This window comes from Planosporangium flavigriseum (assembly GCF_011947225.1).
Taxonomy (GTDB): Bacteria; Actinomycetota; Actinomycetes; order Mycobacteriales; family Micromonosporaceae; genus Planosporangium; species Planosporangium flavigriseum.
Genome location: NZ_JAATVW010000004.1, coordinates 171,543 through 399,744 on the forward strand (window position 1 = coordinate 171,543; position 228,202 = coordinate 399,744).

Here is a 228,202-nt window from a genome sequence, read left to right on the forward strand (position 1 = left end):
CGGACCGTCCGGGTTGTTGGACTGACGAACGGCGATGCCGCCGTCCACGAACGCCACCTCGACGCAGTTCTCCGAGCGCGGCCCGCCGTGATCGCTGCTGTGCCACTGCGCGCCGTCGAGGTTCACGCGCAGACCCTTGGCCTCTATCTCCACTGCGGCTCCTCTGTCGGGCAGCGAATCCTCGTATCGCTGTACCTGACTCTATTACCGTCCGGGGCACCGAAGGCGTCCGACGATCGCCCCGCATTCACCCAGTGCAACGGTCTATCTGCAACTTGCATTGGTCAAGGTTGTAGTGCAACCTGTGGGTGCGGTGCGGGTTACTCACCGTTCATCACGTCCGGGCGAAAGTGCTGCTGCGATTGGCAGTCACTCCCGGGTGATGCGGTGATCCCAAGCCGGCATAACGACCGGGAGCCACGCGCAGCGGACACCCACGGGTGACCGGTGGCTCCGGTACTGCAAGGACGTGTTCGGGGACGCGTCGGCTCGTCACCGTACGAGCGCCAGACGCCGCGTGGCGCCACGCGCCGCCGGCCGGACCAACCAGGCAGAGGACAGGAGTCGGCATGCTACCCAGGGCCGGAGACGTACTGCGCGTGACGAAGGCGGCGAGCGTGCAGTTCATCGAGCCAATGCTCTTCCGGGTGATCCGCGTCCACGACTGGCCGACCTACGACGGCTGGGCCTGGTTGGACGGCTACCAGTTGAACACTGCCGGCGACGCCGTGGAGCGTAGGTCAATCTTCGTGCAGCTCAACGGCCTCCAGCGCGCGAACGTGAGCCCGACCGCCAACATGCGCTCACGCGCCTCCGTCGGCTAGCCGTAGCAAAGCCCCATCCCGGTCGAGTCAGTCAGTCAGTCGGCTGCGGCGAGATCGGCGGCCTGGATCGCGGCGGTGACGAGCGTGCCGGTGTCGTCGGTGCCGGCGCCGACGCCGCGGCCACGACCAATGTCACCCGGGTGCCCGGCTCGACCAGCGCCCCGGCTCCGGGTTCAGTGGCCAGTACCGTCCCGGGATCCACACCGCTGACGGCGCGCCGAGACACGGCGGCGGACAGCCCCACTCCGGTCAACTGCCGCCTGGCCGTGGCCTCGCTCTGCCCAACCAGATCGGGTACGGGCACCTGTGCGGCGGCCGTCGTCGGAGTCGCGGTAGCCGGCGGGGTCTCGGACGGCGTGGGAGTCACGGACGGCGTGGGAGTCACGGACGGTGTCGCGCTGATGGACGGCGAGGGCGCCGGACCCCCGCCGGAACCACTGAAGATCAGCCACAGTCCGGTACCCAGAATCCCGAGCAGGATCAGCAAGACCACGGCGACCATCACCGGACGCAGCCAGGCGCGGTCCGCGTATTCCCCGTCGACCTCCTCCTGCCACTGCTGCGTCAGGGCCGGATCAGGCACCGGCACCGCCGCTCGGGCCGCCCACACCTGCGGCGTCACCTGTTGCGTCGCATCGTCATCGACCGGCATCGCTCGGGTGGCCTCGATGCCGTCGGGTATCCGCTCGGTGGCATCGTCTCGGCCCTCGCTGGCCCGGCCGCGCACATCGGACATAGACCCATCTCATCAGAGATCACCGTGCGGTGCACACTTGACTGCTCCCCGCAGCGGGGCTCGCCCGTACCAGTGGCCGGGGCGTACGCTGCGCGGCATGGCTGCGCGCGGATGGGTTTACTCGACGGTGACCGGGGCCGGCGTCGCGGCCGGCGCCGGTTCGGCGCAGTTCGGACTCGCGTACGGGTTGGGCGTCATCGACTGGCAGCCGGTACGCGACGCGACCGGCGAGAGCCTCTGGCTGTCCGCTCTCACCTGGGCTGTATGGATCGCCGCGACCTCGACCGTGCTCGGCGCGGCCTTCGCGGGCAGCCTGCTGTCCCGCGAATCGCGGAGCCGGGCGGTGGACGTGGTCTCACGGACGGCACTGGCGCTCGCCGCGGCGATCGGCGCCCTGATAACCGTTCCACTGGTGATGCTGCCGGCTCGCGCCGCGCAACGTGTGGACACGTTCCAGCCGGAGGTGACCGCCGGGGCGTACACCGTGGTCGGGGTGATCGTCGGGCTCGTGATCGCGGTTGTGGCGGTGAACTTCCGGGTCGTCGCGACCAACATCATGGCCTCGACCGCGTGGGTGTGGATCGTCGCGGTGGTCGCGGTCGTCGACGCGGTACGCGCCAACCGGATCGTCGGCACCGCGCAACTCGCGGCGTGGCAGTTCACCGACCGGGGCTGGTTCCGCGAGACGCTTCACCTTCCCGGCGCGTTCCTGATGCTCGGCGGCGCCCTGCTGGTCGGTGTGTTCGCCGCACTGATCGGGGACCGACGCGGCGACAACCGGTTGTGCATCGCCGTCTCGGGCACCTTCGGCCCGCTGCTGGTGGCCGCGGCCTATTTCCTCGCCGCCCCGAAGCCGGCCGTACGGGCCGAGCAGTTGTCGGCGTACCTGTTCGCCCCGTACGCGGTGGTCGCGGGGCTCGCGGGGTCAGTGTTCGTGGCGGTGCTCGGTCCGCTGCGTCCGCGACGCCCACGCGACGCGGGCGAACAGGTCCGGCCCGCGGTCGGCGACACCACGCCGGCCACCGGCGGCCCGACGGCCACCTCCGGTGAGGCCGACCTGACCGAGTGGACGCGTACGCTCGCCACCGACACATCGGCGCGGCCGGATCTCTCACCGACCGCCACCCAGCCGACCGCCACCCGGCCGACCGCCACCCGGCCGACCGCCACCCGGCCGACCGCCACCCGGCCGACCGCCGCCCAGCCGACCGCCACCCGGCCGGCGCCTCCGGTCGTGCCGAAGCAGCGAAAGCGGCGCGGACCCGGCGTGTCTTGACCCCTCAGCCGAGCGGCCAGGTGTGCACCGGCTCGTTGTCGGCGAGGTAGGTGCTGTAGCGCCGCAGCATCTCGCGCAGCGCCGACGGCCGGTCCAGATGTCGCTCCCGCTCCAGGGCCCGCACGGTCTCGGTCTGCCAGACCGATCCGTTGCGCCGGCTCACGCAGCGCCCCTCGATGATGCCGAGAAGGCGGTCTCGGGTGACCGGGTCGACCCCGAAGCGGTCGAGGCCGTCGTACGCCTTCGGCAGCAGCTTTTCGAGGACGAGGTCGGTGATGCGGGTCTCGCCGAGCCGCGGCCACCACACGGTCGATTCGATGCCGTCGCGGGCCGCGGTGTGGAAGTTCTGCTCGGCGGCCGAGAACGTCAGCTGAGTCCACACCGGACGATCGGCCTCGGCGAGTTCGCGTACGAGCCCGAAATAGAACGCGGCGTTGGCAAGCATGTCGACCACGGTCGGCCCCGAGGGCAGCACCCGGTTCTCCACCCGCAGATGCGGCCGGCCGTTCATGACGTCGTACACCGGGCGGTTCCAGCGGTAGACCGTGCCGTTGTGCAGCCGAAGCTCACCCAGGCGCGGAACGCCGCCACTGTTGAGCACCTCGACCGGGTCCTCCGTCTCGGTGATCGGCAGCAGCGGCGGGAAGTACCGGACGTTCTCCTCGAACAGGTCGAAGATCGAAGTGATCCACCGTTCGCCGAACCAGACCCGCGGCCGCACTCCTTGTGCCTTGAGCTCGTCCGGCCGGGTGTCGGTGGCCTGCTCGAACAGGGCGATCCGGGTCTCGGACCACAACTGATGCCCGAAGAAGTACGGCGAGTTGGCGCCGACGGCGACCTGGATTCCGGCGATCGCCTGGGAGGCGTTCCAGTAACAGGCGAAGTCCTCCGGGGCGACCTGCAGGTGGAACTGCACGCTGGTGCACGCCGCCTCCGGCACGATCGAGTCGTTGGACGCCTGCAGCCGCTCGGCCCCTTGGATGTCGAGGGCCATCGCCTCTCCCCGGGCGGTGACGATCTGCTCGTTGAGCAGCCGGTACCTGGGATTGGCCGAGATGTTGTCAAGGACGGTGTGCGCCTGGGTAAGCGTCGGCAGAATGCCGATGAGGACGAGCTGGGCGTCGTGCTTGTGTGCCCGCTCGTCGGCGTGGGCGAGGCTTGCCGACACGTCCCGCTCGTACTCGTCGAACCCGTGCCCCGCGATCAGCCGCGGCCGGACGTTGATCTCCAGGTTGAACTGCCCGAGTTCGGTCTGGAACGACGAATCGGCCAGGTCGGCGAGGACCTCCGCGTTGCGCATCGCCGGCATGGCCTCACCGTCGATGAGATTGAGCTCGATCTCCAGCCCGGTGGTCGGGCGATCGGCGTCGAAGCGGAAGTCGTTGAGCATCAGCGCGAAGACATCCAGGCATCTCCGGACCTTCCGCCGATAGCGCGCTCGGTCTTCGCGGCTGAAGGAAGCCAGCGAAACGTCTTTGCCCATCGACGAATCCACCCCTGCCCGTGTCCTCGAACTTCAACCGTATGAGCGCGTCCGCCGGTACCGCTAGGGGCAAACCGGACCCCGTTCAGCGCAGGGTGAGCGGCAGGGTGCGTACAGTTCGACGCTCTCAACAGGTACGCGAAGCCGCGGGCACCACGCTGGGTGCCCGCGGCTTCACTAAACGAAAACCACCGATCGGGTGGCAGGCGGATCAGGCCTGCCGGATCGCCTCGGCCTCGATCTCGATCTTCACCTTCTTGCCGACCAGCACGCCGCCGGCCTCAAGGGCCTGGTTCCAGGTCATGCCGAACTCCTCGCGGTCGATCTCGGTGCTCGCATTGAAGCCGATGACCTCCTGGCCCCACGGGCTGACCGCGACGCCTTCGAACTCGACGTCGAGGGTGACCTCGCGGGTGACGTCGCGGATGGTCAGCTCGCCGACGAGCTGGAACCGGTCGCCGGACGGCTGGAGCACGCGGGTGCTGCGGAACGTCAGCTCCGGGAACGTCTCCACATCCAGGAAGTCGCCGCTACGCAGGTGGGCGTCACGGTCGGCGACGCGGGTGTCGATGCTCGCGGCGGGGATGCGCACGGTGACCGACGAGGCCAGCGGGTCCTCCGCCACGGTGATTTCGCCGCTGACCTCCGTGAAGTTACCGCGTACCTTGCTCACCATGAGATGGCGGGCCACGAAGCCGACCCGGGTGTGCGTCGGGTCGAGCGCGAAGGTGCCGGCCGTCGGGATCGTGAGGCCAGCGAAGTTACGAGTGGTGGCGGATGCGGACATCAAGGGCCTCCCAGGTAGGGGTGGTGGCGTTATTTGACTCGACAACTATATCGCTAACAATATTCCTCATGTCAAGTACCTACTGGTAAGGTGTTTACGTGACCCAGCACCCGTTCGACGACGCTCGAATCACAGCCATGGGCCTCTTCACCGAGGCGTTCACCGGGCTGACCGCCCGCGCGTCGGAGCAACTGGCCCGCCACGGCATATCACTCGTCGAGTTCGAGGTGCTGATCCGGTTGGCCCGCTCCCCGCAGAGCCAACTGCGGATGACCGACCTCGCCGCACAGACCCAGCTGACCACGAGCGGCATCACCCGCGTCGTTGATCGACTGGAGCGCACCGGGCTGGTTTGCCGGCAGGCCTGCCCGACCGACCGGCGCAGCTCCTTCGCGGTACTCACCGACGCCGGGCGGGCCCGGATGGCAGAGGTGCTGCCGGGCCATCTCGAACTGATCGAGCACTGGTTCACCGGCCTGCTCGCGCCGGACCAGCTGGCGCAGATGCTCGACGCGCTACGCGTCGTACGTGACGCGGTACGCCCGGAGGCCACCTCGGGGGCGGCGCGGACCGCCAGTGAGTGCGCGGCCCGGTAGCCGTAGGCAATACCGGACGGGTAGCCGTAGGCAATACCGGCAGAAGTACCGGCAGGACTCGTGCTGAGAGTCGGACCAAGCACCCAAACGGGAGTAATCCCACGGGACCACTGAGTAATCTCCCCTGCCGGGAGGCAGTAACAGGGGCCCGGCACGGGCGAAGAGGTGGGGCCGTTGGGGGGCCTTCGTCCGTGCCGCCCCGCCCCCGCAGGGCACGTGCGGCTAACGACCCAGCAGAGCCAGGTCGCGCGGCAGCAGGACCAGGCCGCCGCCCCGGCACACCTCAGCGAGCTGAGCCAGTACCGATTGCCGCTCGGCCGGATCGTCTGTGCCGGCCGCCACCCCGACGAGGGCCTCCACCACGTCCCGGGCATCGCGGTGACCGAACAGAGCCACGGCCGCCGCCTCAAAGAGCTTCACCGCGTCCGTCCGTTCACCGCGCGCCAGCGCCAGATAGCCGCCGATCATCGCGCGTACGCCCTCGGCCTGCTCGACGTCGGCGAACGCCGCCAGGATCGCGTCCGCCTCGTACGCGGCTCCCGCCTCCGCCAACGCCAACCCCACCGTCCCCTGGGCACGCACCAGGTGGCCGGGATCGCCGACCCCCGCCAGCAGGACCACCGCGCGGCGGCCGGTCTCCACGGCGGCGTCGTACCGGCCGTCCAACCGGGCCACCTCCGCCAGGTCGGCCAGCGCCACGGCTTCCAGCCGGGTATCGGCGCCGGCCTGCCGGGCCACCCGCTCCAGGCGCCGACTGGCCGCGGCGAGCTCACCGACTCGGATCTCATGCCAGGTCAGGTTGTGCTCGGCGATCAGAACCTCGCGGGCACGGCCCGTACGCTGCGCCAGGTCGAGCATCGCGTCAGCGTGCCGGCGCGCGTCGTCGTACCCACCGATCGCCTGCCACAGCGCACTCAGACAGTCGTGCGCCGCTAACTCCCCGTCCGTGTCACCGAGCCCGGTGAACGTCTCGAGGGCACGCCGCGCCCCGGCCAACTCCGCAAGCCCTTCGCCGTGCGTGAGAGCGAGCGTCGCGGCACCGAGCTGAGCCCGGGCCCGTACCGCCGGGTCCGCTCCGGTGCTACGCGGGTCGGCGAGCAGTCGACGCAGCCAGGCCCGCCCCTCGGCATCACGGCCGCGGAAACGCCACCACCGGGTGAGGGCACCGGCCAGCGCCAGCGCGGTCGGCGGATCGGCGTCCGCCGCATGGTGCAGCGCCGCCTGCAGATCGCTGAGCAGGTGATCGAGCAGGGAGACGGCCGCCGCCATAGCCGGTCCGGCCAGATCACCGACGGTCCTTTCGGCGAGGTGGGCGAAGAGCCGGGCGTGCCGGGTACGCACCTCGGCCAGGTGACCGGCTTCGGCACAGCGCTCGATGACGAAGTCGTGCACGACGTCGAGCAGCCGGAAGCGCAGCGGACCGGTTGCCCGTACGCTCACCAGGCCGAGCTCGACGAGCCGGTCGAGGACCGCCTCGACATCATCGACCACGCCATCGAGCAGCTCTTCGGCTAGCTCCACCGACCACCGGCCGACGAACGCCGTCAGCCACTCCAGCGCCAACCGCTCGTTCGCGTCGAGCAGCCGGTAGCTCGCCGCGACTGCGTCGCGCAGACTCTGTCCGTCGGGGCCCTGCTCGCCGAGATCGAGCACCCGGTGGCCGTACCTGTCCAGGATCTCGCTCAGCGCGAGCACCCGGCCCCGCGCGGCGGCCAGCTCGATGGCGAGCGGGAGGCCGCCCAGTCGGCGTACCAGCTCGCCGAGCACGGGCACCTCGGCTGGCTCGACCGGGTGGCGGCGCACCTTCCGCAGCCGTTCCAGAAACAACGACACCGCCGGGTACGCGGAGAGCCCGGTGAGGTCGGACGCTGATCCGCGCGGCGGTGCCTCGAGTGGCGAGACCGGCCAGGTGACGGCCCCGGGCGCGGCCACCGGTTGCCGGCTCGTCACGAGTACCCGAAGTCGCGGCGCATGCGCGCGTAGCCAGGCGAGCGCGGTAGCGCACGCGGCGGGCGCCCGGTCCGCGCCATCGACCATCAGCAGCGTGGGCTGCCCCGCGCAGCGCTCGGCGAGATCCACGGCGCGCGCGACGCCGAACACCGAAGCGACCGTTGCGAGGATGTCCTCGGACTCCGACACGTCCGAGACGGAGATGCCGGCCACGCCGCCGGGGAAGCGGTCGGCGACGTGGTGCACGACGGCGAGGGCGAGGCACGTCTTACCCACCCCGGCGAGGCCGGTCAGCAGCACGACGTCGTAGGCGGCGAGCAGTCCGGCGACGTGGCTCAGGTCGTCGTCCCGCCCTACCAGCGGCGCCGGTGGCGGCAGGGCGATCGTACGGGGAGCCGGCCCGTCGCGCCGCGGAGCAGTCTCCGGGTCCCGCAGCCGGCCGCGAGCGGTCTCCTCGAAGCGGGTACGCGCGGCGCCGGCCAGTCCGAGCGCACGGGCCAGGAGGTCCACCGTGCCGCGCTGCGGCCGCACCGCCCGTCCCCGTTCCAGCTCACGGACGGTCCGAACGCCGATGCCCGCGCGGGTGGCGAGCTCCTCCTGCGTCAGCCCGGCGGCTCGGCGGTGAGCACGCAGCACAGTGGCGAAACCGCCCCCCGGTGTCGGTGCTGGATCCGGGCCCACGTTTCGGAAGGCTACGCAGATACTCCCTGTACGCGAACTACTTCGTCCGGGTTATGACGGCCAGGCAGAAAAACATCCGACAGTTTGCGAGCTTGTGCAATCGCACTACGGGGTCACCTAGGAGCTACAGCCCCAGCTCCCTCGCGATGATCATCCGCTGGACCTCGGACGTACCCTCGCCGATCTCCAGGATCTTCGAGTCACGCCAGAACCGGCCCACCGGGAACTCGTTCATGAACCCGTAGCCGCCGTGGATCTGGGTGGCGTCCCGGGCGTTGGCGACGGCCACCTCGCTGGCGTGCAGCTTCGTGATCGCCGCGATCCGCTTGATGTCCTCGCCGGCCGCCAGGCGCGAAGCGGCGTCGTAGTAGGACAGCCGGGCCGTGTGCGCCCTCGCCTCCATATCAGCGATCTTGAACTGGATCGCCTGGAAGTTGCCGATCGGCTGGCCGAAGGCGTGCCGCTGCTTCGCGTACTTCACCGACTCGTCGACGCAGCCCTGCGCGAGCCCGACCGACAGCGCGGCGATCGCGACACGGCCCTCGTCGAGGGTCTGCAGGAACTGCGCGAAGCCGCGGCCGCGCTGGCCGAGCAGGTTGGCGGCGGGCACCCGTACATCGTCGAAGTTCAACTCGTGGGTGTCGGAGGCGCACCAGCCCACCTTCGAGTAGCCCGGCGCGACGGTGAAGCCCGGTGTACCGGACGGCACGATGATCGCGGAGATCTCCTTGCGCCCGTCGGGTGTCTCCCCTGTCACCGCGGTGACCGTGACGAGGGCGGTGATGTCGGTGCCCGAGTTGGTGATGAACGCCTTGGATCCGTTGATGACCCACTCGTTCGTCGCCTCGTCCAGGCGCGCCCTCGTCGCCGTGCCACCCGCGTCGGAGCCGAAGCCCGGCTCGGTCAGGCCGAACGCCGCGAGGTTCTCCCCGCTGACCAACCGGGGCAGCCATTCGCGCTTCTGTTCTTCAGTGCCGAACCGGTAGATCGGTATCGCGCCGAGCGAGATCGCCGCCTCGAGCGTGATCGCCACACTGGAGTCGACCCGGGCCAACTCCTCCAGGGCGAGGCAGAGGGCGAAGTAGTCGCCGCCCATCCCGCCGTACTCCGCTCCGAACGGCAGGCCGAACAGGCCCATCTTGCCCATCTGGCGGACGATCTCGTACGGGAAAGCGTGCCGTTCGTAAAAGTCGCCGATGACCGGCGCAACCACGTCCCGGGCGAACTCGCGCACGCTCTGCCGCAGCGCCTCGTGCTCCTCGCTGAGCCTGAAGTCGGGCATCCGATGCTCCTGTAACGCCTAGACCGGGGTGACGCCGTGGCGGCGCCGGGAGAAGTGACGGTCCTTGCCGGCGGCCGCCGCGAACCGCCGGATCAATTCGCCGCGCAGGTCGCCTGGCTCGACGATGGCATCGACGACGAGTTCACTGGCGAGCCGGACGATGTCGATGTCGCGCTCGTACTCGGCGCGCTTGGCGGCCACGAACTCCGCCCGCTCGTCCTCGTCGGAAATCGCGGCGATCTTGTTGGCGTACACCGCGTTGACCGCGGCCTCCGCGCCCATCACCGCGATCTTCGCGGTCGGCAGCGCGATCGTTGCGTCGGGCTCGAAGCCGGGGCCGGCCATCGCGTACAGCCCGGCGCCGTAGGCCTTGCGCACCACGACGCAGATCTTCGGTACGGTCGCCTCGCTGATCGCCGTGATCATCTTTGCGCCGTGCCGGATGATCCCCTGCTTCTCCACCGCCGAGCCGACCATGAAGCCGGGCACGTCGGACAGGAACAGCAGGGGCACGTTGAACGCGTCGCACAGTTGCACGAAGCGGGTCGCCTTGTCGGCCGAGTCGACGAAGAGCACTCCACCCTTGAACATCGAGTTGTTGGCGACGACGCCGACCACCTCGCCGTTCAGGCGACCGAAGCCGATGGTGAGCTCCTTGGCCCACAACGGCTGGATCTCGAAGAAACTGTCGGAGTCGAGCAGGCCGTTGGCGTACCGGCGCATGTCGAACGCCTGCCGCTCGCTGGCCGGGACGAGGGCGGCGAGGTCGATCTTCTCCGGAGCGTTCTGCGCTTCCCGCTTCGGCGGGTGCTGGGTCCAGTTGGACGGGAGATAGGAGAGGTACCGCTTGACCGTGTCGATCGCGTCGGCCTCGGTCTTGCACAGGAAGTGCCCGACGCCCGACTCGGCACAATGCACCTTCGCCCCACCCATGGCTTCGAGGGTGGTCTTCTCCCCGGTGACCATCTCGACCATGCGGTCGGAGCCGAGGTACATGCTGGCGTTGCCCTCGACCATCGCCACCACGTCACAGAATGCCGGGATGTACGCCCCGCCGGCCGCGCTCGGTCCGAACAGCGCGCAGGCCTGCGGAATGCTGCCGGACGCCCGGACCTGGTTGTAGAAGATCTTGCCGGCGCCGCGCCGGCCGGGGAACAGTTCGACCTGGTCGGTGATCCGCGCGCCGGCTGAGTCGACCAGGTAGACCATGGGCACGCCCGTCGTGTACGCGCGCTCGATGATCCGGATGATCTTTTCGACCGTACGCGCGCCCCAGGAGCCCGCCTTGACCGTCGAGTCGTTGGCCATCAGGCAGATCGGCCGCCCGTCGACGGTCGCCGTCCCGGTCACCACCCCGTCCGCCGGCAGTCCGTCGGCGAGGACGTTGGCGTACATCCCGTCCTCGACGAAGGAGCCCTCGTCGACGAGGAGCGCGACCCGCTCGCGGGCGAAGAGCTTGCCCTTGGCCGCGTTGGCGGCGTGATAGCGCTCGGCGCCGCCGGCGCGTACGCGCTTGCGCAGCTGCTCAAGCGTCTCCTCGTCGAGCGTCACCGAACACCTCCCGACAGCACAACCTGAACGATCGTTAGGTTAGCGCATTCGGAAGGTAGCCGCGAGATCGGATCAGCGCCCGGACGGCAGCCGTGGGCCGGCCCGCAGCACCCCGGACGGAAGGTCCCGGCCCACGATCTCCTGCGCTAGTCGGGCGACGTCGATCAGCGTGTCCAGGTCCACCCCGGTCTCGATGCCCATGTCGTGCAGCATGTGCACGACCTCCTCGGTGGCGACGTTGCCGCTGGCACCGGGGGCGTACGGGCATCCGCCGAGCCCGCCGACGCTGGCGTCGAACTCGGTCACACCGAGTTGCAGCGCCGCGTAGACGTTGGCGAGCGCGGTGCCTCGCGTGTTGTGGAAGTGCAGCAGCAGGGGCAGGTCGGGGTGGTTCTCGCGTACCCGGGAGACGACAGCGACGACCCGCGGCGGCGTCGCCATTCCGGTCGTGTCGCCGAAGGCGACCCGGTCGGCGCCGTCGGCGACGACCCGGTCGACGATCGCCGCCACCCGGTCCGGCTCGACGTCGCCCTCGTACGGGCAGCCGAAGCTGGTCGCCACGATCACCTCGGCCCGCGCGCCGGCCGTGTGCAGCAGGTCGATCAGCGCGGCGATGTCGTCGAGGGACTCAACCGTGGACCGGTTGAGGTTGCGCCGATTGTGGGTGTCGGAGGCCGAGACCACGACCTCGATCTCGGAGAAGCCGGCGTCGAGGGCGCGCTGCGCGCCGCGGCTGTTGGGCACGAGCGCGGAGTAGCGGACCGCGGGGTCTTTCCGCGCCGCCTTCCAGACCTCGTCGGCGTCGGCCATCTGTGGGATCGCCTTCGGATGCACGAAGCTGACCGCTTCGATCCGTCCGACCCCGGTGCGGGAGAGCGCGTCGAGGAGCCGGACCTTCGCGCCGGTCGGTACCGGGTCCTCGTTCTGCAGGCCGTCGCGGGGCCCGACCTCACGGATCGAGACCTTGCTCGGCATGGCGGACATGTGGCTCCTCCTCATCTCCGACCCGCTGGGCCTAACCCATACCCCAGCAGGCGCGGCCGCCAGACACCTACGAACGCATCCGGCCCACGATCCCGGTGTCGTAGTCGCCGCTGAGGAACTCCGGGTTGTCCAGCAACTCCGTGAAGAAGGGCAGGTTGCACTTCGGCCCGGCGATCTCGAACCCGGCGACCGCACTCTTCGCCCGCTCGATCGCGCTCAGCCGGTCGGGCCCCCACACGATCAGCTTGGCCATGAGCGAGTCGTAGGACGGCGTGACGGTCGTCCCGGCCGCGTACCCGCTGTCGACGCGTACGCCCTCGCCGGTCGGCTCGTTCCACGTGGTGATCGTCCCTGGCCCGGGCAGGAACCGCTTCGGGTCCTCGGCGTTGATCCGCAGTTCGATCGCGTGGCCGTTCGGCGCCAGCTCCCCGAACGTCGGTGGCAGGCCGGACGCCACCCGCAACTGCTCCTCGACCAGGTCGACGCCGTACACGAGTTCGGTGATCGGGTGCTCGACCTGCAGCCGGGTGTTCATCTCGAGGAAGAAGAAGTCACCGGTCGCCGGGTCCAGCAGGCACTCGACGGTGCCGGCGTTGCGGTAGCCGACCGCCTCCCCGGCGCGGACCGCCGCCGCCAGCAGCCGTTCCCGCAGCTCCGGCGAGACCGCCGGCGACGGGGACTCCTCGGCGACCTTCTGGTTGCGCCGCTGCACCGAGCACTCCCGCTCGCCGAGCGCGACTACCCGGCCATCGGCGAGGCCGAGGATCTGCACCTCGACGTGGCGCACCCGCGGGAAGTACCGCTCCAGCAGCACCGAGCCGTCGCCGAACATGCGCTCGGCGAAGGCGCGCACCTTCTCGTACTCGGCGCGCAGGCCGGCCTCGTCGTTCGCGACGCCCATGCCCATCCCGCCACCGCCGGCCGCGGCCTTGACCATGATCGGGTACCCGATCTCCGCGGCGGCCGCGACGGCCTCCTCGACGCTGCCCGCCGGATCGGTGGTCCCCGGCGCGACCGGGACCCCGGCGGCCGCCATCAGGTTGCGAGCATTGATCTTGTCGCCCATCGCGCTGATCGCGTCGGCGCCGGGTCCGACCCACACCATGCCGCTGGACTCGACGGTACGGGCGAAGTCGGCGTTCTCCGACAGGAAGCCGTACCCGGGGTGGATCGCCTCCGCTCCGGTCGCCTTGGCCGCGGCGAGGATCGCCTCCACGTTGCGGTAGGACTGTGCCGGGTTGGCGGGGCCGAGCAGCACCGCCTCATCGGCCTCGGCGACGAATGGAAGGGCTGCGTCGGCCTCCGAGTAGACCGCGATCGTGCGGACACCGAGCCGCTTGGCGGTCCGGATCACGCGGCGCGCGATCTCTCCACGGTTGGCGACGAGAAGCGAACCGATCACTGCGGCCTCCTGTGTACTTACTGGTCGTCACGCTGCTCACCCACGGGTTCCTGTGGACAAACCTGTGGATCCAGGCTGTAAAGACCTGTGGAAAAGGCTGATAAGCCACTCAGCCGTAAGGCTGATTCAACCTTGTTGTCTTCATTCCCGCAGCCCGACGCGGCCGGGCTGCACGGCTCATCCCTGCAGCGCGGCCAGGGCGGCGGCGCGCAGCAGGTCCGACCGTCGGTCCCGGTCGACCTCCCCGCCGAGGAACGGCGTGGAGTTCATGAGGCCGAACGCGGCGTGCGCGAGGACGCGCGCCTCCCCCGCGGCAAGCTCCGGGCGCAGCGCGGTGAGGGTGTTCACCCACTCCTCGACGTAGAGCCGCTGCAACCGGCGGATCTGCCGGCGCGGCTCTTCCGGCAGCCGGTCGAGTTCGTGCAGATGCAGCGCGATGACCGCCGGATTGGCCAGCGCGAAGTCGACGTGGAACTCGATCAGCGCGGCGAGCGCGGCGAGCGGCCGACCCTCGTGCTCGGCGACACGCTCGCGGCCGCCGGCGAGCAGCTGCTCGCTCACCGGGATCAGGGCCGCCACCAGCATCGCTTCCTTGCCGGCGAAGTGGTGGTACAGCGCGGGCCCGGTGACCCCGGCCGCCGCGCCGATGTCGTCCATCGAGACACCGTGATAGCCGCGGGCAGCGAAGAGCCCGACGGCGATCTCCAGGATCTCATCGCGGCGGGAGCGGCGCCGGTGCGGCACCGCAGGAGCTACCTGCTGATCGGCGGTCATGCGTGAAGCCTAACCTGTTGTCAACCATCGCCTGAACGGTCGTTAAGCACCGGCCAAACCGGTCAGCGCTCAGCCCGTACCCCGGCAGTGTCGATCATCACCGCGCGAACGGCGACGGACGGGACTGTCGCCCCGCCCATCGTTCGTGGTCCGGTCAGCCCGCCAGCTTGCCCGGCTCGGCGCCCCGGGCGATCGGCGCCCGCACCAGGTTGCCCCACTCCGTCCACGAGCCGTCATAGTTGCGCACCTGCGGGTAGCCGAGCAGGTACTTCAGCACGAACCAGGTGTGCGAGGAGCGCTCACCGATCCGGCAGTACGCGACGATGTCGTCGTCCTTGCTCAGGCCCAGCTCGTCGGCGTAGATCCGCTGCAGCGCCTCGGCCGACTTGAACGAGCCGTCCTCGTTGGCCGCCTGCTTCCACGGCTTGCTCACCGCGCCCGGGATGTGCCCGCCGCGCAGCGCGCCCTCCTGCGGGTAGTCCGGCATGTGCAGCAGCTCGCCGGTGTACTCGCCGGGCGAGCGCACGTCGACCATCGGCCGGCCGGCCTGCATGTGGGCCAGGACGTCCTCGCGGTACGCCCGGATCGGCGCGTCGTTGCGGGCCACCACCGGGTAGTCGCCGGGCGCGCGCTGGGGCACGTCCTTGACCAGCTGGCGGCCCTCGGCGACCCACTTCTGCCGGCCGCCGTCGAGCATGCGCACGTTCTGGTGGCCGAACAGGGAGAACACCCACAGGGCGTACGTCGCCCACCAGTTGAAGTTGTCGCCGTAGAAAACGATCGTGTCGTCCCGGCTGATGCCCTTGGCCCGACACAGCCGCGCGAAGTCCTCGGCGTCCAGGTAATCGCGGGTGAGCTGGTCGTTGAGCTCGGTGTGCCAGTCGACCTTGATCGCACCGGGGATGTGCCCGGTGTCGTAGAGCAGGACGTCCTCGTCGCTCTCTACGACGACGAGACCCTCGTCGTCGAGGTGGTGCGCCAGCCAGGACGTCGTCACCAACCGCTCCGGGTGCGCGTAGTTCTGCAGCTCCGGTGCTGGGTCATTCGGAAGGGCCATGACCACTACGCTACCGCGCGACGATCTACGACAAGTGGCCGCTGGTCGGCGTTGTTTTCCAAGGTCACGAGGTCGGCGGCAGGATCGGCGACAGATCGGGCCGCTTGGCCGTGACGAGGTCACCGGACGAGCGCCCCTGCAGCCGCCGCTTGATCCACGGCGCGAGGTAGCGCGCCGCCCACCGGGCGTCGGCGAACCGGGCTGCCGGCCACAACGGGCGCCGCTGCGCTGGGGGTACGTCCATCCAGGTCGGGTCCGGTGCCAGACCCAACGCGTGCAGCACGTGACCGGCCACCCGGCGGTGCCCGATCGTCGACAGGTGCAGGCGGTCCTCGCTCCACATGGCGGTGTTCGCCGACAGTTCCTCATCGGACCACATGTCGACCAGGTACGCGCCGTGCCGCTCGGCGACCTCGAGGACCGCGTCATTGAGGTACGACGTGCGCGGCAGGATGATCCGCTTCCCCGGCAGGCGGCGGGACATGTCGGCGAACCGGAACACGATCACGTCCGCGCCGTTGCCGCGCAGTTGGGCGACGATCTCGTCGAAGCGGGCGATCAGGGCCGGTCCGTCGAAGTTGCGGCGCAGCGCGTCATTGCCGCCGGCAGCGAAGCTCACCAGGTCGGGCCGCATCGCCAGGGTCGGCGGTAGCTGCTCGGAGACCACGGCGTCGAACAGCCGGCCCCGGATGGCCAGATTGGCGTAGTGGAACTCCTCGCCGCGGGCTGCCGCGGCGGTCGCCAGGTGCGCGGCCACCAGGTCGGCCCACCCCCGGTACCCGTGACCGCTCGGGTCCCGGTCGTCCATTCCTTCGGTGAAGCTGTCGCCCACCGCCACGAAGCTGCGCCACACCATTGTGTACCCCTCTCGGGAAGGCATCTTGGCAAAGATCAATCTCCGGCGCGAACGGCCTGGCGGGTGTGCGACGTACGACACTGGCGGCCGCGTAACCTGCGCACATGCTGCTGCGCATGTCGAACCTCTTCGTCCGCACGCTCCGCGAGGATCCCGCCGAGGCGGAGGTGCCGAGCCACCGCCTGCTCGTCCGGGCCGGCTATGTGCGCCGGGTCGCCCCCGGCGGGTACGCCTGGCTGCCGTTGGGCAAGCTCGTGCTCGACCGCGTCGCCGCGGTCGTACGCGAGGAGATGGCCGCGATCGGCGCGCAGGAGGTGTCGCTGCCGTCGCTGTTGCCACAGGAGCGCTACGAGACGAGCGGGCGGCTGGCCGCCTTCGGCGACGACGTGTTCCGGCTGCGCGACCGGCGCGGGGCCGGGTACGTGCTCGGGCCGACCCACGAAGAGCTGTTCACCCTGCTCGTGAAGGACCTGTACGGCTCGTACCGCGACTACCCGGTGACGCTGTACCAGGTCGGCACGAAGTTCCGGGACGAGGCGCGTCCGCGGGGCGGCCTGCTGCGCGGACGCGAGTTCCTGATGAAGGACGCGTACTCGTTCGACCTCGACGATGAGGGCCTGCGCCGCTCGTACGACGCGCAGCGGGAGGCGTACATCCGGGTCTTCGACCGGCTCGGCCTGGACTACACCATCGTGGCCGCGGCGACGGGCGCGATGGGCGGTTCCGGGTCCGAGGAGTTCCTGGCGCCCGCTCCGGTCGGCGAGGACACCTACGTGGCGTGCACCGCCTGCGACTACGCCGCGAACACCGAGGCCGTCACCACGCCTGCGCCAGCCGCTGATCAGGCCACCCGTCCGGCGTCGACGGTCTTCGACACCCCGGGTACGCCGACCATCGAGTCGCTGGTGGCGTACGCCAACTCCGTCGGTGCGGGCGGCCGCACCGACTGGACCGCGGCGGACACGCTCAAGAACGTCGTGCTTCGCGCCGGCGACTCGCTGCTGGTCATCGGCGTGCCGGGCGACCGGGAGGTCGACCTCAAGCGGGTCGAAGCCGCTCTCTATCCCGTGACGGTCGAACTGTTTGACGACTTCGCCGCGCACCCCGACCTCATACGCGGCTACATCGGCCCGCAGGTGCTCGCCAAGCTCGGTATCCGCTACCTCGTCGACCCGCGGGTGGTGCCCGGCACCGCCTGGCTGACCGGCGCCAACGAGCCCGATCGGCACGCGGTCAACGTGGTCTGCGGCCGGGACTTCACCCCGGACGGCACGATCGAGGCGGCCGACGTGCGGGCAGGCGACCCGTGCCCGGCGTGCGGCCAGCCGCTGGCGCTGCGGCGCGGCATCGAGATCGGCCACATCTTCCAGCTCGGTCGCCGGTTCGCCGACGCGTTCGGCCTCGACGCACTCGGCCCGGACGGCCAGCCCGTACGGGTGACGATGGGCTCGTACGGGATCGGGGTGTCCAGAGTGGTGGCCGCAATCGCCGAGCAGCACCACGACGAGCGCGGCCTCAGTTGGCCCGCCTCGGTGGCGCCCTGCCGGGTGCACGTCGTCGCGGCGGGCAAGGGCGAGCAGGCCGAGGCGGCGCAGCGGCTGGCGTCGGAGCTGGCGTCCCGGGGCATCGACGTCCTGCTTGACGACCGGCCGGGGCTGTCCGCCGGCGTACGGTTCGCCGACGCCGAACTGCTGGGCATGCCGCTCGTCGTCGTGGTCGGCCGGCGCCTGGCGGAGGGTTACGTCGAGGTGCGTTCACGCATCGACAACTCCCGTACCGACGTGCCCGTGGACGAGGTTGTGGAGCTGGTTAGTACCCGGTGCGGTGGGTAAATCTCCGGCATCACCCAATCCTGTTCCGGAGGCACAGATGCCGATGCAGACTGTCCGGGATGTGATGACCTCCCATGTCGTCACGCTCCCCCGCGAGACCACCCTGGCCGAAGCTGCTCGCACCATGCGTGAACAGGACATCGGCGACATCGTCGTGTCCGACGGCGCCGGCCCGGACGGCCTGGTGACCGACCGGGACATCGTGGTCCGGGCCGTCGCGGAGCAGCGTGACCCGGCAACCACGACCATCGGCGAGATCCTGACACCGGACCTGGTGACGGTACGCCCGGACGACACGGTGCAGTCGGCGGCGCTGCTGATGCGCGACTACGCGGTCCGCCGGGTGCTCGTCTGCGAAGAGGACCAGACCCTGGTGGGCATCGTCTCCATCGGCGACCTGGCCGAGGCGATCGATCCCGAGTCGGTGCTGGGCGGCATCAGCCGCGCCGCGCCGAACAACTGAGTTGTCGACCTGCGCCGCTGGCACCTGCGCCGCTGGCACCTGCGCCGATCTAGGAGAAATGGTCGCTGACCCGCCCGGTCTGTCCCGCCACTTCTCCTAGGTCGGCGCTCGGCACTTCGGCTTCGGGCGCGTGGCGTCGCCGGAGATACGCTTGACCTAATGAACATGCCAACCCGACTCACCGAGATCATCGACGAATTCGCCTCCGCACCACGCGATGTGGTGCTGGAGATGCTCCTCGAGTACGTCGACGCCCTGCCTCCGCTGCCCGCCGACATGATCGGCCACGACGGCATGGAGCAGGTGCCCGAGTGCCAGACCCAGTTCTTCCTGCGCGCTAACGTGCAGCCCGACCGCCGGGTCGAGATGTGGTTCGACTGCCCGCCTGAGGCGCCGACGACCCGGGCCTTCGCCGGCATCCTGGCCGAGGGGCTGGCCGAGGCGAGCGTCGAGGAGGTGCTCGCCGTGCCCAGCGATCTCTACCAGCGCATGGGCCTGGCCGCAGCGATCAGCCCGCTGCGGGTACGCGGCGGCAGCGCCATCCTCGCCCGCCTCCAGCGACAGGTACGCGAACAGTCCTGAAGCACGGTTTCACGTGCAACGGTATAGCTAACCGCCGATCGGCTTGGCGAGGTCTTCGATCACCTCGGCGCGGGGCAGCCGCACGAGCGCCGGCCCGGGCAGCACGATCTTGCTGTGGCGTACCCCGCTGCCGACGATCACGTACGGAACCGTCGCGACCCGCGCGTCGATCAGGATCGGCCACGCCACGGGCAACCCGATCGGGGTGATGCCGCCGTACTCCATACCCGTCTCGGCGACAGCCACGTCCATCGGCGCGAAGCTCGCCTTCCGGACGTCGAGCCGTCGGCGCGCGACGCCGTTCACATCGGCGCGGGTCGTCGCGAGTACGAGGCACGCGGCGTACCGGACCTCGCCCTCCCGCTTGCCGGCCACGATCACGCAGTTCGCCGACACGTCCAGGCCCACGTCGTACGCCTCGCAGAACGCGGCGGTGTCGGCGAGCGTGGGATCGATCGGCGCGACCAGCACGTCGGGCTCGGTCCAGGTCTCCAACGCCGCCAGCACCGTGGGCGCCAGCAGGTCGGGGCGGTCACGGGCTGGTTCGGTCTTCAGCGTCCCCATCACCAGCCCATCCTGTCCGCCGGAACCGGCGCCGGTCAAAAGTGTGGCGCGATCTCCGAACGGGTACGAGGCCGGCATGGTTGAACCGATCAGCGATCCCGGCACCGACGAACCCACGGATGACCGGGTCGACAGCCGGGCGGCGGCGCTGCTCCCCGAGGAGCGCGCGGTCGGCAGCGATGACCCGCAGGCCCAGGCTGCCGAAATCCTGCGGGACTCGGACATGCGCGAAAACGACCTCGACGCGGCACCGGATTCTTTTGTGGAGCATCGCACGTCCGAACAGACCGTCACGCCGCCGCTGCCTTAGCTGGTTGCCCCCAATGGCCGCCCCATCTTCGGTACCGTGACGGGCCGAAGAATTCGTACTGGGGGGTGATGGCGGCCATGGCGATGCCATTCAACGCTGCCGGGGAAGACGCTGACGCCTGGGTCGATTCCTGGGCGGCGAGTGTTTCGGCGCGGGCGCAGGCAGCCCAGGAGCTTTCCGAGCGGGTGTCGATGCTGTCGGTTTCGGCGGCTAGCCGCGACGGTGCCGTCGAGGTGACGGTCGCCGGTTCGGGGGTCATGACAGACCTGAAGCTCGACGACCGGGTGCGGTCCTGGCCGGCAGACCAGATCGCGGCTCAGGTGCTGGCGGTCATGCGCCGCGCGCAGGGGTCGCTGGCCGCCCGGGTCGCCGAGATCGCCGACGAGACGGTGGGGGCGGACTCCGAGACCGGACGGGCGGTCGTCGACGGCTTCGCCCGGCGATTTCCGGCGCCTCCCGACGACGAAGACCGCCAGTGCTGACACCAGGTCAGCGCAGGACGACGACCTCGACCTTGTCCGGGTAGCGGCGGGCCAGGTCCTCCGCGGCCTGCACATTGGTCGGCGCCGCAGCGGCCGAATCAGCGACGAGGAAGGGTGTGCTCCGCTCCCGTACGACGAACCGGACCCGTACCGGGCTGTCGCGTACCTTCGCCTCCAGATCCGCCAGTGTTCGGGGCCGGCTGGGCGACAAGAAGGCGTACCACGACTCGCCCTGCCGGTAGTTGCGCTGCATCACGGCGGTGAACAGGGTGGCGAAGAAGTTCGCGTACGGCGTCTGGGTCAGCACCACGTCGACCCTGCCGGCTGCGTCGGGGTAGCGGCGTACCAGGTCGACGGCCTGCTTGCCGCCTGCCGGGGAGCCCTTCTCCAGCCCGAGGCCGTACCGCAGGCCCGGACTGGTCAGCGGCCTGCTGTGCCACGGCCCGCCGGCCGCGGCGGGGACCGCGGCGATGACGAGAGCAGCGACCACCGCGACGGCGTACCGCGCCCGTCCGTCCGCCGCGATCGATCCGGGTGCGCCCAGCCGGGGCAGCAGCCGCGCCGCCGAGCCGAGGCTGACCAGGGCCACGACCAGCAGCATGTGCAGGAACTTCTCGAAGTAGTACACCGAGTGCCCGATCATCGCGTACTGGTACACGAACAGCACCGCGACCATCCCGAGCGCGACGACGAGCGCGACGACGAGCGCGCGCCGCGCCGGCGAGCGCCACCCGCCCCGGACAACCAGCCCGGCCACGGCCGCGAGCAGCACCAGCGCCAGGATCGGCCGGTCCACCGGCAGCGCTGTTCCCAGCGTCAACAGCAGGTTTGCCGCGCCGGATGGCCGGTTCTCGAACGGTGTGATGAGCAGCAGCGGGAGGAGCAGCAGGCCGACGACCGCGAGGCGGCGCGGCAGCGCGCGGCGGCGGGGCCAGGCCCACACCGCGGTGGCCACCAGCGCGTACGGCAGGAAGAGGTGGTACGCGAAGGAGATCCCGACCAGTAGCGCCGCGACGGTGGCGACGTGCTCGCCCAGGCGGGGCAGCGGGCGGGCGATCAGGGCGGTCAGCACGGCGACCAGCGCCAGGCCGAGCACCTCGTTCGGGAAGCCGCGTACGAACGCCCCGAGCAGGTCACCGAAGTAGAGCACGCTCGCGATGACGGCCAGTACCGGAAGCAGGGTGGCCGGCCCGACGCCCGGACCGGCCACCCGGCGGGCGGCCCAGAGCAACGCCAGGGCGAGGAAGAGATACGTGCCCAGGTGGCACCACAGCAGCACGTCCATCGCGCTGGCCGCGTCGGCGTTGACGGCCGACGAGCGGACGAAGCGGTCCAGTACGGCGTAGAGCAGGTGGGTACCTTGCGGGTATCCGAAGCCGTAGTCGTCGGGCGCGAACGCGGCGGCGCCGGCACGGTGCAGGAAGGCGTACCCGCCTACCTTGCCGATCACGTCGTAGAGCATGAAATGGCGGGCGATGTCCTCGCCGGTGGCGACGATGCCGATCCGGCCGCCGAGGTCACGGATGGCGAAGGGCACGACTGCCAGTACGGTGACGGCGGCGACGGCCAGCCAGGTGACGACGTCGCGGGCCGGGGTTCGTGCCGGCAGCCGCGGGCGGCGACCGGTCGCTATGGCCAGCGCGACCAGCGCCGTGAACGCACAGCCGGCGATCGGCACTGGGTGCAGATGCCAGGGCCAGAACGAGATCACCAGGCCTGCGACGCACAGCGCGCCGAAGAGTTGCGCGACCGCGAGAACCAGTCGGTCCGCCGACGTACGCCCGGCGCGCTGCACGGACATCAGTCCAGCGAGCAGCAGCGGCGGGAGTAACCAGTCGACCCGGAGAAGGTGCGTGCCGAGCGGTAGCAGCCAGGCCACGATGAAAGCGGCCGTGCCAGGCAGGAGTCGGGTCACCTTGCCGCGGCCGACGGGAGATGCCGTCGTCGCAGAGCCGGGACGGCATCCGATGGACAAATGCACCTCACATGTACTAAGCGCGTGCTACGCCGCATTGTGCAGGGAGGCGCGACCGGCACGTGCGGTCGGCACTTCTGCCTGTCGCGGCGGACGGTCGAAGCTGTCCAGATCATCCACCGAGCCGAGCTGTCCCGATTGGATCCTATTAGAAGGCGTCCATCCGAGGCGATACCGGACGTCCCAGGCGATCCGCGACGCACGTCCGTGCGCGTACCGCGCGATGTCACCGCCCGGTCGGCTGATTCGCCGGGAGCTTCCGGGCCCCTGCCGGTCGTCATCGACCACCGTGGGAGGGCCCGGTCCGCGTCTACTGGGCGTCGCGCTTCCTGCCGTCGTTGCCCTAGGGTGGGTGCCGACGCAGGCGATAAACATCACGGAAAACTGCAACCACTGTCGGGGAATTAATGACGAAGCCCCCGCTCGGACGGCCACCAACCGGGGAGCCTAGTAGCGTCACCGTACCGGCTGCATATGCGATCACGAGGCGGCCATCCGCAGTGAATGATCACCCGATGTGACGACGGGGCACCCGCGAGTAGTCGCGCCGCTAACGAACGCCGCGTGACGACGCCGCTAGGCTGACCAACGAGCCCCGTCCACACGTCTCGATTCAGGAGTTCTCCGCCGATGCAAGACCCCCAGGACATGATTCCGCGCTCGGCGAGCGAACCGCGCCAGACCGGGACTTCCGTCCAAACACAGCCGGTCACGTCGCAGAATCTCCGCTCAGCCCCACAGTCGTCCGGGAAACCGGAGATCACAAGATCACGTCGGACGCTATGGCTGGCGATCGCCCTTGTGGTGGGCTTCCTGTTGAACGTGGCGTGGCGATTGTGGCTCGTCCGCGATATCCAGGTACCCGCGGCGCACGCTGACGAGGACGGCTACCTGATCGCGGCGCGGGTGCTCGCCGGCGGCCCCGGTGGATACTCCACCGAGAACACCGAATTCCGGCGTGTCGGCTACCCCGTCCTGCTGGCGCCCGTCTACTGGTTCACGTCCGATCCGTTCCAGGTCTACCGCGGCGCGCAACTGATCAACGCTCTCATCAACTCGCTGACCTTCCCTCTTGCGTACCTGTTCGCCCGCCGAGTGTTCGGCCAGCCGCGGAACTGGTCACTGGCGTTGGGCATGCTGGTCGCATCGATGCCGGCTGTCGCCTTCTACAGCCAGTACGCCATGACCGACGCGGTGCTGGTCACCTTCGCGCTCGCCTGGCTGCTGCTGCTGCACACCTGGCTAACCGCGACCACCGTACGCGGCAGGGTGCTCGCGGCCCTCGGCGCCAGCGCCGTTGCCGGCGCCGTCTACGTCCTTCATGTCCGGGGCACCATGGTGGTCGTCATGCACCTGGTTGCCCTGGTCGCCTTCGCTGTACTGCGGCGAACCTCCTGGTGGTTGACCATCGTGGCGGCCGCCATGACAGCCGTCGCCGCCTCAGGTAACACGGTGCTGCAGAACGTACTGGGCGACGCGATCATCACCGAGGGCAACAGCCCACGTAGCCAGATGATGGCCGCGTTCACCACCCTCGATGGGGCGGTCAGGACAGTCGCGCGCGCGTTCGGCCAACTCTGGTACCTCGCCGTGGGCACCTGGGGTCTGGGCGCCATCGGTCTGGTGGCGCTGGTCCTGGCGGTATGGCCGGTGCGGGATCTGCGCCGGCGACTGGGTGAGCGGATCGAGGGCGGGCGGCTGCTGATCCTGCTCACCACCCTGGTCGCCACGGCGTTGATCGCCGTCGCGAGTTCGGCTTCCCTACCGACCAACGACCACCGGATCAACTATCACGCGTACCCCCGCTACATCCACTTCCTGTTCCCGGTCTGGCTGATGGCCGGTGTGGTCGCGCTGCGCGTGGCCGACCGGCGCCGGCTGCGGGTGCTCGCGCTCGGCGCGGCCGGGATGACGCTGTTCTCCGCCGGCGTGGTGTACCTCCGACTGCAGTTCACCAAGGCGTGGCTCTTCCTGCCGTTCGACATGCCTGAGACGACGCTCCTGAGCTGGCAGTGGGATGCGATCCGGGTTGCCCAACCGACCATCGTCGGGCTGGTACTGCTGGGGCTGCTCGTCTTCACGCTGCCCCGGTCCCGTACCGTCGCGATTGCGATGGTCGGCATCGTGGCGTTGCACGCGGCGGTGATGGTCGCCAGCGTCGAGAAGATCACCAAGCCGATGACCGTCGACCAGTACCGCGCGGACACGCCGCAGATGGTCCGCGACGCGCACCTCCGGCCGGGCGACGTAGTGACCGTGTCCACCGAGACCTTGTGGTACTTCCGCTGGAACGTGATGCGCGAGGTGTACTGGGACCGGATCTACGTGTTCAACAGCGTGACAGAGGCGCCGCAGGACGAGGCGAACATCGTCATCGGCCCGTACGGGAACACCGGCCGCCATGCGCACAACTGGGTAGGCGGACCGGAGTACCGCCTGGTGGTGGTGGATCAATACCACCACTGGGCGGTTTGGCGGAAGAACTGACGTCGACGCCGACCGAGGCATGCGACCCTCCCCGTCTTCCACGGGGAGGGTCGTTCAGTTTCTAGGGCCCAAGCCCTATCCTCCTCGGGTGGCAGTATGCGAACCGACCTCGAGTCACGGCGGCCGGCTGGCCGCGCTGGTGCGGGGTCGCCGACTGTGGTTCATCGCGTTCCTCGGCTTCTTCATGATCAGCACGGCCTGGGCTCTCGCGATGCCCTTCGGCGGCGTTCCGGACGAGGGCAACTACATCACGCGTGCGGCCGGCGCCGGTCGCGGTGAGTTTCTCGGCGAGCTCGCGTCGAGCGCCGAGGGTGCCGGCGCCTTCCACCACGTCAAGCGTGGGCTGATGGTGGACAACATGTGCTGGCAGGGAAATGCCCAGAAATCGGCGGAGTGCGGTCTGCAGCCCACCGGCAAAGACGACATTGTCCGTTTGCATACGACGGCTGGCCGCTACCCACCCGCCTACTTCGCCGCGGTGGGCTGGCCGCTTACGATCTGGCCGACCTGGACCGGCATCTGGCTGGCCCGGCTGATCGGTGCGGCCATAGCGTCGGCATTCCTGGCCTCGGCGATGTTCGCCGCCGTTCGATGGACTCGCCACCCGCTCCTACCCGCCGCGGTGATCGTCGCGGTCACTCCGATCACGCTGCACATCTCCGGCGGCGTGAACCCCAACGGCGTGGAGATCGCCGCCGGCTTGGCGTTCATGGTCGGCCTGGCGGCAATCGCGCTGGATCGCCGTCCGACCGCGCCACCAGCCGTATACACACTGATCGGCGTCTCGGCGCTGACCCTGACCGCCGTGCGTCCATTTGGTCCACTGTGGACACTGGCGATCATCGGCATCTGTTTCGTGCCGACAACCCGCAAACGGCTCCGCCGGGTCCTGACCAATCGTCGCGTGCTGGCATGGCTGGCCGCGCTCGCCGTGGTGCTCATCGCGTCGGTCACGTGGTCGATCGCGGTTGAGACCGGAAAACCGGGCTGGGTCGCTGCGATGGACATCACCCCCGAGGAGGCGCTGCGCGTCGAACTGTTCGGCCGGCTTCAGCAGTACGCGAACGAGATGGTCGGCGTCATGTCCTGGCTCGACGCGCCGCTTCCCGGCCTGGCGTACGTCGCCTGGTTCATGGCGTTCGGGCTTCTCTTCTTGGGTGGATTCGCGCTCGGCGAATGGCACTACCGGTGGCGGATCGCGGCACTGACCCTGGCGGCCTTCGGCGTGATGGTGATTCCGGATGCGCTGAACGCCCGCACGTACGGCTTCTACGCACAGGGGCGCTACGTTCTACCGATCGCGGTGGGGCTACCCATTCTGGCGGCCTACGCGCTCGGTGAACGGCGTGCCCTCGTCGGCACACAGGCTCGGTCGATCATCCGGACCTTCGCGCTGCTCCTCATCCCGATCCACTTCCTGGCCCTGTACAACACCATGCTGCGCTGGCAGTACGGGATCCGCTGGCCGAAGATCAAGGTCAACCCTTTCCACGGGGAGTGGCTGCCGCGGCTCGGTCCGGAGTTACCGCTCGCGCTGGGCGCCGTCGGCGTACTCGTGCTCCTCGTGACCGCATGGGCGGTTTCGAGCGCGGTGCACCCGGCGGAGCCGCGGACGGATGACCAGAGCGACGCCGACGACCGGGTGGCACTGGCCTCCAGCCGTGCGGCGACCGCATAAGGGAAATTGAAAGGGCGGGCCGAGGAACCCTCGGCCCGCCCTTTCAATTCGCCGCTGTCAGCCGGCGGTGCGCAGTGACTCGTAGAACTCGACGCACTGGCGGTAGTCCGGCAGGAGGCCGCTGTCTCGGGTCTCGGCAAGGCTGGGCGCGGCCGCGTCGCGCGCTGACAGTTGCGGCGCCTCGGTCGGCCACTCGATGGCCAGCTCGGGATCGAGCGGATTGATCGCACGCTCGCGGGTCGGCGCGTACGTCTCCGAGCACAGATATGCCAGCGTCGCGTCATCGGTCAACGCGCAGAACCCGTGACCCAGCCCCTCGGCGAGGTAAACCGCGTGCCGGTCGACATCGTCGAGGCGTACGCCTTCCCAACGGCCGAAGGTAGGCGAGCCGACGCGCAGGTCCACGATGACGTCGAGGACCGCGCCACGCACGCACTGAACGTACTTCGCCTGGCTCGGCGGCACGTCAGCGAAGTGGATGCCGCGAACCACGCTGGCGGCCGACACCGACAGGTTGCCCTGGGCCAGCCGCAGCGGATGCCCGACGGCCTCGGCCAGCTTGTCGTACCGGTAAAACTCGGTGAACAGGCCGCGCGGGTCGCCGTGCAGGGCCGGTACGACCTGGTAGGCGCCCTCGATCGACAGGGGAAGTATTTTCACGCCGGTCCTTCCATGAAGTACGGCCGGTCGAGGAGATCGAGAAGGTAACTGCCGTACCCACTTTTGACCAGCGGCTCAGCGAGTTCCCGCAGCTGGGCGTCATCGATGAGCCCGGCCCGCCACGCCACTTCCTCGATGCAGCCGACCTTCAGGTTCTGCCGCTCCTCGATGACCCGGACGAACTCGGCAGCCTGCACCAGGGAGTTGAACGTCCCCGTGTCCAGCCACGCCGTGCCCCGGTCCAGAACCGTCACGTGAAGTTCACCGGTGCGCAGGTAGGCATCGTTGACAGCGGTAATCTCCAGTTCACCCCGGGCGCTGGGCTTGAGGCCCCGGGCGATGTCGACCACCCGGTTGTCGTAGAAGTAGAGGCCGGGCACCGCGTACGGCGACTTCGGCTTCTCCGGCTTCTCCTCAATGGAGATGACCTGTCCGGCGCCGTCGAACTCGACCACGCCGTACTCCTGCGGATTGGACACGGCGTACGCGAAGACGCGCCCACCGCTGACGTCGGAGTTCTCCCGAAGCTGGCTGCCAAGCCCAACACCGTGGAAGATGTTGTCACCGAGGATCAACGCGACCGGGCCGTCCCCGATGAAGTCTGCGCCGAGTAGGAACGCCTGCGCGAGGCCTTCCGGGCGCTCCTGGGCGACGTACGTCAGCTTGAGCCCAACGTGTGAACCGTCACCGAGCAGCCGCTGGAACTGAAGCTGATCTTCGGGCGTGGTGATCACTAAGATCTCGGAAATGCCCGCCATCATGAGAGTGGACAGCGGGTAATAGATCATCGGCTTGTCGAATACCGGCATAAGCTGCTTCGATACGGCCTTCGTGATCGGCCAAAGCCGCGAGCCGGTGCCACCGGCGAGAACGATTCCACGCACCGCGCCAATATAAACGGCGTGGCTGACAACGCCACACCGACGGGCTACACCACATCGGCGCGGCGGCGCGTGTCTACTGACAGAGCGCTATAGTCCGGTACTCATGAGAATCCTCGTCACAGGCGGCGCCGGCTTCATCGGGTCCCACTTCGTTCGGTCGGTCCTCCAGGGCGAGCGCGATGGGATCAGCGACGCCTCGGTGACCGTTCTCGACAAGCTCACGTACTCCGGCAACCGCGCGAACCTGGACCCGGTCGCCTCCCATCCCGGCCTGACTTTCGTCGAGGGCGATATCTGTGACGAAGCCCTCGTCGACGAGCTCGTGCCCGGTCACGACGCGATCGTGCACTTCGCAGCGGAGTCGCATGTCGATCGTTCGATCGCCGGCGCCAAGCCCTTCGTGGTCACCAACGTGTTGGGAACCCAGACGTTGTTGGACGCGGCAGTACGGCACCGCACCGGCCGGTTCCTCCACGTGTCGACCGACGAGGTGTACGGCTCGATCGAATCCGGTTCGTGGTCCGAAGACTGGCCCCTGGCTCCCAACTCCCCGTACTCGGCATCCAAGGCCTCCTCCGACCTGCTCGCGCTGGCCTACAGCCGCACCCACCACTTGGACGTCGTCGTCACCCGCTGCTCGAACAACTACGGGCCGTACCAGTTCCCCGAGAAGGTCATCCCGCTGTTCGTCACCAACCTGATCGACGGGCGCAACGTTCCGCTGTACGGTGACGGCGGCAACATCCGTGACTGGCTGCACGTCGACGACCACTGCCACGGCATCGCCCTCGCCCTCACCCGCGGCCGAGCGGGCGAGGTGTACAACATCGGCGGCGGTACGGAACTGACCAACAAGGAGCTGACCGGCCTGCTCCTGGATGCTTGCGGGGTCGGCTGGGAGCGGGTCGACTACGTCGAGGACCGCAAGGCCCACGACCGGCGGTACTCGGTGGACATCACCAAGATCTCGAAGGAACTGGGCTACCAGCCACGGGTGCCCTTCGAGACCGGCCTGGCCGACACCGTCCGCTGGTACGTCGAGAATCGGTCCTGGTGGGAACCGCTGCGGGAGAAGGCTGGATTGTGAGCACACGCTGGCTGGTCACCGGCGCCGGCGGCATGCTCGGTGTCGACCTGGTGTCGGTCCTACGCCAAGCGGGTGAAGACGTCACTGGGGCCAATCGGGCAGCGCTCGACATCACCGATGCCGAGGCGCTGAAGGACGCGGTGGCCGGGTACGACGTGGTGGTGAACTCCGCGGCGTACACCGACGTGGACGGTGCCGAGACGGATGAGGACCGTGCCACGCTCATCAACGGGGTTGCCGTCGGCCACCTGGCCGCCGCGTGCGCCACCCGCGGCGCCAGGCTCATCAGCGTGTCCACGGACTACGTGCTGCCCGGCGACGCGACCGAGCCGTACGCCGAGGATGCCCCGACGGGCCCGGTCAACGCGTACGGCCGCGGCAAGCTGGTCGGTGAGCGGGCAGTCCTGTCCACCCTGCCGGACACCGGCTACATCGTTCGCACGGCCTGGCTGTACGGCGAGCACGGGCGCAACTTCGTCGCCACGATGCTGCGGCTCGCGGCTGAGCGGGACACCGTGGACGTCGTCAACGATCAGCGCGGCCAACCAACCTGGACCCGCGCGCTGGCAACACAGCTGATGGCCCTTGGCCGGGCCGCGCTGAACGGGCGCGCCGCCCCAGGCATCTACCACGGCACCGCTGCCGGTGAGGCCACCTGGCACGAACTCGCACGGACGGTTTACGCTCTCAGCGGTCTCGACCCGGACCGGGTCCGGCCGATCACCAGCGACCGTTTCCCGCGGCCGGCAACCCGTCCGAGTTACAGCGTCCTGAGTCACACCGCTTGGACAAGGGCAGGTCTGGCTTCCATGGCACCCTGGCAGGAAACGCTCGCTGATGCGCTCAACCAACCTGGGTTCGTCGCGTTGCGGAAGGCCGCCGCATGAAGCTAACCGTCCTCACCGTCATCGTGGGCCTCCTGTTATTGGTGGTCATCTTCGAACTGTTGCGGCGACGCCAACTGCGTGAGAAGTACGCCGTGCTGTGGATCGCAGTCGGGCTCAGCGTGGTTCCCCTGGCTGTGTTCCCCCGCGGCCTCGACGCCGTCGCCGGGCTGATCGGAGTCGCCTCCGGTGCCAGCCTTGTACTTTTCCTCGCCGTGCTCCTCCTCCTGCTGATCTGCACCCACCTCAGCTGGGAGGTCAGCCGCCTCGAAGAAGAGACCCGCACGCTCGCCGAGGAAATCGCCCTCGTCCGTACCCGGCTCGCCGAGCTGGATTCCAGGGAGATCAGCAATGACCAGCGATAAGCGCGTCCTGGTCATCATTCCGGCGTACAACGAGGGCGAGACTATCGGCAAGGTCATCGCCGAGGTTCGGGCCGAATTGCCGGCCTACGACGTCCTGGTGGTCGACGACGGCTCCACCGACGACACCGCCGAGGTCGCTCGCGCGGCCGGCGCGACGGTCACCGTCCTCCCGTACAACCTGGGGGTCGGTGGCGCGCGGCGACTCGGTTACCTGTACGCCCTCAGACACCAGTACGACATCGCGGTCCAAGTCGACGCGGACGGTCAGCACGACCCACGCAACGTTTCCGCCCTCGTTGCCGCCCTGGACGAAGCCGACCTGGTGATCGGTGCCCGGTTCGCCGGTGAAGGCAGCTACAGCGCCCGGGGCCCGCGTTGGTGGGCGATGTCATTGCTGTCGTTCGTGCTCAGCAAGATGGCGGGTACGAAGCTGACCGACACCACGTCGGGATTCCGGGCCTGCGGGCGGCCGTTGATCGCCGGGTATGCCCGCTGGCTACCAGTGGAGTACCTCGGCGACACCATCGACACCGCGGTGTGGGCCATCCGGCACGGCTACACCGTGAGACAGGTACCGGTGGCGATGCGCGCCCGGATGGCCGGTACCCCGAGCGCATCGCCGGTCAAGGCGGCGGTCTATCTGTTCCGCTCCATGATCACGCTACTGCTCGCGCTAGTACGCAAGTGAAACGGCTACTACAGGCGGTTCCGGCCGGCACGCTCATCGTCGGCTGTGGACTCGCTGTCCTCGGTGCCGCGTCCTACGTCCATCTAGCGGTCGCCAGCCGCGCCCTGAACCCCGTCGACTACTCCGCGGTCGGGGTGCTGTGGGCGCTGGTCTTCTCGATCGGCATCGGCCTGTTCCTGCCGGTTGAGCAGGAGGTCTCTCGCCTGGTCGCGGCCCGTTCGGTCGCCGGCGTCGGGGTCGCGCCGGTACTGCGGACCGCCGGCCTACTGGCTGGCGGCCTGCTCGCGCTGCTCCTCGCGGCGCTCGGGCTCGCGGCGGGACCGCTGGCCGGTCGCCTCTTCGAAGGCGACCGGTCGATGGTGATTGCGCTGTGCGGCGCGTTCGCCGGGCTCGCCGCCGGTTATCTGACCCGCGGCGTGTTGTCCGGGCTCGGCCGGTTCGGCTGGTACGGCACGCAGTTGGCGATCGACGGCGGCCTGCGGATCACGCTCGCCGCTGGAATGGGCCTCGCCGGCGTACGCTCACCGCTCGCGTACGCGCTGATCCTGGCCATCGCGCCACTCGTTTCGGTGGTGCTGACACTGCCTGGAGTCCTGCGTGACCTGCAGCCCGGCCCGCCTGCCGCGCTGCGGATGCTGTGCCAGGGCCTCAGCCTGCTCGTCGCCTCCAACCTGTTGATGCAGGTGATCGTCAACATTGGTGTCATCAACGTGAAGCTGCTCTCGCCAGGAGACAAGGCCTTCGCGGGATCGCTTCTGAACGCCTTGGTGCTCGCCCGGGTGCCACTGTTCGTATTCGCGTCGCTGCAGGCGTCCCTGCTCCCCGCCCTCACCCGCGCGATCGCCTCCGGTGACATTCCCACGTTCCGCCGCCTTTTCGTACGGTCGATCGGGGTCGTGTCGCTCCTGGGACTTGCCGGTGGCATCCCCGCCGTCGCGCTCGGCCCATGGCTCGTCAAGCTGTTGTTCGGCCAGACAGACGTGTTGGGACGGGCCGGCTTCGCCTGGCTCGCCGCAGGAACCTTGGCCTACATGGTGGCGAGCGTGGTCGGGCCGGCCGTCGTGGCACGGGGCCGGCACGCGGCGCAGACGCTCGGCTGGTTGGTGGGCACCGCGGTACTCGTCGCGATCACTCTCGGCCCCGGTGACATCCGGCTCCGGGTGGAGTTGGCCTTCGCGATCGGGTCGTTCGCGGTGATTCCGGTACTGGTGCCGTTCGCCTGGTCCCGCAGCGCACCGGCGGTAGCAGCGGAGCGTGAACCCGCCGCCGCGGGCGCGCGAGACGCGGACTGATCGGCTGACCGGACGTCTTCGAACAGTGCCGGACACCTTCGGACACTCGACCATCTAGGCAGCGGCTTCCGTCGTATCGAGAAGAGCCTCCGTTGGCCGGACGGCACCTCGGTGTCGTTGATGACGCGGTGGGATGTCGGTGAGGAGCAGGACCAGCGCCGCATCATCCCGAGTCAGGTCGGCTAAGACAGCTGAAGTCCGCCGACGCCGACGCTGGGGCCTGCCGGTCGGCTGGTACCCGCTCGCGTTCATCGGCGCGGCCGCGTTGCGGTCTCTCCCAGCACGTAAGCATGCGAGGTTAGCCTCTGGTGTGGCTTCGATACAGGTTGGCGCCGTCAGGGAGACGGCTGACGCACCGGGTCGACCCGCTGAGAAACAAGATCAACGCCGAGTTGTGCCGGATCTGTGCCCGACGATATCGAAGAAGAGAGAATGCCTGGTCAGAGGCCAGTGATGGTGGAAGCGAGGGGACTCGAACCCCTAACCCCCGCCTTGCAAAGGCGGTGCTCTGCCAGTTGAGCTACGCCCCCGGGTACGCCCGCGGTACCGGGTCCATTATCAGGGTGCCGCCGAGCCGACGGCAGCCGGGGACGGCAAAGAATTACCGGAGGTCGGGCGCCGTCGTGGCCTCGTGCCAGAGCGCCCGCTCCTCGTTAGCGGACCGGACCTTCTTCGCGATGACTACGGCGACACCGAGAACACCAGCGAGGACGATCAGCTTCTTCACCATGTGGGGCTAGCTGGAATCGAACCAGCGACCTCAGAGTTATCAGCTCTGCGCTCTAACCGACTGAGCTATAGCCCCGCACTCCAACGCTGCGATCCCTCGCAGCGGCGACGAGCAAGGTTACCGCATCCGACTACCGGATCCCAAACCGGGTACGCCGCACCTGATTCGAGCCGGTGGCGCGGCGTACCCAAGGATCTCATTCCTTCTCGGCCAGCGTCAGCTCAATTCCGCCTACAAGGTCCGAGCAGACGTTGTAGATGAACGCGCTGAGCGTCGCGAGGGCCGTAAAGAGCACGACGTTGACCAGACCGAGCAGCCCGGTACCGACGATGACCCCCTTGGCCGTGATCTTGAAGGTGTTCTTCGCGTCACCACCGGTGGCGCCGACCATCTCGCTGAGCGCCTTGTTGACGCTACCGACCACGCCCATGGCATCAAGTGCCATGTACAGCACAGCGGTCGCGACGACACCGACGATGAACAGCACGAACGACACCGCGAACGAGAACTTCATGACCGACCACGGGTCGACGCGCTTGAGGTAAAGCCGGGCCCGACGGGGACCCCGGCTGGCCGCTGCGGTGACGGTTGTCCGGGCACTACGGATCGCGTTACTGAACCGGCCGCCGGGGCCACTGGGCCCCGAACCACCGGATCGACCACCGATCTTGATTGGCTGCGTCACGAGTCCGCGAGCGACCGCGGCAGCGCCGCGGACACTCGCCCGGGCCACGGCGGGGGAACCGGCCCCGACCAGGGTCGGGTCGGCCGGCTTCCCCTCCGCGGAGGCGTCGCTCTCCTCGTCTGAGGACGACTGGGACGGCGGGAGGGAATCGGGCGGTGGCGCCATGCCCGGCGCCCGCGTGAACTTGGGCACGGAATCGGCGCCGGTCGCGGCCGCCTTGGCCGATCCCCGCTGGTCAGACTTCTTCCCCTCGGGTTTCTTCGCCTCAGGCTTGTCACCGGGCACCGTCGCGCGACCCACCACAGCGCCCCCAGTCTCGTCGTCGCCCGTCCTGTCCTGGTCGTCTAGGGCTTCGGATTCAGCGTCTGCCGACTTCGCGGCCGGCCCAGCCGTTCCCGACTTCGCCTGGGTTTCCGTCATTAATTATTCCTGTTCGTCCGGCTCGTCAGCGTTGCGAGCAATCGCGACGAGGGCCACGCCATCCGGCAGGTCCATCAGCTTGACCCCCATTGTGTTCCGATCCCGCGTCCGGCGTACAGGCTCCACCGGAGTTCGGATCACCCCACCGTTAGAGGTGATGGCGAACAACTCGTCGTCCGGACTAATGACGACCGCACCCACCAAGCCCCCGCGGCGAGACGTGATTTTAGCTGTGAGGACGCCCTTCCCCCCGCGTCCTTGGACCGGATACTCCTCAATCGGTGTGCGCTTTGCATAGCCGCCGTCCGTCGCGACCAGCACGTCCATACCCTCCCGCACGACTTCCATAGCAAGCAACTCGTCGCCATCCGCAAAACGCATCCCGATCACGCCGGACGTGGCGCGTCCCATCGGGCGGAGCGCGTCGTCGTTGGCGTTGAACCGGATCGCCTGCGCCTGCTTGCTGACCAGGAGAAGATCCTCGGCCGGCGCGACCAGCGCCGCACTGACCAGTTCGTCATCTTCGCGCAGGTTGATCGCGATGATGCCACCGGAACGGTTGGAATCGAACTCCTCAAGACGGGTCTTTTTGACGAGCCCGTTCTTGGTCGCGAGCACCAGGTAGGGGGCCACCTGGTAGTTCTGGATCTGGATGACCTGGGTGATCTCCTCGTCCGGCTGGAAGGCGAGCAGGTTGGCGACGTGCTGGCCCCGAGCGGTGCGGGCAGCTTCGGGAAGCTCGTACGCCTTGGCCCGGTACACCCGGCCCTTGTTCGTGAAGAACAGGATCCAGTCATGCGTGGAGGTCACGAAGAAGTGGCTGACGATGTCGTCCTGGCGCAGGCCGGCGCCGTTGACCCCCTTGCCGCCTCGCTTCTGCGAGCGGTACAGGTCGGTCTTGGTCCGCTTGGCGTAACCCGTCCGGGTGATGGTGACGACCACGTCCTCGCGGGCGATGAGGTCCTCCATCGAGACCTCACCCTCGAACGGGACGATCTTGGTACGCCGGTCGTCGCCCCACTTCTCGACGATGGCCGCCAGTTCATCGGAGACGATCTGCCGCTGCCGCTCCGGCTTTGCGAGGATGTCCATCAGGTCGGCGATCTCGATCTCGATCTTCGCCAACTCGTCGATGATCTTCTGACGCTCCAGAGCCGCGAGCCGGCGCAGCTGCATGTCGAGGATCGCAGTCGCCTGGACCTCGTCGATCTGCAGCAGGTCGATGAGGCCGTTGCGGGCCTGTTCCACAGTGGGCGAACGCCGGATCAACGCGATGACCTCGTCGAGCGCGTCGAGCGCCTTGACCAGACCGCGCAGGATGTGCGCCCGCTCCTCGGCCTTGCGCAGCCGGTAACGGGTGCGCCGGACGATGACCTCGATCTGGTGCGCCACGTAGTAGCGGACGAACTGCGCGAGGTTGAGCGTGCGCGGCACGCCGTCGACCAGCGCGAGCATGTTCGCGCCGAACGTCTCCTGCAGCTGGGTGTGCTTGTACAGGTTGTTCAGCACGACCTTGGCCACCGCGTCGCGCTTGAGCACGATCACCAGGCGCATACCCGTGCGGCCGGATGACTCGTCCCGGATGTCGGCAATGCCGGTGAGCTTGCCCTCCTTGACCAGCTCGGCGATCCGCTCAGCCAGGTTGTCCGGGTTTACCTGGTACGGCAGCTCGGTGACGACCAGCTGGGTACGTCCCCGGCTGTCCTCGTCAACGTCGATCACCGCGCGCATGCGGATCGAGCCACGCCCGGTCCGGTACGCCTCTTCGATCGCCGACTGGCCGACGATCAGGCCGGAGGTCGGGAAGTCCGGGCCCTTGACGATCTTGATCAGCTCGTCGAGGGTCGTCGCCTCGTCCACTTCCGGGTTGTCCAGGCACCACTGCACCGCCTGCGCGACCTCGCGCAGATTGTGCGGCGGGATGCTGGTGGCCATGCCGACCGCGATACCGCTCGCCCCGTTGACGAGCAGGTTGGGGATACGCGAGGGCAGGATCGTCGGCTCCTGCGCCCGGCCGTCGTAGTTGGGTACGAAGTCGACGGTGTCCTCGTCGATGTCCCGCAGCATCTCCATGGCCAGCGGGTCGAGCTTCGACTCGGTGTACCGCATGGCGGCCGGCGGGTCGTTACCCGGCGAGCCGAAGTTGCCGTTGCCGTCGACCAGTGGGTAGCGCAGCGACCACGGCTGGGCCATCCGGACCAGCGCGTCGTAGATGGATGAGTCACCGTGCGGGTGGTACTGACCCATCACATCGCCGACGACCCGGGAGCACTTCACGTACCCGCGCTCGGGCCGGTAACCCGAGTCGTACATGGCGTACAGAATCTTGCGGTGGACGGGCTTGAGGCCGTCGCGGACATCAGGCAGTGCGCGACTGACGATAACGCTCATCGCGTAGTCGAGGTACGAGCGCTGCATCTCGACCTCGATGCCGATCGGTTCGATACGGCCGTGCAGCCCGACTGCCCCTTCGGGGCCGTCAACCCCGGGGTTCAGGTCCTCGCCGTTCGGACCCGTACTCTGCGTCACGCGTCATTCCTTACTTGTTGAACGCTCGGCTCATCCTGTGTGGATAAGCCGGACTGTCTGTGGATAAGCCTGTGGACGATGTGGACGCGCCCGGCTGTTCCGGCCGGAAGTGGCCATCGCCGGGCGCGTCCAGGCGTCAGATGTCCAGGAAGCGAACGTCTTTGGCGTTGCGCTGGATGAAGTTGCGCCGCGCCTCCACGTCCTCGCCCATGAGCACGCTGAACAGCTCGTCAGCGGTCGCCGCGTCGTCCAGCGTGACCTGGCGCAGGGTGCGGGTGGCCGGGTTCATCGTGGTCTCCCACAGCTCCGGGTAGTTCATCTCACCCAGACCCTTGAATCGCTGGATGTCGTCCGGCTTCGCGTTGGGCTTGGTCTGCTGGCGCAGCACGATGAGGCCGTCGCGCTCCCGGTCGGAGTACGCGTACTGGGCGTCGTCGCCCCGCTTGTTCCACTTGATCTTGTAGAGCGGCGGAGCGGCGAGGTAGACGTGGCCCAGCTCGACCAGTGGCCGCATATACCGGAACAGCAGGGTCAGCAGCAGCGTCTGGATGTGCTGGCCGTCGACGTCGGCGTCAGCCATCAGGATGATCTTGTGGTAGCGCAGCTTCTCGATGTCGAAATCTTCGTGAATGCCGGTACCGAGCGCCGTGATCAGGGCCTGCACCTCGTTGTTCTTGAGAACGCGATCGATGCGGGCCTTCTCGACATTGAGGATCTTGCCCCGGATCGGCAGGATCGCCTGGACCTTCGGGTCGCGGCCCTGCTTGGCCGAGCCACCGGCCGAGTCACCCTCGACGATGAACAGCTCGCACACTCGCGGATCGGTCGACTGGCAGTCGGCCAGCTTGCCCGGCATCGAGCCGGACTCCAGCAGCGACTTCCGTCGGGCCAGCTTGCGGGCCTGCTGAGCCGCGATACGGGCGCGGGCAGCCTGGGAAGCCTTGGTGATGATCATCTTAGCTTCGGCCGGGTTGCGGTCGAACCAGTCGACCAGCCACTCGTTGCAGACCTTCTGCACGAAGCTCTTGGCTTCGGTGTTGCCCAGTTTGGTCTTGGTCTGGCCCTCGAACTGCGGGTTGGCCAGCTTGACCGAGATGATCGCCGCCAGGCCCTCACGGATGTCCTCACCCGAGAGCTTGTCGTCGTTGCCCTTGAGCAGCTTCTTGTCGGCTCCGTACTTGTTGACGACGGTGGTCAGCGCCGCCCGGAAGCCCTCCTCATGGGTGCCGCCCTCGTGCGTGTTGATCGTGTTGGCGAACGTGTAGACGCTCTCGCCGTACGACTCGTTCCACTGCATGGCGATCTCTACGGAGATCCCCTCGCCGTCGGCGGCGAACTGCACCACGGACTTGTGGATGGGGGTCTTGGTCTGGTTGAGGTGCCGGACGAAGTCGGCGATGCCTTCCTTGTAGCAGAAGGTGACTTCCTTGGGCGCACCGTCGCCCTCGGTCGGGCGCTCGTCGCGCAGCACGATCGTCAGGCCGCGGTTGAGGAAGGCCATCTCCTGCAGGCGGCGGTAGATCGTCTCGAACTTGTACTCGGTCGTCTCAAAGATGGCCGGGTCCGCCCAGAACGTCACCGTCGTGCCGTTGCCCTCGGTCGGCTCCACCTGCTCCAGCGGACCGACCGGCTTGGAGTTACGGAAGTTCTGCCGCCACAGGTGGCCGGCCTTCTTCACCTCGACGTCGACGCCGGTCGACAACGCGTTGACCACCGAGATACCGACGCCGTGCAGACCGCCGGAGACCGCGTACGCCTTGCCGTCGAACTTGCCGCCGGCATGCAGCATGGTCAGCGCCATCTCGACGCCCGACTTCTTGGTCTTTGGGTGGATGTCGACCGGAATTCCACGGCCGTTGTCGACCACTCGAATGCCACCGTCGGGGAGCACGCTCACCTCGATGGTGTCGCAGTAGCCGGCCAGCGCCTCGTCAACGGAGTTGTCCACGACCTCCCACACGAGGTGGTGCAGACCGCGCTCACCGGTCGAGCCGATGTACATACCCGGCCGCTTACGGACGGCCTCCAGGCCCTCGAGTGCGGTCAGTGACGCCGCGGTGTAGTTGTCCTGTTGTTGGTTCGGCGCTGCCACCCTCGTTCGCTTTCTCGCCCGAGGGGCGACCAGTCAGTCGCCCCGCAGGCGGGGGTCATGCGCGCACGCCGCCTGATCAGCACGCGAAGATCCGTCGCCGCATGACTGAGCGGTCCTGGCGGATCTTGGCGTACCGACCACCGCGGCGTGCGCGCGGATTGCTCTGTCGGCTGAAGCCTCCGTTGTCGGCTGAAGCCTTCGTTCAAATCTTACCCGTCGAGAACGACACTTTTAGGCTCCGGCCGCGTTTCCTAGCGGCTGAAATCGCCGTAGCGGCCCGAACACGGTTTCCGCGACTCCCCCTATGCACTCCGGGGGGAACATGGCACCGTGCACTCCTACGAGCCACCCAAAATATCGGTTTCCGTCAACGGGAGCGATGCACACGGACGGCGTCTTCCGTCCACCTTTATAGGTAAACGTCGGAAGCCGTGACATTAATTCCCAGCCAGAGGGTCGCGCGAACCATCCACAGTGCCGTATGTTCCCGCGCGCGGGGATGCGTACCGCGCTCAGCGGAGGTGATCAGGGAATGGGGCTGGACAACGTCGCGGTGCAGTGGCCGCGTACCGGCCGCTTCTATGATCCGGTCGCGCCGGCCGAGTTCGTCGACTTCGGCGACCTGATCGACAGGGTCCCGGACATTCCCGGGCCGGCCGCGGCGCTCGCCGACCACATCGCCAAGACCGGCACGGTGCGCGCCACCGGGTACACCGAGCTTGTCGACCTCCTGCTCGGACTGAAGGATGTGCTCTACGCCACAGAGGCGGCCGCCGAGGACGAGGATCCGGTGATCGACCCCGACGGATGCGCGTGGATCGCTGGCGGCCTGGAACGGTTCGTCGACGGCCACCTCGACTTCGGGGAAGAAGTGACCTTCGACAGCGTGAGCTCCGTGCTCAGGGCGGCGCTGGAGGGCTCCCGCCTGGCCGAGCAGCAGCTCAGCTGGCTGGATAACCGCCTCAACGCGCTGCGCGACGAGTCCGGCGAGCCGCCGCAGTGGAGCTTCACCCGCACCGAGCTACAGATCCTTGCCGGCTTCTACCGCCGCTGCGCCGACCGCGGCTTCGCCGTCTACGCCGACTACTGATCCAGGACATCCCGCGACAGCGCGCGGCCGCTATCGGCCCGGCGCCGCGAACCCGAACCACCCGTCGATCGTCTCGAAACGCCATCCGGCCGGAACGAACGTCCGGCACACGTCCTGCGGCGCCGCGCACAGGATCGCGTCGACGGAGGTACTCGGTGGGGCCGGCTGGTGCGGCAGGACGCTCTGCAACGACACCAGGTCGGTGCCGGGCAGCATGACCCACCAGGGGTACTCCCACTGGTCAGCGATGAGCACGATGCCAACCCGGCGGGCACCGGCAGCGCGTACCTTCGCCGCGCCCCACTCGTAGCCGGCCAGGTGCCCGGGCATCCGCGCGAAACGCAGGTCCCACTCATCGCGTAGCAGCACCGAATGTTCACCGACGAGCGGCCGGGGCGCCCCGAGCGCGACGGCGTAGTAGCCATGGAGTGTCCCGCCGGCGACCACCACGGCGACGGTCCCCGCGATCACCGGACGCAGAAGCGCATGGCGACGGGCCAGAATCGCCGACAGCGCCCAGCCGACGAGCGGCGCACCGAGGATCAGGGCCCCACCGACGAGCCGGTTACCCCACGGCTGCCATTTCAGGACCGCGGCGTACGTGCTCAGGGCCCCGAGCACGGTCAGCGCGTACGCCCTGACTCGACCCGGCACCCGCCTCGCCAGGAGCGCTCCGAACGTCGCGATCAGGACCAGCGCCGACTGCACCGGATACGGTGACCGGTCCTCGTCGGGGAACGCTCGCAGGCTCGGGTACGCGTACATGGTGGTCGCCGGGTCCTGCGGGTCCACCCCGATGGCGCGCGCGAAGCCGATGATCCCGTCCGCGACCGCCTGGTTGATCTGCGGCACCGGTACGAGCAGCGTCGACGAGCCGATCCGCAGAGCGTTGACCAGTACCGACAGCGGATCGTGGCGTTGCAGCGTGTGATTGCCGCTCTGCTCCGGAGGCCCCAGCGGGCTGCCGAACCCCGCGTTGACCCGGGAAAGGTACGGACCGGCGAGGACCCCGATCACCGCGATGATCGCGATTGTGCCCACCGCCGCGCGTACCAGCGCCCGCTGGCGCACCTGCGCGAGCCCCCACAGCAGCAGGACCGGCCCGAGCGCGAGCCAGCCGGTCGGCTTCGTCACGACCACCAGCCCCGCCGCGGCCCCGATGCCCAGGACGGCCGTCGCCGGGCTACGCCGGCTCAGCTCATCGACCACGAGAGTCGCGGCGCACGCCAGCCACGCCGCCACGACCAGGTCGTTCTGCGTACTGGTCGCCTCCAGCACCACCATCGGCGCACCCACAACCGTGGCCGCGGCCAGCAGTTGACCGAGCCGCCCGGCGCCCAGCTGCGCGGCTATCCGGGACACCGCCAGCGCACAGCCGAGCGCCGCCGCCCACTGCAGCAGGTTGTAGAGCCCGTCTCCGCCGGTGAGCAGGCGAAGGTGCAGCAGCAGGTACTCCCCACCCGGCGGATTCGCCACCTGGTGCTTCGCGAACGTCGGGTACAGCGCCACGTTGCCCTGCGCCACCCAGTGCTCGACCCTCGGCAGGTGGTAGTGGTACGAGTCGTAGTTGTTGGGCGGGCTGACCAGCGCCACGACGAGCTCGGCGAGCACGAGGCCCGCCAGCGCGACACCGAGCAGCCGCTCGACCGGCGAAGCCCCCCGCCACAGCGCGACGATGCCGTCCCGGATGCCGCTCCCCCGGCCGCCAGCGACGTCCCGCCGGCGACGTAACAGCGCGAGTACCGCCGAAGCGGCTAACCCGGTCAGCCACAGTCCAACCACCGGGCCGGTCGTGACCGCGTCAACGGCCGACAGGACCTCGACGCCCACGGTCGCGAACGCTCCCACCGCCACAGCCGCCCGTACAGCGGCCAGCCGCCGGGGCCCAAACGTGGCGCCGGCCGGGCGTAGCGCGTAACCGGAGAGGAGCAGGGTCGCAGCGGGGAACAGAGCGCCCAACATCATCCGTACGTGTCCCGGGGGCCGCGCCCGCGTACCCGCCTGGGGCCGCTGCTCCACGAGGGCGCCGACGGACCGTGGATGTGCAGCTTGGTCACGACCCCGTTGCCCACCTCGCCGGCGATCCGGACCAGCAACTTCCCGGCGAGCAGCCGCAGCTGCGTGGCCCAGGCGGTGGACTGCGCTTCGACTGTCAGTTCGCCGTTCTCGAGCTTCACCGGACGGCAGTGGCTGGCAACGTCGGCGCCGACGACCTTCTCCCAGGAGCCGAACACTGCCGCCTCAGCGGTCGGTCGCTGCCAGCCCCGCGCTTTGACCAGCCGCCCCAGTACGGAGGCGAGGGGCTGTGGATCACGCGGATCGGGGCCGGGGCCGGAGTACCCGCGCAGTCGGCGCCCGCCGTCCTCCCCGGTGTTCCGGTCCGAGCTTCGGCGCCGGGCCGGACGGGCCGCCTCCCGTCGCACCCGTGCCGCCTCGAGCGCGGCTCTAGCCAGCTCCGGACCGGTGGGCTCAGCGCCGCCTGATCCGCCAGCGCCTGGCTGGCCGCCTGACCCGCCGGGCGGCGGTGGCTGATCAGGGTCATCCGACACGGCGCACCTCCGCGTTCCCGACCTCGTACCGTGTCCCGCGCAGCGCGGCCGGCACATCCGCCTCGACGGCACAGGTCACCAACGTCTGGCTGGCGTCAGCGACCAGCGTAGCCAGGCGCTCGCGGCGACCGACGTCGAGTTCGGCGAAGACGTCGTCGAGCGCGAGCACAGGCTCCATGCCCTCAGCGCGGAGAAGATCGTACGCCGCCAGCCGCAGCGCGAGCGCGTACGACCATGATTCGCCGTGGCTGGCGTACCCCTTGGCCGGAACCTCGCCGAGCATCAGGGTGATGTCGTCGCGGTGCGGTCCGACCAGCGTGACTCCGCGCTCCACCTCGGCCGTCCGGGAGGCGCGCAGCGCCTCGCGCAGCCGCTCCTCCAGAGCCTCGATCGTCAGCGGGAGGGCTGGGATGGCTTCGTCCCAGGACGGGGAGTAGATCATGTTCGCGGTCCCCTTGCCGGCGCTCACCGCGTCGTACGCCTTCGCGACCAGCGGCGCGAGGCCGGCGCACAGTTCCAGCCGGCCGACCAGCAGTTCGGCACCGTACCGGGCCAGATGGACGTCCCAGACGTCGAGCGTCGACAGGTCGCCGCGCGCGCCGCCGGCCCGCTTCGCCAGGTACGAGGTACGTAGGAGTGCGTTGCGCTGCTTCAGGACCCGGTCGTAGTCGCCGCGCACTCCGGCGTAGCGCGGCTGCCGCAGGGTGAGCAACTCGTCGAGGTACCGACGGCGCTCACTCGGGTCTCCGCGGACCAGCGACAGGTCCTCCGGGGCGAACAGCACCATGCGCAGCGCACCCAGCACGTCGCGCACGCGGGTCAGGGGTGAACGGCCGAGTCGGGCCTTGTTCGCCTTGCCCGGCTCGATCTGCAGCTCGATCAACAGCTCCCGGGCGTCGTGGACGACCGCGGTCCGGACCACCGCCCGCTGGGCGCCCACCCGTACCAGCGGCGCGTCGGTGGCGACCCGGTGGCTGCCGAGCGTCGCCACGTACCCGAGCGCTTCCACGAGGTTCGTCTTGCCCTGGCCGTTGCGGCCGACAAGCACACAGGCACCGGGCTCCAGGTCGACGTTGACGCGCGGGTAGTTCCGGAAGTCAACCAGCTCGAGGTGGCGTACGTACACCTAGTCCTTCTTGACCGCGTGGCCACCGAACTGGAACCGCAGCGCGGCGACCGCCTTCATCGCCGGCGAGTCCTCCTGACGGGACGCGAACCGGGCGAACAGCGAGTCCGCGATCACGTTCAGCGGCACCGCGAGGCGGATAGCCTCCTCGACCGTCCAGCGTCCCTCGCCGGTGTCCTCAGCGTACCCGCGGACGCCGGCCAGCTCGGGATCCTCTTCCAGCGCCCGGTCGAGCAGGTCGAGCAGCCACGACTTGACGACGGTGCCCTCACGCCAGGACTTAATCACGCCGGGCACGTCGTCGATGTACTCCGAGGCGCGCATCAGTTCGTAGCCCTCGGCGTACGCGTGCATCAGGCCGTACTCGATGCCGTTGTGCACCATCTTCGCGTAGTGCCCGGCACCGACGCCGCCGGCGTGCACGAAGCCGTACGGGCCCTCGGGCTTGAGCGCTTCGAAGATCGGCATGCAGCGCTGAACATGCTCGTCGGCGCCGCCGACCATGAGCCCGTACCCGTACTCGATGCCCCAGACGCCGCCGGAAACCCCGCAGTCGACGTACCCGATCCCGCGCTTGCCCAGGCGCTCAGCGCGCGGCTTGTCATTGCTGAACCGTGAGTTCCCGCCGTCGATGATGATGTCGCCTTGCGCCATGACACCGGCCAGCTCTTCGATCACCGAGTCGGTCACGTCGGCCGGCACCATCACCCAGACCACGCGCGGCGCCGCCAGCTTGCCGACCAGCTCCTGGATGCTCGCGACGTCGGAGACCTTGGGGTCGTGGGCGTAGCCGACGACCTCATGCCCGGCACGGCGAAGCCGTTCGCGCATGTTGCCGCCCATGCGGCCGAGACCGACGAGACCGAGTTGCATGACTTCTCCCAGGGTGGATCGTCGCCGCCCCGAACGCGGAGCGACCAGTTGCGAGTTCCGTCAGCCGCCGATACGCACGGGCATGATGAGGTACCAGTACCCCGATGAGATCTCGCCATCCTCGCTAGCCGGCACGATGATGGCCGGCTTCTTGGGGTCGGTGAACGAGAACACGGCGAACGGGCTGTTGAGGGCGTTGAGCCCATCCAGCAGGTACTGGTGGTTGAACGCGATCGTCAGCGGTTCACCGGTGAACGCGCAGTCCATCGCTTCACTCGCCCGTGCGTCTTCGGTGCCACCGGCCTCGATGACCAGCCCGTCCTCGCTGAAGCGCAGCCGTACGGGGGTGGCGCGCTCGGCGACGAGCGAGACGCGCTTGACGACCTCGGCGAGCGCCGCCACCGAAACTCGGGCCTGGGCGCTGTGGGTGTCCGGGCGCAGCGAGCGCACTTTGGGGAAGTCTCCGTCGAGCAGGCGGGAGGTCGTCCGCCGGGTGCCACCGGCGAAGCCGATCATGCCCTCGCCCACGCCGCCACGAGCCAGGGCGACGGTCACCTGACCGCCGAGCGGCCCCAGCGTCTTGGCGGTGTCATTCAGGGTCTTGGCCGGCACCAGGGCAGCCATGCTCATGTCGGGATCGTCGGCGTTCCACTCGATCTCACGGACGGCCAGCCGGTACCGGTCGGTCGCCAGCAGCGCGAGCGTGTTGCCCTCGATCTCCATCCGGACGCCGGTGAGGATCGGCAGCGTGTCATCGCGCCCGGCGGCGATCGCGACCTGGGAGACGGCTTCCGCGAACGCCTTGGCGTCGACGGTGCCGGCGCTCTCGGGCATCTGGGGCAGGCTCGGGTAGTCCTCGACCGGCATCGTCGGCAGTGTGAACCGGGCGCTGCCGCAGGTGATCTCGACGTGGGAACCGACCGCTGCGACCTCGACCGGCTTGCTCGGCAGCGCCTTAGTGATCTCAGCGAGAAGGCGTCCGGAGACCAGCGCAGCGCCGTCGGCGTCGGCCTGCACTTCCAGCGTCACCTGGCTGGAGACCTCGTAGTCGAATCCGGAGACCTGCAGGTTGCCGTTGCTTACGCGCATGAGTACGCCGGCGAGTACCGGCACCGAGGGCCGGCTGGGCAGGCTCTTGGCTGTCCAGGCAACGGCGTCAGCCAGCGCGTCGCGCTCGACTCGAAACTTCATCGCGCTGCCTCCTGCGTCGACAAGTCTGTGTTGTGCCTACGGAACCTTAGTGGCAGAGGTTGACCTTCGTGCGCCGACCCCGCTGATCCACTCGACTTGGTTTTGTCCCCACGCTGATGATTGGTTTTTCTTTTTTTAAGAGATAAAACTCGTCATCGTCATAGGGGCTGTGGGTTCTGTGGACTGCGGCCGTTTTGCCTGCGTGATCGACATATGGGTACGTTGACATCCTGTGGGTATCCGGTGGATCTTCGTCCACAGATCCCGTCGCCGGGATTGTTGTCCACGGTCGTCCACATCTCGTCCACCGGATATCCACTGGTAATCCCAAAGGTTTTCCGCAGGTCGAGGCACCTAATCTAGTTACGACGTGATCACTGATCGTAGTGCTTCCACATGCTTGGGGGGACATCCACAGGGTTGTCCCCAGGCGTTATCCACAGGGTGTGCGTTGTAGGTACGCCTAAATAGTGAACGGCGGGCCCTAGTCAGGGCCCGCCGTTCGGTGCGAGTGAGGGTGTCGACCGGTCCTACGACATCTGCTTGATGCGGTTGGTCAGCTCGGCGATCTGGTTGTACAGCGAGCGGCGCTCCGCCATCTGCTGGCGGATCTTGCGGTCGGCGTGCATGACCGTGGTGTGGTCGCGGCCGCCGAAGGCCTGCCCGATGCGGGGCAGGGAGAGATCGGTCAGTTCGCGGCACAGGTACATGGCGACCTGCCGGGCGTTGACCAGAACCCGCGAGCGGGAGTGCCCCTTGAGGTCCTCCATGCTCACGCCGAAGTACTCGGCGCTCGACACCATGATCTGGTCTGCGGTGATCTCAGGCCCAGAGCCGTCCGGAATGAAGTCCCGGAGCACCTCTTCGGCCAGCGACAGCTCCACGTGCGAGCGGGTCAGGTTGGCGAAGGCGGTGACCCGGATCAGAGCGCCTTCCAATTCGCGGATCGAGGACGAGACGCGGGAGGCGATGAACTCGAGGACGTCCGGCGGGGCGAACAGTCGCTCCTGGGCCGCCTTCTTCTGCAGGATCGCGATCCGGGTCTCCAGATCCGGGGGCTGGATGTCGGCGAGCAGGCCCCACTCGAACCGGGTCCGCAGCCGGTCCTCCAGCGTGGCCAGCTGCCGTGGCGACCGGTCGGAGGTGATCACGATCTGCTTGTTGGCGTTGTGGAGCGTGTTGAAGGTGTGGAAGAACTCCTCCTGCGTACGCTCGCGGTTCTCCAGGAACTGGATGTCGTCGATCAAGAGGATGTCGACGTCCCGGTAGCGGCGCTGGAATGCGCTGGTCTTGTCGTCGCGCAGCGAGTTGATGAAGTCGTTGGTGAACTCTTCGGTCGACACGTACCGCACGGACCGGGCGTTGCCGAGGGTCTGGGCGTAGTGCCCGATCGCGTGCAGGAGGTGGGTTTTACCCAACCCGGAGTGTCCGTAGATAAACAGTGGGTTGTACGCCTTGGCCGGGGACTCAGCCACGGCGACGGAGGCGGCGTGCGCGAACCGGTTGGACGAGCCGATGACGAACGTCTCGAACGTGTACTTGGGGTTGAGGCGGTTGCCCGGATTATCTGAACTGCTGCCCGGGGAGTTCCGATCGCCGCGTCCGGTGCCGCGTCCGGTACCGGGCCTGGCGGGCTGTGGCATCTCGTCGCGGATGTCGGCGGGCCGCCGACCCGACGCCGCGCCGTCGTTGGAACGGTGGTCGGCCATCCTCGCCGGGACCGCAGCACCCCAGTCCGACGCGGACGGTGCCGGGGAGTCGTCAAAGAGCCGGTCGGCATGGCCGGGGTGCGGTGCGTGGTCGCGGGTGGGCAGGACGGGCGTCACCGGTACGGACGGCAGCATGGGTGCCGAGGGGCCAACGGGCGGCGCGGGCGGGGGGCCGGGCATCGCCGGGAGCGGTGTGGGTACGCCGGGTGACCCCGCAGTGCCGTCGTCCGGCGGCCGGACCGTCACGGCCACCTGAATCGCGCGGCCGAGGCGCCGAGACAGCGCCTGGGTGATCGCGGGCCGCAGCCGCGACTCGATCACGTCCTGGGTGTGCGCGTCCGGCACCGAGAGCAGAGCGATGTCCTCGACGATCGCCCGCAGGCGGGTCAGTCGCAGATACGCCCGTTGCTGAGGCGAGACGATCTCGTCAGCGAGCTCCTCGGTCGCCGAAGCCCACACGGTGCTCAGGTCGCCCGTGTTCGACACCAGCGCCACCCCCATCGCTCGTTGCGGTTCACGCCGCGTCCCCCCGACACCGACGACCGCTCTCATTTTCCACAGGTTGTCCACAGCCTGTGTATCAACGAGTGACCCGCCGCCGACGGTGCGTCCTAAATCGAACGCAACGCTGCGATTTTTGGATCAGTGCTGCTCCGCGCGGCCCCAACGAATGAACGCGCCACCGGTTTCTCTGTTGTCGTCCCGGGGCGGTCATCGCCTTCGGCGCGCCGTGTGCACCGTAACGCGGCACGCTAACAGCGTTGTCCACAACCTCTCAACCGCTGTCCACATGGCTGTGGTCTCCGCTTCAAGGGTGGCGGCGGGTTATCTGAGCAGGGACACTGGCGCATGTGCACGCCGCGGGTACCCTGGAACGGCTAAGCGCCGGTCGCTGGTAAGCTGGCGCGACAGCGTGTCTGCCTTGACAGCGGCACCAACCCTTGAATCGCCGGGCGCAGGTCGCCCCCGAAGCATACGAAGACGGAGCCTGACGTGAGCAAGCGCACCTTCCAGCCGAACAACCGCCGGCGCGCGAAGACCCACGGTTTCCGCCTGCGCATGCGCACCCGTGCCGGTCGCGCGATCATCTCGGCGCGCCGCGGCAGGGGCCGCGCTCGCCTCGCGGCCTGAGTCCCGGGCCGCTAGCCCTAGGGCGTGTCGTGCTGTCAGCCGCGCAGCGACTGAGGCGGCGCGAGGATTTCGCTGCCACGATCCGCACGGGCCGCAGAGCGGGCCGGGGCGCCGTGGTCGTTCACTTCGACGTCCCGGATGACGCGCCCAGCGCGACGGGAGCTCGCAGCGACATAGCACCGGCGCCCACCGAGAGAGCCGATTTCTCGGTGCGCGCCGGTTTTGTCGTACCCAAGACCGTGGGCAAGGCGGTCGTCAGAAACAAGGTGCGCCGACGGCTGCGGCATTTGATCCGCGAGCGCCTGGCGGCCCTGCCACCAGGCGCTACTGTTGTGGTGCGGGCGCTACCCGGGGCGGCGGAACGAACATTTGTGGAGCTGGCTGCCGATCTCGACGCCGCGCTCCTGTCGGCGCGCAACCGTCGGCCGCGCCGCTCCCGCCGGGAGGGCACATGACCCCGGGCCGACTCGTTGCGCTGCCCATTATCGCGTACCGTCGTTGGATAAGCCCGGCGCTGCCGGCGCGGTGCCGGTTCTACCCGTCCTGCAGTGCCTACGGGCTGGAGGCGGTGACGACCCACGGCGCTCTGCGCGGCGTCTACCTGACCATCCGGCGGCTGTTGCGCTGCCACCCTTTCCACCCCGGTGGATATGACCCGGTGCCGCCGCCTTCCGGCAAGCGCTGCCCTCGAACCTCTCTCGACGAACCGACTGGAGCCGTGCAGTGAGCAAGCTCTTCAGCCCACTCATGGCAGTGATCTACGAGGCCATCTCGGCGATCCTGCTGTTCTGGCACGCCGCCTGGCACAAGGTGGTGGGCGACGCCAGCTGGCTGGCGACCAACTGGTCGTGGGTGCTCGGCATCATCTTCCTGGTAATCACCGTCCGGGCGATCCTCTTCCCGATCTTCGTGAAGCAGATCAAGTCCCAGCGGGCCATGCAGGCGCTGCAGCCGAAGGTCAAGGCGCTGCAGGAGAAGCACAAGGGCGACCGGGAGACCTTGCAGCAGGAGCTGATGAAGCTCTACCGCGAGGAGAAGGCCAACCCGCTCATGGGCTGCCTGCCCATGTTCCTCCAGGTCCCGGTCTTCCTCGGGCTGTTCCACGTACTGCGCCACCTCAAGCCGACCATGCCGGAGCACCTGCGGACGCTGTACGGCTGGACCGCGGGTCAGTTCGAGAGCGCCTCGCACGCCAAGCTGTTCGGCGCGCCGATCGCGGCAAGCTTCCGGTCGTCGTCGCACGAGCTCTCCCTGCTCGGCGCCAGCGGCACCACCGTCAAGATCGTCGCCGCGATCCTGATCGCGACCATGATCGTGACGACGTACTTCACCAGCCGGCAGATGATCCTCAAGACCGGCTGGGCCGAGGACCCGCAGCAGCGGATGGTGCAGAAGCTGATGCTCTACGGCGTCCCGTTCTCGCTGCTCATTTCGGGCTACATGTTCCCGATCGGTGTGGTCATCTACTGGGTCACGCAGAACATCTTCTCGCTCGGCCAGCAGATGTGGGTGCTGCGCAAGTTCCCGCCGCTGACCCCGAACGGCACCCCGGCGCCGCAGAAGGCCAAGGCCGACGCCAAGGGCGCCAAGAGCGGTGCCAAGGACGGTAGCGCCACCAAGGCGGTGGACAGCCGGGCGCTGGCCCCCAAGGTCGGAGCCAAGCCCGTCAACCCGAAGAAGGGTGGTGCGGCCAAGCGGTAGGTGGGTCGAGGCAGCCGGAGTTGACCACACGGCGCGGCACGACAGTGCTGCGTGAGTTGCGGTCAGCGGCGCGGCGCTCCCTACTCGCGGCATCCGCCCCCCGTACAGACGTCATGTAGCGGTGCCTCCGGGCACCCTGATCATCCGGAGATGACCTGTGACCGATACGAGTACCTCTTCCGTTCCCGAGTCGACCGCGTCTGCCGACGCGACCGTCACCTCGCCGAAAGCCACCGAGAGCGCGGCCGCTACCGGTGACGAGGTGCGCCCGACCCCCGACAACAAGGATCTGTTCCGGGAGAGCGAGATCGCCGCGGACTACGTGGAGGGCCTGCTCGACATCCTCGACTACGACGGCGACATCGACGAAGTGATCCAGACCGGTCGACCGGTCGTGGAGGTCGTCGGTGGCCGTCTCCAGTCGCTCGTTGGCCAGCGGGGCGCGACCCTCGAGGCGCTACAGGAACTGACCCGCCTTGCGGTATTCCGCCAGACCGGCAAGCCGAGCCGGCTGCTGCTCGATGTCGGCGGCTACCGCGCCAACCGCCGCAAGGAGTTGGCCGCCGTGGCGAAGAACGCCGCGGAGAAGGTCAAGGAGTACGGCGAGGCCATCAAGCTGGAGCCGATGAGCGCCTTCGAGCGAAAGTGCGTCCACGACGTGATCAACGTGCTCCCCGGGGTAGAGAGCGAGTCCGAAGGGGTCGAGCCGGCCCGGCGGATCGTGGTACGCCCCGCGAGTTGACGACAACAGGTACGACCGACGGCGCCGCGCACGGGGCAGTGCGCGGCGCCGTCGTTTTTGCCTCGACTGCCCGCGGTCTGGGTGATTGCGCAACCGGTGTACTCGTTGTCCCGGTGAGCTGTTGATCAGCCCTGGCCGCCCGACCGCCGTAGCGCCCGCTGCGGGCCGTTACGGGTCCTGGTGTACCCGGGGCAGTGTCCACCGTTTCTGATCGATCTGGAGGCCCTTGTGACCGGCTCGTCGTTCAGCCCACCGCCCCATCTGGCCCAGGCGGCGACGGCGATCTTCGGCGAGCGCCTGGCGCTCGCGACGGAGTACGCCCAACGTCTGGCGACCGACGGTGTCGTGCGCGGCCTGATCGGTCCCAGGGAGGCCGAACGGATCTGGGATCGCCATCTTCTGAACTGTGCGGCGCTTGGCGAATTGATAGAGTCCGATGCTTCCGTCGTGGACGTAGGGTCCGGAGCTGGTCTGCCCGGTCTTGTCCTGGCTGTGGCTCGTCCCGATCTGTCGGTCACTCTGGTCGAACCGCTCGCCCGGCGTACGGCCTTTCTGTCGGAAGTGGTCTCCGATCTGGGGCTCGACAACGTGACTGTGGCACGGGTAAGGGCCGAAGACGCCGTAGGAACGCTTCCCGCGGCCGACGTGGTCACGGCGCGGGCGGTGGCCCCCTTGGACCGGCTGGCCGCCTGGTGCCTGCCCCTTGCCCGCGTAGGTGGGCGGGTGCTGGCCCTCAAGGGCGCTACGGCGGCCGACGAGGTTGAGGCGCATCGCGAGGCGATCGCCCGGGTTGGTGGCGGCGAGCCGGTGATTCGCGTCTGCGGTGCGGACCTGCTGCCCGAGCCGACGACCGTCGTCGAGGTGGTACGGGAGCGGGAGGTTCTGCCGGCATCCACGAAGTCGGGGTCCAAGAAGGCAGGGTCGGCTCGATCGGCGCGGCCGCGTTCTGGATCGCGGGCGCCTCGACGCTAAGCCCTGAGGCGCCGCGGTCGTGCCGCCTGGCCGCCTGGCCGGAGCGGTAACGGACGGCTCCCGCCTGATGCTTGACAGCCGCGTCCACGAGTCGCTTTACACGGTCGCTCGGATCAGCCGGAGACTCGGTCCGATTCCGCCTGGCCGTCGTGGTCGATCGGCCGCCGCAAAGCGAAAGGACGCTTCACCCGCATCCATGCCCGGGTCGCCCGCCTGCGCGCCGACACCGCCCACCAGCTGGCGTACCGGGCCGCGACCACGCTGGCCCGGCTGACCGTCGAAGACCTCCACGTCGCCGGGATGATCCGGCTGCGCACGCTGGCCCGGTCGGTGTCCGACACCGGCCTGGCCGATCTCGGCCGGCTGCTGGTCTACAAGACCCGCTGGTACGGCTGCGCCCTGGTCGTCGCCGACCGGTGTATCCGTCCAGCAAGACCTGCTCGGGCTGCGGCCACGTCAAAACCAGCCCCGGCATGGCCGAACGCACCTACCGGTGCGGGCACTGTGGGCTGGTGGTCGACCGGGACGTCAACGCCGCGGTCAACCTGGCCCGCTGGCCCGCCCGGCACACCTCACCGCCGCTACCTGCGGCCGCCTGACGAGCGTAGAAACGTCTGCACCCGCAGGCAGCGAGAAAGAGCCGACCGCCACCCACACCCCCGACCCCGACCCCGACCCAGGGACTGGACCCGGGCCCCGGGTCGGAACCGGCGGAAGACCAGCCGCACGGTCGGCCGGACGGCGAACAGCGTCCAGCCCGCATCATGGGCAGGGGTCAAGGAGAGCCGGTGCAGCCGAGAAACCGGCTGCACGCCGTCAGTAGCCTCTGGCACTCACGGGTTCACTCCTACGCTCTCCGTGTTCGGGGCCTGCAGAAACCCGGTCATGCCTGCTTCAGGAGCCCGGGCGTGCCGGCTTCGAGCTGGCGCGTCGAAGCGGTCCCTGGCACTCCTCTTCTGCTGCTCCCTTCACCCGAGTCGACATGGGGAACGCGGACCTTTGGGGCCGGGCTGCCTACGGTTATTCGCCGATCGGTGGACCTGAAGCTGGCGAAACGCACCGATATGAGCAGATCCTCGCGCCGCCCTCTTGCGTTAGACCGGTTGCGGGCCGCGGCGAAACATCGCGCGGATGCCGGCGTTGTGCAGGGTTTCGAAACGGACGGGGATGACACGGTGCGCGAGAACAGTACGTATGACGAACTCGAATTTGAACAAGTCGGGGCGGGCCGTGTTTCACGTGAAACAGAGGGGCTGCATGCGCACATCGCGTCCCCACAACTGACAGGCGAGTGGGTGCCCTCCCCGGAGTACGACGGCTGGTCGTCTTCGCCGCTGATCTGGGAGCCTGGCGCTGGTATGTCGGACGGATCACCGTTCGCTTCTTCGGAATTCGACATCTCCACATCCGCAAACGATGTGAATACCGGTAACGTGTACGAGCGCGATGCGGTGGCGGTCGGTGAGGGGCTATTCCCCGGCGGGGACGAATCGTGGTCCTCAACCGGATCCACGCCGTCATCGCCGCCTTCTCACCCCGCCGTACCCGCTGACACCGAGGTCGCCATGGCCGATGCCCACGTTTCACGTGAAACAGAAGACCCGCCGCTGGCTATGGAAGCCCAGCGAGCCGTCCATATCCTCAACCCAAGCGGCGAGGTGACGATGCCGCGCCCGCCGCGGCGGCGCATCATCAGCGTCTCGAACCAGAAGGGCGGGGTGGGTAAGACCACCACGGCCGTGAACCTCGCCGTGGCGCTGGCGCTGCACGGCAACCGGGTTTTGGTGATCGACCTCGACCCCCAGGGGAACGCCTCCACCGGGCTGAACGTCCCACACCACGCCGGTGTGCCGGACATCTACGACTGCCTGATCGACAGCGCCCCGCTGGACGCTGTGACCCAGCCGGTGGAAGGTATTCCGAACCTGTGGGCTATTCCTGCCACGATCGACCTCGCGGGTGCCGAGATCGAGTTGGTCTCGGTCGTGGCTCGTGAGACCCGGCTGCACCGTGCGATCGAGGCCTCCACGATGCAGTACGACTACATCTTCATCGACTGCCCGCCCTCCCTCGGCCTGCTCACGGTCAACGCGCTCGTTGCCTGTGAGGAGGTGCTGATCCCGATCCAGTGCGAGTACTACGCACTGGAGGGCGTGCAGGCGCTCACAGCCAACATCGAGCTCGTACGGTCGCACTTGAACCCGAACCTGGACATCTCCACCGTCGTGCTGACCATGTACGACCGGCGGACCAGGCTGGCGGACCTGGTGGAGCAGGACGTACGGAGTCACTTCGGCGACAAGGTGCTCGACGTGGTGATCCCCCGTAACGTCCGAGTCTCCGAGGCCCCGAGTTACAGCCAGTCGGTCGTCACGTACGACCCCGGCTCGCGCGGAGCGGTCAGTTACTTCGAGGCCGCCAAGGAGATCGCGCTGCGCGGTGCGGAGCAGACGGGAGAGCAGGAATGAAGACCAACCGCCGGGGTGGTCTGGGGCGCGGCCTCGGGGCCCTGATCCCCACCGCGCCGGTGGAGGCCCCCAGCGCTCCGGTGACCGGCCTGGCGACGGCTCCGGCGTACTCTCCCGCTCCGCCCGGCCCGCCCATCAACGGGGGTGCGCCCGACGTGGAGGTCGACGCGACCGACATCCCCACGGGACCGCAGCACGACCTGGCGCCGGTACCGGGGGCTCGATTCGCTGAGCTGTCGGTTGACTCGATCGTGCCCAACCCGAAGCAGCCGCGACAGGTCTTCGATGAGGAAGCCCTCGACGAGCTTAAGACCTCGATCGAGCAGGTGGGCTTCCTGCAGCCGATTGTGGTCCGGGAGCTCGAGTCGGAGCGGTACGAGTTGGTCATGGGCGAGCGCCGGTGGCGCGCGGCGCAGGCGCTCGGCCGGGAGATGATCCCTGCGATCATTCGGGACACCCGTGACGATGACATGCTGCGGGACGCGCTGCTGGAGAACATCCACCGCGCCAACCTGAACCCGCTTGAAGAGGCCGCCGCATACCAACAACTCCTGGAGGAGTTCGGGGCGACCCACGATGAGCTCGCGAAGCGGATTGGCCGCAGCCGTCCGCAGATCTCCAACACGATCCGGCTCCTGAACCTCCCCGCCAACGTCCAGCGACGGGTGGCTGCTGGCGTGCTGTCCGCGGGACACGCGCGCGCCCTGCTCAGCCTGGACGACGAAGAGGAGCAGGAGGTCCTGGCGCACCGGATCGTTGCCGAGGGCCTCTCCGTGCGCGCCACCGAGGAAATCGTGGCGCTCAAGGGAGCCGAAGGTGGGGCGCGCAAGGCGCCACCGAAGCGTCGGTCCAAGCCACACGCGCCGGCGCTGTCGGATCTGGCGGACCGGCTCTCCAACCGATTCGACACGAGCGTGAAGGTCGACATCGGGCGCCGCAAGGGGAAGATCACGATTGAGTTCGCGACCGTGGACGACCTGGAACGGATCGTGGGCATCATCGGTATCGAGGGGCAAGCTCCCCAGTAGCGAATAGGTCTTGATAGCGAAGAGGCGGCCGCTGATGTGGCCGCCTCTTCGCTATCCACGGCCCGTACCGTTATCCACAGCGGTTGTCCACAGGTCGACCTCGTTTCACGTGAAACCACCGCTAGAACGGGCTGTGAGCCTGTGGACGACGCAGCGCTTCGAGGTCCTCAGCCGTACCTGCGGCCGTCCCCTGCTGCCGGGCGCAACTTCCTTTATTGCAACGTTCGTCTATGCGTCCGGTCGTGCCGTGGGTGTAGTGGGAGCCCTCCCGTCGACCAAGCCGGGACGCGCGCCGTGCGCGCCAGCCAGTAGGGGGAAGACAGCCGTATACCCGGTTGCTAGGGTCTGATCGTGTCCGACGAACCGCTCCCCCTCCCCGGTTTTGTCACCTGGCCTACGTTCCCCTTCGAAGGCGATCTGCGCGTCAAGCCGTTCGACGCGCCCGTGCCCCTGGAGCCGCCCAGGGACGGCGACGACCCGTCCGAATGTCACGCCTGTAGCGCCCCTGACGAGGCGTACATCTGGGTCAGCGAGCGGTGGCGGGTACGTAGTCTCGACCGGCCCACCGGCCTGCCAGCGGTCCTCATCCTCGAATCCCGATCGCACCTCGACCTCGGTGACCTCCCCAACCTGCTCGCCGCTGAGCTGGGGGTCATGACGGTACGCCTGGAGCGGGCCGTCCGGTCACTCGACGGTGTGGCACGCGTCCACGTCAACCGGTGGGGCGACGATGCTTCGCATCTGCACCTGTGGTTCTTGGCCCGGCCGTACGGGCAGCTCCAGCTACGTGGGTCGTTCCTGTCCATGTGGGATGAGATCCTGCCGCCGATCTCCGAGCACCAGTGGCGGGAGAATCTCGCCCTTGTCGCGGCTTGGCTGGGAGAGCTCGACGGGCGCCCGCTGGCGGAGCCGCCACAAATAGACTGGAAGGCGCCGGCGACGCTCGGCGCCGTGACATCCGCGCTCCTGCTGGAAGAGTCCGCAGAGCCGACAGAGCTGGAAGAGTCCGCAGAGCCGACAGAGCTGGAAGAGTCCGCAGAGCCGACAGCGCCGGCTGAAGATGCCGAGGCCGTGACGCCAGACGCGCCAGTACTCCCGGAAGAGTTCGCGGCGGCGCGGGACGTCCGTGTGCTGCCCGGACCGACAGGCTTCGCACCGATCGTCGAGGAGCCGGCCCAGAAGAGCCGCCAGGGCGCGAATACAGTGCGACCGGTCCCGGGCCAGCGGGAGGGCTCGACGCACGACAGGGACTCCGGGGCGACCGCCTGGGCCTGAGCTGCGCTGGACCGGGCGCGACTCCGACCACGACCACAGTTACGACGGGCCGACTCCGCGCAGTACAAGGAGCACCCACGCCGCGTTACCCTCCCCTGACCCGCAAATGCCGCGTACGATCCCTCACTGGGGGCAAGGAGGCGGTGCGTGGCTGGGTTGCGGATGACTCCTGTGGGGACGGGGCGATGTCACGACGCCTTGTCAATCTGACTCTCGACACCCTCGAGGACCTGCCGCGTACGTGCCGCAGGTGTGTCTACTGGGAGCTCGATCCGGTAGCTGCCGAGCGAGCGTGCGCCTCCGGCGATCCGGAGTTCGAGAAGGAAGCATGGGTCTCGCAGACCCTGCTCGAGTGGGGCTCCTGCGGAAAGCTCGTCTACGTTGACGGGATGCCGGCAGGCTTCGTCATGTTCGCGCCGCCGGCGTACATTTCACGGTCCATGGCGTTCCCAACCTCCCCGGTCTCTCCGGACGCCGTACTGCTGACAACGGCGCGGGTGGTCGGTGCGTTCGCCGGTGGCGGGCTCGGCCGGATGCTGGTGCAGGGCGTCGCCCGTGATCTGACCAAGCGCGGCGTCAAGGCGATCGAGGCGTTCGGTGACGCCAAGTTCGGCGACCACACCGGCGACGGCGAGTCCGCCGGCTGTCTTGCGCCGGCGGACTACTTTCTCTCGGTGGGGTTCAAGACCGTACGCCCGCATCCCCGCTATCCGAGGCTGCGACTCGAACTCCGGACGGCCTTGTCCTGGAAGTCGGATGTGGAGTACGCGCTGGAGAAGCTACTCGGCTCCATGAGCCCGGAAGCGCTGCTGCGGCCCGTACGGCCGGCTACCCACTCCAGCCTTTAGCGGCGGGCCGTTGGCCCGTCAGTGACCCGCTCAGGCCCGTCAGTGAGCCGCTGCGGCCTCTGCCGCGGCTGCCCGCAGCTTGCTGACGTCGATGGAGCCGGTCGGCACGTCGACCTCGATCGGGTAGTACATCCGCTGCACCGCGGCCATGATCGCCTCGACCATGCGGTCCCGGAACAGGGGATCGACCAAGCGGCTGCGGTCGGACGGTGAGGTGAGGTAGCCGGCGTCCACGCGAACAGCGGGCATCCGGGTCAGGCGCAGCAGGTCCCAGGTCTTCGAATGCGTCTGGCAGTTGCGCATACCGGTGCGCGCCACGATCTCCCGCTGGACCAGTCCGGCGAGCCGTTCGCCCACCGTCGAAGTCACGCCGCTCGTCGTGCCGTAGTGGTAGGTGGCGACGCCGTCGGCTTCGGGGTTGGCGTGCCCGTCGAGGTGGATGGAGATGAGCAGGTCCGCGCCAAGGTCGTTGGCGAGGTTGGCACGCTGCTGGTTCGTCATGGTTTCGGCCGGATTGGGGCCTCGGGTGAGGTGGACCCGCATTCCGGCAGCTGCCAGTCGTCCCTCAAGGCGCAGCGCGATGTCGAACGCCAGGTCCGCTTCGGTCCAGCGCAGCGGACCGTCCGGGACGACCACGCCGGTGTCGTGCGGGCCGCCGTGGCCGGGGTCGACGACGATCTGCTTGCCCACCAGTGCGGGGCCGGAGGCGTGGAACGCCGCGGTCTCGCGCAGCAGTTGCGGTCGCCCGCCGACGACCTTGCGGCCGAGCCGGCGCAGCGCGTTCACCGTCGCCGGCCCGCAGGAGCCGTCCGGGACCAGACCGACCTCGCGCTGGAACTGGGCCACCGCACGGGCGGTGTATCCGCTGTAGACCCCGTCCGCGCGGCCCAGGTCGTACCCCATCTCCAGCAGCCGTTCCTGCAACTGCCGGACATCGTCGCCGACGAGCGGGTCGGTGACCGCGTGGTACAGCGCGCGCTGCCCCAGTCGCCACCGGGCCGCGTCAAGCGCCCGCCACGTCTCGTCGCCCACCTTGCCGTCGACGGACAGGCCACGGCTCTGCTGGAAGGCCCGTACAGCCATCTCGGTGCCGGCGTCGTACTCAGCGCCGCCGTCGGGGTCACCCAGTAGCCCTAGAGTGCTGAGGATCGTTCTGATCTCCACCACTGCTGGACCCTGGTCACCGCGCCGGATCGGACGCATCGACGACCTCCCTCCGCCTCCCCGGATCGTCACGGGAAGGCATGTCGTGCCGGTACTTGTGCGGGCCGCCGCCGTTACGGGCGAATCCACCGGAGCGTACCGTCCCGGGCTCGCCAGCGCGCTCTAGGCAGAAAGCCCGGCGATACCGAGGTGTACGAGTGGACCGGGGCGTGGAACACGTCCCGAGGGAACTTATCGCGGATGCGGGGCCGGAACAAAACTGCTGTGACAGCCACAAAGGTTGACAAAAACAGCGTCCCGTGCCGGTCAGGGCACGGGACGCTGAAAAGGGTGCTTACCGGGACGCTGCCCCGGTAAGGGTCAGATGGCGGCTTCGATCATGCGCAGCAGTGCGCTCTTCGGGTGGGCCCCGACGATCGACTGCACCGGCTGACCACCCTTGAAGATCGTCAGCGTCGGAACCGACATCACCTGGTACTGGGTCGTGGTCGACGGGTTGGCGTCGATGTCGAGCTTGACCACCTCGAGCTTGTCGGCAAGCTCAGAAGCGATCTCTTCGAGTACGGGCGCCACCTTGCGGCATGGCCCGCACCACTCGGCCCAGAAGTCCACGAGTACCGGCTTGTCCGACTGCAGGACATCGCTGGCGAAGGTGGCGTCGGTGACCGACTTGGTGGCTCCCATTTCGGTTCTCCCCTACTTGTTTAGTGCTCAGGATTCCAGTGAAGCGATGTACCGCTCGGCATCGAGCGCCGCGGCGCAGCCGGTGCCGGAGGCCGTGATGGCCTGACGGTACGTGTGGTCGACGACGTCGCCAGCAGCGAACACGCCGGTCAGGTTGGTACGGGTGCTGGGGGCGGCGACCTTCACGTAGCCCTCGCCGTCCAGTTCGACCTGGCCGCGGAACAGTTCGCTGCGCGGGTCGTGGCCGATGGCGACGAAGACGCCGGTCACGTCGAGCTTGGTCTCCTCGCCCGTCTTGACGTTGCGGACCATCAGTCCGCCAACCTTGCCGCCGCCGTCGATCACCTCGGTCACCACGGTGTCCCACATCACCCGGATCTTCGGGTTCGACAGCGCGCGCTCCGCCATGATCCTGCTGGCGCGGAACTGGTCCCGGCGGTGGATGATCGTGACGGTCTCGGCGAACCGGGTGAGGAACGTCGCCTCCTCCATCGCCGAGTCGCCACCACCCACGACGACGATGTGCTGGCCCCGGAAGAAGAAGCCGTCACAGGTCGCGCACGACGAGACGCCGTGGCCGAGCAGCTCCTGCTCGCCCGGGACGCTGAGTGGACGCCAAGCGGAGCCGGTGGCCAGGATGATCGCCTTGGCCCGGTACTCGCTGTCGCCGATCCGGACGACCTTGACGTCCCCGGCCAGGTCCACCGAGGTGACGTCGTCGGTGATGAACTCGGCGCCGAACCGCTCGGCCTGCTTACGCATGTTGTCCATCAACTCGGGGCCGAGAACTCCGTCCGGGAAACCGGGGAAGTTCTCGACGTCGGTCGTGGTCATAAGGGCGCCACCCGAGGTCGCGCCCTCGATCACTAGCGGCTGCAGGTTGGCTCGCGCAGCGTAGAGCGAGGCCGTGTATCCGGCCGGCCCAGAGCCAACGATGATCAGGTTGCGGACGTCGTCCACGTGGACTCCCTAACGGATAAAGGCTGCACCAGCCTGCGCTGGCCAAAACGTCATCGTACGAACCGGAGATTCCCGCCGCCGTACGTGTCCCGCGTCACCCCACCGATCCGCTGTACAGCTGATCCGTGATCGCGCCGCCGGTGCCGCAGTTCGGGCCGACCGCTACGACCCATTTCTGGGCTGGGGCGCCCCCGGCACCGGCAAGCAGGACAACGAGAGCGGGGCTGCCTTCGTAGCGGGCGTAGTCCAACAGGATTGCCGTCCCGCCGTAGCGGGCCAGGACGGACTGAAGGCACGCGGCCCGGGCGTCCGGGTCGGTGAGCCTGCGCAGCGCCTCGGGCACCAGCGTGGGCCGACCTGCGGCCTCCGGCACACTGAGGGTGTTGGCACGAGATTCGGTCTTGGCGGAGCCGCTGCTTCGCGCCGAGACCGACGCACCGAGCGCCGTCAGCATGCCCGGGGTGTAGTCGAATCCTGACGTACGCACGTCAATCGCGGCGAGGCTGGCGGCGGAGCCGGCGCTGGACGGGGTTGCGGCCCGCCCCGCCGAATTACTCGCCATGGTTGTGGGGCCGCCGCCGCGCAGCCCCTGTGCCAGGGTCGCCGCGCCGAGGCCGAGTACGGCCGCAGCGGCCGCGACGCCGGCGACGGCGCGCCAACGACGTCGTACGGGCGAACTCGTGGCCCGGCCTCCCGGGAGGACCGACAGGTGGGCGCGGGGATCAGCCGGCGCTGGTGCGGTCAGTGGCGGCTCGGCGTCCAACGCAGCGGACAACCGAGCCACCACGTCGCTGGGGAGCGGTTCCGGCTGCGCGGCCAGTACGGCCAGGTCGGCGCGTACACCCGCGTCAGCGGCCACAAGATCGGCGTGCGCTCGGGTCCACAGCGGGTCGGTGGCGATGAGCCGGGCAAGGGCAGCCTGGTCAGGCGTGCCGTCCAGTGCTCCTCCGACGTAGTCGGCGAGCCGGTCGAGATCGACCTCACCGGTCACTTGCCACCCTCCTTCCCCACGCGTGTAGCGCCGGACGCGTTACCCGTCCGTGATGGGACGTCGCCCTGGCCCACGGGGTTCCGTTCGCCGGCCGGATCAGGGTCGCGAAGGTGGCCCAGCAGGACCGCTAACCGCGCCCGGCCGCGGGCGCACCGGCTCTTGACGGTGCCCTCCGCGACGCCGAGGACCCGGGCCGCGTCCGCGACCGGGTAGCCCTGCAGGTCGACCAGGACCAACGCGGCGCGCTGGTCCGGTGGTAGCTGCCCGAGCGCCGCGTGGACGACCAGGGCGGTGTCCCGGTCGACCGATGGCGCCACGGTCCGGTCGACCTCCGGTAGCGGCACGGTCGGCCGGGCGTGGCGTCGACGCATTCGGTCCAGGCACGCATTCACCACGATGCGGTGCAGCCAGGTGGTGACAGCAGCGTCGCCGCGAAACCGGTCAGCCGTCCGGTAGGCGGACAGGAGCGCGTCCTGTAACGCGTCTGCCGCTTCGTCCCGATCGCCGATGGTCCGCAGGGCGACGGCCCACAGTCGGTCGCGGTGGCGGCGGACCACCTCGGCGAAGGCGTCCGGGTCACCGGCGGTGTGCGCGTGCATCAACGCCGCGTCGTCACGCGGGTCACGCCTCTCGGTCCCGCCGTCCACCACGGCCTGAACCCTACCGGTCGGCAGCCATCCCAGCGGTCACTGTACGGAGACCGCGACGTCCTGAACGCCTACCTGGTACTTCCCTCCGCCGAGGGGCGGCAGCTTGGTGATCCAGATAGCCAGGTAGCGGACCGGCGAGTCCGGTGGGCCGGGCAGCACGACGGTCGTACCGGCATCCTGCTTGACCTCACCGACCAGCGTGAAGTCGGCACCATTGATCTTCAGGGCGTTACCCTCGGTGGTCACCGACGCGTACGTGCCGGTGTCGCTCGGGGGCGCCGAGCTGGCCCTTAGCTCCATCGTCGCGCCGGGCGTCGCCAGCTGCACCTTCACCGAGACTACGTGCTTCTCGCTGCCCAAATCGAACAGCAGCCCCATCCCTGACTTCAGGGTGCCGAAGTTCGGGTCGCCCTGGTACTGGTCGGTGCGCCAGACCGTGGTGGGATCGCCGTCGACGGTCTTCTTGACGTCGGTGTCCAGTTCGTTGTGGTTGCCCTTGACGTCGTCGAGGATGCGCACCTGGTCAGCGCTGAGCTTCAGATCGGTGATCGGGCCTGACCGTGCTCCCGCCGACGCCGAGGCCTTCCCGCCCCCGCCCTGCGGAACCGGGTCTCCACGGCCGGTCAGCACCTTGGTGGCGCCCAGCACACCGGCAAGGGCGATCACGATCAGTCCGGCGATCCCGACCACGATCTTCCGGTTGGTTGGACGGGGAGCGGCGGCGGCCACTGCGGCGGAGTCGAAGCCGTGGAAGCCCGAGTCCTCACCCATGAAGAGCGGGTGACCGCTCGTCTGCTCGAAGCGGCCAAGCTCGCCCACAAGGACGTCGGCCGAGGGAACGGGCAGCGCCGGGTTGAGCAGGTCCATGGTCAGCTCGTCGAGGGGGGACGGCACCCCGCCACGCACCTGCCGCGGTGCGGCAAGGTTGCCTCCGCTGTCCCGGATGGCATCCGGTACGGATGTCGGCCCGGCCTCGGCGTGGGGCCAGTAGCCGGTCAGCGCGCAGTAGAGGATGGCGCCGATCGCGCGCAGGTCCGCCTCTGTCGTGGTCGCCTCGTCGGCCCGCGCGTCGGCGAGCACGACCCGGCCGTCGGCGGCGATGAGGACGGTGCCGGGGTGGATGTTGCCGTGGGCCATCCCCGTGCCGTGGATCGCGGCGACGGCGTCGGCGACCGCGCAGGCGATCGTGGCGGCGCGGTCCGGGTCGAGAGGGCCGTCGGACACCAGGTCGCGCAGGGAGGAGCCATCGACCCACTCCCGGACCACGTAGGCCCGTTCGGACTCGTCAATGGCGTCGTACACGCCGACCAGGTGCGGGTGCACGATGCGACTTGAGGCAACCGCCGCGGAGAGCATCTCGCTGGCGGAGTCGCCGCCGGGGTAGCGCAGCACGACAGCGACCGGGCGACGAAGGACCACGTCGGCCCCGCGCCACAACTGCCGCCCCAGCGAGTCGTTGTTGACGTGTTCCTCGAGCCGGTACCGCTCGGCGAGCACTTCTCCCACGGCAGGGGCGCCGAAGGTCAGCACCTGGGGGGCTGCCCCGAGTGCCTCCTGACCTTCGCCGTTCTGGGTCACCCGTCCTCCCTCTGGTCGGACCCCCGGCACATGGCGCGCCGTCGGTTCGCACATAAGCCTAGGCGTTAACGGCGACCGTCGGGACCGACCTTACCCGGCCACGGCCAGCTACCGGATACTCCATCGTCACTTCCCTACAACGAAAGTAGGCGAATGATCTGCGGATTGTGCGTGTGGGACCACTCAGCGGAGCTGGTCGTAAGGCTAGGTCGTCAGGCTAGGCAGCCGCGAACAACCCCTTGAAGGGTACGAAACGCGACAGTTCGCGGTTCAACGTCCGAGCCGTGCGCGCAACATTCCGCCCAGTTCAGTGACCTCCCGCACGCGCAGGGTAGTGGCGGCGACCACATAGCCCACCAGCAGGACGATCCCGCCGACGATCACCTGAACCAGGCTGCCGACCTTGCCGTCCCCCAGCAGCGCGTTGAGACCGTACGCGGCAAGCGCGGCCGGGACCGCAGCGACGGTCGCGGCCAGGGCCAGTCGGGCCAGCGTGGCGGACACCCGCTGCAGCCCGAGCGGGCCGATGCGCCTGCGGAGTAGCCAGTACCCCAGGGCGGCCGCGACGACGAAGGACACCCCGTTGCCGAACATCAGGCCGGCGGCGGCCCAGGACGCCGAAAGCGTGAAGTACGCGACGACCTGTACGGCGATTCGAAGCACGACGACCGGCACGTTGAGCAGCGCCGGGGTCTTGGTGTCGGGCAGGGCGTAGAACACGCCCAGCTGGAGCTGACTGATCGCGAAGGGCACCAGGCCGAGCCCGGCGACGGCGATGACCCAGCCGGTGTCTACGGCCTGGGCGTGGGTGTACTCGCCCCACTCGAACAGGGTGACGCCCAGCGGCCGGCCCAGGACCAGGTACGCGGCGGTGGCCGGCACGAGGATGACGCTGGATAGGCGGGTGCCGAGCGAAAGCTGGTCCGCGACGTCGGCGTACCGGTGCTCGGCCGCGGCGGCCGCCATCCGCGGCATCAGCGCCGTCATGATCGAGACCGCGACGACGCCGTGGGCCATCGCGAAGATCAGGAACGAGTTGAGGTAGATGGCGGGGCCGGCCGCGTTGCCGTCGTTGGCCGCCAGCTTGGCGAGCTTGAGCACGACGATGACGCCGACCTGGCTGACCAGGACGTACCCGAGCATCCAGCCGCCGATGCGGGCCAGTTCGCTCAGGTGGAGTTGACGGAAGTCCCAGCGCCACTTCCAGCGGAAGCCGACCTTGCGGAGGGCGGGCATCAGTCCGACGGCCTGTACGACGATGCCGAGGGTCGTACCCACGCCGAGGACGAGGAGCTGCGCCGTGGTGATCGACTCGGCGGTGAGGGTGTCGGACCCAGCCGGCAGCAACATGAACACCGCCGCCGTGAGGATCACGACGATGTTGTTCAGGATCGGCGTCCACATCGGCGCCGCGAAGTGGCCCCGCGTGTTGAGGATCGCCGCGAGCAGCGCGGCCACCCCGTAGAAGAAGATCTCGGGCAGGAGCAGATACGCCAGCACCGTGATCAGGCGCTGGTCGGCGGCTGACGCGCGGCTGGCCATGACGGAAGTGAGCAACGGCGCGGCGGCGACGGCGGCGACGGTCGCCGCGGCCAGGAACAGCGTGGCGAGAGTGAGCAGGCGCTGGGCGTACGCCTCCCCGCGATCCGGGTCGGTGGTGCGGGCCCGCACCAGCAGCGGCACGATGACACTGGCCAGCACGCCGCCGAGCAGCAGCTCGTACACCATGTTGGGCAGGGTGTTGGCGAGGTTGTAGTCGTCGGACACGGCGGCCGCGCCGATCGCCGCCCCGATGGTGGCGGTACGCAGGAAGCCGGTCACCCGGCTGACGATGCTACCGACCGCCATCGTGGCGCTGTGGCGCGCGACCGACCCCGCGCCGTCGTCCACCGGAGGTACGTCACCGGGCGCCTTGCTGGGCACCTGAGCCGGCCCGCCGGGGCCGGGCGTGGTCACGGCCGGCAGAACCATGGTGGGTTGGCCGTCGGTGCCGGCCCGGGCTTCCTGATTGACGACCGGCAGTGCGGCGGTTGCGTCAGGGTCGAAAGGTCGCGGATTGCCATATTCGGCCCGGCCGGTCATGCCTGAGAAGACTAGTGCCCCACCACCAGAAACTCACTCTGGCTCATGATCGCGCGGGGGTCGGGGATATGGGAGATGGCCGGGTCCCGGTCCCCGATAGGCTGGCTATCCCATGTCGAACACCTCCTCTGCCGCCCGCGCGAGTGCCGAGAACCGCAACAGTCGGGAGCCAGCGAGCGCGCGCGAGCTCACCGAAGCCCAACGCCGAGCGGTCGCTGAGCTGATGCGCGTTTCGCCCGTCGCCGACGAGCTCGGGCGGCGTTTCGCCGCCGCCGGCCATGAGCTGCATCTGGTCGGCGGCTCGGTGCGCGACGCGCTGCTCGGCCGCCTCGGTGAAGACCTTGACTTCGCCACCAGCGCCCTGCCTGAGGAGACCCAGGCGCTGCTCCAGGGCTGGGCAGAGGCGATCTGGACGACCGGGATCGAGTTCGGCACCATCGGCGCCACCCGGCGGGGCCTGCGCTTGGAGATCACCACGTACCGGGCCGAGGCCTACGACCGGGTGACCCGCAACCCCGTCGTCCAGTACGGCACCAACCTGCTCGACGACCTGAGGCGCCGCGACTTCACCGCCAACGCGATGGCGGTGTCAGTGCCCGACCACCGGTTCACCGACCCGTACGGCGGCCTGACCGACCTGGCGGAGCAGACGTTGCGCACGCCCGGCACGCCGCAGGAGTCGTTCGCCGACGACCCGCTGCGGATGCTGCGGGCGGCGCGGTTCGCCTCGCAGCTGCAGTTCAGCGTCGCGCCCGACGTGGTGACCGCGATGACCGCGATGGCCCCCGACCTGCGGCGGATCACCGCCGAGCGGATCCGGGACGAGTTCACCAAGCTGATGACCGGGGCCGACCCGGTCGCCGGGTTGCGACTGCTCGTCGACACCGGCCTCGCCGAGCAGTTCCTGCCGGAGCTGTCGGGGCTGCGGTTGGAGATCGACGAGCACGCGCAGCACAAGGACGTGTACGAGCACACGCTGACCGTCGTCCGCAACGCCATCAACCTGGAGGAGGGCGGCCCGGACTTCATCCTGCGCATGGCGGCCCTCATGCATGACGTGGGCAAGCCGGCGACCAAGGCGGTCGGCCCGGACGGCCGGGTCAGCTTCCACCACCACGAGGTGGTCGGCGCGCGTCTGACCAGGCAGCGGATGAAGGCGCTGCGCTACTCCAAGGACGTCATCAACGCCGTCACCGACTTGGTCGCGCTGCACCTGCGCTTCTACGGGTACGGGCGGGGCGAGTGGACCGACTCGGCGGTGCGCCGCTACGTCACCGACGCCGGCGACCTGCTCCCCCGGCTGCACAAGCTGACCCGAAGCGACTGCACCACCCGCAACCGGCGCAAGGCGGCCGCGCTCGCGGCCGACTACGACGCGCTGGAGGAGCGCATCGAGCAGTTGCAGGCCGCGGAGGACCTGGCGAAGGTACGCCCGGACCTGGACGGAAACGCGATCATGGAGCTGCTCGGCATCCCGCCGGGCCCCCTGGTCGGCCAGGCGTGGCGGCATCTGAAGGAACTCAGGCTCGAGCGGGGCCCGCTGGAGCACGACGAAGCGATCGCGGAGTTGCACCGCTGGGCCGCCGAGCGGGGCGTCACCCCGCCCGCGTGATCGTTACTTCCTGCTTGGGGCGCCCGTCGCCAGGGCCGTTGGACTCGTCGCTACCGGCCGCCGCGATCTTGTCGAGGACGTCCAGGCCCTTCGTGATCTTGCCGAAGACGCTGTAGTTCGGGTCGATCTGGCTGTCCTTGTACACCAGGAAGAACTGACTGCCGTTGGTGCCCGGGCCGGCGTTGGCCATGGCCAGCGTGCCGCGCGGGTAGGCGGGCCTGCTCTTCGTGGGCAGGTTCTCGTCATCGAACTGGTAGCCGGGTCCGCCCTGACCGGTGCCGCTCGGGTCGCCGCACTGCAGCACGTACAGCCCGTCGGTGGTGAGCCGGTGGCACTGGGTTCCGGTGAAGTACCCCTTGCGGGCGAGGGTCAGGAATGAGTTGACCGTGCAGGGCGCGACGTCGCCGGTGAGGTCGGCCTCGATCACGCCGTAGTTGGTGGCCAGGGTGACGTGCGAGCGGACCTTCTTGGGGTGCGCGCCTGGCGTCTGGATGGAGCGCCCGGTGGAACCGTCGGACGTCGGCGTGTACGCGCACTTCGCCGCGTCGGCCGGGATGCCGGTGCTGCTGGGGCTGGCTTTGGCCGTGGAACTGGATTTCGCGCTGGCCGCGAGGCGGTCGTCCGCGCCGGGCGAGGTCGCCCGCGCGTCAGCCGTCGACGAGGGGGCAGGGGTGGCGACGTTCGAGTTGTCTGTCCGGTGCCGGGTGAGTGCGTAAGCCGTACCGGCTCCGCCGACCATCAGCACGGCCACGACGACGGAGGTCACTCCCCAGCGGGTCGAGCCACGGCGGGTCGAACGGCGGGGACGGGCACGGTTAGACATGAGACAAGGGTACTAAATCCGTATATGTCCGTCTTGTGAAACCCGCGAGTCTGATCGCGGTGCGGCGTCAGGACGAGGCGCGCTCAATGCCGGCTCGCCGCAGCGGCAGGCCCGCGATGTCGTCACCTACCCGGCGAGCCCAGCGACCACCGGCGGCGGCGTACCAGACCGTGACCAGTGCGTACCCGAGCCCGACCAGCACCAACGTGGCAGGTGAGTGGCCGTCGGCCGGCAGCGACAGCGCGGCGATGAACAGACCGACCACGAAGCACACGTTGAACGCGGTGTCGTTGATGCTGAAGACCCGGCCCCGGTAGGCGTCGGCGCACTCGTGCTGCAGAGCGGTGTCGACCACGATCTTGATGCTCTGGGTGGCGATGTTGACGAACAGCACCGCCACGACGAGCAGGGTCGGGTTGAACGGCAGGCCGAACACCACGACCACCACGGCGGTACCCGCGAGCATCCAGGTGATCCAGCGCCACCCGCCGATCCGGCGCGTGACCGGCGGCGTGAGAAAGGCTGCGATCAGCACACCCGCGCCGCCGGCGACGAAGACCATGCCGAGGCCACCGATGGATCCGCTGAGGTCCTTGTCGTGGTGGAAATACTGCCGGTACAGGAGGAGCACCGCGAGCGCGAGCACCCCGTACAGCGTCCGGAAGGCTGACTGGGCGAGCACCGCGTACGCGGCGCCACGGCGGTCCGAGAGGTGGCGCACGCCCGCCACCATGCCCCGAGCCACTTCGACCATTGCGGCGCCGATCGTCCCACTGCGGCGCTCCCGGACGTCTGGCCCCAACTCTGCCGGGCGGAAGGACCAGCGCGCCAATAACGCCGAGGCCACGTACCCGATGGGTGCCAACGCGGCGAGCAGCGCGTACCCGTGCAACGTCACCGACAGTGCGGTCTTCACCAGAATCACCGCGCTGCCCAGGCCGAGCGAGAAGCAGATGGAGCCGAGCGTGCCGCTGAGCGCGTTGGCTGTGACGAGCCGACGGTCGGCAACGACGTGCGGAATCGCCGCCGACAGGCCTGCCAGGAAGAACCGGTTCAAACCGATGATGAGGAACGCCAGCGCGACGAACAGGGCGTTCTCCAGACCGAACCAGATGAGCGCGATCGTCGGGAGCACGAGCAGCGCGCGGAGCAGGTTGGCCACGACGATGATGGAGCGCCGGCTCCAGCGGTCCAGAAAGACCCCGACGTACGGGCCGATCAGCGAGTACGGGAGCAGCAGCACCGCGAACCCGATCGCGATCTGCATCGGGCTGGTGCGCTTCTCGGGATTGAACAGCACGCTGCCGGCGAGGGCGGCCTGAAACCACCCGTCAGCCACCTGGCTGATCAGCCGCACCCCGATCAGCCGGCGAAACCCGCGCGCGGCAAGGACAGCGCGGAGGTCACGGGCGGTCGTCGTGGTGTCTAACGCGGGACTAGCGGCGGCTGGCACCATTCGAGCGTACGTGCCGCGGGGCACGTGTGGATCCGGTTAACCCGCCAGGTCATCCCCCGGTGGTTTCGAGGTCGACCTTCCGCGATCGGATCCGCCGCGCGAGACTCGGTACATGCACTGGACGGTCGTCGCCACGCCGGTCGGTGACCTGTCGATCGCCGCTGATGGCGCGGCCATCTGCCGGATCCATTTCGGACCTTGTCCCGGGTCGCCGGTCCGCCGCGACGACTCGCTCCTCACCGCCGCCGCGACGCAGTTGGCGGAGTACTTCGCGGGCCGGCGGACCGAGTTCGAATTGCCGCTGGCCTCCGTGGGCGGTTCGGAGTTCGACCGGGCGGTGTGGGCCCACCTGGCGACGATCCCGTACGGGGAGATGCGCACGTACGGGGAGGTGGCGGCCGCTGTGGGCGACCGGTCGGCGGCGAGGGCCGTCGGCGTGGCGTGCAACCGTAACCGGCTTCCGGTCCTGCTGCCCTGCCACCGGGTGGTGGGGGCCGGCGGGAAACTGGTCGGCTTCGGTGGCGGCCTGCCGCGTAAGCGGCTGCTGCTTGAGCTCGAGGCGCGGGTCCGGGTGGAGAGCGATTTCGGGCTGTAGAAACACGAAACGGCGGTGGGTTTCCCCACCGCCGTTTCACGGGAAACATCCCGATTAGCGCTCTACCTCACCGCGGATGAACTTCTCCACGGCCTCGTGCGCGTCGTGGTCGTTGTACTGCACCGGCGGCGACTTCATGAAGTAGCTCGACGCCGACAGGATCGGGCCACCGATGCCCCGGTCCTTGGCGATCTTCGCAGCGCGGAGCGCGTCGATGATGACGCCGGCGGAGTTGGGCGAGTCCCACACCTCGAGCTTGAGCTCCGCGTTCAGCGGGGTGTCACCGAAGGACCTGCCCTCCAGACGGATGTACGCCCACTTGCGGTCGTCAAGCCACGGCACGTGGTCGGAGGGCCCGATGTGCACGGACGCCTTCTCCATCTCGTGCGGGATCTGCGAGGTCACCGACTGGGTCTTGGAGATCTTCTTCGACACCAGGCGGGTGCGCTCGAGCATGTTCATGAAGTCCATGTTCCCGCCGAAGTTGAGCTGGTACGTGCGCAGCAGCTCAACGCCCCGGTCCTCGAACAGCTTCGCGAGCGCGCGGTGCACGATCGTCGCGCCGACCTGGCTCTTGATGTCGTCGCCGACGATGGGCAGACCGGCGTCGGAGAACTTCTTCGCCCACACCGGGTCGGAGGCGATGAAGACCGGCAGCGCGTTGACGAACGCGCACCCGGCGTCGATCGCCGCCTGGGCGTAGAACTTGTCCGCCTCCTCCGAGCCGACCGGCAGGTAGCTGACGACGACGTCGACGCGCGCTTCGCGGAGCGCCGCCGCGACGTCGACCGGGGTCTCGTCGGACTCCTCGATCATCTCCCGGTAGTACTGGCCCATGCCGTCGTAGGTCGGGCCACGCTGGACCGTGACGCCAGTGGGAGGTATGTCGCACAGCTTGATGGTGTTGTTCTCGCTGGCGACGATCGCCTCGGCGAGGTCACGCCCGACCTTCTTCGCGTCCACATCGAATGCGGCCACGAACTCGACGTCGGAGACGTGGTAGTCGCCGAACTTGACGTGCATAAGACCGGGGACGCGGTCTCCTGGGTCGGCGTTGCGGTAGTACTCCACGCCCTGAACGAGGGACGAGGCGCAGTTACCGACACCGACGATGGCAACGCGGACGGAGCCCATCGCGAGTGCCTCCTTATTTCTTCTGGCTGGTCGCTTCCGGAGGGTCCGGAGGCTAGTTTGAAGGGTCTGTTACCTGAGGGGGTCGACCAGAGCGTTCGTGCGCGATGAGCTCCTCCAGCCAGCGGACTTCGCGCTCACAGGCGTCCAGTCCGTGGCGTTGCAGCTCAAGGGTGTACGCGTCGAGTCGCTCGGCCGCGCGAGAGAGAACGTCTCGCAGACCTTCGCGACGCTCTTCCACCCGGCGCCGGCGTCCCTCGAGGATGCGTAGCCGGGTCGCTTGGTCAGTACGGGCGAAGAACGCAAAGTGCACGCCGAAGCCCGGATCGTCGAAGGTTTCGGGACCCGCGCTGCTGAGGAGCTCCTGGAAGCGTTCCTTGCCCTCTGCGGTGATTTTGTAGACCACCCGACTGCGCCGGTTGGTCAACAGTGGTGCGTCGGTGGCGGGTGCCCCCGACTCCTCGGTGATCCAGCCTGCGGATTGCAGCCGACGGAGTGTCGGATACAGCGAGCCGTAGCTGATCGCCGCCCGGAATGCTCCGAGCTTTGTTGTGAGTTGCTTTCGCAGCTCATATCCGTGCATGGGCGACTCGTGCAGGAGACCCAGAATTGCGAACTCGAGCACTGTCGCCTCCCTTCACGGCCTGTCCCCCGTCGGCCACCCGCCCGATGTATCGAGCCGATACATCGCACGTTAAGCGTCGGAGGTACCGATGGCAACTCGGGGGATCGAAACTTGGACGTCGTGTCGCTCACTGATCACGATGGGTGACCATTGTCGCCGACCGGCTCGGGACCGCGTACCCTCGGGCGCATGCGTACGCAGCGCCAGATCGTGGACTACTCGCTTCGGCGACGCTCCCTGCTGCGTGAGCTCGACTCCGGGCGGGTAGGCAGCCATGAGGTCTGCGACGCCTCGCCTTACCTCAAGAGTGCCGCGAAGTTCCACGGCGAGCCGACCGAGGACCGTTGTCCCGTCTGCCGCCGCGAGAACCTCACCCACGTCCACTACATCTACGGCGACGAGCTCAAGCAGTCCGCCGGGCAGGCCCGCCGCAAGGCTGAGCTGCCGGTCCTGGCGATGACGTTCAGTGAGTTCCAGGTGTACGTCGTCGAGGTGTGCCGCGGGTGCGGCTGGAACCACCTCGTCGAGCAGTACCTGCTCGGCCGCGACGGGATCGAGGCGCCGGCCGAAGCCGCCGACGCGGTGGGTGCCAGTGCGCCGACGCGTGCGGGTGGACGTGGACGCCACCGGCATTTATCCGGGGGCGGCGAGTGAAGCGAGCTCGCCACGCCGACCGCTGGCACCGTCTGCCGCGTCGGAGCGAAGCTCGGATCACAGGTCGGATAAATCAAACTCTATCTATTCTTGTCGCCGAAGAGGCTGACTCCTCCCCGGATGTGCGCCTGACGCCGTCCATACGGGAGCGTGTCGTTTCCTCAGTAGGTGGGGCAGCTCACGGCATTCTGATGACGGCAGCGATGTCAGCATCACGACCGGCAAGGTGGGACGCATGAACGACGGTGACCCGAACAGCCCCCGGCGGGGGCGGGCGCAGGTTCCGGGCTCGTCCGGCGGTGCTCGTACCGGGGGAGTTTCGAAGGGCGCAGCTGCGAAGGGTGGGGCCAAGGTTCCTCCTGCCGGCCGCGCGTCCGTCGGCGGTGCCGCAGCTGGCCGCGCCTCGGTGGGGCGCGCCGGTGTCGCGGGCTCCGACGCCAAGTCCGGGCGGGCCCGGGTAGCAGGCCAGGGCGGGGCGAGCGCTCGCGCCACCGTCGGCCGCGCGAGCGTGGGCGCCGGGGCGGCGAAGAGTGGCTCCACCCGGCCGCTCGACGTGGATGTGATCGAGAACCGCGGCCCCGCCCAGCGGTCCGCGAAGAGCGGGCAGTCGAAGGGGGCCGCGGCGGCCCGGGCCAAGAAGGCCCGCCGGCGCAACCTGATCCTCAGCGCGTTCGCCCTACTCATCATGATTACCGGTGGCACGGTCGTCGGTGGGGCGTTCTTCTACGACGCCGTCGCGCTCCCGCAGGACCTGCCGCAGCGTGACCAGGCGACAACGATCTTCTACGCCGACAACAAGACCCAGATGGCGAAGATCGGAACCCAGAACCGGACCATCATCCCGTCCGACCAGATCCCGAAGGACGTCAAGAACGCGGTCGTCGCCACCGAGAACAAGGAGTTCTACACCGACCAGGGCATCTCGTACACGGGCATCATGCGCGCGGCGTGGAACAACATGACCGGTGGCGAGCGCCAGGGGGCCTCGACCATCACCCAGCAGTACGCCCGTGAAATCGCCGACCTCAAGGGCATCACGTACTCCCGCAAGCTGCGGGAGGCAGTGCTGGCGATGAAGCTCAACAAGCAGTACACCAAGGACCAGATCCTCACGGCGTACCTGAACAGCGTGTACTTCGGGCGGGAGTCCTACGGCATCGAGGCGGCGGCCGAGGCGTACTTCGGCAAGCACGCCAAGGAGTTGAACGTCGCGGAGGGCATGGCTCTCGCCGCGATGATCAAGAACCCGGCCGGCGGCCCCAACGGCCTGAGCTACTACGACGCCACCGCCAACCAGGCGCCCGCGCTCGACCGGTTCGACAACTACATCAAGCCGAACATGGTCCAGATGAAGTTCATCACCCCGGACCAGGCGGCGACGCTGAAGTACCCGGAGATGAAGAAGTACGACCCGTCGGACCCCGCGTTCCAGGCGCAGTGGGGTCTGGACAAGCCGACGGGCAACGTGATTCACAACGTCATGGACGAGCTCTACCACCTGAAGGACCCGAAGGGGAACCCGATGTTCCCCGACCTCAAGACCGGTGGGTACCGCATCGTCACGACGATCGACCCGGCCATGCAGCAGGCGGCCGAGAAGTACGCCAGCGGCCAGACCAAGGACTCGCCGCTGTACAACCAGCCCAACGCGGTCGCCGCGATGGTGTCGGTCGAGCCGTACAGCGGTCGGGTCAAGGCCTATTACGGCGGTCCCAACGGAGGCGACAAGGACCTGGCCGGCGTGTGGCGCGACCCGGTCCTCACCAAGTGCGGGCAGGATGAGCCGAACTGCGACCTGGATCGACTTCAGGGCTTCGGCCGCCACTTCCCGGCGTCATCGTTCAAGATCTACACGCTGGGCGCGGCGCTGAAGGACGGTATCTCCCTGAACTCGTACTGGGACGGAACCTCGCCCAAGAAGTTCCCGGAGCGGAAGTCCCCCGTGGTGAACGCCGAGGGTAAGACGAGCTGTGCGGGCGGCGACAAGAGTTGCACCCTGCTGGAGGCGACCGCGGAGTCGCTCAACGTCCCCTTCTACTCGCTGACCAGCAAGATCGGTTCCGACAAGGTCCTCGACTTCGCCAAGCAGGCGGGGATCCGGTACATCTGGAACCTGGACGGCGCCGAAGCGGTCCGCTACGACCTGAGCAAGGACACCCCGAAGTTCAGCCCCGAACTCGGCATCGGCCAGTACGCCGTCACGGTGCTCGACCACGCCAACGGCGTAGCGACCATGGCCGCACGCGGGGCCCGTGCTCCTGTGCACTTCGTCGAGAAGGTGTTCAAGGGTGCGGACGCGGTCTACTCGGAGACGTTCAAGCCCACCCAGATCTCCGGCTTCAAGCAGGAGATGGCCGACGACGCGTCGTTCGCGCTGCAGAAGGTTCTCGAGCGGGGTACGGGCAAGGGGCTCCAGCTCACCGGGCGGCAGGCCGCGGCCAAGACCGGTACCTGGCAGGCCGCGACGTCGAGCACGGACACCAAGAACAACGGGAACTCCAACGCCTGGATGGTCGGCTACGTCGCCCCGGACCTCAGTAAGAAACCGCAGTTCTACGGGCTCGCAACGGCCGTGTGGGTGGGTGCGAAGGAGGGCGACAGCGCCGTCGTAAAGATCAACGGCGGGAACCTGTTCGGCTCCACCGGGCCGGGGCCGATCTGGAAGAAGTACATGGACGTCGCCACGGCGAACATGCCCAAGACGAAGTTCCCCAACCAGAAGAACACCGGCGACGACGGCCGCGGCGACTCCCAGCCGCCGGCTGCGGCTCCGTCCGCCGACCCGAACGGTGCTCAGCCCGGCGGCCTGCCATGCCTCATCCCGGCGCTGTGCCAGCCGGGTCAGCCGGGCGGTCAGCCAACCCAGCCGGGTGGACAGCCCGGCCAGGGCAACGGTCAAGGCAACGGTCAAGGCAACGGCCAGGGCGGCGGTACAGCTGTCCCGGGCGCGCCAGCCACCTTCCCAACCAGGCGGCGCTGAGCTCGCGCAGCGCGAGGGCCCCGAGCGGTACATCCGCCCGGGGCCCTCGCCGTTTTCGGCCCGCACGCCGACCCCACCCGGAGTGCGAACTGGTCCCGGCCCGCCACAAGACCGCCAGGATCGGGCAGGATTCAGACATGAGCACGAACGCGGTGGTGCAGCCCGACCCTCGCCCGTCGGACGAGTCCGAGATCGCGGAGAAGCATGGCCCCGTCGACGAACCGGCCCACTCCGACCCGGTCGTCGGCGGCCTGTCCGAGGCGATCGGGGGTCCCCTCGGTGAGCACGCCGTGCGGCCCCGCTCGCGGTCGGGTGGTGGAAACCGCTTCTGGACGCCCGCACGGATCGTCCTGGCCCTGACGTGCCTCATGCTGTCGCTGCACTGGGTGCAGAAGTCGCCGTGCCGGGACGGCGCGTGGGGCGAGGACCTGCCGCAGTACAAGCACTTCTGCTACACCGACGTGCTCGCGCTGTACTACGGCGAAGGGCTGGCCGAAGGGAAGGTGCCCTACGCCGACCACGCCGTCGAGTACCCCGTGCTCACCGGAGCGTTCATGGGCGTACTCGGGTTACCGGTACACGCGTACGCCGCGAACCACCCCGGACTCAACGAGGCACAACGCTTCTACGACCTCAACGCGCTCGTGCTCGGCGCCCTCGGAGTCGCTACCGTCGCGATGATCCTGGCGCTGCGGCGCCGACGGCCCTGGGACGCGGCCATGTTCGCCCTGTCGCCAGCGCTGTTCGTCTCCGCGACGGTCAACTGGGACCTGCTTGCCGTGGCTCTCAGTTGCTTCTTCCTGTACTTCTGGGCACGGCGTAGACCGGTGCTCGCCGGGTTGATGCTCGGCCTCGCCACGGCCGCCAAGTTCTACCCGCTCCTGCTGGTGGGTGCGCTGTTCGCGCTGGCGCTGCGTACCGCCCGCTGGCGGGAGCTCGTCACCACCGTGAGTACGGCGCTGCTCACGTGGGTCGCTGTCAACGCACCCGTGGCGTTGCTGTACCCCGCGTCATGGCGCGAGTTCTTCCGCCTCAACAGCACGCGCGGCATCGACTGGGGCACCCTCTGGTATATCGGGGAGCATTTCCCGCTCGGCGGAGACCGGTACGGGCTCGCCCCGTTCCAGGCGCTCGACCGCCAACCAGATCACGGCACCCTCAACACGCTTTACCTCATGCTGTTCGTGATCGCCTGCATCGGCATCCTGGTACTCGCCATCGGCGCTCCGCGGCGTCCGCGCCTCGCCCAGTTGGCGTTTCTGATCGTGGCGGCGTTCCTGGTCACCGGCAAGGTGTGGTCGCAGCAGTACGTGCTCTGGCTGCTGCCGCTGGCGATCCTCGCCCGGCCCCGGTGGGGCGCGTTCCTCGCGTGGCAGTTCGCTGAGGTCGCGTACTTCGTGGCGTTCTATGGCGAGTTGATGAACGCCACCGGGCGGGCCGTCTTTCCCGAGTGGGTCTTCGTGCTGGCGTCGATCCTGCGCCTGGTGACGGTCTGCGTGATGATCGGATTCGTGGTGCGCGACATCCTGCGGCCGGAGCGCGATCCGGTGCGCCAGACGTACGCGGACGACCCCGATGGCGGCGAGTTCGACGGTGCCCCGGACGTCTTCGGACGGCGCCGGACAGCGTCGGACAGTCCACCGGCGCCGGCGACCGCCTGAGAGATCCGTACCGCTACGGGTTGAGCGTGTAGATCACCAGGTTGCCGCGCTCTTCCCGAGTGATGCCGAGGGTGTCGATGTCGGCGGCGTCATGCATCGGGTCGGCGGCCCGGTCGCGGAGGACCACCACCGTGCGTACGCCTGCGGCCCGCAGTTGGTCGATGCTCTCCGGGGCGGGGAACTTGTCCCCCGCGGCGCGAAGTTCGGCCTGGCGCGGCGGCTCGTACCCGCTCAGCCCGTTGACCATCGTCGGGAAGCCGGCGGTGCTCCACAGCATGTACAGCTCGTCGGCGTTCGCGGTGGGGCTCGGGTGACTGGCTAGCGCCAGCACCGAGCTGGGCACCTTGTACGGCAGCACCAGCAGCGGCCCCCGTAGCTGGGCGAAGCCGGCGGGCGGGGCCGGCACCACCGGGTGCGGCATCTTGTTGACGCCCTCGGCCACGACGAGCGCCAGCGGCACGAGGGCGGCGATGCGCAGCAGCGCCTCGGGCCGACCGGGAACCCGGGTGCCGCGTGCCTCGACCCCGCGCCGGGCGAATCCGGTGAGGCAGCCGGCCGCGAGGATGCCGAGTAGCAGGGTGGTCCAGAGGATCAGCCGGCCTGGCGTACGCACGGCGTTGAAGCCCGGCAGATGGTAGAGCGCCACGTAACCGGCCTGGCCGCGGAGTGGTCCGTTGGTGCCGAGCGCGCAGATCAGCGTGACCGCCACTCCCGCCGCGAGCAGGATGCGGGCACGCACCGACCAGGCCGAGACGACCAGGCCGGCCAGTGCCAGTCCGATCAGTGTGAAGCCGGGTAGTAGCGCCATTTCCGGCGCGAAGGGCAGGCTCTCGCGGACGCCCGCGTGCGGCGATCCCCAGAGCAGCGACTCCGGCGGGGCGATGAGGAAGCCGCGCAGGGGCGGGGAGAAGGCCTTGACGTCCGCGATGGTGCGCTGCACCTGTGGGTAGGTGCGCAGGAGCTGAAGGTAGGGGTACGTCATGAGGCCCGTGACGGCCAGGAACACGGCGCCGCCGATCAGGTTGAAGATCACGGCGCGGCGCGGCAGCCGCCAGCGGCGCAGCAGCCAGGCGAGCGCGCCGACGAGGACGCAGCCGGCCAGCACGTATCCGAAGGCGATGCCGATCCCGAAGCCGAGCGTGATCTGCCAGGCGGCCACCAACCAGCCGGCGATGATCCAGCGTGGACGGACCCGGTCGCGCCGGTAGCCGTCCCGCAGGGAGAGGCCGTGGCCCCGCGCCAGCATCGCCAGGGCGAGCACGATGCCGCCGCTGGACATGATGTGCAGATGGCCGGCCTGGCCGTAGCGCCACGGTGCGTACGCGAAGGCCACCCCGGCCACCGTCGCGCCGACCCGGTTGGCGCCGAACTGGCGGACCAACGCGTACGCACCGACCGACGCGAGCGCGAACGCGAAGACGAACAGCACGTTGTACCGGATGATCGCGGCTACCCAGCCGGTGCCGATCAGGCTGGCTGGCAGGTACCCGAGCAGGGAGTCGCTGAACGCCAGGCTGTACCGGTTGGGAAAGAACGCGTTGGTGTGCCACAACTGGGTCGGGTCGTGGCTGACGGCATGGCCCGACCAGGACAGGATCCAGGCCACCAGCGAAGGATCGCCGAGATCCTCGGGCAGCGTGTCCCCCGCCCGCAGTGCCGCGGGCCAGGTCATGGCCACCGACAGCAGGACGCTCAGGAAGCTGACGACGCTCCATTCGTGGCGCAGCACCGCGCCCGCCTGACCGGCCCAGCGCCGGGCCCGGCCAGGCGGCCGAAGCGGTTGCGGCGCGAAGGTCTCCCACGGGTCGGTGGAGATGCCGCTGTCCACAGTGGCCGACGCTGCGGTCCTGTCGGAAGCGGCCGGTGCCGCGTCCTGCTCCGGCGCCACCGCGGCGTCCCCGTCCCCCACGCTCGCCTCCGGCCGCTCGGCCTGCGCCGAACCCCCTTGGTCACGATCGCCGTTCATAGCCGCCTCAAGTCCGAGCCGTCCGCGAGTCAGAGCCGTTCGCGCAGCAATGCGATGTCTGCGGCCTGTCCCTCCACGCCGCCGGGGGTCTCCACGACGGCCGGGCAACCGGCCGCACGGATCACCGCGACGAGCAGATCAGGGTCGATCGTGCCCTGTCCGAGGTTCGTGTGTCTGTCCCGTCCCGAGTTGAACGTGTCCCGAGAGTCGTTGGCGTGGATGAGGTCGATCCGTCCGGTGATCGCCTTGACCCGCTCGACGATGCCCAACAGTTCCTCGCCGCCGGCGTAGGCGTGGCAGGTGTCCAGGCAGAATCCGACCTCGTACGCCCCGATCGCATCCCACAGGCGAGCGAGAGCGTCGAAGCGGCGGGCACACGCGTTGTCGCCGCCGGCGGTGTTCTCGATGAGGATTCGCGTGGCGAATCCGCCGGACTCCGCCGCGTACGCGAAGGTCTTGCGCCAGTTGTCGAAGCCTTTCGCGATGTCGTCGCCCTTGTTGACGTGACCGCCGTGCACGATGAGCCCCCGTGCTCCGAGGTCGGCAGCGACGCTGGCGTGGGCCATCAGGAGCTTGCGGCTGGGGATCCGGATGCGGTTGTTGAGCGTCGCCACGTTGATGACGTATGGCGCGTGGATGAACACGTCGACGTCGCTGTCGCGCAGGTCGGCCGCGTCCGGGCGAGTCTCGGGTGAGGCCCAACCCTGCGGGTCTGAAAGGAAGAACTGGACGACGTCAGCTGACCTCGCGGCGGCGCCGGCGAGCGGGTCGGCTGAGTCGAGGTGTGCCCCGATACGCATGCGGCGAGCCTACGACGCCCCAGTGACATCGCCGCGTGCGTCACCGCCGCAGCGGACTCGTCGTTAGAACGGGCGAGCAGACCGAGATCCGCGCGGCATCGGCTTCCGGTGCGCCCGAAGATGTGGATGGCGAAGTTGTCTGGACACCGAAGGACCGCGGGCGTGGCGACCGTGCTCGCTGCGGCGGCGCTTGTTGCCGGTCCGCTCCTTCACTCGCCAGCCGCGTACGCCGAGAACGGCGGCAAGGAGCGCCGCAACGGCAGCCAGGTGGACGGGCAGACGGTCAGCTTCACCGGCGGAAGCGTACTCAGCATGCTCCTGTGCCGGTCGGAGCCGAGTGAGCGCCGGTTGACGGTTCCCGCGCAGTCACGGGTCATGTTCGTCAACAGGCTGGGTCAGAAGGCGACGCTGCGCGTCAACGGCAAGGCGCTGGTCGAGGTGGGACCGAACCAGGCAGCGCCGCTGCTGTTCCACTACGGGCCGGTCTCGGTCTCGATGACCTTCGCCTGCGGGACCAATGTTGTCGAGCAGTTCTCCGCGACGTCGATCTCGGTCACGCCAGCGCGACAGCCGGAGACGCCCCGCATCGCCGCCCCCCAGCCGGCGGTGAGCCCGACGCCCTCGGCCACGCCCAGCGCGCAGGTGAAGGCCGGTACCAGCCGCTCGGGTCGAGGCGTGCTGTCGCCGGCCCAGCCCAGCACCGGTGCCCTCGCAACCGTCACCGCTGATTCGCCCACGGCCACCCGTTCGCGCGCCGGTGCTGTGCCGTCCACCGCAGCCTCCTCGTCCGGTGTCCCGTTGGCGGCGGGGCTGTCGGCCGCCGGCGGTGGCGACGACTCCGGCAAGGGCGGTGGCAACGCGGTCGTCGTCGAGCCGTTGGTGCTGATGTCCGGTACGCCGAGGGACACGTTGTCGGGGGTACTGGCCCTGGTTGCCGCCGTTTGCGTCATATGCGTGACGATCGCAGTGATGAGGGCTATCATCACAAAAAGAACAAACCAAACGTATTACGCGTAAGGCTCATATAGCTCCGCGGGGCGCCTGTCCCTCTTGCTGGTGTGGTCGTTCCTCCCCAGGTCCCACCCTAGGAATCCGGACGAGGGGCCCCGCGGTTTTCTCCCGGAGATCGGTCGGCCTGTGCCGGCCGATCTCCGTTTGGTAGCGGCCCTGTTCCATGCCTCGTGGACCGAGCCGCTATCCTTGACCGGTTCACCGGCCCTCAGCGCCGGTGAACAGACGCACGACCTCCTGCCACGGAAGGACCGTGGCCGCCAGACCAGAGGAGGTGAGCAGTCTTGCGTCATTACGAAGTCATGGTGATCCTCGACGGCAGTCTCGAGGAGCGCACCGTCGCCCCGTCGCTCGACACGTATCTCAACGTGATCCGGACTTCGGGTGGCTCGGTGGAGAAGCTCGACGTGTGGGGCCGCCGGCGCCTCGCGTACGAGATCAACAAGAAGACCGAGGGCATCTACGCCGTCATCGACCTGCAGGCGAACCCGCAGGCGGTGGCCGAGCTGGACCGTCAGCTGCGACTCAACGAGTCCGTGCTGCGCACCAAGGTGATTCGGCCGGAAGTCCGCTAGGACCTTTTCCGGCAAGCCCGATCCCGCTCCGGGTCAAACTGTCACACCTTGGTGACAGGGTGAGCCCGAACAGCCGAATGCGCGCGAGGAGCGACCCATGGCAGGAGAAACGATCATTACGGTCGTCGGCAATCTGACCGATGACCCCGAGCTCCGCTTCACCCCGTCGGGTGCGGCGGTGGCCAAGTTCCGTGTCGCGTCGACCCCGCGCACTCTTGACCGGGCGACCGGCGAGTGGAAGGACGGCGAGCCGCTCTTCCTGGCGTGCAACATCTGGCGTCAGGCGGCGGAGAACGTGGCCGAGTCGCTGCAGCGCGGCGCCCGGGTGATCGTCACCGGCCGACTGCGCCAGCGGTCGTACGAGACGCGCGAGGGCGAGAAGCGCACAGTCATGGAGCTGGAGGTCGACGAGATCGGCCCCTCGCTGCGGTACGCCACGGCGAAGGTGCAGAAGATGTCGCGCAGCTCCGGCGGTGGCGGCTTCGGCGCCTCCAGCGGTGGTAGTGGTGGTGGCAACCGGGGAGGCGGCGGTGGTTACGCCGACGACCCGTGGGCCAGTGCCACGCCGGCCGGTGGTGACGGCGGCGGATCGGGCTCCTCCTTCGACGAAGAGCCCCCGTTCTAATGGCATTTGGAGCACGAAAGATGGCGAAGGCTGCGGCACTGCGCAAGCCCAAGAAGAAGGTGAATCCTCTCGACAAGGAGAGCATCACCTACATCGACTACAAGGACACTGCGCTGCTGCGCAAGTTCATCTCCGACCGCGGCAAGATCCGCGCTCGGCGGGTGACCGGCGTAAGCGCTCAGCAGCAGCGGCAGATCGCCCGCGCGGTCAAGAACGCCCGCGAAATGGCGCTCCTGCCGTACACCACCACGACCCGCTGAGAGGAGGGCCGACGTGAAGATCATCCTTACCCAGGAGGTGTCGGGCCTCGGCACTCCCGGCGACATCGTGGAGGTCAAGGGCGGCTACGGCCGCAACTACCTGATCCCCCAGGGCTACGCGATCCCGTGGACCCGTGGCGCGGAGAAGCAGATCGACGTGATCAAGCGGGCCCGGGCGGCCCGCGAGGTCCGCGACCTCGACCACGCCAACGAGATCAGGTCCAGCCTGGAGAACCTGTCCGTCCAGCTGCCGGTACGCGCCGGCCAGGGCGGCCGGCTCTACGGCTCGGTCACGCCGGCCGAGGTCACGGCGGCTGTCAAGCGCGCCGGCGGCCCCGACCTGGACAAGCGCCGGCTCGAGCTGCCCGGCCAGATCAAGTCCACCGGTGACTACAAGGTGCAGATCCGTCTGCACCCCGAGGTTGCGGCGGCATTCACGCTGCGCGTGGTGGCCGAGAAGTAGGCCCTGCGACAACGCGGAAACGGGCGGTGCGTACCTACGCACCGCCCGTTTTCCATGCCTGATCATGTGCTGTTGAGGACCGTGAACAGGACGGTCGCCACCCCGCCGCCCACGACCGCCGCGGCGAAGCCGACCGTCGCCGGTCGCCAGAACGGCGTCGCCAACCGGATCAGCAGCGCAACGAGGACGCTGAGGACGATCGCGACGCCGACCTGAGGCAGGTGCGCGGCGAACGTGGCGAACGCCGCGTCACGCGGAGTGGGGCAGGGCCCGCCGTTCGCGTCCACGCAGTCGGCCCGCGCGGCGCCGCCCAGGAACATCGCCCACAACAGGAAGGCACCGATCGGCAGGCCGAACCACGCGACCGTGGCGGCGCCGGCGCCGGCGTAGCCGTACGCGACCTCCTCGACGTCGTCGTCATCGTCCGGGGCGGTCATGCGGCGGCCGACCCGCACCAACTCACCGCGCCCGGCGGAGGCCCGGGGCGTGATCACATTGTCGACGGCGGTCCGCGGACCGGCATAGGCCGGCGCCCGTCGGACGACGGCCCGCGTCGGCCGCTGCTCGTCATCGTCGTACCCGTCCGGAGCAGGCCGGCCGGCCCGTGACCCACTCGTGCTGCGCCGTCCGGCCCGGTAGCGTGGCGCGTCGTCGTCATAGCGCGGATACCGGGAACGCTGGCGCGGTTCCTCGTCGGAGCGGTCGCGGGCCGGATCAGCGAAGCGGTCGGCGTCGACCGCGCGGCGGCTCCCGGCCCGCCACTCGCCGCTGTCGTCACCGCGACGGTCGGAGGTGACGCTGTGCCGGCCGGAGTCGTACAGCGCCTCGTGATCGAGAATCCGGTCGCGAGCCGCCTCGAGTAGGTCCTTCGGGATCTCACCGGTGTCTTCGTAACGGCGCACGGTGAAGTTGGGTTGCTCGCCCGTGTCGTCGGTGCTCGGTATCCATCGGCCCCGACTGCGGCTCCAGGAGCCGGCCTCTGGCGTGATGCCGGTGCGCCACCCGCCGGTGTCGCCACCCTGGGCGCCGACGTCCTTAAGCTCCTGCGGTACCCGCCAGGAGCCGGTGGTTGCCGTGTCCCCGGTGCGCCAGGTGCCGGTCTCGGTGGGCCACGCCTCCAGACCGGCCGGCTCCGCCGGGCGGGCATAGGCCGCCGTACTGGACTCGTTGGACCCGATGGCGCGCGGGCCGACCGTACGGATGTCACTCGGGTCGACCTCGATGGTTTCCCGGCTGCGCCACGTCTGCGTGCTCTCGCTGCGCCAGGTCTCGAACTCGGTCGTCTGCCGCGCCCGCCAGGAGCCCGTATGGGATTCGTCGCGGTAGTGCCGCGAACGTGGCTCCGACGCCCTCCAGTCACGCGGTGAACTCGCCTCGGAGTTGCTCGCCCGGCCAAGGGAGTCGTCCTCGTAGCCGGCGGGGAGTCCGCGCGGCCCGGCGTCATCATCGAGGATGCCGAGCAGCCCGGGCTGTTCGTCCTGGACCCGCCGAGCCAACTCCTCCACCGCGCGCCGAGCCGACTCCTCCAGAGCGCGTCGCGAGCGGCGGGGATTCTCCTCGACGCCACGTCCGGAGCGGCGCGGCTCATCGGCGGGTCGCGACCGACTGTCATAGCCGCCACGGGATGTGATGCCGTAGGACCGCGAGGGCTCGCTGTCGTAAGAGGTGCTGGAGGTGCTCCACGGCCGGGAGTCCGCTTCCGCCCCGAACTCGTCGTCGGAGTAGCGCCGGCTGGCTGGGTAACCGTCGTCGCGCTGGTCCTCGACCGGCGCGATCGTCGCCCAACCCGCCGCGTCCGACCGGGTGCGCGCCGCGGGACCGTCGGCCTGCCGACCGCCTCGATCCCGCCGCCCCGTCAACGGGGTCGGCCGATCGATCGTGGCGTCACCGAACTCGGCCGCGCTTGACCAGTTGGCCAGCGGCGGTCGGCGGTCTCGCCGTTCGCGTGACCTGTCGCCCTTGTCCCGGTAGCCCACAGCCCGAGAGTCACCCTTCCGTGACGTTTTGCTAGTCCCCGTCCAACGGATCCACCTTTACCAATCAGCTCGTCAGCGACGATACCTGCTGCGCTCCGGCGTGTCGTGGCCGAGTTTCTTTCATCCACAGGGTGTTGATTCGATTACCGCAGGCCAGCCGCTATGTGGGGGTGTCGTCCCCAGCGTTTTCCCCACCCTCTGCACAGCCGTACCCACTGATGAAAGCCACTCGTCCACAGGTTGTCCCGACGCTTGTCCACTGTCCGAATTGTCGTAGAGCCCCTTTCCTCTCTACGGTGGGCGCTCAGCATCCCGGAAACTGTCGTACCCCCGCGGTTTCCTGGACTCCCGGAATCTCCGGGACAGGAGCGGGGCACGGAGGCACAGCGTGTCGATCACGGATGACGTGCGGAAGGCCGGTCCGCGACCACAGGATGGGCGCGGTGGCGAGGGCCCGAGCGGTGAGCGCTCGGGCGAGGACGGAGCGTTTGAGCGGACGCCGCCGCAGGATGTAGCGGCCGAGCAGTCTGTCCTCGGCGGGATGCTGCTGTCCAAGGACGCCATCGCCGACGTCGTCGAGATCCTGCGGGCAAACGACTTCTACAAGCCCGCCCACACGACGATCTTCGAAGCGATCATCGACATCTACGGGCGGGGCGAGCCGGCCGACGCGATCACGGTCGCGGCGGCGCTGCACGACGCGGGTGATCTCGCCCGGGTCGGGGGCGCGGCCTATCTGCACACCTTGATCGCAAGCGTGCCGACCGCGGCCAACGCCTCCTACTACGCGAAGATCGTTGCTGAACGTGCAACGCTGCGCCGGCTCATCGAGGCGGGCACCCGCATCGTCCAGCTCGGCTACGGCAGCGCCAACGGCCAGGGGCGCGACATCGACGACCTGGTCGACATGGCCCAGCAGAGCGTTTACGACATCACTGAGCGACGGACCAGCGAGGACTTCGCATCCATCGCCGAGGTCCTGCAGCCCACGCTCGACGAGATCGAGGCGGTCGGGGCGCAGGGCGGGGTGATGACCGGTGTGCCGACCGGCTTCAGCGACCTGGACCGCTTGCTCAACGGACTACACCCCGGCCAGCTCATCATCGTGGCCGGCCGTCCCGGTCTGGGTAAGTCGACCGCCTCGATGGACTTCGCGCGTAACGCGGCTATCAGGGCGCGGTCGGCGAGCGCCATCTTCTCCCTGGAAATGAGCAAGGTCGAGATCGTCATGCGGGTGCTGTCGGCCGAGGCGCGGGTGCCACTGCACGTGCTCCGGTCGGGGCAGCTCTCCGACGACGACTGGACCAAGCTCGCCCGCTGCATGGGTGAGATCAGCGACGCGCCGTTCTTCGTCGACGACACTCCCAACATGAACCTGATGGAGATCCGGGCGAAGGCCCGGCGGTTGAAGCAGAAGCACGACCTCAAGCTGATCGTCGTCGACTATCTCCAGCTGATGAGCTCACCGAAGCGCACCGAGAGCCGCCAGCAGGAGGTCGCCGAGCTGTCGCGTGGCCTGAAGCTGCTGGCGAAGGAGGTCGAGGCCCCGGTCATCGCGGTGAGCCAGCTCAACCGTGGTCCCGAGCAGCGTACCGACAAGCGACCGCAGCTTTCCGACCTGCGTGAGTCCGGCTCGATCGAGCAGGACGCGGACGTCGTCATCCTGTTGCACCGTGACGACTACTACGACAAGGAGTCGCCGCGCGCCGGCGAGGCCGACTTTATCGTCGCTAAGCACCGTAACGGCCCCACCGACACCATCACGGTGGCCGCACAGCTGCACCTGTCCCGCTTCGTCGACATGGCCATCTAGACCCTGCGCGATCTAGACCCAGGTCAGCAACGCCTCCACCTCCGCGTCGCTGACCTGGTCGAAATCCTCGTACCAGCAGCTCACCGCGTCGAAGTCCGGCGGCTGCACCGGGCAGACGACCTCGTCGGCGACCTCGAGCAACTGGTCGACGGCGAACGGAGAGCCGACCGGCGCCGCGACGACGACCCACCGCGCCCCCAGCCGACGCGTCACCGCCACGCCGGCCCGAGCGCTCGCGCCGGTGGCCAGGCCGTCATCGACCAACACCACGACCTGTCCGCGCAGGTGGAGCCGTGGCCGGCCGCCGCGGTACCGCTGCTCGCGGCGGCGCAGTTCCAGGGCCTCCCGCCGCAGCACGCCCGCCACGGTCTCGGGGGGCACCTGGGCCGCGATGTCCTGGTTGAGAACGCACACACCTTCGGAGCCCAGCGCGCCGAAGGCGACTTCCGGTTCCCACGGAACGCCCAGCTTCCGTACGACGAGCGCGTCGAGGGGTGCCTCGAGGCGCCGGGCGACGGTCGCGGCAACCGGCACACCGCCGCGGACCAGCCCCAGTACGGCCAGGTCCGGACGTCGGGCGTACCGGGCCAGCGCCTCGGCGAGGAGCGCCCCGCCGGCTTCGCGGTCGCGGAAGCTCATCCCCCCTGTGTACGCCGGGCGACCCGGGACCGCGAACCTGATGGCCGCAGCGCCGGCCGCCAGGCCAGGTACGCGACGGGGTACAGCAGGTACCCGAAGCGGGTGGCGGGCATCAGCGCGATCGCGGCGGTCAGCCCGTACGCGCAGATCAGCGCGGCGCTGCCGGCGTCGCGCGGTGGCCGGCGCAGCAGCCGCCATCCGATGAGCAGGCCCGCCACCACTAGCAGCGCCGCCGCCACGACCCGGCCGGCGGGCAGCGCCGTCGCGATCAGGTGTCCGGGAAACGGCGACGCCGCCGGGCTGCCGACGAGGCCGTGCCCGAGGGGGAAGCGGACGAGGTTCTCCACGGCCGAGCCGGGGTTTACGATCACGGCCGGCAGCACAGCCGCGACCGGCAGGCCGAGCGCCGGCGCGGCGTACGCGACGAGCGCCCGCCGGCCGCGCGTAGCGGCGTACGCCAGCAGCACCAGCGCGACCGGCCAGGCGAACAGCTTGAGCGCGGCGGCCAGGCCCACCGCGACGCCGGCCGCGAGCGACCGGCCGACTGCCGCAAAGGCGAGCGCGAGCAGGCAGAGCGCGAGTACCGGAAGATCGTCGCCGCCGACCGCGAGGGTGAGGGCGCAGACCGGCAGTACGGTCGCGGCCTGCGCCGCGCGTACGAGCGCCGCGCCGTGCACCCGGGGCGCGAGTACGGCCAGCGCCGCGACCAGCACGGCTGCGGTGGCCACCGCGAACCACACGCGCGCGTCGGCCCACCACACGTCGCCGGCCAACGCGCGAGGTAATCCGAACAGGGCCATGCCGGGCTGGTAGGGCACGTACCCGAGCAGCCGTTCATCGGCAGGTAGCGCGGCGATCGCGGTGCGGTCCAGGTAGGGCGTGCCGGTCTCCAGCAGGCGCTGACCGGCGTGTTCGACGACGATGACCTCTTCCTGCGCCTGGCCGCGCACGGCGAGCAGGCCCAGCGGCACGAGCGTGGTCGCGACCCAGGCGAGCGCGGTCAGGACGGCACGGCCGGCGATTCCGCCGCGACGGGCGAGCATCTGGACGCATACGCACAGCGCCGCAGCCGCGTACCCGAAGACCGCGATCGCGCCCCAGGCGCGGTGCGGTGCGAGGGTCGAACTGGCCGCAGTGACGAGGGCGAAGACCGCAGACAAGGCGTACAGGGCGAGGTCGACGGCGAGCGGACGGGCCTCGGTACCCTGCGGTTCGCGGGTTGTCGCGGTCGGATCTCCCTGCAGCTGACCGACCATGCGCGTCAGTCTCGCAGATCAGCTGCTCCGGTCGAGGCGCTGGTTGCCGTTGCGCGGGCGTTTCGGGATGCGCACGACCTCCCCCGCCTCATGCAGCGGCCCGGCCAGCCGGCCGGGCCGTCCCCCGAACCCCCGCGCCAACGCGGCGAGCAGCGCGTTCAGCGGCATCGCCCGGGCGAACAGGTACCCCTGGCCGGCGGGGCAGCCGAGCTCCCAGAGCCGCCGCCGCTGGTCTTCGCTCTCCACGCCCTCGGCGACGACCATCACCTGCAGGCTGCGCCCGAGCTCTACCGTTGACCGTACGACCGCAGCCTCGGCCTGCGAATCCATGCCCGAGACGAAGTCCCGGTCGATCTTCAATTCCTGTACGGGCACCCGGGCCAGCGTCGACAGCGACGAGTACCCGGTGCCGAAGTCGTCGAGGGCGAGAACGATGCCGGCCGCGCGCAGCGCTCCGAGCACCTCGTCGACGACCTCGAGCTGGCTGAGCATGAGCGACTCGGTCACCTCGAGAACCAGCGCCTCGGGTGGTAGCCCGTGCCTGCGCAGGCCCGCTTCTATCGAGTCCGGGAAGCGCGGGTCGAGCAGACTACGCGGTGACACGTTGACCGCCACCGGGATGATGTAGCCGGCCGCGCGCCAGGTGACGGCGGCGGAGAGGGCCTGGTTCAGGACGGACTCGGCGAACGCGGCGAGCTGGGTCGATCGTTCGATCGCGTCGAGGAACTTCGCGGGCGGCAGTTCGCCGTGATCGGGGTGGCTCCACCGGGCGAGCGCCTCGGCCGCGATGACTTCGCCGGTGCCGAGATCGACGATCGGCTGGAACTCGACGATGAACTCGTCCTCGGCCAGCGCCCTGGCGAGGTCGCCGCCGAGCACGAGCGAGCCGACGTCGGCGGTGTCCCGGGTGGCGGCGTACCGGGTGACCTGCTGTCCGCTCTTCTTGGCCTGGTACATCGCGATATCCGCGCGGCGGAGCAGTTCGGCGATGTCGGCGGTGCCGTCGGCGACCGAGACGCCTGCGCTCGCCTCGACGCTGATCCGCATGCCGTCGAGGTCCATGGGGGCGGCGATGGTTGCCAGCAACGCCTGTGCCCGCGGCACCGCGACCGGCGGCGCGGGTAGGTCGGTGAGCAGGATGGCGAACTCGTCGCCGCCGAATCGCGTCACGAGGTCGCCGGGCATGGCGGCGGCTTCGAGCCGGCGCCCGATCTCGATGAGCACCTTGTCGCCGGCGGAGTGGCCGAGCGTGTCGTTGACTTCCTTGAACCGGTTGAGGTCGAGCAGCATGAGAGCGGTGACCCCGCGGGCCGGGCCCGCGAGGAGTTCGGTCGTGTACTGCTCCAGGCGGCGCCGGTTGGCGAGCCCGGTGAGCGGATCCTGGGCCGCGGCGAGGGCGTGGCTCTCGGCCAGCCGTCGCGTTTCGGCGTGTGCGGAGGCGTTGCGGATCGCAGTGCACAGCGCGGCGGCGAAGGTCCGGAAGGTGTACTGCTCGCGCTCGGTCAGCGTCACCTTGCCGTGGAAACGCAGGCGCAGCTCGCCTATTGCGGTGTCGCCGTCGTGGCTTTCCAGGGGAACGGCGATCACACTGCCCCGGATCGGCGGCGCCGACTCCGGCCGGCCGTCGTAGATGACCTCCTCGTCGGTGCCACGTACCAGCCGTGCCGGCATCCGCGTCTCGTGAACCTCGACGTCGACCTCGTCGGCGGAGAACAATTCGGCTGCTCGCCTGGCCGCGCTGTGCAGGACCCCGTCGAGTTCGACCGCGTTGAGTTCGTCCGTCGTGCGCGCCAGCCGCTGCCAGGCGGCCCTCTCCTCGCGGTTGCGCACCCGGCTGGCGGAGGAGAGGTGCAGCGTGTACAGCAGCGGAGAAAGCCCCAGGACCAGCCACCGGTCCACCGTCATGATCGCGGTGGCGCCGAGCGCCATGGCGAGGCCGGCTGCTCCTGAGATCACTCGAATGTCCCAGTGCTCGACGAAGCGCTGCCGGATCGATGTCCCGGTCGCCAGCGCGATCACCGGGAAGGCGAGGCTCTCGTCGACGATGGCGTGTACCACTGCGGCAAGTGGCATGACGATCAGGTGGCCGGGAAGGTCCCCGGTCAGCTGACCGGGATCGACCGGCGGTGCGCCGAAAGCGATCATGGTGGCGCAGGCAGCGGTCGCCGTGAGGCTCCCCTTCGCGACGTTGAACCCCAGCTTCATGAGGGGCAAGCGGGCCCTGAGGTTGGCGATGAGCACGCCGAGCGCGAGGCCGATGACGACCCAGCCGAACGACGCCACGGTGGACGCCATCAGCACGGCTGCGGTCTCAGTGGAAAGGTTGACGTTGCTGGAGCGGATGCGGACCCGCACGCCGCTGCTCTTCGCCAGAATGATCAGGCAGGTCAGGGCGACCCGAAACGGCTCGAACGGCCGCCAGTTCTGGACGAGGTCCGCGAGCGCTGCCGTCAATGCGACCAGCCCGCACACGACAACGAGACCAACCAGGAGCCTTAGGCGCCTGTTGGTCGCGTTGTCATCTGTCGTCGTCACATCGTCGTCCTTCGCCCCCTGAATGGTGCCTGGGGAGCGGGGGTCGATGTCAACCCGATCAGGGAATCGGCCGTTACTTCGCGGTACCAGCCGATCATCGGCGCTATCGGCCGGTGTTAGTACCAGTCAACACTACGCATTGTAATCTCCTCGTGATTGCCGCCGGATGTTTCTCCGGCGAACCCCCGCGATCTATCAGTTCTCTCGAGCGCTCTGATCAGAGATTATGAGGAGACCGTTGCAGTTGCCTAATTGTTTTGTCAGCTTGTTCGGCATCTGCGAACTTGGTAATACTTCAGGATAGAAGTCCGAATACACAGTTACGGAGCGTTATTGGCCAAGTGTCGCTGAGTGTCTGCGGCCTTCGGGTGATCCATGCTCGGCTTCGCGTACGCCGACCCCCGCAAACAGTCCTCAATGGGTTCGTCAGTTTCCGCTTACCGCGCGTGCGACCGTCAGCAGACAACTGGCTATCAGGATGACCAGCACCGCCCGCCTAAATCGAACTCTGTCAATTCGCTCGAACAGGTGGTTCCCTATCCACCACCCGAGCAGCACCGCGGGCACGGCGACGGCGCCTACCAGCGCCGCCCGGTCGGTGAGCGCCCCGGTCAACACGAATCCGCCAACTCCCAGAACGCCACCGAGCGAGAACACGGCGGCGAGCGTTCCGCGCAACTCGCGCGGCCCGTACTCCATGGTCTGCATCGCCGCGATCAGCGGCGGGCCGCTCGGGCCCGCGACGGTGGCCAAGACACCGGCCGCCAGTCCCGCGGCCGCGATCGGAGCGAAGCCGCGCGGGAGTCGAGGGGTGCGCCAGGCGAGCGCCGCACAGGACGTCACCGCAAGCGCCACGACCACGCTCAACGCGCGTTCGCTGAGGACGCGTAGCAGCAGAAGTCCGATGGGCATCCCGACTACGAGGGTCGTGAGCAGGACGCCGACGGTCCGCCACCGCACGTGTGTCCGGTCGCGGGCCACCGTGATCGATGCCAGCAGCAGTGCCGGCAGCGCGGTCGCGACGACGGCGAGCCGTGGACCGAACGCCAGGGTCAGCAAGGGCACGGCCACGAGCGAGAAGCCGAAACCGGTGGCGGCCTGGACCGCGGAGGCGACGAGTACGACGACGCAAGCGATCAACAGCATCAGGGCGATTGTCGTACCGCTCGGCCGCCGACCGCCCATGCCGGTACGCATTCCGCACCCGTACGCTCAGGTGGTGACTGAGCGGTTGACACACGTGGACGAGACCGGTGCGGCGCGCATGGTCGACGTGTCGGGCAAAGAGGTGACCGTGCGCCGGGCGGTCGCCACCGGCACCGTCACCACAACCGCCGAGGTGATCGCGCTGCTACGCCGCGACGCCCTGCCCAAAGGGGACGCGCTCGGCGTCGCGCGGATTGCGGGGATCATGGGTGCCAAACGAACCCCGGACCTCATCCCGCTGTGCCATCCGATCGCACTCCACGGCGTCGGCGTCGAGTTGACGCCCCGCGAGAGCAGCGTCGACATCGAGGCCACGGTCAAGACCGCCGACCGTACCGGGGTGGAGATGGAGGCCCTCACCGCGGTGGCCGCCGCCGGGCTTGCCCTGATCGACATGATCAAGGCCGTGGACCCGGCGGCCACCCTGGATCGCGTACGGGTACTGCGCAAGGAGGGCGGCAAGACCGGGCTGTGGGAGCGTCCGTCGTGAAGGCGCGGGTCATCGTCGCCTCGAACCGGGCTTCGGCCGGGGTGTACGCCGACACCAGCGGTCCCCTGCTCGTCGCGGGCCTGCGCGATCTGGGCTGCGACGTGGACGAGCCGGCCGTCGTGCCCGACGGGGAACCCGTGCTGGCCGCGCTGCGGGCCGCCGTCGACGACGGGGTGGACGTGGTCGTCACCAGCGGCGGCACCGGGATCAGCCCGACAGATGCGACACCCGAGATGACCCGTCAGATCCTCGACTACGAGGTCCCCGGTATCGCCGAGGCCATCCGGGCGCACAGCCTGGCCAAGGTCCCGACCGCGGCGCTGTCGCGCGGGTTGGCGGGCGTCGCCGGCCGTACCCTCATCGTCAATCTGCCCGGGTCGAAGGGCGGCGCCCGCGACGGCCTGGCCGTGCTCGGCCCCATCCTCGCGCACGCCGTGGACCAGCTCCGCGGCGGTGACCATTAGGCTCGTACCCGTGACGCCGGTTCCTTGGGATGAAGCACGCGCGGCGGCCTACCGGGCCGGCGCCGCTGCCGCTCGCCCGGCCGCCGAGGTGCCGCTGGCCGAGGCCGACGGTCTGACCCTGGCGGCGCCCCTGGTGACCCTGACTGACCTGCCTGCCTTCCCCACGTCGAGTATCGACGGCTGGGCGGTACGCGGTCCGGCGCCCTGGCGCGTCGTCGGCCGGGTGCTCGCCGGTGACACGGCCCCGCCACTGCCCGACGACGGCACGTGCGTCGAGATCGCCACGGGTGCGATGGTGCCCGCCGGCACCGAGCACATCGTCCGGGTGGAAGAGTCCACCCTCGACAACGGCCTCGTCACCGGGCAGCCGCGGCCGAACCCCGAGTGGCGGGTGCCCGGCGAGGAGGCCGCCCGGGGCGAGGAGTTGCTACCCAGCGGCGCGCCGGTCACGCCGGGGGCGATCGGCCTGGCGGCCTCGTGCGGCTACGACACCGTGTCGGTGCGGCCCGCACCGCGAGCGGCCGTCCTGGTGTTCGGCGACGAGTTGCTGACCTCCGGTCCGCCGGACGCTGGGCGGATTCGCGACGCTCTCGGTCCCCAGATTCCGTCCTGGCTGCGCCGGCTGGGCGCCGCTGTGGACATGTCGGTCGGGCCGGTCAAGGACACGCTCGACGCGCACGTCGACGCGATCCGGGCCGCGCTCGACAGTGGCGCGGACGTGGTGTGCACGACCGGCGGCACGATGCACGGCCCGGTCGATCACCTCCATCCGGCGCTCGCGGAGCTCGGCGCGACCTATGTGGTCAACACGGTCGCGGTCCGGCCAGGGTTCCCGATGCTGCTCGCGGCGCTGCCGGGCGGCAAGTTCCTCGCCGGGTTGCCGGGCAATCCACAGTCGGCGATCGTCGCGTTGACGTCCCTCGTCGCGCCGCTCCTGGCCGGGCTGCAGGGCCGCCCATTGCCTGCGCTGCCGACGGTCACGCTGGGGGCGCCGATCCGCGGTCGCGGCTCGTACACCCACCTGGCTCTGGTACGGATGGACGGTGGTTTGGCGTACCCGGTTTCCCACGTAGGATCGTCGATGCTGCGGGGGCTCGCCCAGTCGGTCGGCTTCGCGGTGGTCGCGCCGGATACCGATGGTGAGAAGGGCGCGACGGTTCCGCTCGTACCGCTGCCGATGCTCGACGGAGAACGGTCATGACCAGTGTGGATGGAGCGACCACGACGGTGGTGGTGACCACCGAGCCGCTCGACGTCGCCGCGCACGAGCGCCTGGTGGCACGGGCGGCGGCCGGAGCGGTGGTGTCGTTCGCCGGTGTCGTGCGCGACCACGACCACGGGCGCGGGGTGCTGGAGCTCGAGTACGAAGGGCATCCGACCGCGGAGCGGGTCCTGGCCGAAGTCGCTGCCGAGATCGCCGCGGACCCTGCCGTGTACGCGGTCGCGGTGTCCCACCGGATCGGGCGGCTGGAGATCGGCGACGTGGCCCTCGCAGCGGCGGTGTCGACGGCGCACCGGGCCGCGGCGTTCGCGGCGTGTGCTCGGCTGGTGGATGAGGTGAAGGCGCGGCTGCCGGTCTGGAAGCGTCAGGTCTTCACCGACGGCACCGAAGAGTGGGTCAACTGCCCCTGATCGGCGTGCGGGCGAGGCTGCGACCCGCGGTCGCCGGCTGGGCCTCGAACACCGGCTCGGCACCCTGCCGCCAGGGCAGCAGGACAACCAGCACGATCAGGGCCAGCGCCAGTGAGTTCTCCATCAACGCGCCGCTCAGGCCGTCGGCATAGTGCGACACGTTCGGCAGCCGGTGCTCGTAGCGCCACATTGGAGAGATGACGAACAGCAGGTACACGCCGAGCGCCGCTGCGGCGTGACGCAGGCCGGCCAGCGCGGGGAAGCGCCCGATGTTGAAGCCCCGCACCGCCCGCCGGCGGCGCAGCGCCACGTCGATCAGGATCACCAGCGCCGGAACGAGAAATACCAGATGGTGCGTCCAGGAGATCGGACAGACGGCGTTGGCCGTCAAGCCCACGATGGTGAACGCGGCGAGTTCGTCGCCTTCGGCGTGCGCCGTCTTCGCCCGCGAGAGCCCGACCGCGAGCAGCAGCGCGGCGAACGCCAGCCACATCAACCTTGGCGTGGTCGGCGAGTCGTAGGCCCTGGCCAGAAGGCCGGCCAACGACTGGTTCGGGGTCGCGTCGACGAAACCGACCCGGTTGGTGTCCCAGACGACGCTACTGAAATAGGCGAGCGACTCCTTGCCGGCGCAGAGGTACGCGAGCAGCGTCGCGCCGATCGTGGTGCCTATCGCGGTGAAGGTGACCCGCCACTGGCGTGTGACCAGGAAGTACACGATGAACAGGCCCGGAGTCAGCTTGACCGCGGTGGCCAGGCCCACGCCGACACCCGCGAACGCGCCGGTCATCCACGCATGTCGCAGCCAGCTCAGCGGGGTCTGTTCGGGGCGCGGACGGATCATCGTGTCACGGTCGAGGGCGGCGCGGCCTCGCCAGCGCAGCGCCGCCAGGTCGGCGATGACGAGGCCGGCGAGGATCAGGTTGATCTGGCCGAAGCCGATCGTCTCGCGTACCGGTTCGGTCGCCCCGGCCAGCGGCACTGCGATCCCGATGGCGAACCAGCGCGGCAGGCCGTACCGGTCGGCGATCGGGCCCACGATCGTGAACAGGATCAACGCCAGGGCGGCGAGATTGAGTAAGGCGTTGACCCACCCGGCAAGCTGTGTGCCGAGCAGCACCATCGGCACCATGGCCAGCGCGGCGAACGGAGGGTACGTGAAGCCGAGCATCGTCCGAGGCGCGACGAACTGGTAGAGATCGCCTCCTTCGGTCCACCACACCACCGCGCCGTGATAGATCCGGAGGTCGAAGAAGTCGTACTGCCGACCGAACGCGCGCACGGCCCATACCGCAATGAGAGCGGTGGTGGCGACGATGCCAATCCGTACGAACGCGGTCGACCAGACCTGCCGGGCGACACGGTGGAATGTGGCGAGAAGAGACGGCCGTCCATCGACGGTCGCCGGCATACGGTTGCCACCCCCGCACTGCTGTCGGTTATCTCGCTCTCGTCCGACAAGCAGCGTAGAACGGTCCGCCACGCACCACCTCCAGCGTTATCCGACCGTGTCCCATCGCACACGAGTCGGTGACCTGTACGCGCGTGCTAACTCACTGCTGTTTTGCGGTGTTATCACCGCCGGAGAGGCGAATAGTCGGCGCGGGACCTTGTTGTTATTGTTTCGCGCTAATTGGCGGATGACGATGTTTAGCCAGGTAGGAGCCCTCCGGCCGTCGACTTCACCGCCTGCTTGGCATCCCTGGCCGCGGTATGGGCGGTGCGCTGCGCATCCTGTGCGGCTCGCCTGGCCTCCTTCGCGGTCAGCTGCGCTGCTCGCTTCGTCTCCTTGGTGGTGGTGTGGGCGGCGCGCTTGACCGAGTCCTGGGCGTGCTCGGCGAGGTGGCTCGTACGCCATGCCAGCCCGGGCTTGCCTTCGGTGTCCACGGCCGCGAGGAGCAGGCCACCCATCAGGCCGAGGTTCTTGAGAACTTCGGGGCGGTCGATCGGCTGGCCTCCCGGCTCCGCCTCCGACCACAGGTCCTGCCCCGCCACAGTAGACGGAACCAGCGAAGCGGCGAGCGCGAGGGCGACCGGCCGGGTGAAGGTGTTGGTGGCCAGCATGACGCCGCCGACCATCTGCACGATTCCGGTGGTGCGTGCCAGGGCGCGTGGATCGGTGGGCAGGCCGACGGCCTCCAGGGTGGACCCGAGCCGCTCTGTCACCTTCGCGGCGGTGTCGGCGAACCGGTCGGGATTGTTGTACGCATCCAGCCCGCCGCGGACGAAGACCGCTGCGAGGAGGGCACGAGCTACGGTACGAACTGGGTTCATGCGCGGGCCTTTACCCGTCACCGGCCGGCTTTATCCGTCTCGACGGACATGAATTCGCTCAGTTATCCACCGAGGGCTGGGAGCGTAGGTACCGGCCGAAGTGAGGCACCGTGAACGCGACCGTGCCCCGTTCGCCGGAGTAGATGAGCCCCTTCTTGATGAGGGTGTCCCGGGCCGGGGAGAGGCTGGCCGGCTTGCGCCCCAGTACCTTTGCGATCTCGGCCGTGGAGACGGCCGTGTCCATGTCGTCGGCGTCGGCAAGCGCGGCCATCGTGCGCATGTACTCGCGTTCGGCCGGCGTTGCCCGCTCGTACCGGGAGCCGAAGAAGCCGACCGCCAGTTCGGCCTCGGCCTCCGGCGCCGCGACCCGTACGTCGGCGCCCGTGATCGGGGTACGCGGAGCGTGGTCCCAGGTCGCCTTGCCGTACGCCTGCACGAAGTACGGGTAGCCACCGGACATTTCGTAGAGGATGTCCAGCGCCTTCGTCTCGTACTCGACGCCCTCACGTGCGGCGGGAGCGCTGAACGCCTGGTCGGCGGAGAGCCGGTCGAGGCGGTCGATCCGCTGGTACTTAAACAGCCGCTCGGAGTACGACTTGGACGCCGACAGCACGGCCGGTAGGTGGGGTAGTCCGGCGCCGACCACGATCAGTGGCGCGCCGGTCTGGGACAGTTCGTGGCAGGCGGCGCACAGGGCCGACACGTCGTGCGCGGGCACGTCCTGCATCTCGTCGATGAACAGCGCGATCCCGGTGCCCACGTCGGTGGCGACGCTCGCCGCGTCGGTGAACAGCTCGACCAGGTCGATCTCGATGTCACCAGAATCGGCGCGGCCGCGCGCGGCCGGCACGTCGATGCCGGGGTTCCAGCGGTCGCGCAGCTTCGCGTTGTCAGGGACGGCGCGGGCGCCGAACGCCTTCAGTACGCCCAAGAAGTCGTCGATGCGGTCCGGTGCGCGATGGTGCGGGGCGAGTTCGCGTACGGCCATGTGCAGCGCGGCCGCGATCGGCCGGCGCAGGGACTGGTCGGGCCGGGCCTCCACCTTCCCGGTGCCCCACAGTCGGCCGATCGCCGCCGAGCGCAGCGAATTGAGCAGGACGGTCTTGCCGACGCCGCGCAGGCCGGTGAGGACGAGTGAGCGCTCGGGGCGGCCCCGAGCGATTCGTTCGAGGACTACCTCGAACATCTCCAACTCGCGGTCACGCCCGGCCAGCTCGGGTGGCCGCTGCCCGGCTCCCGGCGCGTAGGGATTGCGAACCGGATCCACAATGGAGCACCGTATCGGGATGTCTAGGGCAACCGCTAGATGTCCATAGAGCAATCTCGACGGCACGGGTCGTCGAGATTGCTCTTGGGTTATCTAGAAGAAATGCTAGATAGAGCTAGAAGTCGCTACTTCTGCTGCTTCAGACAGAGCACGAAGTCCTCGGTGTTTTCGGAGCTGTCGAAGAAGTAGTTGTGCGTGTACCCCGGAGTGCCGTCGCACTTCTTCTTGTCGGTCGTCTCCGGGAACTTCTTGATCACCTCGTACGTGTCCTTGGTGCAGGCGACCTTGCGCATCCGCGGAGCCTCGTTGGAGCCGTCGTTGACCAGGCAGTCACCGACTTTGGCGATGAGCGCGTCGTTGCCGATCCCCGCGGCGTCGCTGCTCCCGGCGCTCGGCGTCGGCTCAGCCTGTGGTTCCACGCTCGCCGGCGCCGGCGCCGGGACCGGCTGTGCCGCCGGCTTCCCCACCGCGGTGTTGTTGTCGGTGCCCTTGTTGGAGGACAGGTACACGCCGGTCGCGACCGCCCCGGCCGCGATCAGGGCCAGCGCCGCGACAGCCGCGATGACCAGACGTGAGCCACTCCGCTTCGGTCGCTCCGGTGCCGGCTTCGAAACCGGCCACGTCTGCTCGTCCCGGACGCCGGGTTGCGGCACGGCGGGTGCTTGCACGTACTGCGTCGGCTGCTCGGAGGCCGCCGGTTGTCCGTACTCCGACTGTTCCAGGTACGTGGTCTGTTCGGGGTACGCGGCGGTCTGCTCGGTGTATGCGGGCGGCTGATCATAGGGTGCGGGCTGCGCGGGGATCGGCTGCCGCAGGTACCCGGGATGCTGGGCATAGCCGGGCTGCCCAGCGTGCTGCGGCGGCGCCGGGTACTGGGGTGGTGCCGGGTACTGGGGTGGTGCCGGGTACGCAGGTGGTGCCGGGTACGCAGGTGGTGCCGGGTACTGGGGTGGTGCCGGGTACTGGGGTGGTGCCAGGTACGCAGGTGGTGCCGGATGCGATGGCGGCACCGAGTGCTGGGGTGGCGGCGCTTCGTTGGGGCGCCCACCGGGGGAGCCCGGGGCCGCCACACTGCCCCACGCCGCGGCGATCCCGTACGGATCGTCCGGCTTTGAGTATGGGTTTTTCTGCTGGCCGCCGCGCCACGGATCCTGCGGCTCACCTGCGGGACGCGGCCCACCAGGTGGTCCGGACGTCGACATGTGGCTCCTCCCGGTCGTCCGTCGCGCCCACGACACTCGCGGGCGGCAAGTCGTTCCCCGTCACCGTAGCGTGATGCTCTGACGACCTCATCTCACGAGCGAAAGCTGGCCGCAGGTGGGCGCGGCGCCCGCTCCGACGGTGCCCGGGTCCCATCCACCGGACGCCGGCATGCGGCTCCCCCATCCACCTGATAGTCCACAGGTTCGCTTGGGCATTTTCCGAGTTCAGCAGCCATGGAAATGTGGTTGTCCACAGCCTGTGGCGGTATTGTCCACAAGGCTGTGCACAGCGCGTACCCGGCGCGGTAGGTTGCGCCGATGCTCCGGGTGCTCATCGCCATGGTGGCCGGCGTAGCTACCGGTCCCCTGCTCACCAAGACCATTTCCGGATACGCGCGACCGCCCGCTACCGGCGCGGCGGCGGTGACGGCGGCCGGGGCGTTCGCCGTGCTCGCCTGCCGCGTCACCGCACCGCTGGCGCTCGCGGCGCTCTGCTGGGTGGCCGGTCTCGGGATCGCGCTCGGATTCGTGGACGCCGCCCGGCACCGACTCCCCGACCGGCTCACCATGCCGGCGTTCGCCGGGGCGCTCGCGCTGCTGACCGCCGACGCGCTTGTGGGCGGCAGGTTCGCGGCCCTCGCCTCGGCTGTGCTGTCCGGACTCGCCATGGCCGGCTTCTACGCCGTACTGGTGCTGGTCAACCCGGCGGGGATGGGCGCTGGAGACGCGAAACTCGGCTTGAGCGTGGGCACCGGTCTCGGCTGGCTCGGCGGTGACGTGGCGTTCCTCGGCGCGCTGGCCGGCCTGGCGCTCGCGTCCGCGTACGCGATGGTTCTGTTGAGCCGCGGCCGGATCTCGCGGACGGCCCGGTTGGCGCACGGTCCGTTCATGCTGCTCGGGGCGGTGCTGGCGGTCGCGGTCACCGGCTGACGCCCGGTAAACCGCCCCTGTTCAGCAAGAGGGGATCAGAGCAGCCGGAGCTGCCGGTCCCGCGGCTTACGGGGCGCGTCGCCGCCCCGCCGCTCCAACAGCCCGGGGTCGATCGACGACAGGAACGGTGACGGTGCCATCTCCCGCTCCGAGCCGTGACGGAAGCGCTTGCGGGTGTGGCTGAGGTACAGCCGGTCCTGCGCGCGGGTCAGGCCGACGAAGAACAGCCGCCGCTCCTCGGCGATGTCGTCGTCGCTGAGCTCGGCGCCGGGATGCCGCAGCGGCAGCAGGCCGTCCTCACAGCCGACCAGGAACACCACCGGGAACTCCAGGCCCTTGGCGGCGTGCAGGGTCAGCAGCGCGACCCGGTCGGCCCGTGGGTCCAGGGCGTCGACCTCCGCGCCGGTCGCCAGTTCGCGCAGGAACCGCTCCAGGTCGTCGCCGCAGCGCAGCGCGAGCGGGGTGAGCAGGTCGACGGCCATGTGGACATCTTCGGGTCGCAGGCCGTGGTCCGTGTCGTCGAGCGCCGGCTGGTCGCAGCGCGCCGCGAGGACCTGCCCGACCAGCCGTACGCGAGCCGCAAGCGAGCCGGACAGCCCGGTGGCGAAGCGCACCTCCCGGGCGAGCGCCGCGACGCCGGGCCGGTCGAGCAGCCGGTCGTGCGAGCGCTTCTGGACCGGGATCCCGGCCCGCGACAGCGCGTCGACGATTGCTGCTGCCTGCGCGTCGGTGCGGTACAGCACCGCGATGTCGGAGAACGACAGCCCGCCGTCCGGGGTGGACCGCGAGTCGACCCGGCCGGAGTCCAGCGAACGGTGCGACACGCCGCCGACCAGTTCGTCGATCGTACGGACGACGAAGTCGGCCTCGTCGGCCACGGACGGCGCGGAGTACAGCACGACCTGCGGCGCCTCTGGATCCACGCGGGCCGGGTCGAGGCGGCGCCCCGGTACGAGCGTCGTCGGGGCGATGGCCTGGCACGCGGTGGCGAGGATCGGCGCCGAGGAGCGGTAGTTGCGGGTGAGCCGGACCATCCGGGCATCGGTGAAGTCGGACGCGAACCGCAGGAAGAACGACACCTCGGCGCCGCGGAACGAGTAGATCGCCTGGTCGGGGTCGCCGATCGCGTACAGGTTGCCGTCCGGTGGGCACAGCAGGCGCAGCAGCGCGTACTGAACCGGGTCGACGTCCTGGTACTCGTCGACGAAGATCCACCGCCAGCGCGCCCGGTACTCGTCGGCCAGCGAGGGCGAGGTGGTCAGCAGGGACACCGGCAACGAGACCAGTTCGTCGAGGTCGACGAGGTCTCTGGCGCGGAGCGCCTTCCCGTAGGCGTCGCTTCCGGCCACGTCGGCGAGCGCCCGGCGCACGTCCCGCTCCGACGCCGCCTCCCCCAGCCCGGACACCTCCGCGGCGACCGCCAGCCGCTCGGCCTCCTCGGCGATGCGGAACTCAGGCGACAGCCCGACCGCCGCCGCGTTATCCCGCAGGATCGCGAGGCCCAGGGCGTGGAACGTGCTGACCGTGATGTCCTCGGCGACCGGCCCGAGCAGCCCGTCCAGGCGCTGGCGCAGCTCCTCGGCGGCCCGGCGGGTGAACGTGATCGCCAGGCACTGCTCGGGGAAGACGCCTAACTCGGCGCAGAGGTACGCGATCCGGTGGGTGAGCGTACGGGTCTTACCCGTGCCGGGGCCGGCGACGATCAGCATCGGGCCGCCCGGTGCGGACGCGGCCACCCGCTGCATGGCGTCCAGCCGGTCCAGCAGCCCGGTGCCGACCTCCTCCATGCCGGCGAGCATCGGCTCGAACGGCTCGTGGGGTGACTGCTGCGGGGCGAGCGGCGGTGGTGGCGTCTCGCTCTTGCGCTGCTTGGGGGTGGCCTTCTTGGCTTTCGGCGCAGCGCCGGCCGCCGGGGTCGGCTTCGGCTTCGGCTTCGACCGCTGTTTTGGCACGGGTACGTCGAAGAGCGTGTCGGCGCCCGCGTCGACGTGTAACTCGTCGGGCTCGAAGAGCCGGATCACGCCGTACTCGCCGTCGTAACCGGCGGTGCGGTGCACCCGGCCCGCGCGCAGCCGGCCGATCGCCTCGCCCAGCAGTTCGCCGCCGACGCGGGTCACCTCGTCGAGCGGGGCGTGGCGCAGGATCGAAAGCTCCGGCCCGAGGGCGGCGACGAGCGTGTTGAGCTGGCCGGTGACGGTCTTGGACTTCGGGCCGACCCGGTTGATCTCGCCGAGGATCTCGGCGAGCTGGATCAGGTGCTCGACGGTCGGGGCAGGCTCTGGCCGGTAGCCGGAAGGCCGGTCGGCCAGCTCCTCGACCCGGTGCAGGACCCCGATGGTGAGCGGCTTGCCGCACACGGGGCAGCGGCCGCCGGCCTCGCGGCTGCGCGCCGGCTCCCAGTTGACCTTGCACGCCCGGTGGCCGTCCGCGTGGTACTTGCCCTCTTCGGGGAAGAACTCGATCGTGCCGTGCAGTCCGTCACCGGTGCGCAGCGCGTTTTTCACCGCGTAGTAGTCAAGATCGGCGGTGAGGACGGTCGCCTCGCGGGCGAGCGCAGGGGCGGAGTGGGCGTCGGAGTTGGAGACCAGGCGGTACCGGTCGAGGCTGGATACCCGCCAGTTCATCTCGGGGTCCGAGGAGAGCCCGGTCTCGACCGCGAAGATGTTGTCGGCCAGGTCGGCGTAGCAGTCGGCGATCGCGTCGAAGCCCGACTTCGAGCCGAGCGCCGAGAACCAGGGCGTCCAGATGTGCGCCGGCACCAGGTACCCGTCGGGGCTGGCCTCCAGGGTGATCTCGAGCAGGTCGCGGGAGTCGAGGCCGAGGATCGGCCGGCCGTCGGCCCCGAGGTTGCCGATGCGCCCCAGCGCGGTGTTGAACCGGGCCACCGCGTCGAGGTCGGGCAAGTAGATCAGGTGGTGGACCTTGCGGGTACGGTCGCCGCGCTTGTAGATCGTCGAGATCTCCACCGAGAGCATGAACCGGACGGGCACGTCCTCGGCGGCGAGGCGCGGTGGCAGCGTACGCAGCACCTCCGCCTCGCGATCCGGGTGCAGTCGGTAGAGGCCCGGCTCGGCCGGGACCAGCGACTCGCGGAGGTGATCGTGCCAGGCCGGGTGGGTGAAGTCGCCAGTGCCCAGGAGGGTGATGCCCTTGCGCCGCGCCCACCAGCTCAGGTTGTCGAGATTGAGGTCACGACTGCAGGCGCGCGAGTACTTGGAGTGGATGTGCAAGTCCGCCACGTACGAGGGCACGAGCCATCCTAGTCACAGTGCGTGTCGCAGTTGCGTACCGGCACGCTTTTACTCAGCGCGCAGCTCGATCAGGGTGACGTCCGGCGGGGCGCCGACGCGGACCGGCGGGCCCCAGAAGCCGGCGCCGCGGGTGACATAGAGCTGTGTGTCCCCGAAGCGGGCGTACCCGGAGATCACCGGCTGCTGCAGGCGTACCAGGTAGCTGAACGGGAAGATCTGCCCACCGTGGGTGTGGCCGGACAGTTGCAGGTCGACGCCGTGCTTTTGTGCATCGGTGACCTGGATCGGCTGGTGGGCCATGAGGACCACCGGCTTCGCCGGGTCACGGCCGCTCAGGGCCCGCTCGTAGTCCGGCCCGTCGCCGTAGTTGCCGCCGGTCACGTCGTTGACGCCGGCCAGGTCGAGGCCGTCGATCTCGACCCGCTGGTTGCGCAGCACGGTCAGGCCGAACGACTCGACCTCGGGGATCCACTCCTGGAAACCGGAGAAGTACTCGTGGTTGCCGGTGACGAAGAACGACCCGCGCCGGCTTCGGAGCCCCGCCAGGGGCTGCGCCGCGCTGCCCAGTTCGGCCACGGTGCCGTCGACGAGGTCACCGACGACGGTGACGAGGTCGGCGTCGAGCCGGTTGATGATGTCGACGATGCGCTGGGTGTGGCCGCGGCCGAGGAGCGGGCCGAGGTGGATGTCGGAGACCACGGCGATCCGGAACCCGTCCATGCTCCGGGGCAGCTTGCGCAGGCTGATCTGCTGCCGGGCCACCCGGGGCGCGCTGAGCGCGGTGTGGGTGCCGACGGCGGTCGTCCCGACGGCGGTCAAGCCGGCGACGATCGCCGCGGAGCGAGCCAGCAGGAGCCGCCGGGACGGGTCGGGCAGGTCGGGTGTGGCGGGTTCCACGGTTCCGGGCTGCGGGGTGGCGGTGCTCTGATCCGCGCCGACCAGGGCCGGTGCCGGCTCGGCGACGTCCCTCCGGGCGCCCCGGACCCAGGGGCGCAGCGCGAGGCGCGGTAGCTCCAGCACCAGGAGGATGCTGAACGCCAGGAACATCACCGACAGCCACAGGTAGCCGGGCCAGGCGAGCACGCGCTGCTGCGCCATCGGCAACGTGCGTCCGGCGATGACCGTGGTGGGTGCCAGCAGGGCCAGCACGACGATCAGGACCGTGCCGGCGCGGCGCCAGGGCCCCGGCCGGGTGGTGTCGCGTACCAGCCGACGCCACAGGTACCAGTGGATCACGCCCACCATCAGCGCGACGATGAGCAGGAACGCTGCGACGATCACGGGTCAGCCGCCCGCGAACGGCGGGAGCACGTCGACGGTGGCGTCCGCGGGCAGCGCGGCCTGCCAGTCGCGGCAGACCTGCTCGTCGACGAGGAACGACGCGACCGCGAAGACCTTTTCCAGGCCCGGGCCGTGCTTGGCGGACAGCGCCTCGACGAGTTGGTCGAGCGTCGCCGCTTCGACCTGCTCCTCCATCGTGCCGGCCGCGGCACGCGCGCCGGCGAAGTATCGCACCGTGACCATCGCCCCGGCTCAGCCCCCGATCGCAGACATAGGACGGGCTGGCTGCAGGAACGACGGATCGTTGATGCCGTGCCCGGGCAGCTTGCCCCACATCGCCTCGCGCCACAGCCCTGCCAGGTCGTCGTCGGAGCCGCCCGCCCGCAGCACGTCCCGCAGGCTGGTCTCCTCCCGGCTGAACAGGCAGTTGCGCACGGCCCCGTCGGCGGTCAGCCGGGTGCGGTCGCAGGCGCGGCAGAACGGCTGGCTCACGCTCGCGATCACGCCGACCCGGGCCGGCGCGCCGTCCGGCGTCACGTGGCCGGCGACCAGCCAGGTCTCCGCGGGCGCGCCGCCGCGCTCGGCCGGGTCGGGCAGCAGTTCGTACGCCTGCCGGAGCCGGGCCAGGATCTCGTCGGCCGTGACCATGTTCTCGCGCCGCCAGGTGTGGCCGGCGTCGAGCGGCATCTGCTCGATGAACCGCAGCTCGTACCCCCGCTGCAGGGCGAACGCCAGCAGCGGCACGGCCTCGTCCTCGTTGATGCCGCGCATCAGGACAGTGTTGATCTTTATGGGTTTCAACCCGGCGGCCTCGGCCGCGGCGATCCCGGCGAGCGTGTCGTGGAGCCGCCGGCGGTGGGCGAGCTGGCTGAACCGGTCGGCGTCGAGCGTGTCGAGCGAGACGTTGACCCGATCCAGCCCGGCCGCCGCAAGTGGTCCGGCCAGCCGCTCCAGACCGATCGCGTTGGTCGTCAGCGACAGGCGGGGACGCGGCTGGAGCGCCGCCGCGGCCTCGACGATGCCCACCAGCCCCTGGCGGAGCAGCGGCTCGCCGCCGGTGAACCGGACTTCGCGGACGCCCAGGCGCTCCACCGCGACGCGCACCAGCCGCCCGATCTCGTCTGTGGTCAGCAGATCGGGCCCGGGCAGCCAGGGCAGGCCTTCCGGGGGCATGCAGTACGTGCAGCGCAGGTTGCACCGATCGGTGAGGGAGACGCGCAGGTCAGTCGCGACGCGCCCGTACCGATCAATCAACCCCGCCTCGGTGGTCATGATGGCACCGTACCCGCTGCGTACGACATCAGTACCCACCAACCGCGTCGGCTGCGGCCAGCACCGAGGACCGGTACGCCCCGTCGAACAGCGCCGTGTGCACGAGCAGCAGGTACAGCTGGTGCAGGGGAACCCGCTCGCGCCACCCGGCAGCCAGCGGCCAGGCCTCGTCGTAGGCGGCCACGATCCGTTCCAAGTGGGGCGCCCCGCCGAACAGCGCCAGCAGCGCGAGGTCGGTCTCGCGGTGGCCGCCGTGGGCCGCCGGGTCTACCAGCCATACCCGGTCGGCCGACCACAGCAGGTTGCCCGGCCACAGGTCGCCGTGGGTACGCGCGGGCGGCTCCGCGCCCGCTTCGCCCGCGTACGCGTCGATGTTCTCGATGATCCGGTCGACCCGGGCGGCGTCGGCGCACGACAGTGCGCCGTTGTCGAGGGACATCCGCAGGTAGGGCACCAGCCGGTTGGCGGCGAACCACGCGGGCCACGGCCCGGCGGACGGCTCGTTGGGCATCGGTAGCGAGCCGATGTAGCCGGGCCAGTCGGCACCGAACGCCGGCGCCCCGGCGCGGTGCAGCGCCGCCAACTCGCGCCCCAGCCGCTCGGCGGCTGCCGGCCCCGGCCGCGCCGGCTCGACCCACTCCAGCGCCAGCATTCCGGGTAGCTCGGCGATGACCTCGGGTACGGGCACCGCGTCGGCCGCGCGCAGCCAGCGCAGCCCGTCGGCCTCGGCGGCGAAGAAGCCGGACGGCGCGCTCTCGAGCGACTTGGTGAACACCGACTCTCCGGTGTCGAACGTGAGCCGGCTGGCGGTGCAGATCGAGCCACCCGCGACCGGAGTCTCCCGGATCCGCTGGTGCGTCAGGAACGTCGGGAGGTGGTGCGGGTGCTCTCGCAGGTACGCCAGGTCCACGGTGGTTACCGGCCCGCCGCTCGCAGGGCGGCCCGGGCGTCCGCGTACGCGTGCAGCACTTCCCGTACGGGCGCGACCACCAGGTCCCGGGCCACTTCCTTGACCGCGTCGTGCAGGCGCGTGCGCACCCGCGTCCCGGCCCGTTGCGCGCCGAAGCGGATCAGCGGCCGGACCACGATGGACACCAGCAGGCCGGCCAGCAGGCCGCCGAACAGCAGCGCGGTCGCCAGCGGCAGCCGGCCGACGTGCGGGCCGGTCAGGTCGGGCAGCGCGAGGGCGAAGAACACGTACCGGACCGCCAGCCACAGCAGGCCGGCCAGCGCGGCGAGGGCGGCCAGCCACTGCACCGCGCCGACGACCCGCCACCACAGTGGTTGGCGGCCCATGCCGAGCTCGGCGCCTGCCACCGCCCGGTCCAACGCGTCGGGCAGGTCGTCGGCGCGGGAGCGCGCCGCGACGAGGAGCGCCGCCGGCCAGGGCTCGGGCAGCCCCGCGCCGGTCCGCTCGCCGAGAGCTCGCAGCGCGAGCCCGACCGCCGCGCGCTCGGCCGGTGCCGCCGGGGGCAGTGAGGTGGGCGCGACGACCTCTGCCTGCTCGGCTTCGCCGAGGTGCAAGCGCCGCAGCGGGTCCGGCCGTAGCCGGCGCAGCCAGCGCGACACCGGCCAGCCCATCGCGCCGACGGCGCGGTGCGTGTACGCCCGCTCGGCGGCGTCCGCGACGACCGGTACCCCGGCCGCGGCGGCCAGCGTGCCGGTGAGCGTGCGGATCGCCTCGCGGTCGACGCTGTGCTCGGCCGCCTCCGGACCGACCAGCGGCGCCAGGTCGGACACGACGCCGTCCACGTCGCCGCCGAGCCGCAGCAGCGCCGCCTGCCGCTTGGCGACCGTGCTCTCCAGCATCTCGCGCAGCGGTAGCGTCCCCGGCCGCTCCGCCGCCGACGTGGCGAACACCGGTACGCCGCCGAGCCCGTCGGCGACCAGCAGCCGCTTCAGGTCGTCGAGGCAGCGCTCGGCGTCGGCCGGGCTCAATCGGTCGGCCTGGTTGAGCACGACGGCGGTGACGTCACGGTGCCGGGCGAAGCGCGACAGGTACTGCTCGTGCACCACCCGGTCGGCGTACTTCTGTGGGTCGAGAACCCACACGACGAGGTCGACCAGGGACAACAGCCGGTCCACCTCGATCCGGTGCGCCTTCTCGACGGAGTCGAAGTCGGGCAGGTCGAGCAGGATGAGGCCGCGCAGTGTCCGCTCGTCGTCGCCGTCCAGGGCGCTCTCCCGCCGGAACCGCCTGGACGGGGGTACGCCCAGCCAGTCGAGCAGTTCGCCGCCGTGCTCGGGCCCCCACACGCAGGCGTGTGCCACGCCGGTGGTCGGACGGCGCACGCCGACCGGTGACAGCTGCAGCCGGGCCAGCGCGTTGAACAGGCTCGACTTGCCGCTGCCGGTCGCGCCGGCCAGGGCCACCACGCTGTGCTCACCCGACAGCCGCAGCCGCTCCCCGGCGTGGTCGACGACCGTACGGGCGCCCACCAGTCGCTGCTCGGGCAGGTGGCCGTCGACGGCGCGCAGAAACCGGCGCAGCGCCTCGACCCGTCCGGGAACCTCCGACGCACCGGGAGCGGTGTCGCTGCCTCGCAACATCTCCAGCATCAGTGCTGCACCCCGTCCAGCGTGAGCTGCGGCAGCCCGGTGCCCCCAGCTAGCGGCGTAGCGGCGCGCGCGGCCGTCACGTCCGCGGCGACCCGGCGCAGCCGGTCGGCGGCCGTCGGGTCGCCGCCGGCACTGTCGAGTACGGACAGGAAGCGGCCGGCCTCGCCGGCGAGCAGCTCGTGGATGCGCGTCGACAGGTCCTGCCGCGCCTTCTCGGCGAGGTCCCGGATCGCCTGGTCACCGAAGATCGCTTCCAGGACCTTCTGCGCGGCCACCGTCGTGCCGCCGGCCACCGCCACCTCGAGACCGGTCGGGATCAGCGAGGTGGCGACGAAGACGCCTGTCATCACCAGCAGGCCGGTGGCGTTGACCGCCAGCGCGCTGACTCGCGCGAACGCGCGTTTGTCGCCGGCCTGCGCGCGTACGAGCTCGAGCACGCCCCGCTGCCAGTCGCGTACCAGCCGCTCGGTGCGCTCGCGCAGGTCTGCCGAGGGTGCGCCCAGGTCGGCGCCCGCCGTCTCCAGGAGGCCGGCGCCGGCCGGGTGTACCCGCCAGGCCGCGACCGACCGCTCCGCGGCATCCGCGGCGGCGTTGGTCACCAGCGTGACGACTCCGGAACCCAGCGCCGCCTGCAGTCGCTCGCCCGGGTCGGGGCGGCCGGTCACCGCGGCCGTCAGCCGGTCGCGCAGCCAACCCACCCGCGCCTGCAGCCCGCGCATCAGCTCGCCGGTGCCCACGAGTTCCTGCCAACGGGCGAGGACTTCGCCCCGCAGCAGCGTGCCGTCGCGTACGCCCTGGTTGGCAGCTGCCTCGGCGTCTCCGTATGCGGCCGCCACTCCGGCGGCCAGCGTGGCCCCGACATTGACCTGCTCCTCGGCGGCCTCGGCGAGGTGATCGACGGCAGGGCCCAGCGCGGCGAGGGCTCCGTCGACGGTCTGGCGGACGACCGCGGACCGGGCGTCGGCGGACTTCGCCAGCTCCGCGAACCAGTTCCGCAGCGGCGACACGATCCGGTCCGGTAGCAGGCCCTGCGCCTCCAGCTGGGTTTCCGGGAGTACGAACAGGGGCGCCGCGCCCAGCTCGTTGGCGCGGAGCATGCCGGTCAGATGCGGCCCGATGGCGTCGGCGGCACCCGGCGGCACCCGGTCGAGGACGAGCGCGACGGCGGTGCCCCGGGTGCTCGCGTTGCGCAGAAGCTCCCACGGCACGGCGTCCGCGTACCGAGCGGCCGTGGTCACGAAGAGCCAAAGATCCGCGGCGGCGAGCAGTTGTACGGCCAGCGCACGGTTGGCGTCGACCACCGAGTCGATGTCGGGCGCGTCCAGGAACGCCAGGCCCGGCGTCAGCCCCTGGGCCGAGATGACCTGGAGGCTGTCATGCCCGGCCGGACGGTTGGTGGTTCGGACGAGCCCGGGAAGCAGGCGCGCCTCGGTGAACCACGGCGCGTCCTGGGGGTGGCAGACGAGAACGGGCGCCCGGGTGGTCGGGCGTAGGACACCGGCGGCGCTGACCGGCGCCTGTACGAGGCTGTTGACCAGCGTCGACTTGCCCGCTCCGGTCGAGCCGCCGACGACCACCAGCAGCGGTGCGTCCAGGCGTCCGAGCCGGGGGAGCAGGTAGTCGTCGAGCTGATCACGAATGGCGTCGGCGGCGCGGGTGGCCTCGCCGGCTTCGGGTAGCGCCAGTGGGTACCGGACACCGGCGATCGTCTCGCGCAGCGCGGTCAGACTGGTGATCAGTGCGCCGACGCCGGCCGGCTCGACAGCGCGGGGTTCAACGGAGGCTGGCTCGACAGCGGCGGAGTCGGCCGGCGCGGGCACCGTCGGCTCGCTCCGAGCGGCGGGAACGGCACCGGCCGGGGCGACGCTCGGTTCGCCCGCCGGCTGGGGCCGGCTGGCGCGCACGGTTGCCGGTTCGCCCTGCGTGGTCACGGGTCAAGGGTGCACGATCGCAGCCTCTGCCGACAATGCGGGGGTGCGTATATGTCGATCCTTTTGCCCGATTGTCCGCCGTCCAGCTGTTGCTGGCCGTCGAGTATTTGCCGCGGGTGTCGTTCAGATCACCGGATGGTGACTAGGCTTGCGCGAGGTTGGCTCAACCATGGCAGTATTGAGCCCGGTCCACTCAAGTTAACGACGGGGATGCCCCCTGGCCACTGGAGGAACGAAGAACATGGCACGTGCGGTCGGTATCGACCTCGGCACCACCAACTCGGTGGTCAGCGTCCTCGAAGGCGGCGAGCCCACTGTGATCGCGAACGCCGAGGGGGCCCGGACGACGCCGTCGATCGTCGCGTTCGCCCGTAACGGCGAGGTGCTCGTGGGTGAGGTCGCCAAGCGTCAGGCGGTGACCAACCCCGACCGGACCATCCGCTCGGTCAAGCGCGAGATGGGCACCAACTGGTCGATCGACATAGACGGTAAGAAGTACACCCCGCAGGAGATCTCCGCGCGGGTGCTCATGAAGCTCAAGCGGGACGCCGAGTCCTACCTCGGTGAGCAGATCACCGACGCCGTGATCACCGTCCCGGCCTACTTCAACGACGCGCAGCGGCAGGCGACCAAGGAGGCCGGCGAGATCGCGGGCTTCAACGTCCTGCGCATCGTCAACGAGCCCACCGGCGCGGCGCTGGCCTACGGGCTGGACAAGGGCTCCAAGGAGCAGACCGTCCTGGTCTTCGACCTCGGTGGTGGCACGTTCGACGTGTCGCTGCTGGAGCTCGGCGAGGGCGTCATCGAGGTGAAGGCCACCGCCGGTAACAACCACCTCGGCGGCGACGACTGGGACGAGCGGATCATGGACCACCTGGTCAAGACGTTCCGCGGACAGCACGGCATCGACCTGTCGCAGGACAAGATGGCGATGCAGCGCCTGCGGGAAGCGGCCGAGAAGGCCAAGATCGAGCTGTCCGCCGCGACCACGACCAGCATTAACCTGCCCTACATCACCGCTGGTGAGGCTGGTCCCCTGCACCTCGACACGCAGCTGTCGCGCGCCGAGTTCCAGCGGATGACCCAGGACCTGCTGGACGCCTGCAAGGGCCCGTTCGAGCAGGCGATCAAGGACGCGGGTATCCGCGTCGGCGACGTCGAACACGTCATCCTGGTCGGTGGCTCGACCCGTATGCCGGCCGTGTCCGATCTGGTCAAGCAGCTCACCGGCAAGGAGCCCAACAAGGGCGTCAACCCGGACGAGGTCGTGGCCGTCGGCGCCGCGCTGCAGGCCGGTGTGCTCAAGGGCGAGGTCAAGGACGTCCTCCTGCTCGACGTCACCCCGCTGTCGCTGGGCATCGAGACCAAGGGCGGCATCTTCACCAAGCTCATCGAGCGCAACACGACAATCCCGACCAAGCGCTCGGAGATCTTCACGACGGCCGACGACAACCAGCCGTCCGTGCTGATCCAGGTCTTCCAGGGTGAGCGCGAGATCGCGGCGTACAACAAGAAGCTCGGCACGTTCGAGCTGACCGGCCTGCCGCCGGCGCCGCGCGGCGTGCCGCAGATCGAGGTCACCTTCGACATCGACGCCAACGGCATCGTGCACGTGTCCGCCAAGGACCTCGGCACCGGCACGGTGCAGTCGATGACGATCACCGGCGGCTCGGCGCTGCCGAAGGACGACATCGAGCGGATGATGCGCGACGCCGAGTCGCACGCCGAGGAGGACAAGCGGCGCAAGGAGGAGGCGGAGACCCGCAACCTCGCCGAGGCGCTGCAGTGGCAGACCGAGAAGTTCCTGGCCGAGAGTGGCGACAAGCTGCCCTCGGAGGCCCGGGACGAGATCAACGAGGCGCTCGGTGAGCTGCGTGGCGCGCTCGGTGGATCCGACATCGAGAAGATCAAGCAGGCCCAGGAGAAGCTCGCCACGGTCTCGCAGAAGGCCGGCGCCGCGCTGTACGAGCAGCCGTCGGCGAGCGCGGGCGGCCCCGGAGCGGACGCGGGCGCCGGTGCGGCCGGCGGCGCGACCGGTGCGGGCGCGCAGGGGGCCAAGGACGATGTCGTGGACGCCGAGATCGTCGACGAGGACGACAAGCGGTGACCGAGAACCCCCGCCACACCGACGGTTCCCGGCCGGACGCGACCGAGTCGCGCCGGCCGGGCCCCGGCGACTCCGGCCGGCACGCCCAGAGCGGGGGTGTGCCGGCGGAGGCGGGACAGGAACGGGTCGTCATCCGGGACAAGCGGAAGATCAAAGTGTCTGACGGAAAGCACGCGAAGAGCACGACCACGGAAGCCGCCGGTGGCGAGGAGCAGGGCCAGAACGGGGTTGCCGAAGCGGCGCAGACCCAGGAGGGCACGCCGACTGCCGACGGCACGGGCAACCACGCATCCGGGGCGGCGGCGACCGAACCAGCGGACGAGCAGGCGGGGTCGGCGCAGCCGCTCGGTGCCGAGTTGTCGGCGCTGCGGGCCGAGCTTGACGAGCGTACGAGCGACCTGCAGCGGCTCAGCGCCGAGTTCGCCAACTACCGCAAGCGCGTCGAGCGGGACCGGGCGCTGGTGCAGGAGCAGGCGACCGGCAACCTGCTGACCGCTCTCCTGCCCGTACTCGACGATCTGGACCGGGCCCGTGACCACGGTGACCTGGTCGGTCCGTTCGGGACGGTGGCCGACCAGTTGGTCGCCGCGCTGTCCAAGTTCGGGCTCACCCCGTTCGGATCAAAGGGTGACCCGTTCGACCCGAACCGGCATGAGGCGGTCGCCCACCTCACGTCGGCCGAGGTCACCGAGCCGACCTGCGTCGACGTGATGCGGCGCGGCTACCTGCTGGGCGAGCGGTTGCTGCGTCCGGCGCTGGTCGCGGTCGCCGACCCCGAGTGATCAATTGTTGCGCCGGTCGCGGTGCCGCCACCCCTGGTACCGCGACCGGTGATCAGCTCAAGCAGGAGGCACCCCGGTGAGTTCCAAGGACTGGCTGGAGAAGGACTTCTACGCCGTCCTCGGCGTCGCCAAGTCGGCCTCCGCGGACGAGATCAAGAAGGCTTACCGCAAGCTCGCCCGTGAGCTGCACCCCGACCACAACCCTGGCGACAAGAAGTCCGAGGCGCGCTTCAAGGACGTCTCCGAGGCGTACGGCGTCCTCTCCGATGAGCGCAAACGCAAGGAGTACGACGAGATGCGCGCGCTCTTCGGGGCGGGCGCGTTCCGGCGTAGCGCCCGGGCGGGCGCCGGCGGTCCGGGCGGTGCGGGTGTCCCCTTCGACCTGTCCGACCTGTTCGGCGCTGACGCCGGGGCGTCCACGGGCGCCGGTGGCGACCGGCGGTTCGGCGGTGCCGGCTTCTCCGACCTGTTCAGCTCGATCTTCTCCGGCGGTGGGGCGGGCCGGCGGGGCGCGGGCCGCGGCCGGGACGTCGAAGCCGAGCTCACCCTGTCGTTCGCCGAGGCGGTCCAGGGCGCTACCATGCCGCTCACCCTGCGGACGCCCGGCGTCTGCGAGACCTGTCAGGGCAGCGGCGCGGCAAAGGGCAGCCAGCCGCGTACGTGCGCGGCCTGCCACGGTACCGGCCTGGTCACCAGCAACCAGGGTGCCTTCAGCTTCTCCGAGCCCTGCCGGGAGTGCCAGGGCGTCGGCAGCATCGTCGAGGACAAGTGCCCCGAGTGCCGCGGCACCGGCGGGGTCACCAAGACCCGTACCCTCAACGTCCGCATCCCGCAGGGCGTGAGCGACGGCCAGCGCATCCGGCTGTCCGGCCGGGGTGAGCCGGGTGAGCGCGGTGGCCCACCCGGTGACCTGTACGTGTTGATTCGGGTCAAGCGAGATGACATCTTCGAGCGCAAGGGTGACGATCTCGCGCTGACCGTGCCGGTCACCTTCGCCGAGGCGGTCTTCGGCACCGACCTTCGGGTCCCGACCCTCGACGGCACGGTGACGGTGCGGGTGCCGCCGGGCACCCCGAGCGGCCGCACGCTGCGTGTGCGCGGCAAGGGTGTCGTCACCCGTTCCGGGCGGGCCGGAGACCTGCTCGTCACCGTGGACGTGCAGGTGCCCAAGGACCTGTCCGAGCAGGCCAGGAAGGCGCTGCAGGAGTTCGCCGACGCGACTCCGCCGGCGCCGCGCGAGCGCCTCGACGCGGCGATCCGTCGGGCGACCGGTGAGAGCGGAAGGAGCCGGCCATGAGCGAGCATGTCGAAGAGATCATGATCGGTATCGAGTCCGACGACAAGGTGCTGCTCATCTCGGTGGCGGCCCGCATGGCCGGCATGCACCCGCAGACGCTGCGCCAGTACGACCGTCTCGGGCTGGTGCAGCCCGGCCGGTCGGCCGGCGGCGGCCGCCGATACAGCCCGCGCGACGTCGCGCTGCTGCGTGAGATCCAGCGGTTGAGCCAGGACGACGGGGTCAACCTGGCCGGAGTCAAGCGGATTATCGGCCTGGAACAGTTGGTCGCCGAACTGCAGGAGAGGCTGGCCGAGGCGCAGGAAGAGCTGGCCGAGGCGCGGCGGCGTATTGCCGAGCTGGAGGCGACGGCGTTCCCGCGCCGGGACCTGGTGCCGATGACCACCAGCCAGACGGCGCTGGTCGTGTGGCGGCCACGCCGCTGACGCGGCCGGCTGCCCGCAGGCCGGGTGCCGTGTCAGCCTATGCGGCGAGGGTTGCGCACGAGCCCGCCCTCGCACCACTCGTGGTAGTCGAACAGCTCGGGCCGGGCCAGCAGCATCCTGACGTTGTGCGCCCAGAAGCCGAGCGTCTCGTCGCCGTTCTGCTCGGCGTTCTCGACGAACTTGCGTAGCCGGCGACGCGGGTGTGCCCGGAAGTTGGTGCGCACACCGTCGGCCGCATAGATATACAGACAGTGCAGGGCGAAGCGGCGGGCCGGGCAGCTGCGGTCGGAGGCGATGTCGAAGAGCGTGCCGATGAGCCGGTCGCCGGAGACCAGCAGATCCCAGTCCGGTGGCAGGGTGTGGAGCAGCGTGACATCCGGGTGGTAGGCCCAGGCGCGCAGCTCTGCGGGAGTCGGATCGACGGGATTCGCGAAGCCGCGAAATGCCGCTGGTTGAAGGCTCACCGCTATCTCCTGTGGCCAGTCGGCTGCGTTGTGTGCTGGCAGGATCGGCGTCACCGTAGCTGGTCAGCGCCGGTCTATGGAAGGGCTGAAGGTGCGAGAGTGGCAGCACCGTCATGATCGGACATTCGAGCCATGGCCCGGTAGATTCCCGTGGCGTGACCAGCGAACCGATTCCACGCAACCGCGAGCTACGGCTGTCTGACGCCGACCGCGAGGGGGTGGTCGGGTGGCTCAACACCGCCCTTGCTGAAGGCCGACTCACCCTTGTGGAGTGTGCGGAGCGGGTCGACGCCGTCCTGCGGGCCAGGGCGTACAGCGAGGTGGAGCCGCACCTGGCCGATCTGCAGGTGCTGGCCGGCAATGCGCTGCTGATCCTTTCCGACGGGGCTACTGCCGACATCGACGACGTGCTGAAGGCGGCAACCTGACGGTGCGGCACCGGTACCGCTGCTGGCGTTGGAGCTGCTAGGTCGGCTCATTCCGCGATGGCCGGGTGTGGCCGTGTTCTCATGGCGGATCCAAAGTTGAGTTAGATAGACTCAACTCCGTACGCGGCATGCTCACCACGCCCGATGAAGTCCGAGGAGCCGATGAACGCCGAACGTCTGACCACCAAGAGTCGCGAGGTCATCAAGGCGGCTGTCGACAGCGCCGCCACCCACGGCCACGCCACGGTCGAGCCGTGGCACCTGCTGCTCGCCCTGCTGGACACCGGTGGGTCCACCGCCTCGGCGCTGCTACGGGCGGTCGGGGCCAACCCGGCTGACGTGCGTCGGGAGGCGGTCCGCGCGGTCGAGAAGCTGCCGTCGGCGCGCGGTTCGTCCGTGGCCGAGCCGAGTGTCGCGCGCGAGTTCGCCAACGCGATCGCCTCGGCCGAGCAGATCGCCCGCCCGCTGGGCGACGAGTACGTGTCGACCGAGCACCTGCTGGCCGGGCTGGCTCGCGTCGGTGGGGCCGTCGGCAGCGCACTGCGCCGCGTCGGCGCTACCGAGGAGAGCCTCGTCGCCGCGTTCCCGCAGGTCCGGGGCGGCGACCGGCGGGTGACCACGGCCGATCCCGAGGAGACCTACCAGGCACTGACGAAGTACGGCGTCGACCTGACCGACCGTGCCCGCGAAGGCAAGATCGACCCGGTGATCGGGCGCGACTCCGAGATCCGCCGGGTCATCCAGGTACTGTCGCGGCGTACCAAGAACAACCCGGTCCTGATCGGCGAGCCCGGCGTGGGCAAGACGGCGATCGTGGAGGGCCTGGCCCAGCGCATCGTGGCCGGCGACGTGCCGGAGTCGCTGCGCGACAAGCGCCTCGTCTCGCTGGACCTCGGAGCCATGGTCGCGGGCGCCCAGTTCCGGGGACAGTTCGAGGAGCGGCTCAAGAGCGTCCTGGAGGAGATCAAGAACTCCAACGGCAAGGTCATCACGTTCCTCGACGAACTGCACACCGTGGTCGGCGCGGGTAAGGCCGAGGGTTCGATGGACGCCGGCAACATGCTCAAGCCCATGCTGGCCCGTGGCGAGCTGCGCATGGTCGGCGCGACCACGCTCGACGAGTACCGCGAGCACATCGAGAAGGACCCGGCGCTGGAGCGGCGGTTCCAGCCGGTACTGGTCGGCGAGCCCAGCGTGGAGGACACCATCGGTATCCTGCGCGGCCTGAAGGAGCGCTACGAGGTGCACCACGGCGTACGGATCACCGACGGCGCGCTGGTCGCCGCCGCCGCGCTGTCCGACCGGTACATCACCGACCGGTTCCTGCCGGACAAGGCCATCGACCTGATCGACGAGGCTGCCTCCCGGCTGCGGATGGAGATCGACTCACGGCCCACCGAGATCGACGAGATCCAGCGGGCGGTCGACCGGCTCGCCATCGAGGAGATGGCGCTGGCCAAGGAGCCTGACGAGGCCAGCGCGCAGCGGCTGGAGAAGCTCCGCGCCGAACTGGCCGACCGGCGCGAGCAGTTGACCGCGTTGACCGAGCGGTGGCAGTTCGAAAAGCAGCACATCGCCGCGATCTCCTCCACCAAGGAGGAGTTGGAGCGGCTGCGCGGTGAGGCCGAGCGGGCCGAGCGCGACGCCGAGCTGGAGCGGGCGGCCGAGCTGCGCTACGGGCGCATCCCGGAGCTGGAGCGGCGGTTGACCAACGCCGAGCAGGAGCTGGCGGCGCTGCAGAGCGGCGGGGCGATGCTCAAGGAAGAGGTCGGCGCGGACGACATCGCCACCGTGGTGGGGGCCTGGACCGGTATCCCCGCAGGCCGGCTGCTGGAAGGCGAGACCGCGAAGCTGCTGCGGATGGAGGAGTCCCTGCGCGCGCGGGTCGTCGGGCAGGACGAGGCTGTCGCGGCCGTTTCCGACGCCGTGCGGCGGGCCCGGGCCGGTATCGCCGACCCCGACCGCCCCACCGGCTCGTTCCTGTTCCTCGGCCCGACCGGTGTCGGCAAGACCGAGCTGGCCAAGGCGCTCGCGGAGTTCCTGTTCGACGACGAGCGCGCGATGGTACGCATCGACATGAGCGAGTACGCCGAGAAGCACTCGGTGGCCCGCCTGCTCGGTGCCCCGCCCGGCTACGTGGGGTACGAGGAGGGCGGCCAGCTCACCGAGGCGGTGCGCCGCCGGCCGTACTCGGTGATCCTGCTCGACGAGGTCGAGAAGGCCCACCCCGACGTGTTCGACGTCCTGCTGCAGGTGCTCGACGACGGCCGCCTCACCGACGGGCAGGGGCGTACGGTCGACTTCCGCAACGCGATCCTGGTGCTCACCTCGAACCTCGGTTCGCAGGTCATCGCCGACCCGACGCTGACCGAGGAGCAGCGCCGGGACGCGGTCATGGCGGTGGTACGCGGACACTTCAAGCCCGAGTTCCTCAACCGGCTCGACGACATCGTGGTGTTCGCCGCCCTGGCCGGTGACCACCTCAAGTCGATCGTCGACATCCAGCTGGAGCGGCTGGCCCGGCGGCTGGCCGACCGCCGGCTCGAGCTCGACGTGTCCGACGGGGCGCGGGATTGGCTGGCGAGTAATGGGTATGACCCGATCTACGGTGCCCGGCCGCTGCGCCGACTCATCCAGACCGCGATCGGCGACCAGTTGGCGAAGGCGCTGCTGGGTGGCGAGGTCCGCGACGGCGACCGGGTGATGGTGGACCTGGCCGACGACAAGAGATCGCTAACGGTCCGAACCGCCTGACCGCGACGATCTTGGACACCGGCCGGACTGGTCGGTGTCCAAGACCTACCAGGAGGTGGGTTCATGGAGGAGCTGGAACGGGCTCTGCAGGAGCTGGAGCGAGCAGACGTGGTCGCGTTCGGGGGCGTCGGCTTCGCCGGTGAGGTGCTGTCGGTGACCAGGGCGTTCGACGCCATCGTCGAGCAGTTGTCCCCCGAGCTGCATCCCCGGTTGGACCGCCTCTTCGACCGGGCCTCCCCGGCCGGTCGGGTGTACGCGGCCGTTCTGCTGGGCCGGATCGATCCGGACGCCGGCCGGCACGCGTGGCAGCGGCTGGAAGGCGACCGTGCCCCGGTCGAGACGTTCAGCGGCTGCGTCAAGAACCGCACCACCCTCGCCGAGTACGCGGCCGCACAGAACGAGGGCAAGCCGGACTGATCCGGGGCCGGCCGGGAAGCGTCATCGCAGTGAACCCCTCATCCGGGCCGGCGGACTGGCATCAGTGGCCGCCACATCCGGTCGGCGCTCCCGGGCCCGGGCGGCCGCCCCGGCCGTGGACCGTGTCGGTCGCGTCCGCCCTGCTCGTCGCTGCTGCGGTGGTTGCCCTGCTGCCGCTCGTCTCGCTGGTGTACGACCTCGTCCACTTCGACGACGTGCTGCGCCGCGCCGCCGAGCGGACGGCGGCCAGCCCGCAGGAGATCAGCCAGGAGCGCAGCGCCAACCGGATCGTCAGCGCTGTGGCGATCGCCGTCGTGCTGCTCACCTCGGCCGCTCTCTTCATACCCGCCCTGTGGCTGCGCCGCGGCAGCCCGGTCGCCCGGGCGTTTAGCTGTGTCGCCGGCTCGGGCGCGGCGCTCTGCTGCTGCGGCGGGTACGGGCTGAGTCTGGCCGCGCAGAGCTCGCCGAGCACCAGTGAGCTGCAGGCGGAGGTGACCCGGCTGTCGGCGCGGGAGACGCCGGCGTGGGTGCCGCTCATGTCCCTACCCGCGGTACTGGTCGTACCGCTGGCGATCACCGCTGTGGTGCTGCTGCTCCTGCCGCCGTCCAACCGCTTCTTCCGGCAGCCGCCGCCGGCGCCGCCACCACAGCCGTACGGCGGCTACTACGCATATCCGGCGAACCATCCCGAAGAACCGACCAACCCGCCGGACTCGCCGGATCACCCGCCCGGAAATCCGCCGCGCGAGTAGAGGGTCGCGCTTCCGATCTAGAGCCGATACCGTGTCCGCCGGGGCACTTCGGACCCGAGGAGACGTTGATGGCCTATGCTGCCGCGCCAGCGGAGCCGAAGAGGCGACCGGCGGTCGTGACGGTCGCATGCTGGCTGCTCTACCTGGCCGCCGCCGGTCAGGTGCTCTCGGCGGTCGTCACCTTCAGTCAACTGGGGACGACCAAGCGGGTGTACGACGAGGTGTTCGCCAAGACGTCCGTCACGGGTGCCGCGGAGATGTCGGTGGCGATCATGGCCGCCTCCGCGATGATCGCCGTGGTCTTCGGGATCGGGTACGTGGTGCTGGCGATCCTGAACGGACGGGGCAAGAATCCGGCGCGAATCGTCACTTGGGTCCTGGCTGGAATAGCCATCTGCTTCTCAGGCTGTGGCCTCGCGGCGACCGCCATCGGGGCGAGTGATTTCGGCGGAAGTAGCGCGAACAGCGACGTCCCGAGCGCGCAGGAGATCCAGCGGGCGCTCGGCAACGCGTGGCCCGGGTGGTACGAGCCGCTCGTCACGACCCTCGGGATCATCTCGCTCGCCGCGCTCGTCACCGCGGTGGTCCTGCTCGCGCTGCCGGCGGCGCATGACTTCTTCCGCAAGCAGCCCGAGGCCGGGTGGGAGCCACCGGCGCCGTCGGTCCCGCCGGTTCCGCCGCCGACCGCCTGAGAAGCACGACGAACCCGTCAGCATCGCCGAGCTTGAGGAGAAAACCGTTGACCAAGACCGCCCTGGTCACGGGCGCCACCGCAGGCATCGGCGGGGCGTTCGCGCGTCGGCTCGCCGTCGAGGGGTACGACCTGGTGCTCGTTGCCCGGGACGAGGCGCGCCTGGCGGCGTTCAGTGCGGAACTCGCTGAGCGTCACGGCGTGACAGTGGTGCCGCTGGCCGCTGACCTGTCCACGGTCGAGGGCTGCGAGCGGGTTGAAGCCCGGTTGGCAGTCGCAGACAGTCCGGTCGACATGTTGGTCAACAATGCCGGAATCAGCCTCAATACGCCCTTTCTGCGCTCGACGGTGGAGGGTGAGGAGCAGTTGCTACGCCTCAACATTCACGCGGTCATGCGGCTCACCCTCGCGGCACTTCCGGGAATGGTGGAGCGGCGTCGGGGAGACATCATCAACGTGTCGTCGGTCGCCGGTTTCGGCACACCGATGCCAGGCTCGACCTACTCCGCGAGTAAGGCATGGGTGACGAACTTCAGCCAGTCCATCGCGGAGTCAGTCCGGCCAACACGCGTCCGGGTAATGGCGCTCTGCCCCGGCTATACCCGTACTGAATTTCACGATCGTGCCGGTATAAACATGTCGAAGATGCCGGAGTGGCTCTGGCTGAGCGCTGAAGAGGTCGTTCGGGATGGCCTGCGGGATCTGCGGCGTGGAAAGATCGTCAGTGTGCCGGACTGGAAGTACAAGGTCGCGGTCTTCGGCCTGCGCCACCTGCCCCAAGGGCTGGTGCGAACCGTGTCAAAAGACGCGCGCGGCCGTATCTGACCAGTAAATATTTTGCGAAGCATGCATTGAAATAACGTATTTCGGGTATATCGGACTCCCGTAGCAGCTGATCGTGGTATCTGACTTCAGAACCACCAGAAAGCGATGCACCTCACAACGATATGCGTAACTATCCGGCGTGTCGTTCGTGTTGTGGTGGCCCCGACTGCCACCAACTGGAAGAATGTGATTGCCGGAATAGCGGGGCGTTCGTGTCCATCGAACGCGTGACCAGTACGCTTTTCAACATGACCGAACGCGACGACCTCGGTAAACTCATCACTGAACTGGCTGTGGTAAACGGCCGCGTGACCTTGTCTTCGGGTGGCGAAGCGGATTTCTATGTTGACCTACGCCGGATCACCCTTCACCACGCGGCTGCACCGCTGGTTGGAAGAGTGATGCTCGATCTCGTCGCGGACTGGGAGTTCGACGTCGTGGGCGGGTTGACGTTAGGGGCGGATCCCGTCGCCACGGCTATGTTGCACGCGGCCGCTGTGCGTGGCCGGGCGGTGGACGCGTGCGTCGTGCGCAAGGCTGAGAAGGTCCATGGCCTGCAAAGGCGGATCGAGGGCCCGGATGTGGCGGGACGCCGGGTGCTCGTCGTTGAAGACACCTCTACTACCGGAAAAAGCGCTATGGCGGCGGTGGAGGCGTTGCGGCAGGCGGGAGCCGAGGTGGTGGGCGTGGCGGTGATCGTGGATCGCGGAGCGGGGGATGTGGTGCGGTCCGCAGGACTGAACTACCGCTCAGCATTCTCGCTGGCTGACCTCGACCTTGCGGTCTGAAAATTTGTCGATTCGTTTCTGCGATATGCAGGCGGGTCGATGCTGTTGGTGGAAGGATGGATTTCGTGGGAACTGCTCTGGCCGAGATGACAATGCCTCAAATTTCGCCGCTTGCCGGCGAACCGATCGACCGTGCTGACGCCGAGCGCCTCGCTGGGGTGCTCAAGGCGCTCGCCGACCCGGCCCGACTCAGGCTGCTGAGCCTGATTCAGTCGGCGCCGGAGGGCGAGGCCTGCGTCTGTGACCTGACCGCGCCGCTGGGCCTGTCCCAGCCGACGGTCAGCCATCACCTCCGCATCCTGACCGAGGCTGGACTGCTCGAGCGGGAGAAGCGGGGCGTGTGGGCGTTCTACCGGATCGTTCCGGCTGCGATCGGGACGATTGCCGATCTGCTGACGCCGCCGCGTAAGCGCGCTACCAAGAAGTCCGCGCGCTGAATGAATACGGTCCCGGCCCCGTGAGGGGACGGGTGTGAACTACAGCGATGGAGATCCGCGCGACCAGCTCACTCATGTGGGGAGCGAGGTGGTTCGCGCGGGTCTCGTCGTCGGCTCCGGCGGTAACCTGTCGGCCCGGGGGCCGGGCACAGAGGACTTCTGGGTCACCGCCGCTGGCGCCTGGCTGGATCGTCTGGAGCGCTCCGCGTTCGTACGCGTCCGCACAGCGGACGCCAAGATAGCTGCGGACGCCTCTCATCCGCCGACCTCCGAGCTGCCGCTGCACCTCGCCATCTATCGCCGCCGCCCCGACGTGGCGGCGATTGTGCATCTGCACCCGCAGGCGGTGCTGCTGCTGGACGCGCTCCGCGAACCGATCCGGCTGGTCACCACCGACCACGCCTTCTACCTGCGCCGGATCGTGACGACTCCGTTCCGGCTGCCGGGCACGGCCGAGCTGGCCGACGAGGCCGCAGCCGCCACCGCCGACGGTACGAACTGCGTGATCCTCTCCCACCACGGTTGCTCCGTGCTGGCGGACAGCGTCGAGTTGGCGCACAAGCGGGCGCTGTACCTGGAAGAGGCCGCCCGGCTGACGTACCAGGCACTCGTGCTGGGGCGGGCCGACGCGTTGCCCGCCTGTCCGCCCGAGTTCCTTCGGGCGGTTGAAACAGGTACGCAGACCACCGCCTGACCACGTTACGTATGGTGACGACAAGCGGCGCGTGAAGTCAGTGCCCTACCTGGCAACGGTTGTGTCGACCGCACCTTGCGCTCTCCTTGAATATCCATAAGCTTGCGCCTGGGGCAACCTTCTGAGCTGGGGGAACCGTGCATCGACGGCGCAGCTTGCACGTGCTTGAACCAGGTGGTCGGTCGATGCGTGGGCCGCTCACGCTCGGTGCGGTGGTCGTGCTCGTCGCCGTAACATTCGTCGCTTTCCGTGTGGTCTCTGCCCAGGCGAATGGATGTAGTGGAAGCGTTCGACTGAGCATCGCCGCCAACCCTGATATCTATCCCGCCGTCCGGGAGGCGGCGGCGCGGTGGGTCGACACGAACCCCAAGGTCGATAACGACTGCATACACATGCAGGTGAACCCGGTACCCGCAGCCGACGTCGCGAACGCCCTCGCGGTCCGGGCCGGCGGCGGGGCGCTGATCGACGTGGCGGCCAGGCCGGCCCCGACGCCGGCTGATGACGAGGTGCCGGCGGTGTGGATCCCGGACTCGGTGTCCTGGGTCGGCCGGGTCCAAGCGATCAGGCGCGACGTGTTCGAGTACGACGTGACGTCCGTCGCGATGAGCCCGGTTGTCCTCGCGATGCCGGAGACGCTGGCCCGGACGCTCTCCGGAGGAAGCTCCCACAAGCTGACGGCCGAGGAGTTCGCCGGCCTGCTGCAGCGATCACTGCGCGACAAGGAACCGAACGTCCAGGTCGGCATCGCGGAGCCGCGCCGGGACGCGGCCAGCCTGGCCGGCGCCGTCCTGATGTACGACGCGGTGCCTACCGGCCCGGCCCAGTTGCCGGCGCTGATCGGGGCCTACCGGGGGATCAGCGTCGTCCCCGACCGGGCCGCCCTGCTCCGGGTCTTCGACCGGAGTCAGGCGATCGCCCCAGTGGCTGAGCAGGCCATCCTCGCCCCCGACGCCGCGTCGCAGCGGCCGCCGTTCACCGCGGTCCCGCTAGCGGCCGCTATCGCCCTGGACTATCCGTACGCGGTGGTGGCGGGCAGGCCGCGGGCGGTCGCGCAGGCCGCAGCACAGTTCCGGGCAGCGCTGATGTCGCGCGGTTACCGCGACATCCTGACCAAGGCCGGCTTCCATGATCCGGGTAGGAGCGCCAACCAGGGCCTCTCGATCGGTGATGGCGGCCCGGCCAATCCGGTGACCGGCAATTCGTTGGCCGACGGCAAGAAGATCACGGACGTGCTCGCGATCTGGAAAAGCGCGCGGACCCCTTCGCGGATCATCGCTTTCACCGACGTGACCGCCGTGATGGGCCAGCCCGCGGCTCCGGGAGCGCTGACCCGGCTGGAAATCATGCAGCAGGCCCAGCTGGACGGGCTAAAGCTGATCACCGACGACAGCGAGGTCGGGGTCTGGACATTCGCGTCGGGGCTGCCCGGTGGAAAGGACTACCAGGAGATGGTCCCGGTGGGGCCGCTCGACGCCGTTCAGCGCGACCGGATCAATCTCGCTGTGGCGACCAACCGGCCGGTCGCCACGGACAGCCGTGGGCTGTACGAGTCGGTGCTTGCGGCGTACCAGGTCGCCACGGACGGCTGGGACGAGAGCCGGTCGAACATGGTGCTGGTGTGCACCGGCGGCGGCAACACCAAGCCCGGCGGGCTCAGCCTCGACGGCGTCCGACTCGAACTGGAGAAGCTGGCGGATCCGGCGAAGCCGATCCGGCTGGTCGTGGTGGGTCTAGGCCCCGACGTGAACCTTGACGAGCTGGCCACGTTCGCGAAGACCGCAGGCGGGAAGGCATTCAAAGCCGAGCGCCCGGAGGAGATCGGTGAGATCTTCCTCCGGGCGCTGCTTCGCGGCTGACTCCGCAGGCGGTGACGGCCGGGCGGTCAGATGTCGTCGCGCCGCGCCGCGGCGGTCGCCTCGTCACGCGGGGGCGTCGCGATGGTCCGGGCGTTGCGGCGACGCTCGGCGTATCCACGACCCACCTCGATCATGATCGGGAGCGCCGAGAGGAACACGATCAGGAGCGTGACCGGGATGATGTAGCTGTCGATCTTCTCGGGCGGGATCACGTTGGTGATCTGCTTGGCCAGCGCCCACCCGGCGAGGATGATCCCGTCGGTCCACAGGACGCCGCCGATCACGTTCCAGACGAAGAACTCCCGCGCGGGCATCCGCAGGACGCCGGCGACCGGGTTGAGGAACGTTCGCACGATCGGGATGAAGCGCGCCAGCACGACCGCCTTCGCCGGCCCGTACTTGTTGAAGTAGTGCTCCGCCTTGTCGACGTACTCCTGCTTGAACAGCCGCGAGTTGGGCCGGTTGAACAGGGGCCGGCCGTAGCGCGCGCCGAGCCAGTGCCCGAGCTGGGCGCCGGTGATCGCGCAGATCGGAGTGACCAGGAGCATCCAGCCCAGCGAAAGCCGGATACCGACGATCTCGTTGGCGACCGGGGAGGCGGCGATCCCGGCCAGGAACAGCAGCGAGTCACCGGGCAGGAAGAAACCGACCATCAGGCCGGTCTCGGCGAACATGATCACCCAGATGCCGATCAAGCCGAACGTCTTGAGGAGGCCCTTGGCGTCGAGGGGATTGAGTGAAAGGGTGTCGCTCAGGGCGCGCGTCTTCTCAGCGGTATCCACGAACGAACAGGCTACCGGGGTAGCGCCAGTGGTGCCCCTGGCCCACGCAGGATCTTCACACGCTCGTGGGATCGGTCGCGCCGACCCGCCGCCCGCCATAACCGCTGCCGTACGGTCTGCTTTTCGTGGCAGGTCCGGGTGAGCCGGGCATAGCGTGGAACGCGTGGCGGCTGACACGCTCAGCCTGAGCGACCCGTACACGGTGCCGACGAAGTACTGGCATCGACTGGCCGACGGCAGAATTCAGTGCGATGTCTGCCCCCGCGCCTGCAAACTGCGCGAGGGCCAGCGCGGGTTGTGCTTCGTCCGCGGGCGTGTCGAGGATCAGGTCGTCCTCGCCAGCCACGGGCGTTCGTCGGGGTTCTGTATCGACCCGATCGAGAAGAAGCCGCTCAATCACTTCCTGCCCGGCTCGTCGGTGCTGTCGTTCGGCACCGCGGGCTGCAACCTCGCCTGCCGCTTCTGCCAGAACTGGGACATCTCCAAGTCGCGCGAGATCGACACCCTGACCTCCGCCGCCTCGCCGGAGATGCTGGCCTCCACCGCCGAACGCCTCGGCTGCCGCAGCATCGCGTTCACCTACAACGATCCGGTGATCTTCATGGAGTACGCGATGGACGTCGCGGACGCCTGCCGGGAGCGCGGGATCAAGGCGGTGGCGGTCAGCGCCGGGTACATGAACCCGGACGCGCGCACGGAGTTCTACCAGCACATGGACGCGGCCAACATCGACCTCAAGGCGTTCACCGACTCCTTCTATCAGAAGATCACGTTCTCGAAGCTGCCCGTGGTGCTGGAGACGCTGGAGTTCCTGCGCGACACCGACGTCTGGTTCGAGATCACGACCCTGCTCATCCCCGGCCACAACGACTCCGACGCGGAGATCGCGGAAGAGTGCGCGTGGCTGGCCGACCACCTGGGGTTGGACGTGCCACTGCACTTCACGGCGTTCCACCCCGATTTCAAGATGCGCGACGTACCGCACACACCGCCCGCGACGCTGAGCCGGGCCGCAGCGCTAGCGCGCGAGCACGGACTGCGCTACGTCTACACCGGCAACGTGCATGACCCGGCGGGACAGACCACGATCTGCCCCGGCTGTGAGCGGCCGGTCGTCATGCGCGACTGGTACGTGATCAACGGCTACGGCCTGACCGACGACGGCCGGTGCGCGCACTGCGCGACCTCGGTGCCGGGGCGGTTCGACGGACCGGTCGGCTCCTGGGGCTCCCGACGGGTACCGGTGCGGTTGGGCCTGTGATGCCGTCCGGTCGCCGAGCCGTGCGGACCGCGGTGCGCCAGCCGGCGGTAGCCGGGTTGTTCTACCCGGCCGACCCGCGCGCGCTCGCCGCCCTGGTCGACGAACTGCTGGACAGCGTCGAGGTGCCGGCTGGCGACGTGCTGGCCCCCGCGTACGTGGTACCGCACGCCGGCTACCGGTACTCCGGCTTGACGGCGGCGCAGGTGTACGCGCGGCTGCGGCGCCACGCTCCCGAGGTGACCCGCGTGGTGGTGGTCGGGCCTGCGCACCACACACCCCTGAGCGGTTGTGCGGTCTCCGGAGCTCAGCAGTGGCGTACCCCCTTGGGCGAGTTGCCCGTCGACCCGTACGCCGACGCCCTGGCTGCCGCCGGGTACGTGGTTGTCGACGACCATCCGCACGCCCCCGAGCACTCCATCGAGGTGCAGGTGCCGTTCCTGCAGCGGGCGCTCGGCGAGGTGGCGCTGCTGCCGATCCTGGTCGGCGAGACGGGCGTGGACGAGGCAGCGGCCACGATCGCCGCGGCGATCGAACCGGACCCGGCCGGCACGGTCGTCCTGTGCAGCACAGACCTGTCCCACTACCTTCCGGACGAACGGGCGCGGGAGCAGGACTGGCGCACCGTACGGGCCGTGCTCGACCTGGCGCCGGAGCGCATCGGGGCACGCGACGCGTGCGGCGTTTTCGCCCTGCGGGGGCTGGTCGGATGGGCCAGGCGAACCGGTCTCGGCGCCCGGCTGCTCGACTATTCGACCAGCGCCGACGCCACCGGGGACCCGACGAGGGTGGTCGGTTACGCGGCGCTCGCCTTCGCCTAGTAACTCCTTCGCCTAGTAACTCCTTCGTCGAGGGCCTCTTGCGTGGATCCAGGAGAAGTGGTCGCTCGAAGAGTGCCGGAGAGCCGACGCTTCTCCATTTCTCCTAGATCGGCGAAGATGGCGGGATGGCCCGACGACTTGTGGTGATCGGCGGTAATGCCGCCGGCATGTCCGCCGCGTCCCAGGCCCGCCGCCGCCGCGGCCGGGATGACCTCGAGATCGTGGTCTTCGAGCGGGGCAACTTCACGTCGTACTCCTCCTGTGGCATCCCCTACTGGGTGGGTGGCCTGGTGGAGGGGCCGGACAAGTTGATTGCGCGGGCGCCGGCGACCTTCCGCGACGAGTACGCGATAGACGTCCGGCTGCGCCACGAGGTCGTCGCGATCGATCTGGAGAGCCGGCACGTCGTCGCGCGGAACCTGGAGAACGGTGGCGAACCGGTCCACGTGCGGTTCGACGATCTGATGTACGCGCCGGGCGCCGAACCGGTGCGTCCGGACTGGGCAGACGGCGGGCTGGCCGGCGTCTTCGGCATGCAGACCCTCGACGACGGAGCGGCCCTGATGGACTGGCTCGGCGCCGAGCCGGCGCCGGAGCACGCGGTCGTCGTCGGTGCCGGGTACATCGGCGTCGAGATGGCTGAGGCGCTGGTACGCCACGGACTCCGGGTGACGCTCGTGGAGCGCGGCGCCGAGCCGATGTCGTCGGTGGACCCTGACATGGGCGCGCTGGTGCGCGAGGCGATCTGCGGCATGAACATCGAGGTACGGACCGGCGTCACGGTGACCGGGCTCAAGGAATCGGATGGCCGGATCTCCGCGGTGGTCACCGACTCCGGCGAGCTACCGGCCGATGTCGTGCTGCTCGGGCTGGGCGTACGCCCGAACAGCCAACTGGCGCGCGACGCCGGCCTGCCGGTCGGCCGTACCGGAGGGGTCGTCACCGACCTGCGCATGCGCGTCGCTGACGGGATCTGGGCGGCCGGTGACTGCGTCGAGACGGTGCATCGGCTCAGCGGGCACCCGGTGCACGTGCCCCTGGGTACCCACGCCAACAAGCAGGGTCGGGTCGCCGGCATCAACCTGGGCGGCGGGTATGCGACGTTCCCCGGTGTGGTCGGGACGGCGGTGACGAAGGTGTGCGACCTCGAGGTGGGCCGCACCGGCCTGTTGGAGCGCGAGGCGAGCGCCGCGGGCTACGAGTTCGTGACCGCGGTGGTGAAGTCGACCAACCGGGCGGGGTACTTCCCGGGCGCTGCCCAGATGACGGTCAAGCTGATCGCGGAGCGGCGCACCGGCCGGCTGCTGGGCGCCCAGATCGTCGGCCGGTCCGAGGCGGCCAAGCGGATCGACGTCGTGGCGGCCGCGCTGTGGCACGAGACAACGGTCGAGGAGCTGACCGCGTTCGATCTCGGGTACGCGCCGCCCTACGCCCCGGTCTGGGACCCGGTGCTGGTGGCGGCCCGGAAGGCCGCCGTGGCGGTGGAGCGGGCCGGTCAGTAGTCGTCGTCCGGTATCTCGACGGTCCGTGCCTGCTCAAGAGCGTCGGCCTCGCTGACGTCCGGCCGGATGCGCGGGCGGTCGTCATGGTGGCTGGGGACGGCGAGCAGCGCCTGCTCGATCGCGTCAGCTTCGCTGACGTCCGGCCGGACGTTCGGGCGTTCCGGCAGGTCTTCCGGGTGTACGGGCAGCGTTTGCTCGAACGCGTCCGCCGGCGGCGCCTCGATGTCCTCGGTCGCCGGCCTGAGCTCCTCCCGAGCGGCTGTGTTTTCCTGGAAGTCCTCGTCAGGCTGCGTCATCGCTCCCCCTACCGCGTCGTGGTCCCTCTAGCCTTTACCCATTCCAGGCGGTACGCACCAGATTCGCCGGCGCGCGTGCCCGGATACCCCCAGCCCAGGTTGCGGGGTCGGCGCGCGGTGATCTCGACTTCTGCGCGATACTCCTCGGCAGGACAGCGGGAACGCCCGTCGACGGACCTCACAGCCAAGGAGCGCAGCAATGCCCATCGCTTCGCCAGATGCTTACGCGGAGATGCTCGACCGCGCCAAGGCCGGCGCGTTCGCGTACCCGGCGATCAACGTCTCTTCGTCGCAGACGCTCAACGCGGCCCTGCGCGGCTTCGCCGAGGCGGAGAGCGACGGCATCATCCAGGTCTCGACCGGTGGTGCCGAGTACCTGTCCGGCCCGACGGTGAAGGACATGGTCACCGGCTCCGTCGCGTTCGCCGCGTTCGCCCGTGAGGTGGCCAAGAAGTACCCGGTGAACATCGCGCTGCACACCGACCACTGCCCCAAGGACAAGCTCGACAAGTTCGTCCGGCCGCTGCTGGCCATCTCCAAGGAGCGGGTGGCGCGCGGCGAGGACCCGCTGTTCCAGTCGCACATGTGGGACGGCTCGGCCGTGCCGCTGACGGAGAACCTGGAGATCGCTCAGGAGCTGCTGGCCGACGCCGCCGCCGCGAAGGTGGTCCTGGAGGTCGAGGTCGGGGTCGTCGGCGGTGAGGAGGACGGCATCGTCGGCGCGATCGACGACAAGCTGTACACCACCGTTGAGGACGGGCTCGCCCTCGTCGAGGCGCTCGGCCTGGGCGAGAAGGGCCGCTACATGGCCGCGTTGACGTTCGGCAACGTGCACGGCGTCTACAAGCCGGGCAACGTGAAGCTGCGCCCGGAGATCCTCAAGGAGATCCAGGACGCGATCGGCAAGCAGTACGGCCGGGAGAAGCCGCTCTCCCTGGTGTTCCACGGGGGGTCGGGCTCGCTGCTGGAAGAGATCCGCGCAGCGCTCGACTACGGCGTGGTGAAGATGAATATCGACACCGACACGCAGTACGCGTTCACCCGGCCCGTCGCCGAGCACATGTTCCGCAAGTACGACGGCGTGCTGAAGGTCGACGGCGAGGTCGGCGACAAGAAGGCGTACGACCCGCGCTCGTGGGGCAAGTCGGCCGAGGAGGGCATGGCCAAGCGGGTCGTGGAGGCCTGCGAGCACCTGCGCTCGACCGGCACGACGATGGGCAAGTAGCGCTCGGTTTTTGGGGCGGAGGGCGCCCCGCTCACGGTCTATTCCGTGAGCGGGGCGCCCTCCGCACGAACAGGGGACGGTAGCCGCAGCCGTCACACCGCCCCGGTCAACAGCGTGACCGCTTCGGCGACGTCGTCCGTGACGTGGATCAGTCCGCTGAGGTCACCGGCGGGTGAGCCGGCTAGCAGCGGTTCGAGCAGCGTGCGGATAGGAAGCCGCTGCGTCCAGTACGCGGTGTCGAGAAAGACGTAGGGCCCGCTCACCCCGTCGGTGGCGTAGAACGTCTTGGTCGCCGCTTGGAACACCTCTTGTACCGTGCCGGCCCACCCCGGCGCGAACACGATGCCGCCGCGTGACAGTCGCAGGATGGTGTCCTCCCGGATGGCGTTGGAGAAGTACTTCGCGATCCGGGCCGCGAAGAGGTTGGCCGGCTCGTGCCCGTACAACCAGGTGGGGATGGACAGTCCGCCGCAGCGCGCCCAGGCCAGGCCGTCGGTCTCGGCCGGCGCCGGGAACTCGTCGCGCAGCTTCAGCGCGGCGGCGGTGTACGGGTCATGGTCGCGGAAGTCAGGGGCGGCGGCGAGCACGTCGATTGCGGCGGTGAGGTCGGCGGCGGAGCGCGTGGCCAGGAAGGCGCCCAGGTTGGCCGCCTCCATGACGCCGGGGCCACCTCCGGTGACAACCAGCCGGCCGGCGCGCGCCAGTTCCCAGCCGAGCGTCGCGGCGAGCCGGTAGGTCGTCGAGCCGCGCTGCACCGCGTGGCCGCCCATCACGCCGATCGCGGCCGACCTACCGGCCGTGGCCATCCAGGCGTTCGTGGCGACAGCGAGGGCGTTGTCGATCCCGCTGTCGTGCAGTCGCTGCACCAGCGCCTCCCGCGGTGCCGGCTGGGCGCCGCCGGACGCGCGGAAGTGGTGGTACACGATGGTGTCGTACATCCCTGTGAAGCCGTCGGTTGCGAAGCCGGCAGCGAGATCGTCCGGGGTGTACAGCCGGCCGGGGTGGGTGGGGTACGGCACGCCGTCGAACGAGGGCACCACCAGCGCGCCGCGGCGTACCAGGTCGGCGGCGATGTGTGGGGAGGCGAACCGGCAGCCGACGAAGAGCGCGTCCTGAACATCCACGATGGACAGAGCGGCCGTCGAGTCCTCGTCGTCCAGGTGAAGGTCCTGAATGATCAAACCGCTGAGCGTACCGGCGGACACATGTGCGTTCAGTTCGGCGCGGGACTCGATCTCGTTCGGGGTGTCGTCATGAAGCGCGATGACGTCGGTGGGCGGAGGTGTCGGCACCCGGACATCCTGCCGTAGTTGTACCTGAATGCGGCGATGGCCCGAGTACGAGTCTCGGGCCATCGTGTTGCCGGGTCCTGGGGAGGCTCCGGACCTTCAGTTGTAGTCCTGGCTTGCACAAATGTGCACCCCCGTATGCGTGACGAATACCTCAGCCGTTCGGTTATCACGGCTGCTGGCATAGGGGTTGAATTGGGACATGCAGAACCTGCTCCCACAGCCGTCGCCCACGCTGCTGCCCGTTGATCCCGAAGCGGACGCGGCCCTCGCCGGAGTCTCCGGGGTGAGCGATGACGACACCGCACCGGTCGGTCCGGTTGGCGCCTGGGCCGATCTGAAGGCCGTCGCGGGGAAGTTCCCGACCTACAGCGCCGCCTGGGCTCGCCTCGGCGAGCAGGCGTTCGCTGCCGGCGACCCGGTCACCGCGTACGCGTACGCCCGGACCGGGTACCACCGGGGGCTTGACCAGTTGCGCCGCAGCGGGTGGCGCGGGCACGGCCCGGTGCCGTGGTCGCACGCCCCCAACCGTGGGTTCCTGCGCAGCGTGAACGTGCTGGCCCTGGCGGCGGACGCGATCGGCGAGGCGGAAGAGGCGGCGCGCTGCGCACAGCTGCTCCGCGACTGCGACCCGGCCGCCGCCGACGCCCTGACCGGCTGAGTTTCTTTTACGGCCTTGGACAGTTGCGCGAGCCATCGGTCGCACAACTGTCCAAGGCCGTTTAGAGGCCTTCGGCGACCGCCGCAGCGATCTTCAGCCAGGCCATCCTGGTCTGCGAGGACAGCGCGTTGTAGCGAAGCGGCTCGCCGGAGTCGATCAACCGCTCGTACGGGGCCAGCAGCACGGTCCGGGTACGCGCCTGGAAGTGCTGCTCGATGGCCGGGATGTCGAGTTCGCGGCGGCTCGGCGGCATGGACACGACGGTGACCGCCTGCCTCACCAGCCGGTGCAGCCCCTGCTGCTCCAGATAGTCCAGCATCCGGGCGGCCGTCTCGGCCGAGTCGTTACGGGCCGACATGGTCACCACGAGCTGGTCGGTGGCGTCGATCGCCGCCTGCCAGTTCTCCGCCCGGACGTTGTTGCCGGTGTCCACGAAGATCAGCTTGTAGAAGCGGCTCACGATCTCGCGGATGTCGGCGAACGCCATCGCCGTGAGCATCTCCCCGGCGGTCGCGGACTCGTCCGAGGCGAGTACGTCGAACATGCCCTCCCCCTGCGCGCGGACGTACTGCGACAGGTCGCCGACCCGCCCGTGCGCGCCCCGGAAATGGTCGAGGTCGCGTAGCAGATCCCGGACCGTACGGGAGTGGAAGTCCTGCTGGGCGCGCATGCCCAGGGTGCCCTGGGTCTCGTTGTTGTCCCAGGCCAGTACGTACCCGCCGCGCCGCTGTCCGAAGGTCATCGCGAGCAGTAGCACCGCCATGGTCTTGCCGGCGCCGCCCTTCGGGTTGACGATCGTGACCTGGCGTAGCCCGCCGAAGTTGCGCCGCACCATCTCGATGTCGTGGCGGACCTCCTGCTCGTGCCGCCCGGGACCGATGTTGAGCAGCCCGAACGAGGACTTGCGGAGCATGCCACGGATACCCATGGTGGCGACCGGCTCGGCCGGCCGGGCCGCCCGGCGCCGCGCGAAGTCCTCCGCCGTCACGGAGCCCTCGGGCGCCCAGTCCTGGGCCGCCTGCGGGGTCAACGCGCCAGCGGGCGGCGCGTACGCCGGCGCCTGGTAGACCCCGGGCGCCGGCGAATGCGGCGGAGGCGGCGGTGCCGGGTGAGGCGGTGCCGGCGAGGCCGGTCCCGGCGACGTAACCGGGCCCGTGGCGGGAGCGTCGCCGCCCGTAACAGGACCGGCGGCGCCGTTGGCACCCGTGGTGGGGTTGATGGCTGGCTCGCCGGGCCGGTAGATGCCGGCCTCGAACCCCACCCTCGGCCTGGCCGCTGGCGGCTGGCTCCAGGGCGAGCCGAACTCCTCGCGCGGTCGGGCCGCAGGCGCGAAGGCCGGTGCCGACGGATCGATGGTGACCGGCTGGCCGTGCACGACGGGAGGCGCCGGGAGTGCTACCGGCGGCGGGACCAGGGACGGTGCCGGGGGTGCTGGCGGTACCGCGGCCGCCGGGGGCGGCTGATCACGCGGTGGGCCGCCACGTTCATCCCTGGACGACGCGACGTTCTCATCCGGCGGCCAGAACGGCTCCTCCACGGCGTACCCCCCCTGTGGCGGTTCAACTGCGCCAGTTTCGCACGTGTTTCAATGCATCACTGTACGAACCGGGTCCGACCGTTACGCAGCGAAGACCGCCCAGGCGCCCCGCTCCATCCACCAGGTGCGCTTGCGCCCCAGCGTGCCGGCCACCCCATCGTCGACGAACGGCACGTCCGCGCTCGGCTGGATCGCGACGGCGCGGCCACGGGCGCGGCGTACCTCCACGCGTACCTGGCGCCGGCCGTACCAGTTGCGGGTGGTGACCGGGAGCGCCACCGCCACGTCGAGCACGCCGTCGGCGGCGTCGGCCGTGGCCACCAGCGGCAGGTCGTCGACTGTCGCGTACCCGTCGGCGTTGGCGACGGCCGTGGCGAGCAGCGGCTCGGTGCCGTCGCTGAGCACCGTGTCGTCGACGTTGACCTGGGCGGCGTACGGGATCGCCCGCCCGGTGTCGTCGGCGCCGCCCAGCAGGGTGCCGTGCAGCGTCACCGACCCGCCGTCGTTGCGCAGGAGGTCCAGCCGTCGGGCCTGGCCGCCCAGGACGGCCGCGGCGACGTCCGCCGGCTTGTCCGGCAGGCCGAGGCACTTGACCAGTTCGACGTCACCCATCGGGAGGACACCGATCGGAGGCAGGTCGGGCAGGGTGCGGTCCTCCGGTAGGGATTCCGGGCGCTTGCTCGGCGCCGGCGCGTACCGCCGGACCATCCGGCGTACGACCGCGCGGACCTCACCGTCGGTGGCGGCGGCGATGATCAACCGGGTGTCGGAGCGGTCCAGTACCGCATCGATCTCCTGGTCGGAGTGCGCGGTGACGGTCTCGACCCGGGCGCCGCCAGCGACCAGCGCGTCCCGGCAGGCGAGAACGGGCACGCGCGGCGTGCTGGAACAGCCGTCCGAGCAGCCGCCGGAGCAGCCGCCGCCCTGCCCGTCGTCGAGCGTCAGCAGCACCACGTCGTACACCGTTTCGCCTCCTTGTTAGCCTTGCACCCCGGGGCCTGGCCGCGACCGAGCGCCATCGACCCCTGGAAGGCGGACTTCAAGATGCCAGCGATCGTGCTGATCGGCGCGCAGTGGGGCGACGAGGGCAAGGGCAAGGTTACCGACCTGCTCGGAGAGCGTGTCGACTACGTCGTGCGGTACCAGGGCGGCAACAACGCCGGCCACACCGTAATCACCCCAGATGGGCAGAAATATGCCCTGCACCTGCTCCCGTCGGGCGTACTGACGCCGGGCTGCGTGCCGGTGATCGGAAACGGGGTCGTGATCGACCCGAAGGTGCTGCTCACCGAGTTGGACGGGCTAGCCGCGCGCGGCGTGGACGCGTCGAAGCTGCTCATCTCGACCGACGCGCACCTGATCATGCCGCACCACCGGGCGCTCGACCGGGTGGTCGAGCGCTACCTCGGCTCGTCCCGCATCGGTACGACCGGGCGCGGCATCGGGCCGGCGTACGGCGACAAGATCGCCCGCATGGGCATCCGGGTGCAGGACCTGCTTGACCCGGGGATCTTCCGCAAGAAGCTGGAGCTGGTGCTGCGGGAGAAGAACCAGATCCTGTTCAAGGTCTACAACCGTAAGCCGATCGACGTCGACGCGGTCGTCGAGGAGTACCTGGGGTACGCCGAGCGGCTGCGCCCGTACATCGCCGACACCCGGTTGATCCTTGGGAAGGCACTGGAAGCGGACAAGACCGTCCTGCTGGAAGGCGCCCAGGCGACCCTGCTGGACGTCGACCACGGCACGTACCCGTTCGTGACCTCGTCCAACCCGACCGCGGGCGGCGCCTGCGTCGGCTCGGGCATCCCGCCGACCCGGATCTCCCAGGTCATCGGCGTCATCAAGGCGTACACGACGCGAGTCGGTTCGGGCCCGTTCCCGACGGAGCTGTTCGACTCCAACGGCCAGCACCTGCTCAAGATCGGCGGGGAGTACGGGACGACGACGGGCCGGGAGCGCCGGTGCGGCTGGTTCGACGCGGTCGTCGGGCGGTACTCGGCGCGGGTCAACGGCATCACCGACCTGGTCGTCACCAAGCTCGACGTGCTGAGCGGCCTGGAGAAGCTGCCGGTCTGCGTGGCGTACGAGATCGACGGCGAGCGGGTCGACGAGATGCCCATGACCCAGACGGCGTTCCACCACGCCAAGCCGATCTACGAAGAGCTGCCCGGCTGGGACGAGGACATCTCCAAGTGCCGCACCGAGGCTGAGCTGCCTGAGAACGCCCGCCGCTACATCGAGCGCATCGAGGAGCTGTGCGGGGTCCGGGTCAGCGCGGTCGGCGTCGGGCCGGGCCGGGACGAGAACGTGGTCCGCCACCCGCTGATCTGACGCTCGCCCGTACGATCGCCTAGTGCGTGTCCTTCTCGTGGGCTCGGGCGGGCGCGAGCATGCCCTCGCCACCGCCCTTGCCGCTGACCCATCCGTCACCTCGCTGGTGTGCGCCCCCGGTAATCCCGGTATGGCCGCGATGGCGCAGGTCGTACCCGTGGACGTCACCGACGCCGACGCGGTCGCCGACCTGGCCGTCGGGGTCGGGGCGGACTTCGTCGTGATCGGCCCGGAGCAGCCGCTGGTCGCGGGTGCGGCCGACGCGGTCCGGGCCAGGGGGATCCCCTGCTTCGGGCCGTCCCGGGCGGCGGCGGAGTTGGAGGGCTCGAAGGCGTTCGCGAAGGCGATCATGGACGCCGCTGGCGTGCCGACCGCCCGGTCCCGGGTCTGCACGGACGCGGCCCAAACCGCCGCGGCGCTCGACGAGTTCGGCGCGCCGTACGTCGTCAAGGACGACGGGCTGGCCGCCGGCAAGGGGGTCGTGGTCACATCCGACCGGCAGGCAGCTCTCGACCACGCCGCTGAGTGCGACCGGGTCGTCGTCGAGGAGTACCTGAGCGGTCCCGAGGCGTCGCTGTTCGTCGTCACCGACGGCACGGCCGCGCTCCCGCTACTGCCGGCCCAGGACTTCAAGCGGGTCGGCGAGGGCGACACCGGGCCCAACACCGGCGGCATGGGGGCGTACGCGCCGCTGTCGTGGGCCCCCGCCGACCTGGTCGACGAGGTCATGGCGTCCGTGGTGCACCCGACGCTGGCCGCCATGCGCGACCGGGGGACGCCGTTCGCCGGCCTGCTGTACGTCGGCCTCGCGATCACGCCCGACGGGCCGAAGGTCATCGAGTTCAACTGCCGGTTCGGCGACCCCGAGACCCAGGTCGTCCTCGCGCTGCTGGAGACGCCCCTCGCGGGGCTGCTGGGCGCGGCGGCGACCGGCACGCTCGCCGAGCACCCGCCGCTCGAGTGGCACGGTGGATCGGCCGTGACCGTGGTGGTGGCGGCCGAGAACTACCCCGGTACGCCACGCAAGGGCGACGTCATCACCGGCGTCGACGGCCTGCCCGGGATCATCCACGCCGGCACCGCCCGCCGCGAGGACGGTGCCCTGGTCTCCGCCGGCGGCCGGGTGCTGTGCTGCACCGCGACCGGCGCCGACCTGGCCGCGGCGCGGGAAGCCGCCTACGCCCTGGTCGACCGGGTGGAGCTGGCCGGCTCACACTACCGCCGCGACATCGCGCTGACGGCCGTACGAGGTGAGATCGCCGTCAGTCTCTGATCCGAGGCAGGTACATCGTCGCGTCGTTGGAGTCGGCCACCGAGCCGCGCCGGCTCTGGTTCGGCAGGGGGCCGGCCGGCGGCTGGACCGGTGGTGGCGGGCTCGTCGGCGGGTTGGTCGGCGCGTTCAGCAGGCGACGCATGATCTTGCCGGTCGCGTTGCGGGGCAGTTCGGCCACGAAGTACACGTCCCGTGGCACGCTGAACCTGGCCATCGCGCGGCGCACGTACTCGCGTACGCCCTCGGTGTCCAACTGCTCGCCCGGGTAGAGCACGATCCAGGCGGCCAGGCGCTGCCCGTACTCGTGGTCAGGGACGCCGACGACGGCCACCTCGCGTACCTGGGGCAGTTCGGCGATCGCGTTCTCGACCGCGGACGGGTACACGTTCTCCCCGCCGCAGATGACCATGTCGTCCTCGCGGCCGTCGACGTACACCAGCCCGTCCGGTGCGATGTGGCCGATGTCGCCGGTCGCGATGAGATCGCCCCGGCGCTCCTTGCCGCCGCCGTCGGTGTAACCCTCGAAGATCATGTCGTTGCCGACGAAGATCCGCCCGATGTGGTTCGGCGGCATCGGGTTGCCGTTCGTGTCCAGGATCAGCACGCGGGTGCCCACCGGCGGACGCCCGGCGCAGGTCGAGTCGGCGCGCAGTTCGCTCGGGGTCGCGATGCTCGCCCAGGACGCCTCGGTCGACCCGTACAGGTTGTAGAGCACGTCGCCGTACACGTCCATGAACCGGCCGACCATCGGCGCGGGCAGCGCCGATCCGCTGCTCGCGACGACCCGGAGCGGGCTGGCGACACGCGCGGCTGGCGCGGCGTCCAGCATGCGCTGCAGCATGACCGGCACCGCCAGCAGCGTGGAGCATTCGTGCTCGGTCACCGCGGCGAGCGTCCCGGCCGGGTCGAAACGGCGGCGCAGCACCACGGTCGCGCGCAGCGCCAGGGCGATCTGCAGCCCCGCGTAGCCCCAGGTGTGGAACAGCGGCGCGGCGATGAACATGCGCTCGCCGGCGGACATCGGGATGCGGGAGATCACGGCGGCGAGGGGATTGAAGCCACCGGGGACCGGCCGGCGCGCGCCCTTGGGTGTGCCGGTCGTGCCCGAGGTGAGCACGATCGTGCGGCCGGGCTGCTGCGGCGGCGCTATGTCGGCGTTCGGGGCGGCTTCGATCAGACCGGCCACCGTCGGGGTGGACCGGTGCAGGTGGCCGTCGGCGCTGATCCGCGCGACCGTCGCCGGCACGGCCGAGGCCATCTCGAAGAACTCGTCGTCGTGGATGAGGAGCCGTACGTTCTGGTTGTGCAGGACGGTCTCGAGCTGGTCGGGGCCGAGCCCGGTGTTGACCAGCACGACATCGGCGCCGATCGTGCCGGCGGCGAGCATCGACTCGAACATCGTGGCCGAGTTGCGGCACAGCAGACCCAGCCGGTCACCCGGCCCCAGGCCGTACCCGGAACGCAGCGCGTTCGCCAGCCGCTGCGATCGGATCGCCAACTCCCGGTAGGTCAGCGAGCGCGTCTCGTCGATGACCGCCAGCCGGTCGGGATCGCGGGCGGCGGCTGAGCGCATCTCGCCGGTGAGGCTGAAGCCCCACCGGCGCAACGCGTTGAGCTGCCGGACTACCTTGTCCGGCCGGCCGGGTGCGAGGAGCCCGCGGCGGGCGAGAGTGCGTACCAGGAAGGCTGCTTCCACGTTGTCCTACCTACCCCTTGAGGTGCCCCCGCGTTACCCCTGCGCCAGCTACTTCATCGATTCACGTTCAGCGGATGTACATCCCGGAGATGGCTCGCGAGATGACCAGCCGCTGGATCTCACTGGTCCCTTCGAAGATCGTATAAATCTTCGCGTCTCGATACCACCGTTCGACCGGGTGGTCACGCACGAAACCGGCGCCGCCAAGGATCTGGACCGCCTTTTCCGCGTTGGCGACCGCCACCTCGCCGGCCTTGAGCTTGCTCATCGAGCCCTCACCGGCTTCGAACACGCGGTTGTTGCGCCCCATCCACGCCGCCCGCCACACCAGCAGCCGGGCCGCGTCGAGCTCCATCTTCATGTCCGCGAGCGTGAACGCGATGGCCTGGTTCTCGATGATCCGTCGGCCGAACTGCTCACGGTCCTTGGCGTACTCCAGGGCGTACTCGTACGCCGCGCGGGCGATGCCGAGCGCCTGGGCGCCCACGGCCGGCCGGGACAGCTCGAACGTACGCATGGCGGCCTGGCCGCTGGCCTTCCGGCCCTCGCGGGCCCGGGCCAGTCGCTCGTCGAGCGCCTCCTTGCCGCCGAGCAGGCAGCTTCCGGGCACGCGGACGTCGTCGAGGAAAACGTCGGCGGTGTGCGAGGCGCGCAGGCCGAGCTTCTTCAGCTTCTTGGTGGCCTGCAGGCCGGGGGTGCCGGGCGGGACCACGAAGCCGGCCTGTCCGCGCGAGCCCAGCTCAGGGTCGACGCTCGCGGTCACCACGTGGACGTTGGCGATGCCGCCGTTGGTGGCGAACGCCTTCTGTCCGCTGATGACCCACTCGTCTTTCGCCTCGTCGTAGCGGGCCCGGGTGCGCATCGAGCTGACGTCGGAGCCGGCCTGCGGCTCGGTGGTGCAGAACGCCGCCACCTTGGGATCGTCGGCGTCGCCGAAGCACTGCGGCACCCATTCGACCATCTGGTCGGGCGTGCCCGAGCCGTAGATGGACGCGACCGCCAGGTGCGTGCCGAAGATCGCCATCGCGATGCCGGCGTCACCCCAGAACAGCTCCTCATTGGCGAGGCACATGGAGAGCCCGGTCGAGTCACCCCAGGCGTTGACGAGGAATTCGAAGCCGTACAGCCCGATCTTCGCCGCCTCCTGGATGATCGGCCAGGGGGTCTCCTCGCGCTCGTCCCACTCCGCGCCGGCCGGACGCACGACCTCGCTCGCGAAGCCGTGCACCCAGTCGCGGAGATCCCGCTGTTCCTCGTTCAGGTCAAGCGAGAATTCGGGCATGGCTCAGCCCTTGGGGATGTCGAAGAGGTTTGCGATGTTCGCGGCGAGGCCGAGGTCGCCCTTGGCCTTCAGCTTGCCGGTCATGAACATCATCATCGGGTTGCCGTTGCCCGAGACGACCTTGATGAAGTCGACCGGGCCCACGGTGATCGCGAGCTTCGGGTCGTTCTCCGGCGTCGGCGACAGGGTGCAGGTGCCGTTCGCGATGACCAGCTCGTAGGTGCTCACGCCGCCGTCGGGGGCGCCGCCGACGTTCCAGTGGATGACCGCGTTCGTCGAACCGGCGCGGTCCGGGCGGAACAGGCTCGGGAACTTGGCGAAGATCGCGTCGAGGATCTGCTTGCGGTGCTCACCCTGCAGCAGCTCGGAGATCTCCGAGTCCTTCGTCTGCTTGACGATCTGGGCGAACTGCTTGGGCTCGACGGTGGCGAAGTCGAGACCGGTGATGTCCGTCATGGGTCCCCCTGTAGTGGCGTATGACCTTACTCATGGGTAACCTTACGGGCGAGTAGGTAAGCTGGCAAGGTGCCACCCGTCACCTCGAAGCGTGTTCCTCGCGCGATCCGCGAACAGCAGATGCTCGACGCCGCCGTGTCCGTCTTCGGCCAGCGTGGCTTCCATGCCGCGTCCATGGACGAGATCGCCGAGGCCGCGGGCATTTCCAAACCCATGGTGTACGCGTACCTCGGCAGCAAAGAGGACCTGTTCACCGCGTGCCTGCACCGGGAGGCGACCCGACTGGTCGAGAGGGTTGTCGAGGCCGTGGGGGTCAGCGCGCGACCGGACGAGCAACTGTGGAACGGCCTGCGCGGCTTCTTCGCCTTCGTCGGATCACACCGCGAAGGCTGGAACATGCTCTACCGGCAGTCCCGCGGCCGGGAGCCGTTCGCCAGCGAATGGGCGGCGATGCGCGGGCGGATGGTCGAGGTGGTGTCCGGGCTGCTGACCCGGGCGGTGGAGTCGGCCGGCGGCTCGGGTACGCCGGCCGACCTGGAGTCGGTGACGTACGGACTGGTGGGCGCCGCTGAGTCGATGGCCGACTGGCTCGCCGACAACCCCGGCGAGGACCCGGGGCGGACGGCCGCCCGGCTGATGAACTTCATCTGGCTGGGCGCCGAGGACCTGCTTCGTGGCGCGGTGTGGCGCCCCGCTTCGTGAGCCGCCCTCCTCAGGGAGAGGGCGCAGTTGCCGGGCAGTTCGGCGAGTAATCGACAGCTCAGCCGTGCAGGGTCGGCCCGAGCAGGGTCAGGAACGCGAGCAGGACGAGGACGCCACCGAGTACGGCGGACTGCACCTGCGTACGGGCATTGCGCGGCGCGTACGCCAGGCCGGCGGCCACGATCGCACCGACGACGAGCCCGCCGAGGTGACCGGCCTTGGAGATGCCCGGGAAGAAGAACGTGATGTACAGGTTGATCAGCAGGATCGGCAGGATTCCGGCCAGGCTTCCGCCGAGTCGACGGACGACTATCGCGTACGCGGCGAACAGGCCAAAGATCGCGGTAGACGCGCCGGCCGCGAACGAGCTCGGGCTGAACAGGTAGGCCGCCACGTTGCCGCCGAGCCCGGCGAGCAGGTACAGAGTCAGGAACCGGGCTCGGCCGAGCGCGGCTTCGAGTGGGCGGCCGAGGATCCACAGCCCCCACATGTTCATCAGCAGGTGCAGCAGCCCGTAGTGGATGAACATGGCGGTGATCAGGCGGTACCAACCGCCGTCGTCGAGACCTGGGGCGTAGGTGCCGCCGGGTGCGTGGCCGAGGAGGATCTCGCCGTTCGGCATGAGCGTCACGCCGGTGGCGTGCACGGCGCCGATCGCCTGGATCGCGCTGACGCCGGTGAAGAGCCCCCGGCCGAGCAGGGCGCCGGTGCCGCTGATGAGGACGCCCACCAGGGCCACGGCCACGTTGATCGCAATCAGGATCTTGGTGACCGTGCCCTGCTGGCCGGCCACGGTTCCGCCGAAGGCGGTCCGGGCCGAGCGCTGGGTGCGCCGCCCTGCGGCGACGCACTCCGGGCACTGGTGACCGACTGACGCCTCGTTCATGCATTCGGGGCAGATCGGTCGGTCACAGCGCGCGCAGCGGACGTAGGTCTCCCGTGACGGGTGTCGGTAGCAGGCCGGCACGCCGACGGACGGGGGTTGAGTCATGCCAGTAAGACTACTGAGCCCGTTCAATCTCGACGCGCTCGATGACGACGTCCTGCAGCGGACGGTCGCGCGGGTCGGTCTGGGTGCTCGCGATGGCGTCCACGGTCTTGCGCGAGTCGTCATCGGCGACCTCGCCGAAGATGGTGTGCTTGCCGTTGAGCCACGCGGTCGGCGCGACCGAGATGAAGAACTGCGAGCCGTTGGTGCCCTGGCCGCCGCGCGTGCCGGCGTTCGCCATGGCCAGCAGGTACGGCCGGTTGAACTGCAGATCGGGGTGGATCTCGTCGTTGAACGTGTACCCGGGGCCGCCGGTGCCCGTACCCGTGGGGTCGCCGCCCTGGACCATGAAGCCGCTGATGACCCGGTGGAAGACCGTTCCGTCGTAGTACGGCCCGGTGCCGGGCTGACCCGTACGCGGGTCGGCGTAGCTACGCGTACCCTCGGCCAGCTCGACGAAGTTCCGCACGGTCTTCGGCGCGTGGTTGGGGAAGAGCTCCATACGAATCGGTCCGACGTTCGTGTGCAACGTCGCGAAGATACGTTCGGCCACAATGCTCCCTTTCGTGGAGAAGATCGCTAACGCTTACCGTACCTCCGGCCGGACGGCCCCGCCGCTCGGCCCGAGGCCGAGCGGCCGAAGGGCGCTCGGATGCTCACCGGTTACATACATCGAGGACGGCGACACGTTCTTCTCGCCCGCCGCTGGGTATGACAACTAGGTAGGGAGTGTGTTCGCCGCCACGGGAGGTGGGACTGTGTTGGGACGGCGTCAGGTCAGGACGCACAACGCCATGATGCGCGAGGAGTTCACCGAGGGTGTAGATCACCTTCGGATGGCCGCGGCCCACGCCGCCGGCTCGGCCGCCGGGATGATCGCTCCGCGCCTCGGCGCGGTGCGGGAGCGGATGATCGAGCCGACGGTCGACAAGTCGATGGACATGGCGCGCGACGGCGCGCGCAAGGCCGGCAAGATGGCGCGCCGGGCCACGGGCAAGCAGCCGGCGATCACGGAGACCAGGCGGTGGCCCCGGATGGTCGGGGGCCTGATGATCGCGGGCGCGGCCCTGGGCGCCATCAGCGCGCTGCTGTCCCGCCGCCGCCAGCGCGGCTGGAACGAGTACGGCGCAGGCGGAAGCTCCATGACGCAGGAAGTGCGGTCCATTGCGGACACCGCCCGGTCGGCTGCGTCGTCGATGGCGGACACGGCCAAGGACACGGCATCTGACGTGCTGGGACAGATGAAGAGCCAGTCCGACACCTCGTCGCCGTCGCCGTCGCCGTCGCCGTCGCCGTCGCACGGTACGGGCGAGTCGTACTCCAGCGGCGGCCCGACCGGTTCCAGCTCGCGCAACGGCCGTCCATAGCGCGTACGGCACTCTTTTCCGAGGGGGGCGCCCGGAGCGCTCCCCTCGGAGCGCGGTCCTACAGCCAGCCAGAGCGGCGGAGGGCCCGGTACGCCACGAACGAGCCGGTGATCAGCAGAGTCAGCAGCACCGGATAGCTGTACTTCCAGTGCAGTTCCGGCATGAATTCGAAGTTCATGCCGTAGATGCCGGTTGCCATGGTCCAGAACGCCGCGATACCGGCGTAAGCCGCGATCTTGCGCATGTCGTTGTTCTGGTCGACCGACACCTGAGCCAGTCGGGCCGACAGGACCGAGTTGAGCACGTCGTCGAAGTAAATGACCTGCTCGACCGTGCGGGCCAGGTGGTCGTTGACGTCGCGGAAGTACCGGCGGACCTCGCCCGGCACGTCGCCGACCTGCCCGCTGGCCAGGCCGGCGAGCGGGCGCTGCAGCGGCATGACGACCCGCTTGAACTCCATCAGCTCCCGCTTGAGCTGGTAGATGCGCTGGATCCGGCCGTGGCCCTGGCGGGCGAAGACGCTGTCCTCGACGATCGCGATGTCCTCCTCGATCGCCGCAGCGACCTCTACCAGCACGTCGACGACCATGTCGCACACCGCGTAGGCCACCGCCCACGGGCCGTGTTTGATCAGCTCATCCTTGTCGTTGAGGCCTGCCCGTACCGGTGCCAGCCGGGCCGCGTCCCCGTGCCGGACGGTGATGATGAAGTGCTCACCGATGAACATCATGACGTCGCCGCTCTCGACGACCTCGCTGTTCTCGGTCAGTTCGGCGTGCTCGATGTAGCGGGCGGTCCGCAGCGTCACGAACGTCATGGCGCCGTAGCGCTCCACCTTCGGCCGCTGGTGGGACTTGACGGCGTCCTCGACTGGCAGCTCGTGGAGGTCGAACGTGTCGGCGATGTCGGCCAGCTCGTTCGCGTCGGGTTCCTTGAGCCCCAACCACACGAAAGCGTTGTGGGTGTTGCCGGCGGCGATCAGCGCGTCCCGGTAGTTCCAGTCACCCGGCTGGCGCACGCCGTCGACATAGAGCGCGCAGTCGATGACCCCGCTGTGGTGGTCGGCACCGACGCCCGTCGACAGCGGCGCCGGGGTGGTGCTGCGCATCCGGTGCATCGCGCGACGGACCGGCGCGGGTAACACGCGGGACAGGCTGCGACCGGTTCCGTCCTGGGTCATGCGCTACTCCAGACGTGGTGTGCGGCGCAGCCGCCCCGAGTTACGTCAAAAAGTAGGCACCGGGCGGGCCGTCCGCAGGTGGGGTGGGGGGCGGGGCGGCCCGCCCGGTGCCGTTGGGGGCGGGGATGGTGCCTGTGGACGCAGTGTCGTGGAGACGATTGCGTCGCGCAGGATTGTGATCCATCCGGCCCGGGCGGGGGAACCCCTTCACATCACGGTTTGGTGTCAGCCTTGCTCGCGTACCTGCGCCACGGCGGCTGCCAGCCTGCGTACACCCTCGTCGACCTGGTCGGCCGTGACCGCCGAGTAGGCCAGCCGCAGCGAGTGCCGGCCGCCCTCCAGCAGGAAGTCACTGCCCTTGACGACCGCCACGCCGTGGGCGGTCGCCGCCGGTACGAGCTTGTCGACGTCCACGTCCTCCGGAAGCTCGACCCAGAGGAAGTAGCCGCCGTCGGGCTCGGTGAAGCGCGCGTCCGGGATGTGCTTGCGCAGCGCCTCGGCCAGCAGCTGGGCGCGCTCGCCCAGCGCCGTGCATACGGTGGCGATCGACCGGTCGATGTCGCCGGCGGCGCAGAACTGGTACACGATCGCCTCGGAGACCATGCCGGGCGAGATGTACAGGTTCGTGGCGCGCTGGGCGATCGTGGCGATGACGTCCTTCGGGCCGACCAGGTAGCCGACGCGGACGCCCGGGCAGACGGTCTTGGTGAACGAGCTGGCGTGCACGACGGTGCCGTCGGTGTCCAGGTTCAGCATCGACGGCAGCTTCTCGCCACGGAAGCGGATGTCGGCGTACGGGTCGTCTTCGAAGATCGTGAAGCCGTACTCCTTGGCGAGGGCGATCAGGGCCCGCCGCCGGTCGGCGCTCAGCGTCACGCCCGCCGGGTTCTGGAAGTTCGGAATGATGTGGGCGAGCTTCGGGCGTACCCCCGATTCGAGCAGCCTGCGCAGCTCGTCAACGTCGAGTCCGTCCTTGTCGAGGGTGACCTGGTGCACCTTCGCGCCGAGGTTGCGCAGGTTGAGCAGGGTCCGGTCGTAGGTCGGCTTCTCCACGATCACGTCGTCGCCGGGGCGGACGAGGTGCTCGAACAGCAGGGCGTCGGCCTGCAGCGAGCCGTTCGTGACGATCACCTGGTCGACGTCCACGCCGTGCTTGTCCGCGATCCACTTGCGCAATGGCGGGTAGCCCACGGACGTGCCGTACGCGGTGATGCCGGCCGGGTCCGCCTCGAAGGCGCGAACCGCTGCCGCCTTGAGGCCGTCGATGTCGACGATGTCCAGGGAAGGAGCACCACGGGCAAACGAAATCAACTGCGCAGGGGTCATGGAACTTAAGGGTACGGGGTTCGTCCGATCGATTTTGTCAAGCCCTAGGTGTGAATCTGTGACGATCAGGGCAATGGACGTTTTCTAGGCGGGGACGGTCGAGCGGTGCTGGGCCCAGACCCGCACGATGTCGCGCACCGAGATGACACCGAGAACCTCGTCGTCGGACATGACGACCAGGTGACGGAAGCTGCCCTCGATCATCGCGGCCGCCGCGTCCTCCAGGGTCCAGGACGGCCCGGCGTACACCACGTCCCAGGTGATGTGCGCGGCGGCGCGCTCGACATCGGGGTCCTGTCCATCGGCGAGGGCATTGAGAACGTCGCGTTCGGTGATGATGCCGACCCCCGCGCCGTCGGGGTCGATCACTATGGCCGCGCCGACCCGGCGCGACGACATCAACTGGGCGGTCTGTCGGAGCGTGTGCTCGGGGCCAACGGTCAGCACCGCCTTACTCATCGCATCGCGTACCTGCACGGTGTAATCCCCCTCACAATGCGCGGTACGGAGATGGTCCCGCCGGTGCGGCGAACACTCAAGACTTCTCATCCATGAATTTCACTTCTACGCCCGGCCGGGTGAAAGAAGGGGCGCCGCGGTCCCCTTCGGCTCAGGGGGCAGCCGAGGTCGTCCGGCCGTAGGGCCAATACTTGACGCATGCGTTTCCTGTCCGAACGGTTCGGGGTGTCCGAGCCGGCGCCGTATGACCTGACCTATGACGACGTCTTCATGGTGCCCTCGCGGTCGAGCGTCGAGTCGCGTCTGGACGTCGACCTGGCGACCAGCGACGGCACCGGCACGACGATCCCGCTCCTGGTCGCCAACATGACCGCCGTCGCCGGCCGGCGCATGGCGGAGACGGTCGCGCGCCGGGGCGGCCTCGCGATCATTCCCCAGGACATCCCGGTCGACGTCGTCGCGGACGTCGTGAGCTGGGTCAAGCGCCGGCACCTGGTGCACGACACCCCGATTACGCTCGCGCCCGGCGACACTGTCTCGCAGGCCCTCGCGCTGCTGCCCAAGCGCGCTCACGGCGCGGTCGTCGTCGTGGAGGACGGCCGTCCGGTCGGCATCGTCACCGAGGTCGACTGCGCCGACGTCGACCGGTTCACCCAGCTCGGGACCGTGATGTCCCGGGATCTGCTCACGCTGCCCGCGGACATCGCCCCCGAGGACGCGTTCGAGCGCCTCCAGGCCGGCCACCACCGGGTGGCGCCGGTCGTGGACTCCTCCGGCTCGCTCGTCGGCATCCTGACCCGCAAGGCCGCCCTGCGGGCGACGCTCTACCGTCCGGCCACCGACGACGAGGGCGGGCTGCGGGTCGGTGCCGCGATCGGCATCAACGGGGACGTGGCCGGCCGCGCCGACAAGCTGCTGGCCGCCGGCATTGACGTGCTGGTCGTGGACACCGCGCACGGGCACCAGGAGCGGATGATCTCCGCGCTGCGGGCGGTCCGGGCGCTCCAGCCGACCGTTCCGGTCGCGGCCGGCAACGTCGTGACGGCGTCCGGGGTACGCGACCTCATCGCGGCCGGCGCCGACATCGTGAAGGTGGGCGTCGGGCCCGGCGCGATGTGCACCACCCGGATGATGACCGGCGTGGGGCGCCCGCAGTTCTCCGCCGTGCTCGAGTGCGCGCAGCAGGCCCGTGAGCTGGGCGGGCACGTCTGGGCCGACGGCGGGGTTCGGCACCCGCGCGACGTCGCCCTCGCGCTCGCGGCCGGCGCCTCGAACGTCATGATCGGTTCCTGGCTGGCCGGCACGCACGAGTCGCCCGGCGACCCGCAGCGCGATGCCGACGGCCGCCTGTACAAGGAGAACTTCGGCATGGCCTCGGCGCGGGCGGTCAGCCGCCGCACCACCGAGGAGACGCCGTACGACCGGGCCCGCAAGGCGCTGTTCGAGGAGGGCATCTCGACCTCGCGGATGTACCTGGATCCCCGCCGGCCGGGGGTGGAGGACATCCTCGACGAGATCGTGGCCGGCGTACGCAGCTCGTGCACGTACGCGGGCGCCCGTAACCTCGCCGAGCTCCACGAACGGGCGGTCATCGGGATCCAGAGCGCGGCCGGGTACGCCGAGGGAAAGCCGCTGCCGACCAGTTGGTGAGCGAGAGTACGGTCTAGCCGGGTCGCGATATCCTGCCTCGCGTCCGACGGGTAGGGCGCACGCCCGTCTTGACGCGAAGGGAAGTCCCACGTGGTGATCAACGTGGTGATCCTGGCCGCTGGCCTGGGCACCCGACTAGGCCGTCCCCATCCCAAGCCGCTGACCCCGTTGGCTGACGGGCGGAGCATCCTGCGCCAGCAGTTGGACCACCTGCACTCCAGCTTCGACCGGCAGGCGCACATCACGATCGTGGTCGGGTACAAGATGGACCTGATCATGGAGGCGGCGGCGGCGGACGCGTCGTTCGTCTACAACGAGCTGTACGACCAGACCGGTACGGCCAAAAGCCTGCTCAAGGCGTTACGGCTGGCCCCGCCCGGCGGCGTCCTGTGGCTCAACGGCGACGTCGTCTTCGTCCCCGGGCTGCTCGCCGCGCTCGTGCCGCACATCGAGGCCGGCCGTAGCTTCGTCGCCGTGAACACCGCGAGCGTCGCCGACGAGGAGGTCAAGTACACCCTCGACGACGACGGGTACATTTTCGAGCTGTCCAAGAAGGTGGTCGGCGGCCTCGGGGAGGCGGTCGGCATCAACTACATCGCCGCCGCTGACCGCGCCGTGCTCACCGAGCACCTGGAGAACTGTCCGGACAACGAGTACTTCGAGTACGGCCTGGAGACCGCGATCCGGGACGAGGGCCTGCGGGTGACGGCGGTGGACATCTCCGCGTACGGCTGCGTCGAGGTCGACTTCGAGCCCGACCTCGACCGGGCCAACGCCCTGGACGGCGGCCGGTGACCACGGCGACCCGGCCGGGGCGGCACACCGCGGCCGATTTCCTGGCCCGGAACCGGGGCGGGGGACTCTTCACCGAGACGATCAACCAGCGGATCGGGGCGCACCTGTCGGTGGCGGCCGAACGGCTGGGCGCGCCGCCGAGCGTGCTGACGCTGGCGAACTTCGTCCTCGGGCTCGCCGCCGCGGCACTGGTCATGCTGAGCGCCCCGGCGATGGCTGACGGACGCGTGTCGGCTCTGCTGGTCGGGCTCGCCGCGTTCGTACTCTGGCAGTTGGCGTACTCGCTCGACTGCGCCGACGGCCAGTTGGCCAGGGTCACCGGCCAGGCGAGCCCGGCCGGGGCCCGCCTGGACATCCTGTGCGACGTCGCGCTGCAGATCGCGCTGGTCACGACGGTGGCCCGGGTCGCGTACGCCTACCACCCGGGCACGCCGATCTGGCTGGCGGCCGTGTTCGCCGGCACCTGGATGGTCAACCTGGTCACGTCCGCGCTGCAGCAGGGCGCCTCGGCGGGCAGCCTCGTCGCCAGCCGTTCAGTCGTCGTCCGGGTGATCAAGCTGGTGCGCGACTACGGTGCCGTCGTGACCGTCATCGGACTGACCCTCGCCCTGATACCCGCGTGGACCGTGTGGCTCATGGCCGCGTTCGTGCTCATCAACGGTGGGTTTCTGCTGGTCAGCATCGTTGCGGCCGCCCGCGCGAGCCTGAGTCGGAGCTGACCGGGGTGCGGGGCGTACGCAACGCGCGCTGGGTGACGGCGGGACTGGCCGACCAGTTCGTCATGGCGTGTGCCAACGCGGGCAACACCTTGCTGGCGCTGATCCTGCTCTCGCCGCACCGGGCCGGCCTCATGATCCTGTCGGTGAACCTGGCGTACCTGGTCATGTACCTCACCCGGGCGTTCGTGGGCGACGTGCTCCTGGCGCTCGCGTCCCGCTACGACGGGGCGCGCCGCGACGATCTCGTGCGCAACGGCCTGGCCGCGGCCGTCGGCATCGGCGCGGTCGCCGCGGTGGTGCTGCTCATTGTGTGGGCGGTATGGCCAGGCAAAGGCAACGTCGCCCTGCCCGATCTGGTGTGGATAGCGCCGTTCATCCCCTTGATTCTGCTGCATGACACCGGCCGATTCAGCTACCTCGCCAACCGGGAGCCGGAGAAGGCGCTCAAGATCGACCTGGTCTGGGTCGGCACGCAGGCCATAGCGGTCGTCGCGATGGTTCTCTTCGGTCTGACCAGCGCCGGTGGCCTGATGGTCTGCTGGGGCGTCGGCGCGGCGGCGGGAGCGGTCGTCTTTCTGCTGAGTACGGGGCATCGGCCGTGGCAGGGCAGACCACTGCGGTGGACGGCCGAGACCCGGCACCTGTCGGGTTGGTTCACCGTGACCGCGCTTGTGGGCCAGTTCCAGGTACAGGCGATCGGGTTCATCGTCACCGCTCAACTCACCCCCGCCGCGTTCGCCGCGATCCGTGGCGCGCAGACCGTGCTGCTCCAGCCCGTACAGAACTTCCTCATGGCCGTACAGGGTCTTGTCGTGCCGCGGGCGTCGCGGTTGGCTGGCGACGCCGCACCCCGGCCGGGTGGCGAGGGGTCGGATGCGGCCAGCGCCCTGCGCCGTCTGATCCGACTGCTGGCGCTCGCGTTCGCGGGCCTGGCGATCGTGATGATCGTGGCGATGTGGCCGCTCGCGGAGTTCGGCCTGGTGCACATTCGCAAGTTCGCCGGCATCGCGTCGCTGGCGCTGCCGACGAGCTTGCAGGCAGGCCTGTACATGGTTCAGTTGCCGTTCGCAGCGGCGTTGCGGGCGATGCACCGGGCCCGGATGCTGTTCGCTCAGTACGTGGTCTTCACGACCGTGAGCCTGACCGGTCTGGTCGTCGGCGCCCACCTCCATGGGCTGGAAGGCGCGGCGTGGGGCCTGACGGTCGGCGCAGCGGCCGGGCTGGTGACGATGGTCGGCCTGTACTTGTACTCGCTTCGCTTCCTCGGCTCCGCGGAGCCGGACCGCGTCGGGGACGCGGAACCGGCCGGCGTGATCACGCAGTAGTCGTCGCGTGCTCGGCCGGGCGCTCGGCGACGGCCTGGCTCGGGCGCAGCACCAGCCACGCCTCGCCGGCCACCAGCAGAATCCACAGGGTGCCGCCGGTGGTGCCGAGGAGCCAGTCCGCCGTGGCGATCGTCGGTACCGACCCGAAGGCGGTGACCGTCAGCCAGGCCGGCGGTGCGCGCCGGACCCCGGCCGCGCCGTCCGGGCCGGGTACGCGGGGGCCGCGCCACGCGTACCACAGCAGCAGTCCGAGGCCGAGCAGGAAGGCGAGCTCACCGAGCACGCCGCCGCGGCGCAGCGCGCCGACCGCCGCATTGTCGGTGGTCAGTTTCATGTTGTTGCGTACGACGACCGCGCGCGTCGTCTTCGTGTCGCCGAAGGCCTTCTGTACGAGGTTGCCGTCGGCCCACTCCCGGCCGACCTGCTTCCAGCTCTCGGTCCGGCCACTGGTCGGGTCGCCCGCGTCATAACGGGCCTTGAACAGGAACCCCTGGCCGCCCACCTCGGAGACGACGAGGACCAGGGCGGCGACCGCCAGCGGCGTGACCATCGCGACCCAGACCCGGCGGTACGAGGGCAGGTCGGCGCCCCGGCGGCGCCAGATCACGTAGGCGTGCACGGCTGCTGCGGCGGCGAGGTACACGAAGCCGGTACGGGAGTTGGTCATGTACACCACCCAGCCGGCGAGCAGCGTCACCGCCAACCGCTGCCACAGCGCGAACGCCCGGTCCACCCCGATCCGCACGGCCATGACGACAGCGATCAGGGCCAGCGAGTTGGGGTGGTACATCAGCCACTTGCCGCCCCAGAACCGGTGCACCATGACCTCGGTGCCCCAGCCGTTCTGCGGGATGACGTGGCGGTGCTGGAACAGGTTGCCCGACCCCGAGACGAGCAGTGCGGCGATGGCGAGTCCGAACGCGCCGACGATGCCGACGGACAGGTCCCGGCCGCGGTCGCGGCGCACGCCGGCGACGACGGCGAGGACCGCGAGGCCGAAGATCCCGGCGTACCCGATCCGCTGCGCGCCGACGGTGAAGGCCCCGACGAGCAGCGCCCCGACGATGCCGAGCAGCCAGTACGCCAGCCCTAACCAGGCGCTGCCCAGGCGGGGTAGCGCCGGCAGGTCACGCAGCCACGACCAGCTCCACCAGGCGAAGACGACCCCTTCGACCGCCAGCACCGCCCAGACGACCTTGCCGTCGGCCATGTACGTCCAGCTCACCATCCCGGCGAGGACGAAGAAGCCGCCGATGACCAGGCCACGGACGGTCACGCCGGGCAGCGTGGTGACGAACCAGACGATCGCGGCGGCGAGGGCCCCGGCGATCAGAGCACCCAGGGCGTACAGGACGGAGCGGCTGTGCAGAAGCTCCGCCACTCCGGTCGCGAGCGCCAGGACGGCGCCGGCCCCGATCGCGACCCGGTTCGTCATGTGGCCACCTCTTCGTAGATGTCGATCAGCCGCTGTACGAGCACGTCGGGAGCGAAGCTCTCCTCGTACCGCTGCCTGGCTGTTGTCGCGAGACGCGCCGCACCCGCGTGCGCGGCCTTGAGCCCCGCGGAGACCGCGACCGGCTCGGGCTCCACGACCCAGCCGGCGTCGCCGACCAGATACGGGATCCCGCCCATTGTCGTGCCGAGTACCGGGCGACCGCACGCCAAGGCCTCGAGGACGATCGTTGGCAGTACGTCGTGCCAGACGGACGGGGCCACCACGCACGCCGCGGCGGCGATCTGGGCCAGCGTCGCGGCCCGGTCGAGGGGGCCGAGGTAGGTCACGTCGGCCCGGGACGCGGCGACGGACTCGGCGAGGGGGCGCAGCGGCCCGTCGCCGGCGATGCGCAGGGTCCCCAGCTCGCCCTCGGCGTACCCGCGCCAGGCGTCGAGCAACAGGCCCAGCCCCTTCTCGGGGGACAGGCGCGCAGCGAACAGGAAGCCTCGGCCGGCTGGACCGGCTGGACCGGCTGAGCCGGGGGTGGCGAGTGTGGGCCAGGGGTCGGGGATCGCGTTCGGCTTGACGCTGATCCGGTCGGCGGGGATGCCGTAGTCGCGCAGGTGGTCGGCGATCGCCGAGGTCAAGGCGATGTACCGGTCGACCGAGCGCCAGGTGCCCCGGTGGACCGCGAGGGTGGCCGCCATGATGGCGCTCTGCGCGCGCGAGCCCCGGTAGCAGGCGTGCTGGACGGCGGGCAGCCCGAACACCTTGCCCCGGCAGTCGTGGCAGACGTGCCCGTCCCGGAAGTAGAGGCCGGGGGCGCAGACCTGCCGGTAGTTGTGCACGGTCTGGATCACCGGCACGCCGTGCTTGTGCGCGGTGCGGACCACCCACGGCGACAGCAACGGGTACGGGTTGTGCAGGTGGAGCACGTCCGGCTGCTCGGCGCGGAGCAGGTCGGCCAGCGCCTGCTGGGAGGCCCGGTTGTAGATCGGAGAGAGCGGCAGCAGCGCCTGCTGGGCCGCCGGCAGGTCGCCGATCTCGTCGGAGCTGCGCAGGAACGGCACGACGGTGACGCCGGCCGCGCGCAGTTGCGCGATCTCGGCGTCGACGATGATGTTTTCGCCGGACGGCGACGCCGCGGCGTAGCGGTTGTGCGCGACGACGATCTTCAGGCCGGGCTTCATAGCGCAGATGAGCCTACGTCAGCGGCATGATCTCGGGCAGACTGAACGGGTGCCCGAACTCCCCGAGGTCACCGCGCTCGCCGCCTACCTGCGCGAGCGGGCGGTCGGACGCCACGTCGAACGCGTCGAGGTGTCCGCGATCAGCGTGCTCAAGACATACGACCCGCCGGTCACCGCGCTGGCGCGGGCCGAGGTCACCGACGCGACCCGGCACGGCAAATTTCTCGACGTCATTTTCGACAGCGGTCTCCATCTCGTTGTCCACCTCGCGCGGGCGGGCTGGCTCCAGTACCGGGAGGGGTTCGCCGGCAGCACGCCGCTCAAGCCGGGCAAGGGGCCGATCGCGCTGCGGGTACGCCTGGACGACGGGTCGGGCTTCGACCTGACCGAGGCGGGTACGCAGAAGAAGCTGGCGGCCTATCTCGTTGCCGACCCGGCGCTCGTGCCCGGGGTCGCGAAGTTGGGGCCGGACGCGCTGGGCGCCCCGCTGGAGGTGTTCGCGGAACGGTTGCGATCCCGCCGGGGTCAGGTCAAGGGAGTGCTCACCGACCAGGCGGTGCTCGCCGGCATCGGAAACGCGTACTCCGACGAGATCCTGCACCGGGCGAAGCTGTCGCCGTTCGCGATCACCGATCGGATCTCAGCCGAGGCGATGGCCCAGCTTTACGAGGCGACCCGCACGGTGTTGACGGACGCCGTCGAGCGGTCGGTGGGGCAGCAGGCGGCGACGCTGAAGTCCGAGAAGCGCTCCGGCCTCGCCGTGCACGCGCGTACCGGCCTGCCCTGCCCGGTGTGCGGCGACACGATCCGGGAGGTGTCGTTCGCCGATTCCAGCCTGCAGTACTGCCCGACCTGTCAGACCGGCGGCAAACCGCTCGCTGATCGCCGTCTGTCCCGGCTGGTTCGGTAGCCGGCAACACAGCCCGTACGCTCGTCTCGTGCGTCCACGCTGGGTATTTACGCTCGCCTTCGCCGCATTCTTTCTGATTTCGGCGGCGTGGGCGCTCGCTCTGCCGGTCAACGGAACCTACGACGAGAAGCACCACATCGTGCGCGCGTACGCGGTGGCGGCCGGTCACTGGCTCCCCGACGGCCCGGCGTCCGACGGCACCACGTTCGGCAGCGAGGGTTTCGACGTACCCGCGAGCCTGCTCCCCGGCAATGTGGACTGCGCGGTGGGCGCCAAGCGGCGGGGGCCGGCCTCCTGCCAGACGCCGGTCGCCGGCGGCCAGCTGGTCAGGACGCCCAGCGCCGCCGCCCGGTACTCCCCCGTCTACTACCTACCGGTGGGGCTGCCGCTGCTGGCGATGCCAGACGGGACCGGCATCCTGATCGCCCGGCTGGTTTCCGCGCTGATGTCGGCGCTGCTGCTCGCCGCGGCAGCCACGACCGCGGTGCGCCTGGGCAACCGGGTTCTGGTCGCCGCGGTCGCGCTCGTCGCCACCCCGATGGCGATGAATCTGGGCGGTTCGGTCAACCCCAACGGACTGGAGATCTCGGCGGGTGTGCTGCTGTTCGTCGCGCTCTCCGCGCTGCTGAACGGGCCGGTCACCCGGCGGTTGCTCGTACTCGCCGGCGTCGCCGCGGCGATCCTGTTGACGGTGCGTCAACTTGGTCCGGTGCTCCTCGCCGTCGATGTCGCCGCCTGCGCTGTGGTCGCCGGCCGGGCCCGGCTGACCGCGCTGGCGCGGTCCCGGAGCGCCCGGTCGATATTGGGCGGCTGCACCGCGCTCGGAGTCGTCCTCGCCGGTGCGTGGCTGGCGGTGTCCGGGGGGGCGGACGCCGCCTTCGTGCCGCAGCGCGTGGTGCACGGCGACCTCGCCCCCCACATCGTCACCGACCGGGTGCCGTTCTACGTCCGGCAGGTCGTGGGCCAGTTCGGGTACGGGGAGACCACGCTGTCGCCGTACGCGATCTGCCTCTGGTACCTGCTCTGCCTGGCTGTGGTGGTCCCGGCGCTGGTGCGGGGTGGAAGGCGGCTGCGGCTCACGATCGCCGGTCTCGGCGTGTTCTGCCTGGCGATGCTGGTAGCCCTGGACTGGCATTTCGCGCCGCTGTCCGGCTGGTTCTCCCACGGCCGGTACGCGATGCCGACCGGCGTCGGCATCGTCCTGCTCGCGGCGCTGGCGCGGCCGGTCCGACGGCCGCACTGGTTGCCGGCCGCCCTCGTCGTGGCGACGCTACCGGTCCACCTGTATGCACTCGCCCGGGTGATGACGCGCTTCTCCAGTGGCATGGACGCATCGCTCAACCCCTTCGCGGGCGGTTGGCACCCGGCGGGTGGCGCGGTGACGCCGTTGCTCGTCGCGGTACTCGGCTTCGTCGCACTGGCCGCCGTGGGATGGATCACGCAACGTAGCGCGTACGCATCGCCTGGTACCGTTCTCGGCGAGCCGGATAACGGATGCGTCACGCCAATCGGACAGAGCGCGAGCAGGGACACGAAAGCCTCGACAACCGATGCTGCGAGCCTCTAGTGTCGTGCGGTCGTCACTTAACGTCCCCTGCGGCATCGCGCCCTGAGGGGCGGATGAACGAGTGGGTCGCCACAGTGGCGGGGTCGACGCTCAGTGATGGAGTTGGATGAACGCGCGGGCGGGCAGGAGCATCGGACGGGCAGTTGCCGTCGGCCGATGGATGCCGAGGACCCGGAGGGCGCCGCGGTGACCACAAGCGCGCAACGTCCGGCGAGCAGAGTGAGCCGGAGAACCAGCGTGCAGGAGCTTGACAGCTTCGAGATCATCCCAGAAGCGCCACAGGCCCCCAACGGAGTTCCGCGGTCGGCATGGTTTCGCGCCCGCCGCCGCTCCGCCTGGTACCGGATCTACAGTGCGCTGCTGGTTGTCCTCGACGGAGCGGCCGTCGCGCTGGCCAGCTTCACCGCCATCACGTCGCTCGACCAGTCCCGAGCGGGCTTCGAGCGGGAGCTCGGCCTTTTCAACCTGATCGCATACCTCCTGCTGCCGTTGGGCTGGGTGGTCGTGCTGTGGGCACACGGCTGCTACGACCGGCGCTACCTGGGCAGCGGTACCGACGAGTTCAAGCGGGTGGTCCGGGCATCCTGGACCATGATGGCGGTAGTTTCCTTCCTCGCCCTCGTGTTCAAGGCGAACCTCTCCCGGTTGGCGGTCGCTGTCGCCCTCGTCGGTGGCCTCGTCTACGTCCTCGTCGTCCGCTACGGCGCGCGGAAGCTGCTCTACTTCGCGCGCGGCCACGGCCTGGCAACCCACCGGATGCTGCTGCTCGGCACCCTGCCCGAGGCGATGGAGGTCCTCACCGCCATCAACCGCAGCCCGGAGGCCGGTCTCGTCCCGGTCGGCATCCACGCCACCGAGGGGTACACGGCGCGGCGCAAGGAGCCGCCGGTTCCGGTGTTCGCCGGTCGGGACGTGGTGTCGCTGGTCCGCGAGTTGGGTGCCGACACGATCGCCTTCTGCGGCTCCGCCAGCGCGGAGCCGGGTGAGCTCCGGCGGCTCGCCTGGCAGTTGGAGGGCACCGGCGTCGACCTGGTCGTGGCGCCGCAGTTGACCGACATCGCCGGCCCCCGGGTGCACATCCGCCCGGTCGAGGGGCTGCCGCTGCTCTACGTCGAAGAGCCGACGCTCTCGGGCCTCTCCTGGCTGGTCAAGAACCTGATCGACCGACTGGTCGCGCTCGTCGGCCTGGTCCTCCTGCTGCCGCTGTTCATCGTGATCGCGATCGCGATCCGCGTGTCGGATCCAGGGCCGGTCTTCTTCCGGCAGGCTCGGGTGGGGCGGGAGGGCCGCACCTTCCGGGTCTGGAAGTTCCGGACCATGTACACCGACGCCGAGGACCGCATCGCGGAGCTACAGGACCTGAACGAGACCGACGGGCTGCTGTTCAAGATCCGCAACGATCCGCGCGTCTTCCCCGTCGGCAAGTTCCTCCGCGCCACCTCCCTTGATGAGCTACCGCAGTTCATCAACGTGCTGCTCGGGGAGATGTCGCTGGTCGGGCCGCGCCCGCTGCCGGCCGAGGACGGTGACTTCCTGGGCGACGTACGCCGGCGGCTGCTCGTACGCCCCGGAATCACCGGGCTCTGGCAGGTGTCCGGCCGCAGCGACCTGTCGTGGGACGACGCCGTCCGGCTCGACCTGTACTACGTGGACAACTGGTCCCTGATGCTCGACCTGCACACCATGTGGCGAACGATCGGTGTCGTACTGCGCGGCAAGGGTGCGTACTAGACCCATTGCGGAGATCTTGACGCGCGGGTGACGATCGACGGCGTGTGGGCCAACCTGTCGGCGGCGCTGGCCGTCCTCGCACTCCTCGCCGCGCTCGTCGCCGCGGTGTGGGCGGTGCTGCGGTTACGCGCGCGACCGGGCATCGCCACGGCCGCCCAGCGCGCCACGTACGAGGTGCTGCACATCGCGGCGCTCGCCGCCGAGCCGCTCCAGGCCGGGCTCACCGCGGCGGCGGCCGGCAAGGCAGCAAGCCACCTGCGTGCTCTCACCGGCGCCAGCGGCTTCGCGATCGCGTCGACCGACGGGATCCTCGCGCTAGACGGGGAGGGCGAGCATCACCGGGCGCAGCTCGCGGCGGCGGCCGCGAAGGTCGTCGGAAGCGGCCGTTCGGTGGTCCTGGGCGCCGACGAACTCTCCTGTGACCTTGTTGACTGTTCGGTCCGTGGTGGCGTCGTCGTACCCGTCGAGCGAGGCGGTGGTGCCATCCAGGGCGCCCTGGTCGCTGTCAGCGACCGGCCGGTCGCCCCCGGACTCGTACAGGCGACCGTCGAGACCGCGCGCTGGGTCGCCGCCCAGGTCGCCCTCGCCGAACTGGACTTGTCCCGGGCCCGGCTCGCTCGCGCCGAGATACGCGCGCTACGGGCACAGATCAGCCCGCACTTCATCTACAACGCGCTGACGGCGATCGCATCGTTCGTCCGTACCGATCCCGAACGGGCCCGGGAGCTGATCCTCGAGTTCGCCGAGTTCACCCGGTACTCGTTCCGCGCGCACGGCGAGTTCACCACGCTCGCCGACGAGCTGCGCTCGATCGACCGGTACCTGACGATCGAGCGGGCCCGCTTCGGCGAGCGGTTGCAGGTACGGCTGCAGATCGCCCCCGAGGTGCTACCGGTCGGCGTGCCGTTCCTATGCCTGCAGCCGCTGGTGGAGAATGCCGTCCGGCACGGGCTTTCCCGTAAGCCGGGGGTCGGAACAGTCAGCATCATCGCCCGGGACGCGGGCGCCGAGTGCCACATCACCGTCGAGGACGACGGGGTGGGTATGGACCCGTCGGTGCTCGGCGGGCCGGCGTCGGCCGAGGACGAGACGAACGAGTCGGGCCAGCACGTGGGGCTGAGCAATGTGGACGAGCGGCTGCGGTCGGTCTTCGGTGACGAGTTCGGGCTCGTGGTCGAGACCGCGCCGGGCGCGGGAACGAAGGTGAGTATGCGGATACCCAAGTTCCATCCGGTCGTACGCGCTCGGAGCGCCGCATGACCGCGGACTACCCCCGGGTCGCGCCGGCCCAACTCCGGGTGCTCGCCGCCGATGACGAGCCGCCGGCCCTCGACGAACTGGCCTTCCTGCTCCGGGCGGATCCCCGCGTCGCCAAGGTGAGCACCGCCGGCGACGCGACCGAGGCGCTTCGAGTACTGCGCGACACCGACGTCGACGTGGTGTTTCTCGACATCCGCATGCCGGGCCTGGACGGCATGGAACTGGCCCGGGTGCTCGGCCGGTTCGCCAAGCCGCCCGCGGTCGTGTTCGTCACCGCGTACGACGACCGCGCCGCGGAAGCGTTCGACCTCGGTGTCACCGACTATGTCCGCAAACCGGTACAGGCCGATCGTATCGCCGAGTCGCTGCGGCGGGTCCTCGCCGGGCGGCTCGTCGCGGCTCATCCCGCGGTCGCCGGGCAGCGGGAACGGGCCGACGACCCGACCATCCCGGTCGAACTGGCCGGCACGACCAGGATGCTGCCCCGCTCCGCGGTGTGCTGGGTCGAGGCGCAGGGCGACTACGCGCGCCTGCACACCGCCGACGGGTCACACCTGGTACGGGTGCCGCTGGCGACCCTGGCCGAGCGCTGGGCGGACGCCGGGTTCGTCCGCGTGCACCGCTCCTACCTGGTGCAGCTCAAGCTGATCACCGAACTGCGCCTGACCGGAGGCGGGTACGTCGTGGTGGTGAGCGGCCGGGAGCTGCCCGTGTCCCGCCGGCACACCCGGGAGCTCAAAGATCGGCTGGTACGCGCGGCGAAGCACAACTGGGGCGGCTAGACAGCGACCGGATCAGCGCTGCTCGACGGTGACGTTTCCGCTGTCCGTACGGAGCTTGATGCGGTTCTTCGCGGCCGGGTCGGTCGGTACGCGTACGTGGGAATCGCCCGAATCCGTCGTCGCGGCGACCTGATAGCTCTGCCCGCCCGGCACGGTGATCCGGACGTCGCCGCTGCCCGTTTCGGCGTTCACGTCCTGCGCCGACGTCAGTGCGAGCGTCGCGTTACCCGACCCGGTGTGCGCCGTGGTTCGCGGACCGCGCAGGTCGCGGGCGTCGATGTCGCCGGATCCGGTGTCGAGGGTGGTCGCTCCGGCCGCTCCGGCCACCCGCACGTTCCCCGAGCCGGTCCGGCCCGCGACGCTGCCGGCCACGTCGGACAGGTCGAGGTCGCCCGAACCGGCGCTGACGGCCACGTCGCCGGCGACCCGGCGGATGCGGACCTCGCCGGAGCCGATGTCGAGCGACACCGACGCGACGTCGCTCAGCGCCACGTCGCCGGAGCCGTTGTGCCCGGTGACCCGGATTCCACGCGGGGCGGTCACCTCGTAGTCGACCCAGCACACCCGCCCGCAGTCCGTGTTGAGGGTCAGGGTGTCGCCCTTGACGGAATCCGTCGCGCCGGGCCGGTTATCCCGGTAGAAAATGTGCCGTTTCACGCGGATTGAACCATCGGACGAGCCGGAAACCGTCACCGACCCGGCCCCGCCGGCGATGGCCACGGTGCCGATCGCGCCCTCCACCGTCCGCTCGTCACGGAACTCGTTCCTGGCGGCCCCCACGTTGCAGCCGCCCAGCGTCGCCACGGCCAGAACGCCGATCCCACCCACCAACATCCTGCGCATGCCTGGAACGTACGGGCGGGGGGACCCGAAGGGCATCCGGGACACACCCCGAGTTAGCCCTGATCATTCAGCCGGTGACCGACCACCTGGCGCAGCGTCGCCTGTACCTCGCCGGGTGAGCCGTTGGCGTCGACCACGGTGAACGACTCGAACTCCGGCAGCGACCGGTACCCCGTGGCGGCATCGGACAGGTAGGACAGCGATTCGGAGTCGGTGCCCCGCCGTTCCACCCGTCGGTGGGCCTCGACCGGAGCGACGTCGAGGAAACACACCAGATCTGGTCGGGGGAACACCGAGTACAGAATGCGGGCGAAGCGATCACCTTGGTCGGCGCGGGTCCGCATCGTGACGTACTGGCAGTACGAGTACCGGTCCATCACGGCGGTCCGCCGCGACAGGCGTGACCACACCACTGCCCGACAGATGTTCAGCCAGCGCAGGAGCGTTTCGACGAGCGTGAAGCCGCGGCGCCCCAGGAGGTCGATCGCATCGGCGCGGCCCAGCCGGTGCGCGAGGCGGCCCAGGAACAGTCGGCCACCCGGGTTTGCGAAGTAGGTGGCGGTGGCCCCGCACGTCGTCAGCCATTCGGCCAGCATCTTGGCTTGCGTGGTCTTGCCCGAGCCGTCGATGCCGACGAGCGCGACGATTACTGGATGTGCCACTCCACCGAGAGTAACCGAGCCGCGCCAGCGTAGGCGGTGCCGCTGGCCCCGGCCGCCTCCACCGAATCTTCACACCGGCCGCCGGCCGCCTCCACTTCAGATCAATAGAGTGCGACGTCATGAGCCAACGCCGTGTGCTGGTCGTAGAGGACGAGCGGACGATCGCCGAGTCGGTCGCCGCCCGGCTTCGCGCCGAGGGCTTCACCGTCGACCTCGCCCACGACGGCCCGACCGCCGTCGCCCGGGCCCAGGCGCTCCACCCTGACCTGGTCGTACTCGACGTGATGCTGCCCGGCTTCGACGGGCTGGAGGTCTGCCGGCGGATCCAGGCCGACCGGCCGGTGCCCGTCCTGATGCTCACCGCCCGCGACGACGAGACGGACCTGCTGGTCGGGCTGGCGGTCGGGGCCGACGACTACCTCACCAAGCCGTTCTCGATGCGGGAGTTGGTGGCGCGCGTGCACGCGCTGCTACGCCGGATGGAGAAGCTGGCGGGCGCGGCTGTCCCGGCGATCATTATCGGGGACCTGGAGATCAACCGTGCCGAGCGCCGGGTACGGCGGAGCGGCGTCGAGGCACACCTCACGCCGATCGAGTTCGACCTGCTGGTCCACCTGGCGAGCCGCCCCCGGACCGTACTACCGCGCGAACGCCTGCTCGCCGAGGTGTGGGGCTGGGCCGACGCGTCCGGTACCCGTACCGTCGACAGTCACATCAAGGCGCTGCGGCGCAAGCTCGGCGCCGACCTGATCCGGACCGTGCATGGCGTCGGGTACGCCCTGGAGGTGCCGGCATGATGGACCTGCTCCCGCGCCCGCTCGACCCGTTGCGCTCGATCAAGGTCAAGCTCGGGGTCACGCTCGTGGGTGCCGGCGCGGCGGGAATCGGCGTGTTCTGGTACGGAATCGGATGGCTCCCGCCGGCGACCGCCGTCACCGCCATCACCGTCGCCCTCGTGACCTCGCAGGTGCTGGCCCACGGGATGACCGCGCCGCTGCGGGAGATGACCGCCGCGGCGCGCGCCATGGCGCGCGGGGATTACACCCGACGGGTACGGGCGACCTCGCGCGACGAGGTCGGGCAGCTGGCGGTCGCGTTCAACCAGATGGCAGCGGATCTCGCCTCGGCCGACCAGCAGCGGCGCGAGCTGATCGCGAACGTGTCCCACGAACTGCGTACCCCCATCTCGGCGCTGCGGGCCGTGCTGGAGAACGTCGTCGACGGCGTGGCCACCCCCGATCCGGCGACGCTGCGGACGGCGTTGGCTCAGACCGAGCGGCTGGGCCGGCTGGTTACCGAGCTGCTCGACCTGTCCCGCATCGACGCGGGCGTCCTCGCGCTCGATCTGGAGGAGTTCCCGGTCGCCGATCTGTTCGCCGACGTCGTGGCGGAGGCCGAGGTCGCGGCGGCGGCCGGGGACCGGACGGTGGTCTTCCGTACCGAGGTCGAGCCGGCGGACACATGCGTCCACGCCGATCGGGAGCGGCTGCACCAGGTGGTGGTCAACCTGCTGGACAACGCGGTCCGGCATGGCCCGGCGGACGGCACGGTCACGGTGCGCGGATTCCGCGACAGCGGCCAGCTGATCATCGAGGTGCGCGACGAGGGGCCGGGGATCCCGCACGAGGCGCGGCACCGGGTTTTCGAGCGCTTCACCCGCGGTGAGCGGTCGACCGGAGGCGGTACCGGGCTGGGCCTCGCGATCGCCCGCTGGGTGGTCGAACTGCACCACGGCACGATCTCCGTCGTCGACTCCGGCGGATCACCCGGCTGCCACATCAGAGTCAGCCTGCCCTCCACTTAGAAGCCTCATCCAATTCTCGCGCTTCGCCGTCGGCGACAAGCGCCACTTCATGCTGCCCAAGAACTGGAGTGATGCCGGATGGAAGACAGCTCGAAACCCCCGCTGCCCGGGCGCACGGTGCTCGGTGCCGTCCTCGTCGCCGCCGTGCTCGGGGCCGGAACCGTGACCCTCGACCGACCCGGCCTGGGTTGGCTCCTGACCGGCGTGGCCCTCCTCGCCGTCGCGGGCGTGCAGTTTCACGTCTGGCCCGGCATGACCCGCTGCCTGTGGGCCGCCGCTGGGATCGCGCTGCTCGGCGTCGGTACGGTCCGCGCGGCCGGCTGGCTGTACGCGTTCTGCGTACCGCTGGCGGGTGTTTGCGCGCTGCAGGCCCTGGTCGGTGGGGCGTCGGTGCGGGCCATGCTCGCCGGCGCGCTGACCTGGCCGGAAGCGGTGGTCCAGGCGCTGCCCTGGACCGGTCGCGCCGTGCGGGCCCTGGCGCCCCGCAGCCGGCCACAGGCAGTGGCCCGCCTGCTCGTATCCGCCCTCGTGAGCGTGCTGCTGCTGGTCGTGTTCGGGGCCCTGTTCGCCAGCGCCGACCAGGCGTTCGCGCGGCTGCTCGCCCGGGCTGTACCCGACGTCGAGGCCAGCGGCGCGCCCCGGTGGCTGTTCCTGTTCGTCACCGTGGGCCTCGCCGCGCTCGGCATCGCGTACCTGGTGGCGGCGCCGCCGTCCGTCATCGAGCCGGGCGAACCGGGCAGGCCGCTGCGCCTGGCCGAGTGGGCACTGCCGGTCGCCCTGCTCGACGCGCAGTTCGGGGCGTTCGTGCTGGTACAGCTGACCGTGCTGTTCGGCGGCCGCGACCACGTCCTGCGCCCCGGCGGGCCGGACTTCGCGCAGTACGCCCGCGGCGGGTTCTGGCAGTTGCTCGCTGTCACCTCGCTGACCCTTGCCGTCATCGGCGTGGTGGCGCGCTTCGCGCCCCGCGCCGGCCAGGCGAACCGGGCGGCCATCCGCGTACTGGTCGGCGTGCTCTCGGCGCTCACGCTGGTCATCGTCGCGTCGGCGCTGAAGCGGATGGCACTGTACGAGGAGGCGTACGGGTACACCCGGCTACGGCTGGCCGTCAGCGCGGCCGAACTGTGGCTCGGTCTGCTGTTCGTGCTGGTGCTGATCGCGGGGGTGCGGCGGCGGACGGCGTGGCTGCCCCGGGCCGTCCTGGCGAGCGCGGTGGTCGGGCTGCTCGGGTTCGCCGCACTCGACCCCGACCGGTTCATCGCCGGTCAGAACGTCGACCGGTTCGAGCGCACCGGTCGGGTGGACGTGCAGTACCTGTCGGAACTGTCGGCGGACGCGGCACCCGAGCTGGCCCGGCTGCCGGTAGCTGAGCGGGCCGCCCTCGTGGTCCGGTGGAGCCTGCGCGACGAGCGCGACCCCTGGTACAGCTACAACTACGCCCGCAGCCGCGCAAAGCTCTCCCCGTAGCCACCTCCCCTGATCCTGAAGAGTTTGTGGCGCTCTGACCACCGAACTCTTCAGGATCACGGGAGGGTGGGGCAGACTCCCCGGAATGGCGACCACACCGACGGATCCCTCCCCCCGGGTCCGCGTCGTGCTGGCCGAGGTGGCCCGGTCGAAGACGGCCGGGCACACGCGGGTGGAGTTGGAGGAGCAGAGCCAGATCGGGGAGGCGCTGGTCCGCGGGCTGGTCCGTACCCAGCTCGCCCTGGCGCTGCGCCTCGCCGCCGTCGTGGCGGTCGGGCTCGGCGCGTTACCGCTGCTGTTCGCGGTCGCGCCGGCGGTGGCCCGGGCCCGCCCGTTCGGCATCGCGCTGCCGTGGCTGCTGCTCGGGGTCGTCGCGTACCCGTTCCTGGTCGTCGTCGGCTGGGCGTACGTGCACCTCGCCGAGCGCACCGAACGCGACTTCACCGAGCTGGTCGAACGGCCCGAGAAGTGAACCCGTACGCCCTGCCCGCGGTCGTCGCCGTCACCCTCGCGACGGTCGGCATCGGCGCGTACGGGCTGCGCCTGGCTCGGACAACGTCGGACTTTCTCGTCGCTTCCCGGATGGTGAGTCCGACCTGGAACGCCGCGGCGATCGGCGGGGAGTACCTGTCCGCCGCGAGCTTCCTCGGCGTCGCCGGGCTCGTGCTCAAGCACGGCGTCGACGTGTTGTGGTACCCGGTCGGCTTCGCCGCCGGCTACCTCGCCCTGCTGTTGTTCGTGGCGGCGCCGCTGCGCCGGTCCGGCGCGTTCACCCTGCCCGACTTCTGCGAGGTGCGCCTGCACTCCCGGCCGCTGCGCAAGCTGGCGACCGTGTTCGTGCTGTTCATCGGCTGGTTCTACCTCGTACCCCAGTTGCAGGGGGCCGGTCTGACGCTGCAGACCGTCACCGGCGCGCCGTACGCCTTCGGCGCGATCCTGGTCGGCGGCGTGGTCACCGCCAACGTCGCGCTCGGTGGGATGCGCGCGATCACCTTCGTGCAGGCGTTCCAGTACTGGCTGAAGTTGACCGCGCTGGCCGTACCCGTGTTCTTCCTGATTCTGGCGTGGCAGCACGACGGCCGTCCGGCCCTCGCGCCCGACGCCACCACCTTCATCCGCCCGACCACCGTCGAGCTCGAGCACGCCGCGGTGCTCACCCTCACCGGCGAGACAACCCTTCAGGTACGCGGTGAGATCGATGGGGCGCGTGTCGACGGGACGGTTGACGTCCTCGCTGGTGAGCACACCGTCGGCGCCGGGAGCGCGCTGCGCTTCCCGCAAGGCGCGGCGGTGCCGAAGGTCAGCGGCGTGTCCAGCTCGTCGGGGCGGGCCTGGCTGCTACCGGGTGGCGAGGGCGGTCACGGCCTGTTCGCGACGTACTCGCTGATCCTGGCAACGTTCCTCGGCACGATGGGGCTCCCGCACGTACTCGTGCGCTTCTACACCAACCGCGACGGCGCCGCCGCCCGCCGCACGACGCTGGTGGTGCTCGCGCTGGTCGGTCTGTTCTATCTGTTGCCGACCCTCTACGGCGTGCTCGGCCGGGTCTACGTGCCGCAATTGCTGATGACCGGGGAGAGCGACGCGGTCGTCCTGCTCCTGCCGTCGGCCGCGCTCGGATCGGGTGTCCTCGGGCAACTGCTGGGCGCACTGGTGGCGGCCGGGGCGTTCGCCGCTTTCCTGTCCACGTCCTCGGGGCTGCTTACCTCGGTCGCCGGAGTGCTGTCGACCGATGTGCTCGGCCACGGCTCGGTACGGGACTTCCGGAAGGCGGCGATCGTCGCCGGACTGGTGCCCCTGGTGCTGGCGCTCCGGGTGTCGGGTCTGGACGTGTCGCAGGTGGTGGGTTTGGCGTTCGCCGTGGCGGCGTCGAGCTTCTGCCCGTTGCTCGTGCTCGGCATCTGGTGGCGGGGACTCACTGCGGCCGGGGCGGCAGTCGGCATCGTGGTCGGCGGCGGCGCGGCGGTCGGCTCGGTGCTGTTCACGGTGCTGTCCCGGCCCGCCGACGATGGATGGGTTGCCGCGCTGCTCGCGCAGCCGGCGGCGTGGACGGTGCCGCTCGCGTTCGCGGTGATGGTGGTGGTGTCGCTGGCGACTCGTCACCGGGTGCCCCGGAACGTTGGCGCGACGATGCTGCGGTTACACGCCCCGGATGCGCTACGGCTGTAGTGCCGCCACGGCTCGTTCGCAAGAACGGTGCGCATCGCTGTATCCCGCCGGCGAGTTGGCGCTGCAACAGCGGCCCGCCTACCTGCTCTCGACGAGGACCACCGGCTCGTGGCGTACCGGGAAGTTGACCGAGTTGGCGATGAAGCAGACCTTGTTGGCGTCCGCGTGGAGCGCCGTCGCCCGTTCGGCCATGTCCGGTGACGCCACGGTGACCTGCGGCCGCAGCACCACCTCGGTGAAGTGACCGCCACCGTCGTCGGTCTGGGCCATGATGCCGCGCGGGTTGTCGACATACTCAGTGACCACGATTCCGGCCACGGCGCACAGATGCAGGTACGCCAGCATGTGGCACTGCGACAGGGCTGCGACGAGCAACTGTTCGGGGTTCCATCGGTCCGCGTCGCCACGGAAGAACGGATCGGATGAGCCTGGCAGCGGTGGCCTTCCGGCTGCGTCGACCTCGTGGGCCCGGCTGTAGGAGCGGTAGCTCGATGTGCCGGTGCCCTGGTTGCCGGTCCAGGTCAGCGTCAGGTCGTACGTGTGTGTCTTCGGCACCGACAACTCCCTCGCTCAGCACAATCAGGAAGGTGGTTATTGGCTTGATAGCACCTTATGCGCTGGTGGTTGACCTGGTCGGAGCTTAGGTCGTTGACCTGCCCGCTGGAGTTGATTTTGAGTTCAATTGCCGAGCGGCAGTCAGGTGGTCGACATTCATGGGGCTGTACTTTTCACCGTCGCTCCTCCTAGCCTCTGTGGGTCGACCGACCGCTGGCGGTGAGCGTGGTACAGCAAAGAATCTGGATAGCCGTACTGCGTATCAGTTCGCGCACCTTGCACAAGATTTCTCAGAAGCATGGGCTGAGCGCCGATGAGGTCAGAGCTGCGGTTGTGTGCGTACCCGGCTTAAGGTTCGTATGGGATGAGCATCCTGAAAGGGGATATCGCGCGATCGTAGAGGCGCGGATTCGAGGCCGTCGGGCGCTGGTGGTGCTCTACCCCGCCGATGATCAAATCGGAGACGTCTGGAACCTGGGGAGCGCGTACTTTGTTGAGGGCTAGCGGACCGAAACACGGAAGGGCATGATGACCCCATGGGCCGCATGGACGACTTCTATGAGCCAGACGAGCCGGTCGAAGAGATCTTGAGGGCATTCGAGCAGGGCGAGAAGGGCGTCACTTCCCCTGTTACCTGGGCAAAGACGGAGTATCTGAAGCTTCCTGGCCTAGCCAGCCTTGGCAGGATCCTGAGCTGCAGCTCCAACAAAACCACCCCTCAGCTTTCAGGGAACTGATGGCTTCTCCGGTCGAGGCTCAGTTGATCTTGTGTGATGCCGCACAGGCGGAGTCAGGCAAGGTCCACATGCTGGGCGCAGGGTGGTCCTTCACAACATCTCCGACAGCTCCCCACGCTGTAGCCGTGCTTATGAAGGTGCCATGGGATCGCGCGAACCAGCCCCTACCTCTGAAGTTGCAGTTGCTCGACTCAGACGGTAAGCCGGTGAGCATTTCCGCGCCTGACGGCCAGGCTGCGACCATCGCTACGGAAGCGCAGATTGAGGTTGGCAGACCGCCGGGTCTCGCCCATGGCAGCATGCTCGATGCCTCGTTCGCTCTGAACATCCCTCCGCTGCCGCTCCAACCCGGTCGATACGAGTGGCGCCTATCCTTTGCGGAACAGGAGTACACGGCTCCGTTCACGGTCATGCCGACCGGCGGCCGGCCTGCCTTCTGATCCGTATTACGAAGGACCTTGGTAAGGCTCGGCCTGGTGTCGTACTCCTGGACGCTTAGGAAACCCCGGGGCCTTGTCATATGTACAGACAGTTGGCACACGTCGTTGACCAGGGCGTGCTTCAGAAGAAGAGCTTCGCCGGTCGTTAAAGGAAGTCGGCCGGGTCGACCGACAGCGGAAACGGCTCCTCGGACTGCCACACCCGCCCCGGCTCCACGGCCGCCCGATCGACATACGCGTCACCGTCGAGCGTGAGCACCGTCAGTCGACGAGCCTTGGGGTCGACGATCCAGTACTGCGGAATTCCACCAGCTGCGTAGTAGTGCCGCTTGAGCACCAGGTCGTTGCCGGGGTTGGACGGCGACAACACCTCGACGGCGAGCAGCACGTCGTCCTGGTCAAGGCTGTCGCCTTCCTTGTCCAGAACAGCCGTGCGGATCACGCAGAGGTCGGGGATGAAGAAGGTGCGGCGGCCGTGGATGGTCACCCCGGCGTTCTCCACGATCTTGATGCCCGCGGGCGCCCGGCGGAGGAGAAGGTCGCGCAGCAGGGTGACGGCGCGGAGGTGGGGGAGGGCGGGCGGTGGGCTCACCAGGAGACTCCCGTCGAACAGCTCGTAACGCACGCCCGTGTCGGGGAGCTGGCGTAGGTCGTCGACCGTCCAGCCGGCACGCGGGGGAACGAGGGACTCGGTCATCGTCACGACCCCCATCCTGGTGCGGCGGCTGACACTTTCAGCGGTTGTCCACAGGCCACTTTACTTCTCCACAGTCGCCATTCGGCTATTGACAACGCGCTGAGCACGACCGGGATACCGTCATCCCGTGATGGATAGTGCGCTCGTCCTGCGGGGGCTGGTCAAGCAGTTCGACGGCCTCACCGCTGTCGGCGGCGTCGACCTCGACGTACCGGTCGGATCTTTCTACGGCCTGCTGGGCCCCAACGGCGCTGGCAAGACCACCACCCTGTCCATGGCGGTCGGGCTGCTGCGCCCGGACGCCGGAGCGGTGGCGGTGCTCGGCCACGACGTGTGGTCCGATCCGGTGGCCGCCAAGCGGCTACTCGGCGCCCTGCCCGACTCGGTACGCATGTTCGATCGCCTGTCCGGCAGCGAACTCCTGGCGTACGTGGGCCTGCTGCGCGGCATGGACCCGAGCGTGGTCGACGCGCGCGCGGCCGAACTGCTCGACGTCCTCGGCCTGTCCGATGCCGGTCGCACCCTCGTCGTCGACTACTCGGCCGGCATGAAGAAGAAGATCGGGCTGGCCTGCGCGCTGCTGCACGCACCGCGGCTGCTCGTACTCGACGAGCCGTTCGAGGCGGTGGACCCGGTCTCCGCGGCGCTCATCCGGGACATCCTGCACCGGTACGTGGCCGGCGGCGGCACAGTGATCTTGTCCAGTCACGTGATGGAGGTCGTGGAGCGGTTGTGCACTCACGTCGCGATCCTCGCCGGCGGCCAGATCAGAGCCGTGGGCAGCCTCGATGAGGTGCGCCAGGGCCGCCGCCTTGAGGACGTCTTCGTCAGCGTCGTGGGCGGCCGGGTCGCGACCGGAGCGGAACTGTCGTGGCTGTAGAGCAACAGGCAAAAGCAATCCACTTTGTACGGCTGAAGCTGCGGCTGACGCGGAACGGCCTGCGCGGTCAGGCCTGGCGGATCGTGCTGTTCATCTTCGGTATCTTCGCCGGGCTGTGGGCCGCGCTCGGCGGCTTCGCGCTGTTCACCGGTGCGGGGGTGGCCGGCGGCGACGCGGGTCTGGTCATCGTCACGTTCGCGGGCGCTGGGTTGACGCTCGCCTGGCTGCTCCTTCCGCTGCTGTTCTTCGGCGTCGACGAGACGATCGACCCGGCCCGGTTCGCGCTGCTGCCGGTGCCGCGCCGGACTCTCCTGCGCGGCATGCTCGCGGCGGCGTTCGTCAGCGTCCCGGCGCTCGCGACCGTGGTGGCGCTGCTCGGGTTGGTGCTCGGTGCGGCGGTACGCGACGGCGCCGCCGCGGCCGTGGTGGCCGGCGTCGGCGCGGTCCTCGGAATTTTGACCTGCGTGGTGGGCAGTCGCGCCCTGACCAGCGCGTTCGCGTCGATGCTGCGGTCGCGGCGGGTACGCGATCTGGCCGCCATCCTGATCGCGGTGCTCGCGTCGTCGGTCGCCCCGCTCCAGTTGGCGGTGTCGTCGTTGATCGCCCACAGCGACCTGGACCGGGCGGGCCAGATCGCCCGGGTGCTCGCGTGGACACCGCTCGCCGCGCCGTACGCCGCCTACGTCGACGTGGCCGAAGGCCGCCTCCTCAGCGCGCTCGTGCGCCTGGCCATCGCCGCCGCGGCGGTGGCCGCGCTGGTCGCGTGGTGGTGGAGCACGCTCGAATCGGCCACGATCGGCACGGCCTCCGGCGCACGTTCGTCGAGCTCAGCCAGTGACAAAAAGGCTGTGGCGGCCCTGTTCCCGGCGGCGCTGCGGGTGCTGCGCCCGGGCCGGTTCAGCGGATTGGTGGCGCGGGAGTGGCGGTACTGGTGGCGCGACCCGCGCCGGCGCGCCAGCCTCGTCTCCCTGATGATCGCCGGCGTGGTGCTGCCGATGGTCATGCGCGCGAGTGTGCGGGTCGACCAGAGCAGGATGCCGCTGCCCGTCGCCGTGGCGTTCAGCGCGCTGCTGGCCGCGCTGGTCCTGAGTAACCAGTTCGGCACGGACGGTTCGGCGTACGCGCTGCACCTGCTGGTCGGCGTGCCTGGCCGGGTCGAGCTACGCGCCCGCGCATGTGCGCTGGCGCTGCTGATGGCGCCGATTCTCGTACTGGTCACCGTCGCCGTTGCCGTGCTGACCCAGGCGCAGTCGCAGGTGCTCGCCGCCCTGGGCGTCGTCGCGGCCGGGCTGGGCATCGCGGCTGGCACGTCGGCCCTGTTGTCGGTACTGGTCCCATACGCCTTCCCCGAGTCGACCAACCCGTTCGCGGTGAGCGGCGGCACGGGCGGGCTGCGCGGCCTGCTCGCCGTGGTCGGGTCGTTCGCCGCGCTGGTGCTGCTGGCTCCGCTGCTGGTGTTCGCGTTGATCACGCACGGCCTGGTCGCCGGTCTGGTGGTGCTCGCCGCCGGGGTCGGGTGGGGCGGGGTGGGGCTGTTGCTCGGCACGTACCTCGCCGGTGGCATCCTCGATCGGCGGGGCCCGGAGATCCTGGCCGCCGTCACTCCGCGTCGATAGGCCGATCATGACCATCTCGCCGTCCGACCCGTTCGCGACCCCTGATCACCTGCGCTCGCCCGTACGCCGGCTGCGCGGGCGGCTGCCGACGGCGGTCACGCTCTGGACGGCACCGGGGCCGGCAGGCCTCACCGTCTCCTCCACGATGGTGGTCGACGGCGACCCGGGCCAGCTGCTCGGCGTACTGGACGAGGAGTCCGACCTCTGGGCGGCGATCGAGAATGCCGGCCGATTCGCGGTCACCGCGCTGACCTCGGAGGATCGCCAGCTCGCCGACCGGTTCGCCGGCCTGATGCCGGCGCCGGGCGGCCTGTTCGCCGGCGGAGCCGGCGGCGGTTGGCACGAGACCGAGTACGGGCCGGTGCCGGCCGACCGGTCGAGTTGGGCCGGGTGCCGGCTCGTCGGCGCGCGGCCGGTGGGCTGGGGGCTTCTGGTCGAGGCGACCATCGAGACCATCGAACTGGGCGATCCGGAACCGCCGCTGGTTCATTACCGAGGTCGCTACCGAGAATTGGGCTGACGACGAGCGGGGTGGCCCCGGTCACTCGGCGCACCGGGGGTGCCGTTCGGCGCAGGGGCGCGCCGTCTACGGGCCGGTCTCTTCACCGCGCCTGGCCCACTTCCTACCGTCCGGGCAGAGGTCGACGTCGGCCAGGCGCCGGCCACCTCCCAGCCCTATGACAGGTGGTGACCCCGTTTATGAGCACCGAGACTCCGGTACCTCCGGGCACCTCGCCGGCATCGCCGGCTGAGGACCCGTCGGGGCGGGCGGCTCCGGACTCCGGCGCGTACCTCGCGGTCGAGCAGAGTCCCGAGTTCGCCAGCCTCCGCAAGGCTCTGCGGAGCTTCGTCTTCCCGATGACCGTGGCGTTCTTCGTCTGGTACGCGCTGTACGTGATCCTGTCGGCCTACGCCCGCGGGTTCATGAGTGTGAAAATCGTCGGTCACATCAACGTGGCGCTCGTGTTCGGACTGCTGCAGTTCGTCTCCACGTTCCTGATCGCCTGGCTGTACTCCCGGTACGCCGACCGGCGACTGGACCCGCTCGCGGAGCAGCTTCGGGAACGAGTGGAGGGCGACCACGCATGAACCACCTTCTCCTCGCGGCTGACGCGCACAGCACCACGCGTACGTTCACGATCTCGCTCTTCGTGGTCTTCGTCCTGATCACCCTGGCTATCACGGTGTGGGCCAGCCGTCAGACCCGCAGCGCCGCCGACTTCTACGCCGGCGGCCGCTCGTTCAGCGGTTTCCAGAACGGGATGGCGATCGGCGGGGACTACATGTCCGCGGCGAGCTTCCTCGGTATCGCCGGCATCATCGCGCTGAGCGGTTACGACGGCTTCCTGTACTCCATCGGCTTCCTGGTGGCGTGGCTGGTTGCGCTGCTGCTGGTGGCGGAGTTGATGCGGAACTCCGGCAAGTACACGATGGCCGACGTGCTGGCGTTCCGCCTGCGCCAGCGGCCGGTCCGCACCGCCGCCGCGGTCTCCACGATCACCGTGTCGATCTTCTACCTGTTGGCTCAGATGGTCGGTGCCGGCGCGCTGGTCGCGCTGCTGCTGGGGATCAAGCCCGGCCAGACGTTTCTCGGCATGAGCCCCGACACGGCCAAGATCGCAACGATCATCTTCGTCGGCGTGCTGATGATCGTGTACGTGGTGGTCGGCGGCATGAAGGGCACCACGTACGTGCAGATCGTCAAGGCGTTCCTGCTCATGTGCGGCGCGCTGCTGATGACTCTGCTGGTGCTCGCCGCGTTCAAGTTCAACCTGTCCAGCCTGCTCGGCGAGGCGGCCACGAAGTCCGGCAAGGGTGCCGCGTTCCTCGAGCCCGGTCTCCGGTACGGCAAGGACGTCGCCGGTGACGCCACCCAGACCTTCTACAACAAGATGGACCTGCTGTCGCTCGGCATCGCGCTGGTGCTGGGCACGGCGGGCCTGCCGCACATCCTGATCCGCTTCTACACCGTGCCCAGCGCGAAGGCCGCCCGCAAGAGCGTGCTGTGGGCGATCGGCCTCATCGGCGCTTTCTACCTGATGACCCTCGCGCTCGGGTTCGGCGCGGCGGCGCTGGTCGGCGGCGAGGCGATCACCGCCCAGGACAAGGCGGGCAACACCGCGGCGCCGCAGCTTGCCCAGGCCCTGGGCGAGAGGTACCTCGGCGGCTCCACCGGTGGCTCGATCCTGCTCGCGGTCATCGCCGCCGTCGCGTTCGCCACGATCCTCGCGGTCGTCGCCGGCCTGACCCTGGCGTCGTCGTCGTCGCTCGCGCACGACTTCTACGCCAACGTCCTGAAGCGTGGGCAGACGTCGGAGCGCCAGGAGGTGCAGGTCGCCCGGGTGTCGGCGTTCGTCATCGGGGCGATCTCGATCGTGCTGGCGATCTTCGCCCAGAGCCTCAACGTGGCCTTCCTGGTGGCGCTGGCGTTCGCGGTCGCCGCGTCGGGCAACCTGCCGGCGATCCTGTACTCGCTGTTCTGGAAGCGGTTCACGACGGCGGGCGCGACGGCGGCGATCTACGGCGGCCTGATCTCCGCCGTGGTGCTGGTGTTCTTCTCGCCGGTGGTCTCCGGTTCGCCGACGGCGATGTTCCCGCACAGCGACTGGCAGTGGTTCCCGCTGTCCAACCCCGGTCTGATCTCGATTCCGATCGGGTTCCTCTGCGGTTGGCTGGGGACCCTCCTGTCCCGCGAGCCGGCCGACGCGGCGAAGTACGCGGAGATGGAGGTCCGGTCACTGACCGGCGCCGGAGCGCACTGACAGTGACGGCAATAACAGCGGGACGGGCCGGCGCGGCCCGTCCCGCTCTGCGTCTCGCGAGCCCTTCGGGCGTAGGCTCTGGCGCATGTTGGATGCGCGACAGTACGGCGAAGGTCATCGGATCTTGGTTACCGGTGGTGCTGGATTCGTCCCGTCGCACTTAGTAGACGCGCTGCTGGCGCGCGGGGCGACCGTCGTCGCGGTCGACAACTTCATCACTGGAAGTAAAGAGAACGTCGCCCACCTGGCCGAGCACCCCCGATTCACGTTGATCGAGGCGGACATCTCCGAGCCGCTGCCCTCACATACCGAGGCGCTGGCCAAGCGGTTCGACGCGATCATGCATTTCGCCTCCCCCGCGAGCCCGACCGACTTCGCCCAGCTTCCGCTCGAGATCCTGCGCGTCGGATCGGTCGCAACGCTGCAACTGCTCGACCGGGCGCACGCCGACCGGGCCCGCTTCATCATGGCGTCCACCTCCGAGGCGTACGGCGACCCGCTGGTGCACCCCCAGCCCGAGACCTACTGGGGCAACGTCAATCCGGTCGGCGTCCGCAGCGTGTACGACGAGGCCAAGCGCTTCTCCGAGGCGGCGACCATGGCCTACCACCGCTTCCACGGCCTCGACGTCGGCATCGTTCGGATCTTCAACACGTACGGGCCGCGCATGCGCCCCGACGACGGTCGGGCGATTCCCACGTTCGTGTCACAGGCGCTGCGGGGTGAGCCGATCACCGTGCACGGCACCGGCGAGCAGACCCGGTCCATCTGCTACGTCGACGACCTCGTCCGGGGCATCGTCGCGCTGCTGGACTCGGGTGAGACCGGGCCGATCAACTGCGGCACCGAGCACGAGATGACGATGCGGGAACTGGCCGAGACGATCGTGCGGCTCTCCGGTAGCTCGTCGCAGGTGACGTTCGTGCCGCGCGGTGCCGACGACCCGGAGAAGCGCCGCCCGGACCTCACCCTGGCGCGCACACTGCTGGGGTACGAGCCGACCGTGGACCCAGAGGACGGGCTGCGGCGCACGATCGAGTACTTCGCCACCCGAGCCTGAGCGGATTCTTTTTCGGGGCACTCGATGGACCGCGGCTGTGGGCGTGCGTCCGCTACGTAGTCTGGTGCCATGTCCTCCCCGAATTACCGCCGCGACAATTCGAGCGGGCGGGCCTCGGTGCCCGGCAGTCCCTCCGCGTACCGCAGCTCCGGACGAGGCCAGGTCCCTCCTCGCGGGGTGGCCTACGGTGCCGGCCGGCCACAGGGCTCCGAGCGGGGTCCCGTCCTACCCCAGGGACCGGGCCGCCCGCCGCAGGGGCCCGGTGGCGGTCCGTACGAGCGCCGGGTCCGGCCGCGCTGGGGGAGGATCGCGTTCGTACTCATGCTGGCGCTGCTGCTGGTCGCGGGGCTGGGAGCGGGCGGGGCGTACCTGTACTACCGCAACCTGGACTCGGGTCTGCAGCGCACCGACGCGTTCTCCAAGGTGGCCGGGAAGCGCCCGGACGCCGCTGTCCCGGGCGCGCAGAACATCCTGCTGCTGGGCAGCGACTCGCGGGACCCGGACAACAAGGCCAAGCCGGGGCAGTGGCGTACCGACACGATGATCCTGATGCACGTCGACGCCAACCACCAGAAGGCGTACCTGATCTCGATCCCGCGTGACCTGTACGTCTACATCCCGACGAGCCCGACCAACCCTGAGTTCGGCGACACCAACGAGAAGATCAACGCGGCGTTCGCCTGGGGCGGCGTGCCGCTGACCGTGCAGACCATCGAGGGCTTCAGCGGGGTGCACATCGACCACGTCGTCCTGGTCGACTTCGGTGGCTTCCAGCAGGTCACGGACGCGCTCGGCGGGGTCGACATGAACATCGAGCAGGACATCACGTCGATTCACGCGCCGCACCGGCAGTTCAAGAAGGGCTTGCAGCACCTCAACGGCGCCGAGGCGCTGGACTACGTGCGCCAGCGCTACCAGTTCGTCGAGGGTGACTTCGCCCGCATGCGCCACCAGCAGCAGTTCATCAAGGCGCTGCTGGACAAGGCGACCAGTTCGGGGACGCTGAGCAACCCGCTCAAGCTGCACTCGTTCCTGTCGGCCGTGACCAACGCGATGACGGTCGACAATGGCTTCTCGCTCGCCAGTACCGGTTGGGCGTTCCGCAACATGAGCAGCACGGACCTGACGTTCCTCACCAGCCCCAACCTGGGCTCCGAGACGAGGCGCGGGGAGAGCGTCATCATCTCCGACAAGGCGAAGGCGCTGTCGCTGTACGACGCGGTGGCCCAGGACAAGGTCGCTGACTGGATTGCGCAGAACGGTCCATCTGTCGTCAAACCCGGCGGGTGACCGGTCGAACTGAGTGCGTGGCAGTCCCACGATAACGGCTGACCTGGGGATATGCCGGTTAGTTGTTGATCGGCACATTGCGATCATGACTTAAACTGCTAGCCACCCCTCTGCATCGGCTCCGGGAGCTGCCACGTCCACCACGCCACCTCAAGAGCGCCAACCGGAGGCTGAGAGAGCCTCCGGGGAGCCGGCACGCCCGGAAACCGATCCGGAGGCGGCCGATTCCGCGGGCCGGCCGGCCAAGCATGACCCAGCACTCGGCCGCGACCCGCTCTGGGCCCGGCTGCTCGTCATCTTCGGCGCGCTCCTGGTGGTCCTCGCGAGCACCACCATCACCACCACCAAGGTGCTGGCCAACCGGTACGACGCGGCGGTGAAGAAGGGCAACCTCATCGCCCCCAAAGCCCGGTCCGGCGGCGATGATCAGCCGGGATCGAAGCTCAGCGGCCCCTTGAACTACCTGCTCATCGGCTCAGACGCGCGCGCCGACGACCCGACGGCCGGCCAGCGCTCCGACACGATCATCATCGTGCACGTTCCCGTGTCCATGGACCGGGCCTATCTGATCTCGGTCCCCCGAGACCTGTTGGTGCAGATCCCGCCCTTCCCGGCGACGGGGTTCCCGGGGAGCCGGGAAAAGATCAATGGGGCCTTCGACTACGGCCGCGGCGGCGAAGGCGGGGTGCAGCTACTCTCCACGACCTTGTTCGACCTCACCGGAATCGCGTTCGACGGTGCCGCCGTGGTCGACTTCGGCGGCTTCACAAAGGTCATCGAGCAGCTCGGCGGCGTCGACATGTGCATCGACGAGCGCACCGAGTCCCAGCACATCGGCCGCGACGAGGACGGCAAGTTCCTCCCGCCGTACAACGGCGACTACCGCAACCCGGCGAGCACCCCGGAGGTCTACGAGCCGGGGTGCCGGCGGTTGGCGCCCTGGCAGGCGCTGGACTACTCGCGCCAGCGCAAGAGCCTCCCGGACGGCGACTACGGCCGCCAGCGCCATCAGCAACAACTGTTGAAGGCGATGTTCGACGAGGCCCGCAGGCAGGGCCTGGCGACCAGTCCGCGAAAGCTCGACTCGTTGATCCGCTCGGTCGGCCAGTCGTTGACCGTCGACACGGGCGGCGTTCCGCTCGCCGACCTCGTGTACGCCCTGCGCGGCGTCAGCCCCACCAACCTGGTCGGGATCAGATTGCCGTCTGACACGCAGGACATCGGCGGCATCTCGTACGTGGTCGCGCACGAGGACCAGGCCGCCAAGCTCTACGAGGCGATCCGCGACGACGATCTCGACATCTGGGCCGGGCAGAACACGGCCTGGGTCAACGGACTGTGAGCCGGCCTGGCACGGGATCTACCCGGCTGGCTGTCGGCGGTCGGTACAGGCTTTAAGCTTGCGGGCGTGTTTGGGCGTAACCAGGTCCCCGTAGTCGGCGCCAGCGAGGTGCCGGCCTCGGCTTACCTGTTGGACGTACGGGAAGACGACGAGTGGGTCGCGGGCCATGCGCCCGATGCTCACCACATGCCGATGCACACGGTGCCGGCCAGGCTGGACGAGATTCCGGCCGACGGTGACGTGGTGGTGGTCTGCCGGGCGGGCGGGCGATCGGCCCAGGTCGTCGCGTACCTGCAGGCCACAGGGCGCGACAACGTCCGCAACCTGGCCGGCGGCATGATGGCGTGGGCGCAGGCCGGCCGACCGATGGTCAGCGAGGACGGCGGCGCGCCGCAGGTTGCCTGAGTGATCGCCGACTTGCCCCCCAGCCGGCGGCCGGGCCGCCCACTCGTGTTCGCTCACCGCGGCTCGTCTGCCGCCGAACCCGAGCACACCCTCACGGCCTACCTGCGCGCGATCGAGGAAGGCGCCGACGGGGTGGAGTGCGACGTCCGCCTCACCCGCGACGGCCAGTTGGTGTGCGTACACGACCGGCGGCTCGAGCGCACGAGCAACGGCCACGGTCTGGTCAGTACCCGTACCCTCGCCGAACTGGGTGAGCTGGACTTCGGTTCGTGGCACCCGGGGCCGGGCGAGGAAGACGGCGCCCCGATGTACGACGTCAGTGTCGACGGACGCGCCCGCATCCTCACCCTCGACCGGTTGCTCGGGGCCGTCCACGACGCCAACCGGCCGATGCGGCTGCTCATCGAGACCAAGCACCCCACCCGGTACGGGGCGGCGGTGGAGGAGATGCTCGTCGAGTCGCTGCGGCGGCACGGGCTGCACGAGCCCCGGGCCGGGCACCCGGTCGAGGTGACCGTGATGTCGTTCTCGGCGCTCGCGGTACGGCGTACCCGACGCCTCGCGCCCCTGCTGCCGACGGTGATGCTGCTGGATCTGCTGCCAGCGGGTCTGCGGGGAGGGCGGTTGCCGTTCGGCTCCCGGATCGGCGGCCCGGGCGTCCGCCTGCTGCGGGCGCACCCCGAGGTCGCGCAGCGGCTGCACGCGCGGGGTCACCAGGTGTACGTGTGGACCGTCAACGAGGCCGCCGATGTCGACCTGATGGTTGAGCTGGGCGTCGAGGGCCTCATCACGGACCGGCCGGCGTTCGTGCGGCGGCGGCTGGACGAGCTCGGCCTACCGCGTTCCTGAGCGAACGTGCACACTCTGCAACATGGCCGCTTCTGCCGCTGCTCCGCTTGAACAGGTCGAGCTGCTCGACCGGCTGACCGGTCTGATCGAGTTCGTCAACTCCAGTGACTGTGGCCTGCCCGGGCTCCAGCGCATCGTCGAACTGGCGGCCGAGGCGACCGGCGCGATCGGCGCCGCCTTCGTCGAGTACACCCCGTCCGGTGGCCATCTTGTCGCCACGACCAGTTCGATGGCCTGGGCGCTCGGGTGGCCGGTCGAGGTCACCGAACCGGAGGCCGCGAAGATGCTGGCCGCGCTGCGCGGCCAGCAGACGCGGGTGGATCAGCTGCCACCGCACGAGGCCAACCACGCGCGCGGCCGTGGCATCCATCGGATCCTCAGCGCCGTCGGTTCGCTGGGGGGCTCGCTGGTCGGGTCGCTGCACGCGTGCTTCCCGGACGAGGACGGCCAGGCCGACGCGTACCAGCTCGCCGTGATGCGGCTGCTGGCCACGGCTGCCGCGCGGCTGTACCGCGACAGCGCCGAGCTCCCGGTGTATCCGGACCGGCCGACCTCGCGAAAACGGGGTACGCACGAGCGCGAGCAGGGCCGGGATCTCTTCATCGCGATGACCAGCCATGAGCTGCGCACCCCGGTCACGGTCATCAAGGGGTACGCGGACACGCTGGTGGAGCGGTGGGATTCGCTCGACGATCCGGCGCGCCGGGAGGCCGTACGGGTCGTCTGGCAGCGCGCGCGGGACCTGGCCCGGCTGATCGACCGCCTCCTGGAGGCAGCGAGCGACGTCACCCGAGTCAGCGACGGCTCGCACGGAGTGCCCTTCGACCCCGCCCGGGTGCTGCGGGACGCGGTCGGAGATCTAAACCCCGACCTGCGGCGCAGCCTGCGGGTCAACCTCCCCGAATCGCTGCCCAACGTGCGCGGGGACCGGGCCAGCTTCTCCACCGTCCTCACGGAACTGGTGACAAACGCGTGCAAGTACTCCCCGGATTGGGTAGACGTGGAGCTGACTGCCGGATCGGATGCGTATACGGTCTGGATCCGGGTCTCCGACCGCGGGTTGGGGATCCGTCCGGAGCACACCGAGCGCGCGTTCGAGCGGTTCTGGCAACTGGAGAGGGGCGATCAGCGACAGTACGGCGGAGTCGGACTCGGCCTGTACCTGGTCAGAAAGATCGTCGAGCGACAGAAGGGCTGGGTCAGCTTGCGCCCGCGCGAGGGCGGCGGTGCCCTCGCCGAGGTGCGGCTTCCCCGAGCCGACTCGGGTTCCGGGCTGCAGTGAACGAGCGGACGATGTGGCGAAGCGAGGCGCCGGTATGAACACGCAGGCCGCGACAGCGGAGCGCATATGGTGCGTAGTCGTCCCGCACCACCCCGAGGGAGCCCGCCGGGCGCGTCACCGCCTTGCCGCGAGCCTCACCGGCCTGATCCCGGCGATGACGCTCGCCGACGCGGTCACGATCACGGCCGAGCTGGTCGGCAACTCCGTACGCCACGCCTCGCCGTTGCCCGGTGGAGTCGTCCGCGTCGCGTGGCGACTGGTCGCGGGCGGCATCGAGATCCGGGTGACCGACGGCGGCGCGGCCACCTCACCGACCGTGCGTCAGGTCGGATCCGAGTCCCCCGACGGGCGCGGGCTGGCGATCGTCGCCGCGCTCACGCAAGCGTGGGGAGTCGACCGGGACGGGCTGGGGCAGTGCGTCTGGGCGAGAATGCCCGCGTGAAAGGCGAGAATGCCCGCGTGAACGAGGCGTAGGCGCACGCGGAGCGGGCGGTAGGGCCTAGGCTGGATCGCCGTGAGCAAGCGCGCCAAGAACTCGCGTACCGGCACCGACGCCCCGAAGCGTCAGAAGGTGCGCGACATCTTCGTCCCCCGTCCGTTCGCCGGCATGACCGATGAGGCCGAGTGGATCGCCCTTCGGGAGCTGGTCCCAGCCGCCACCGCTCCGCTCCGGCTCGCGCCCGACCTGGTGGCGCAGTACGGCGACCGGCAGATCACCCTGGCCACCGTGCTGCCGATGGCCTGGCCGGCCATGACGAAGCCGGACGGCCGGATCTTCCTCGGTCTGCAGCGCAACACCCAGTCCGGTGACGTCTCGCGCGACCTCGCGGTCGCGGTGCTGCGGGCGCTGGAGACCGAGCCCGGCAACGCCGTCAGCGTTCCGGCGCTCCCCGGCGAGGGCCCCCGCCTGCAGGACGTCCTCGTCGACGGCCCGCTTGAGATCACCCTCCACGACACGTACGAGTTCTGGCTGGACCCCGAGGCGACCGAGGATCCGAACGTCAGGGCGTCCCTGGAGCGGGCCAACGCCGCTATCTACCCCACGGCCAGGCTGGCGGCCGCGCCCGCGGCGTACTGGTGCCAGGTGCCGGACCGGGCGCACGTGCGCTGGGTGCTGCCCGAGGACGAGGACGCGGCGCTGGACGCTCTCGCCCGGCTGTCCGCAGCCGGTGGTCTGCTGCTCGCCGACGGCACCAAGTTCGCCGGCATGTTCCGCGCGCACGGCCTGCTCGTACCCGTGTGGGACGTGCCCCGCGAGCCGGCGGCCGGTGAGTGGGAGGGGCCGGTGGCGGAGTTCGCCAAACGGTACGCCGAGGCGTTGACGGTGTCCGAGCCGTTGACCGCCGCGGAGCGCCGGTCGCGGCAGGGCCTGCTGGGCCGCCAGCTCACGATCCGCTAGAGCATCGGCACGGATCTTGAGCGTGCCGTGCGCGGATCTTGAGTGCCGCGGGTGCGAATCGGGGACAGGTCAGTGGCCGAGCGGCGCGCGGTTCACCGGGGCGGACATGCAGCGCGGTCCGCCCCGGCCCGACCCGAGCTCCGAACCGCTGATCCGGATGACCTCGATGCCGGCCCGTTCCAGCTGGGCGTTGGTCTCGACGTTGCGCTCGTAGGCGACGCACAGCCGGGGCGCGATGGCGAGGGTGTTGTTGCCGTCGTCCCACTGCTCGCGCTCAGCGGTGATCGGGTCCAGGCCGGTGTCGATGACGCGCATCGTGTCGATGCCGAGCGCCTTGGCGGCCGCCGTCAGGAACGGCTCCGGCGGGAAGATCCGCAGCTCGTCGTCCTCACCGGCGGTGACGGTCCAGGCCTCCAGGCTGTCGGCCACGTTCGGGTACATGACGACCGCGTCGACGTCGACCATCGTGCAGACGGTGTCCAGGTGCATCGTGGCGCGCTCCTGGGCGATCGGTACGACGAGGACGGTGTGCGCCAGCCCGCGGGCAAAGCAGCGGCGGGCCAGCCGCTCGGCGCCGGCGGGTCGGGTGCGCTCCCCGACCCCGACGGCGAGCACGCCGGGCCCCAGCAGCAGGACGTCGCCGCCCTCGAGGTGCTCCAGCCCCGGCTCGTACACCAGCGGGGTGCCGGCGAACCGGGGATGGTGGCGGTAGATGGCGTGGGTGAGCGTCGTCTCGCGGCTGCGGGCCGGCATGGCGAGGCTGGTGACGGCGACCTCCCCGCCCACCCAGACCGATGAGTCACGGGTGAACAGCAGGTTGGGTAGCGGATCGATGATGAAGTCGTGCCGGTCCAGGAGTGAGTACACGAGGCCGCTGCCGGTGCGCAGCTCCTCGTGGGCCAGCCCGGCCATGAGGACGGTGGCCAGGCCCGCCGGGTCGAGATCGGCGAGGTGCACGGCGACCTCGGCGCGCAGCGTGTCACCCAGGCGTACGTCGGAGAGCACGGCCTCGGTCAGTTCGGCCCGCGCGAACGCTGTCCCGAGCACGTCTGTGAGCAGGTCCGCCAGGTAGAGCACCTCGACGCCACGGTCACGCAGGGCCGCGGCGAACTTGTCGTGCTCCTCCTGCGCCCGGCCGACCCACGGAATGCCGTCGAAAAGGAGCGAGTCGTTGTTGCGTGGGGTCAGCCGCGCCAGCTCGCGGCCGGGCCGGTGCAGCAGCACGGTGCCCAGCCGGCCGACCTCGCTGTCGACGTAATGGCTCACGAGCTATCACCCTATCGAGCAGTCCCCTATGGGCCTTTTGGGCACCATGTGAATTTAGAATCTTGGAATGAATGCGGCATTCATCCGGACTCACTCCCACTCACTCATCGATGTTCTTGTAAGTTGATACCTAACGTAGTTGTACAGATACAGCCCGCCCACGAGCACGGAGGTGCCTGATGTCGAGTTTCCTCCACGCCGGAGACGGCCCCGATCTTCGGTCCGCTGCCGAAGGGTACGCATCGGCCACGCCGCTCGTGGAGATCCGACCATCGCCGCTGGAGTGGATCCGGAGTCGACGCGCGGAGCGGGAGAGCCGGCGGGCCGAGCTGGCTCGCCAGCGTACGGCGCAGGGGCTCGAGACGCTCGGGGGCGGCTGGCGAGTGCTCGATCTCCAGCCCACCGCCGGCTCGGACGCGATGAGCTTCCTCGCGGTCGGGCCGGGCGGCATTTTCGCGGTCGTGGTCAAGAATCACGGACGTAGCAGGGTCAGTTTCGCCGGCGACGTGGTGCAGATTGACGGCCGGCGGCCGAAGTGCGTCCAGGAGGTCCGCAGGATCGCGAGGCTCACGGCGACGGCGCTGTCGCGGATCGCGGGCGTCTCCGTTCCGGTGATGCCGGTGCTCGCGTTCGCCGGCAGCGGGATGATCAGCGTGTACGGCATGCCCAAAGGCGTAATCATCTCGTCGTACGAGGAACTGGGTCGGGTGCTCAACGCGCGTGGTCACCGGCTCGCCCCGGGCACCGTCGACAAGCTGTATGCCCTGGCTGCCGACCCGGCGACCTGGATAAACGCGCCGTACGTCCCCCTCGCGGAGCGGTACCGCTGGTATCCGGAGGGTGATAATTCTGTGGACAAGCGACCCTGACAAGAGATCTGTGGCCGGGTAACCTCAGTTCGCATGGCGCGAGGCAGTGTCAGTCCCCCGATCGTCCAACGGCGTCCCGGCGCTGCTCGAGCGGGCGCGAACGCCGCCTCGATTTTCCGCACCGGTGGCACGGTGCCGGATCGAGCGCCGATGATGACAAGGCTGACTGAACCGCTGCGCATCCTGGCCGCCTGAGGAGGTGCCGTGCCTCACGTCGAACTGTCGCTGTCCGAGCCGGTGGCGCTCCGGCGCCCCTCGGCCCGGTCGTCACTGGGCCGTTGGGCCAAGGCGGTCGCCGACGCCGCCGAGTCCAGCCTCGTCATCGATGCCGAATCCATCGTCGTGGCGCTGTCACCGGCCTGTCAGGAGATGTTCGGGCTCGACCGGCCCCCGATCGACCGGCCCCTGCTCGAGGTTCTCCACCTGCTCGACTTCTCGAATTCGATGCGTGCGCTCGGCCAGGGTGAGCTGAGGAAGATACCGCCGCTGCTGGCTCTGGACTCCGGGCAGTTGGCCCGCGGCCTCATGCGGGTCGAGTGCCGCGACGGGCCCCGTACTGTGGACGCGATCGCCACCCCGGTATGCGACAGCGCCGGACAGGTCGGTTCACTTACCTTCTTCTGCCCGGTCTGAACCTTTGGTTGCTGCTCCAGCCCCGACTGTCGCATTGTGACGGTTGATGTGTTTTCGGCACATATTGGAGATCACCACTGTTGCGTTAGTCCCATGCAACGGGTTTCCGCTGGGTTCAGCCGCCGGTTGACCCGTACTCTCCTTGCATGTTGGACCTGGAGCTGCTGAGCGACGACTACGCTGTCTGCCGCCTGCCGGCCGGCTCCCCGCTGCCGCAGAATCTGCTGGCGCGAGCCGGCGAAGGTGCGGTGGTCTCGGTGACCTGGACACCCGAAGAGGTCTCCATCATGTGCCCGGCGGCGCAGCTGCCCGAGGACGCCACCTGTGAGACGCCCTGGCGCTGCCTCCGCGTCTCCGGGCCGGTGGATCTGGCGCTCACCGGCATCCTGGCCTCCATCATCAGCCCGCTGGCCAACGCCCGGGTCAATATCTTTGCGTTCTCCACGTACGACACGGACTATCTTCTGGTTCCGTCGGTACGACTGGACGAGGCGATTGCCGCCCTCACGGCAGCGGGGCACCGCGTCTCGGTCTAGCACCGCCCAGAAGCCGGGAGACATCGTGCGTGAGCCGAGGACGTGGGTACGCGCAGCACTGCTGATCACGGTGGTCGTCGGGACCGCGGCCGGCTGCGGGCGGGTCGTGCCCCTTCCGTCGCCGGATGCGCAGGTCGGTCCGGGGATCTCGGCGTCGCCCAGCGAAGAGCCCGCGGCCGAGGCGACCGCAGGGCCCGGCGAGGGGGCGAGCGCGACGCCCGGGCCGGTGGACCCCCTGCCGGCTGTCACCGCGCTATCCGAGGCCAGCGCATCCCCCTGCGCGGGCGGTCCCGGTGCCGATCGGGTGATCGCCGCGCTGCGCCGGGACCGGAATCTGTTGCCGGCGGAGGTGGCACCGAAGATCGTGAGCGGCCCGCTGTGTGCCGGCTCCTGGCAGTACACGGTGATGAACGTGCCCGGTCGGGAGGCGCTGCAGGTGGTGACCCGGGGCAGTGGCGGGGCGTTGACGGTCGTCACCGCCGGCACGTACGTGTGCATCCCGGAAGTGGTGGGCGCGGCGCCCGCGGGCATCGTGGCTGCCGCACGCTGCCGGTGAACCGGGATAATCTCCTCGATGTCGCACTAAGAGAGGGGCATCGCCATGCCCGGCGTACCGCCGACCCGCTTCGTCTTCCTCGGCCCCGAAGGGACCTTCGCCGAGCAGGCGCTGCGTACGATCCCCGCTGCCGAGCACGGCAGCCGCACGCCCGCGCGCAGCGTGCCGGAGGCGCTCGACGCGGTCCGCGCCGGTGACGCCGACGCGGCGCTCGTACCGCTGGAGAACTCGATCGGTGGCTCCGTCGGCGTGACGCTCGACGAGCTGGCCGACGGGGAACCACTGGTCATCACGCGCGAGGTCGTGATTCCGGTGCAGTTCGTCCTCGGCGCGCGGACCGGCACGCCGCTGGCCGGGATCCGGTCGGTCGCCGCCCACCCGCAGGCCAGCGCGCAGTGCCGGCGGTGGCTCCGGGAGAACGTGCCCGGCGCCGCGGTCATCGACGTGCTCTCCAACGGTGCCGCCGCGCAGGCCGCGGCGGCCGGCGAGCACGACGCGGCGATCTGCGCGCCGATCGGCGCCGAGCGGACACGGCTGACGGTGCTGGCCAAGGACATCGCCGACCACGCCGACGCGGTGACCCGGTTCGCCCTGGTGTCGCGGCCCGGACCGCCGCTCGCGCCGACCGGAGACGACCTGACCACGCTCGCCGTGTACATCGCCCATGACCGGGTGGGCGCGCTGCTCGCGGTCCTCACCGAGCTCGCGGTACGCGGCGTCAACCTCACCCGGATCGAGTCCCGCCCGACCGGCGAGCGACTGGGCCGGTACGTGTTCTTCCTGGACTGCTCCGGGCACGTGGCGGAGGCGCGGATGGGCGAGGCGCTGCAGGGCCTGCGCCGGGTCTGCGCGGACGTACGCTTCCTCGGCTCGTACCCGCGGGCCGGCGCCGACCGGCCGACGCCCGCGCCGACGGGCACCGCCGACGCCGACTTCGCCGACGCGGCGTCGTGGCTGGCGAGGATCCGGGCCGGCGAAGGCCTCTAAGCGGAGAGAACGTCAGTCGAAGAGGCCGCCGAGCAGGCCGCCCTGGCTCTGCTGCCCGCCGCCGTTTCCGGACAGCCCGCCCAGGACCTCCTCCGAGGGCTGCACGACGACAAAGCCCTGGCCGGCGAAGCTCATCGTGAACGCCTCGCCCGTGGTGCGGCCGATCAGCGTGCCGATCCCGAGCTGGTCGGCGCGGTGGTACCCGGTCTGCAGGTTCGCCGACCAGCAGATCGCGGCCTGCGGGTCCGCGTACGTCGGGGCGTCCACGTTCAGGACGACGGGGGTGCCGTCGGTCGTGATGGCGATGCGGCCGTGGCCCGTGAAGACGCAGTTGAACATGCCGGCGGACGACAGCATGCCCAGGCCCTGGACCATCTGGATCTCGTACTTCAGCGTCGGCTCGAACGCGAGCACGTTCGCGCCGTTGATCGTGATCGCGTCGCCCGGCTCCAGGTCGATCAGGTGCACGTCATGGGCGCGGTTGGCCAGGAAGAGATCGCCGTGCCCGGAGACCTTCATCAGCGGTACGCCCTCGCCGGTGAGCTTCTGCTTGAGCCACTTGCCCATGCCGCCCGCGCCGAGCGCCTGGAACTGCATCTGCCCCTGGTAGGCCACCATCGCGCCGGTGCGCGCCATGACCTCGCCGTTGAGCTCCACCTTCAGCATCTTGGAGTTCTGCAGCCGTAGGCCGGGCTGGGCGGACTCCTTCTCCAGGTTCTCGGCGGCGAACAGTGCGCTACGCATTGGCTCTACTTCCTTCCGTTCTGTGCGACGATCGTGACAATAGGTGGCCTGGTCAAGTCCTCAGCCCCAGCCGAGCTCGTGCAGCCGCGCGTCGTCGATGCCGAAGTGATGGGCGATCTCGTGCACGACGGTCACCGCCACCTCCTCGACCACCTCGTCGTCGGTGGAGCACATGGCCAGGATGGGGTTGCGATAGATGATGATCCGGTCGGGCAGTACGCCGGAGTAGTCCCAGCCCCGCTCGGTGAGGGCGTACCCCTCGTAGACGCCCAGCAGCGACGGATCGTCGGCGGGCGGATCGTCCTCGACCAGGATCACGACGTTGTCCATGAGCCCGAGCAGTTCGGCGGGGACCTCGTCGAGCGCTTCACCCACCAGCTCTTCGAACCGGGTACGGGCCATCTCTATCGGCACATACGTATTGTGCCGGCACGTCGCCAGGGTAAGGGGCTGGATGCAGACCGGCGCTCCACGCGTCGACCGCGTGGAGCGCCGGTTATCGGTGGTACGGAAGGCTCAGACCAGCGTGGCGTCGAGCGTGATCTCGACGGTGGCGAGCGCCTTGGAGACCGGGCAGTTCACCTTCGCCTGCTCGGCGATCTTCTGGAACTCGGCCTCGTCGATGCCGGGCACGCTTCCCTGCGTGACCAGGTCGATCCGGGTGATGCCGAAGCCGGCATCGGTCTTGTTCAAGTGAACGCTGGCCCGGGTGTCGACCGAGTTCGGTACGTGGCCGGCCTGGGACAGCGCGTTGGCGAACGCCATCGAGAAGCAGCCGGCGTGGGCGGCGGCGATGAGCTCCTCCGGGTTGGTCCCCTGGCCGTCCTCGAAGCGGGAAGGGAACGAGTACGGCCCCTCGAAGGCCCCGGAGCCGAGCGCCATGGTGCCGGCGCCTTCTTTGAGCGAACCCTGCCAGCGGGCAGATGATGTACGAGTTGGCATAAGTGTGACGCTAGCCCATTCGGTTGGACGGGTGCGACGATCCACTGATGCCGCGCCCACTTTCCACCGCGACCGGTGCTCTGCTGGGCGGGGCCGGTCTGTGCGCCGGGATCGCGTCGCTGGCCGTTCCGTGGGGCCGGTACCGGGCACGTGGCACCGTGCTCGGCGGGCAGCCCGCCCCCGACCCGGTGTCGGCCGCGGTGTTCCAGGTGCCCGGCGGTACGTGGTACCTGCTCGCGCTGGGCCTGCTCGCGGGCCTGCTCGCGATCGCCGCGCTGGACACCGGGCGAGCGGTCAAGCTGGCCCTCAGCGTGGCGCCGAGCCTTGGCATCGTCACCGCGGTGCTCGTCATCGCCCTGGCGAACGGTGTCGCCACCACCGCGGGCCGGATCGACGCGATAGGGCTCGCCGGTCTGGAGATAACCGGGGAGACGGCGTACGGGGTGTGGCTCGGCCTGGCCGCCGGCCCGCTGCTCGGATTCGGCGCGGGCGCGGTGGCGCTGGGGCGTCGACGGCACCACGCTCCCGTTGCTGGGGCGGGCGCCCCGCTCACGGAATGAGCAGGGCGCCCGCCCCACGAAGAGGGGAAGGTCCAGGTCCGCTCCGCACCCGGGTCAGGTGTCTGGTGTATCAGTGCGCGCACAAACATGGCCAGCTGCGTTTTCGCCGCGCGCGTGGGGGTAGGCAAGGCGAGCCCCACTAGGGGCGCAGATCCGTGACGAGAGGCGGGTGCGGCCGTTCCTTCGCTGGCACGTGGGTGGGAAGTGTCGCGAGGCAGTGCCTGAGGCCAAGGAACGCAATGACAAACGCAAACGGCCCGACCGTCGGGGTCCTCGGCTCCTACGGTGGAATGAACCTTGGCGACGAGGCGATTCTGACGAGCCTGCTAGGAGATCTGCGCCAGCGTCGGCCCGACGCTCACGTCGTTGTGTTCTCCCGCAACCCGGAGTACACCCAAGTGGCTTTCCCGGACATCGAGGCCACCGGATGGGAGGGTGTGAACCGCGAGCGCATGGCGGAGGCGCTGTGCCGGCTCGACCTGCTGATTCTCGGCGGCGGCGGGATCCTGTACAACACCGAGGCCCGCCGTTATCTGAGGTTGGTGGCGGAGGCGCAGGAGTGCGGGGTGCCGGTGTTCACCTACGCGGTGGGCGCCGGGCCGCTCACCGACGGCGTCGACTGCGGATTGACCAGGGAGACCCTGCAGAAGGCGCTTGAGGTCACCGTGCGCGACGAGGGGTCGAAGCTGGCTCTGGAGGAGGCCGGGGTGCGCTGTCCGGTGACGGTGACCGCCGATCCCGCGATGCTCCTGCAACCCGAGGAGTTCTGCCGGGACGCGCTGCGGACGGAGGGGGTACCCGACGGGTGGCGAATGATCGGGATGAGCGTGCGCGAGCCGGGTCGGGCGGCCCAGAGCCTCGACGTCGACGCGTACCACCAACTGCTGGCCCACGTCGCCGACTTCCTGGTCCACCGGCTGGACGCGCAGTTGGTGTTCGTACCGATGGAGCGGCAGGACATCGCCCACTCGCACGCCGTGCTGTCGTACATGTCCGCGGCGGATCGAGGCCGCGTGCTGAACAACAACTACCGGCCGTGCCAGGTGCTGGGGCTGATGCGCCACCTCGACCTGGCCGTGGGCATGCGCCTGCACTTTCTGATCTTCGCCGCTATCGCCGGGGTTCCGGTGCTCCCGCTGCCCTACGCCGGCAAGGTGTTCGACTTCGCCAAGGAGATCGGCGCTCCCTCGTTGGGCGGCGTCGTACGCGAGGCGGCCGGTCCGCTCCTCGCCGAGGTGGATCGGCTGTGGGACGAACGTTGGCTGCGTATCCGCGATACCACCAGCCGGCTGGCGGGGCTGCGTGAGCGCGCCGCCCTGACCGGCGAGCGCCTGAGCCAACACCTGGAACGGATCATGCCGGTCCCGGCGTGACGGCCGAGCCCGATCCGGCGGTTGAGAAGATCATGACTGCCGGGCACGATCACAGGATGTCGAACGCGTACGACGTGATCGTGGTCGGCGGCGGCCACAACGGCCTGGTGGCCGCGGCGTACCTCGCCAAGGCGGGCCGCCGGGTGCTCGTCTGCGAACGCCGCCACACGGTCGGCGGGGCGGCGGTCTCGGAGCATCCGTTCGGCCCGGACTTCACTGTGACCTCGCTGTCGTACGTGGTGAGCCTGCTGCCGCAGCAGATGGTGCGCGACCTCAAGCTGAGAGAGCACGGCTACCGCGTGTACCCGCAGGGGCCGTACTTCGCGCCCCGCCGCGACGGCGGGTACCTGTCGCTGCCCGACGATCCGGTGGCGCGGGCGAAGGAGATCGCGAAGTTCTCCAGCCGGGACGCCGAGGCCTACGAACGATGGAACGCCTGGCTGGAGAGGCTGGGCGGCCTCGTCGGCCCGCTGCTGGAGTCAATCCCGCCGAAGCTCGGCTCGAAGAAGCCACGGGACCTGCTGGGACAGGTCGCCCTGGCAGCGAAGCTGCGCAAGGTCGACGTACGCGAAGCGTTCGATTTGACCCGGCTGTTCACGGCGAGCATCGCGGACCTGGTGGAGGAGCGCTTCGCCAGCGACGCGCTGCGCGGCCTGCTCAGCGTCTCCGGCGTGATCGGCACCTGGGCCGGCCCGCGCAGCGCCGGGACGGCGTACGTGATGCTGCACCACCATGTCGGTGACACGGCCTGGGGGTTTCCGCGTGGCGGCATGGGCGGTGTGACGCAGGCGCTCGCCGGTGCCGCCAGAGCGTTCGGCGCGGAGATCCGCACCGGGGCGCCGGTGGGCCGCATCGACGTCGACGCCGGCCGGGTGCGCGGGGTGACCCTGGAGTCGGGTGAGGAGATCGCGGCGAGCACCGTCATCACCACCGCCCACCCGAAGATCTCCTTCCTGCGTTTGGTGGAGCGGTCGCAGCTACCCGAGGACTTCGTCGCCGACATCGAGTCCTGGCAGACCCGCTCGGGCACGGTCAAAATCAACTTCGCGGTCGACACGTTGCCCACGTTCACCGCGCACCCCGACTACGACCCGTCGATCTACGGCGGCACGATCGTCCTGGCCGAGTCGCTCGACGACGTGGAGAACGCCTACCAGGAGGCGGTCGCGGGGCGGGCGGCGACAAGTGCGTTCGCCGACATCTGCATCCCGTCGGTCTTCGACGACTCACTCGCCCCGCGGGGCAAGCACGTCGTCAGCGCGTTCACCCAGTGGGTGCCGCACACCTGGGCCCGGAACCCGGACCCCGACGAGCTCACGGCGTACGCCGACCGGCTCACCGCCCGGATCGAGGCGGTCGCGCCGGGGTTCATCGACTCGATCATTGGACGGCAGGTCATCGGCCCGGACACCATGGAGCGCGAGTACGGGCTCGTCGGCGGCAACATCTTCCACGGCGAGCTGACGCCGGGGCAGATGTTCCACTGCCGGCCCGCCGCCGGGTACGCCGACCTGCGCACCCCGGTACGCGGGCTCTACCAGGCCGGATCCGCCACGCACGGCGGCGGCGGGGTGACCGGTATCCCCGGGCGCAACGTGGTCCGCCAGGTCTTACGCGACAGCCGACGGAAGGCAGCCGATGGGGAGTGAGCAGCCGAGCATCATCGAAAACGGCGGTGGGGAGCGAGTCCCCGTGACGGTCGTACGCGGAGCCGGTCTCGGCTGCGCGCTGGCCGGGTTCGGCCTGCTCGTCGCCGCGCAACTGCTGCCGTGGCTGTCCGCGACGACCAGTCCGCTGCAACAGGATTTCCCGACGAGTACCGGCGGCCGGCTGGAGCGGAGCCTCGTCGAACTGCCCCTGCCGACCGAGATCTTCAACCTCGGCTGGCTGATGGTGCTCGGCGCCGTGGCGACCGCGCTCGCCGTACGCGGCGCTGCCCGGCGGGTCGTGGTGGCGGCCGGCCTCGGCCTGGTCGGTGGCGAGTTGGCGCTGCTCATCGGCATGACCCGCACGATCAAACGCAGCGGGCTCTTCCGCGGCACCTTCCCCCAGACGGCTCTGGCCAGTCACCTGGAGACCGGCGTGTACTGCGCGTACGCCGCGCTGGTGATGTTCGCCCTCGCGCTGCTGCTGGCCGGCGGCGTTCCGCTGTGGCTGCGCCGGCGCGCCACGCCAGCCACCGAGGCCGAGCCGGTCGGGCCCGCGGACCTGACGGTCACCGCGGCCCCGACCACGGACCCGGCGTTGTGGGCACGCGATCCGCACACCGATATCGAAGTGGGCGGACGACAGTCAGAACGGTAAGCTCACGCATCGTGATTGACCTGCGCTTGGTACGAGAAAATCCCGATCTGGTGCGAGCCAGCCAGCGTGCCCGCGGTGCCTCGGAGGACGCCGTCGACGCGCTGCTCGCCGCCGACGAGGCCCGCCGGTCGGCCGTCGCCCGCTTCGAAGCGCTGCGCGCCGAGCAGAAGCAGCTCGGCAAGCAGATGCCGAAGGCGCAGGGCGCGGAGCGGGAAGCGCTGCTGTCGCGTACCAAGGAGCTTTCCCAGCAGGTCAAGGAGGCGGAGTCCGCCGCCGACGCCGCCGACGCCGCCCTGCGCCGCGCGCAGATGGCCGTGCCGAACGTCGTCGAGGAGGGCGCCCCGCCCGGCGGCGAGGACGACTTCGTCGTACTGCGGGAAGTGGGCGACAAGCCGCGCATCGACAACCCGCGCGACCACCTGGAGATCGGTGAGGCGCTCGGTGCGATCGACGTCGAGCGCGGTGCGAAGGTGTCCGGCAGCCGGTTCTACTACCTGACCGGGGTGGGCGCCCTGCTCGAACTCGGTCTGCTCCAGCTGGCGATCCAGCAGGCCGTCGAGCACGGGCTGACGCCGGTGATCCCGCCGGTGCTGGTCAAGCCGGAGGCGATGGAGGGCACCGGGTTCCTCGGCGAGCACGCCAGCGAGGTGTACCGGCTCGAAGCCGACGACCTGTACCTCGTCGGCACGTCGGAGGTCCCGCTCGCGGCGTACCACAGCGGCGAGATCCTCGACCTGAACCAGGGGCGCCGCTACGCCGGCTGGTCGACGTGCTTCCGTCGGGAGGCCGGCTCGTACGGCAAGGACGTGCGCGGGATCCTGCGGGTGCACCAGTTCGACAAGGTGGAGATGTTCTCGTACGTGCGGCCGGAGGAGGCACACGACGAGCACCAGCGGCTGCTCGCGTGGCAGGAGGAGATGCTGGCCAAGGTCGAGGTGCCCTACCGGGTGATCGACGTGGCGGCCGGCGACCTCGGCTCGAGCGCAGCGCGCAAGTTCGACATCGAGGCGTGGGTGCCGTCACAGGGCCGGTACCGTGAGGTCACGTCCACGTCGAACTGCACGACGTACCAGGCCCGGCGCCTCAACATCCGGTACCGCGACGAAGAGGGCAAGACGCAGTTCGCGGCGACGCTCAACGGCACCCTGGCCACGACCCGCTGGCTGATCCCGATCCTGGAGAACCACCAGCAGCCGGACGGTTCGGTACGGGTACCGAAGGCTCTCCAGCCCTTCCTCGGCGGTCGCGACGTCCTGGAGCCGACCAACCGGTAGTCCGCTGTTCGGGCCGATTTCGCCCTGATGTGGGCGGGCTCACCTGTTGGCGAGGTACGGTTGCTGCCCGCTTACGCCAGGAGGCGAGCATGATCAGGCACCAGACCAGGCCTGGCCTGCCCAAGCTGATCGCGACCGATCTCGACGGCACGTTGGTGCGCAGCGATGACACGGTCAGCGCGTACACGCTCGAGGTGCTGGCCCGGGTCAAAGCCGCCGGCATCCCGATCGTCGGCGCCACCGGCCGTGGCCCCCGCCTGATCGAACTGGTACGCACCGACATCCCGACCGCGGACTTCCTGGTCATGGGCGGCGGCAGCCGGGTCATCGACCTGACCGACCCCGACGTGCCGCTGGTGCTACGCGACGAGCGCCTCGACGGCGACGTGCTGGCTGAGTTGCTGGCGACCCTGGAGCGCGAGATCGGCCCGCTGTCCGTGCTGGTGGAGGCCAGTGACGAGCCCCGGTCGCCGCTGTGGGGAGACGTCCACCCGGCGTGGCGATACCCCGAGGTCGTGGAGGCGAGGGTACGGGCGGAAGCCCTCGTCGGCCGCGTGATCAAGGGGTTCGCCTACCACGACAGCTACGACGCCGACCAGTTGGTCGAGGTCGCCCGCCGGCTGATCGATCCGTCGATCGCGACGGTGACCCAGGCCGGGCTCGGGTACATCGAGATCTGCCCACCGGGCGTGGACAAGGCCACCGGCCTGTCGGTGGTGGCGCAGGTCCTGGGCATGGACCCGGCCGACGTGCTGGTCTTCGGCGACATGCCCAACGATCTGCCGATGTTCGACTGGGCGGGTTTCGGTCGGGTCGCCGTCGCCAACGCGCACCCTCAGGTGCTGGCGGTGGCGGACGAGGTCACCGGGTCGAATGACGCCGACGGAGTCGCCGTCTATCTGGATGCCATGCTGTCGGCGTGAGAATGCGGCTGGTGGCCACGGACCTGGACGGGACGCTGGTACGAAACGACTTCACGATCGGTGTCCGCAGCGTCGCCGCCCTCGAGCGGGTCCATGGGCTCGGCGGGGCTGTCGTCCTGGTCACCGGGCGTCCGATCCGCTGGCTGTACCCCGTGTACGAGCACCTGCCGATCCAGCCGCTCGCCGTGGTGGCCAACGGCGCGGCCGTCTACGACCCGGTCGACGACAAGGTCCTGCACTCGAGGCCGCTCGAGCCGGCGGCCATCGCGGAGGCGTGCGCCCGGCTGCGGTCGGCGGTGCCCGGCGTGCGGTTCGCGGTCGAGACCGATGGCGGGCGGGTGATGCTGCACGAGCCGGCGTACGAGGTCGGCGGCTGGGAGATCCGGGGTGACGGGGTCCACGAGGTCCACATTCAAGAACTCGCCGCCCAGCCAGCCGCGAAGCTGCTGGTCAATGCGGGTGCGCAGCCGCCGGATGCGTTCACCGCGCTGGTGGCCGACCTGCTGGAGGGGGTCGCCGAGGCCACCCACTCGTCGTCGAGCGGCATCGTCGAAGTGTCGGCCGCGGGCGTGACCAAAGCGGCCGGCCTGGCGTGGGTGGCCGAACGGCTCGGCGTGGCGCCGCACGAGGTCGTCGCGTTCGGCGACATGCCCAACGACCTGCCGATGTTCGCGTGGTCGGGGCGTGGCGTGGCGGTAGCCAACGCACACCCGGCGGTGCTCGCGGCCGCCGACGACGTGACCGCGGCCAACGACGCCGACGGGGTCGCGGCGTACCTGGAGCGCCTGCTCGACGCCTAGATGTACTGGCCGGTGCCACCGTCCGGCTGCTGGTTCGGTGGCATCATGCCGGGCATCATCCGGGCGGCCGCGCCGGCGGGCAGCGCGTGCCGGTTTCCGCCGCGGATCTGCTCCAACTGCATGCGGGCGGCCATCTGCTGGGCCATCAGCGCTGCCTGGATGCCGTGGAACAGCCCTTCAAGCCAGCCAACCAGCTGGGCCTGAGCGATCCGCAGCTCAGCCTCGCTGGGGGTGCTGTTCTCCTCGAACGGCAGCGCCAGCCGGCTCAGCTCGTCGCGTAGCTCCGGGGCGAGCCCCTCCTCCAGCTCGATGATCGATCGGCTGTGGATGTCGCGCAGGCGCTGCCGGCTCGCCTCGTCCAGCGGAGCGGCGCGGACCTCCTCCAGCAACTGTTTGATCATGCTGCCGATGCGCATCACCTTCGCCGGCTGCTCGATCAGCTTGCTCGGGTCCTCGCCCTCGTCGCCCTGCTCCTGCTCGAGGTCGACGGTGCCGACGGGACGACCGTCCGGCCCCACCACGAGTACGGTGCGGTTCTGCTCGACGTCCGGGCGGTTCGGCTGCTCCTCGTTGTCGGCCATGGCTCCAATCCTTACGTATGGCTGCGGTCGATCCGCAAGGCGCTCCCCGTGATCGTGACAAGTTTGCCCCAGGAGCCGGGTCGACCAAACCGATCGTGGCAGGCTGAGGCGATGACGGCCGACCCTCGCGAGATCCTCGCCCGGTGGGCGCCAGGCCCCGACTTCACGGTCCGCTACGGCGACCATCCGGAGCACGTCGTGGATGTACGGCTGCCGGCCGGCGACCCGACCGGTCCCCTGGTCATCTTCATCCACGGCGGGTTCTGGATGGCCGAGTTCGACCGGGCGCACACCGCGCCGCTCGCCGTCGACCTCGCCGCCCGCGGATACCCGGTCGCCACGATCGAGTTCCGGCGGATCGGGCAGGACGGCGGCGGCTGGCCGGGCACCTTCACGGACGTGTCGGCCGCGGTCGCGCGTACCCCCGGGCTCATCGCCGAGGCCCTGGCCGCGCAGGGCTGCCGCGTCCCCGACCTGGACCGGCCGGTCCTCGCCGGCCACTCGGCCGGCGGTCAGCTGGCGCTGTGGTACGCAAGTCGGCCCGCGACACCCGTACGCGGGGTGCTCGCGCTCGCGCCGGTCGCCGACCTCGCCCTCGGCCACCGGCTCGGGCTCGGTGACGGGGCGGTGGCGGCGTTGCTCGGTGGCGGCCCCGACGAGGTACCCGACCGGTACGAGGCGTGCGACCCGATGCGCCTGCTGCCGGCGGGGGTGCCGGCGGTTCTCGTGTTCGGCACCGAGGACGACCGGGTGCCGGTGGAGGTGGGGCGCTCCTATGTAAACGGTGCGCGCATGGCCGGTGATCACCCGGCCCTCATCGAGTTGCCGGATACCGAACACTTCGCAGTGATCGACCCCCGCTCGGCGGTATGGTCCACCGTACTTGGCGCGCTACACCGGCTCTCGGTCGAGCGGGACGTTGATGACGATTGACGCCTACCGCGAAAGCAGGTAGAACCCGCAACGGGGTTGCCGATTGGCTGGGCCCTGTCGATCTTTTACGGAGGATCACTTGTCCGAGTTCACCCGTCGGCGCGCGCTGAAGGCACTCGCTGCGCTCGGGGCCGGCGGCGCGGTGGCACCCATCCTGTCCGCGTGCAACGGCGGGAGCCAGCAGCCGGTCGTGGCGGATCTTCCGGCCGTGAAGATTGGCCTGGTCGTGCCGCGGTCGGGCGTCTTCAAGACGGTCGGCGACGAGCTTTTCAACGGCTTCCAGCTCTACCTGGACCTCAACGACAGGCGCCTGGCCGGGCACCCGGTCAACCTGGTCATCGTCGACGAGGGGGAGACCGCCGAGTCCGGCAAGGCGGCCGTCGAGCGACTCATCAAGCAGGAAAACGTCCTCGCGCTGTCCGGTGTGGCGAGCTCGGCGTCGATGGTCGCGGTTCGGGAGCTTGTCGAGAACTCGCAGATCCCGCTCATTGGCTCCAACGCCTCACCGACCACCCTTCGAGGCGTCCGGTACATATGGCGTACTTCCTACGTCAACGACGAACCGGCCACGGCGTTGGGACGGTTCGTCGCGAGCAAGGTCGGCAACGGCCCCGTCGCCCTGATCGCGCCGGACTACCAGGCCGGGCACGATGAGCTCAACGGCTTCCTCTCCGCGTACGGCAAGGAGGTGGCGGGCGAACCGATCTACACGCCGTTCAGCCCCACGCCGACCACGAACTTCCAGCCGTACCTCAACACCATCAAGGCTTCCCGGGCCAAGGCCGTGCTGTGCTTCTACGCGGGGTCGCTCGCGGTCGAGTTCGTCAAGCAGTACCGGCAGCTGGGGCTGACCCAGGACCTGTACGCGCCGGGCTTCCTCACGGAGGGGGTCCTGCTACGCCAGCAGGGTGACGCCGCGCGCGGCATCTACACCTCGATGAACTACTCGTCAGATCTGGACAATGACGCCAATCGGCGGTTCGCCTCCGCGTACCAGAAGGCGTACAACAACGTCCCCACCGCGTACGCGATGGCGTCGTACGACGCGGCCTTCGTCCTGGACAAGGCGATCAGTGTCGTCGGGTCCGGCGACCTGAACCCGCAGGCCGTCAACCTCGCGCTCGGCAAGATCGGGTCGATCGACAGCCCGCGCGGATCCTGGCAGTTCAACCAGAACCGCACCCCGCTGCAGATGTGGTACCTGCGGCAGGTCCGCCAGGACGGGGGCACGCTGGCGAACACGGTCCTGTCGCCGTTGACCACTCTCGGGTAGCACACAGCGGGGCGGCTCGACAGGTACGCCCGCCATCCTCCAAGATTGCGCGGTGCGTCCCGGGTGCCCGCAGTCGTTACCGCCGCGTCCCCGGCGCGGCTGGTGCTCGACGATCCTGGCTGCGCTGCTGGCCCTCGCCGCCGTCCTCACGGTCTCGGGTGGGGCGACCGCGATCGCGACGATCCGGGGTAGCGGTGGGGCGACCGGCGCGGCGTTCGTCGGTGACCTGCGCCCGGAGGTCCGCCGGGTCGCGCTGACGGCGCTGCTCGAGCGGCGAGCGAAGGCTGTCCGGGACCGCGACAGGCAGGCGTTCCTCGCCGACGTGGACGGCGCCGACCAGGCGTTCAAGCGCCAGCAGGAGCAGCAGTTCGACAACCTGACCAAGCTCCCGCTGGCCGAGTTCCGCTACTCCCTCGAACAGCCCGTCCGCTACGACGCGCTCATCCCCACCGCCGTCCGCGACCGCTACCAGGGACGGGTGCAGACGGCGGCCGTGACGGTGCTCTACCGCATCGACGGGGTGGACACCGAGCCCGTGGCGGCGCCGTGGGTGCCCATCGTGGGCGTCGTGGCCGGCCGGTGGCGGCTGGCCGGCGTGGCGTCGGACGGCAGGCTGCCGACGGGTACGAACGGACAGGCCTGGGAGACCGGTGAGATCACCGTGGCGCGCAGCGCACGGGTCGTCCTGGTGCTGTCGGCGGGCGACGCGAACCGGGCGCCGGACCTGCTGCGGATGGCCGAGACCGGACTCGACCAGGTCGCGGCCGTACGCCGGGGCGGCTGGGTCGGCAAGGTCCTCATCACGGCGGTACAGGACCCGCGGCTGTTCACCACATACTTCACCCAGAACCCCGATCACGTCGTCAACGTCGCGGCGATCGCGGTGCCGTACTACGCGGAGATCCCGGACTGGCGCGCCAAGCCGAAGTACGCGGCCACCCGCGTCGTGTTCAACCCGCACGAGTTCGAGGCCGACCCGACCGAACTGGCCCACGACCTGACCCACGAGTTCGCCCACGCCGCGATGGGGTCGGTGACCACCGACGAGACGCCACTGTGGCTGGTGGAGGGGTTCGCCGAGTACGTCGCGTACGAGCCGGAGCAGGTGCCCAGTTCGTTCGTACGGCGGTCGCTGGAAGGCTTCCCGGCCGGGAGCACTCCGCCGTCGGCGAACTTCTACGGCGACCCGCGTAACTACGTGCTGGGCTGGCTGGCCTGCCGCATGATCGTCGAGAAGTACGGTGAGGCCAGGCTGCTCGCCCTGTACGAGGCGTCGGGCAGCGGCGACGCGGTCAAGCAGGTGCTCGGCATCGACACGGCCACCCTCGACCGGCAGTACGTCAATTACGTGGAGAAGGTGCGCGCCGGCTGACTAGCCTGGAGCGTGATGGACCTGGTTGGGCTCTCGAAGCGGCTGTCGTACGTGCTGCGCCACCGCCCCGACAGCGTCGGGCTGACCCTCGACCGGAACGGTTGGGTGGCGGTCGACGATCTGCTCGCCGCCCTGGCGGCGCACGGGGTGCGGGTAGGCCGAGCCGAGCTCGACACCGTCCTGGCCGGCAACGACAAGCGGCGCTTCGCGGTCGAGGCCGGGCCGGACGGGCGGGACCGGATCCGGGCCAGCCAGGGCCACTCCATCCCGATCGACCTCGGGCTCACGCCGGTCACCCCACCGCCGGTGCTCTACCACGGCACCTCGGCCGCTGCCGTGCCGTCGATCCGGGCCGAGGGGCTGCGCAAGGCGCGTCGCCACCACGTACACCTGTCAGGTGATCTCTCGACCGCTCAGCGGGTCGGTGCGCGTAGGCGAGGTCCCGTGGAAATTTTGACCGTCGACGCGGCCGCGATGGCCGCGGACGGCCACCAGTTCTACCGCAGCGCCAACGGCGTGTGGCTCACCGATCACGTCCCGCCGCGGTACCTGCGCTGATCTGGCCGAGCCCGCTGGTCAAGGCGTCGTAGGCGTGGTGGCGCACCTCGCGCAGCCGCTGTGGACTCGCCTCGTCGTTGTCCAACTCGCACAGCGCCGCCCGTCCCGACAGCGTGGCGGCACCGGCGAGTAGCTGCGGGTAAAGGGCGCTCACGCTCTCGCCGGTGCGGGCGGCCACGAACTCGGCGATCGCCTCGTGCATCTCATGAAAGATCATCTGGTACGCGGGGAGCAGTTCCGGCAGTTGCTGCACGATCCGCATGCGGGCGCTGATCTGGCGGTGCTGGTCGTAGTCGGCGATGTCGACGGTGTCCATCGCGGCGCGGACGGCCTCGACCGGGGGCTCGCCCGCCGGCCGCTCGGCGAGGGCGGCCCGAAGTCGACTGACGATTGTGTGCGCTACATCTCCGAACAAAACGTGCTGTTTGGACGAGAAGTACCTGAAAAAGGTGCGCACCGCGACCTCGGCGGCGTCGGCGATGTCCTCGACGGTCGTGCGCTCGTACCCGCGTTCGGCGAAGAGCCGCAGCGCCGCCGCTTCCAACGCGGCGCGCGTCTCCTGCTTCTTCCGCTCGCGCCGTCCGCAGATCGGACGGGGAGTTCCGGGAACGGTCACCACCCTCTCATGGTGGCACGCGCCTCGCGTCCCCCACGTTGACCATGATCATGAAGACTCTGAGGGGTCATAGCGCCTCGGATCCTTCAGGATCATGGGGGCAGTCCGTCTCTAGAGATCGAACTCGCCCTCGCGAGCGCCGTCGAGGAACGCCGCCCACTCGTCCCGGGTGAACGTCAGGATTGGCCCGGTACCGTTGGCCTTGCTGTCGCGGACCTGGATCTGCCCGTCGTGCCGACGAATCTCGACGCACTGCCCACCGGTTCCGCCGGATCGAGTGGACCACCGGCGGTTTCCTGTTCGCGGCGTGGCACCTGCGAAACCTGTCCCCATGATCACCCAGACTTTGTGGCGTCATCGCGCCCAAAACTCCCGGTGATCATGGCCGGAGGCGGTGATCACCGGGACGGGACGGAAAGGGTGGCCGAACGGATGACGATCCCTGCCTGGATGGCGCGGTTCGTCGCTCCCAGATGCCGCAAATGGTAGATACCGTCGAAGTATGGGAGTCCCGCACGCCGGGCTGTGCCGAAACGCCCTGTACAGCCTGGGGATTCTGGCTGTCATCGCGGCGATCACTATGGGGCTCCCCGCGCTGGACCGGGCGTTGCCACGGGACCGGGCGGTGCCGCTCGGAGTGGCATACCCGGTGACCGACACGGTCACCGTCATCCCGCCCCCCGGTGCCCTCCTCGACGTCAGCCAGACCCGGCCCGGTCGCGACTCCGGACGCGCGGTGTTCCTGGTCGGGCGGGTACGGTTCGCGATCCTGGTCAGCGCCGACCGGCTCACCCTGGACGCCGCCGCGGACCGGCTGCGCACCCGGCTGCGTGACGGGCTGGGCGCCAGTGCGATCGCGACCGACGAGCCCGCCCCCGCCGGGGCCCGCGCCGGCCGGTTCCGCGCGGGGCCCGACCACGGCTGGTACGCGGTACGCGTCTTCGACGCCACCACGGTCGTGGACGCCACGGCGAGCGGACCGCCGGGCGAGCTGACCACCGTGTTGCCAGCTCTCCGGGCGGCCGCCGCGAGCATCGCGAGGACGGCGTGACGGCGCCGGTACGCCCGAGACTGCTCGCCGGTGACCTTCGCAGGGCCGTACGCCTGCCGGTGTTCTGGCTGCTCGTCGGGGCGCTTTCGATCGGGGCGGTCCGGCTTGCCGCCATGGTCGCTCCGGCGCTCGCCCGCTACCCCGTCGCGACGGTGACCGCGATCGTCCTGTTCGCGCTGTACACCGTGCCGTTCGTCGTCTTCATCGTCAACCTCGACCACCTCGAACGCGAGCCACCGGTCCTGCTGGCGACCGCGTTCGCCTGGGGTGCGGTGGTCGTCACGGCCACCGCCGTACCCGGCAACCTCGCCGCCGACAGTCTGGTCGCGAAGCTTGTGTCGCCACGGTTCGCGGCGGCGTGGGGCCCGGCGCTCGTCGGGCCGATCGTCGAGGAGATCCTGAAGTTCCTGGGGCTGGCCGTCATCGTGCTGCTGGCCACGGCGCAGATCAACAGTGTCGTGGACGGGATGGTGTACGGCGCGATGATCGGCCTGGGCTACCAGGTGGTGGAGAACGTCTCCTACGCGGCGAACGCGGTGCAGACCGCGGGCGCCGGTGACCGGGTCGACCTCGTGTTCAGCACGTTCATCGTCCGGGGCGTCCTCGCCGGGCCGTGGAGCCACACCGTGTTCACGGCCCTCGCCGGCGCCGGCGTCGGGTACGCGGTCGTGCGGGTCGACCGCTCGCGGGCCGTACGCGCCGGCGTCGTGGCGCTGTGTCTCGGCGGGGCCTGGCTGTGCCACTTCGCGTGGAACTCGCCCCTGCTCGCCGACGGATTCGGCTTCGGTACGCCCGGCCAGATCGTCGCGCTCCTGGTCAAGGGCGGTCCGGTCCTCGCGCTGGCGCTGGTGCTGGCGCACCTGGCCCGGCGGCGGGAGGCCGGCTACTACGCCTCCCTGCTGGAGGCGCTCGGCGATTCCCGGGTCGTGACGCCCACCGAGTTGCGCGCGATCTGCTCGCTCGGTGGGCAGGCGGCGCTGCGCCGGGCCGCGTACGCCCGGGCCGGGGCGGCCGGCGAGCGGGCGGCGCGGCACCTGTACGAGTGCCAGGCGCGGCTGGCGGTCGAGTTGAGTCGCGGCGTGGCCGGCGCCAGCGGCCCCAGCGGATTCGCCGACGGCGACCGGTTGACTCCGGCCGCCACCGTCCGCGTACGGGAGGTCCTGTCCGCCCGCCACGCCCTGGCCGCCCTCGACGTCGCGACACCGGGCAGCCGCCGGCCCTTCGCCGGCAGTACGGTCATGTGGCTGATCGGCGGCTGGGTCGCCGTTGTCGGCGCGCTCGGTCTGGGGCTGATGCTGCGTGCGCTGACCTAACGGGGAGGCAGGCCGCCGTCGCCGTCGATCACCTCGTCCGGCATGCCGTCCTGGGTGCGGTCCACGATCGTGATGTCGACCTCGCCGTCGCCGTCGGTGTCGAACTGGAACAGGTCCGCCTGCCCGTCGCCGTCGGTGTCGACGACCCACAGGTCCGGCTTTCCGTCGTTGTTGGCGTCGCGCACCGCCAACTCGATACGGTCGTCGCCCCTGGTCTCCACGCTCTCGCTCATCCCAGCTCCTCCATCGACGTCGGTAATCCGCTCTACCGGAACGTACCCATCCGGCGCAGGGCGGAATCAGCGCCGTGAGTGAACGGTTCGTGGCGATCGGGGACCGCCTCCTACGGCTGGAACGCCTGCCCCGCGTCCTTGAGCGCCTTGATGAGCAGGGCGGACTCGTCGAACCCGATGACCACGACGGCGTCCGGCCCGAACTGCTTGACCGTCGTGGCGAGCGGCTTGAACACGCTGTTCTGGTCGCCCGGGGTGTAGGCCTGCTTGACCGGGTACGACATCACCCGGATGTTTCCCGCTTTCAGCCCGGCCCCGGTCAGGTCGGTCAGGATGCCGGTGCTCAGGCCCCTGCCGTAGTCGTCGTCGCGGGCGATGACGGCCACCCGCGCGCCGCCGTCGCGCATCACGATGTCGGCGAGGGCCTTGGCCTGCAGGACGTCCGGCGGCGAGGTGCGGAAAAACAGGCCCTTGTCATCGAGCCGGGACAGCGCGTCCGAGGTTGCTGACGGTGAGAACAGGATGCGCCCGGCGGCGACCACCTTCGGCAGCACCGCGGCCGAGACTCCGGAGGCGGCGGCGCCGATGATGACCTGTACGCCGGACGCGAGGAAACGGTCCGCCGTGGCCGAGGCGACCTGCGGGTTGGTGCCGTCGTCGCCGTCGACCCACTCGACCGGCTGGCCAAGTACCCCGCCGTTCTCGTTGATCTCCTCGATGGCGAGCTTGGCCGCCGCGAACATCGGCGGCCCCTGGCTGGCCAGCGCGCCGGTCCGGGGGAGCAGGCCACCGAACTTCAGCGGAGCGACCCTCGACGCACGGTTGCCGGTCGACGCGGACGGGGACGCGGAGGGAGCGTAGGGCTGGTTACGACTCGCACTCGACTCGTCCCCCGCGACGACGAACTCGGTTTTGCCGTCGTCGATGCGGTTGTCCCGCCCGAAGTTGAGCGTGCCGTACGTGGCCGTGGATGGTTCGCCGGCGTCGGTGAAGCCGCTGCGCTTGAGCGAGGACACCCCGCGGTACTGGATGTTCTCGTTCTGCCGCACGAGGGGGGCGCAGTCCTTGAAACTGGTGCAGGTGCTGCCGCCAACCGTGGTGCCGACGATGTACTTGGCGACAGCCGGGGCGTCCGTGGTGCGTGCGGTCTCGGCCGCCAGCGCCGCCACGATGATGGCGTCGTACGTCTCGCCGGCGTAGTTGTAGTCGAGCAGGCCGGGGTCGATGGCATTGATCCGCTTCTTGAACTCCGCGGGGAGTGGCGTGAGCGGCGTGGTGCCCTTCATACCGGCCAGCGCCCCCGGACGGTCCTTGAATGCGTCACCGAGGAAGCTGCTCATGTTGCCGTCGGAGCCGTAGAGGCGGGCCGGGCCCTGGTTGGCCCCCGATCCGGGGCCCGGGTCGGAGGGCTTCGCGGCGTCGCAACCGGCCGCCAGCAGCGCGACCGTCAATGCCGCGAGTACCGATATCGGGCGGGTGACCTGCCGCATGAGCTACTCCCTCCGAAATCCGCCGAGGGCACCTTAGCGCGCCTTTCGATGATCATCACGGTCAGTTTGTGATCGATATCGCTGACCTGCCCGCCCGGTTCGGCAGGTAGCGTGCGGCCATGGAAACGCTTTCGCTGGACGGTTTGGACCCTGCGCTCGACGGACCAGGTTCGTTGGCCACGCGGATGGGGATCGCGCTCGTCGAGGCGGCGCCCGAACGCGTGGTTGGAACCATGCCGGTCGAAGGCAACCTCCAGCCGTACGGGTTGTTGCATGGTGGCGCCTCCTGCGTCCTGGCGGAAACCCTCGGCTCGATCGGTGCCGCCCTGCACGCGGCCCAGGCGCACGGCGGAATCGCAGTGGGCATCGACATCAACGCCACCCACCACAAGTCGGCCCGATCCGGCCTCGTCACCGGTGTGGCGACCCCGCTGCACCTCGGCGGCTCGATCGCCTCGTACGAGATCGTGATCACCAATGAGGACGGCGACCGGGTCTGCACCGCCCGCCTCACCTGCGCCATTCGCCGGCCGTAACCGCGCATGCGGGCCCGGTGGGCGTCCTTGACCGTGACGGATACGCTGCGCAACGTGGAGGCCCAACCGGACGACGTGTTCGATACCGCGCTGTTCGACGACGTCGCGCTCGTGCTGCAGTCCGCGCTGTCCGGTGACGGCGATGGCGTGGTCAAAGCGTTCGACAAGGCCACGACCCGCAGCGGCGTGGTAGGGGCGTACGAGATCGCGTGGGGCCTCGCCGGCGCTACCGTCGGTGAGGACCTCGCGCTGGGGCCGTGGCGGCTGGACTTCCCGGGTATCGACGAGGCGACCTATGACAAGCGGTGGGTGGCGCGGTTCCTCAGCGCGTACGCGAACGCCGACGAGCCGACCGCCGAAGCGCTCTTCGGCGCGGCCATCGCCGACGGCAAGCTGCCCCAGTGTCTGATGACGCTCGCCGGCTCGGCGATTGCGACCCTCCGGCGCCGCTTGTAGCCCATGATCACCGAGAGTTTGCGGCGTCACCGCGCCCGAAATTCTCGGTGATCATGGGACGGATCGTCACCAGCGGCGGCCGGTGAGCCGCTCGTACGCCTCGACGTAGCGGGCGCGCGTCGCCTCGACGATCTCCGGCGGGATCTCCGGGCCGGGCGACGTCTTGTCCCAGCCCAGCTTCGGGTCAGCCGCCCAGTCGCGGACGAACTGCTTGTCGAACGAGTCCTGCGCCCGCCCCGGCTGCCAGGAGTCGGCCGGCCAGAAGCGGGACGAGTCGGGGGTCAGCACCTCGTCGGCCAGTACCAGCGTGCCGTCCGGCGCGTGCCCGAACTCCAGCTTGGTGTCGGCGATGATGATCCCCCGCTCGGCGGCCAGCTCGGCGCCCCGCCGGTACACCTTCAGCGTGAGGTCGCGCAGCGTCTCGGCGGTGTCCTTGCCCACCTGGTCGACGACCTCGTCGAACCCGATGAACTCGTCGTGCTCGCCGACGGGCGCCTTCGTGGTGGGGGTGAAGACCGGCTCGGGTAGCTTGTCGGCCTCGATCAGCCCGGCCGGCAGGGCCACGCCGGAGATCGCAGCGGTCGCCTGGTACTCCTTCAGCCCCAGGCCGGCGAGGTAGCCGCGGGCGATGCACTCGACCTGCACCATCTTCAGCCGCTGGACCCGGATCGCCCGGCCGGCCCACTCCGCCGGTACGTCCGTAGCGGACACGATGTGGTTGGGCACGATGTCCGCGAGCTGCTCGAACCACCACAGCGAGAGCTGGGTCAGCAGGGCGCCCTTGTCCGGGATCGGGGTCGGCAGGACGACGTCGTAGACGCTGACCCGATCGGAGGCGACCAGGATCAGGTCGTCGCCGTCGGCGTAAACGTCCCGGACCTTGCCCGAATGCAGTAGCTCCACCCGTACTCCCCGATCTTGTCTTTGGGTCCTGGCACCGATTCTCGTTGCTCGGCGTGGGGGCCGGCCAGGCGGGGTAAGCGCGAGGGATGCCAGATCCGGAGCACCGCCGCCCGGACGGCGTGGACGACGGCACCGTAACCGCGCTCGGGAAGCTGAGCGAGGCGCTGGAGACGACCGAGCGTGCCCGGGGCCACCTGTACGCGATGCACCAGCTCACGGGCAGTGCGGACCTGATGCTCGACGACGCGGTCCGGCTGTTCCGGGAGGCCGGTCACGACGACCTGGCCGAGCGGATCGAGCGTGAGCTGATCGGCCGCAACGTGATCACGGGACGGTGGACCTTCCAGCTCGTGGAGGACTACGACGACGGCTACTACACCCTGTTCAAGGAGCTTGAGCGGGCCGCACGGGAGGCGCTCGTGGGCGGCCGACGGCACCTGTACGAGGCCGAGATGAGGCAGCGACGACGGACCGCCGGGCAGCCCGGACACGAGTGGGAGCCCTGAGCGTGGGTAGGTCGGGTGGTTGACCGGAGGACAGCACCGTAAACCCCGGAGGGTCAGATGAAGGCTGTCGTCTACGACGGGCCGCGTAACGTCAACGTCAAGGACGTGCCGGACGCCCGGATCGAACGCCCGACCGATGCTCTCGTGAAGATCACCACGACGAACATCTGCGGTTCGGATCTGCACATGTACGAGGGTCGTACCGACTTCGAACCCGGCCGGATCTTCGGCCACGAGAACCTCGGCGAGGTGGTCGCCGTCGGCGACGCCGTCGACAAGGTGCGCGTCGGCGACATGGTCGTCCTGCCGTTCAACATCTCGTGCGGGTTCTGCGAGAACTGCGAGCGAGGCCTCACCGCCTTCTGCCTCACCACCAACCCGGATCCCCGGATGGCCGGTGCGGCGTACGGGTTCGCTGACATGGGCCCGTACAACGGCGGCCAGGCCGAACTGCTGCGGGTGCCCTACGCCGACTTCAACTGCCTCGTCCTGCCCGAGGACGCCCGGGACAAGGAGCGGCAGCGCGACTACGTCATGCTCGCGGACATCTTCCCGACCGGCTGGCACGCCACCCGGTTGGCCTGCCTGAACCCCGGTGAGACCGTCGTTATCTACGGCTCGGGACCGGTCGGGCTGATGGCCTGCCACTCGGCGATGATCCAGGGCGCCAGCAAGGTCTGGCAGGTCGACTGCCACCCCGACCGGCTCGCGCTCGCGGAGCGGGCCGGTGCGATCCCGATCAACTTCGAGCAGACCAACCCGATTGACAAGATCATGGAGGACACCGGCGGCAAGGGCGCCGACCGGGGCTGCGAGTGCGTGGGCTACCAGGCCACCGACGCCCAGGGCTCCGAGCACCCGAACATCACGTTGAACAATCTCGTGAACTCGGTGAAGTTCGCCGGCACGATCGGCGTCGTCGGCGTGTACGTGAGGCAGGACCCGAAGCACCCCGACCCGCTGTACAAACACCATGACGGCGAGGTCGCCTTCGACTTCGGCGAGTTCTGGATCCGGGGCCAGACCATGGGGACCGGCCAGTGCAACGTCAAGAACTACAACCGGCAGTTGCTCGCCCTGATCGTGGCGGGCAAGGCGCGTCCGTCGTTCGTCGTCTCGCACGAGCTTTCGCTGGAGCAGGCGCCCACCGGCTACGAGCACTTCGACAAGCGCGAGCAAGGCTGGACGAAGGTCGTCATGCATCCGGACGGTGGTCGCTGACCGGTATGGACGACACGGGCCGGGGTAGCCCGGCCCGTGGCAGTACCTGCGATTGCTGGAGGCACGACATGGCACGGGAACTGCAAGGTCGCAAGGTCGCGATCCTGGCCACGGACGGCGTGGAGCGGGTGGAGCTCGTGATGCCGCGCGGAGCGCTCTACGGCGCCGGCGCGCAGAGCGATCTGATCTCGCTGCACCCCGGCGAGATCCAGGCGCGCCAGTTCGACCTGATCTCGGCCGGCACGCTCGCCGTCGACCGGGTGGTCACCGACGCGAAGGTCGACGACTACGATGCGCTGCTCATCCCGGGCGGCACGGTGAACCCGGACAACATGCGCATCAACCAGGCCGCCGTCAAATTCGTCAAGGACTTCGTGGCCACCGGCAAGCCGGTCGCCGCGATCTGCCACGGACCGTGGATGCTCGTCGAGGCCGACGTCGTCCGTGGACGCCGGGTGACCTCGTGGCCGAGCGTGCGGACGGACCTTCGCAACGCCGGGGCGCAGGTCGTCGACGAGGAGGTGTGCATCGACGGGCAGTTCACGACCAGCCGGTCCCCCGCCGACCTGCCCGCCTTCTGCGCGGCGATCGTCGAGCAGTTCGCGAAGGTCGGCCAGCGGGTGCCCGGTTAGGCGGGAAGCTTCTCAGTCCCCGGCGGGCGCTCGCGCTACGCCGGTCCAGCGGCGCGCGGTCGGCAGATCGAGGCCGAACTGATCGAGGGTGCGGACCACGATTTGCTCGACCATGTCGTCGATGGTCGTGGGGTGGGTGTAGAACGCGGGTACGGGAGGCATGATCGTCGCCCCGATTCGGGCGAGCGCCAGCATGTTCTCGAGGTGGATCGGGGACAGCGGGGTCTCCCGGACCACCAGGACCAGCCGGCGGCGTTCCTTGAGCGTCACGTCGGCCGCTCGCACGATCAGGCCCTCGCCGTACCCGGCGCGGATGCCTGCGACGGCCTTCGCGCTGCACGGCACGATCACCATGCCGTCGGTCTGGAAGGAACCGCTGGAGATCGCCGCGCCTTGGTCCTCGGGCGGATAACTCACGCTCGCGAGGGCCGCCACCTGGTTCGCTGTGAACGACGTCTCCTGCCTGATGATGGTGCGAGCCCACCGGCTGATCACCAGGTGGGTCTCCACCTTCATCTCGTGCAGCGCGTCCAGCAGCCGGATACCGATGATCGCGCCGGTGGCTCCGGTCATGGCAACGACGAGTCGCATCTCGCCCCTTAGGTGCCCGTACGTCACCCTCCATTGACTCTCCAGCGACGGTGAGTTGCCACTCCAGGAGGTCGCGGGGCGTGCCGGGCGGTTACGCGTCGGGCGACAGCACCTGGTCCAGGCCGAGGATCTTCAGCACGCGGAGGACTTCGCCTCGCGGGTTCACGACCGCGAACGTGGTGCCGTTCTGCTGAGCCAGCCGCAGGCCGCCGATGAGCGCCGACACGCCCATGGAGTCGATGTAGTCGAGGTCGGCGAGGTCCAGGGTCAGGCACCGGGTCGTCGGTTCGTTGATGCTGCTCTCGATCACGGTGCGCAGGCGGTCGACGTTGCAGATGTCGATCTCGCCCCAGGCCGCCAGGCAGACGGTGCCGTCGCTGGCAACGGACCGGGTCAACGCGAGGGGGTCGCCGACACGATTTACCGCGGGTTGCACTTAAGAAATCCTCACTATCGAAATATCTTTTCTATCCCGCCACCGCGCTGACGAGCGCCGGAGTTCGCCGTCTCAGGCCTTCACGCCTGGCGCATCGGCGGATTTCCGCGCTGGCGGCTGCGTCCGGATGAAGCTGCCGTCGGGCCGGCTTCAGGGGGGTGGTCCGGACATCTGACCAGCGCAGATTGCGCGGACGGTTTCGGTTGTTCTCGCTATGTGAAACGGGTACCGCCTGCGGTGGTTACGTGGCGCGACCGGACGTGACCGGAAGGCCAGCACTGCGCGGCCATTCGTACGAGATACGTGATCAACCGTATGGTTGGCGATTGGTCGGGAGCGAATTGGGTGCATTTAGTTCCCTTTTGCACTAATTGATGGTTGCTTTGGAATTCATGCGCTTTATTGGACAGCGGACTATCACGCGCATCCGCGCCTGGATTCCCAGTTCCGTCGTCGCCCGTTAGGGGCGTCGCCCCGCTGAGACCTTTGGAAGGTGTGCGATGTCTGGACCCCACGGGGCGCCGGATCTCTCGGATCGGAGCGGCGACTCGGTTGCCGGTGCGAGTTACCAGCCGGCCGACGGCGACTATCGCCTGCTCGTCGAGGCGGCCCCGCACCTGATGTGGATCGCTGGTCCCGACGGGGCCATCCAGTACGGCAATCCGGGGTGGTACGAGTACACCGGGCTGCCGGCGGACGCGAACCTCGGCCAGCGGTGGATCTCGCTCGTGCATCCGGACGATGCCGACCGGGTTTCGACCGGCTGGCAAGAGGCGAGCCGCGCGGGAACGGTTCACGAGCTGACCTATCGGCTCCGCCGCGCCGACGGCCAGTTCCGCTGGCATCACTGCCGAAGCTTGGCGGTGCGTGATGCTGACGGCCGGATCACGAAGTGGATGGGCACCGCCACCGACGTCGACGACCAGAAGGGATTGGAGGGGAGCCTGCAGCGTGCCGAGCGGAAGGATGCCGAGACGCTCACCCTGCTGGAGGCGCTCCAGTCTGCCGCACCGGTGGGGCTCGGATTCGTGGACCGGGAGTTCCGGCTGATCCACGCCAACGCCACGTTACTTGGTGCCAACGACATGGTCTCCACGATCAGCGGTGCCTCACTGAAGCAGCAGCTCGGGCGTCCGGTGGCCGAGCTGGTCCCAGCGATCTGGCCGCAGTTGGAGACCGCCTACCGCCGCGTGCTGGACACTGGGGAAGCCGTTCTCAACATGGAGGTGACCGGATCGCTCCCCGCCGAGCCGGAGCGTGTCCACTCCTGGCTGACGAGCTTCTACCCCGCTCGGGTCGGTACAGAGATCATTGGCATCGGCGTCGTCGTGGTCGACGTAACGGAGCGCATGGAGTCGGCCGTGTTCCGCTCGGTTGTCATGGAGAACATGGCCGAAGGACTCTGCACGGTCGATGATGCGGGGCGCCTGACCTCCATGAACCGCGCGGCCTCCCGGATGCTCGGGTGGCAGGAGGACGAGCTGCGGGGCAGGGAGATGCACGGGATTCTGCATGTCCAGGCGGCCGACGGCGCTCCGCTGCGGGCGAGCGAGTGCCTGCTGCGTGAGGCACAGCTCGAGGGTCGGCCCCTGACAGTGTCCGACCAGGTATTCGTCCGCAAGGACGGGTCGACCTTCCCGGTTTCCTACTCGTCGGCGCCGCTGCGGGTGGGGGCCAGGGTGGCGGGTTCGGTCATCGTGTTCCGCGACATCACCGAATTGCGAGAGCGGCAGCGGCGTGAGATCGAGTTGCGGCACGGCCAGAAGCTGCAGGAGTTGGGTCGGCTGTCTGCCGGGCTCGCCCACGAGATCAATACGCCGATCCAGTTCGTCGGGGACAACACCCGGTTCCTGGCCGAGGTGTACCAGGAGATGCTGGAGCTTCTGCTCGTCTATCGGGAGTTCATGGACCCTTCGTCGGGCAGCATCCCCTGGGACGAGCGCGTGAAGCGGGTGGCCGAGGCCGAGCGCAAGGCCGACATCGACTACCTGGCCTCCGAGGTGCCGAGCGCGGTGGAACAGAGCCTGGAGGGTGTCGGGCGGGTGGCGTCGCTGGTGCGGGCCATGAAGTCGTTCAGCTACAAGGACGCCAACGATCGCTCGTACGCGGATGTGAATGACGCGCTCACGACGACGCTGACGGTCGCCAGTAACGCGTTGAAGGACATCGCCGACGTCACGCTCGACCTCGGCGAGATCCCCCGGGTGTTGTGCAGCCTCGGCGATCTCAACCAGGTGTTTCTGAACCTGTTGGTCAACGCCGCGGACGCGCTGCAGGACAAGGGCGAGCGGGGTGAGATCCGCGTCAGTACCCGGGCCGAGGGCGGAGTGGTGATGATCACCATCGCCGACAACGGCTCTGGGATTCCCGAGGATCTCCACGAATTGATCTTCGAGCCGTTCTTCACCACCAAGGAGGTCGGCAAGGGCACCGGCCAGGGGCTGGCGCTGGCCCGGGCGGTGGTGGTCGACGGGCACGGCGGCACGATCGACGTGCACTCGGTCCCGGGGGAAGGCACGGAATTCATCCTGCGCCTGCCCGTCGACGGACGTCGCCTGACCTCCCCATGACAGGTGGGGAGCGCCCTGCGGGCGGGCCGCCATGGGCAAACAAAAGCGGTGACCCGCGTTACCGCTGGTCACCGCTTCGTCAAACCCGGCGAGGTTTGGTGGGCAGGGGCGGGGTCGAACCGCCGACCTTCCGCTTTTCAGGCGGACGCTCGTACCGACTGAGCTACCTGCCCATGTGGTGCTCGGCACATCGTACCTGCCGAACAAGCGAGACGCCGCGCGTGGTCTCACGCACGGCGACGGCGCTTGCGGTCCTGACGGGACTTGAACCCGCGACCTCCGCCTTGACAGGGCGGCGAGCACTCCAACTGCTCCACAGGACCTCGTATATAGCCGCTATGTTTCCACAACGACCTTGTCGTACCCCCAACGGGATTCGAACCCGTGCTACCGCCTTGAAAGGGCGGCGTCCTGGGCCGCTAGACGATGGGGGCGGCCCCGCAATCATCGCACATGTACGGCGCGACGCGGTGTAGCTCCCATCCGGGCCCCGCCGGAGGCTTGGAAAGCATACGTGACCGCATTACCGTCTGCAAAATGGGTGTCCCCGGCAGGTACTGGCGGGGGCTATCTGGGCGGGGAATCCGCGCCCTGCGCGCTCTGCTGGAAACGCTCGCCGCTCGGCAGGGCCACCAGGCGCAGGTGTCTTTCCTGGAGTAGGTAGGGCAGGAGCGTCTCGTACGCCGTGACCGTACTGGTGCGATCACCGCCGCCGTCGTGGGACAGGATGATCGAGCCCGACTGCGCCCCTTGCCGAACGGTGTCGACGATGTGGCTGACCATGCTCCCGCCGGTCCCGTAGGTTCCGGTGTCCCAGTCGAGGGGGTCGACGTCCCAGTCGATCGAGGTCATCCCCATTTCCTGGGCGACCGCTACCGCGGACGGGGTCCACGCGCCGCCCGGGTGGCGGAAGTACTTGATCTCCACGCCGGGGACGGCCTTGCGGATCTCGTCGTTGGTCCGCTCCAGATCGGAGCGGATCTCCTCGGCCGACCGCTGGCCCAGGCCCAGATCGTGCATCCAGGTGTGGTTGCACAGGGTGTGGCCGTCGCGGACGATCGCCTGCACCAGTTCGGGGTGTTCCCGGACGTTCGCTCCGATCAGACAAAACGTCGCCTTGACGCCATAGGCGCGCAGCAGGTTGAGAATCGGCATGGTCTGGTTGCCGGGGCCATCGTCGAAGGTGAGCGCCACCCCGTCGGTGCCGGTTGTCTTCGCCACCACGCCGGGCACGAACGTCGCTGCCGACTCCGGCACCGTGTTGGCCGCGCCCAGCGCCGGTTTCACCGCCGGCGGAGGCGCCGCCGCGGCCAGCGCGTGGCTGTACGGCTGTTTAGGGGTCTTAGAAGGAGTTGATTTGGTCCGTTCGCCGTTACGGGCGCCGGCCCAACTGCCGATCACGACCAGCAGGACGAGGACGACGAGCGCTGATACCTGCACACGCTGAAGCGGCATACGTCACTCCCGGAAGGAGTAGGAACGGGGCGGCCGCACCCGGTGCCGAGTGGCTGAATGGGCGGGAGGGCCACGAGCGCTATGGCCCAGAAGCCGCCCGCAAAACATTCACCTAGGCGGGTCACAGCCTGCTTCGATGGCGTTGCCGCCGGCCTTCAGCGCATCTGGTGAATGCGTGCTTACGCGACGGCCGCAGTGAAGAGTTCGACTGCGTCGACGAGCGTCGCCGGAGTGACCACGCCGGCGGGCAGGCCGGCTGGATCCCAGCCGGGGCCGCCTGCGGCGACAACGGCGGGCCGGCCGCGTTCGGTCAGCAGGCCCGTCAACTGCGCCGGATCGGCGGTGGCCCGGGTGTGGGCCCACAGCAGTACGGCGACCGGCCCGGTGCGGCGTACGGCGGCGTGCAGCGCCCTCGGCGGCACCCGCGCCCCGAGTACCCGCGCTGGGATGCCGCGTACGGCCAGCGCGGCGGCGAGCGCCTCGATCGGCAGGCTGTGCTGCTCCTCGTCCGCGCACGCCAGCAGCGCGCGTACCGGACAGTCGCGCGGTGGCCGGGGCAGCGACCCGAACACCGCCGAGATGCAGCCCGACAGGAGGTGCTCGACCTCCACCAGTTCATGCGAGCGCCCGGCGCGTTCGCCGACCGCGACGAGTACCGGGCGCAGGACCTGATCCCAGGCGTCGAGGACGCCGCGCTCCGCGACAGCGGTCGCCACCAGATGGCGTACTCCCAGCGCGTCCAGCCGCAGCGCCGCTCGCCCGAGCCCGCGCGCGGCGGGGTCGGCGTCGCCGAGGGCGAGGGACCGGCCGCCGCCGTCGCGCGTACCGGTGTCCGGCGGGCTCGGTGGCGACGAGACCAACACGGGCGCCGTGGGCGTGGGCGAGCGCTGTGCCCACCGCGCCGCCTCCGCCGGTGCGACGCCCGAGGTGACCAGTTGCTGCATCAGCGCCAGCCGGGCCATGTCGTCGCGGGTGTAGCGACGGTGGTGACCGTGCCGATGTCCGCTGGGGCCCAGCCCGTACCGCTGGTGCCAACTGCGCAGCGTCGTGACCGCCACGCCCAGCTGGCGGGCCGCGGCCCCGGCGCTCAACAGCTCATCGGTCACCCGGCTCCACCGCCGCCGCTTCCCAGGCCGCCAGCACGCCGGCCAGCCACGGCGCGTACGACCACGGCTCGGCCTCGATGGCCCGGCGCACGTCGTCCGGGTCGGCCCAGCGCAGCGCGGCCACCTCCGCCGGGTCGGGGCGCGGCGCCTCGCGAGCGACCGTGCCGACCAGGACGTGGTCGTACTCGTGCTCGACCCGCTCGGTGACCGGGTCGAGCGCGCGGTAGACGTACACGCCGACCGGCGTGAGCGCGATCGAGCCCAGTCCCAGCTCTTCATCCAGACGCTGCGCGGCCTCCGTCACCACGTCCTTCGTCGGCGCGGGGTGGCCGCAGCAGGCGTTGGCCCATCGCAGCGGGAACCGGGTCTTGGCCTCGGCGCGCTGCTGGAGCAGCAGCCGTCCATCGGCATCGAAGAGCAGGACCGAGAACGCCCGGTGCAGCAGCCCCGGGGCGGTGTGCGCGTGGGTGACCGTCGTCGATCCCAGGGGCAGGCCATCGGCGTCGACCAACTCGACCGGCAGTTGCTCGCGGCTCATACACGCGCTCCCGTGATGCGCTGGGCGGCCAGTCGCCCAGAAATGATCACCATAGGCACGCCGACCCCCGGTTGGGTACCCGAGCCGACGAACACAACGTTGTCCAGGCCCGGGTGCAGGTTGCCGGGGCGGAACGGGCCGGTCTGGCGGAACGAGTGCGCCGCCGCGAACGGGGTGCCGGCGGCCATGCCCGCATCGGCCCAGTCCGCCGGGGTCACCAGGTGGGAAACGTCGATGCCGTCGCCGAATCCGGTGTACCCGCGTTGTTCCAGCGTGTCGATGAGGTTCACCCGATAGGTGTCGGCGACGCCGCCCCGCCAGTCGATCGAGGACGTGGCGAGGTTGGGCGCCGGGGCGAGCACGTAGTAGGAGTGCCGCCCGGCGGGCGCGATCGACGGATCCGACCGGCTCGGGTTGGTGACGAGCAGCGAGGGGTCGCTCATCAGCCGGCCGTCGCGGATGACCTCGTCGAACGTGCGCTTCCAGGCGGTACCGAAGTGGATGTTGTGGTGCGCGATCTGTTCGTACGCCTGCGTCGACCCGACATGGAGCACGACGCACGAGGGTGAGTACCGCAGGCGTGGCGCTGTGCCTTCCGGCAACAGGTCGCGGTACGCGATGGGCAGGTCGGGGTTGAGTACGACCACGTCGGCGGGGATGAACTCGCCGCTGTGGACGGTGACGCCCCGTGCCCGGCCGCCACGGGTGACCACCCCGGCGACGGGGGTGCCGTAGCGGATCGTGACGCCGTGCTTCTCGGCCACCCCGGCGAGCGCCCGTGGAACCGCGTGCACGCCGCCGAGCGGGAAGTAGACCCCGGCGACCGCGTCCAGGTAGGAGATCACCGCGTACAGGGCACGCGCGTCGTGCGGTGCGAGGCCCGCGTACATGGCCTGGAAGGAGAAGATCCGCCGGGTGCGCTCGTCGTGGAAGAACTGGTTGACCTTGGTCTGGAGTCGTCGGAAGCCGCCCATCGCCGCCAGCCGCAGTAGGTTGCCGGTGAGTAGGTCCCGGGGGGTGTCGAGGTTGCGGCCGATGAAGTCGTCGCGCTCGATGTACCAGAGTTTGCGGGTGTAGTCGACGAAGCGCAGGTAACCGTCGGCCTCCCGCGGCCCGCAGGCCCGGGACACCTCGTCGGCCATCCGGACGGTGTCGGTGATCACGTCGAGGGTCGAACCGTCGGGGAAGTGCGCCCGGTACGCGGGGTCGAGCTTGGTCAGGGTCAGCCAGTCGGCAAGCTCCTCGCCGACCGAGCCGACGAGGTCGACCAGCAGATCGGGCATGGTGAGCACGGTCGGGCCGGTGTCGAACTCGTAACCGCCCAGGCTCAGCCTGCCCGCCCGCCCGCCGGGGTGGTCTTCGCGCTCCAGGACGGTCACGTCCCGGCCGGCCGCGGCGAGGCGGATCGCGCAGGCCAGGCCGCCCAGCCCGGCGCCGACGATCACCACCCGCCCGGTCGGGCCAGAAACGGTGCGCACGGTGCTCCTCTCGCGGGCGGGCGACTGTTCGCTACGCCTCGTTGCTCGGATCGAATCGTAGCGTAGGCTATGAGTTGCGTTGATTCGTGCGTCGTTTTGATTTCTGGGACCATTGAGCCTCGGAGACCGCCGGGGTTTTCGGGGCTTGAGGGACTTTCGGGATGAGGGCCGGGGATGGAACCGCTCGCCGCGTCGTACGAGCGCTGCCGCCAGTTGCACCGTCGGCATGGGCGCACGTACTACCTGGCCACCCGCTTGCTGCCGGAGTGGAAGCGCCGGCACGTCCACGCCCTCTACGGCTTCACCCGGTACGCGGACGAGATCGTCGACCGCGCCGGCGCACTTCCGATCGCCGAGCGGGAACGCCAGCTCGCCGCGTGGTCCGAGGCGTTCCTCGCCGGGCTGGCCGGCGCCGAGATCGACGATCCGCTGCTGCCCGCGGTGCTGCACACGATCAGCGTCTTCGGTCTCGATCGTGACGACTTCCGCACGTTCCTGGCCAGCATGGCCATGGACCTGACCGTCACCGGCTACGCCACCTACGATGACCTGCTCGAATACATGGAGGGCTCGGCGGCCGTGATCGGCACGATGATGCTGCCGATCCTCCAGGCGCCGGATCCGGCCGCCGCCCGCGAGCCGGCCCGCCAGCTAGGGCTGGCGTTCCAGCTCACCAACTTCATCCGGGACGTGGCCGAGGACCTCGACCTGGGCCGGGTCTACCTGCCAGCGGCCGACCTGACCCGCTTCGGCGTCACGCCGGCTGACCTCGCGGCCGCGCGGGCGGCTGGACGCCTCGACACCCTCGGCGCGACCGGGGAGGCGATCCGCGAACTGATCGCGTACGAGGTGACGCGGGCGCGGGAGCACTACGTGCGGGCGGCGCCCGGCGTGACCATGCTCGTGCCGAGCTCGCAGGGGTGTGTCCGGGCTGCTTACCACCTCTACGGCGGCATCCTCTGCGAGGTGGAGAAACTCGGCTATGACGTGTTCGCCCGGCGCGCACGGGTACCCCGGCGCCGGCGTCTCTTCGGGGCGCTCGCGTCGATCCTGACCCCGGCCGGCGTGCCGGTGACGGAGGGGACCATCGGCGTCGAGCCGGTCAACTGGCTGGCCTAACCCCTGTGGCGTGGAGCCGGCACCGCCGCTCGCATCGCCCCGAGGGCGAGGCCGAGCTGGAACCGGTTGTCGACACCGAGTCGGCTCATCAGCCCACCCAGGGCGTACCCGACGGTCCGCCGGGACAGGTCGAGCTCACGGGCGGCGGTCTCGTCGGTGTGCCCCTGCGCGAGCAGTTCGACGATGGCCCGTTCGCGCGGCGTGAGGGCGATCGCCGGGCCGTCGTCGTGGGGCAGCGTCTCGAGCGCCGGCGGCGTGGCCTGGTGTGGCAACCAGCGCCGGCCGTCGCGGTCGGGCCCGGCCGGGCGTGCGCCGGCCGGACCGAGATGGATCTGCGTGGCCGGGGGTGTCGGTTCGGGCGGCGGCACCGGCGTCGTTGCTGTGTCCATCGAGCGAACCGTCCTAGGCGGTGGCGTGCTCTGCCCCGGTGCCAGCGCTCGGATTGCCGGTGTGCCCGGCGGGCGAGTGCGGTGTCCGTGCAGCTGACGGACGACCTGGTTGGGTTGGCGGGCCGCCCAGACGGCCCGGCTGTTCGTTTTGGGAGCGCGACGCGACGTCGACGACACCCGTCGGATCGCGCCGGCGTGGGCGAGTTCGCGCATCGCCTCACGGACCCGTTCGTGGGCCATGCCCAATTCGTGGGCGAGTTGGCTCTCCCGCGCCGTATCGAGGGACACCAGTGTGCGGTACACCAGGTCAGCGTCGGGCGACAATCCCCAGCGGACCAGGGATGGCAAGGCGCTGCCCATGCGTGCGGCAATGCGGTGAGTATCCATCAGCTCCCCGTGAATGCACTCGACCAGACCGAACGTCACTCAACTATTCACGATGCGTAAGGGCAACGCGCCGTATCGTGATTGCCAGATGATGCAAGATCCTGCGAGAAAGTTGCGTACTTACCAGTCCGGATGCCTGCACCCCGGTGGATGCATCTCTCTTCTGAGTACGAATTTGTTGAATCAACAGTGGTCTCGGGCCATGCGATTAAATGGACGCGAGTGAGTGTAGACACTGTGGACAGTGGCAGACTGCGAGGGGCGTCGATTTGTGGTCAGCGCGACTCGCGCCGCCCACGCCCCGCGCGACTGGTTCGCCCCTGCCCGGGTAGGAGTGGTGGGTATGGAACACTTCACGATCGCGACCGTCGCAGAAGAGAGCCCGGACTTCCGACGCGTCCTCTGGACGGGGCAGCACCTCCAACTGGTCATCATGACCATTCCGCCGGGCAGCGAGATCGGCGAGGAGGTCCACCCGGACCACGACCAGATCCTCACCTTCGTCAGCGGCGTCGGCGAGGCGACTGTCGCGGGTGAGAAGAAAAAGATCGAGCAGGGGGACCTTGTCGTGGTGCCCGCCGGTACGCGGCACAACTTCGTCAACGTCGGACCCAACCCGCTCGTCCTCTACACCGTGTACGGGCCACCGGAGCACCCGCCCGGTACGCGGCACCGGACCAAGGCCGAGGCCGACAGCGCAGAGCACGCCGATCGGTAGCGTACGAAGCATGGGTGGCGAAACGATGGTCGGCTTCGGCCCGAAGCAGGCCTGGCTCGCGGTACGCGAGGGCGAGGAAGCGGCGGTCGCCGCGGCGCTGGGCCTGCGCGATCTGGGCACGGTGTCCTGGCGCAACGGCATCGACCTGGCCTACCTGACCGATGACCGGCTGGTGCTGACCCCACCGCTGCCCGGCGCGGGCGACGCGCGGTGGTTACTGGTCACCGGTCGCTGGCTGCTGCGCACCGGCCCGGCGGTCGACGTCGCGGAACTGTCCGCGACCCTCGGTACGGAAGTACAGCTCTTCGCCACCTACCGGGTGTCGGAGTTACACCGGTGGCAGCGCGCCGTCGATGGCGCACTGACCCGCGCGTTCGAGTACGTGGGCGAGAGCGGTGAGGTCACCGACTGGCGGGGCGATCCCGACGAGGCCGAGATCGCCATCGGGCTCCCGGCGGTCCTGGACGACGAGACGGACGTCCTGGTGTCGGAGAGCGATGTGATGCGGCTGGCCCGCGCCTGGAGCGTCGATCCGACCGCCCTCGACGGCCGGCCCGCCCCGGGGCCGCTGCGCGCCGCCGCCGTTTGACCGGAGGCCGCGCGGGTAGGCAGATCCGGCTTCGAGCCGAGAGGGAGCCCCCGACATGATGTACGCCCAGTTCATTGAGAGGGTCGCCGAGCAGATGGGTAGTCCGCTGGGGCAGGCGGAGACCCTGACCCAGGCGACCTTGCTGACCTTGGCGGATCGGATCAGCGGCGGCGAGGCGCGGGACCTGGCCGCGCAGCTGCCACAGGAGCTGCGGGAGTTCCTGACCAGGTCGCAAGAGCCGGCTGAAGCGTTCGACCTGGAGGATTTCATCGCCCGGGTTCGCCTGCGCGCCGGCGTCGACGCCGACACCGCGAAGAAGGGCGTGGAGGCGGTGTTCAAGACGCTGTACGCCGCGGTCAGCACGGGCGAGTTCGAGGACGTGATGGCCCAGCTCCCGAAGGAGTTCCAGAACCTGGTACCCGCCGTGGTCCGGCGTCGGTGAGCGCGACTCCTACGGCGTCGGTTGCCTTGGCCACGGGACTCCCGCAGTCCCGCCACCGGCCCGCTCCGCGGCCATGGCCCGTAGTCGGGCCAGCAGTTCGCTACGGCTGCCGCAGCCCAGCCGCTGGCGCATTCGCGCCACGTGGTGCTCGACGGTCTTGGCGGAGATGAACAGCCGGTCCCCGATCTGCTTGTACGTCATCCCGGCCAGGACCAGATCCGCGACTTCCTGTTCGCGCTCGCTGAGCCTGTTCTCGCTCGGTACGGCGACGGTGTCGGCGACCTGATCGGCCGCGGACTGGGCCGACTGCGCGGGCGCGCGGGGACCGGCCGGCCGGCCCGACAGCACCCGGGCGCAGTCCAGCAGGGCTGTCATGGCCCGGCGGTCAGAGGTCCGGATCGCCGCCTGGCCCGCGAGCCGGGCGCCGTCCCAGCACAGTCCGGCACCGTGCAGGCCACGGGCGGCGGCCTCCACCTTCACCGGATCCACCACCCCGCGCAAGACCTCCACCCAGCTCTCCGCCGCGTCGGCGACCACCGACGCGTACCGGGTGTGCCCGGCGGCACCGACCAGTGCCTTGACGTGGTCCTCGGCCGCCGCCGGCTGGTCCGTGAGGATCGCCGCTTGCAGCGCGCTCCACTGCAGTGGGGTCGCCCACAGCGCCGGGTTGCCGAGCCGTTCGAGAAGCAGGTGCGCGTCGCGCAGGTACGGCAGCAGCGCACCGAGCTCGCCGAGGCGTGCGGCCGCGATGGTGAACTCGCCCAGCGGCAACAGGGTGAACAGATCGATCGGGTGTCGCACGATCGCCTCGCGGGCGTGACTCCAACCGCGCTGAAGAGCCGGGACGTCGCTGTTACGCCGGGCGATGCCCATCTCGAGGGCGCTTGCGAAGAGCAGATCCCGTGACTCGAGCGGCGCGCCGCCGGCCGTGACCGCAGCCAGCGCCTGCGCGGCGGCCGCCGTCTGTCCGTGCACCATCTGGATCCAGGCATGGAGTAGCCGGTGGCGCCGGGCCATCAGTACACCACCCATGCGCGCCGCCACGGCGCGGTCGAGCACCCGTTCGGCGATGTCGAACTCAGCGCTCTGCATCGCCACCAGTGCGGCGAGCGCCGCTGGGCTGTCGGGCAGCAGCGCCGCCCGCCCCGCCGGTTCGAGCAGGGCGGACGCCTGGACCAGGGCGGACAGCGCGGCGGTCGGCGAGCCGGCGAGAGTCTCCTGTACGCCGCGCGCCATCAGCAGCGCCGCGCTGGCGAGCAGCGTGGGCGGACCGTCCGAAGGCGAATTGGGGAGCAGCCGATCCAGCTCCTCGGGGTGACCGGTCCCGAGGTACCCGATCGCCGCGAACGCGACCGATGACGCCGTGCCGGACCACCGGTACAGTTCGGCGCCCCGGGCCAGGTGACCGCGGTGGGTCAGCGACACGGCGGCCACCGCCGCTCCGTCCGCCCGCTCCGGCGACGTCGGGGCGGCGATCAACCGATCCGACAGCCGCAGCGCGGAGTCGAGGTCTCCGGCGAGCGCCGCTGCCAGGGCGTGGCGGGCGGCGGTCGGCCGGCCCGCCGCGGCAGCGGCGGCGAAGAGTTCGGCGGCGAGCGCCGGCTCGTCAGCCAGCGCCTCGTCCCCGGCGGCCTCGAACACCGTCGCCAGCGAGTCGCTGGCGACGCCGGCGCCGACGAGCGACCGGACTAACGGCAGTACGGGCGCCCCGCGCTGCATCTGAAGCTCTGCCAGCCGCTGCCACACCGCGACCCGCTGCGTCGCGGGAGTGAGCGAGACGACCGCGCGCCACACGATCGGTGGCAGCCGGTCGTCGGGGCCGAGTAGACCCGTCGCCCGCGCGGCCTTGACGATCTCGTCCACCGCATCCGGGTCCACCGACAACAGGGCGGTGAGCAGATGGAGGGGCAGCTTCACGCCGGCCGCCACGGCCAGCAGCAGCCGCCGGACATCGCCGTCCAGGTCCTCCAGGTCGGCCCCGAACTGCAGTACCGCAGCCTGCGGCGCCTCCGTTGGCACGCTCCCACCGGGGCGGAGCGCCCGGGCGAGCCGGTCGACGAATCGGGGCACCCCGCAGGTCTGCGCGTGGACGAATCTCACCAGCGGCGGGGGCGCCGCGACACCGTACGCCCCGGAGAGCGCGGCGGCGGTCTGCTCCTCGGTGAACGGGCAGAGCATGAGCAGCGATCCGGCCCGCTTCAGCAGCTCACCCAGCTTGGCCACTGTGGACGTTCGTGGCCACGGCCGGTACGCGATCGCCAGCCGGTGCCGCCGGGCCTCGACGAGGCGGCACAGCTCGCCCAAGCGATCCTCGTCGAGCAGGTGCGCATCGTCGACCAACAGGACGGTGTCCTCGTCGACCGCTTCCGGCGCGTCGGGCAGCTCGGTGATCACCGGTACACCGGCCCGCTGGTAGCTCAGCGCCAGCTCGCGCAGGATCGCGCTCTTGCCGTACCCGCCGGGGGCGTGGATGCCGACGCTCATCGCAGCGTCCGGATGCGCCGTTATCGCATCCAGCAGCGCTCTGCTCGCAGAGTCGAGCACGAGCTGCGGTTCGGTGGCGGTCGGCAACCTCAAGAGTGTCCTCGCGACGATGGGCCGGGCTCGCTGGTCGATGTCATGCCTATCACGATCAGAATGCCTTGGAGCTACGACCCGGTACGAGTCTCGGCGCTGAGCGGGGCCTGGGCAACTCCAGTGGAGTGATGTTCACCGGTGGCCGCGGCGGGGGCTCGGTCAGCTCGTCCTCGCCGCGATCCGGGCTCTGCTGGGGCAAGGCCGGGGCGCGGCTGTTCGAGTACTCGATGGGCGCTGGCTGCCGGGTCCACTCGGGTGGCTGCCGCCGCCTGGTCGCCAGGGCCAGGATCTGGCACGCCGCCAGCGCCGCACCCGCGGCGACGGTGGCCTGGGGGTCGGCGTCGACGGTGACCTGACCCGGGAACCGGGCGGTCATCAGTTCGGCGACGAGCGGGATGCGCGCCGACCCGCCCACCAGCAGGATTCCGTCGAGCTGGGCGGGCTGCAGGCCGCAGGAGCGGATGGTCCGCTCCATGGCGTCCACGCTCAACTGCAGCGCAGGCCGGACCAGCTGGTCGAACTCGGCCCGGGTGACGCGGACCCGGAGCGGACCCTGCGGGAGGTAGACGGACACCTCCGTCTCGGCGTCCGCCGTCAACCTCTGCTTGGCACGGGCGCACTCCTCGTGCAACCCGGACAGCGCGCGCCGCACCTGCGGGTCGCTTCGCTGTTCCGCGGCGAGTTCGCGGGTGATCGATGCCTGTACGTGAGCCGTGAGGGCCTCGTCGAAGTCGACCCCGCCCAGCGGTTCGACCCCTTCCCGGCAGCTGAGCACCTCGAAGCCGGCCGGCTGGGTCCGACGGACCACCGACGTCGCGAAACTGGTGCCGCCGAGGGCGTAGACGCCGAGGGTACGCCCGGTGAAGCCGTGAAAGGAGTGGCTCTCGGCGGCGGTGACCGGCTTGGCGAGCACGGTCACGTTGGTCAGGCCGATCTCCCAGAGTGCTTCGTGCAGCAGGTGCTTGCGGTACTGCCCCCAGGTCCCCGGGTGGGTGACCACGATGTGTTCGGGGTGGGCGCCCTCCTGGGCGAGCACCCGCTCGACCACCCACATCGCCAGTACGGCGGCGAGCGTCTGCGGTTTGCACGCCTCTCCGGCGACGACCAGGGGAACGTCGTCACCGATGCGCCGGATGAAGCCGCGCGCCGTGCGGCTGCCGTCCACCGACGGTTCGTCCATGGTGGAGTCACCGACAGTGAGTGCTCCGTTGGGTGACACGTGCAGCACCGACGGCACGGCGGGCGACTGCGCGTCGAGCCTGACGATCTCCGGGCGGGTCCACGTGGGGCCCGTGAGCCGGGAGACCGCGGCGCGGGTGCAGGTGCCACCGATGTCGATCCCGAGGACGTACGCCATCGACCTATTCCTCCACCGGACAGTAGGTCCTGCCGGATTCAAACCGGCGAGGCTCAGCCCTTCCGGCGCAACCCTTGTGGGCTCCCAATGTTCGTACCAGACATCTGTTGGCCAACGAGACCCTAAATCTGTAGGGGCCGAATCCCCTATTCCCCTAACGATGATCGTGACCAATGCCCTAACCGGGCGGGCTCAGGACCGGGGGTCGACCCCGATGTCCGGTGCGCCGCCAGCTCATAGGTTCCTTCTGGATCTGGAACAGCGAGTCCAGATCGATTCCGGCCAAGCTGTTTCGAGGAGATCCCAGATGTTGGACCCGAACGCCGACGCGTCGGCGAGCGCGAACGGTAACGCCACCGCCCCGGCTCCGGCCCCGGCTCCTGCCCCGGAGGCTCCCGGCGGCCACGGAGAGGAGCACGGCGGCCATGGAGAGGAGCACGGCCCCGGCTGCCCCTGCGGCTGCCAGCACGAAACCAACGTGCACAACGAGTACCACAACAACTACGAGAACAACATGTTCCGCGACTTCGTGCACATCGAGAACAACGACGTGAACCTCGCGAACAACGACACGCTGCTCTCGAACAACACGCTGCTCTCGAACAACAACACGCTGCACGACTTCGTGCTCAACCTGCTCGTCGACAACGAGGCGAAGAGCACGTTCCTGCTCGACCCCCAGGGCTGCCTCGAGGGCGCGGGCCTCGGCGACCTGACCGTCGTCGACGTGCACGACGTGCTGACGCTGGTACTCGACAGCCTCCCCGTACAGGGCGTCACGAACATCGCGGACATCGACGCCCTGAACATCGGGTCCATCACCAACGAGCCGGGCGCCGTCGTCGCCAACCTGCAGCAGGTGCTGCAGCAGATCACCATCAACAACAACCACACCACCAACCAGGAACTGAACATCCTGAGCACGGCCACCTCCGCGGTCCTGCCGGCGATCGGCGGGCTGGGCCTGGGTGCCTCCCTGCTGCCCGGCGTCAGCGCCGCGGTCAGCAGCGCCGGTGCGGTCGTCGACCTGGCTGGCGTGCAGGACCTGGCCGCCACCCTCGACGGCACCGTGATCGGCACGGTCGGCAAGGAGGTCACCGGTGTCGTCGGCACCGTCGACGGGGTCGTCAACAGCGCGACCGGCATCGTCGGCGGCATCGGCGTCGTGGACAGCGTGGTCGGCACGGTGACCGGCCTGGTCGGTGGCGTTCTCGGTGGTTCGCCGGTCGAGGGCGTGCTGGGTACGGTGACCGGCGTTGTCAACGGCACGGTCGGCAGCACCC

217 protein-coding genes, 5 tRNA genes and 1 pseudogene (1 of these 223 running past the window's edge) are annotated in these 228,202 nt (G+C 69.6%); 124 read left to right on the forward strand and 99 right to left on the reverse strand.

The genetic code is table 11. The annotated features are described in order from the left end of the window. Positions 1–153, reverse strand: the 5' portion of a protein-coding gene (locus tag HC028_RS07885) for a DUF397 domain-containing protein (protein ID WP_168074634.1). It extends 72 nt beyond the left edge of the window; only the first 153 of its 225 coding nucleotides appear in the window; its start codon is at positions 151–153; the stop codon falls past the left edge of the window. Positions 154–569: 416 nt separating this feature from the next. Here HC028_RS07885 and HC028_RS07890 point away from each other — a divergent pair, with 416 nt between their 5' ends. After that, complete coding sequence (locus HC028_RS07890) at positions 570–824, forward strand: hypothetical protein (protein ID WP_168074636.1); 255 nt, start codon at positions 570–572, stop codon at positions 822–824. 31 nt (positions 825–855) lie between these two features. On the opposite strand, the gene HC028_RS07895 is transcribed toward HC028_RS07890, so the two are convergent. Further along, entirely contained in the window at positions 856–1,560 is a 705-nt protein-coding gene (locus HC028_RS07895; protein WP_168074646.1) for a PASTA domain-containing protein, read from the reverse strand. 97 nt (positions 1,561–1,657) lie between these two features. Here HC028_RS07895 and HC028_RS26990 point away from each other — a divergent pair, with 97 nt between their 5' ends. Next, complete coding sequence (locus tag HC028_RS26990) at positions 1,658–2,836, forward strand: hypothetical protein (protein WP_203981140.1); 1,179 nt, start codon at positions 1,658–1,660, stop codon at positions 2,834–2,836. 4 nt (positions 2,837–2,840) lie between these two features. On the opposite strand, the gene HC028_RS07905 is transcribed toward HC028_RS26990, so the two are convergent. Next, on the reverse strand, positions 2,841–4,319 hold the full coding sequence (locus HC028_RS07905) for a glutamate-cysteine ligase family protein (RefSeq protein ID WP_168074648.1): 1,479 nt from the start codon (positions 4,317–4,319) through the stop codon (positions 2,841–2,843). Positions 4,320–4,530: 211 nt separating this feature from the next. Continuing rightward, positions 4,531–5,106, reverse strand: coding sequence for a YceI family protein (locus tag HC028_RS07910; RefSeq protein ID WP_168074650.1), 576 nt, complete (start codon positions 5,104–5,106; stop codon positions 4,531–4,533). Positions 5,107–5,243: 137 nt separating this feature from the next. Between HC028_RS07910 and HC028_RS07915 the strand changes: the two genes are divergently transcribed. Beyond that, positions 5,244–5,702 (forward strand): MarR family winged helix-turn-helix transcriptional regulator, encoded by a 459-nt coding sequence (locus tag HC028_RS07915; protein WP_205861220.1) that lies wholly within the window; start codon positions 5,244–5,246, stop codon positions 5,700–5,702. 222 nt (positions 5,703–5,924) lie between these two features. On the opposite strand, the gene HC028_RS07920 is transcribed toward HC028_RS07915, so the two are convergent. The 8 genes from HC028_RS07920 to HC028_RS07955 all read right to left on the reverse strand — a co-directional run bounded on the left by HC028_RS07920 (position 5,925) and on the right by HC028_RS07955 (position 16,239). Beyond that, entirely contained in the window at positions 5,925–8,288 is a 2,364-nt protein-coding gene (locus HC028_RS07920) for an ATP-binding protein (RefSeq protein ID WP_168074653.1), read from the reverse strand. Positions 8,289–8,457: 169 nt separating this feature from the next. Next, positions 8,458–9,615, reverse strand: coding sequence for an acyl-CoA dehydrogenase family protein (locus HC028_RS07925; RefSeq protein WP_168074655.1), 1,158 nt, complete (start codon positions 9,613–9,615; stop codon positions 8,458–8,460). 18 nt (positions 9,616–9,633) lie between these two features. Continuing rightward, complete coding sequence (locus tag HC028_RS07930; RefSeq protein WP_168074657.1) at positions 9,634–11,166, reverse strand: acyl-CoA carboxylase subunit beta; 1,533 nt, start codon at positions 11,164–11,166, stop codon at positions 9,634–9,636. A gap of 72 nt (positions 11,167–11,238) precedes the next feature. Then, entirely contained in the window at positions 11,239–12,150 is a 912-nt protein-coding gene (locus HC028_RS07935; RefSeq protein ID WP_373313807.1) for a hydroxymethylglutaryl-CoA lyase, read from the reverse strand. A gap of 67 nt (positions 12,151–12,217) precedes the next feature. Further along, complete coding sequence (locus HC028_RS07940) at positions 12,218–13,552, reverse strand: acetyl-CoA carboxylase biotin carboxylase subunit (RefSeq protein WP_168074659.1); 1,335 nt, start codon at positions 13,550–13,552, stop codon at positions 12,218–12,220. A gap of 177 nt (positions 13,553–13,729) precedes the next feature. Further along, on the reverse strand, positions 13,730–14,326 hold the full coding sequence (locus tag HC028_RS07945) for a TetR/AcrR family transcriptional regulator (protein WP_168074661.1): 597 nt from the start codon (positions 14,324–14,326) through the stop codon (positions 13,730–13,732). 154 nt (positions 14,327–14,480) lie between these two features. Beyond that, entirely contained in the window at positions 14,481–15,383 is a 903-nt protein-coding gene (locus HC028_RS07950; RefSeq protein ID WP_168074663.1) for a sulfurtransferase, read from the reverse strand. A 64-nt stretch (positions 15,384–15,447) separates the two neighbouring features. Further along, the gene (locus tag HC028_RS07955; protein WP_168075140.1) at positions 15,448–16,239 is read right to left on the reverse strand and encodes an SGNH/GDSL hydrolase family protein; all 792 of its coding nucleotides are present in this window, start codon (positions 16,237–16,239) and stop codon (positions 15,448–15,450) included. A 104-nt stretch (positions 16,240–16,343) separates the two neighbouring features. On the opposite strand from HC028_RS07955, the gene HC028_RS07960 reads away from it, so the two are divergent. From HC028_RS07960 to HC028_RS07970, 3 genes are all read left to right on the forward strand, one after another. After that, on the forward strand, positions 16,344–18,071 hold the full coding sequence (locus HC028_RS07960) for a proline--tRNA ligase (protein WP_168074665.1): 1,728 nt from the start codon (positions 16,344–16,346) through the stop codon (positions 18,069–18,071). 43 nt (positions 18,072–18,114) lie between these two features. Then, positions 18,115–18,534 (forward strand): CBS domain-containing protein, encoded by a 420-nt coding sequence (locus HC028_RS07965; RefSeq protein WP_168075142.1) that lies wholly within the window; start codon positions 18,115–18,117, stop codon positions 18,532–18,534. Between the two features lie 165 nt (positions 18,535–18,699). After that, positions 18,700–19,116: a SufE family protein gene (locus HC028_RS07970; protein WP_168075144.1), complete on the forward strand. Its 417-nt coding sequence runs from the start codon at positions 18,700–18,702 to the stop codon at positions 19,114–19,116. A 27-nt stretch (positions 19,117–19,143) separates the two neighbouring features. On the opposite strand, the gene HC028_RS07975 is transcribed toward HC028_RS07970, so the two are convergent. Beyond that, positions 19,144–19,680, reverse strand: coding sequence for a YbaK/EbsC family protein (locus HC028_RS07975; RefSeq protein ID WP_168075146.1), 537 nt, complete (start codon positions 19,678–19,680; stop codon positions 19,144–19,146). Between the two features lie 76 nt (positions 19,681–19,756). Here HC028_RS07975 and HC028_RS07980 point away from each other — a divergent pair, with 76 nt between their 5' ends. Together HC028_RS07980 and HC028_RS07985 are read left to right on the forward strand one after the other, a co-directional pair. Next, positions 19,757–19,990: a hypothetical protein gene (locus HC028_RS07980; protein ID WP_168074667.1), complete on the forward strand. Its 234-nt coding sequence runs from the start codon at positions 19,757–19,759 to the stop codon at positions 19,988–19,990. A 77-nt stretch (positions 19,991–20,067) separates the two neighbouring features. After that, complete coding sequence (locus HC028_RS07985) at positions 20,068–20,472, forward strand: YbaB/EbfC family nucleoid-associated protein (RefSeq protein ID WP_168074669.1); 405 nt, start codon at positions 20,068–20,070, stop codon at positions 20,470–20,472. Between the two features lie 7 nt (positions 20,473–20,479). Here the strand turns inward: HC028_RS07985 and HC028_RS07990 are convergent, their stop codons facing one another. Continuing rightward, positions 20,480–22,387 (reverse strand): hypothetical protein, encoded by a 1,908-nt coding sequence (locus tag HC028_RS07990; RefSeq protein ID WP_168074671.1) that lies wholly within the window; start codon positions 22,385–22,387, stop codon positions 20,480–20,482. Between the two features lie 864 nt (positions 22,388–23,251). Here HC028_RS07990 and HC028_RS07995 point away from each other — a divergent pair. Together HC028_RS07995 and HC028_RS08000 are read left to right on the forward strand one after the other, a co-directional pair. Beyond that, positions 23,252–24,934: a hypothetical protein gene (locus HC028_RS07995; RefSeq protein WP_168074673.1), complete on the forward strand. Its 1,683-nt coding sequence runs from the start codon at positions 23,252–23,254 to the stop codon at positions 24,932–24,934. Between the two features lie 88 nt (positions 24,935–25,022). Next, positions 25,023–26,612: a DUF2142 domain-containing protein gene (locus HC028_RS08000; protein WP_168074675.1), complete on the forward strand. Its 1,590-nt coding sequence runs from the start codon at positions 25,023–25,025 to the stop codon at positions 26,610–26,612. A gap of 57 nt (positions 26,613–26,669) precedes the next feature. Here the strand turns inward: HC028_RS08000 and HC028_RS08005 are convergent, their stop codons facing one another. Both HC028_RS08005 and rfbA read right to left on the reverse strand, forming a co-directional pair. Next, positions 26,670–27,272 (reverse strand): dTDP-4-dehydrorhamnose 3,5-epimerase family protein, encoded by a 603-nt coding sequence (locus HC028_RS08005; protein WP_168074677.1) that lies wholly within the window; start codon positions 27,270–27,272, stop codon positions 26,670–26,672. Continuing rightward, positions 27,269–28,156, reverse strand: coding sequence for a glucose-1-phosphate thymidylyltransferase RfbA (gene rfbA, locus HC028_RS08010; protein ID WP_168074686.1), 888 nt, complete (start codon positions 28,154–28,156; stop codon positions 27,269–27,271). Before rfbA ends, HC028_RS08005 begins: the two co-directional genes overlap by 4 nt. Positions 28,157–28,259: 103 nt before the next feature. Between rfbA and rfbB the strand changes: the two genes are divergently transcribed. The 5 genes from rfbB to HC028_RS08035 are packed head-to-tail and all read left to right on the forward strand — an operon-like array spanning position 28,260 to position 32,472. Further along, a complete protein-coding gene (gene rfbB / locus HC028_RS08015; protein WP_168074688.1) occupies positions 28,260–29,243 on the forward strand; it encodes a dTDP-glucose 4,6-dehydratase in 984 nt (327 codons plus the stop codon). Positions 29,244–29,275: 32 nt separating this feature from the next. After that, positions 29,276–30,130 carry a dTDP-4-dehydrorhamnose reductase gene (rfbD, locus tag HC028_RS08020; protein WP_168075148.1) on the forward strand — a complete coding sequence of 285 codons (855 nt, stop codon included), beginning with the start codon at positions 29,276–29,278 and terminating at the stop codon, positions 30,128–30,130. Beyond that, positions 30,127–30,492 carry a DUF2304 domain-containing protein gene (locus HC028_RS08025; RefSeq protein ID WP_168074690.1) on the forward strand — a complete coding sequence of 122 codons (366 nt, stop codon included), beginning with the start codon at positions 30,127–30,129 and terminating at the stop codon, positions 30,490–30,492. The genes rfbD and HC028_RS08025 overlap by 4 nt, the downstream gene beginning before the upstream one ends. Next, the gene (locus HC028_RS08030; RefSeq protein ID WP_168074692.1) at positions 30,479–31,180 is read left to right on the forward strand and encodes a glycosyltransferase family 2 protein; all 702 of its coding nucleotides are present in this window, start codon (positions 30,479–30,481) and stop codon (positions 31,178–31,180) included. Before HC028_RS08025 ends, HC028_RS08030 begins: the two co-directional genes overlap by 14 nt. Further along, positions 31,177–32,472: a lipopolysaccharide biosynthesis protein gene (locus tag HC028_RS08035; protein ID WP_203981139.1), complete on the forward strand. Its 1,296-nt coding sequence runs from the start codon at positions 31,177–31,179 to the stop codon at positions 32,470–32,472. The genes HC028_RS08030 and HC028_RS08035 overlap by 4 nt, the downstream gene beginning before the upstream one ends. 454 nt (positions 32,473–32,926) lie before the next feature. Here the strand turns inward: HC028_RS08035 and HC028_RS08040 are convergent. The 6 genes from HC028_RS08040 to gyrB all read right to left on the reverse strand — a co-directional run bounded on the left by HC028_RS08040 (position 32,927) and on the right by gyrB (position 38,928). Next, positions 32,927–33,002, reverse strand: a tRNA-Ala gene (locus tag HC028_RS08040). Positions 33,003–33,073: 71 nt separating this feature from the next. Continuing rightward, positions 33,074–33,202, reverse strand: coding sequence for a DLW-39 family protein (locus tag HC028_RS27460; RefSeq protein WP_239075260.1), 129 nt, complete (start codon positions 33,200–33,202; stop codon positions 33,074–33,076). A gap of 1 nt (position 33,203) precedes the next feature. Next, a tRNA-Ile gene (locus tag HC028_RS08045) sits at positions 33,204–33,277 on the reverse strand. 121 nt (positions 33,278–33,398) lie between these two features. Next, positions 33,399–34,307 (reverse strand): DUF3566 domain-containing protein, encoded by a 909-nt coding sequence (locus tag HC028_RS08050; protein ID WP_168074694.1) that lies wholly within the window; start codon positions 34,305–34,307, stop codon positions 33,399–33,401. Between the two features lie 3 nt (positions 34,308–34,310). Further along, entirely contained in the window at positions 34,311–36,803 is a 2,493-nt protein-coding gene (gene gyrA, locus HC028_RS08055) for a DNA gyrase subunit A (RefSeq protein WP_168075150.1), read from the reverse strand. Positions 36,804–36,972: 169 nt separating this feature from the next. Beyond that, complete coding sequence (gene gyrB / locus HC028_RS08060; protein ID WP_168074696.1) at positions 36,973–38,928, reverse strand: DNA topoisomerase (ATP-hydrolyzing) subunit B; 1,956 nt, start codon at positions 38,926–38,928, stop codon at positions 36,973–36,975. A 532-nt stretch (positions 38,929–39,460) separates the two neighbouring features. On the opposite strand from gyrB, the gene HC028_RS08065 reads away from it, so the two are divergent. Further along, a complete protein-coding gene (locus tag HC028_RS08065; RefSeq protein WP_168075152.1) occupies positions 39,461–40,018 on the forward strand; it encodes a hypothetical protein in 558 nt (185 codons plus the stop codon). A gap of 30 nt (positions 40,019–40,048) precedes the next feature. Here HC028_RS08065 and HC028_RS08070 read toward each other — a convergent pair whose 3' ends face one another. From HC028_RS08070 to dnaA, 6 genes are all read right to left on the reverse strand, one after another. Then, positions 40,049–41,983, reverse strand: a complete 1,935-nt coding sequence (locus tag HC028_RS08070; RefSeq protein WP_168074698.1) for a hypothetical protein — start codon at positions 41,981–41,983, stop codon at positions 40,049–40,051. Next, positions 41,980–42,567 (reverse strand): DciA family protein, encoded by a 588-nt coding sequence (locus HC028_RS08075; protein ID WP_239075259.1) that lies wholly within the window; start codon positions 42,565–42,567, stop codon positions 41,980–41,982. The genes HC028_RS08070 and HC028_RS08075 overlap by 4 nt, the downstream gene beginning before the upstream one ends. After that, positions 42,557–43,693, reverse strand: coding sequence for a DNA replication/repair protein RecF (gene recF, locus HC028_RS08080; protein ID WP_168074710.1), 1,137 nt, complete (start codon positions 43,691–43,693; stop codon positions 42,557–42,559). Before recF ends, HC028_RS08075 begins: the two co-directional genes overlap by 11 nt. Then, on the reverse strand, positions 43,694–44,566 hold the full coding sequence (gene gnd / locus HC028_RS08085; RefSeq protein WP_168074719.1) for a phosphogluconate dehydrogenase (NAD(+)-dependent, decarboxylating): 873 nt from the start codon (positions 44,564–44,566) through the stop codon (positions 43,694–43,696). A 60-nt stretch (positions 44,567–44,626) separates the two neighbouring features. Beyond that, positions 44,627–45,757, reverse strand: a complete 1,131-nt coding sequence (gene dnaN / locus HC028_RS08090) for a DNA polymerase III subunit beta (protein WP_168074727.1) — start codon at positions 45,755–45,757, stop codon at positions 44,627–44,629. Positions 45,758–46,287: 530 nt separating this feature from the next. Next, positions 46,288–47,967, reverse strand: a complete 1,680-nt coding sequence (gene dnaA / locus HC028_RS08095) for a chromosomal replication initiator protein DnaA (RefSeq protein WP_205861226.1) — start codon at positions 47,965–47,967, stop codon at positions 46,288–46,290. A gap of 492 nt (positions 47,968–48,459) precedes the next feature. Between dnaA and rpmH the strand changes: the two genes are divergently transcribed. The 11 genes from rpmH (at position 48,460) to HC028_RS08150 (ending at position 57,631) form a co-directional block, all read left to right on the forward strand. After that, the gene (gene rpmH, locus HC028_RS08100; RefSeq protein WP_168074736.1) at positions 48,460–48,597 is read left to right on the forward strand and encodes a 50S ribosomal protein L34; all 138 of its coding nucleotides are present in this window, start codon (positions 48,460–48,462) and stop codon (positions 48,595–48,597) included. A 29-nt stretch (positions 48,598–48,626) separates the two neighbouring features. After that, positions 48,627–49,052 carry a ribonuclease P protein component gene (gene rnpA, locus HC028_RS08105; protein ID WP_168074738.1) on the forward strand — a complete coding sequence of 142 codons (426 nt, stop codon included), beginning with the start codon at positions 48,627–48,629 and terminating at the stop codon, positions 49,050–49,052. Beyond that, the gene (gene yidD, locus HC028_RS08110; RefSeq protein WP_168074740.1) at positions 49,049–49,324 is read left to right on the forward strand and encodes a membrane protein insertion efficiency factor YidD; all 276 of its coding nucleotides are present in this window, start codon (positions 49,049–49,051) and stop codon (positions 49,322–49,324) included. The genes rnpA and yidD overlap by 4 nt, the downstream gene beginning before the upstream one ends. Positions 49,325–49,344: 20 nt before the next feature. Next, the gene (gene yidC / locus HC028_RS08115; protein ID WP_168075154.1) at positions 49,345–50,298 is read left to right on the forward strand and encodes a membrane protein insertase YidC; all 954 of its coding nucleotides are present in this window, start codon (positions 49,345–49,347) and stop codon (positions 50,296–50,298) included. 157 nt (positions 50,299–50,455) lie between these two features. Further along, positions 50,456–51,040, forward strand: a complete 585-nt coding sequence (locus tag HC028_RS08120) for a Jag family protein (RefSeq protein WP_168074742.1) — start codon at positions 50,456–50,458, stop codon at positions 51,038–51,040. A gap of 228 nt (positions 51,041–51,268) precedes the next feature. Next, complete coding sequence (gene rsmG / locus HC028_RS08125; RefSeq protein ID WP_239075258.1) at positions 51,269–52,012, forward strand: 16S rRNA (guanine(527)-N(7))-methyltransferase RsmG; 744 nt, start codon at positions 51,269–51,271, stop codon at positions 52,010–52,012. 416 nt (positions 52,013–52,428) lie between these two features. Continuing rightward, positions 52,429–52,611 (forward strand): zinc ribbon domain-containing protein, encoded by a 183-nt coding sequence (locus HC028_RS28420; RefSeq protein WP_168074744.1) that lies wholly within the window; start codon positions 52,429–52,431, stop codon positions 52,609–52,611. 576 nt (positions 52,612–53,187) lie between these two features. Further along, positions 53,188–54,480, forward strand: coding sequence for a ParA family protein (locus HC028_RS28100; RefSeq protein ID WP_373313809.1), 1,293 nt, complete (start codon positions 53,188–53,190; stop codon positions 54,478–54,480). Then, positions 54,477–55,508, forward strand: a complete 1,032-nt coding sequence (locus HC028_RS08140) for a ParB/RepB/Spo0J family partition protein (protein WP_168074746.1) — start codon at positions 54,477–54,479, stop codon at positions 55,506–55,508. Before HC028_RS28100 ends, HC028_RS08140 begins: the two co-directional genes overlap by 4 nt. A 351-nt stretch (positions 55,509–55,859) precedes the next feature. Further along, a complete protein-coding gene (locus HC028_RS08145) occupies positions 55,860–56,783 on the forward strand; it encodes a hypothetical protein (protein ID WP_239075256.1) in 924 nt (307 codons plus the stop codon). Positions 56,784–56,968: 185 nt separating this feature from the next. Then, entirely contained in the window at positions 56,969–57,631 is a 663-nt protein-coding gene (locus tag HC028_RS08150) for a GNAT family N-acetyltransferase (protein WP_168074748.1), read from the forward strand. 39 nt (positions 57,632–57,670) lie between these two features. Here HC028_RS08150 and HC028_RS08155 read toward each other — a convergent pair whose 3' ends face one another. The 7 genes from HC028_RS08155 to murJ all read right to left on the reverse strand — a co-directional run bounded on the left by HC028_RS08155 (position 57,671) and on the right by murJ (position 65,614). Further along, positions 57,671–58,834, reverse strand: coding sequence for an N-acetylmuramoyl-L-alanine amidase (locus HC028_RS08155; protein ID WP_168074750.1), 1,164 nt, complete (start codon positions 58,832–58,834; stop codon positions 57,671–57,673). A 321-nt stretch (positions 58,835–59,155) separates the two neighbouring features. Next, entirely contained in the window at positions 59,156–59,479 is a 324-nt protein-coding gene (trxA, locus tag HC028_RS08160) for a thioredoxin (RefSeq protein WP_168074752.1), read from the reverse strand. A gap of 27 nt (positions 59,480–59,506) precedes the next feature. After that, positions 59,507–60,439 (reverse strand): thioredoxin-disulfide reductase, encoded by a 933-nt coding sequence (trxB, locus tag HC028_RS08165; protein ID WP_168074754.1) that lies wholly within the window; start codon positions 60,437–60,439, stop codon positions 59,507–59,509. A gap of 94 nt (positions 60,440–60,533) precedes the next feature. Continuing rightward, positions 60,534–61,430: a hypothetical protein gene (locus HC028_RS08170; protein ID WP_168074756.1), complete on the reverse strand. Its 897-nt coding sequence runs from the start codon at positions 61,428–61,430 to the stop codon at positions 60,534–60,536. After that, positions 61,427–62,080, reverse strand: a complete 654-nt coding sequence (gene sigM / locus HC028_RS08175; protein WP_373313804.1) for an RNA polymerase sigma factor SigM — start codon at positions 62,078–62,080, stop codon at positions 61,427–61,429. The genes HC028_RS08170 and sigM overlap by 4 nt, the downstream gene beginning before the upstream one ends. A gap of 36 nt (positions 62,081–62,116) precedes the next feature. Further along, complete coding sequence (locus tag HC028_RS08180; protein WP_168074766.1) at positions 62,117–63,712, reverse strand: protein kinase family protein; 1,596 nt, start codon at positions 63,710–63,712, stop codon at positions 62,117–62,119. A gap of 216 nt (positions 63,713–63,928) precedes the next feature. Continuing rightward, complete coding sequence (murJ, locus tag HC028_RS08185; protein WP_239075255.1) at positions 63,929–65,614, reverse strand: murein biosynthesis integral membrane protein MurJ; 1,686 nt, start codon at positions 65,612–65,614, stop codon at positions 63,929–63,931. Between the two features lie 238 nt (positions 65,615–65,852). Here murJ and HC028_RS08190 point away from each other — a divergent pair, with 238 nt between their 5' ends. Further along, positions 65,853–67,352 carry a CCA tRNA nucleotidyltransferase gene (locus tag HC028_RS08190; RefSeq protein ID WP_168074768.1) on the forward strand — a complete coding sequence of 500 codons (1,500 nt, stop codon included), beginning with the start codon at positions 65,853–65,855 and terminating at the stop codon, positions 67,350–67,352. Here the strand turns inward: HC028_RS08190 and HC028_RS08195 are convergent. Together HC028_RS08195 and HC028_RS08200 are read right to left on the reverse strand one after the other, a co-directional pair. Then, a complete protein-coding gene (locus HC028_RS08195; RefSeq protein WP_239075254.1) occupies positions 67,336–68,175 on the reverse strand; it encodes a peptidylprolyl isomerase in 840 nt (279 codons plus the stop codon). The two genes, HC028_RS08190 and HC028_RS08195, sit on opposite strands and share 17 nt — an antisense overlap. A gap of 67 nt (positions 68,176–68,242) precedes the next feature. Beyond that, positions 68,243–69,628, reverse strand: a complete 1,386-nt coding sequence (locus HC028_RS08200; protein ID WP_168074770.1) for an MFS transporter — start codon at positions 69,626–69,628, stop codon at positions 68,243–68,245. A 115-nt stretch (positions 69,629–69,743) separates the two neighbouring features. Between HC028_RS08200 and HC028_RS08205 the strand changes: the two genes are divergently transcribed. Next, a complete protein-coding gene (locus HC028_RS08205) occupies positions 69,744–70,226 on the forward strand; it encodes a methylated-DNA--[protein]-cysteine S-methyltransferase (RefSeq protein WP_168074772.1) in 483 nt (160 codons plus the stop codon). Positions 70,227–70,280: 54 nt separating this feature from the next. Here the strand turns inward: HC028_RS08205 and HC028_RS08210 are convergent, their stop codons facing one another. Both HC028_RS08210 and HC028_RS08215 read right to left on the reverse strand, forming a co-directional pair. Continuing rightward, on the reverse strand, positions 70,281–71,360 hold the full coding sequence (locus tag HC028_RS08210; RefSeq protein ID WP_168074782.1) for an inositol-3-phosphate synthase: 1,080 nt from the start codon (positions 71,358–71,360) through the stop codon (positions 70,281–70,283). A 52-nt stretch (positions 71,361–71,412) separates the two neighbouring features. Further along, on the reverse strand, positions 71,413–71,982 hold the full coding sequence (locus HC028_RS08215; RefSeq protein ID WP_168074784.1) for a PadR family transcriptional regulator: 570 nt from the start codon (positions 71,980–71,982) through the stop codon (positions 71,413–71,415). Positions 71,983–72,171: 189 nt separating this feature from the next. Here HC028_RS08215 and HC028_RS08220 point away from each other — a divergent pair, with 189 nt between their 5' ends. The 3 genes from HC028_RS08220 to HC028_RS08230 all read left to right on the forward strand — a co-directional run bounded on the left by HC028_RS08220 (position 72,172) and on the right by HC028_RS08230 (position 77,277). Then, positions 72,172–72,636 carry a DUF5318 family protein gene (locus HC028_RS08220; RefSeq protein WP_168074786.1) on the forward strand — a complete coding sequence of 155 codons (465 nt, stop codon included), beginning with the start codon at positions 72,172–72,174 and terminating at the stop codon, positions 72,634–72,636. Between the two features lie 235 nt (positions 72,637–72,871). Beyond that, a complete protein-coding gene (locus tag HC028_RS08225) occupies positions 72,872–75,616 on the forward strand; it encodes a transglycosylase domain-containing protein (protein WP_168074788.1) in 2,745 nt (914 codons plus the stop codon). A 137-nt stretch (positions 75,617–75,753) separates the two neighbouring features. Beyond that, complete coding sequence (locus tag HC028_RS08230) at positions 75,754–77,277, forward strand: glycosyltransferase family 87 protein (protein ID WP_168074799.1); 1,524 nt, start codon at positions 75,754–75,756, stop codon at positions 77,275–77,277. 13 nt (positions 77,278–77,290) lie between these two features. Here HC028_RS08230 and HC028_RS08235 read toward each other — a convergent pair whose 3' ends face one another. Together HC028_RS08235 and HC028_RS08240 are read right to left on the reverse strand one after the other, a co-directional pair. Beyond that, positions 77,291–79,243, reverse strand: a complete 1,953-nt coding sequence (locus HC028_RS08235; RefSeq protein WP_168074801.1) for a hypothetical protein — start codon at positions 79,241–79,243, stop codon at positions 77,291–77,293. Between the two features lie 29 nt (positions 79,244–79,272). After that, the gene (locus tag HC028_RS08240; protein ID WP_168074803.1) at positions 79,273–80,043 is read right to left on the reverse strand and encodes a deoxyribonuclease IV; all 771 of its coding nucleotides are present in this window, start codon (positions 80,041–80,043) and stop codon (positions 79,273–79,275) included. A 162-nt stretch (positions 80,044–80,205) separates the two neighbouring features. Here HC028_RS08240 and HC028_RS08245 point away from each other — a divergent pair, with 162 nt between their 5' ends. From HC028_RS08245 to rplI, 5 genes are all read left to right on the forward strand, one after another. Continuing rightward, on the forward strand, positions 80,206–81,060 hold the full coding sequence (locus tag HC028_RS08245; RefSeq protein WP_168074805.1) for a hypothetical protein: 855 nt from the start codon (positions 80,206–80,208) through the stop codon (positions 81,058–81,060). Between the two features lie 278 nt (positions 81,061–81,338). Then, positions 81,339–81,629 (forward strand): 30S ribosomal protein S6, encoded by a 291-nt coding sequence (gene rpsF / locus HC028_RS08250; RefSeq protein ID WP_168074807.1) that lies wholly within the window; start codon positions 81,339–81,341, stop codon positions 81,627–81,629. A gap of 97 nt (positions 81,630–81,726) precedes the next feature. Next, the gene (locus HC028_RS08255; protein WP_168074809.1) at positions 81,727–82,254 is read left to right on the forward strand and encodes a single-stranded DNA-binding protein; all 528 of its coding nucleotides are present in this window, start codon (positions 81,727–81,729) and stop codon (positions 82,252–82,254) included. Between the two features lie 20 nt (positions 82,255–82,274). Next, positions 82,275–82,514, forward strand: a complete 240-nt coding sequence (gene rpsR / locus HC028_RS08260) for a 30S ribosomal protein S18 (protein ID WP_168074811.1) — start codon at positions 82,275–82,277, stop codon at positions 82,512–82,514. Between the two features lie 13 nt (positions 82,515–82,527). Continuing rightward, positions 82,528–82,977, forward strand: a complete 450-nt coding sequence (gene rplI / locus HC028_RS08265; protein ID WP_168074813.1) for a 50S ribosomal protein L9 — start codon at positions 82,528–82,530, stop codon at positions 82,975–82,977. Between the two features lie 62 nt (positions 82,978–83,039). On the opposite strand, the gene HC028_RS08270 is transcribed toward rplI, so the two are convergent. Continuing rightward, the gene (locus HC028_RS08270; protein WP_168074815.1) at positions 83,040–84,953 is read right to left on the reverse strand and encodes a hypothetical protein; all 1,914 of its coding nucleotides are present in this window, start codon (positions 84,951–84,953) and stop codon (positions 83,040–83,042) included. Between the two features lie 388 nt (positions 84,954–85,341). Here HC028_RS08270 and dnaB point away from each other — a divergent pair, with 388 nt between their 5' ends. Continuing rightward, the gene (gene dnaB, locus HC028_RS08275; RefSeq protein ID WP_239075253.1) at positions 85,342–86,766 is read left to right on the forward strand and encodes a replicative DNA helicase; all 1,425 of its coding nucleotides are present in this window, start codon (positions 85,342–85,344) and stop codon (positions 86,764–86,766) included. A gap of 12 nt (positions 86,767–86,778) precedes the next feature. On the opposite strand, the gene HC028_RS08280 is transcribed toward dnaB, so the two are convergent. The 4 genes from HC028_RS08280 to HC028_RS08295 all read right to left on the reverse strand — a co-directional run bounded on the left by HC028_RS08280 (position 86,779) and on the right by HC028_RS08295 (position 92,342). Continuing rightward, positions 86,779–87,405 carry a phosphoribosyltransferase gene (locus HC028_RS08280; RefSeq protein ID WP_168074817.1) on the reverse strand — a complete coding sequence of 209 codons (627 nt, stop codon included), beginning with the start codon at positions 87,403–87,405 and terminating at the stop codon, positions 86,779–86,781. Beyond that, positions 87,402–88,661: a glycosyltransferase 87 family protein gene (locus tag HC028_RS08285; RefSeq protein ID WP_168074827.1), complete on the reverse strand. Its 1,260-nt coding sequence runs from the start codon at positions 88,659–88,661 to the stop codon at positions 87,402–87,404. Before HC028_RS08285 ends, HC028_RS08280 begins: the two co-directional genes overlap by 4 nt. A gap of 18 nt (positions 88,662–88,679) precedes the next feature. Beyond that, on the reverse strand, positions 88,680–91,196 hold the full coding sequence (locus HC028_RS08290; RefSeq protein WP_168074829.1) for a putative bifunctional diguanylate cyclase/phosphodiesterase: 2,517 nt from the start codon (positions 91,194–91,196) through the stop codon (positions 88,680–88,682). 426 nt (positions 91,197–91,622) lie between these two features. Next, complete coding sequence (locus HC028_RS08295) at positions 91,623–92,342, reverse strand: sulfite exporter TauE/SafE family protein (protein ID WP_168074831.1); 720 nt, start codon at positions 92,340–92,342, stop codon at positions 91,623–91,625. 73 nt (positions 92,343–92,415) lie between these two features. On the opposite strand from HC028_RS08295, the gene moaC reads away from it, so the two are divergent. From moaC to HC028_RS08315, 4 genes are read left to right on the forward strand one after another with little or no spacing between them, the layout of a single operon-like run. Then, positions 92,416–92,892 (forward strand): cyclic pyranopterin monophosphate synthase MoaC, encoded by a 477-nt coding sequence (gene moaC / locus HC028_RS08300; protein ID WP_203981138.1) that lies wholly within the window; start codon positions 92,416–92,418, stop codon positions 92,890–92,892. Next, the gene (locus tag HC028_RS08305) at positions 92,874–93,356 is read left to right on the forward strand and encodes a MogA/MoaB family molybdenum cofactor biosynthesis protein (RefSeq protein WP_168074835.1); all 483 of its coding nucleotides are present in this window, start codon (positions 92,874–92,876) and stop codon (positions 93,354–93,356) included. Before moaC ends, HC028_RS08305 begins: the two co-directional genes overlap by 19 nt. Positions 93,357–93,366: 10 nt before the next feature. Then, positions 93,367–94,557 carry a molybdopterin molybdotransferase MoeA gene (locus HC028_RS08310; RefSeq protein WP_168074837.1) on the forward strand — a complete coding sequence of 397 codons (1,191 nt, stop codon included), beginning with the start codon at positions 93,367–93,369 and terminating at the stop codon, positions 94,555–94,557. Beyond that, positions 94,554–94,988, forward strand: a complete 435-nt coding sequence (locus HC028_RS08315; RefSeq protein ID WP_168074839.1) for a molybdenum cofactor biosynthesis protein MoaE — start codon at positions 94,554–94,556, stop codon at positions 94,986–94,988. Before HC028_RS08310 ends, HC028_RS08315 begins: the two co-directional genes overlap by 4 nt. Here HC028_RS08315 and HC028_RS08320 read toward each other — a convergent pair. The 4 genes from HC028_RS08320 to HC028_RS26995 form a co-directional block, all read right to left on the reverse strand. After that, positions 94,975–96,399, reverse strand: a complete 1,425-nt coding sequence (locus HC028_RS08320; protein WP_168074848.1) for a glycosyltransferase 87 family protein — start codon at positions 96,397–96,399, stop codon at positions 94,975–94,977. The genes HC028_RS08315 and HC028_RS08320 overlap by 14 nt on opposite strands. 239 nt (positions 96,400–96,638) lie before the next feature. Continuing rightward, on the reverse strand, positions 96,639–97,262 hold the full coding sequence (locus HC028_RS08325; protein WP_168074850.1) for a DoxX family protein: 624 nt from the start codon (positions 97,260–97,262) through the stop codon (positions 96,639–96,641). Positions 97,263–97,320: 58 nt separating this feature from the next. After that, positions 97,321–98,529, reverse strand: coding sequence for an ATP-binding protein (locus HC028_RS08330; RefSeq protein WP_168074852.1), 1,209 nt, complete (start codon positions 98,527–98,529; stop codon positions 97,321–97,323). 125 nt (positions 98,530–98,654) lie between these two features. After that, positions 98,655–99,731, reverse strand: a complete 1,077-nt coding sequence (locus HC028_RS26995; RefSeq protein ID WP_203981137.1) for an LppU/SCO3897 family protein — start codon at positions 99,729–99,731, stop codon at positions 98,655–98,657. Between the two features lie 318 nt (positions 99,732–100,049). Here HC028_RS26995 and HC028_RS08340 point away from each other — a divergent pair, with 318 nt between their 5' ends. Beyond that, positions 100,050–100,661, forward strand: a complete 612-nt coding sequence (locus HC028_RS08340; protein ID WP_168074854.1) for a prepilin peptidase — start codon at positions 100,050–100,052, stop codon at positions 100,659–100,661. Between the two features lie 35 nt (positions 100,662–100,696). On the opposite strand, the gene HC028_RS08345 is transcribed toward HC028_RS08340, so the two are convergent. Genes HC028_RS08345 through HC028_RS08370 form a run of 7 tightly spaced genes read right to left on the reverse strand, consistent with a single transcriptional unit; the run spans position 100,697 to position 110,955 of the window. Next, entirely contained in the window at positions 100,697–103,912 is a 3,216-nt protein-coding gene (locus HC028_RS08345; protein WP_168074856.1) for a UvrD-helicase domain-containing protein, read from the reverse strand. A gap of 48 nt (positions 103,913–103,960) precedes the next feature. After that, positions 103,961–105,157, reverse strand: a complete 1,197-nt coding sequence (locus HC028_RS08350; protein ID WP_203981144.1) for a metallophosphoesterase — start codon at positions 105,155–105,157, stop codon at positions 103,961–103,963. A 39-nt stretch (positions 105,158–105,196) separates the two neighbouring features. Then, positions 105,197–105,436: a MoaD/ThiS family protein gene (locus HC028_RS27000; RefSeq protein WP_203981136.1), complete on the reverse strand. Its 240-nt coding sequence runs from the start codon at positions 105,434–105,436 to the stop codon at positions 105,197–105,199. A 9-nt stretch (positions 105,437–105,445) separates the two neighbouring features. After that, the gene (moaA, locus tag HC028_RS08355; RefSeq protein ID WP_168074858.1) at positions 105,446–106,465 is read right to left on the reverse strand and encodes a GTP 3',8-cyclase MoaA; all 1,020 of its coding nucleotides are present in this window, start codon (positions 106,463–106,465) and stop codon (positions 105,446–105,448) included. 28 nt (positions 106,466–106,493) lie between these two features. Continuing rightward, entirely contained in the window at positions 106,494–107,375 is an 882-nt protein-coding gene (locus HC028_RS08360) for a fructosamine kinase family protein (protein ID WP_168074860.1), read from the reverse strand. 5 nt (positions 107,376–107,380) lie between these two features. Then, positions 107,381–109,024 carry a GTPase gene (locus HC028_RS08365; RefSeq protein WP_168074862.1) on the reverse strand — a complete coding sequence of 548 codons (1,644 nt, stop codon included), beginning with the start codon at positions 109,022–109,024 and terminating at the stop codon, positions 107,381–107,383. Then, positions 109,024–110,955 (reverse strand): ABC transporter, encoded by a 1,932-nt coding sequence (locus HC028_RS08370; RefSeq protein WP_203981135.1) that lies wholly within the window; start codon positions 110,953–110,955, stop codon positions 109,024–109,026. The genes HC028_RS08365 and HC028_RS08370 overlap by 1 nt, the downstream gene beginning before the upstream one ends. A gap of 241 nt (positions 110,956–111,196) precedes the next feature. Between HC028_RS08370 and dnaK the strand changes: the two genes are divergently transcribed. The 4 genes from dnaK (at position 111,197) to HC028_RS08390 (ending at position 115,566) form a co-directional block, all read left to right on the forward strand. Beyond that, positions 111,197–113,062 carry a molecular chaperone DnaK gene (dnaK, locus tag HC028_RS08375; RefSeq protein ID WP_168074871.1) on the forward strand — a complete coding sequence of 622 codons (1,866 nt, stop codon included), beginning with the start codon at positions 111,197–111,199 and terminating at the stop codon, positions 113,060–113,062. After that, the gene (gene grpE / locus HC028_RS27465) at positions 113,059–113,844 is read left to right on the forward strand and encodes a nucleotide exchange factor GrpE (RefSeq protein WP_168074873.1); all 786 of its coding nucleotides are present in this window, start codon (positions 113,059–113,061) and stop codon (positions 113,842–113,844) included. Before dnaK ends, grpE begins: the two co-directional genes overlap by 4 nt. A gap of 76 nt (positions 113,845–113,920) precedes the next feature. Further along, positions 113,921–115,141: a molecular chaperone DnaJ gene (dnaJ, locus tag HC028_RS08385; protein ID WP_168074875.1), complete on the forward strand. Its 1,221-nt coding sequence runs from the start codon at positions 113,921–113,923 to the stop codon at positions 115,139–115,141. Further along, positions 115,138–115,566, forward strand: a complete 429-nt coding sequence (locus HC028_RS08390; RefSeq protein WP_168074877.1) for a heat shock protein transcriptional repressor HspR — start codon at positions 115,138–115,140, stop codon at positions 115,564–115,566. The genes dnaJ and HC028_RS08390 overlap by 4 nt, the downstream gene beginning before the upstream one ends. Positions 115,567–115,598: 32 nt before the next feature. Here HC028_RS08390 and HC028_RS08395 read toward each other — a convergent pair whose 3' ends face one another. Beyond that, positions 115,599–116,030 carry a hypothetical protein gene (locus tag HC028_RS08395; RefSeq protein WP_168074879.1) on the reverse strand — a complete coding sequence of 144 codons (432 nt, stop codon included), beginning with the start codon at positions 116,028–116,030 and terminating at the stop codon, positions 115,599–115,601. A 155-nt stretch (positions 116,031–116,185) separates the two neighbouring features. On the opposite strand from HC028_RS08395, the gene HC028_RS08400 reads away from it, so the two are divergent. The 10 genes from HC028_RS08400 to HC028_RS08445 all read left to right on the forward strand — a co-directional run bounded on the left by HC028_RS08400 (position 116,186) and on the right by HC028_RS08445 (position 125,675). Further along, positions 116,186–116,458, forward strand: a complete 273-nt coding sequence (locus tag HC028_RS08400) for a DUF1707 SHOCT-like domain-containing protein (protein ID WP_203981134.1) — start codon at positions 116,186–116,188, stop codon at positions 116,456–116,458. A gap of 162 nt (positions 116,459–116,620) precedes the next feature. After that, entirely contained in the window at positions 116,621–119,212 is a 2,592-nt protein-coding gene (clpB, locus tag HC028_RS08405; RefSeq protein ID WP_168074883.1) for an ATP-dependent chaperone ClpB, read from the forward strand. Positions 119,213–119,275: 63 nt separating this feature from the next. Then, a complete protein-coding gene (locus HC028_RS08410; protein WP_168074885.1) occupies positions 119,276–119,629 on the forward strand; it encodes a hypothetical protein in 354 nt (117 codons plus the stop codon). A 29-nt stretch (positions 119,630–119,658) separates the two neighbouring features. Then, the gene (locus HC028_RS08415; protein ID WP_168074887.1) at positions 119,659–120,381 is read left to right on the forward strand and encodes a hypothetical protein; all 723 of its coding nucleotides are present in this window, start codon (positions 119,659–119,661) and stop codon (positions 120,379–120,381) included. Between the two features lie 68 nt (positions 120,382–120,449). Then, on the forward strand, positions 120,450–121,073 hold the full coding sequence (locus tag HC028_RS08420) for a hypothetical protein (RefSeq protein WP_168074889.1): 624 nt from the start codon (positions 120,450–120,452) through the stop codon (positions 121,071–121,073). Between the two features lie 47 nt (positions 121,074–121,120). After that, complete coding sequence (locus HC028_RS08425; RefSeq protein ID WP_239075252.1) at positions 121,121–121,897, forward strand: SDR family NAD(P)-dependent oxidoreductase; 777 nt, start codon at positions 121,121–121,123, stop codon at positions 121,895–121,897. A 248-nt stretch (positions 121,898–122,145) separates the two neighbouring features. Further along, positions 122,146–122,685, forward strand: coding sequence for an orotate phosphoribosyltransferase (gene pyrE / locus HC028_RS08430; RefSeq protein ID WP_168074891.1), 540 nt, complete (start codon positions 122,146–122,148; stop codon positions 122,683–122,685). A 56-nt stretch (positions 122,686–122,741) separates the two neighbouring features. After that, the gene (locus tag HC028_RS08435) at positions 122,742–123,122 is read left to right on the forward strand and encodes an ArsR/SmtB family transcription factor (protein ID WP_168074893.1); all 381 of its coding nucleotides are present in this window, start codon (positions 122,742–122,744) and stop codon (positions 123,120–123,122) included. A 34-nt stretch (positions 123,123–123,156) separates the two neighbouring features. Next, positions 123,157–123,816 carry a class II aldolase/adducin family protein gene (locus HC028_RS08440; protein WP_168074895.1) on the forward strand — a complete coding sequence of 220 codons (660 nt, stop codon included), beginning with the start codon at positions 123,157–123,159 and terminating at the stop codon, positions 123,814–123,816. A gap of 185 nt (positions 123,817–124,001) precedes the next feature. Continuing rightward, positions 124,002–125,675 carry a substrate-binding domain-containing protein gene (locus tag HC028_RS08445; RefSeq protein WP_168074897.1) on the forward strand — a complete coding sequence of 558 codons (1,674 nt, stop codon included), beginning with the start codon at positions 124,002–124,004 and terminating at the stop codon, positions 125,673–125,675. Between the two features lie 26 nt (positions 125,676–125,701). Here HC028_RS08445 and HC028_RS08450 read toward each other — a convergent pair whose 3' ends face one another. Continuing rightward, positions 125,702–126,457, reverse strand: a complete 756-nt coding sequence (locus HC028_RS08450; RefSeq protein WP_239075251.1) for a DedA family protein — start codon at positions 126,455–126,457, stop codon at positions 125,702–125,704. A gap of 163 nt (positions 126,458–126,620) precedes the next feature. Between HC028_RS08450 and amrS the strand changes: the two genes are divergently transcribed. The 3 genes from amrS to HC028_RS08465 all read left to right on the forward strand — a co-directional run bounded on the left by amrS (position 126,621) and on the right by HC028_RS08465 (position 130,038). After that, a complete protein-coding gene (amrS, locus tag HC028_RS08455) occupies positions 126,621–127,718 on the forward strand; it encodes an AmmeMemoRadiSam system radical SAM enzyme (RefSeq protein ID WP_203981133.1) in 1,098 nt (365 codons plus the stop codon). 20 nt (positions 127,719–127,738) lie between these two features. Next, positions 127,739–128,536 (forward strand): AmmeMemoRadiSam system protein B, encoded by a 798-nt coding sequence (gene amrB, locus HC028_RS08460; protein WP_168074901.1) that lies wholly within the window; start codon positions 127,739–127,741, stop codon positions 128,534–128,536. A 125-nt stretch (positions 128,537–128,661) separates the two neighbouring features. Next, positions 128,662–130,038 carry an FAD-dependent oxidoreductase gene (locus HC028_RS08465; RefSeq protein ID WP_168074903.1) on the forward strand — a complete coding sequence of 459 codons (1,377 nt, stop codon included), beginning with the start codon at positions 128,662–128,664 and terminating at the stop codon, positions 130,036–130,038. Here HC028_RS08465 and HC028_RS08470 read toward each other — a convergent pair. After that, positions 130,032–130,334 carry a hypothetical protein gene (locus HC028_RS08470; protein ID WP_168074277.1) on the reverse strand — a complete coding sequence of 101 codons (303 nt, stop codon included), beginning with the start codon at positions 130,332–130,334 and terminating at the stop codon, positions 130,032–130,034. The two genes, HC028_RS08465 and HC028_RS08470, sit on opposite strands and share 7 nt — an antisense overlap. Before the next feature lie 199 nt (positions 130,335–130,533). Here HC028_RS08470 and fbaA point away from each other — a divergent pair, with 199 nt between their 5' ends. Then, positions 130,534–131,559 carry a class II fructose-bisphosphate aldolase gene (gene fbaA / locus HC028_RS08475; protein WP_168074905.1) on the forward strand — a complete coding sequence of 342 codons (1,026 nt, stop codon included), beginning with the start codon at positions 130,534–130,536 and terminating at the stop codon, positions 131,557–131,559. Between the two features lie 92 nt (positions 131,560–131,651). On the opposite strand, the gene HC028_RS08480 is transcribed toward fbaA, so the two are convergent. Continuing rightward, complete coding sequence (locus HC028_RS08480) at positions 131,652–132,851, reverse strand: LOG family protein (RefSeq protein WP_239075250.1); 1,200 nt, start codon at positions 132,849–132,851, stop codon at positions 131,652–131,654. 199 nt (positions 132,852–133,050) lie between these two features. Here HC028_RS08480 and HC028_RS08485 point away from each other — a divergent pair, with 199 nt between their 5' ends. Then, positions 133,051–133,509 (forward strand): DUF3151 domain-containing protein, encoded by a 459-nt coding sequence (locus HC028_RS08485; protein WP_168074909.1) that lies wholly within the window; start codon positions 133,051–133,053, stop codon positions 133,507–133,509. 61 nt (positions 133,510–133,570) lie between these two features. On the opposite strand, the pseudogene HC028_RS08490 reads toward HC028_RS08485, so the two are convergent. After that, a pseudogene (locus HC028_RS08490) lies at positions 133,571–134,968 on the reverse strand (MinD/ParA family ATP-binding protein); the annotation flags it as partial. 159 nt (positions 134,969–135,127) lie between these two features. Next, entirely contained in the window at positions 135,128–136,009 is an 882-nt protein-coding gene (locus HC028_RS08495) for a diacylglycerol kinase family protein (protein WP_168074911.1), read from the reverse strand. 81 nt (positions 136,010–136,090) lie between these two features. Between HC028_RS08495 and HC028_RS08500 the strand changes: the two genes are divergently transcribed. Continuing rightward, the gene (locus HC028_RS08500) at positions 136,091–137,377 is read left to right on the forward strand and encodes an adenylosuccinate synthase (RefSeq protein ID WP_168074913.1); all 1,287 of its coding nucleotides are present in this window, start codon (positions 136,091–136,093) and stop codon (positions 137,375–137,377) included. Positions 137,378–137,399: 22 nt separating this feature from the next. Continuing rightward, a complete protein-coding gene (gene purD / locus HC028_RS08505; protein WP_168074915.1) occupies positions 137,400–138,650 on the forward strand; it encodes a phosphoribosylamine--glycine ligase in 1,251 nt (416 codons plus the stop codon). Here the strand turns inward: purD and HC028_RS08510 are convergent. The 3 genes from HC028_RS08510 to HC028_RS08520 all read right to left on the reverse strand — a co-directional run bounded on the left by HC028_RS08510 (position 138,640) and on the right by HC028_RS08520 (position 142,084). After that, positions 138,640–140,346 carry an AMP-binding protein gene (locus HC028_RS08510; RefSeq protein WP_168074917.1) on the reverse strand — a complete coding sequence of 569 codons (1,707 nt, stop codon included), beginning with the start codon at positions 140,344–140,346 and terminating at the stop codon, positions 138,640–138,642. The two genes, purD and HC028_RS08510, sit on opposite strands and share 11 nt — an antisense overlap. A 67-nt stretch (positions 140,347–140,413) precedes the next feature. After that, complete coding sequence (locus HC028_RS08515; RefSeq protein ID WP_168074919.1) at positions 140,414–141,628, reverse strand: acyl-CoA dehydrogenase family protein; 1,215 nt, start codon at positions 141,626–141,628, stop codon at positions 140,414–140,416. A gap of 3 nt (positions 141,629–141,631) precedes the next feature. Further along, positions 141,632–142,084, reverse strand: a complete 453-nt coding sequence (locus HC028_RS08520) for an SCP2 sterol-binding domain-containing protein (RefSeq protein WP_168074921.1) — start codon at positions 142,082–142,084, stop codon at positions 141,632–141,634. Between the two features lie 120 nt (positions 142,085–142,204). Between HC028_RS08520 and HC028_RS08525 the strand changes: the two genes are divergently transcribed. Continuing rightward, positions 142,205–142,786, forward strand: coding sequence for a TetR/AcrR family transcriptional regulator (locus HC028_RS08525; RefSeq protein WP_168075172.1), 582 nt, complete (start codon positions 142,205–142,207; stop codon positions 142,784–142,786). Between the two features lie 58 nt (positions 142,787–142,844). On the opposite strand, the gene HC028_RS08530 is transcribed toward HC028_RS08525, so the two are convergent. Next, positions 142,845–143,777, reverse strand: coding sequence for a rhomboid family intramembrane serine protease (locus HC028_RS08530; protein WP_168074923.1), 933 nt, complete (start codon positions 143,775–143,777; stop codon positions 142,845–142,847). Positions 143,778–143,787: 10 nt separating this feature from the next. Further along, positions 143,788–144,327, reverse strand: coding sequence for a peptidylprolyl isomerase (locus HC028_RS08535; RefSeq protein WP_168074925.1), 540 nt, complete (start codon positions 144,325–144,327; stop codon positions 143,788–143,790). 205 nt (positions 144,328–144,532) lie between these two features. Here HC028_RS08535 and HC028_RS08540 point away from each other — a divergent pair, with 205 nt between their 5' ends. Next, a complete protein-coding gene (locus tag HC028_RS08540; RefSeq protein WP_168074927.1) occupies positions 144,533–145,141 on the forward strand; it encodes a YtxH domain-containing protein in 609 nt (202 codons plus the stop codon). Between the two features lie 58 nt (positions 145,142–145,199). Here the strand turns inward: HC028_RS08540 and HC028_RS08545 are convergent, their stop codons facing one another. From HC028_RS08545 to HC028_RS08555, 3 genes are all read right to left on the reverse strand, one after another. Beyond that, positions 145,200–146,321, reverse strand: a complete 1,122-nt coding sequence (locus HC028_RS08545) for a magnesium and cobalt transport protein CorA (RefSeq protein ID WP_168074929.1) — start codon at positions 146,319–146,321, stop codon at positions 145,200–145,202. A gap of 225 nt (positions 146,322–146,546) precedes the next feature. Beyond that, positions 146,547–147,647, reverse strand: coding sequence for an aminotransferase-like domain-containing protein (locus HC028_RS08550; protein ID WP_168074931.1), 1,101 nt, complete (start codon positions 147,645–147,647; stop codon positions 146,547–146,549). Between the two features lie 84 nt (positions 147,648–147,731). Continuing rightward, positions 147,732–148,124 (reverse strand): CBS domain-containing protein, encoded by a 393-nt coding sequence (locus tag HC028_RS08555; protein WP_168074933.1) that lies wholly within the window; start codon positions 148,122–148,124, stop codon positions 147,732–147,734. A 180-nt stretch (positions 148,125–148,304) separates the two neighbouring features. Here HC028_RS08555 and HC028_RS08560 point away from each other — a divergent pair, with 180 nt between their 5' ends. The 4 genes from HC028_RS08560 (at position 148,305) to HC028_RS08575 (ending at position 152,595) form a co-directional block, all read left to right on the forward strand. After that, a complete protein-coding gene (locus tag HC028_RS08560) occupies positions 148,305–149,756 on the forward strand; it encodes a GuaB1 family IMP dehydrogenase-related protein (protein WP_168074935.1) in 1,452 nt (483 codons plus the stop codon). Positions 149,757–149,846: 90 nt separating this feature from the next. Beyond that, complete coding sequence (locus HC028_RS08565; RefSeq protein WP_168074937.1) at positions 149,847–150,551, forward strand: phosphocholine cytidylyltransferase family protein; 705 nt, start codon at positions 149,847–149,849, stop codon at positions 150,549–150,551. Next, complete coding sequence (locus tag HC028_RS08570; RefSeq protein WP_168074939.1) at positions 150,548–151,270, forward strand: CDP-alcohol phosphatidyltransferase family protein; 723 nt, start codon at positions 150,548–150,550, stop codon at positions 151,268–151,270. The genes HC028_RS08565 and HC028_RS08570 overlap by 4 nt, the downstream gene beginning before the upstream one ends. Positions 151,271–151,275: 5 nt before the next feature. After that, positions 151,276–152,595, forward strand: coding sequence for an MATE family efflux transporter (locus HC028_RS08575; RefSeq protein WP_168074941.1), 1,320 nt, complete (start codon positions 151,276–151,278; stop codon positions 152,593–152,595). On the opposite strand, the gene HC028_RS08580 is transcribed toward HC028_RS08575, so the two are convergent. After that, entirely contained in the window at positions 152,585–154,030 is a 1,446-nt protein-coding gene (locus tag HC028_RS08580; protein WP_168074943.1) for an O-antigen ligase family protein, read from the reverse strand. The genes HC028_RS08575 and HC028_RS08580 overlap by 11 nt on opposite strands. Next, complete coding sequence (locus tag HC028_RS08585; protein WP_168075174.1) at positions 154,027–155,208, reverse strand: glycosyltransferase; 1,182 nt, start codon at positions 155,206–155,208, stop codon at positions 154,027–154,029. The genes HC028_RS08580 and HC028_RS08585 overlap by 4 nt, the downstream gene beginning before the upstream one ends. 61 nt (positions 155,209–155,269) lie before the next feature. On the opposite strand from HC028_RS08585, the gene HC028_RS08590 reads away from it, so the two are divergent. The 5 genes from HC028_RS08590 (at position 155,270) to HC028_RS08610 (ending at position 161,470) form a co-directional block, all read left to right on the forward strand. Then, positions 155,270–156,130, forward strand: coding sequence for an Fpg/Nei family DNA glycosylase (locus HC028_RS08590; protein WP_168075176.1), 861 nt, complete (start codon positions 155,270–155,272; stop codon positions 156,128–156,130). Between the two features lie 28 nt (positions 156,131–156,158). Further along, positions 156,159–157,697: a DUF2142 domain-containing protein gene (locus HC028_RS08595; protein WP_168074945.1), complete on the forward strand. Its 1,539-nt coding sequence runs from the start codon at positions 156,159–156,161 to the stop codon at positions 157,695–157,697. Between the two features lie 237 nt (positions 157,698–157,934). Further along, positions 157,935–159,428, forward strand: coding sequence for a sugar transferase (locus tag HC028_RS08600; RefSeq protein WP_239075249.1), 1,494 nt, complete (start codon positions 157,935–157,937; stop codon positions 159,426–159,428). Positions 159,429–159,470: 42 nt separating this feature from the next. Beyond that, positions 159,471–160,688: a sensor histidine kinase gene (locus HC028_RS08605; protein WP_168075178.1), complete on the forward strand. Its 1,218-nt coding sequence runs from the start codon at positions 159,471–159,473 to the stop codon at positions 160,686–160,688. After that, positions 160,685–161,470 carry a LytR/AlgR family response regulator transcription factor gene (locus tag HC028_RS08610; RefSeq protein WP_168074948.1) on the forward strand — a complete coding sequence of 262 codons (786 nt, stop codon included), beginning with the start codon at positions 160,685–160,687 and terminating at the stop codon, positions 161,468–161,470. The genes HC028_RS08605 and HC028_RS08610 overlap by 4 nt, the downstream gene beginning before the upstream one ends. A 12-nt stretch (positions 161,471–161,482) precedes the next feature. Here the strand turns inward: HC028_RS08610 and HC028_RS08615 are convergent, their stop codons facing one another. Then, positions 161,483–162,313, reverse strand: a complete 831-nt coding sequence (locus HC028_RS08615) for a DUF4097 family beta strand repeat-containing protein (RefSeq protein ID WP_168074950.1) — start codon at positions 162,311–162,313, stop codon at positions 161,483–161,485. 53 nt (positions 162,314–162,366) lie between these two features. Next, on the reverse strand, positions 162,367–162,975 hold the full coding sequence (locus HC028_RS08620; RefSeq protein ID WP_168074952.1) for a dTMP kinase: 609 nt from the start codon (positions 162,973–162,975) through the stop codon (positions 162,367–162,369). Positions 162,976–163,094: 119 nt separating this feature from the next. Here HC028_RS08620 and HC028_RS08625 point away from each other — a divergent pair, with 119 nt between their 5' ends. The 5 genes from HC028_RS08625 (at position 163,095) to HC028_RS08645 (ending at position 168,412) form a co-directional block, all read left to right on the forward strand. After that, positions 163,095–163,772: a response regulator transcription factor gene (locus tag HC028_RS08625; protein WP_168074954.1), complete on the forward strand. Its 678-nt coding sequence runs from the start codon at positions 163,095–163,097 to the stop codon at positions 163,770–163,772. Beyond that, positions 163,769–164,779, forward strand: a complete 1,011-nt coding sequence (locus tag HC028_RS08630) for a HAMP domain-containing sensor histidine kinase (protein WP_168074956.1) — start codon at positions 163,769–163,771, stop codon at positions 164,777–164,779. The genes HC028_RS08625 and HC028_RS08630 overlap by 4 nt, the downstream gene beginning before the upstream one ends. 78 nt (positions 164,780–164,857) lie before the next feature. Next, positions 164,858–166,243, forward strand: a complete 1,386-nt coding sequence (locus HC028_RS08635; RefSeq protein ID WP_168074958.1) for a DUF4153 domain-containing protein — start codon at positions 164,858–164,860, stop codon at positions 166,241–166,243. A gap of 85 nt (positions 166,244–166,328) precedes the next feature. Beyond that, on the forward strand, positions 166,329–166,715 hold the full coding sequence (locus HC028_RS08640) for a hypothetical protein (RefSeq protein WP_168074960.1): 387 nt from the start codon (positions 166,329–166,331) through the stop codon (positions 166,713–166,715). Next, positions 166,712–168,412, forward strand: coding sequence for a sodium/solute symporter (locus HC028_RS08645; protein WP_168074962.1), 1,701 nt, complete (start codon positions 166,712–166,714; stop codon positions 168,410–168,412). Before HC028_RS08640 ends, HC028_RS08645 begins: the two co-directional genes overlap by 4 nt. Positions 168,413–168,490: 78 nt before the next feature. Here the strand turns inward: HC028_RS08645 and HC028_RS08650 are convergent, their stop codons facing one another. Then, positions 168,491–168,967, reverse strand: a complete 477-nt coding sequence (locus HC028_RS08650) for an OsmC family protein (RefSeq protein WP_168074964.1) — start codon at positions 168,965–168,967, stop codon at positions 168,491–168,493. A gap of 536 nt (positions 168,968–169,503) precedes the next feature. Here HC028_RS08650 and HC028_RS08655 point away from each other — a divergent pair. Both HC028_RS08655 and HC028_RS28680 read left to right on the forward strand, forming a co-directional pair. Continuing rightward, entirely contained in the window at positions 169,504–169,704 is a 201-nt protein-coding gene (locus HC028_RS08655) for a hypothetical protein (RefSeq protein WP_168074279.1), read from the forward strand. Then, positions 169,704–170,144 (forward strand): DUF6941 family protein, encoded by a 441-nt coding sequence (locus tag HC028_RS28680; RefSeq protein WP_373313798.1) that lies wholly within the window; start codon positions 169,704–169,706, stop codon positions 170,142–170,144. Before HC028_RS08655 ends, HC028_RS28680 begins: the two co-directional genes overlap by 1 nt. 145 nt (positions 170,145–170,289) lie before the next feature. On the opposite strand, the gene HC028_RS08665 is transcribed toward HC028_RS28680, so the two are convergent. Beyond that, complete coding sequence (locus HC028_RS08665; RefSeq protein WP_239075266.1) at positions 170,290–170,841, reverse strand: Uma2 family endonuclease; 552 nt, start codon at positions 170,839–170,841, stop codon at positions 170,290–170,292. Positions 170,842–170,971: 130 nt separating this feature from the next. Between HC028_RS08665 and HC028_RS08670 the strand changes: the two genes are divergently transcribed. From HC028_RS08670 to HC028_RS08730, 13 genes are all read left to right on the forward strand, one after another. Further along, positions 170,972–171,721 carry an ABC transporter ATP-binding protein gene (locus tag HC028_RS08670; protein ID WP_168075180.1) on the forward strand — a complete coding sequence of 250 codons (750 nt, stop codon included), beginning with the start codon at positions 170,972–170,974 and terminating at the stop codon, positions 171,719–171,721. Then, positions 171,712–173,337, forward strand: coding sequence for an ABC transporter permease (locus tag HC028_RS08675; protein WP_168074969.1), 1,626 nt, complete (start codon positions 171,712–171,714; stop codon positions 173,335–173,337). The genes HC028_RS08670 and HC028_RS08675 overlap by 10 nt, the downstream gene beginning before the upstream one ends. Before the next feature lie 7 nt (positions 173,338–173,344). Continuing rightward, the gene (locus HC028_RS08680) at positions 173,345–173,857 is read left to right on the forward strand and encodes a flavin reductase family protein (protein WP_168074970.1); all 513 of its coding nucleotides are present in this window, start codon (positions 173,345–173,347) and stop codon (positions 173,855–173,857) included. A gap of 179 nt (positions 173,858–174,036) precedes the next feature. After that, complete coding sequence (locus tag HC028_RS08685) at positions 174,037–174,426, forward strand: DUF485 domain-containing protein (RefSeq protein WP_168074971.1); 390 nt, start codon at positions 174,037–174,039, stop codon at positions 174,424–174,426. Beyond that, the gene (locus HC028_RS08690) at positions 174,423–176,099 is read left to right on the forward strand and encodes a solute symporter family protein (protein ID WP_168074972.1); all 1,677 of its coding nucleotides are present in this window, start codon (positions 174,423–174,425) and stop codon (positions 176,097–176,099) included. The genes HC028_RS08685 and HC028_RS08690 overlap by 4 nt, the downstream gene beginning before the upstream one ends. An 85-nt stretch (positions 176,100–176,184) precedes the next feature. After that, entirely contained in the window at positions 176,185–177,159 is a 975-nt protein-coding gene (locus HC028_RS08695; RefSeq protein ID WP_168074973.1) for a UDP-glucuronic acid decarboxylase family protein, read from the forward strand. 69 nt (positions 177,160–177,228) lie between these two features. Then, positions 177,229–178,449 (forward strand): LCP family protein, encoded by a 1,221-nt coding sequence (locus HC028_RS08700; RefSeq protein WP_168074974.1) that lies wholly within the window; start codon positions 177,229–177,231, stop codon positions 178,447–178,449. A 313-nt stretch (positions 178,450–178,762) separates the two neighbouring features. Then, positions 178,763–179,791, forward strand: a complete 1,029-nt coding sequence (locus HC028_RS08705; RefSeq protein WP_168074975.1) for an LCP family protein — start codon at positions 178,763–178,765, stop codon at positions 179,789–179,791. A gap of 66 nt (positions 179,792–179,857) precedes the next feature. Then, a complete protein-coding gene (locus HC028_RS08710; protein WP_168074977.1) occupies positions 179,858–180,196 on the forward strand; it encodes a rhodanese-like domain-containing protein in 339 nt (112 codons plus the stop codon). Continuing rightward, the gene (locus HC028_RS08715) at positions 180,197–181,045 is read left to right on the forward strand and encodes a glycerophosphodiester phosphodiesterase (RefSeq protein ID WP_239075247.1); all 849 of its coding nucleotides are present in this window, start codon (positions 180,197–180,199) and stop codon (positions 181,043–181,045) included. 22 nt (positions 181,046–181,067) lie between these two features. Continuing rightward, the gene (locus HC028_RS08720) at positions 181,068–182,327 is read left to right on the forward strand and encodes a sensor histidine kinase (protein ID WP_168074979.1); all 1,260 of its coding nucleotides are present in this window, start codon (positions 181,068–181,070) and stop codon (positions 182,325–182,327) included. 34 nt (positions 182,328–182,361) lie between these two features. Beyond that, entirely contained in the window at positions 182,362–182,769 is a 408-nt protein-coding gene (locus HC028_RS08725) for an ATP-binding protein (RefSeq protein ID WP_168074981.1), read from the forward strand. Positions 182,770–182,841: 72 nt separating this feature from the next. Continuing rightward, positions 182,842–183,726, forward strand: a complete 885-nt coding sequence (locus HC028_RS08730) for a DUF5926 family protein (RefSeq protein ID WP_168074983.1) — start codon at positions 182,842–182,844, stop codon at positions 183,724–183,726. A gap of 69 nt (positions 183,727–183,795) precedes the next feature. Here the strand turns inward: HC028_RS08730 and HC028_RS08735 are convergent, their stop codons facing one another. Next, positions 183,796–184,992 (reverse strand): arginine deiminase, encoded by a 1,197-nt coding sequence (locus HC028_RS08735; RefSeq protein WP_168074985.1) that lies wholly within the window; start codon positions 184,990–184,992, stop codon positions 183,796–183,798. Positions 184,993–185,171: 179 nt separating this feature from the next. On the opposite strand from HC028_RS08735, the gene HC028_RS08740 reads away from it, so the two are divergent. The 5 genes from HC028_RS08740 (at position 185,172) to pheA (ending at position 188,573) form a co-directional block, all read left to right on the forward strand. Continuing rightward, positions 185,172–185,861: a nuclease-related domain-containing protein gene (locus HC028_RS08740; RefSeq protein WP_239075246.1), complete on the forward strand. Its 690-nt coding sequence runs from the start codon at positions 185,172–185,174 to the stop codon at positions 185,859–185,861. Between the two features lie 204 nt (positions 185,862–186,065). Next, positions 186,066–186,494 (forward strand): PAS domain-containing protein, encoded by a 429-nt coding sequence (locus tag HC028_RS08745; RefSeq protein ID WP_168074987.1) that lies wholly within the window; start codon positions 186,066–186,068, stop codon positions 186,492–186,494. A gap of 146 nt (positions 186,495–186,640) precedes the next feature. Further along, positions 186,641–187,030, forward strand: a complete 390-nt coding sequence (locus HC028_RS08750; RefSeq protein WP_168074989.1) for an ACT domain-containing protein — start codon at positions 186,641–186,643, stop codon at positions 187,028–187,030. Positions 187,031–187,055: 25 nt separating this feature from the next. Further along, positions 187,056–187,586, forward strand: a complete 531-nt coding sequence (locus HC028_RS08755; RefSeq protein ID WP_168074991.1) for a hypothetical protein — start codon at positions 187,056–187,058, stop codon at positions 187,584–187,586. 45 nt (positions 187,587–187,631) lie between these two features. Further along, positions 187,632–188,573, forward strand: a complete 942-nt coding sequence (gene pheA, locus HC028_RS08760) for a prephenate dehydratase (RefSeq protein WP_168074993.1) — start codon at positions 187,632–187,634, stop codon at positions 188,571–188,573. 12 nt (positions 188,574–188,585) lie between these two features. On the opposite strand, the gene HC028_RS08765 is transcribed toward pheA, so the two are convergent. From HC028_RS08765 to HC028_RS08775, 3 genes are all read right to left on the reverse strand, one after another. After that, positions 188,586–189,317, reverse strand: a complete 732-nt coding sequence (locus HC028_RS08765) for an AIM24 family protein (RefSeq protein WP_168074995.1) — start codon at positions 189,315–189,317, stop codon at positions 188,586–188,588. Between the two features lie 60 nt (positions 189,318–189,377). Next, positions 189,378–189,725: a metallopeptidase family protein gene (locus HC028_RS08770; RefSeq protein ID WP_203981142.1), complete on the reverse strand. Its 348-nt coding sequence runs from the start codon at positions 189,723–189,725 to the stop codon at positions 189,378–189,380. A 108-nt stretch (positions 189,726–189,833) separates the two neighbouring features. Next, the gene (locus HC028_RS08775) at positions 189,834–190,259 is read right to left on the reverse strand and encodes an OsmC family protein (RefSeq protein WP_168074999.1); all 426 of its coding nucleotides are present in this window, start codon (positions 190,257–190,259) and stop codon (positions 189,834–189,836) included. Between the two features lie 47 nt (positions 190,260–190,306). On the opposite strand from HC028_RS08775, the gene HC028_RS08780 reads away from it, so the two are divergent. The 7 genes from HC028_RS08780 (at position 190,307) to HC028_RS08810 (ending at position 197,493) form a co-directional block, all read left to right on the forward strand. Continuing rightward, on the forward strand, positions 190,307–190,819 hold the full coding sequence (locus HC028_RS08780; RefSeq protein WP_168075002.1) for a hypothetical protein: 513 nt from the start codon (positions 190,307–190,309) through the stop codon (positions 190,817–190,819). A 239-nt stretch (positions 190,820–191,058) separates the two neighbouring features. Continuing rightward, positions 191,059–192,192 carry a polysaccharide pyruvyl transferase family protein gene (locus HC028_RS08785; protein ID WP_168075004.1) on the forward strand — a complete coding sequence of 378 codons (1,134 nt, stop codon included), beginning with the start codon at positions 191,059–191,061 and terminating at the stop codon, positions 192,190–192,192. A gap of 56 nt (positions 192,193–192,248) precedes the next feature. After that, complete coding sequence (locus HC028_RS08790; protein WP_168075006.1) at positions 192,249–193,841, forward strand: phytoene desaturase family protein; 1,593 nt, start codon at positions 192,249–192,251, stop codon at positions 193,839–193,841. Further along, the gene (locus tag HC028_RS08795) at positions 193,831–194,496 is read left to right on the forward strand and encodes a hypothetical protein (protein WP_168075008.1); all 666 of its coding nucleotides are present in this window, start codon (positions 193,831–193,833) and stop codon (positions 194,494–194,496) included. The genes HC028_RS08790 and HC028_RS08795 overlap by 11 nt, the downstream gene beginning before the upstream one ends. 11 nt (positions 194,497–194,507) lie before the next feature. Next, positions 194,508–195,770, forward strand: coding sequence for a serine--tRNA ligase (gene serS / locus HC028_RS08800; RefSeq protein WP_168075010.1), 1,263 nt, complete (start codon positions 194,508–194,510; stop codon positions 195,768–195,770). A gap of 89 nt (positions 195,771–195,859) precedes the next feature. Beyond that, positions 195,860–196,693: an HAD family hydrolase gene (locus HC028_RS08805; RefSeq protein WP_168075012.1), complete on the forward strand. Its 834-nt coding sequence runs from the start codon at positions 195,860–195,862 to the stop codon at positions 196,691–196,693. 2 nt (positions 196,694–196,695) lie between these two features. After that, entirely contained in the window at positions 196,696–197,493 is a 798-nt protein-coding gene (locus HC028_RS08810; RefSeq protein WP_168075188.1) for an HAD family hydrolase, read from the forward strand. Here the strand turns inward: HC028_RS08810 and HC028_RS08815 are convergent. Then, on the reverse strand, positions 197,490–198,074 hold the full coding sequence (locus HC028_RS08815) for a bacterial proteasome activator family protein (RefSeq protein ID WP_168075014.1): 585 nt from the start codon (positions 198,072–198,074) through the stop codon (positions 197,490–197,492). The genes HC028_RS08810 and HC028_RS08815 overlap by 4 nt on opposite strands. A 111-nt stretch (positions 198,075–198,185) precedes the next feature. Here HC028_RS08815 and HC028_RS08820 point away from each other — a divergent pair, with 111 nt between their 5' ends. From HC028_RS08820 to HC028_RS08835, 4 genes are all read left to right on the forward strand, one after another. Beyond that, positions 198,186–199,007, forward strand: a complete 822-nt coding sequence (locus HC028_RS08820) for an alpha/beta hydrolase family protein (protein WP_168075016.1) — start codon at positions 198,186–198,188, stop codon at positions 199,005–199,007. A 79-nt stretch (positions 199,008–199,086) separates the two neighbouring features. After that, positions 199,087–200,280, forward strand: a complete 1,194-nt coding sequence (locus HC028_RS08825; protein WP_168075018.1) for an ABC transporter substrate-binding protein — start codon at positions 199,087–199,089, stop codon at positions 200,278–200,280. A gap of 52 nt (positions 200,281–200,332) precedes the next feature. Beyond that, complete coding sequence (locus HC028_RS08830) at positions 200,333–201,652, forward strand: gluzincin family metallopeptidase (protein WP_168075020.1); 1,320 nt, start codon at positions 200,333–200,335, stop codon at positions 201,650–201,652. A gap of 15 nt (positions 201,653–201,667) precedes the next feature. Further along, positions 201,668–202,210: an RNA 2'-phosphotransferase gene (locus HC028_RS08835; RefSeq protein WP_168075022.1), complete on the forward strand. Its 543-nt coding sequence runs from the start codon at positions 201,668–201,670 to the stop codon at positions 202,208–202,210. Here HC028_RS08835 and HC028_RS08840 read toward each other — a convergent pair. After that, positions 202,176–202,829: a TetR family transcriptional regulator gene (locus HC028_RS08840; RefSeq protein WP_168075024.1), complete on the reverse strand. Its 654-nt coding sequence runs from the start codon at positions 202,827–202,829 to the stop codon at positions 202,176–202,178. The two genes, HC028_RS08835 and HC028_RS08840, sit on opposite strands and share 35 nt — an antisense overlap. Positions 202,830–202,937: 108 nt before the next feature. Next, positions 202,938–203,159 carry a DUF397 domain-containing protein gene (locus HC028_RS08845; protein WP_168075026.1) on the reverse strand — a complete coding sequence of 74 codons (222 nt, stop codon included), beginning with the start codon at positions 203,157–203,159 and terminating at the stop codon, positions 202,938–202,940. 169 nt (positions 203,160–203,328) lie between these two features. Here HC028_RS08845 and HC028_RS08850 point away from each other — a divergent pair, with 169 nt between their 5' ends. After that, the gene (locus HC028_RS08850; RefSeq protein ID WP_168075028.1) at positions 203,329–203,877 is read left to right on the forward strand and encodes a hypothetical protein; all 549 of its coding nucleotides are present in this window, start codon (positions 203,329–203,331) and stop codon (positions 203,875–203,877) included. Continuing rightward, positions 203,874–205,190: a PrsW family intramembrane metalloprotease gene (locus HC028_RS28105; RefSeq protein WP_168075030.1), complete on the forward strand. Its 1,317-nt coding sequence runs from the start codon at positions 203,874–203,876 to the stop codon at positions 205,188–205,190. Before HC028_RS08850 ends, HC028_RS28105 begins: the two co-directional genes overlap by 4 nt. On the opposite strand, the gene HC028_RS08860 is transcribed toward HC028_RS28105, so the two are convergent. Continuing rightward, positions 205,187–205,423, reverse strand: coding sequence for a hypothetical protein (locus HC028_RS08860; protein ID WP_168075032.1), 237 nt, complete (start codon positions 205,421–205,423; stop codon positions 205,187–205,189). The genes HC028_RS28105 and HC028_RS08860 overlap by 4 nt on opposite strands. 110 nt (positions 205,424–205,533) lie before the next feature. After that, positions 205,534–206,913, reverse strand: coding sequence for an ABC transporter substrate-binding protein (locus HC028_RS08865; RefSeq protein WP_168075034.1), 1,380 nt, complete (start codon positions 206,911–206,913; stop codon positions 205,534–205,536). 119 nt (positions 206,914–207,032) lie between these two features. On the opposite strand from HC028_RS08865, the gene HC028_RS08870 reads away from it, so the two are divergent. Together HC028_RS08870 and HC028_RS08875 are read left to right on the forward strand one after the other, a co-directional pair. Next, the gene (locus tag HC028_RS08870; RefSeq protein ID WP_168075043.1) at positions 207,033–207,449 is read left to right on the forward strand and encodes a PaaI family thioesterase; all 417 of its coding nucleotides are present in this window, start codon (positions 207,033–207,035) and stop codon (positions 207,447–207,449) included. 33 nt (positions 207,450–207,482) lie between these two features. Continuing rightward, the gene (locus HC028_RS08875) at positions 207,483–207,905 is read left to right on the forward strand and encodes a hypothetical protein (protein WP_373313808.1); all 423 of its coding nucleotides are present in this window, start codon (positions 207,483–207,485) and stop codon (positions 207,903–207,905) included. 66 nt (positions 207,906–207,971) lie between these two features. Here the strand turns inward: HC028_RS08875 and HC028_RS08880 are convergent, their stop codons facing one another. Continuing rightward, on the reverse strand, positions 207,972–208,808 hold the full coding sequence (locus HC028_RS08880; protein ID WP_168075045.1) for a phosphoribosylaminoimidazolesuccinocarboxamide synthase: 837 nt from the start codon (positions 208,806–208,808) through the stop codon (positions 207,972–207,974). 86 nt (positions 208,809–208,894) lie between these two features. Between HC028_RS08880 and HC028_RS08885 the strand changes: the two genes are divergently transcribed. From HC028_RS08885 to HC028_RS08895, 3 genes are all read left to right on the forward strand, one after another. After that, complete coding sequence (locus tag HC028_RS08885) at positions 208,895–209,314, forward strand: hypothetical protein (RefSeq protein ID WP_168075047.1); 420 nt, start codon at positions 208,895–208,897, stop codon at positions 209,312–209,314. Between the two features lie 57 nt (positions 209,315–209,371). Then, entirely contained in the window at positions 209,372–210,535 is a 1,164-nt protein-coding gene (locus tag HC028_RS08890) for a glutathione-independent formaldehyde dehydrogenase (protein ID WP_168075049.1), read from the forward strand. A 68-nt stretch (positions 210,536–210,603) separates the two neighbouring features. Continuing rightward, complete coding sequence (locus HC028_RS08895) at positions 210,604–211,167, forward strand: type 1 glutamine amidotransferase domain-containing protein (RefSeq protein WP_168075051.1); 564 nt, start codon at positions 210,604–210,606, stop codon at positions 211,165–211,167. Positions 211,168–211,179: 12 nt separating this feature from the next. Here HC028_RS08895 and HC028_RS08900 read toward each other — a convergent pair whose 3' ends face one another. Together HC028_RS08900 and HC028_RS08905 are read right to left on the reverse strand one after the other, a co-directional pair. Then, positions 211,180–211,758 (reverse strand): UbiX family flavin prenyltransferase, encoded by a 579-nt coding sequence (locus HC028_RS08900; RefSeq protein ID WP_168075053.1) that lies wholly within the window; start codon positions 211,756–211,758, stop codon positions 211,180–211,182. 91 nt (positions 211,759–211,849) lie between these two features. Continuing rightward, complete coding sequence (locus tag HC028_RS08905; RefSeq protein WP_168075055.1) at positions 211,850–212,194, reverse strand: STAS domain-containing protein; 345 nt, start codon at positions 212,192–212,194, stop codon at positions 211,850–211,852. Positions 212,195–212,694: 500 nt separating this feature from the next. Here HC028_RS08905 and HC028_RS08910 point away from each other — a divergent pair, with 500 nt between their 5' ends. After that, positions 212,695–214,764, forward strand: coding sequence for a PAS domain-containing sensor histidine kinase (locus tag HC028_RS08910; RefSeq protein ID WP_168075065.1), 2,070 nt, complete (start codon positions 212,695–212,697; stop codon positions 214,762–214,764). A 96-nt stretch (positions 214,765–214,860) separates the two neighbouring features. Here the strand turns inward: HC028_RS08910 and HC028_RS08915 are convergent. The 7 genes from HC028_RS08915 to crtI all read right to left on the reverse strand — a co-directional run bounded on the left by HC028_RS08915 (position 214,861) and on the right by crtI (position 219,341). Continuing rightward, positions 214,861–214,937: transfer RNA gene (locus HC028_RS08915), tRNA-Phe, on the reverse strand. A 76-nt stretch (positions 214,938–215,013) separates the two neighbouring features. After that, a tRNA-Asp gene (locus tag HC028_RS08920) sits at positions 215,014–215,087 on the reverse strand. A gap of 38 nt (positions 215,088–215,125) precedes the next feature. After that, positions 215,126–215,198, reverse strand: a tRNA-Glu gene (locus HC028_RS08925). 133 nt (positions 215,199–215,331) lie between these two features. After that, positions 215,332–216,219: a polysaccharide deacetylase family protein gene (locus tag HC028_RS08930; protein WP_168075067.1), complete on the reverse strand. Its 888-nt coding sequence runs from the start codon at positions 216,217–216,219 to the stop codon at positions 215,332–215,334. A gap of 179 nt (positions 216,220–216,398) precedes the next feature. After that, positions 216,399–217,325 (reverse strand): MerR family transcriptional regulator, encoded by a 927-nt coding sequence (locus HC028_RS08935; RefSeq protein ID WP_168075069.1) that lies wholly within the window; start codon positions 217,323–217,325, stop codon positions 216,399–216,401. Then, positions 217,315–217,863: an isopentenyl-diphosphate Delta-isomerase gene (gene idi, locus HC028_RS08940; protein ID WP_168075071.1), complete on the reverse strand. Its 549-nt coding sequence runs from the start codon at positions 217,861–217,863 to the stop codon at positions 217,315–217,317. Before idi ends, HC028_RS08935 begins: the two co-directional genes overlap by 11 nt. Continuing rightward, on the reverse strand, positions 217,860–219,341 hold the full coding sequence (gene crtI, locus HC028_RS08945) for a phytoene desaturase family protein (protein WP_168075073.1): 1,482 nt from the start codon (positions 219,339–219,341) through the stop codon (positions 217,860–217,862). The genes idi and crtI overlap by 4 nt, the downstream gene beginning before the upstream one ends. A 174-nt stretch (positions 219,342–219,515) precedes the next feature. On the opposite strand from crtI, the gene HC028_RS08950 reads away from it, so the two are divergent. Beyond that, positions 219,516–220,460 (forward strand): phytoene/squalene synthase family protein, encoded by a 945-nt coding sequence (locus HC028_RS08950; protein ID WP_168075075.1) that lies wholly within the window; start codon positions 219,516–219,518, stop codon positions 220,458–220,460. Here the strand turns inward: HC028_RS08950 and HC028_RS27010 are convergent. Continuing rightward, the gene (locus HC028_RS27010; protein ID WP_203981131.1) at positions 220,457–220,849 is read right to left on the reverse strand and encodes a helix-turn-helix domain-containing protein; all 393 of its coding nucleotides are present in this window, start codon (positions 220,847–220,849) and stop codon (positions 220,457–220,459) included. The genes HC028_RS08950 and HC028_RS27010 overlap by 4 nt on opposite strands. 730 nt (positions 220,850–221,579) lie before the next feature. Between HC028_RS27010 and HC028_RS08960 the strand changes: the two genes are divergently transcribed. Genes HC028_RS08960 through HC028_RS08970 form a run of 3 tightly spaced genes read left to right on the forward strand, consistent with a single transcriptional unit; the run spans position 221,580 to position 222,985 of the window. Continuing rightward, positions 221,580–221,954, forward strand: a complete 375-nt coding sequence (locus HC028_RS08960) for a cupin domain-containing protein (RefSeq protein WP_168075077.1) — start codon at positions 221,580–221,582, stop codon at positions 221,952–221,954. Between the two features lie 10 nt (positions 221,955–221,964). Continuing rightward, entirely contained in the window at positions 221,965–222,543 is a 579-nt protein-coding gene (locus tag HC028_RS08965) for a hypothetical protein (RefSeq protein ID WP_239075245.1), read from the forward strand. 55 nt (positions 222,544–222,598) lie between these two features. Beyond that, positions 222,599–222,985: a DUF2267 domain-containing protein gene (locus tag HC028_RS08970; protein ID WP_168075078.1), complete on the forward strand. Its 387-nt coding sequence runs from the start codon at positions 222,599–222,601 to the stop codon at positions 222,983–222,985. Between the two features lie 9 nt (positions 222,986–222,994). Here HC028_RS08970 and HC028_RS08975 read toward each other — a convergent pair whose 3' ends face one another. Together HC028_RS08975 and HC028_RS08980 are read right to left on the reverse strand one after the other, a co-directional pair. Next, on the reverse strand, positions 222,995–225,556 hold the full coding sequence (locus tag HC028_RS08975) for a helix-turn-helix transcriptional regulator (protein ID WP_203981130.1): 2,562 nt from the start codon (positions 225,554–225,556) through the stop codon (positions 222,995–222,997). A gap of 61 nt (positions 225,557–225,617) precedes the next feature. After that, positions 225,618–226,919, reverse strand: a complete 1,302-nt coding sequence (locus HC028_RS08980; RefSeq protein WP_168075079.1) for an Hsp70 family protein — start codon at positions 226,917–226,919, stop codon at positions 225,618–225,620. Positions 226,920–227,226: 307 nt separating this feature from the next. On the opposite strand from HC028_RS08980, the gene HC028_RS08985 reads away from it, so the two are divergent. Continuing rightward, a partial coding sequence (locus HC028_RS08985; RefSeq protein WP_168075080.1) for an IniB N-terminal domain-containing protein occupies positions 227,227–228,202 on the forward strand: 976 nt, incomplete at its 3' end.

What these genes read in the sequence shown, in the direction of transcription:
- HC028_RS07890 (WP_168074636.1), top strand. Translation starts at nt 570, where the DNA reads ATGCTACCCAGGGCCGGAGACGTACTGCGCGTGACGAAGGCGGCGAGC.
- HC028_RS07895 (WP_168074646.1), bottom strand. Translation starts at nt 1,560, where the DNA reads ATGTCCGATGTGCGCGGCCGGGCCAGCGAGGGCCGAGACGATGCCACC.
- HC028_RS26990 (WP_203981140.1), top strand. Translation starts at nt 1,658, where the DNA reads ATGGCTGCGCGCGGATGGGTTTACTCGACGGTGACCGGGGCCGGCGTC.
- HC028_RS07905 (WP_168074648.1), bottom strand. Translation starts at nt 4,319, where the DNA reads ATGGGCAAAGACGTTTCGCTGGCTTCCTTCAGCCGCGAAGACCGAGCG.
- HC028_RS07910 (WP_168074650.1), bottom strand. Translation starts at nt 5,106, where the DNA reads ATGTCCGCATCCGCCACCACTCGTAACTTCGCTGGCCTCACGATCCCG.
- HC028_RS07915 (WP_205861220.1), top strand. Translation starts at nt 5,244, where the DNA reads ATGGGCCTCTTCACCGAGGCGTTCACCGGGCTGACCGCCCGCGCGTCG.
- HC028_RS07925 (WP_168074655.1), bottom strand. Translation starts at nt 9,615, where the DNA reads ATGCCCGACTTCAGGCTCAGCGAGGAGCACGAGGCGCTGCGGCAGAGC.
- HC028_RS07935 (WP_373313807.1), bottom strand. Translation starts at nt 12,150, where the DNA reads ATGTCCGCCATGCCGAGCAAGGTCTCGATCCGTGAGGTCGGGCCCCGC.
- HC028_RS07945 (WP_168074661.1), bottom strand. Translation starts at nt 14,326, where the DNA reads ATGACCGCCGATCAGCAGGTAGCTCCTGCGGTGCCGCACCGGCGCCGC.
- HC028_RS07950 (WP_168074663.1), bottom strand. Translation starts at nt 15,383, where the DNA reads ATGGCCCTTCCGAATGACCCAGCACCGGAGCTGCAGAACTACGCGCAC.
- HC028_RS07955 (WP_168075140.1), bottom strand. Translation starts at nt 16,239, where the DNA reads ATGGTGTGGCGCAGCTTCGTGGCGGTGGGCGACAGCTTCACCGAAGGA.
- HC028_RS07960 (WP_168074665.1), top strand. Translation starts at nt 16,344, where the DNA reads ATGCTGCTGCGCATGTCGAACCTCTTCGTCCGCACGCTCCGCGAGGAT.
- HC028_RS07965 (WP_168075142.1), top strand. Translation starts at nt 18,115, where the DNA reads ATGCAGACTGTCCGGGATGTGATGACCTCCCATGTCGTCACGCTCCCC.
- HC028_RS07970 (WP_168075144.1), top strand. Translation starts at nt 18,700, where the DNA reads ATGCCAACCCGACTCACCGAGATCATCGACGAATTCGCCTCCGCACCA.
- HC028_RS07975 (WP_168075146.1), bottom strand. Translation starts at nt 19,680, where the DNA reads ATGGGGACGCTGAAGACCGAACCAGCCCGTGACCGCCCCGACCTGCTG.
- HC028_RS07980 (WP_168074667.1), top strand. Translation starts at nt 19,757, where the DNA reads ATGGTTGAACCGATCAGCGATCCCGGCACCGACGAACCCACGGATGAC.
- HC028_RS07985 (WP_168074669.1), top strand. Translation starts at nt 20,068, where the DNA reads ATGGCGATGCCATTCAACGCTGCCGGGGAAGACGCTGACGCCTGGGTC.
- rfbB (WP_168074688.1), top strand. Translation starts at nt 28,260, where the DNA reads ATGAGAATCCTCGTCACAGGCGGCGCCGGCTTCATCGGGTCCCACTTC.
- rfbD (WP_168075148.1), top strand. Translation starts at nt 29,276, where the DNA reads ATGCTCGGTGTCGACCTGGTGTCGGTCCTACGCCAAGCGGGTGAAGAC.
- HC028_RS08025 (WP_168074690.1), top strand. Translation starts at nt 30,127, where the DNA reads ATGAAGCTAACCGTCCTCACCGTCATCGTGGGCCTCCTGTTATTGGTG.
- HC028_RS08030 (WP_168074692.1), top strand. Translation starts at nt 30,479, where the DNA reads ATGACCAGCGATAAGCGCGTCCTGGTCATCATTCCGGCGTACAACGAG.
- HC028_RS27460 (WP_239075260.1), bottom strand. Translation starts at nt 33,202, where the DNA reads ATGGTGAAGAAGCTGATCGTCCTCGCTGGTGTTCTCGGTGTCGCCGTA.
- HC028_RS08050 (WP_168074694.1), bottom strand. Translation starts at nt 34,307, where the DNA reads ATGACGGAAACCCAGGCGAAGTCGGGAACGGCTGGGCCGGCCGCGAAG.
- HC028_RS08065 (WP_168075152.1), top strand. Translation starts at nt 39,461, where the DNA reads ATGGGGCTGGACAACGTCGCGGTGCAGTGGCCGCGTACCGGCCGCTTC.
- HC028_RS08070 (WP_168074698.1), bottom strand. Translation starts at nt 41,983, where the DNA reads ATGATGTTGGGCGCTCTGTTCCCCGCTGCGACCCTGCTCCTCTCCGGT.
- gnd (WP_168074719.1), bottom strand. Translation starts at nt 44,566, where the DNA reads ATGCAACTCGGTCTCGTCGGTCTCGGCCGCATGGGCGGCAACATGCGC.
- dnaN (WP_168074727.1), bottom strand. Translation starts at nt 45,757, where the DNA reads ATGAAGTTTCGAGTCGAGCGCGACGCGCTGGCTGACGCCGTTGCCTGG.
- dnaA (WP_205861226.1), bottom strand. Translation starts at nt 47,967, where the DNA reads ATGGGGGTGGCGCTGGTGTCGAACACGGGCGACCTGAGCACCGTGTGG.
- yidD (WP_168074740.1), top strand. Translation starts at nt 49,049, where the DNA reads ATGACCCCGGGCCGACTCGTTGCGCTGCCCATTATCGCGTACCGTCGT.
- yidC (WP_168075154.1), top strand. Translation starts at nt 49,345, where the DNA reads ATGGCAGTGATCTACGAGGCCATCTCGGCGATCCTGCTGTTCTGGCAC.
- HC028_RS08140 (WP_168074746.1), top strand. Translation starts at nt 54,477, where the DNA reads ATGAAGACCAACCGCCGGGGTGGTCTGGGGCGCGGCCTCGGGGCCCTG.
- HC028_RS08150 (WP_168074748.1), top strand. Translation starts at nt 56,969, where the DNA reads ATGTCACGACGCCTTGTCAATCTGACTCTCGACACCCTCGAGGACCTG.
- HC028_RS08155 (WP_168074750.1), bottom strand. Translation starts at nt 58,834, where the DNA reads ATGCGTCCGATCCGGCGCGGTGACCAGGGTCCAGCAGTGGTGGAGATC.
- trxA (WP_168074752.1), bottom strand. Translation starts at nt 59,479, where the DNA reads ATGGGAGCCACCAAGTCGGTCACCGACGCCACCTTCGCCAGCGATGTC.
- HC028_RS08180 (WP_168074766.1), bottom strand. Translation starts at nt 63,712, where the DNA reads ATGTGCGAACCGACGGCGCGCCATGTGCCGGGGGTCCGACCAGAGGGA.
- HC028_RS08190 (WP_168074768.1), top strand. Translation starts at nt 65,853, where the DNA reads ATGTCGAACACCTCCTCTGCCGCCCGCGCGAGTGCCGAGAACCGCAAC.
- HC028_RS08195 (WP_239075254.1), bottom strand. Translation starts at nt 68,175, where the DNA reads ATGTCTAACCGTGCCCGTCCCCGCCGTTCGACCCGCCGTGGCTCGACC.
- HC028_RS08205 (WP_168074772.1), top strand. Translation starts at nt 69,744, where the DNA reads ATGCACTGGACGGTCGTCGCCACGCCGGTCGGTGACCTGTCGATCGCC.
- HC028_RS08210 (WP_168074782.1), bottom strand. Translation starts at nt 71,360, where the DNA reads ATGGGCTCCGTCCGCGTTGCCATCGTCGGTGTCGGTAACTGCGCCTCG.
- HC028_RS08220 (WP_168074786.1), top strand. Translation starts at nt 72,172, where the DNA reads ATGCGTACGCAGCGCCAGATCGTGGACTACTCGCTTCGGCGACGCTCC.
- HC028_RS08225 (WP_168074788.1), top strand. Translation starts at nt 72,872, where the DNA reads ATGAACGACGGTGACCCGAACAGCCCCCGGCGGGGGCGGGCGCAGGTT.
- HC028_RS08230 (WP_168074799.1), top strand. Translation starts at nt 75,754, where the DNA reads ATGAGCACGAACGCGGTGGTGCAGCCCGACCCTCGCCCGTCGGACGAG.
- HC028_RS08235 (WP_168074801.1), bottom strand. Translation starts at nt 79,243, where the DNA reads ATGAACGGCGATCGTGACCAAGGGGGTTCGGCGCAGGCCGAGCGGCCG.
- HC028_RS08240 (WP_168074803.1), bottom strand. Translation starts at nt 80,043, where the DNA reads ATGCGTATCGGGGCACACCTCGACTCAGCCGACCCGCTCGCCGGCGCC.
- HC028_RS08255 (WP_168074809.1), top strand. Translation starts at nt 81,727, where the DNA reads ATGGCAGGAGAAACGATCATTACGGTCGTCGGCAATCTGACCGATGAC.
- rpsR (WP_168074811.1), top strand. Translation starts at nt 82,275, where the DNA reads ATGGCGAAGGCTGCGGCACTGCGCAAGCCCAAGAAGAAGGTGAATCCT.
- HC028_RS08280 (WP_168074817.1), bottom strand. Translation starts at nt 87,405, where the DNA reads ATGAGCTTCCGCGACCGCGAAGCCGGCGGGGCGCTCCTCGCCGAGGCG.
- HC028_RS08285 (WP_168074827.1), bottom strand. Translation starts at nt 88,661, where the DNA reads ATGGTCGGTCAGCTGCAGGGAGATCCGACCGCGACAACCCGCGAACCG.
- HC028_RS08295 (WP_168074831.1), bottom strand. Translation starts at nt 92,342, where the DNA reads ATGCTGTTGATCGCTTGCGTCGTCGTACTCGTCGCCTCCGCGGTCCAG.
- HC028_RS08315 (WP_168074839.1), top strand. Translation starts at nt 94,554, where the DNA reads ATGACCAGTGTGGATGGAGCGACCACGACGGTGGTGGTGACCACCGAG.
- HC028_RS08320 (WP_168074848.1), bottom strand. Translation starts at nt 96,399, where the DNA reads ATGCCGGCGACCGTCGATGGACGGCCGTCTCTTCTCGCCACATTCCAC.
- HC028_RS08325 (WP_168074850.1), bottom strand. Translation starts at nt 97,262, where the DNA reads ATGAACCCAGTTCGTACCGTAGCTCGTGCCCTCCTCGCAGCGGTCTTC.
- HC028_RS26995 (WP_203981137.1), bottom strand. Translation starts at nt 99,731, where the DNA reads ATGTCGACGTCCGGACCACCTGGTGGGCCGCGTCCCGCAGGTGAGCCG.
- HC028_RS08340 (WP_168074854.1), top strand. Translation starts at nt 100,050, where the DNA reads ATGCTCCGGGTGCTCATCGCCATGGTGGCCGGCGTAGCTACCGGTCCC.
- HC028_RS08350 (WP_203981144.1), bottom strand. Translation starts at nt 105,157, where the DNA reads ATGGTGGGCGTGATCCACTGGTACCTGTGGCGTCGGCTGGTACGCGAC.
- HC028_RS27000 (WP_203981136.1), bottom strand. Translation starts at nt 105,436, where the DNA reads ATGGTCACGGTGCGATACTTCGCCGGCGCGCGTGCCGCGGCCGGCACG.
- moaA (WP_168074858.1), bottom strand. Translation starts at nt 106,465, where the DNA reads ATGACCACCGAGGCGGGGTTGATTGATCGGTACGGGCGCGTCGCGACT.
- HC028_RS08365 (WP_168074862.1), bottom strand. Translation starts at nt 109,024, where the DNA reads ATGCTGGAGATGTTGCGAGGCAGCGACACCGCTCCCGGTGCGTCGGAG.
- dnaK (WP_168074871.1), top strand. Translation starts at nt 111,197, where the DNA reads ATGGCACGTGCGGTCGGTATCGACCTCGGCACCACCAACTCGGTGGTC.
- HC028_RS08390 (WP_168074877.1), top strand. Translation starts at nt 115,138, where the DNA reads ATGAGCGAGCATGTCGAAGAGATCATGATCGGTATCGAGTCCGACGAC.
- clpB (WP_168074883.1), top strand. Translation starts at nt 116,621, where the DNA reads ATGAACGCCGAACGTCTGACCACCAAGAGTCGCGAGGTCATCAAGGCG.
- HC028_RS08410 (WP_168074885.1), top strand. Translation starts at nt 119,276, where the DNA reads ATGGAGGAGCTGGAACGGGCTCTGCAGGAGCTGGAGCGAGCAGACGTG.
- HC028_RS08420 (WP_168074889.1), top strand. Translation starts at nt 120,450, where the DNA reads ATGGCCTATGCTGCCGCGCCAGCGGAGCCGAAGAGGCGACCGGCGGTC.
- pyrE (WP_168074891.1), top strand. Translation starts at nt 122,146, where the DNA reads ATGACCGAACGCGACGACCTCGGTAAACTCATCACTGAACTGGCTGTG.
- HC028_RS08435 (WP_168074893.1), top strand. Translation starts at nt 122,742, where the DNA reads ATGGATTTCGTGGGAACTGCTCTGGCCGAGATGACAATGCCTCAAATT.
- HC028_RS08445 (WP_168074897.1), top strand. Translation starts at nt 124,002, where the DNA reads ATGCGTGGGCCGCTCACGCTCGGTGCGGTGGTCGTGCTCGTCGCCGTA.
- HC028_RS08465 (WP_168074903.1), top strand. Translation starts at nt 128,662, where the DNA reads ATGGCCCGACGACTTGTGGTGATCGGCGGTAATGCCGCCGGCATGTCC.
- HC028_RS08470 (WP_168074277.1), bottom strand. Translation starts at nt 130,334, where the DNA reads ATGACGCAGCCTGACGAGGACTTCCAGGAAAACACAGCCGCTCGGGAG.
- fbaA (WP_168074905.1), top strand. Translation starts at nt 130,534, where the DNA reads ATGCCCATCGCTTCGCCAGATGCTTACGCGGAGATGCTCGACCGCGCC.
- HC028_RS08485 (WP_168074909.1), top strand. Translation starts at nt 133,051, where the DNA reads ATGCAGAACCTGCTCCCACAGCCGTCGCCCACGCTGCTGCCCGTTGAT.
- HC028_RS08500 (WP_168074913.1), top strand. Translation starts at nt 136,091, where the DNA reads ATGCCAGCGATCGTGCTGATCGGCGCGCAGTGGGGCGACGAGGGCAAG.
- HC028_RS08515 (WP_168074919.1), bottom strand. Translation starts at nt 141,628, where the DNA reads ATGCCCGAATTCTCGCTTGACCTGAACGAGGAACAGCGGGATCTCCGC.
- HC028_RS08520 (WP_168074921.1), bottom strand. Translation starts at nt 142,084, where the DNA reads ATGACGGACATCACCGGTCTCGACTTCGCCACCGTCGAGCCCAAGCAG.
- HC028_RS08525 (WP_168075172.1), top strand. Translation starts at nt 142,205, where the DNA reads ATGCTCGACGCCGCCGTGTCCGTCTTCGGCCAGCGTGGCTTCCATGCC.
- HC028_RS08530 (WP_168074923.1), bottom strand. Translation starts at nt 143,777, where the DNA reads ATGACTCAACCCCCGTCCGTCGGCGTGCCGGCCTGCTACCGACACCCG.
- HC028_RS08545 (WP_168074929.1), bottom strand. Translation starts at nt 146,321, where the DNA reads ATGACCCAGGACGGAACCGGTCGCAGCCTGTCCCGCGTGTTACCCGCG.
- HC028_RS08550 (WP_168074931.1), bottom strand. Translation starts at nt 147,647, where the DNA reads ATGACCCCTGCGCAGTTGATTTCGTTTGCCCGTGGTGCTCCTTCCCTG.
- HC028_RS08560 (WP_168074935.1), top strand. Translation starts at nt 148,305, where the DNA reads ATGCGTTTCCTGTCCGAACGGTTCGGGGTGTCCGAGCCGGCGCCGTAT.
- HC028_RS08580 (WP_168074943.1), bottom strand. Translation starts at nt 154,030, where the DNA reads ATGACGAACCGGGTCGCGATCGGGGCCGGCGCCGTCCTGGCGCTCGCG.
- HC028_RS08610 (WP_168074948.1), top strand. Translation starts at nt 160,685, where the DNA reads ATGACCGCGGACTACCCCCGGGTCGCGCCGGCCCAACTCCGGGTGCTC.
- HC028_RS08615 (WP_168074950.1), bottom strand. Translation starts at nt 162,313, where the DNA reads ATGCGCAGGATGTTGGTGGGTGGGATCGGCGTTCTGGCCGTGGCGACG.
- HC028_RS08625 (WP_168074954.1), top strand. Translation starts at nt 163,095, where the DNA reads ATGAGCCAACGCCGTGTGCTGGTCGTAGAGGACGAGCGGACGATCGCC.
- HC028_RS08630 (WP_168074956.1), top strand. Translation starts at nt 163,769, where the DNA reads ATGATGGACCTGCTCCCGCGCCCGCTCGACCCGTTGCGCTCGATCAAG.
- HC028_RS08635 (WP_168074958.1), top strand. Translation starts at nt 164,858, where the DNA reads ATGGAAGACAGCTCGAAACCCCCGCTGCCCGGGCGCACGGTGCTCGGT.
- HC028_RS08640 (WP_168074960.1), top strand. Translation starts at nt 166,329, where the DNA reads ATGGCGACCACACCGACGGATCCCTCCCCCCGGGTCCGCGTCGTGCTG.
- HC028_RS08655 (WP_168074279.1), top strand. Translation starts at nt 169,504, where the DNA reads ATGGGCCGCATGGACGACTTCTATGAGCCAGACGAGCCGGTCGAAGAG.
- HC028_RS28680 (WP_373313798.1), top strand. Translation starts at nt 169,704, where the DNA reads ATGGCTTCTCCGGTCGAGGCTCAGTTGATCTTGTGTGATGCCGCACAG.
- HC028_RS08665 (WP_239075266.1), bottom strand. Translation starts at nt 170,841, where the DNA reads ATGACCGAGTCCCTCGTTCCCCCGCGTGCCGGCTGGACGGTCGACGAC.
- HC028_RS08670 (WP_168075180.1), top strand. Translation starts at nt 170,972, where the DNA reads ATGGATAGTGCGCTCGTCCTGCGGGGGCTGGTCAAGCAGTTCGACGGC.
- HC028_RS08680 (WP_168074970.1), top strand. Translation starts at nt 173,345, where the DNA reads ATGACCATCTCGCCGTCCGACCCGTTCGCGACCCCTGATCACCTGCGC.
- HC028_RS08685 (WP_168074971.1), top strand. Translation starts at nt 174,037, where the DNA reads ATGAGCACCGAGACTCCGGTACCTCCGGGCACCTCGCCGGCATCGCCG.
- HC028_RS08690 (WP_168074972.1), top strand. Translation starts at nt 174,423, where the DNA reads ATGAACCACCTTCTCCTCGCGGCTGACGCGCACAGCACCACGCGTACG.
- HC028_RS08695 (WP_168074973.1), top strand. Translation starts at nt 176,185, where the DNA reads ATGTTGGATGCGCGACAGTACGGCGAAGGTCATCGGATCTTGGTTACC.
- HC028_RS08700 (WP_168074974.1), top strand. Translation starts at nt 177,229, where the DNA reads ATGTCCTCCCCGAATTACCGCCGCGACAATTCGAGCGGGCGGGCCTCG.
- HC028_RS08720 (WP_168074979.1), top strand. Translation starts at nt 181,068, where the DNA reads ATGGCCGCTTCTGCCGCTGCTCCGCTTGAACAGGTCGAGCTGCTCGAC.
- HC028_RS08725 (WP_168074981.1), top strand. Translation starts at nt 182,362, where the DNA reads ATGAACACGCAGGCCGCGACAGCGGAGCGCATATGGTGCGTAGTCGTC.
- HC028_RS08740 (WP_239075246.1), top strand. Translation starts at nt 185,172, where the DNA reads ATGTCGAGTTTCCTCCACGCCGGAGACGGCCCCGATCTTCGGTCCGCT.
- HC028_RS08750 (WP_168074989.1), top strand. Translation starts at nt 186,641, where the DNA reads ATGTTGGACCTGGAGCTGCTGAGCGACGACTACGCTGTCTGCCGCCTG.
- pheA (WP_168074993.1), top strand. Translation starts at nt 187,632, where the DNA reads ATGCCCGGCGTACCGCCGACCCGCTTCGTCTTCCTCGGCCCCGAAGGG.
- HC028_RS08765 (WP_168074995.1), bottom strand. Translation starts at nt 189,317, where the DNA reads ATGCGTAGCGCACTGTTCGCCGCCGAGAACCTGGAGAAGGAGTCCGCC.
- HC028_RS08775 (WP_168074999.1), bottom strand. Translation starts at nt 190,259, where the DNA reads ATGCCAACTCGTACATCATCTGCCCGCTGGCAGGGTTCGCTCAAAGAA.
- HC028_RS08780 (WP_168075002.1), top strand. Translation starts at nt 190,307, where the DNA reads ATGCCGCGCCCACTTTCCACCGCGACCGGTGCTCTGCTGGGCGGGGCC.
- HC028_RS08785 (WP_168075004.1), top strand. Translation starts at nt 191,059, where the DNA reads ATGACAAACGCAAACGGCCCGACCGTCGGGGTCCTCGGCTCCTACGGT.
- HC028_RS08790 (WP_168075006.1), top strand. Translation starts at nt 192,249, where the DNA reads ATGTCGAACGCGTACGACGTGATCGTGGTCGGCGGCGGCCACAACGGC.
- HC028_RS08795 (WP_168075008.1), top strand. Translation starts at nt 193,831, where the DNA reads ATGGGGAGTGAGCAGCCGAGCATCATCGAAAACGGCGGTGGGGAGCGA.
- HC028_RS08805 (WP_168075012.1), top strand. Translation starts at nt 195,860, where the DNA reads ATGATCAGGCACCAGACCAGGCCTGGCCTGCCCAAGCTGATCGCGACC.
- HC028_RS08810 (WP_168075188.1), top strand. Translation starts at nt 196,696, where the DNA reads ATGCGGCTGGTGGCCACGGACCTGGACGGGACGCTGGTACGAAACGAC.
- HC028_RS08815 (WP_168075014.1), bottom strand. Translation starts at nt 198,074, where the DNA reads ATGGCCGACAACGAGGAGCAGCCGAACCGCCCGGACGTCGAGCAGAAC.
- HC028_RS08820 (WP_168075016.1), top strand. Translation starts at nt 198,186, where the DNA reads ATGACGGCCGACCCTCGCGAGATCCTCGCCCGGTGGGCGCCAGGCCCC.
- HC028_RS08835 (WP_168075022.1), top strand. Translation starts at nt 201,668, where the DNA reads ATGGACCTGGTTGGGCTCTCGAAGCGGCTGTCGTACGTGCTGCGCCAC.
- HC028_RS08845 (WP_168075026.1), bottom strand. Translation starts at nt 203,159, where the DNA reads ATGGGGACAGGTTTCGCAGGTGCCACGCCGCGAACAGGAAACCGCCGG.
- HC028_RS08850 (WP_168075028.1), top strand. Translation starts at nt 203,329, where the DNA reads ATGGGAGTCCCGCACGCCGGGCTGTGCCGAAACGCCCTGTACAGCCTG.
- HC028_RS08860 (WP_168075032.1), bottom strand. Translation starts at nt 205,423, where the DNA reads ATGAGCGAGAGCGTGGAGACCAGGGGCGACGACCGTATCGAGTTGGCG.
- HC028_RS08865 (WP_168075034.1), bottom strand. Translation starts at nt 206,913, where the DNA reads ATGCGGCAGGTCACCCGCCCGATATCGGTACTCGCGGCATTGACGGTC.
- HC028_RS08870 (WP_168075043.1), top strand. Translation starts at nt 207,033, where the DNA reads ATGGAAACGCTTTCGCTGGACGGTTTGGACCCTGCGCTCGACGGACCA.
- HC028_RS08885 (WP_168075047.1), top strand. Translation starts at nt 208,895, where the DNA reads ATGCCAGATCCGGAGCACCGCCGCCCGGACGGCGTGGACGACGGCACC.
- HC028_RS08890 (WP_168075049.1), top strand. Translation starts at nt 209,372, where the DNA reads ATGAAGGCTGTCGTCTACGACGGGCCGCGTAACGTCAACGTCAAGGAC.
- HC028_RS08895 (WP_168075051.1), top strand. Translation starts at nt 210,604, where the DNA reads ATGGCACGGGAACTGCAAGGTCGCAAGGTCGCGATCCTGGCCACGGAC.
- HC028_RS08900 (WP_168075053.1), bottom strand. Translation starts at nt 211,758, where the DNA reads ATGCGACTCGTCGTTGCCATGACCGGAGCCACCGGCGCGATCATCGGT.
- HC028_RS08910 (WP_168075065.1), top strand. Translation starts at nt 212,695, where the DNA reads ATGTCTGGACCCCACGGGGCGCCGGATCTCTCGGATCGGAGCGGCGAC.
- HC028_RS08930 (WP_168075067.1), bottom strand. Translation starts at nt 216,219, where the DNA reads ATGCCGCTTCAGCGTGTGCAGGTATCAGCGCTCGTCGTCCTCGTCCTG.
- idi (WP_168075071.1), bottom strand. Translation starts at nt 217,863, where the DNA reads ATGAGCCGCGAGCAACTGCCGGTCGAGTTGGTCGACGCCGATGGCCTG.
- HC028_RS08950 (WP_168075075.1), top strand. Translation starts at nt 219,516, where the DNA reads ATGGAACCGCTCGCCGCGTCGTACGAGCGCTGCCGCCAGTTGCACCGT.
- HC028_RS27010 (WP_203981131.1), bottom strand. Translation starts at nt 220,849, where the DNA reads ATGGACACAGCAACGACGCCGGTGCCGCCGCCCGAACCGACACCCCCG.
- HC028_RS08960 (WP_168075077.1), top strand. Translation starts at nt 221,580, where the DNA reads ATGGAACACTTCACGATCGCGACCGTCGCAGAAGAGAGCCCGGACTTC.
- HC028_RS08965 (WP_239075245.1), top strand. Translation starts at nt 221,965, where the DNA reads ATGGGTGGCGAAACGATGGTCGGCTTCGGCCCGAAGCAGGCCTGGCTC.
- HC028_RS08970 (WP_168075078.1), top strand. Translation starts at nt 222,599, where the DNA reads ATGATGTACGCCCAGTTCATTGAGAGGGTCGCCGAGCAGATGGGTAGT.
- HC028_RS08980 (WP_168075079.1), bottom strand. Translation starts at nt 226,919, where the DNA reads ATGGCGTACGTCCTCGGGATCGACATCGGTGGCACCTGCACCCGCGCC.